Origin of the sequence: Sphingopyxis sp. J-6 (assembly GCF_046603995.1) — a bacterium.
In the GTDB taxonomy this organism is placed as follows: Bacteria; Pseudomonadota; Alphaproteobacteria; order Sphingomonadales; family Sphingomonadaceae; genus Sphingopyxis.
The window spans coordinates 4,294,144-4,516,269 of sequence record NZ_CP145810.1; the positions used below are offsets into that span (position 1 = coordinate 4,294,144).

Annotated in this window: 223 protein-coding genes and 3 tRNA genes (1 of these 226 only partly in view); 84 read left to right on the forward strand and 142 right to left on the reverse strand. The window is 65.9% G+C overall.

What is annotated here, in order from left to right:
* The first annotated feature begins 121 nt into the window (after positions 1–121).
* From rpoN to V6U71_RS20440, 4 genes are all read left to right on the forward strand, one after another.
* The gene (rpoN, locus tag V6U71_RS20425) at positions 122–1,588 is read left to right on the forward strand and encodes an RNA polymerase factor sigma-54 (RefSeq protein WP_411340123.1); all 1,467 of its coding nucleotides are present in this window, start codon (positions 122–124) and stop codon (positions 1,586–1,588) included.
* 196 nt (positions 1,589–1,784) lie between these two features.
* Positions 1,785–1,910 (forward strand): type B 50S ribosomal protein L36, encoded by a 126-nt coding sequence (gene ykgO, locus V6U71_RS20430; RefSeq protein WP_003046794.1) that lies wholly within the window; start codon positions 1,785–1,787, stop codon positions 1,908–1,910.
* Between the two features lie 97 nt (positions 1,911–2,007).
* Complete coding sequence (locus V6U71_RS20435) at positions 2,008–2,619, forward strand: HAD family hydrolase (protein WP_411340124.1); 612 nt, start codon at positions 2,008–2,010, stop codon at positions 2,617–2,619.
* Complete coding sequence (locus V6U71_RS20440; protein WP_411340125.1) at positions 2,616–2,975, forward strand: hypothetical protein; 360 nt, start codon at positions 2,616–2,618, stop codon at positions 2,973–2,975. The genes V6U71_RS20435 and V6U71_RS20440 overlap by 4 nt, the downstream gene beginning before the upstream one ends.
* 5 nt (positions 2,976–2,980) lie before the next feature.
* Here the strand turns inward: V6U71_RS20440 and V6U71_RS20445 are convergent, their stop codons facing one another.
* On the reverse strand, positions 2,981–5,131 hold the full coding sequence (locus V6U71_RS20445; RefSeq protein ID WP_411342382.1) for a S9 family peptidase: 2,151 nt from the start codon (positions 5,129–5,131) through the stop codon (positions 2,981–2,983).
* An 81-nt stretch (positions 5,132–5,212) separates the two neighbouring features.
* On the opposite strand from V6U71_RS20445, the gene V6U71_RS20450 reads away from it, so the two are divergent.
* From V6U71_RS20450 to V6U71_RS20475, 6 genes are all read left to right on the forward strand, one after another.
* The gene (locus V6U71_RS20450; RefSeq protein WP_411340126.1) at positions 5,213–7,051 is read left to right on the forward strand and encodes an aminopeptidase P family protein; all 1,839 of its coding nucleotides are present in this window, start codon (positions 5,213–5,215) and stop codon (positions 7,049–7,051) included.
* Positions 7,052–7,059: 8 nt separating this feature from the next.
* Complete coding sequence (locus V6U71_RS20455; RefSeq protein WP_411340127.1) at positions 7,060–7,521, forward strand: acyl-CoA thioesterase; 462 nt, start codon at positions 7,060–7,062, stop codon at positions 7,519–7,521.
* Positions 7,522–7,772: 251 nt separating this feature from the next.
* Entirely contained in the window at positions 7,773–8,252 is a 480-nt protein-coding gene (locus V6U71_RS20460) for a hypothetical protein (RefSeq protein WP_411340128.1), read from the forward strand.
* A gap of 29 nt (positions 8,253–8,281) precedes the next feature.
* Positions 8,282–9,226, forward strand: a complete 945-nt coding sequence (gene ribD, locus V6U71_RS20465; protein ID WP_411342383.1) for a bifunctional diaminohydroxyphosphoribosylaminopyrimidine deaminase/5-amino-6-(5-phosphoribosylamino)uracil reductase RibD — start codon at positions 8,282–8,284, stop codon at positions 9,224–9,226.
* Between the two features lie 7 nt (positions 9,227–9,233).
* Complete coding sequence (locus tag V6U71_RS20470; protein ID WP_411340129.1) at positions 9,234–9,860, forward strand: riboflavin synthase; 627 nt, start codon at positions 9,234–9,236, stop codon at positions 9,858–9,860.
* The gene (locus V6U71_RS20475) at positions 9,857–10,213 is read left to right on the forward strand and encodes a hypothetical protein (RefSeq protein ID WP_411340130.1); all 357 of its coding nucleotides are present in this window, start codon (positions 9,857–9,859) and stop codon (positions 10,211–10,213) included. The genes V6U71_RS20470 and V6U71_RS20475 overlap by 4 nt, the downstream gene beginning before the upstream one ends.
* A gap of 6 nt (positions 10,214–10,219) precedes the next feature.
* Here the strand turns inward: V6U71_RS20475 and V6U71_RS20480 are convergent, their stop codons facing one another.
* Genes V6U71_RS20480 through V6U71_RS20505 form a run of 6 tightly spaced genes read right to left on the reverse strand, consistent with a single transcriptional unit; the run spans position 10,220 to position 15,071 of the window.
* Entirely contained in the window at positions 10,220–10,690 is a 471-nt protein-coding gene (locus V6U71_RS20480) for an MmcB family DNA repair protein (protein ID WP_411340131.1), read from the reverse strand.
* A gap of 13 nt (positions 10,691–10,703) precedes the next feature.
* Complete coding sequence (gene ssb, locus V6U71_RS20485; RefSeq protein ID WP_411340132.1) at positions 10,704–11,261, reverse strand: single-stranded DNA-binding protein; 558 nt, start codon at positions 11,259–11,261, stop codon at positions 10,704–10,706.
* Positions 11,262–11,293: 32 nt separating this feature from the next.
* Positions 11,294–13,159 (reverse strand): ferrous iron transporter B, encoded by a 1,866-nt coding sequence (gene feoB / locus V6U71_RS20490; RefSeq protein WP_411340133.1) that lies wholly within the window; start codon positions 13,157–13,159, stop codon positions 11,294–11,296.
* The gene (locus V6U71_RS20495; RefSeq protein ID WP_082396114.1) at positions 13,156–13,437 is read right to left on the reverse strand and encodes a FeoA family protein; all 282 of its coding nucleotides are present in this window, start codon (positions 13,435–13,437) and stop codon (positions 13,156–13,158) included. Before V6U71_RS20495 ends, feoB begins: the two co-directional genes overlap by 4 nt.
* A gap of 54 nt (positions 13,438–13,491) precedes the next feature.
* The gene (locus tag V6U71_RS20500; protein ID WP_411340134.1) at positions 13,492–14,157 is read right to left on the reverse strand and encodes a COQ9 family protein; all 666 of its coding nucleotides are present in this window, start codon (positions 14,155–14,157) and stop codon (positions 13,492–13,494) included.
* A gap of 5 nt (positions 14,158–14,162) precedes the next feature.
* On the reverse strand, positions 14,163–15,071 hold the full coding sequence (locus V6U71_RS20505) for a DMT family transporter (protein ID WP_411340135.1): 909 nt from the start codon (positions 15,069–15,071) through the stop codon (positions 14,163–14,165).
* Between the two features lie 381 nt (positions 15,072–15,452).
* Here V6U71_RS20505 and V6U71_RS20510 point away from each other — a divergent pair, with 381 nt between their 5' ends.
* Positions 15,453–16,538, forward strand: a complete 1,086-nt coding sequence (locus tag V6U71_RS20510) for an alkene reductase (protein WP_411340136.1) — start codon at positions 15,453–15,455, stop codon at positions 16,536–16,538.
* Between the two features lie 45 nt (positions 16,539–16,583).
* Here V6U71_RS20510 and V6U71_RS20515 read toward each other — a convergent pair whose 3' ends face one another.
* From V6U71_RS20515 to V6U71_RS20530, 4 genes are read right to left on the reverse strand one after another with little or no spacing between them, the layout of a single operon-like run.
* Positions 16,584–17,246 carry a hypothetical protein gene (locus tag V6U71_RS20515; RefSeq protein WP_411340137.1) on the reverse strand — a complete coding sequence of 221 codons (663 nt, stop codon included), beginning with the start codon at positions 17,244–17,246 and terminating at the stop codon, positions 16,584–16,586.
* Positions 17,239–17,664, reverse strand: coding sequence for a 6,7-dimethyl-8-ribityllumazine synthase (ribH, locus tag V6U71_RS20520; RefSeq protein ID WP_411340138.1), 426 nt, complete (start codon positions 17,662–17,664; stop codon positions 17,239–17,241). The genes V6U71_RS20515 and ribH overlap by 8 nt, the downstream gene beginning before the upstream one ends.
* Positions 17,664–18,941: a 3,4-dihydroxy-2-butanone-4-phosphate synthase gene (ribB, locus tag V6U71_RS20525; protein WP_411340139.1), complete on the reverse strand. Its 1,278-nt coding sequence runs from the start codon at positions 18,939–18,941 to the stop codon at positions 17,664–17,666. The genes ribH and ribB overlap by 1 nt, the downstream gene beginning before the upstream one ends.
* A gap of 57 nt (positions 18,942–18,998) precedes the next feature.
* Positions 18,999–19,622, reverse strand: a complete 624-nt coding sequence (locus V6U71_RS20530; RefSeq protein ID WP_411340140.1) for an ankyrin repeat domain-containing protein — start codon at positions 19,620–19,622, stop codon at positions 18,999–19,001.
* 81 nt (positions 19,623–19,703) lie between these two features.
* On the opposite strand from V6U71_RS20530, the gene V6U71_RS20535 reads away from it, so the two are divergent.
* Genes V6U71_RS20535 through V6U71_RS20545 form a run of 3 tightly spaced genes read left to right on the forward strand, consistent with a single transcriptional unit; the run spans position 19,704 to position 21,512 of the window.
* Complete coding sequence (locus V6U71_RS20535) at positions 19,704–20,351, forward strand: SCO family protein (RefSeq protein ID WP_054589746.1); 648 nt, start codon at positions 19,704–19,706, stop codon at positions 20,349–20,351.
* A gap of 2 nt (positions 20,352–20,353) precedes the next feature.
* Positions 20,354–20,800 carry a YcgN family cysteine cluster protein gene (locus V6U71_RS20540; protein ID WP_411340141.1) on the forward strand — a complete coding sequence of 149 codons (447 nt, stop codon included), beginning with the start codon at positions 20,354–20,356 and terminating at the stop codon, positions 20,798–20,800.
* Positions 20,781–21,512, forward strand: coding sequence for a M48 family metallopeptidase (locus tag V6U71_RS20545; protein WP_411340142.1), 732 nt, complete (start codon positions 20,781–20,783; stop codon positions 21,510–21,512). Before V6U71_RS20540 ends, V6U71_RS20545 begins: the two co-directional genes overlap by 20 nt.
* On the opposite strand, the gene V6U71_RS20550 is transcribed toward V6U71_RS20545, so the two are convergent.
* The 5 genes from V6U71_RS20550 to V6U71_RS20570 all read right to left on the reverse strand — a co-directional run bounded on the left by V6U71_RS20550 (position 21,509) and on the right by V6U71_RS20570 (position 27,252).
* Positions 21,509–23,716, reverse strand: coding sequence for a transglycosylase domain-containing protein (locus V6U71_RS20550; protein ID WP_411340143.1), 2,208 nt, complete (start codon positions 23,714–23,716; stop codon positions 21,509–21,511). The two genes, V6U71_RS20545 and V6U71_RS20550, sit on opposite strands and share 4 nt — an antisense overlap.
* A gap of 69 nt (positions 23,717–23,785) precedes the next feature.
* A complete protein-coding gene (msrB, locus tag V6U71_RS20555; RefSeq protein ID WP_054732219.1) occupies positions 23,786–24,193 on the reverse strand; it encodes a peptide-methionine (R)-S-oxide reductase MsrB in 408 nt (135 codons plus the stop codon).
* Between the two features lie 94 nt (positions 24,194–24,287).
* The gene (locus V6U71_RS20560; RefSeq protein WP_411340144.1) at positions 24,288–25,385 is read right to left on the reverse strand and encodes an NAD(P)/FAD-dependent oxidoreductase; all 1,098 of its coding nucleotides are present in this window, start codon (positions 25,383–25,385) and stop codon (positions 24,288–24,290) included.
* The gene (locus V6U71_RS20565) at positions 25,382–26,095 is read right to left on the reverse strand and encodes a methyltransferase domain-containing protein (protein ID WP_411340145.1); all 714 of its coding nucleotides are present in this window, start codon (positions 26,093–26,095) and stop codon (positions 25,382–25,384) included. Before V6U71_RS20565 ends, V6U71_RS20560 begins: the two co-directional genes overlap by 4 nt.
* Positions 26,092–27,252 (reverse strand): type III polyketide synthase, encoded by a 1,161-nt coding sequence (locus tag V6U71_RS20570; RefSeq protein WP_411340146.1) that lies wholly within the window; start codon positions 27,250–27,252, stop codon positions 26,092–26,094. The genes V6U71_RS20565 and V6U71_RS20570 overlap by 4 nt, the downstream gene beginning before the upstream one ends.
* A gap of 101 nt (positions 27,253–27,353) precedes the next feature.
* Here V6U71_RS20570 and V6U71_RS20575 point away from each other — a divergent pair, with 101 nt between their 5' ends.
* Both V6U71_RS20575 and chrA read left to right on the forward strand, forming a co-directional pair.
* Positions 27,354–27,860 carry a DUF4402 domain-containing protein gene (locus V6U71_RS20575; protein ID WP_411342384.1) on the forward strand — a complete coding sequence of 169 codons (507 nt, stop codon included), beginning with the start codon at positions 27,354–27,356 and terminating at the stop codon, positions 27,858–27,860.
* Positions 27,861–27,993: 133 nt separating this feature from the next.
* Positions 27,994–29,187, forward strand: a complete 1,194-nt coding sequence (chrA, locus tag V6U71_RS20580) for a chromate efflux transporter (protein ID WP_411340147.1) — start codon at positions 27,994–27,996, stop codon at positions 29,185–29,187.
* A 9-nt stretch (positions 29,188–29,196) separates the two neighbouring features.
* Here the strand turns inward: chrA and V6U71_RS20585 are convergent, their stop codons facing one another.
* Positions 29,197–29,859, reverse strand: coding sequence for a YggS family pyridoxal phosphate-dependent enzyme (locus tag V6U71_RS20585; RefSeq protein ID WP_411340148.1), 663 nt, complete (start codon positions 29,857–29,859; stop codon positions 29,197–29,199).
* Between the two features lie 59 nt (positions 29,860–29,918).
* Between V6U71_RS20585 and V6U71_RS20590 the strand changes: the two genes are divergently transcribed.
* The gene (locus tag V6U71_RS20590) at positions 29,919–30,503 is read left to right on the forward strand and encodes a thiamine phosphate synthase (protein WP_411340149.1); all 585 of its coding nucleotides are present in this window, start codon (positions 29,919–29,921) and stop codon (positions 30,501–30,503) included.
* On the opposite strand, the gene V6U71_RS20595 is transcribed toward V6U71_RS20590, so the two are convergent.
* Positions 30,500–31,126, reverse strand: coding sequence for a hypothetical protein (locus V6U71_RS20595; protein WP_411340150.1), 627 nt, complete (start codon positions 31,124–31,126; stop codon positions 30,500–30,502). The two genes, V6U71_RS20590 and V6U71_RS20595, sit on opposite strands and share 4 nt — an antisense overlap.
* A gap of 364 nt (positions 31,127–31,490) precedes the next feature.
* Between V6U71_RS20595 and V6U71_RS20600 the strand changes: the two genes are divergently transcribed.
* The 4 genes from V6U71_RS20600 to holA are packed head-to-tail and all read left to right on the forward strand — an operon-like array spanning position 31,491 to position 36,140.
* The gene (locus tag V6U71_RS20600; protein ID WP_054590468.1) at positions 31,491–31,955 is read left to right on the forward strand and encodes a DUF3576 domain-containing protein; all 465 of its coding nucleotides are present in this window, start codon (positions 31,491–31,493) and stop codon (positions 31,953–31,955) included.
* Positions 31,956–32,004: 49 nt separating this feature from the next.
* On the forward strand, positions 32,005–34,554 hold the full coding sequence (gene leuS / locus V6U71_RS20605) for a leucine--tRNA ligase (RefSeq protein WP_411340151.1): 2,550 nt from the start codon (positions 32,005–32,007) through the stop codon (positions 34,552–34,554).
* Positions 34,554–35,102 carry an LPS assembly lipoprotein LptE gene (gene lptE / locus V6U71_RS20610; RefSeq protein WP_411340152.1) on the forward strand — a complete coding sequence of 183 codons (549 nt, stop codon included), beginning with the start codon at positions 34,554–34,556 and terminating at the stop codon, positions 35,100–35,102. Before leuS ends, lptE begins: the two co-directional genes overlap by 1 nt.
* 6 nt (positions 35,103–35,108) lie before the next feature.
* Positions 35,109–36,140 carry a DNA polymerase III subunit delta gene (gene holA, locus V6U71_RS20615; RefSeq protein WP_411340153.1) on the forward strand — a complete coding sequence of 344 codons (1,032 nt, stop codon included), beginning with the start codon at positions 35,109–35,111 and terminating at the stop codon, positions 36,138–36,140.
* Here the strand turns inward: holA and V6U71_RS20620 are convergent.
* Positions 36,137–37,960 (reverse strand): cation:proton antiporter, encoded by a 1,824-nt coding sequence (locus V6U71_RS20620; protein WP_411340154.1) that lies wholly within the window; start codon positions 37,958–37,960, stop codon positions 36,137–36,139. The two genes, holA and V6U71_RS20620, sit on opposite strands and share 4 nt — an antisense overlap.
* Before the next feature lie 324 nt (positions 37,961–38,284).
* Here V6U71_RS20620 and V6U71_RS20625 point away from each other — a divergent pair, with 324 nt between their 5' ends.
* The 13 genes from V6U71_RS20625 (at position 38,285) to V6U71_RS20685 (ending at position 51,441) form a co-directional block, all read left to right on the forward strand.
* Entirely contained in the window at positions 38,285–39,343 is a 1,059-nt protein-coding gene (locus V6U71_RS20625; RefSeq protein ID WP_411340155.1) for a retroviral-like aspartic protease family protein, read from the forward strand.
* An 18-nt stretch (positions 39,344–39,361) separates the two neighbouring features.
* Entirely contained in the window at positions 39,362–40,078 is a 717-nt protein-coding gene (gene pdeM / locus V6U71_RS20630) for a ligase-associated DNA damage response endonuclease PdeM (RefSeq protein ID WP_411340156.1), read from the forward strand.
* A gap of 160 nt (positions 40,079–40,238) precedes the next feature.
* On the forward strand, positions 40,239–43,055 hold the full coding sequence (locus tag V6U71_RS20635; RefSeq protein ID WP_411340157.1) for a TonB-dependent receptor: 2,817 nt from the start codon (positions 40,239–40,241) through the stop codon (positions 43,053–43,055).
* 327 nt (positions 43,056–43,382) lie between these two features.
* The gene (tldD, locus tag V6U71_RS20640; protein WP_411340158.1) at positions 43,383–44,825 is read left to right on the forward strand and encodes a metalloprotease TldD; all 1,443 of its coding nucleotides are present in this window, start codon (positions 43,383–43,385) and stop codon (positions 44,823–44,825) included.
* A gap of 1 nt (position 44,826) precedes the next feature.
* Positions 44,827–45,198 (forward strand): hypothetical protein, encoded by a 372-nt coding sequence (locus V6U71_RS20645; RefSeq protein WP_411340159.1) that lies wholly within the window; start codon positions 44,827–44,829, stop codon positions 45,196–45,198.
* Between the two features lie 71 nt (positions 45,199–45,269).
* Complete coding sequence (locus V6U71_RS20650; RefSeq protein WP_411340160.1) at positions 45,270–46,484, forward strand: hypothetical protein; 1,215 nt, start codon at positions 45,270–45,272, stop codon at positions 46,482–46,484.
* A gap of 256 nt (positions 46,485–46,740) precedes the next feature.
* Positions 46,741–47,145 carry a hypothetical protein gene (locus V6U71_RS20655; RefSeq protein ID WP_411340161.1) on the forward strand — a complete coding sequence of 135 codons (405 nt, stop codon included), beginning with the start codon at positions 46,741–46,743 and terminating at the stop codon, positions 47,143–47,145.
* Positions 47,146–47,242: 97 nt separating this feature from the next.
* Entirely contained in the window at positions 47,243–47,806 is a 564-nt protein-coding gene (locus tag V6U71_RS20660; RefSeq protein WP_411340162.1) for a DUF924 family protein, read from the forward strand.
* 34 nt (positions 47,807–47,840) lie between these two features.
* Positions 47,841–48,404, forward strand: coding sequence for a pyridoxamine 5'-phosphate oxidase family protein (locus V6U71_RS20665; protein ID WP_411340163.1), 564 nt, complete (start codon positions 47,841–47,843; stop codon positions 48,402–48,404).
* Complete coding sequence (locus V6U71_RS20670; RefSeq protein WP_054589778.1) at positions 48,404–48,616, forward strand: DUF2007 domain-containing protein; 213 nt, start codon at positions 48,404–48,406, stop codon at positions 48,614–48,616. Before V6U71_RS20665 ends, V6U71_RS20670 begins: the two co-directional genes overlap by 1 nt.
* 69 nt (positions 48,617–48,685) lie before the next feature.
* Positions 48,686–49,387 carry an endonuclease/exonuclease/phosphatase family protein gene (locus V6U71_RS20675; protein ID WP_411340164.1) on the forward strand — a complete coding sequence of 234 codons (702 nt, stop codon included), beginning with the start codon at positions 48,686–48,688 and terminating at the stop codon, positions 49,385–49,387.
* Positions 49,388–49,723: 336 nt separating this feature from the next.
* Positions 49,724–50,062 (forward strand): P-II family nitrogen regulator, encoded by a 339-nt coding sequence (locus V6U71_RS20680; RefSeq protein ID WP_054590471.1) that lies wholly within the window; start codon positions 49,724–49,726, stop codon positions 50,060–50,062.
* 17 nt (positions 50,063–50,079) lie between these two features.
* Positions 50,080–51,441 carry an ammonium transporter gene (locus tag V6U71_RS20685; RefSeq protein ID WP_411340165.1) on the forward strand — a complete coding sequence of 454 codons (1,362 nt, stop codon included), beginning with the start codon at positions 50,080–50,082 and terminating at the stop codon, positions 51,439–51,441.
* A 354-nt stretch (positions 51,442–51,795) separates the two neighbouring features.
* On the opposite strand, the gene V6U71_RS20690 is transcribed toward V6U71_RS20685, so the two are convergent.
* Together V6U71_RS20690 and V6U71_RS20695 are read right to left on the reverse strand one after the other, a co-directional pair.
* Positions 51,796–52,272, reverse strand: a complete 477-nt coding sequence (locus V6U71_RS20690; RefSeq protein ID WP_411340166.1) for a hypothetical protein — start codon at positions 52,270–52,272, stop codon at positions 51,796–51,798.
* On the reverse strand, positions 52,269–52,643 hold the full coding sequence (locus V6U71_RS20695; RefSeq protein ID WP_054589775.1) for a VOC family protein: 375 nt from the start codon (positions 52,641–52,643) through the stop codon (positions 52,269–52,271). Before V6U71_RS20695 ends, V6U71_RS20690 begins: the two co-directional genes overlap by 4 nt.
* Before the next feature lie 97 nt (positions 52,644–52,740).
* Between V6U71_RS20695 and V6U71_RS20700 the strand changes: the two genes are divergently transcribed.
* Positions 52,741–53,280, forward strand: coding sequence for a winged helix-turn-helix transcriptional regulator (locus V6U71_RS20700; protein ID WP_411340167.1), 540 nt, complete (start codon positions 52,741–52,743; stop codon positions 53,278–53,280).
* Positions 53,281–53,355: 75 nt separating this feature from the next.
* Here the strand turns inward: V6U71_RS20700 and V6U71_RS20705 are convergent, their stop codons facing one another.
* The 10 genes from V6U71_RS20705 to V6U71_RS20750 all read right to left on the reverse strand — a co-directional run bounded on the left by V6U71_RS20705 (position 53,356) and on the right by V6U71_RS20750 (position 64,560).
* The gene (locus V6U71_RS20705) at positions 53,356–54,942 is read right to left on the reverse strand and encodes a GMC family oxidoreductase (RefSeq protein WP_411340168.1); all 1,587 of its coding nucleotides are present in this window, start codon (positions 54,940–54,942) and stop codon (positions 53,356–53,358) included.
* Between the two features lie 179 nt (positions 54,943–55,121).
* Positions 55,122–56,036 (reverse strand): sterol desaturase family protein, encoded by a 915-nt coding sequence (locus tag V6U71_RS20710; RefSeq protein ID WP_411340169.1) that lies wholly within the window; start codon positions 56,034–56,036, stop codon positions 55,122–55,124.
* Positions 56,029–56,436, reverse strand: a complete 408-nt coding sequence (locus tag V6U71_RS20715; RefSeq protein WP_411340170.1) for a hypothetical protein — start codon at positions 56,434–56,436, stop codon at positions 56,029–56,031. Before V6U71_RS20715 ends, V6U71_RS20710 begins: the two co-directional genes overlap by 8 nt.
* On the reverse strand, positions 56,433–56,867 hold the full coding sequence (locus V6U71_RS20720; RefSeq protein WP_411340171.1) for a TIGR01244 family sulfur transferase: 435 nt from the start codon (positions 56,865–56,867) through the stop codon (positions 56,433–56,435). The genes V6U71_RS20715 and V6U71_RS20720 overlap by 4 nt, the downstream gene beginning before the upstream one ends.
* Before the next feature lie 68 nt (positions 56,868–56,935).
* Positions 56,936–58,711, reverse strand: a complete 1,776-nt coding sequence (recQ, locus tag V6U71_RS20725; RefSeq protein ID WP_411340172.1) for a DNA helicase RecQ — start codon at positions 58,709–58,711, stop codon at positions 56,936–56,938.
* Positions 58,712–58,859: 148 nt separating this feature from the next.
* Complete coding sequence (gene ybaL / locus V6U71_RS20730; protein WP_411340173.1) at positions 58,860–60,500, reverse strand: YbaL family putative K(+) efflux transporter; 1,641 nt, start codon at positions 60,498–60,500, stop codon at positions 58,860–58,862.
* A gap of 101 nt (positions 60,501–60,601) precedes the next feature.
* The gene (locus V6U71_RS20735; protein WP_411340174.1) at positions 60,602–62,416 is read right to left on the reverse strand and encodes an ABCB family ABC transporter ATP-binding protein/permease; all 1,815 of its coding nucleotides are present in this window, start codon (positions 62,414–62,416) and stop codon (positions 60,602–60,604) included.
* A gap of 300 nt (positions 62,417–62,716) precedes the next feature.
* Positions 62,717–63,292 carry an LptA/OstA family protein gene (locus tag V6U71_RS20740; protein WP_411340175.1) on the reverse strand — a complete coding sequence of 192 codons (576 nt, stop codon included), beginning with the start codon at positions 63,290–63,292 and terminating at the stop codon, positions 62,717–62,719.
* On the reverse strand, positions 63,289–63,927 hold the full coding sequence (lptC, locus tag V6U71_RS20745; RefSeq protein WP_054732186.1) for an LPS export ABC transporter periplasmic protein LptC: 639 nt from the start codon (positions 63,925–63,927) through the stop codon (positions 63,289–63,291). Before lptC ends, V6U71_RS20740 begins: the two co-directional genes overlap by 4 nt.
* A 15-nt stretch (positions 63,928–63,942) precedes the next feature.
* The gene (locus tag V6U71_RS20750; RefSeq protein WP_411340176.1) at positions 63,943–64,560 is read right to left on the reverse strand and encodes a ribonuclease D; all 618 of its coding nucleotides are present in this window, start codon (positions 64,558–64,560) and stop codon (positions 63,943–63,945) included.
* 261 nt (positions 64,561–64,821) lie between these two features.
* Between V6U71_RS20750 and V6U71_RS20755 the strand changes: the two genes are divergently transcribed.
* Positions 64,822–65,613, forward strand: a complete 792-nt coding sequence (locus tag V6U71_RS20755) for a cold-shock protein (RefSeq protein WP_411340177.1) — start codon at positions 64,822–64,824, stop codon at positions 65,611–65,613.
* Between the two features lie 593 nt (positions 65,614–66,206).
* Here V6U71_RS20755 and ligD read toward each other — a convergent pair.
* Positions 66,207–68,723, reverse strand: coding sequence for a DNA ligase D (ligD, locus tag V6U71_RS20760; protein WP_411340178.1), 2,517 nt, complete (start codon positions 68,721–68,723; stop codon positions 66,207–66,209).
* A gap of 1 nt (position 68,724) precedes the next feature.
* On the reverse strand, positions 68,725–69,615 hold the full coding sequence (locus V6U71_RS20765; protein ID WP_411340179.1) for a Ku protein: 891 nt from the start codon (positions 69,613–69,615) through the stop codon (positions 68,725–68,727).
* A 133-nt stretch (positions 69,616–69,748) separates the two neighbouring features.
* On the opposite strand from V6U71_RS20765, the gene V6U71_RS20770 reads away from it, so the two are divergent.
* The 3 genes from V6U71_RS20770 to V6U71_RS20780 all read left to right on the forward strand — a co-directional run bounded on the left by V6U71_RS20770 (position 69,749) and on the right by V6U71_RS20780 (position 71,289).
* The gene (locus tag V6U71_RS20770; RefSeq protein ID WP_054589786.1) at positions 69,749–69,952 is read left to right on the forward strand and encodes a zinc-finger domain-containing protein; all 204 of its coding nucleotides are present in this window, start codon (positions 69,749–69,751) and stop codon (positions 69,950–69,952) included.
* Between the two features lie 190 nt (positions 69,953–70,142).
* Positions 70,143–70,652 carry a hypothetical protein gene (locus V6U71_RS20775; RefSeq protein ID WP_411340180.1) on the forward strand — a complete coding sequence of 170 codons (510 nt, stop codon included), beginning with the start codon at positions 70,143–70,145 and terminating at the stop codon, positions 70,650–70,652.
* Between the two features lie 82 nt (positions 70,653–70,734).
* Complete coding sequence (locus tag V6U71_RS20780) at positions 70,735–71,289, forward strand: DUF4402 domain-containing protein (protein ID WP_411340181.1); 555 nt, start codon at positions 70,735–70,737, stop codon at positions 71,287–71,289.
* 64 nt (positions 71,290–71,353) lie between these two features.
* Here the strand turns inward: V6U71_RS20780 and V6U71_RS20785 are convergent, their stop codons facing one another.
* From V6U71_RS20785 to V6U71_RS20800, 4 genes are all read right to left on the reverse strand, one after another.
* On the reverse strand, positions 71,354–71,716 hold the full coding sequence (locus V6U71_RS20785; RefSeq protein ID WP_411340182.1) for a DUF779 domain-containing protein: 363 nt from the start codon (positions 71,714–71,716) through the stop codon (positions 71,354–71,356).
* Positions 71,717–71,769: 53 nt separating this feature from the next.
* On the reverse strand, positions 71,770–73,293 hold the full coding sequence (adh, locus tag V6U71_RS20790; protein ID WP_411340183.1) for an aldehyde dehydrogenase: 1,524 nt from the start codon (positions 73,291–73,293) through the stop codon (positions 71,770–71,772).
* 142 nt (positions 73,294–73,435) lie between these two features.
* Positions 73,436–74,389 (reverse strand): GAF domain-containing protein, encoded by a 954-nt coding sequence (locus tag V6U71_RS20795; protein WP_054590473.1) that lies wholly within the window; start codon positions 74,387–74,389, stop codon positions 73,436–73,438.
* A gap of 189 nt (positions 74,390–74,578) precedes the next feature.
* Complete coding sequence (locus V6U71_RS20800; protein ID WP_411340184.1) at positions 74,579–75,070, reverse strand: helix-turn-helix transcriptional regulator; 492 nt, start codon at positions 75,068–75,070, stop codon at positions 74,579–74,581.
* A 156-nt stretch (positions 75,071–75,226) separates the two neighbouring features.
* Between V6U71_RS20800 and V6U71_RS20805 the strand changes: the two genes are divergently transcribed.
* Complete coding sequence (locus V6U71_RS20805; protein WP_411340185.1) at positions 75,227–75,970, forward strand: hypothetical protein; 744 nt, start codon at positions 75,227–75,229, stop codon at positions 75,968–75,970.
* The gene (locus tag V6U71_RS20810; RefSeq protein ID WP_411340186.1) at positions 75,960–76,715 is read left to right on the forward strand and encodes a hypothetical protein; all 756 of its coding nucleotides are present in this window, start codon (positions 75,960–75,962) and stop codon (positions 76,713–76,715) included. Before V6U71_RS20805 ends, V6U71_RS20810 begins: the two co-directional genes overlap by 11 nt.
* A gap of 10 nt (positions 76,716–76,725) precedes the next feature.
* Here V6U71_RS20810 and V6U71_RS20815 read toward each other — a convergent pair whose 3' ends face one another.
* From V6U71_RS20815 to typA, 3 genes are all read right to left on the reverse strand, one after another.
* Entirely contained in the window at positions 76,726–77,280 is a 555-nt protein-coding gene (locus V6U71_RS20815; RefSeq protein WP_411340187.1) for an rRNA large subunit pseudouridine synthase E, read from the reverse strand.
* Positions 77,277–78,890, reverse strand: coding sequence for an NAD(P)/FAD-dependent oxidoreductase (locus V6U71_RS20820; protein ID WP_411340188.1), 1,614 nt, complete (start codon positions 78,888–78,890; stop codon positions 77,277–77,279). The genes V6U71_RS20815 and V6U71_RS20820 overlap by 4 nt, the downstream gene beginning before the upstream one ends.
* A 98-nt stretch (positions 78,891–78,988) precedes the next feature.
* Complete coding sequence (gene typA, locus V6U71_RS20825; protein ID WP_411340189.1) at positions 78,989–80,821, reverse strand: translational GTPase TypA; 1,833 nt, start codon at positions 80,819–80,821, stop codon at positions 78,989–78,991.
* Positions 80,822–81,006: 185 nt separating this feature from the next.
* Between typA and V6U71_RS20830 the strand changes: the two genes are divergently transcribed.
* From V6U71_RS20830 to V6U71_RS20840, 3 genes are read left to right on the forward strand one after another with little or no spacing between them, the layout of a single operon-like run.
* A complete protein-coding gene (locus tag V6U71_RS20830) occupies positions 81,007–81,630 on the forward strand; it encodes a GbsR/MarR family transcriptional regulator (protein WP_411340190.1) in 624 nt (207 codons plus the stop codon).
* A complete protein-coding gene (locus V6U71_RS20835; RefSeq protein WP_411340191.1) occupies positions 81,617–83,002 on the forward strand; it encodes a cytochrome ubiquinol oxidase subunit I in 1,386 nt (461 codons plus the stop codon). Before V6U71_RS20830 ends, V6U71_RS20835 begins: the two co-directional genes overlap by 14 nt.
* The gene (locus tag V6U71_RS20840; RefSeq protein ID WP_411340192.1) at positions 82,999–84,006 is read left to right on the forward strand and encodes a cytochrome d ubiquinol oxidase subunit II; all 1,008 of its coding nucleotides are present in this window, start codon (positions 82,999–83,001) and stop codon (positions 84,004–84,006) included. Before V6U71_RS20835 ends, V6U71_RS20840 begins: the two co-directional genes overlap by 4 nt.
* Here the strand turns inward: V6U71_RS20840 and V6U71_RS20845 are convergent.
* Positions 83,993–84,634: a D-Ala-D-Ala carboxypeptidase family metallohydrolase gene (locus V6U71_RS20845; RefSeq protein WP_411340193.1), complete on the reverse strand. Its 642-nt coding sequence runs from the start codon at positions 84,632–84,634 to the stop codon at positions 83,993–83,995. The two genes, V6U71_RS20840 and V6U71_RS20845, sit on opposite strands and share 14 nt — an antisense overlap.
* Positions 84,631–85,281: a purine phosphorylase gene (locus V6U71_RS20850; RefSeq protein ID WP_411340194.1), complete on the reverse strand. Its 651-nt coding sequence runs from the start codon at positions 85,279–85,281 to the stop codon at positions 84,631–84,633. The genes V6U71_RS20845 and V6U71_RS20850 overlap by 4 nt, the downstream gene beginning before the upstream one ends.
* Between V6U71_RS20850 and V6U71_RS20855 the strand changes: the two genes are divergently transcribed.
* The 3 genes from V6U71_RS20855 (at position 85,271) to V6U71_RS20865 (ending at position 88,338) form a co-directional block, all read left to right on the forward strand.
* Positions 85,271–86,305, forward strand: a complete 1,035-nt coding sequence (locus V6U71_RS20855; RefSeq protein WP_411340195.1) for a bile acid:sodium symporter family protein — start codon at positions 85,271–85,273, stop codon at positions 86,303–86,305. The genes V6U71_RS20850 and V6U71_RS20855 overlap by 11 nt on opposite strands.
* A gap of 77 nt (positions 86,306–86,382) precedes the next feature.
* Complete coding sequence (locus tag V6U71_RS20860; RefSeq protein ID WP_411340196.1) at positions 86,383–87,594, forward strand: toxic anion resistance protein; 1,212 nt, start codon at positions 86,383–86,385, stop codon at positions 87,592–87,594.
* A 6-nt stretch (positions 87,595–87,600) separates the two neighbouring features.
* Positions 87,601–88,338 (forward strand): hypothetical protein, encoded by a 738-nt coding sequence (locus V6U71_RS20865; RefSeq protein ID WP_411340197.1) that lies wholly within the window; start codon positions 87,601–87,603, stop codon positions 88,336–88,338.
* Here the strand turns inward: V6U71_RS20865 and V6U71_RS20870 are convergent.
* Both V6U71_RS20870 and V6U71_RS20875 read right to left on the reverse strand, forming a co-directional pair.
* Positions 88,335–89,738, reverse strand: coding sequence for an FAD/NAD(P)-binding protein (locus tag V6U71_RS20870; protein ID WP_411340198.1), 1,404 nt, complete (start codon positions 89,736–89,738; stop codon positions 88,335–88,337). The genes V6U71_RS20865 and V6U71_RS20870 overlap by 4 nt on opposite strands.
* Positions 89,735–90,628 (reverse strand): TauD/TfdA dioxygenase family protein, encoded by an 894-nt coding sequence (locus V6U71_RS20875; RefSeq protein ID WP_411340199.1) that lies wholly within the window; start codon positions 90,626–90,628, stop codon positions 89,735–89,737. Before V6U71_RS20875 ends, V6U71_RS20870 begins: the two co-directional genes overlap by 4 nt.
* Positions 90,629–90,996: 368 nt before the next feature.
* Here V6U71_RS20875 and V6U71_RS20880 point away from each other — a divergent pair, with 368 nt between their 5' ends.
* Positions 90,997–92,103 (forward strand): DNA alkylation repair protein, encoded by a 1,107-nt coding sequence (locus V6U71_RS20880; protein WP_411340200.1) that lies wholly within the window; start codon positions 90,997–90,999, stop codon positions 92,101–92,103.
* 24 nt (positions 92,104–92,127) lie between these two features.
* Here the strand turns inward: V6U71_RS20880 and V6U71_RS20885 are convergent, their stop codons facing one another.
* The 6 genes from V6U71_RS20885 to V6U71_RS20910 form a co-directional block, all read right to left on the reverse strand.
* A complete protein-coding gene (locus V6U71_RS20885; RefSeq protein ID WP_411340201.1) occupies positions 92,128–92,412 on the reverse strand; it encodes a DUF3325 domain-containing protein in 285 nt (94 codons plus the stop codon).
* A complete protein-coding gene (locus V6U71_RS20890) occupies positions 92,409–93,932 on the reverse strand; it encodes a PepSY-associated TM helix domain-containing protein (protein WP_411340202.1) in 1,524 nt (507 codons plus the stop codon). Before V6U71_RS20890 ends, V6U71_RS20885 begins: the two co-directional genes overlap by 4 nt.
* A 20-nt stretch (positions 93,933–93,952) precedes the next feature.
* Entirely contained in the window at positions 93,953–94,261 is a 309-nt protein-coding gene (locus V6U71_RS20895; RefSeq protein ID WP_411340204.1) for a hypothetical protein, read from the reverse strand.
* 45 nt (positions 94,262–94,306) lie between these two features.
* Complete coding sequence (locus V6U71_RS20900) at positions 94,307–95,449, reverse strand: mandelate racemase/muconate lactonizing enzyme family protein (RefSeq protein ID WP_411340205.1); 1,143 nt, start codon at positions 95,447–95,449, stop codon at positions 94,307–94,309.
* Complete coding sequence (locus V6U71_RS20905; protein WP_411340206.1) at positions 95,446–97,713, reverse strand: S9 family peptidase; 2,268 nt, start codon at positions 97,711–97,713, stop codon at positions 95,446–95,448. The genes V6U71_RS20900 and V6U71_RS20905 overlap by 4 nt, the downstream gene beginning before the upstream one ends.
* Positions 97,714–97,939: 226 nt before the next feature.
* Positions 97,940–98,013: transfer RNA gene (locus tag V6U71_RS20910), tRNA-Gln, on the reverse strand.
* Positions 98,014–98,182: 169 nt separating this feature from the next.
* On the opposite strand from V6U71_RS20910, the gene V6U71_RS20915 reads away from it, so the two are divergent.
* Both V6U71_RS20915 and V6U71_RS20920 read left to right on the forward strand, forming a co-directional pair.
* Positions 98,183–99,475 carry an FAD-dependent oxidoreductase gene (locus V6U71_RS20915; RefSeq protein WP_054589807.1) on the forward strand — a complete coding sequence of 431 codons (1,293 nt, stop codon included), beginning with the start codon at positions 98,183–98,185 and terminating at the stop codon, positions 99,473–99,475.
* Entirely contained in the window at positions 99,472–99,894 is a 423-nt protein-coding gene (locus V6U71_RS20920) for a DoxX family protein (RefSeq protein ID WP_411340207.1), read from the forward strand. Before V6U71_RS20915 ends, V6U71_RS20920 begins: the two co-directional genes overlap by 4 nt.
* A 3-nt stretch (positions 99,895–99,897) precedes the next feature.
* On the opposite strand, the gene V6U71_RS20925 is transcribed toward V6U71_RS20920, so the two are convergent.
* Positions 99,898–101,169 (reverse strand): dipeptidase, encoded by a 1,272-nt coding sequence (locus V6U71_RS20925; RefSeq protein WP_411340208.1) that lies wholly within the window; start codon positions 101,167–101,169, stop codon positions 99,898–99,900.
* A 116-nt stretch (positions 101,170–101,285) separates the two neighbouring features.
* Here V6U71_RS20925 and V6U71_RS20930 point away from each other — a divergent pair, with 116 nt between their 5' ends.
* The 5 genes from V6U71_RS20930 (at position 101,286) to V6U71_RS20950 (ending at position 104,916) form a co-directional block, all read left to right on the forward strand.
* Positions 101,286–102,461: an acyl-CoA dehydrogenase family protein gene (locus tag V6U71_RS20930; protein ID WP_411340209.1), complete on the forward strand. Its 1,176-nt coding sequence runs from the start codon at positions 101,286–101,288 to the stop codon at positions 102,459–102,461.
* A complete protein-coding gene (locus tag V6U71_RS20935; RefSeq protein WP_411340210.1) occupies positions 102,458–103,657 on the forward strand; it encodes a M20 metallopeptidase family protein in 1,200 nt (399 codons plus the stop codon). The genes V6U71_RS20930 and V6U71_RS20935 overlap by 4 nt, the downstream gene beginning before the upstream one ends.
* A 39-nt stretch (positions 103,658–103,696) precedes the next feature.
* Complete coding sequence (locus V6U71_RS20940; protein ID WP_411340211.1) at positions 103,697–104,089, forward strand: GxxExxY protein; 393 nt, start codon at positions 103,697–103,699, stop codon at positions 104,087–104,089.
* A 68-nt stretch (positions 104,090–104,157) separates the two neighbouring features.
* Positions 104,158–104,403 (forward strand): GlsB/YeaQ/YmgE family stress response membrane protein, encoded by a 246-nt coding sequence (locus V6U71_RS20945; RefSeq protein WP_411340212.1) that lies wholly within the window; start codon positions 104,158–104,160, stop codon positions 104,401–104,403.
* 78 nt (positions 104,404–104,481) lie between these two features.
* A complete protein-coding gene (locus V6U71_RS20950; RefSeq protein WP_411340213.1) occupies positions 104,482–104,916 on the forward strand; it encodes a hypothetical protein in 435 nt (144 codons plus the stop codon).
* Here V6U71_RS20950 and V6U71_RS20955 read toward each other — a convergent pair.
* Genes V6U71_RS20955 through V6U71_RS20965 form a run of 3 tightly spaced genes read right to left on the reverse strand, consistent with a single transcriptional unit; the run spans position 104,913 to position 108,104 of the window.
* On the reverse strand, positions 104,913–105,605 hold the full coding sequence (locus V6U71_RS20955; RefSeq protein ID WP_411340214.1) for a Crp/Fnr family transcriptional regulator: 693 nt from the start codon (positions 105,603–105,605) through the stop codon (positions 104,913–104,915). The genes V6U71_RS20950 and V6U71_RS20955 overlap by 4 nt on opposite strands.
* On the reverse strand, positions 105,602–107,188 hold the full coding sequence (nadB, locus tag V6U71_RS20960) for an L-aspartate oxidase (protein ID WP_411340215.1): 1,587 nt from the start codon (positions 107,186–107,188) through the stop codon (positions 105,602–105,604). The genes V6U71_RS20955 and nadB overlap by 4 nt, the downstream gene beginning before the upstream one ends.
* Positions 107,181–108,104 (reverse strand): ABC transporter ATP-binding protein, encoded by a 924-nt coding sequence (locus V6U71_RS20965; protein WP_411340216.1) that lies wholly within the window; start codon positions 108,102–108,104, stop codon positions 107,181–107,183. Before V6U71_RS20965 ends, nadB begins: the two co-directional genes overlap by 8 nt.
* A 111-nt stretch (positions 108,105–108,215) precedes the next feature.
* Between V6U71_RS20965 and V6U71_RS20970 the strand changes: the two genes are divergently transcribed.
* Both V6U71_RS20970 and V6U71_RS20975 read left to right on the forward strand, forming a co-directional pair.
* Positions 108,216–108,773: a DUF4402 domain-containing protein gene (locus V6U71_RS20970; protein WP_054732420.1), complete on the forward strand. Its 558-nt coding sequence runs from the start codon at positions 108,216–108,218 to the stop codon at positions 108,771–108,773.
* Positions 108,774–108,951: 178 nt separating this feature from the next.
* The gene (locus tag V6U71_RS20975) at positions 108,952–109,452 is read left to right on the forward strand and encodes a hemerythrin domain-containing protein (protein ID WP_411340217.1); all 501 of its coding nucleotides are present in this window, start codon (positions 108,952–108,954) and stop codon (positions 109,450–109,452) included.
* Here V6U71_RS20975 and V6U71_RS20980 read toward each other — a convergent pair.
* From V6U71_RS20980 to V6U71_RS20990, 3 genes are read right to left on the reverse strand one after another with little or no spacing between them, the layout of a single operon-like run.
* The gene (locus V6U71_RS20980; protein WP_411340218.1) at positions 109,404–109,706 is read right to left on the reverse strand and encodes a hypothetical protein; all 303 of its coding nucleotides are present in this window, start codon (positions 109,704–109,706) and stop codon (positions 109,404–109,406) included. The two genes, V6U71_RS20975 and V6U71_RS20980, sit on opposite strands and share 49 nt — an antisense overlap.
* Positions 109,703–111,037 carry a ShlB/FhaC/HecB family hemolysin secretion/activation protein gene (locus tag V6U71_RS20985; protein ID WP_411340219.1) on the reverse strand — a complete coding sequence of 445 codons (1,335 nt, stop codon included), beginning with the start codon at positions 111,035–111,037 and terminating at the stop codon, positions 109,703–109,705. The genes V6U71_RS20980 and V6U71_RS20985 overlap by 4 nt, the downstream gene beginning before the upstream one ends.
* 8 nt (positions 111,038–111,045) lie before the next feature.
* Positions 111,046–111,396 (reverse strand): hypothetical protein, encoded by a 351-nt coding sequence (locus V6U71_RS20990; protein WP_411340220.1) that lies wholly within the window; start codon positions 111,394–111,396, stop codon positions 111,046–111,048.
* Between the two features lie 339 nt (positions 111,397–111,735).
* Here V6U71_RS20990 and V6U71_RS20995 point away from each other — a divergent pair, with 339 nt between their 5' ends.
* Positions 111,736–112,005 carry a DUF3297 family protein gene (locus V6U71_RS20995; protein ID WP_054590480.1) on the forward strand — a complete coding sequence of 90 codons (270 nt, stop codon included), beginning with the start codon at positions 111,736–111,738 and terminating at the stop codon, positions 112,003–112,005.
* 25 nt (positions 112,006–112,030) lie between these two features.
* Here the strand turns inward: V6U71_RS20995 and V6U71_RS21000 are convergent, their stop codons facing one another.
* On the reverse strand, positions 112,031–112,960 hold the full coding sequence (locus V6U71_RS21000) for a glutaminase (protein WP_411340221.1): 930 nt from the start codon (positions 112,958–112,960) through the stop codon (positions 112,031–112,033).
* A 100-nt stretch (positions 112,961–113,060) separates the two neighbouring features.
* On the opposite strand from V6U71_RS21000, the gene V6U71_RS21005 reads away from it, so the two are divergent.
* The 3 genes from V6U71_RS21005 to V6U71_RS21015 are packed head-to-tail and all read left to right on the forward strand — an operon-like array spanning position 113,061 to position 114,321.
* A complete protein-coding gene (locus V6U71_RS21005; protein ID WP_411340222.1) occupies positions 113,061–113,531 on the forward strand; it encodes a VOC family protein in 471 nt (156 codons plus the stop codon).
* Positions 113,528–113,854, forward strand: a complete 327-nt coding sequence (locus V6U71_RS21010; RefSeq protein WP_054732434.1) for an ArsR/SmtB family transcription factor — start codon at positions 113,528–113,530, stop codon at positions 113,852–113,854. The genes V6U71_RS21005 and V6U71_RS21010 overlap by 4 nt, the downstream gene beginning before the upstream one ends.
* A complete protein-coding gene (locus tag V6U71_RS21015) occupies positions 113,851–114,321 on the forward strand; it encodes an SRPBCC domain-containing protein (RefSeq protein ID WP_411340223.1) in 471 nt (156 codons plus the stop codon). The genes V6U71_RS21010 and V6U71_RS21015 overlap by 4 nt, the downstream gene beginning before the upstream one ends.
* 38 nt (positions 114,322–114,359) lie before the next feature.
* Here V6U71_RS21015 and V6U71_RS21020 read toward each other — a convergent pair whose 3' ends face one another.
* Positions 114,360–114,710 carry a hypothetical protein gene (locus V6U71_RS21020; RefSeq protein WP_411340224.1) on the reverse strand — a complete coding sequence of 117 codons (351 nt, stop codon included), beginning with the start codon at positions 114,708–114,710 and terminating at the stop codon, positions 114,360–114,362.
* Positions 114,711–114,810: 100 nt separating this feature from the next.
* Between V6U71_RS21020 and V6U71_RS21025 the strand changes: the two genes are divergently transcribed.
* The gene (locus V6U71_RS21025; RefSeq protein ID WP_411340225.1) at positions 114,811–117,219 is read left to right on the forward strand and encodes a ligase-associated DNA damage response DEXH box helicase; all 2,409 of its coding nucleotides are present in this window, start codon (positions 114,811–114,813) and stop codon (positions 117,217–117,219) included.
* Between the two features lie 23 nt (positions 117,220–117,242).
* On the opposite strand, the gene V6U71_RS21030 is transcribed toward V6U71_RS21025, so the two are convergent.
* The 8 genes from V6U71_RS21030 to V6U71_RS21065 form a co-directional block, all read right to left on the reverse strand.
* Positions 117,243–117,752 (reverse strand): hypothetical protein, encoded by a 510-nt coding sequence (locus V6U71_RS21030; protein ID WP_411340226.1) that lies wholly within the window; start codon positions 117,750–117,752, stop codon positions 117,243–117,245.
* The gene (locus V6U71_RS21035) at positions 117,749–118,465 is read right to left on the reverse strand and encodes a nitroreductase (protein WP_411340227.1); all 717 of its coding nucleotides are present in this window, start codon (positions 118,463–118,465) and stop codon (positions 117,749–117,751) included. Before V6U71_RS21035 ends, V6U71_RS21030 begins: the two co-directional genes overlap by 4 nt.
* Positions 118,452–119,321, reverse strand: coding sequence for an RDD family protein (locus V6U71_RS21040; RefSeq protein ID WP_411340228.1), 870 nt, complete (start codon positions 119,319–119,321; stop codon positions 118,452–118,454). Before V6U71_RS21040 ends, V6U71_RS21035 begins: the two co-directional genes overlap by 14 nt.
* Positions 119,318–120,349: a stage II sporulation protein M gene (locus V6U71_RS21045; protein WP_411340229.1), complete on the reverse strand. Its 1,032-nt coding sequence runs from the start codon at positions 120,347–120,349 to the stop codon at positions 119,318–119,320. The genes V6U71_RS21040 and V6U71_RS21045 overlap by 4 nt, the downstream gene beginning before the upstream one ends.
* Positions 120,346–121,674 (reverse strand): DUF58 domain-containing protein, encoded by a 1,329-nt coding sequence (locus tag V6U71_RS21050; protein ID WP_411340230.1) that lies wholly within the window; start codon positions 121,672–121,674, stop codon positions 120,346–120,348. Before V6U71_RS21050 ends, V6U71_RS21045 begins: the two co-directional genes overlap by 4 nt.
* Positions 121,671–122,540 carry an AAA family ATPase gene (locus V6U71_RS21055; protein ID WP_411342385.1) on the reverse strand — a complete coding sequence of 290 codons (870 nt, stop codon included), beginning with the start codon at positions 122,538–122,540 and terminating at the stop codon, positions 121,671–121,673. The genes V6U71_RS21050 and V6U71_RS21055 overlap by 4 nt, the downstream gene beginning before the upstream one ends.
* A 94-nt stretch (positions 122,541–122,634) precedes the next feature.
* Positions 122,635–123,873, reverse strand: coding sequence for a DUF4350 domain-containing protein (locus V6U71_RS21060; RefSeq protein WP_411340231.1), 1,239 nt, complete (start codon positions 123,871–123,873; stop codon positions 122,635–122,637).
* Entirely contained in the window at positions 123,870–124,574 is a 705-nt protein-coding gene (locus V6U71_RS21065) for a DUF4129 domain-containing protein (RefSeq protein WP_411340232.1), read from the reverse strand. The genes V6U71_RS21060 and V6U71_RS21065 overlap by 4 nt, the downstream gene beginning before the upstream one ends.
* Positions 124,575–124,769: 195 nt before the next feature.
* Here V6U71_RS21065 and V6U71_RS21070 point away from each other — a divergent pair, with 195 nt between their 5' ends.
* A complete protein-coding gene (locus V6U71_RS21070; RefSeq protein ID WP_411340233.1) occupies positions 124,770–126,938 on the forward strand; it encodes a dehydrogenase E1 component subunit alpha/beta in 2,169 nt (722 codons plus the stop codon).
* A complete protein-coding gene (locus V6U71_RS21075; RefSeq protein WP_411340234.1) occupies positions 126,935–127,978 on the forward strand; it encodes an ACP S-malonyltransferase in 1,044 nt (347 codons plus the stop codon). Before V6U71_RS21070 ends, V6U71_RS21075 begins: the two co-directional genes overlap by 4 nt.
* Before the next feature lie 181 nt (positions 127,979–128,159).
* Here V6U71_RS21075 and V6U71_RS21080 read toward each other — a convergent pair whose 3' ends face one another.
* The 3 genes from V6U71_RS21080 to V6U71_RS21090 all read right to left on the reverse strand — a co-directional run bounded on the left by V6U71_RS21080 (position 128,160) and on the right by V6U71_RS21090 (position 130,477).
* Positions 128,160–128,810 carry a response regulator transcription factor gene (locus V6U71_RS21080; RefSeq protein ID WP_411340235.1) on the reverse strand — a complete coding sequence of 217 codons (651 nt, stop codon included), beginning with the start codon at positions 128,808–128,810 and terminating at the stop codon, positions 128,160–128,162.
* Positions 128,811–128,919: 109 nt separating this feature from the next.
* Positions 128,920–128,994: transfer RNA gene (locus V6U71_RS21085), tRNA-Glu, on the reverse strand.
* A gap of 58 nt (positions 128,995–129,052) precedes the next feature.
* On the reverse strand, positions 129,053–130,477 hold the full coding sequence (locus V6U71_RS21090) for an amino acid permease (RefSeq protein WP_411340236.1): 1,425 nt from the start codon (positions 130,475–130,477) through the stop codon (positions 129,053–129,055).
* A 144-nt stretch (positions 130,478–130,621) separates the two neighbouring features.
* On the opposite strand from V6U71_RS21090, the gene V6U71_RS21095 reads away from it, so the two are divergent.
* Positions 130,622–131,647 (forward strand): Ldh family oxidoreductase, encoded by a 1,026-nt coding sequence (locus V6U71_RS21095; RefSeq protein WP_411340237.1) that lies wholly within the window; start codon positions 130,622–130,624, stop codon positions 131,645–131,647.
* Positions 131,648–131,692: 45 nt separating this feature from the next.
* Here V6U71_RS21095 and V6U71_RS21100 read toward each other — a convergent pair whose 3' ends face one another.
* The 4 genes from V6U71_RS21100 to V6U71_RS21115 all read right to left on the reverse strand — a co-directional run bounded on the left by V6U71_RS21100 (position 131,693) and on the right by V6U71_RS21115 (position 135,596).
* A complete protein-coding gene (locus V6U71_RS21100) occupies positions 131,693–132,352 on the reverse strand; it encodes a GntR family transcriptional regulator (protein ID WP_411340238.1) in 660 nt (219 codons plus the stop codon).
* Between the two features lie 70 nt (positions 132,353–132,422).
* Complete coding sequence (locus V6U71_RS21105; protein ID WP_411340239.1) at positions 132,423–133,670, reverse strand: NAD(P)/FAD-dependent oxidoreductase; 1,248 nt, start codon at positions 133,668–133,670, stop codon at positions 132,423–132,425.
* Positions 133,667–134,662, reverse strand: coding sequence for a 4-hydroxyproline epimerase (locus tag V6U71_RS21110; RefSeq protein WP_411340240.1), 996 nt, complete (start codon positions 134,660–134,662; stop codon positions 133,667–133,669). Before V6U71_RS21110 ends, V6U71_RS21105 begins: the two co-directional genes overlap by 4 nt.
* Positions 134,663–134,672: 10 nt before the next feature.
* Positions 134,673–135,596 (reverse strand): dihydrodipicolinate synthase family protein, encoded by a 924-nt coding sequence (locus V6U71_RS21115; protein ID WP_234716028.1) that lies wholly within the window; start codon positions 135,594–135,596, stop codon positions 134,673–134,675.
* A 107-nt stretch (positions 135,597–135,703) separates the two neighbouring features.
* Here V6U71_RS21115 and V6U71_RS21120 point away from each other — a divergent pair, with 107 nt between their 5' ends.
* Positions 135,704–137,134: an aldehyde dehydrogenase family protein gene (locus tag V6U71_RS21120; RefSeq protein WP_411340241.1), complete on the forward strand. Its 1,431-nt coding sequence runs from the start codon at positions 135,704–135,706 to the stop codon at positions 137,132–137,134.
* 255 nt (positions 137,135–137,389) lie between these two features.
* Entirely contained in the window at positions 137,390–138,832 is a 1,443-nt protein-coding gene (locus V6U71_RS21125) for an amidohydrolase family protein (protein ID WP_411340242.1), read from the forward strand.
* Between the two features lie 37 nt (positions 138,833–138,869).
* Here V6U71_RS21125 and V6U71_RS21130 read toward each other — a convergent pair whose 3' ends face one another.
* On the reverse strand, positions 138,870–139,460 hold the full coding sequence (locus V6U71_RS21130; protein ID WP_411340243.1) for a TetR/AcrR family transcriptional regulator: 591 nt from the start codon (positions 139,458–139,460) through the stop codon (positions 138,870–138,872).
* Between the two features lie 187 nt (positions 139,461–139,647).
* Between V6U71_RS21130 and V6U71_RS21135 the strand changes: the two genes are divergently transcribed.
* Genes V6U71_RS21135 through V6U71_RS21150 form a run of 4 tightly spaced genes read left to right on the forward strand, consistent with a single transcriptional unit; the run spans position 139,648 to position 147,055 of the window.
* Positions 139,648–140,541: an ABC transporter ATP-binding protein gene (locus V6U71_RS21135; RefSeq protein ID WP_411340244.1), complete on the forward strand. Its 894-nt coding sequence runs from the start codon at positions 139,648–139,650 to the stop codon at positions 140,539–140,541.
* A 12-nt stretch (positions 140,542–140,553) separates the two neighbouring features.
* Entirely contained in the window at positions 140,554–144,165 is a 3,612-nt protein-coding gene (locus tag V6U71_RS21140) for an ABC transporter permease/M1 family aminopeptidase (RefSeq protein ID WP_411340245.1), read from the forward strand.
* Between the two features lies 1 nt (position 144,166).
* Positions 144,167–145,255: an alpha/beta hydrolase gene (locus tag V6U71_RS21145; RefSeq protein WP_411340246.1), complete on the forward strand. Its 1,089-nt coding sequence runs from the start codon at positions 144,167–144,169 to the stop codon at positions 145,253–145,255.
* A gap of 21 nt (positions 145,256–145,276) precedes the next feature.
* Positions 145,277–147,055, forward strand: coding sequence for a CocE/NonD family hydrolase (locus V6U71_RS21150; protein WP_411340247.1), 1,779 nt, complete (start codon positions 145,277–145,279; stop codon positions 147,053–147,055).
* A gap of 112 nt (positions 147,056–147,167) precedes the next feature.
* Here V6U71_RS21150 and V6U71_RS21155 read toward each other — a convergent pair.
* From V6U71_RS21155 to V6U71_RS21175, 5 genes are all read right to left on the reverse strand, one after another.
* Positions 147,168–147,243: transfer RNA gene (locus V6U71_RS21155), tRNA-Glu, on the reverse strand.
* An 88-nt stretch (positions 147,244–147,331) separates the two neighbouring features.
* Entirely contained in the window at positions 147,332–149,101 is a 1,770-nt protein-coding gene (gene recJ / locus V6U71_RS21160) for a single-stranded-DNA-specific exonuclease RecJ (RefSeq protein ID WP_411340248.1), read from the reverse strand.
* The gene (locus V6U71_RS21165) at positions 149,098–150,633 is read right to left on the reverse strand and encodes a PH domain-containing protein (RefSeq protein WP_411340249.1); all 1,536 of its coding nucleotides are present in this window, start codon (positions 150,631–150,633) and stop codon (positions 149,098–149,100) included. The genes recJ and V6U71_RS21165 overlap by 4 nt, the downstream gene beginning before the upstream one ends.
* Positions 150,630–151,157: a PH domain-containing protein gene (locus V6U71_RS21170; RefSeq protein ID WP_411340250.1), complete on the reverse strand. Its 528-nt coding sequence runs from the start codon at positions 151,155–151,157 to the stop codon at positions 150,630–150,632. The genes V6U71_RS21165 and V6U71_RS21170 overlap by 4 nt, the downstream gene beginning before the upstream one ends.
* Before the next feature lie 25 nt (positions 151,158–151,182).
* Positions 151,183–153,144, reverse strand: a complete 1,962-nt coding sequence (locus tag V6U71_RS21175; protein WP_411340251.1) for an alkyl/aryl-sulfatase — start codon at positions 153,142–153,144, stop codon at positions 151,183–151,185.
* Between the two features lie 66 nt (positions 153,145–153,210).
* Here V6U71_RS21175 and V6U71_RS21180 point away from each other — a divergent pair, with 66 nt between their 5' ends.
* A complete protein-coding gene (locus V6U71_RS21180) occupies positions 153,211–153,696 on the forward strand; it encodes a flavodoxin family protein (protein ID WP_411340252.1) in 486 nt (161 codons plus the stop codon).
* Positions 153,697–153,888: 192 nt separating this feature from the next.
* On the opposite strand, the gene V6U71_RS21185 is transcribed toward V6U71_RS21180, so the two are convergent.
* Entirely contained in the window at positions 153,889–154,524 is a 636-nt protein-coding gene (locus V6U71_RS21185) for a glutathione S-transferase family protein (RefSeq protein WP_411340253.1), read from the reverse strand.
* Between the two features lie 102 nt (positions 154,525–154,626).
* Between V6U71_RS21185 and V6U71_RS21190 the strand changes: the two genes are divergently transcribed.
* On the forward strand, positions 154,627–155,388 hold the full coding sequence (locus V6U71_RS21190) for a competence/damage-inducible protein A (protein ID WP_411340254.1): 762 nt from the start codon (positions 154,627–154,629) through the stop codon (positions 155,386–155,388).
* Here V6U71_RS21190 and V6U71_RS21195 read toward each other — a convergent pair.
* Positions 155,361–156,596, reverse strand: a complete 1,236-nt coding sequence (locus tag V6U71_RS21195) for an MFS transporter (protein ID WP_411340255.1) — start codon at positions 156,594–156,596, stop codon at positions 155,361–155,363. The two genes, V6U71_RS21190 and V6U71_RS21195, sit on opposite strands and share 28 nt — an antisense overlap.
* 97 nt (positions 156,597–156,693) lie before the next feature.
* On the opposite strand from V6U71_RS21195, the gene V6U71_RS21200 reads away from it, so the two are divergent.
* Positions 156,694–157,470, forward strand: coding sequence for a transglutaminase-like domain-containing protein (locus tag V6U71_RS21200; protein ID WP_411340256.1), 777 nt, complete (start codon positions 156,694–156,696; stop codon positions 157,468–157,470).
* 23 nt (positions 157,471–157,493) lie between these two features.
* On the opposite strand, the gene V6U71_RS21205 is transcribed toward V6U71_RS21200, so the two are convergent.
* Entirely contained in the window at positions 157,494–157,868 is a 375-nt protein-coding gene (locus V6U71_RS21205) for a glycine zipper 2TM domain-containing protein (protein WP_411340257.1), read from the reverse strand.
* Between the two features lie 110 nt (positions 157,869–157,978).
* Positions 157,979–158,740 carry a helix-turn-helix domain-containing protein gene (locus V6U71_RS21210; protein WP_411340258.1) on the reverse strand — a complete coding sequence of 254 codons (762 nt, stop codon included), beginning with the start codon at positions 158,738–158,740 and terminating at the stop codon, positions 157,979–157,981.
* A 208-nt stretch (positions 158,741–158,948) separates the two neighbouring features.
* Between V6U71_RS21210 and V6U71_RS21215 the strand changes: the two genes are divergently transcribed.
* Positions 158,949–159,374 (forward strand): hypothetical protein, encoded by a 426-nt coding sequence (locus tag V6U71_RS21215; protein WP_411340259.1) that lies wholly within the window; start codon positions 158,949–158,951, stop codon positions 159,372–159,374.
* On the opposite strand, the gene V6U71_RS21220 is transcribed toward V6U71_RS21215, so the two are convergent.
* The 10 genes from V6U71_RS21220 to V6U71_RS21265 form a co-directional block, all read right to left on the reverse strand.
* Entirely contained in the window at positions 159,369–160,433 is a 1,065-nt protein-coding gene (locus V6U71_RS21220) for a hypothetical protein (protein ID WP_411340260.1), read from the reverse strand. The two genes, V6U71_RS21215 and V6U71_RS21220, sit on opposite strands and share 6 nt — an antisense overlap.
* Positions 160,434–160,435: 2 nt before the next feature.
* Positions 160,436–162,943, reverse strand: coding sequence for a fimbrial biogenesis outer membrane usher protein (locus V6U71_RS21225; protein WP_411340261.1), 2,508 nt, complete (start codon positions 162,941–162,943; stop codon positions 160,436–160,438).
* Between the two features lie 4 nt (positions 162,944–162,947).
* Positions 162,948–163,697, reverse strand: coding sequence for a fimbria/pilus periplasmic chaperone (locus V6U71_RS21230; protein ID WP_054732544.1), 750 nt, complete (start codon positions 163,695–163,697; stop codon positions 162,948–162,950).
* 28 nt (positions 163,698–163,725) lie between these two features.
* Positions 163,726–164,310 (reverse strand): hypothetical protein, encoded by a 585-nt coding sequence (locus V6U71_RS21235; protein ID WP_411340262.1) that lies wholly within the window; start codon positions 164,308–164,310, stop codon positions 163,726–163,728.
* On the reverse strand, positions 164,310–164,912 hold the full coding sequence (locus V6U71_RS21240) for a hypothetical protein (RefSeq protein ID WP_054732548.1): 603 nt from the start codon (positions 164,910–164,912) through the stop codon (positions 164,310–164,312). Before V6U71_RS21240 ends, V6U71_RS21235 begins: the two co-directional genes overlap by 1 nt.
* A gap of 4 nt (positions 164,913–164,916) precedes the next feature.
* On the reverse strand, positions 164,917–165,471 hold the full coding sequence (locus V6U71_RS21245) for a hypothetical protein (RefSeq protein ID WP_411340263.1): 555 nt from the start codon (positions 165,469–165,471) through the stop codon (positions 164,917–164,919).
* Entirely contained in the window at positions 165,468–166,049 is a 582-nt protein-coding gene (locus tag V6U71_RS21250) for a hypothetical protein (protein ID WP_145923594.1), read from the reverse strand. The genes V6U71_RS21245 and V6U71_RS21250 overlap by 4 nt, the downstream gene beginning before the upstream one ends.
* Positions 166,050–166,082: 33 nt before the next feature.
* Entirely contained in the window at positions 166,083–166,649 is a 567-nt protein-coding gene (locus tag V6U71_RS21255; RefSeq protein ID WP_411340264.1) for a hypothetical protein, read from the reverse strand.
* A 24-nt stretch (positions 166,650–166,673) separates the two neighbouring features.
* Positions 166,674–167,267, reverse strand: coding sequence for a hypothetical protein (locus V6U71_RS21260; protein ID WP_411340265.1), 594 nt, complete (start codon positions 167,265–167,267; stop codon positions 166,674–166,676).
* A 131-nt stretch (positions 167,268–167,398) separates the two neighbouring features.
* The gene (locus V6U71_RS21265; RefSeq protein WP_411340266.1) at positions 167,399–167,968 is read right to left on the reverse strand and encodes a hypothetical protein; all 570 of its coding nucleotides are present in this window, start codon (positions 167,966–167,968) and stop codon (positions 167,399–167,401) included.
* Between the two features lie 562 nt (positions 167,969–168,530).
* On the opposite strand from V6U71_RS21265, the gene V6U71_RS21270 reads away from it, so the two are divergent.
* Positions 168,531–169,427, forward strand: coding sequence for a hypothetical protein (locus V6U71_RS21270; RefSeq protein ID WP_411340267.1), 897 nt, complete (start codon positions 168,531–168,533; stop codon positions 169,425–169,427).
* 328 nt (positions 169,428–169,755) lie between these two features.
* Here V6U71_RS21270 and istB read toward each other — a convergent pair whose 3' ends face one another.
* The 9 genes from istB to V6U71_RS21315 all read right to left on the reverse strand — a co-directional run bounded on the left by istB (position 169,756) and on the right by V6U71_RS21315 (position 179,421).
* Complete coding sequence (gene istB / locus V6U71_RS21275; RefSeq protein WP_031304487.1) at positions 169,756–170,484, reverse strand: IS21-like element helper ATPase IstB; 729 nt, start codon at positions 170,482–170,484, stop codon at positions 169,756–169,758.
* Positions 170,471–171,985 carry an IS21 family transposase gene (istA, locus tag V6U71_RS21280; protein ID WP_068878314.1) on the reverse strand — a complete coding sequence of 505 codons (1,515 nt, stop codon included), beginning with the start codon at positions 171,983–171,985 and terminating at the stop codon, positions 170,471–170,473. The genes istB and istA overlap by 14 nt, the downstream gene beginning before the upstream one ends.
* Positions 171,986–172,283: 298 nt before the next feature.
* A complete protein-coding gene (locus tag V6U71_RS21285; protein ID WP_411340268.1) occupies positions 172,284–173,468 on the reverse strand; it encodes a hypothetical protein in 1,185 nt (394 codons plus the stop codon).
* On the reverse strand, positions 173,461–174,465 hold the full coding sequence (locus tag V6U71_RS21290; RefSeq protein WP_411340269.1) for a nucleoid-associated protein: 1,005 nt from the start codon (positions 174,463–174,465) through the stop codon (positions 173,461–173,463). Before V6U71_RS21290 ends, V6U71_RS21285 begins: the two co-directional genes overlap by 8 nt.
* A 108-nt stretch (positions 174,466–174,573) precedes the next feature.
* Complete coding sequence (locus tag V6U71_RS21295; protein ID WP_411340270.1) at positions 174,574–175,035, reverse strand: MucR family transcriptional regulator; 462 nt, start codon at positions 175,033–175,035, stop codon at positions 174,574–174,576.
* A gap of 161 nt (positions 175,036–175,196) precedes the next feature.
* Positions 175,197–176,924 (reverse strand): ParB/RepB/Spo0J family partition protein, encoded by a 1,728-nt coding sequence (locus tag V6U71_RS21300; RefSeq protein ID WP_411340271.1) that lies wholly within the window; start codon positions 176,922–176,924, stop codon positions 175,197–175,199.
* 99 nt (positions 176,925–177,023) lie between these two features.
* Entirely contained in the window at positions 177,024–177,467 is a 444-nt protein-coding gene (locus tag V6U71_RS21305; RefSeq protein WP_411340272.1) for a DUF2958 domain-containing protein, read from the reverse strand.
* A 583-nt stretch (positions 177,468–178,050) separates the two neighbouring features.
* Positions 178,051–178,347: a DUF4258 domain-containing protein gene (locus tag V6U71_RS21310; RefSeq protein WP_411340273.1), complete on the reverse strand. Its 297-nt coding sequence runs from the start codon at positions 178,345–178,347 to the stop codon at positions 178,051–178,053.
* A gap of 69 nt (positions 178,348–178,416) precedes the next feature.
* Positions 178,417–179,421 carry a helix-turn-helix transcriptional regulator gene (locus V6U71_RS21315; protein ID WP_411340274.1) on the reverse strand — a complete coding sequence of 335 codons (1,005 nt, stop codon included), beginning with the start codon at positions 179,419–179,421 and terminating at the stop codon, positions 178,417–178,419.
* Positions 179,422–179,477: 56 nt separating this feature from the next.
* Between V6U71_RS21315 and V6U71_RS21320 the strand changes: the two genes are divergently transcribed.
* The 3 genes from V6U71_RS21320 to V6U71_RS21330 are packed head-to-tail and all read left to right on the forward strand — an operon-like array spanning position 179,478 to position 183,426.
* Positions 179,478–182,807 carry a TM0106 family RecB-like putative nuclease gene (locus V6U71_RS21320; protein ID WP_411340275.1) on the forward strand — a complete coding sequence of 1,110 codons (3,330 nt, stop codon included), beginning with the start codon at positions 179,478–179,480 and terminating at the stop codon, positions 182,805–182,807.
* Between the two features lie 48 nt (positions 182,808–182,855).
* Complete coding sequence (locus V6U71_RS21325) at positions 182,856–183,116, forward strand: hypothetical protein (protein WP_411340276.1); 261 nt, start codon at positions 182,856–182,858, stop codon at positions 183,114–183,116.
* A gap of 40 nt (positions 183,117–183,156) precedes the next feature.
* Positions 183,157–183,426 (forward strand): DUF3892 domain-containing protein, encoded by a 270-nt coding sequence (locus V6U71_RS21330; RefSeq protein WP_411340277.1) that lies wholly within the window; start codon positions 183,157–183,159, stop codon positions 183,424–183,426.
* Positions 183,427–183,618: 192 nt separating this feature from the next.
* On the opposite strand, the gene V6U71_RS21335 is transcribed toward V6U71_RS21330, so the two are convergent.
* The 8 genes from V6U71_RS21335 to V6U71_RS21370 all read right to left on the reverse strand — a co-directional run bounded on the left by V6U71_RS21335 (position 183,619) and on the right by V6U71_RS21370 (position 192,142).
* Complete coding sequence (locus V6U71_RS21335) at positions 183,619–184,884, reverse strand: hypothetical protein (protein WP_411340278.1); 1,266 nt, start codon at positions 184,882–184,884, stop codon at positions 183,619–183,621.
* On the reverse strand, positions 184,871–186,013 hold the full coding sequence (locus V6U71_RS21340; protein ID WP_411340279.1) for an AAA family ATPase: 1,143 nt from the start codon (positions 186,011–186,013) through the stop codon (positions 184,871–184,873). The genes V6U71_RS21335 and V6U71_RS21340 overlap by 14 nt, the downstream gene beginning before the upstream one ends.
* A complete protein-coding gene (locus V6U71_RS21345) occupies positions 186,006–187,055 on the reverse strand; it encodes a hypothetical protein (RefSeq protein ID WP_411340280.1) in 1,050 nt (349 codons plus the stop codon). Before V6U71_RS21345 ends, V6U71_RS21340 begins: the two co-directional genes overlap by 8 nt.
* Before the next feature lie 90 nt (positions 187,056–187,145).
* Positions 187,146–188,471, reverse strand: coding sequence for a DNA methyltransferase (locus tag V6U71_RS21350; RefSeq protein ID WP_411340281.1), 1,326 nt, complete (start codon positions 188,469–188,471; stop codon positions 187,146–187,148).
* 2 nt (positions 188,472–188,473) lie between these two features.
* Entirely contained in the window at positions 188,474–189,841 is a 1,368-nt protein-coding gene (locus V6U71_RS21355) for a hypothetical protein (RefSeq protein ID WP_411340282.1), read from the reverse strand.
* Between the two features lie 154 nt (positions 189,842–189,995).
* On the reverse strand, positions 189,996–190,514 hold the full coding sequence (locus tag V6U71_RS21360) for an RNA polymerase sigma factor (protein ID WP_411340283.1): 519 nt from the start codon (positions 190,512–190,514) through the stop codon (positions 189,996–189,998).
* Positions 190,511–191,002 (reverse strand): hypothetical protein, encoded by a 492-nt coding sequence (locus V6U71_RS21365; RefSeq protein WP_411340284.1) that lies wholly within the window; start codon positions 191,000–191,002, stop codon positions 190,511–190,513. The genes V6U71_RS21360 and V6U71_RS21365 overlap by 4 nt, the downstream gene beginning before the upstream one ends.
* A gap of 219 nt (positions 191,003–191,221) precedes the next feature.
* Complete coding sequence (locus V6U71_RS21370; RefSeq protein WP_411340285.1) at positions 191,222–192,142, reverse strand: nucleotidyltransferase and HEPN domain-containing protein; 921 nt, start codon at positions 192,140–192,142, stop codon at positions 191,222–191,224.
* 160 nt (positions 192,143–192,302) lie between these two features.
* On the opposite strand from V6U71_RS21370, the gene V6U71_RS21375 reads away from it, so the two are divergent.
* Together V6U71_RS21375 and V6U71_RS21380 are read left to right on the forward strand one after the other, a co-directional pair.
* Positions 192,303–192,530 (forward strand): hypothetical protein, encoded by a 228-nt coding sequence (locus V6U71_RS21375; RefSeq protein ID WP_411340286.1) that lies wholly within the window; start codon positions 192,303–192,305, stop codon positions 192,528–192,530.
* A 31-nt stretch (positions 192,531–192,561) separates the two neighbouring features.
* The gene (locus V6U71_RS21380) at positions 192,562–193,062 is read left to right on the forward strand and encodes a hypothetical protein (protein ID WP_411340287.1); all 501 of its coding nucleotides are present in this window, start codon (positions 192,562–192,564) and stop codon (positions 193,060–193,062) included.
* A 52-nt stretch (positions 193,063–193,114) separates the two neighbouring features.
* On the opposite strand, the gene mobF is transcribed toward V6U71_RS21380, so the two are convergent.
* The 7 genes from mobF to V6U71_RS21415 all read right to left on the reverse strand — a co-directional run bounded on the left by mobF (position 193,115) and on the right by V6U71_RS21415 (position 201,368).
* On the reverse strand, positions 193,115–195,886 hold the full coding sequence (mobF, locus tag V6U71_RS21385; RefSeq protein WP_411340288.1) for a MobF family relaxase: 2,772 nt from the start codon (positions 195,884–195,886) through the stop codon (positions 193,115–193,117).
* A complete protein-coding gene (locus V6U71_RS21390; RefSeq protein ID WP_411340289.1) occupies positions 195,886–197,784 on the reverse strand; it encodes a type IV secretion system DNA-binding domain-containing protein in 1,899 nt (632 codons plus the stop codon). Before V6U71_RS21390 ends, mobF begins: the two co-directional genes overlap by 1 nt.
* Positions 197,781–198,149: a hypothetical protein gene (locus tag V6U71_RS21395; protein ID WP_411340290.1), complete on the reverse strand. Its 369-nt coding sequence runs from the start codon at positions 198,147–198,149 to the stop codon at positions 197,781–197,783. The genes V6U71_RS21390 and V6U71_RS21395 overlap by 4 nt, the downstream gene beginning before the upstream one ends.
* 207 nt (positions 198,150–198,356) lie before the next feature.
* A complete protein-coding gene (locus V6U71_RS21400; protein ID WP_411340291.1) occupies positions 198,357–198,884 on the reverse strand; it encodes a hypothetical protein in 528 nt (175 codons plus the stop codon).
* 62 nt (positions 198,885–198,946) lie between these two features.
* Positions 198,947–199,120 (reverse strand): helix-turn-helix domain-containing protein, encoded by a 174-nt coding sequence (locus V6U71_RS21405; protein ID WP_184101351.1) that lies wholly within the window; start codon positions 199,118–199,120, stop codon positions 198,947–198,949.
* Positions 199,121–199,292: 172 nt separating this feature from the next.
* Complete coding sequence (locus V6U71_RS21410) at positions 199,293–200,150, reverse strand: hypothetical protein (protein ID WP_411340292.1); 858 nt, start codon at positions 200,148–200,150, stop codon at positions 199,293–199,295.
* Positions 200,151–200,159: 9 nt separating this feature from the next.
* Entirely contained in the window at positions 200,160–201,368 is a 1,209-nt protein-coding gene (locus V6U71_RS21415; RefSeq protein ID WP_411340294.1) for a tyrosine-type recombinase/integrase, read from the reverse strand.
* Positions 201,369–201,673: 305 nt separating this feature from the next.
* On the opposite strand from V6U71_RS21415, the gene V6U71_RS21420 reads away from it, so the two are divergent.
* Positions 201,674–202,042 (forward strand): hypothetical protein, encoded by a 369-nt coding sequence (locus V6U71_RS21420; protein WP_411340295.1) that lies wholly within the window; start codon positions 201,674–201,676, stop codon positions 202,040–202,042.
* Between the two features lie 138 nt (positions 202,043–202,180).
* Here the strand turns inward: V6U71_RS21420 and lysC are convergent, their stop codons facing one another.
* The 11 genes from lysC to V6U71_RS21475 form a co-directional block, all read right to left on the reverse strand.
* Positions 202,181–202,381 carry a hypothetical protein gene (lysC, locus tag V6U71_RS21425; RefSeq protein WP_411340296.1) on the reverse strand — a complete coding sequence of 67 codons (201 nt, stop codon included), beginning with the start codon at positions 202,379–202,381 and terminating at the stop codon, positions 202,181–202,183.
* Positions 202,382–202,385: 4 nt separating this feature from the next.
* Positions 202,386–202,778 (reverse strand): hypothetical protein, encoded by a 393-nt coding sequence (locus V6U71_RS21430; RefSeq protein ID WP_411340297.1) that lies wholly within the window; start codon positions 202,776–202,778, stop codon positions 202,386–202,388.
* Entirely contained in the window at positions 202,775–203,155 is a 381-nt protein-coding gene (locus tag V6U71_RS21435) for a phage holin family protein (RefSeq protein ID WP_411340298.1), read from the reverse strand. The genes V6U71_RS21430 and V6U71_RS21435 overlap by 4 nt, the downstream gene beginning before the upstream one ends.
* A 34-nt stretch (positions 203,156–203,189) precedes the next feature.
* Positions 203,190–203,732 carry a glycoside hydrolase family 108 protein gene (locus V6U71_RS21440; RefSeq protein ID WP_411340299.1) on the reverse strand — a complete coding sequence of 181 codons (543 nt, stop codon included), beginning with the start codon at positions 203,730–203,732 and terminating at the stop codon, positions 203,190–203,192.
* Positions 203,733–203,766: 34 nt separating this feature from the next.
* Entirely contained in the window at positions 203,767–206,217 is a 2,451-nt protein-coding gene (locus V6U71_RS21445; RefSeq protein WP_411340300.1) for a hypothetical protein, read from the reverse strand.
* Positions 206,214–206,606 (reverse strand): hypothetical protein, encoded by a 393-nt coding sequence (locus V6U71_RS21450; protein ID WP_411340301.1) that lies wholly within the window; start codon positions 206,604–206,606, stop codon positions 206,214–206,216. Before V6U71_RS21450 ends, V6U71_RS21445 begins: the two co-directional genes overlap by 4 nt.
* Positions 206,607–206,623: 17 nt before the next feature.
* Positions 206,624–208,408 carry a hypothetical protein gene (locus V6U71_RS21455; protein ID WP_411340302.1) on the reverse strand — a complete coding sequence of 595 codons (1,785 nt, stop codon included), beginning with the start codon at positions 208,406–208,408 and terminating at the stop codon, positions 206,624–206,626.
* 110 nt (positions 208,409–208,518) lie between these two features.
* Positions 208,519–208,983: a DUF6950 family protein gene (locus tag V6U71_RS21460; RefSeq protein WP_411340303.1), complete on the reverse strand. Its 465-nt coding sequence runs from the start codon at positions 208,981–208,983 to the stop codon at positions 208,519–208,521.
* Positions 208,980–209,588: a hypothetical protein gene (locus tag V6U71_RS21465; RefSeq protein WP_411340304.1), complete on the reverse strand. Its 609-nt coding sequence runs from the start codon at positions 209,586–209,588 to the stop codon at positions 208,980–208,982. The genes V6U71_RS21460 and V6U71_RS21465 overlap by 4 nt, the downstream gene beginning before the upstream one ends.
* Positions 209,588–210,175 (reverse strand): hypothetical protein, encoded by a 588-nt coding sequence (locus V6U71_RS21470; protein WP_411340305.1) that lies wholly within the window; start codon positions 210,173–210,175, stop codon positions 209,588–209,590. The genes V6U71_RS21465 and V6U71_RS21470 overlap by 1 nt, the downstream gene beginning before the upstream one ends.
* Positions 210,176–210,185: 10 nt before the next feature.
* Complete coding sequence (locus V6U71_RS21475; RefSeq protein WP_411340306.1) at positions 210,186–212,243, reverse strand: phage tail tape measure protein; 2,058 nt, start codon at positions 212,241–212,243, stop codon at positions 210,186–210,188.
* A gap of 123 nt (positions 212,244–212,366) precedes the next feature.
* Here V6U71_RS21475 and V6U71_RS21480 point away from each other — a divergent pair, with 123 nt between their 5' ends.
* Positions 212,367–212,852: an SH3 domain-containing protein gene (locus V6U71_RS21480; protein ID WP_411340307.1), complete on the forward strand. Its 486-nt coding sequence runs from the start codon at positions 212,367–212,369 to the stop codon at positions 212,850–212,852.
* A gap of 122 nt (positions 212,853–212,974) precedes the next feature.
* Entirely contained in the window at positions 212,975–213,331 is a 357-nt protein-coding gene (locus V6U71_RS21485; protein ID WP_411340308.1) for a hypothetical protein, read from the forward strand.
* A 7-nt stretch (positions 213,332–213,338) separates the two neighbouring features.
* Here V6U71_RS21485 and V6U71_RS21490 read toward each other — a convergent pair whose 3' ends face one another.
* The 13 genes from V6U71_RS21490 to V6U71_RS21550 all read right to left on the reverse strand — a co-directional run.
* Complete coding sequence (locus V6U71_RS21490) at positions 213,339–213,524, reverse strand: hypothetical protein (protein ID WP_411340309.1); 186 nt, start codon at positions 213,522–213,524, stop codon at positions 213,339–213,341.
* An 11-nt stretch (positions 213,525–213,535) separates the two neighbouring features.
* Complete coding sequence (locus V6U71_RS21495) at positions 213,536–214,015, reverse strand: hypothetical protein (protein ID WP_411340310.1); 480 nt, start codon at positions 214,013–214,015, stop codon at positions 213,536–213,538.
* A complete protein-coding gene (locus V6U71_RS21500; protein ID WP_411340311.1) occupies positions 214,015–214,452 on the reverse strand; it encodes a phage tail tube protein in 438 nt (145 codons plus the stop codon). Before V6U71_RS21500 ends, V6U71_RS21495 begins: the two co-directional genes overlap by 1 nt.
* A 15-nt stretch (positions 214,453–214,467) precedes the next feature.
* Positions 214,468–214,866, reverse strand: coding sequence for a hypothetical protein (locus V6U71_RS21505; RefSeq protein ID WP_411340312.1), 399 nt, complete (start codon positions 214,864–214,866; stop codon positions 214,468–214,470).
* 1 nt (position 214,867) lies between these two features.
* Positions 214,868–215,347, reverse strand: coding sequence for an HK97 gp10 family phage protein (locus tag V6U71_RS21510; RefSeq protein WP_411340313.1), 480 nt, complete (start codon positions 215,345–215,347; stop codon positions 214,868–214,870).
* A 37-nt stretch (positions 215,348–215,384) separates the two neighbouring features.
* Complete coding sequence (locus tag V6U71_RS21515; RefSeq protein WP_411340314.1) at positions 215,385–215,741, reverse strand: head-tail adaptor protein; 357 nt, start codon at positions 215,739–215,741, stop codon at positions 215,385–215,387.
* Entirely contained in the window at positions 215,741–216,322 is a 582-nt protein-coding gene (locus V6U71_RS21520) for a head-tail connector protein (RefSeq protein WP_411340315.1), read from the reverse strand. Before V6U71_RS21520 ends, V6U71_RS21515 begins: the two co-directional genes overlap by 1 nt.
* Positions 216,323–216,398: 76 nt before the next feature.
* A complete protein-coding gene (locus tag V6U71_RS21525; RefSeq protein ID WP_411340316.1) occupies positions 216,399–216,839 on the reverse strand; it encodes a hypothetical protein in 441 nt (146 codons plus the stop codon).
* Positions 216,840–216,901: 62 nt separating this feature from the next.
* Positions 216,902–218,179, reverse strand: a complete 1,278-nt coding sequence (locus tag V6U71_RS21530) for a phage major capsid protein (RefSeq protein WP_411340317.1) — start codon at positions 218,177–218,179, stop codon at positions 216,902–216,904.
* A gap of 22 nt (positions 218,180–218,201) precedes the next feature.
* Positions 218,202–219,053, reverse strand: coding sequence for a head maturation protease, ClpP-related (locus V6U71_RS21535; RefSeq protein ID WP_411340318.1), 852 nt, complete (start codon positions 219,051–219,053; stop codon positions 218,202–218,204).
* On the reverse strand, positions 219,040–220,275 hold the full coding sequence (locus tag V6U71_RS21540) for a phage portal protein (RefSeq protein WP_411340319.1): 1,236 nt from the start codon (positions 220,273–220,275) through the stop codon (positions 219,040–219,042). The genes V6U71_RS21535 and V6U71_RS21540 overlap by 14 nt, the downstream gene beginning before the upstream one ends.
* Positions 220,276–220,318: 43 nt before the next feature.
* Positions 220,319–222,058: a terminase large subunit gene (locus tag V6U71_RS21545; RefSeq protein ID WP_411340320.1), complete on the reverse strand. Its 1,740-nt coding sequence runs from the start codon at positions 222,056–222,058 to the stop codon at positions 220,319–220,321.
* A 6-nt stretch (positions 222,059–222,064) separates the two neighbouring features.
* Positions 222,065–222,126, reverse strand: the 3' portion of a protein-coding gene (locus V6U71_RS21550) for a hypothetical protein (protein ID WP_411340321.1). 415 nt of this gene lie beyond the right edge of the window; 62 of the gene's 477 nt are visible here — the last part of the coding sequence; the start codon falls outside the window, past its right edge; it ends in the stop codon at positions 222,065–222,067.

The window sequence follows — 222,126 nt, forward strand, 5'->3', positions numbered from 1 at the left end:
TAAGCTCGTTTCCCTTTCCGCTCGCATCGAGCGAAGTCGAGATGCCCCTCGGCATTGCGCTATCCTGATGGGTGTCTCGACTTCGCTCGACACGAACGGAAACGAGGGGCGCTAATTCCGGATGGCGTTGGGTCCGCGCCTCGATCTCCGCCAGTCGCAGTCGCTGGTGATGACGCCGCAGCTCCAGCAAGCGATCAAGCTGCTGGCGCTGTCGAACCTCGAACTCGAAGCCTATCTGGCCGAGGCGCTCGAAGGCAATCCGCTGCTCGACACGGCATCGGCCGATAGCGACGGGAGCGCGGGCGACCCGGATACCGGCCCCGGCGAGGATGCGCCTGCAACCGAAGCTGCGGCGCTCGACGCCGATCAGGCGCTCGCGTCGGACAGCGGCACGAGCGACGACCTCGACGTCGATTTCGCCGAGGAACGCTTTCACCACGACAGCGCGAGCGACAGCGTCGGCCTGTCGGGGTCGGGTGAGGATATCGATTTCGACAGCTTCGCTGGCGAGGACGCGACGCTGCACGGCCACCTGCTCGCGCAGGTCGGCGAACGCTTCGGCGGGATCGAGGCGATGATCGCCGAACAGATCGTCGCGCTGATCGACGAAGCGGGATATCTGCGCGCCGACCTTGGCGAGCTTGCCCAGCGGCTCGGCGTGCCGCTCGCGCTCGTCGAGGCGGTGCTGGCGGGCGTACAGGGCTTCGACCCGTCGGGGGTCGGCGGGCGCGACCCCGCCGAATGCATCGCGATCCAGGCGCGCGAGGCCGACCGTTACGACCCCGCGATGGCGACGATGATCGCGCATCTCGACCTCGTCGCCAAGGGCGCCTTTCCCCAGTTAAAACGCATTTGCGGCGTCGATGACGAGGATCTCGCCGACATGATCCGCGAACTGCGAAGCTATGACCCGAAGCCCGGGCTGCGCTTTGGCGGCGACGCTGCGACTGCGGTGGTGCCCGACCTCTATATCCGCCAGACGGCGAAGGGCTGGGCGGTCGAGGTCAACAGCGGCACCTTGCCGCGCCTGCTCGTCAACCGCCGCTATTACAGCGAATTGGCCGAGGGTGCGGCGGCGAAGAGCAAGGCGTGGCTGTCCGAACAGCTTGCCGGCGCCAACTGGCTGGTGCGCGCGCTCGACCAGCGCCAGCGGACGATCGTCAAGGTCGCGAGCGAGATCGTCAAGCAGCAGGAGGGCTTTTTCCTCCACGGCGTCGCGCATATGCGGCCGCTGACGCTACGCCAGGTGGCCGAGGAAATCGGCATGCACGAATCGACCGTCAGCCGCGTCACGAGCAACAAATATCTGTCGTGCGCGCGCGGGCTGTTCGAGCTCAAATATTTCTTCTCGTCGGGGATTTCGGCGACCGAGGGCGACGGCGCGGTGTCTGCCGAGGCGGTGAAGAGCCGGATCAAGGCGATGATCGAGGCCGAGGATGCACGCGCGATCCTCTCCGACGAGACGATCGCGCAGAAGCTGTCGGCCGAAGGCCACGACATTGCGCGGCGCACCGTGGTCAAATATCGCGAAGCGATGGGCTATGGCTCGTCGGTGCAACGGCGGCGGCAAAAGGCGCTGGCGGGGTAGTTCATCCCCCCAATCCCGCTCGTGTCGAGCGAAGTCGAGACACCCATCGGGATGGCGCCATACTGAGGGGCATCTCGACTTCGCTCGATGCGAACGGAAAGTGAGGAATTTGGCGCGGTAGCCGGTTGACTTTTTCCGCCCTTCCCCATAGTTGCGCCGCTTCGCGTCAACACGCCAAGATTTACGGACAGAGATCATGAAGATTCGCAACAGCCTGAAGTCGCTGAAGGACCGCCACCGGGATAACCGCGTTATCCGCCGCCGTGGCCGCACCTATGTGATCAACAAGACCAACCGCCGCTTCAAGGCGCGCCAGGGCTGATGGCCCTGCCGGGGCGTTTCCCGCCCCGCGCGCATCTGCGAGCCAGCGTGACGCCGTCGGATGCTTCCGGCGGCGCTTTCGCGTGTCCGGAGCAGCCATGATTCGCCGATCTGTGATCTTCGACGTCGGCCGCGTCCTCTTCGACTGGGACCTGCGCCATCTGTTCGCGAAGCTGATCGCCGACCAGGGCGAGCTCGAATGGTTCGTGACGCATGTCGTGACGCCCGAATGGCATTTCCAGCACGACGCGGGGCGGCCGCTCGCCGAGATGCTGCCCGAACTCAAGGCCAAATTTCCGGGGCATGCGGCGCTGATCGACGCCTATGCGACGCGCTTCAACGAGACGATTCCCGGGCCGGTGCCCGGCAGCCTCGAATTGGTCGAGCGATTGGACGATGCGGGCGTGCCGCTGTTCGCGATCACCAATTTCGGGCATGAATTCTGGGAAGCCTTCCGCCCGACCCAGCCCATCTTCGACCGCTTCCGCGATATCATCGTGTCGGGCACCGAAAAGCTGCTGAAGCCCGACCCCGCGATCTACCGCCTCGCGATCGAGCGATTCGGCATCGATCCGGCGGGCGCGATATTCATCGACGATGTTGCGCATAATATCGTGGGCGCCGAATCGGTCGGGATTGCCGGGCATCGGTTCATCGATGCGGCGAGACTGGAGGACCAGTTGATCGCGCTTGGATATTTGACCCGATGAGCAAGGCGGATCGTCTGTCGCGCCTCGACGCCCGTCGCATCGAACTGGAAGCCGAATATGAAGACGCGCTCGTCGATGCCTTGCGCAAGGTTGCGGCCGGGTCCTGGGGACTGTTCGGCCATAATCGGGATCGCGCGGCGCGCGCCAAATGGGAGCCTGCCGTAACCGACTTGTGCGACAGGGGCGAAGAAATAGACCGGATGCGCGATCAACTCGGGCTGCAACGCTTCGCCTTGCACGACGAGTTCGAGGCATCTCGCGGATCGGTTCCCTCAAACGCGCCCGGAGAGCCCAAGCAGGCGAGGGCGTGGCTCGATCGACTGGGGAAGGATATTGACCGGCCCGCCCGGAACTGAGCCCGCTACTTCTCCACCCCCAACTGCGTCAGCACGAAGGCGAATTCCTCGGCATCCTCGCGCAGGGCGCCCCAGCGGCCCGATTTGCCGCCGTGGCCCGCGCCCATGTTGGTGCGCAGCAGCAAGGTCGCGTCGTTGGTGCGCGTCGCGCGCAGCTTGGCGACCCATTTGGCGGGCTCCCAATAGGTCACACGCGGGTCGTTTAGCCCCGCCGACACCAGCATCGGCGGATAGGCCTTCGCGGTCACATTGTCGTAGGGGCTGTAGCTCAGCATATAGTCGAACGCCGCCTTGTCGGTGATCGGATTGCCCCATTCGGGCCATTCGCCGGGGGTCAGCGGCAGCGTTTCGTCGACCATGGTATTGATAACATCGACAAAGGGCACGCCCGCCAGCACCGCGCCCCACAGCTCGGGAGCGTCATTATAGATGACGCCCATCACCTGCCCGCCCGCCGAGCGGCCCTCGACCGAAATCTTGCCGGCGCTCGTATATCTTTTTGCGATCAGCCCTTGGGCGACGTCGATGAAATCGTTGAAGCTATTCTTGCGTTCGGTCGTCTTGCCCGCGAGGTACCAGGCGCGGCCGAGGTCGTCGCCGCCGCGGACATGCGCGATGGCATAGATCATCCCGCGATCGACGAGGCTGAGCCGCGTCGTCGAGAAGCCCGGCGGGACGCGGTAGCCGTACGAACCATAGGCATACAAGTGCATCGGCGCGCTGCCGTCGAGCTTCGTCCCCTTCTTGTAGACGAGCGAGGCGGGGATCATCGTCTTGCCGTCGCGGCTCGGCAGGTTAACCCGTTCGGTTACATATTGCGTCGCATCGTAACCGGAAGGGATTTCCTGTACCTTCAGCGTCTCGAGCTTGCCGCTCGCGATGTCATAATCATAGACGGTGTCGGGGGTGACCATCGATTCATAGTCGAGCCGAAGCTTGTCCTGATGATATTCGGGATTGTCGCCGAGCCCCGCCACATAAGTCGCCTCGGGGAATTGGATCCGTCCCGGGGTCAGCGGCGCATCATATTTGCGGACATCGACCTGATCGAGCCCGTCCTCGCGCGATTCGAGAACGAAATAGTCGCGGAACACCGACACGCCGGTGATGTAGCTGTGGTCCGATCCGGCGATCAGCGTTGTCCACTTGCCCGGGTCCTTGACGCTTGCGGTCGCGACGCGGAAATTCGGATGCTCGTCGTTGGTGTAGACATAGAGCGTGCCGTCGCGCTCGTCGACGCTGTACTCGCGGCCCTTCTGGCGCGCCGAGACGAGCTGCATCTTCGCCTCGGGATTGTCTGCGGGGAGGAGGTAGACCTCGCTCGTTTCGTTATCCCCCGTCGCGATGACGATATAATTGTCGGCGGCGGTCTTGCCGATTCCGACGCCGAAGCCGATGTCATCCTCCTTGTAGAGCAATTTGTCGTCGGCGACCGGCGTGCCGAGCCTGTGCAGCCGGACATTGTCGGTGCGCCAGTTCTCGTTCGCGAGGCCATAGAGCAGCGCGTCGCCCTTTGCGGTCCAGACGAGCGACGACAGGGTGCCGGGGATGACGTCGGGCAGATCCTCCCACGTCATCAGATTCTTGAAGCGCACCTCGAACCGCTCGGAACCATTGTCGTCGAAGGCATAGGCCATCAGCTTGCCGTCGGGGCTGATCGACACGTCGGCGAGGCGGAAATATTCCTTGCCGTCGGCCATCGCGACCTCGTCGAGGATCAGCACCGGTTCGCCGCCCGCGACGGGTTTGCGATACCATTTCTTGTACTCGGCACCTTCCTCATATTCGACCCAATACACCCAGTCGCCGTCCTTCTGCGGCACCGAGGAATCGGCCTCCTTGATCCGGCCCTTCATTTCCTGGAACAGCGTTTCGACGAGCGCGGCATGCGGCTTCATCGCGGCGTCGAAATAGGCATTTTCGGCCTTCACATAGTCGAGGACATCCTTGTCATCGACGGTCGGATAGCTTTCGTCGCGCAGCCAGTGGTACGGATCGGACAGGGTCTTGCCGTGCAACGTCATCTCGTGCGGACGCTTTTCCGCGACCGGCGCGGCGGGCAGGGCAGGGGTGGTGCTGGTCAATGCAGTCTCTTTCTCTTCGGCGAAAGCGCCCGGGGCCGCGACAAGCGGGGTGGCAATTGCCGCCATAAACATCCAAATAGCGCGCATCACAAAACTCCCGCGGTGTCGCCCCGATGGGCGGGATTGCCGCGATGTAGGAACAAGGAACAGCTCATGTCCAGCCCTGTCCCCGGCACGATCCACGCCGAGCGCCTCGCCCGCCTGCGCGCCGAACTGGCAGCGCGCGGCCTCGACGGTTTCGTCGTGCCGATCAGCGACGAGCATATGAGCGAATATGTCGGCGAATATGCGCAGCGCATGGCTTGGCTGACCGGCTTCGGCGGCTCGGCGGGGACCGCGGCGGTGCTGCCCGAAAAGGCGGCAGTGTTCGTCGACGGGCGCTACACCGTGCAGGTGCGCGATCAGGTCGACGGGGCGTTGTTCGACTATGTCGGGGTGCCGCAGTCGAGCGTCGCCGCATGGCTCGGCGCCAATGTCAGCGCGGGGCAGAAGGTCGGTTACGACCCATGGCTCCACAGCATCGACTGGGCGCGCGGGCTGGAAAAGGCGCTGGCGGCGAAGGGCGCGACCCTCGTCGCGGTCGACGCGAATCCGCTCGACGCGGCGTGGGACGACCAGCCGGCGCCGAGCGATGCGGTGGTGACGGTTTACGAAACCGCGCTGGCCGGGCAGGCGGCCGCCGACAAGCGCGCCATCATTGCCGACTGGCTGAAGGCGAAGGGGCTCGACACGACGGTGATGACCGCGCTCGATTCGGTCGCCTGGACCTTCAACATCCGCGGGACCGACGTCAGCCACACCCCGGTCGGGCTCGCCTTTGCGCTGCTCCATGCCGATGCGACCGCCGACCTGTTCGTCGCCCCCGAAAAGGTCACCGACGCGGTACGCGCGCACCTCGGCAACAGCGTGCGCGTCCACGATCGCGATACGTTCGAGGCGGCGCTTGCCGATCTCGCCGGCAAGAATGTCGCCGTCGATCCCGACCGCGCCGTCGCGGCGATCTTCACCGCGCTCGAAGCCGCAGGCGCGACGATCGAACGCCATCGCGACCCCGCGGTGCTGCCGAAGGCGATCAAGAACGATGTCGAGCTCGACGGCACCCGCGCAGCGCATGTGCGCGACGGCGTCGCGGTGTCGCGTTTCCTGAAATGGATGGCCGAGGTCGCACCGCAGGGCGGGCTCGACGAGCTCGGCGCCGCGGCGAAGCTGCGCGAATTTCGCGACGCCAGCGGCGCGCTCCGCGACCTGTCGTTCGACACCATCTCGGCGGCGGGCCCCAACGGCGCCCTGCCGCATTACAAGGTCGACGAAACGACGAACCGCGCGGTCGAAACCGGCACGCTCTACCTCGTCGATTCGGGCGGGCAATATGACGACGGCACCACCGACATCACGCGCACCATCGCGATCGGCACGCCGACCGCCGAAATGCGCCGCCGCTTCACGCAGGTGCTGAAGGGCCATATCGCGCTGGCGACGGCGCGTTTCCCCAAGGGGACGCGCGGCAGCCAGCTCGATATCCTCGCGCGGCAATATCTGTGGGCCGACGGGGTCGATTATGCGCATGGCACCGGGCACGGCGTCGGCACCTATCTGGCGGTGCACGAAGGGCCGCAGCGGATCGCCAAGCCCGCCGGCGGGCAGGCGGGCACCGAGGAGGCGCTCCACGCGGGCATGATCCTTTCGAACGAGCCCGGCTATTACAAGGCAGGCAGCTTCGGCATCCGTATCGAAAATCTCGTCATCGTGGTCCCGGCCCGCATCGACGGGGCCGAGGAGGAAATGCTGGCGTTCGAGACGATCACCTTCGCGCCGATCGCGCGCGATCTCGTCGATGGCGCGCTGCTGTCGCCGGCCGAGGCCGACTGGCTCGATGCCTATCACGCCGACGTGCTCGACAAGCTGGGCGCCGGGATGACCGGCGCCGACCACGAATGGCTCGCCGCCGCGTGCGCGCCGATCGATCGCGCCCCGACCGCGCTTGCGGCTTGAGGCGCGGCATGACCGGCCTTCGCAGCGATATACCGCTTGCCGACTTCCGCGTGCAGGAGCGCGTGCGGGTGCGGTTCAACGAGATCGACGGGCAGAGCATCGTCTTCAACGCCAATTATCTCGTCTACGCCGATATCGGCGTGACCGAATATTTCCGCGCGCTCGGCGAAGGGCAGCCCGGGCCATATTTTCACCAATATGGTACAGATATCCGCGAGACGCATTGCGAGATCGACTATCACGCGCCGGCGCGGCTCGACGAACTGATCACCATCGCGGCGCGGGTCAGCCGTTTCGGCCGGACGAGTTTCACCCTGCATTGCGGGATTTTCCGCGGCAACGAACGGCTGACCGATATCGAGATCAGCTATGCGCATCTCGATAACGACAGCGGTCAGCCGACCCCGCTGCCCGGAAGCTTCATTGCGGAAGTCAGGCGATTCGAAACGCGGACCCCGTCGCAAGATTGATTCGGACGAGCCGGATCGACCCTCTCAACCAAAAAGGTCGAAAAAAAAGGGCCACCCGTGGGTGGCCCGTGAAAGTTTTGGGAGAGGATGCCTAAAAGGCAAGTGTGATATTGCAGTGCACAATGAATTTCGCAACTGCGAAAAGAACATCCGCAGTTGCATTTTTTGCAATCGTAACGGCGCGCGGTTGTCATTTCACGCAATTATCCCGCCCTCTCGCAAATCGGCGCGACATCGCCTAAATTGGCGTCATGGGAATGTTCAACAATATGGATGTCGGCGGCGGCGTCGCCGATTTCTGGAGCTATATCCGCGAGCCGCGCCCGCACCGCTGGGCGATATGGGGAGTCGCGGTGGCGTTGACGTGGGTCGTGTTCCACGGCGTGTCCGAATATCTGATCCCTTATGAAAAGCCCAAGCCGCAGATCATCTATTTCGAAAATTGGAAGGCGACGCGCGGGGAGGCCGAGATTCGCGCCGACTGGGTCGCGCGCGCCAAGGAAACGACGCGCCGCAACGCCGAAAAGCGCGCCGAATACCAGCGTTTCGCCGACAGCATGGGGATCGAATATGATTCGAGCGAGGCGGACAAGGTGACGCGCGAAACGCTCGGCGCGGAAGAAGCGGCGGCGGCGAAGAAAAAGCCCGCGCCGTCGCAGGCGCGCTCGACGCTGGCCGAACGCGCCGCGCGCGGGGCGCCGCCCGCTCCCGCGGATCAACCCCGGCCCTGATGCAGCGTCCGCCCGCCGACGCCGACTGGATGGCGGCCGCCATCGCGTTGTCGTTGCGCGGCCGGCCGGAGTCGGCGCCCAACCCCAATGTCGGATGCGTGCTGGTGCAGGCGGGGCGGGTCGTCGGCCGCGGCTGGACGGCGCTCGGCGGGCGCCCGCACGCCGAAGCGGTGGCGCTCGCGGCGGCGGGCGAAGCCGCGCGCGGCGCGACCGCCTATGTCAGCCTCGAACCTTGCGCCCATGCCGGCGGCCGTGGTCCGGCGTGCAGCGACCTGCTGATCGCCGCGGGCGTTGCGCGCGTGGTGATCGCGGCGCAGGACCCCGATCCGCGCACCGACGGTGCCGGAATCGCGCGGTTGCAGGACGCGGGGATCGACGTCCTGTTCAATGTCCTGCCGGCCGAGGCGCGGCGCGCGATGGCGCCATGGTGGACGCGGCGGGCCGAAGGGCGGCCGTTCGTGACGCTCAAGCTCGCGACCTCGCTCGACGGCTGTATCGCGCTTGCCGACGGGACGAGCCGCTGGATCACCGGCGACCGCGCCCGGGCACACGGCCACCTCGAACGCGCCCAGCATCAGGCGATCCTTGTCGGCCGCGGTACGTTCGAGGCCGACGCGCCGAAACTCGATGTGCGGCTGCCGGGGATCGAGCACCGTAGCCCGCAAAAATTGCTGCTGACGTCGGGAAGCGCGCCCGCAGGGTGGACCGCCGTCGCATCGCCCGAATCGGTCGAGGGCGTCGATTCACTGCTCGTCGAGGGCGGCGCAGGGGCGGCATCGGCCTTTCTCGCCGCCGACCGCGTCGACCGGCTGCTGCTTTATCGGGCGCCGGTGCTGATCGGCGGCGGCCGGCCGGCGCTCGGCGACATCGGGCTGACCGACCTTGCCGATGCCCACGGCCGTTGGCGGCTTGCCGACAGCCGCCTGCTTGGCAGCGACCGGCTCGACGTCTACGAGCGCATCAGGACAATTTGAGGACCCTATGTTCACCGGAATCATCACCGACATCGGCACCATCCGCAGCCGCGAGGATCGCGGCGACACCCGGCTCGTCATCGAAACCGCCTATGATGTGGACAGCATCGACCTTGGCGCGTCGATCGCCTGTTCGGGCGCCTGCCTGACCGTCGTCGAAAAGGGCGTCGATCAGGGCAGCAACGGACCGGCGGGCTGGTTCGCGATCGACGCGAGCGCCGAGACGCTCGCGTGCACCGCACCGGGCATGTGGGATCAGGGGCGCCGGCTCAACCTCGAGCGGGCGCTGAAGATCGGCGACGAACTCGGCGGGCATATCGTCACCGGCCATGTCGACGATATCGGCCGCATCGTGTCGGTCGAACCGATCGGCGACAGCGTCACGGTCACCGTCGCTGCCCCCGCCGCGCTGGCACCGCATATTGCCCCCAAGGGCTCGATCACCGTCGACGGCGTGTCGCTGACGGTCAACGAAGTGACCGACCAGCCGAACGGCGAGGCCCATTTCACGCTCAACATCATCCCGCACACGCAGGCGATGACGACGCTCGACGAGGCGGCGGCGGGGCGGCCGGTCAATCTGGAGATCGATATCCTCGCCCGTTATCTGGCGCGGATGCAGGCGCGGGGATGAAGGCGGGCTCGCCCGCGCCGCGCTTCATGCGTTGGCGGAATACGGTGTGGCTGGCCGCCGCCGTGCTTTTCCTGCTGAATTTCCTGCGCCATGGGATCGATCTTTTCGGCATCGCGCTTACCGCGATCATTGTTGCTCTCGGCTTTGCCGTCGAACATGTCGAAATGCAGACGCGGCGTCCGCTCAAAAACTATCTGCGTGTCGCCCTGGGATCATTCGCGCTCGCGCTCGTCCTGATCGCCATGCCGCTGCTGATGGGCGGCGGGATATGGGTCGGGCTGATCCTGTGGACCGGATTGTCGGGCGCTGCGCTGGCATGGTGCGTCCATTACGAGCGTACCGAGCCGCGCTGAGCCGACTCAGCCTTCCATCCACCCCCCCGCCAGTTCGGGATCGGCCGCGAGCATCGATCGCCGCATCGCCAGCCTTCCGATGCGGAGCAGTTCGGCCTTGCGCCGCGCCGGGGCGAGATTGCAGCTCGCGGCTTCGCGGACCACCGCGGCGCCATAGCGGTCGGCGACGATCAGCCCCGAGCTTTCGGGCCGGTAGCCCTCGGTTTCGAGGATCGCGGGGTCGAGCCCCGGCGCGAGCGCCCAGTAGAAACGGTCGCACCAGTCGCAATAGTCGGGCCATTTGCCGTCGCCGTGCAGGTCGGCGCGGCTGACCTTGATCTCGACGATCGTGATATTGCCCCTGACGTCGATCGCGGTGAGGTCGGTGCGCCGCCCGTTGGGCAGCGGCACCTCGGGGATCGCGACCAGCCCCTGCTGCGCGAACAGCCGGCATACGCCGCGCGCGACGTCCGCGGCGGTCAGCAGGTCACTCGCCATCGCTCAGAAATCCTCAGAAGGGGACGTCGTCGTCCAGATCGTCGTCGAACGGCGGACGCCCGCCGCCCGAGCCGCCACCGCCGCCCTGGTTCCAGCCGCCGCCCGAACCGCCGCCGCCGCCCGAGCTTCCGCCCGAACCGCCGCCCTGATCCCAGCCGCCCGACGAACCGCCGCCCTGCGCCCAGCTGTCGCCGCCGCGCGAACCGCCGCCACCGCCGGGCGCGCCGTCGAGCATGGTCAGCGTGCCGCCCATGCCCGCGATCACGATCTCGGTCGTATATTTGTCGTTGCCGTCGCGGTCCTGCCACTTGCGGGTGCGCAGGGAGCCTTCGATGTAAACCTTCGAACCCTTTTTCAGGTAGCGCTCGACGACGCCGACCAGCCCGTCGCCGTTGATGACGACATTATGCCATTCGGTGCGCTCTTTGCGCTCGCCGGTCATGCGATCCTTCCACTGTTCGGAGGTCGCGATGCGGATGTTGGCGATCTTGCCACCGTTCTGGAATGACTTGATTTCGGGATCGGCGCCGAGATTGCCGATCAAAATTACCTTGTTGACGCTGCCAGCCATCGCCGCTCCGCTCCGCTCAAAAGTTGGGAGGATCAGCCTAGGCCAAAGGCGACGGCTGTCCAGTAAGTGATTCCAGCAGCGGCATAGGCGAGCAGGAACAAATAGCCAACCATGAAGAGAGGCCAGCGCCACCCATTTGTCTCGCGGCGGGTGATCGCGATCGTCGAAATGCACTGCGGCGCGAAGACGAACCAGGCAAGAAACGCGAGCGCGGTGGCGAGGCTCCATTTGCCCTGCAGCCGTTCGCCGAGCGATTCGGCCATCGCCTCCTCGTCGCCGTCGGCGTCGATCGCGTTGGCGGTCGCCATCGCCGACACCGCGACCTCGCGCGCCGCCATCGCGGGGATCAGCGCGAGGGCGATGTCGTGGTTGAAGCCGATCGGCGCGACCGCGACCTCCAGCCCGCTCGCGATGCGGCCGGCGACGCTGTATTCGACCTGGCTTTCGCCTGCGGGCGCCTTGGGGAAGCTCAGGAGCAGCCACAGGATGACGGTGGTCATCGCGATGATCGTCCCGGCGCGGCGGAGGAAGATCCAGGCGCGCTGCCACAGCCCGATCGCGATGTCGCGCCACTGCGGCATCTGGTAGCGCGGCATTTCCATCATGAAGCCCGCCGCATCGCCCTTTGCCACCGTACGGCGCAGCGCAAAGGCGACGGCGAGCGCGCCGACGATGCCGGCAAGATAGAGACCGAACAGCACCAGCCCCTGCAACCCGATGCTGGTGCCGCCGACGCCGCGGTCGGGGATGAAGGCGGCGATGATCAGCGCATAGACGGGCAATCGCGCCGAGCAGGTCATCAGCGGCGCGATCAGGATCGTCGTCAGCCGGTCCTTCGCATCGGGGATCGCACGCGTCGCCATGATGCCGGGGACGGCGCAGGCAAAGCTGGAGAGCAGCGGGATGAAACCGCGTCCCGACAATCCGACCTTGGCCATCAAGCCGTCCATCAGGAAAGCGGCGCGCGTCATATAGCCCGACGCTTCGAGGAGCAGGATGAAGAGGAAGAGGATCAGGATCTGCGGCAGGAAGACGACGACCGCGCCGACGCCCGCGAGCAGCCCCTCGACGACGAGGTCGCGAAGGAAGTTTTCGGGGAGGTTGGCGACGACCCATTGCTGGAGCACGCCGACCCCGGCCTCAAGTGCGTCGGCGGGCGGGCCGGCCCAGGCATAGACCGCCTGGAACATCACGAACATCAGCGCGAGCAGGATCGCGAAGCCCGCGACCGGATGCAGCACCACCGCGTCGACGCGCTGCGTCCAGCGGTGGACCGGGGTTTCGGCAAGCGTTGCGGCGCGCGAAATGGCGCGGGCGCGCTGGTGCAGCGACTTGTCGGCGGCCGGCGCCGCGGCGGCGGCGTCGGTGCGGGGCACCTGCGTCCGCATCGCCTCGTCGAGCGCGGCGAGGAGCTCGGTCAGGCCGCGCCGCCGCACCGCGACGGTCGGGATCACAGGAACGCCGAGTTCGGCCGAGAGCCGTGCCGGGTCGAGTGTCAGCCCGTCGCGCTCGGCAAGGTCGAGCATGTTGAGCGCAACGACGTTCGGCAGGCCAAGCGCGATCAGTTCGAGCGCGAAACAGAGATGGTTGTCGAGGTTCGCGGCGTCGAGCACGACGACCAGCGCGTCGGGGCGCTGCTCGCCATGCTGGCGGCCCATGATGACGTCGCGCGTCACCGCTTCGTCGGGGCTCGCCGGGGTCAGGCTGTAGCTGCCGGGCAGGTCGATGAGCGAGATCGGGCGGCCGTCGGCGAAGCTGGCATGGCCCGCCTTTCGTTCGACCGTGACACCCGGGTAATTGGCGATTTTTTGCCGCGCGCCGGTCAGCGCGTTGAACAGGCTCGATTTGCCGGCATTGGGGTTGCCGACCAGCGCGATCGACGGGATGGCGCCGGTCATGCGCTTCGCCTTTCGTCCCCGGCGGCCGCTTCGACGGTGATCATCGCCGCCTGCCGGGCGCGAATGATGACGCGCATCCGCCCGACCGCGAGCGCGAGCGGGTCGCGCGAAAAGATGCTGCCGCGGTGCAGCGGGGTGATTTCCACACCCTCCATCAGGCCGAATTCGCGCAGGCGGCGTCCCTCGTCGGCGGACATGGCATTCCAGTCGATACGCGCGATCCGCACCGCAACGCCCAGCGGCGCCCGGTCGAGCAGATGTTCAAGTGCAGCAGTCATTGCGAGCGATTATCAATAACAATCGCTTGACGCCAGTTCTTTATCGTCGGCCGATCAGCGTCCCGGGTAGCGGAGACGGCCGACGAAGCGGGCGAGGCTGGGTCGGGCGATGCGGTTCGCGGCGCGGCGGTATTTCCAGCCCTCGAAGCGCATCACCGCGTCGATCCGCCGCGCGAGGAAGGCGCGGGTGTCGGCGAAACCGTCGCTGTCGTCGTTCAGGAACACCGCCATCGTCGAGGCGTAGACGGCGCCGAGGATCGCGCGTTTGCTGTAGTGATTATAGTCGGTCGCGGTATCGCCGGCGAGGCGCCACATCAGGTCGGCGGCGCGCCAGCCGAGCTTTGCGGCGTGCGGCGCATTGCCCGGCAGCGCGAGGAGCGCCAGCGCGCGGCGCAGCGATTCGCGATCGGGCCCCAACAGGTCGATGCGCGTTTCCACCAATGTCGTGATGCGTTCGCGAATCTTCAGCGTCGCAAGCTTTTCCGCCGGCCATTTCGCCGCCATGCGCGCGTCGATGTCGGCGAACCATGCGTCGACCATATCGCGGCCGCCGCCGGGAAAGGCGAGCCGTGCGACGTCGGCATCGACGCCGGCCCGCGCGGCAGCTCCGATGAGCGCGGTGTCGCCGAACCCGTCGAACGCGGCGTTCCCGGCGATCAGCGGCGCGAGCGCGGCGCGAATCTCGTCGAGGGTGGGATCGGCGGGCAGGATGGAAGCCATAGCCATCAGATAGGCTGCGCGGTGCGGCTCGGCAACCGGATCAATACCAGCGCGGCGCCGACCATCATCCCGCCGAACAGGTCGATCGGGCCGAGGGTTTCGCCGAAGGCCCACCAGCCCGCGAAAGCCGCGAATGCCGGCTGGACGAGCAGCGTCAGCCCGAGGACGAGCGGCGAGAAGCGCGGCAGCGACCAGATGATCAGTCCCTGCCCGATGACCTGGCTGGTCAGCGCGAGCAGGATCAGCGGCGTCCAGTTGTGCGGCACGACCGATTCGCCGAGGGCAAGCGCGACGCCGAGCAGGATCGGAGCGCTGAAGAACGAGGAGATGCCGAGGGCGGTCCACGGCGCGAGCGTGCCGCGCACGCGCTGCATCAGGATGACATAGACGGTATAGAGCACCCCGGCGAGCAGGCTGAGCAGGTCACCGACCAAATAGTCGGGCGATAGCTCGTAACTTTGCCCCATCAGCAGCGCCGAGCCCGCAAAGGCGAGCAGGATGGCGAGCGCTTGCCAGCCGCGCGGCAGGGTGCGGGTCAGGAAGATGCTCCAGAGGACGAGCAGCAGGCTCGCGCAATTGCCGAACAGCGTCGCGTTGGCGACCTTGGTCTGCAGGATGCCGAGGTGCCATGCGGCGAGATCGAGCGCGAAGAAGATGCCCGCGGCCGCCGTGACGATCACCGCACGGCGCGGCGGCAATCGGCCCTCGCTTTCGCGCCAGGCGAATAATGCCAGCAGCGGCAGGGCGAGCGACAGGCGCCAGAAGGCCGAGGCGACGGGGCCGGTGTCGGCAAGTCGCACGAGCATGGCGCCGAGCGACAGCGCGATATTGCCGAAAAGCAGCGCGGCAAAGGCCCAGCGGCTCCGCGGCGCGGCGCCCTCCGCCGTGTCGATGCCTTCGATCTTCGCTGTCATAGCGTGTCTGTCCTAATAAGATTGAGGCGTCGTGACGGAGCCGATTTTGGCCCAGGGCAAGGAGCGAGGAGGGAGCCATGCCAAAGCATAGTGACCAACGAGCAACGCAGCCCTGGGCCAAAATCGGCCCGCCGCGGAGCGGTTGCCCTGGGAAGCCCGCCGGACTTCGTCGCGTCGCTGGCAGGGGCCACCAGCCCTTGCGGCGCGTCGCTCCTTGCCGGCAAACTTCCCAGGGCAATCACGATGCCTCAATCTTATTAGGACAGACACTAGATTTTCTTTTGCTACCCACCATTGCCTTGGCGCCCGAGCGTCCATAGCTTCGGGCGCATAGCGGCAGCCCGGCGGGCCGTCGCGGGGAAAGTGACAGATGGAGGAAATATGACCGCATCGCTGTTCGATCCGATTTCGCTGGGTGCCATCGCGGCGCCGAACCGCATCATCATGGCGCCGCTGACGCGCGGGCGGGCCGGGCCGGGTTTCGTCCCCAACGAACTGGCGCGCGATTATTACCGGCAGCGCGCTTCGGCGGGGCTGATCATTTCGGAAGCGACGGGCATTTCGCAGGAAGGCCTCGGCTGGCCGAGCGCGCCCGGCCTCTGGACCGACGCGCAGGTCGAAGGCTGGAAGCCGGTGACCGAAGCGGTGCATGCTGCGGGCGGGCGCATCGTCGCGCAGCTCTGGCACATGGGGCGGCTCGTCCATTCGGTGTTCAACGACGGCAAACAGCCGGTCTCGGCCTCGGCGACGACGGGTACCGGCCGCGCGCACACGCCGGTCGGACGCCGCGACCTCGAGGAAGCGCGCCCGCTGCGCCTCGACGAGATTCCGCGGCTGATCGGCGATTATGTAAAGGCGGCCGAAAATGCGAAGCGCGCCGGTTTCGACGGGGTGCAGCTCCACGGCGCCAACGGCTATCTGATCGACCAGTTCCTGCGCGACGGGTCAAACCTGCGCGACGACGATTACGGCGGTCCGGTCGAGAATCGCATCCGCTTGCTCCGCGAAGTGACCGAGGCACTGATCGGCGTCTGGGGCAAGGGCCGCGTCGCGGTCCGCCTGTCGCCCAATGGCGAAACGCAGGGCGTCGACGACAGCGCGCCCGAAACGCTGTTCCCTGCGGCCGCCGCGGCGCTCGATGCGCTCGGCATCGCCTTCCTCGAACTGCGTGAACCCGGCCCCGATGGGACCTTCGGGCGCACCGACGTGCCGAAGCAGTCGCCGGCGATCCGGCAGGCGTTCAAGGGGCCGCTGATCCTCAACAGCGATTATGACGTGGCGCTCGCCGAGCAGGCACTGGCGAACGGCGCCGCGGATGCCATCGCCTTTGGCCGGCCGTTCATCAGCAATCCCGACCTGGTCGAGCGCATCCGCGCCGGGGCCGAATGGTCCGCCGACAATCCGCAGACCTGGTATTCGCCGGGGGCAGAAGGCTACACCGACTATCCCGCGCTGGTCGCGGCGTAAGCTGCCGGTCCTTCCCGCTGCAAACGGCGGGGAGGATTTTTCCTGCTAGTTCCTTTCGGCGATCGCCTTGTCGACAATCCCCGCGCCGATCGGGCCGAGGACGTTGCTGCCGAAGCGGAACAGCAGGAAGGCGCCGACGAAGAAGATGACCGGGGCGATAAACAACGCCACGATCGAGGCGAACAAGGCGACAAAAAACACGGTCACGAAGCCGCCGCTCAGCACCTGCTGGCCCTTGGGACCGAGTTCGATCGTGCGCGGTCCCTTCGCATCCCACCATTTGCCGGTGACGATCGTCTTGCGGCCGCCGCCTGCCGCCTGCGCCGGGCGGCTGGCCGCAGGCGCGCTCGTCGATTTCAGCGCGGGGCGGTCGTTCGGCGTGGGGTTCCACGGCCGCTTGTTGCGTTCGGCGATCGCCGCGGCCATCCGTCCCTGGCTGCTCTCGGCTGCGGCGGGGGCAGACGCCGCCGCTTTTTGCACAGGCGCCGGACGCGCGCTCAGCCCCGATTCGGCACGCGCCGCCGCGGACATGTCGGGGGTGGCGCTGGTCCGCGCGGGGCGGATCGGTTCGACCCCGAGGTTGCGGTCGTATATATCCATGCGCTCGGCGGCGCTGAGCGGGGTCTGTCCCGTCTCCCGGTCGATGACCACCAGCCGGCCGCCGCGTTCGACGACGGAGAAGCGGCTGGGAGGCGGTCTGTCAACCAATGCCGAAATGCTCCTTCAGGGCCAGCATCGCGAGCGCGGCCTTTGCCGCTTCGCCGCCCTTATCCTTGCGCGTCTTGTCGGCGCGCGCAAGCGCCTGTTCTTCATTTTCGACCGTGAGGATGCCGTTGCCGATCGCGAGGCCGTCGAGGGTCAGCGCCATGATGCCGCGCGCGCTTTCGTTCGAGACCACCTCGAAATGATAGGTTTCGCCGCGAATCACGACACCTAGGGCGACATAGGCGTCGTAGCGGCCGCTGTCGGCGGCGAGCGAGATCGCGGCCGGCACTTCCAGCGCGCCGGGGACGGTCACCGTCTCGTGGCTATGCCCTTCGGCCTCGAGCGCGCTCTTGACGCCGTCGATCAGCATGTCGTTGAGGTGGCTGTAAAAGCGGGCTTCGACGATCAATACATGCGCCATTATGCGGCCTCCCCGGGGATCGAGCGTTCGCCGACGACCGACAGGCCATAGCCTTCGAGACCGACGAGATTGTTGTGCGAGGGGGTGAGCAGCTCCATCGCATGGACGCCAAGGTCGGCGAGGATCTGGGCACCGATGCCGTAAGTGCGAAGGTCCATGCCGCCGCTTGGCGGCGGTGTCGCTTCGGCCTCGGCCGACCCGGGCAGCGGGCGCATCAGCAGGACGATGACCCCCGATCCCGCTTCGCCGATCGCGTCCATCGAGCGTTGCAGGCGGCGCTTGCGAGCGCCGGGACGGCCCATCAGGTCGTCGAGCAGCGACACCGGGTGCATGCGCACCAGCGTTGTGCCCTCGGGATCGACGGCGCCCTTCTGCAGCACCATGTTGATGCTGCCGTCGACCTTGTTGCGATAGGATTTGAGCCGCCAGTCGCCGCCATAATCCGATTCGAAGGGTTCGTCGGACACGCATTCGACCAGCCGGTCGTTGCGATGGCGATACGCGATCAGGTCGGCGATCGTGCCGATCTTGAGGCCGTGGCGCCGCGCAAAGGGGATGAGGTCGTCGAGGCGCGCCATCGACCCGTCGTCGTTCATGATCTCGCAGATCACGCCCGACGGGTTGAGCCCGGCGAGGCGCGCAATGTCGACCGACGCCTCGGTATGACCGGCGCGGACGAGCACGCCGCCGTCGCGGGCAATGAGCGGAAAGACATGACCGGGGGTGACGATATCGTCGCGCCCCTTGGCGCCGTCGATCGCCACCGACACGGTGCGGGCGCGGTCGGCGGCCGAAATGCCCGTGGTGACCCCCTCGCGCGCCTCGATCGAGGTGGTGAACGCCGTTTCGTGGCGCGTGCCGTTGGCGCGGCTCATCAGTTCGAGCCCGAGCAGGTCAACGCGCGCCCTGGTCAGCGTCAGGCAGATCAGCCCGCGGCCGTGCGTCGCCATGAAATTGACCGCATCGGGGGTCGCCATCTGCGCCGGAATGACCAGATCACCCTCATTCTCGCGATCCTCGTCGTCGACGAGGATGAACATGCGGCCGTTGCGCGCCTCGGCAATGATTTCCTCGGGGCTGGCCATCGGCGACAGGTCGCTGCCGTTCGCAAGCCAGTTTTCGAGCTTGCGCAGCGTCTCGGCGGTCGGGTTCCAGCCGGGCGAATCGAGGTCGCGCAGGCTGTTGGCGTGCAGGCCGGCGGCGCGTGCGAGACCCGAACGGGACATAGTCCCGTCGTCGACGATGCCGCGAATGCGGTCGATGAGCTGTGTAGACATGTCGGGGGTGTCTCACACTGAAATGTGATTGTCAATCAGACAATCACATTGTTCCTGTTATTTCGGCCCGAACACCGCACTATTATCACGGGGCACGCCATCGGGCTTGGCGTCGATCAGGGCGAGAAGCTGGCCAGTCCGGTCGTCGCGCTTGGCATAGTCGCGCGCCGACATGCCGGCGATATGGTCGGCCTTGTCGGCGTTGGCACCGTTTTTGACGAGCAGGCGGACCATCGCCGCATTTTTTGCCTGCACCGCCAGGATCAGCGCGGTTTCGCCGCGGCGGTTGACCTGGTCGACCGGCGCCTTGTCATCGAGCAATTCCTGCGCGCCATCGACATAGTTGAGCAGCGCCGCGTGCATCAGCGGTGTCACCCCCTGCCGGTCGGCGATCGAGGGATCGGCGCCCTTGCTGATCAGGAAACGCAGCCAGCTCGTGTCGCGGCGTTTGGTGACGATCGCCAATGCGGTCTCGCCGCGGTCGGGGTGGCGGGTGTTGACGAGCGTTGCGTCGTCCTTCAGCGCGTCGGTCGCCTTGGTGCCATCGCGGTTCTCGACCGCCTGCAGGAACGCAAAGCCGCCACGGAACTGCGCGAGCGCCGGCGACGCGGCAAACGCCCCGGCACCGATGGCCACGGCGAGCAAGGGTGCGATGAAACGGAATTTCACGCGTCGGAACATATGCGGGCGACCCCTGGCGGTGTGCGCCGCGATGCGACGCAAAGGTTGATTTTCGGCGGCTAGCCGACCAAGGCTGGCCGCATGATGAATATCGCAATTATGGGACAAAAGCTTGTCCGTTCAAGCCTGCTGCTGTTCTTTACCGCGGCGCTTGCCGGATGCGGCGGTCCCGCCGCGTCGCCGCCCGCCGCAAAGCCGCCGCTCGAAGGGGCGCGGATCGGCGGCCCGTTCACGCTGACCGACCAGAATGGCAAGACGGTCAAGGACAGCGATTTCGCCGGAAAATACCGTCTCGTCTATTTCGGCTACAGCTTTTGCCCCGACATTTGCCCGGTCGACCTGCAAAAGCTGATGCGCGGCCTGTCGCAATTCGAAAAGGCCGATGCGGCGCGCGGCGCCAAGGTCGCGCCGCTCTTCATCACCGTCGATCCGGCCCGCGATACGCCCGAAGCGCTGAAGCCCTTCGTGGCGCGCTATCACCCGCGCCTGCTCGGACTGACCGGCACGCCCGAGCAGATCGCCGCGGTCGCAAAGGCCTATGTCGTCACCTATCACAAGGTCGAGGGCTCGGCGCCCGACCGTTATCTGATGGCGCACAGCCAGCTTGCCTTTCTGATGGACCCCGACGGCAAGCCGCTGGCGCTCGTGCCGCTCGACGACCCGTCGACCGATCCCGACGAGGGCGCGCCCGACAAGGTCGCCGCCGAATTGGCGAAGTGGGTCAAGTGACCATGGCGGGGGCGACATCGCAGCGCCCCTTCTGGGAAGCGCCGCTCGCCAGCCTCGACGCCGGGCAGTGGGAGGCGCTGTGCGACGGTTGCGGCAAATGCTGCCTGCACAAGCTGGAGGATGAGGATAGCGGCCGCATCTATCCGACCAATGTCGCGTGCCGGCTGCTCGATCTCAAAACCGCGCGCTGCGGCGATTACAAGCATCGCCGCCGCCACGTCCCCGATTGCCTGACGCTGACCAAGGCCAAGGTCGACGGCATCGAATGGTTGCCGCAAACCTGCGCCTATCGCCTGCGCGCCGAAGGCGAGCCCTTGCCCGATTGGCATTATCTGGTTTGCGGCGACCGCGATGCTGTCCACCGCGCCGGCGAATCGATCGTCGGCTGGACGGTTAGCGAGGATATGGCCGGGCCGCTCGAGAATCACCTTGTCGAACGCATCGTCTGATTTCCGGGCAGAGGGCCCGCATATCCTGGTCGGCGACGAAGCCTGGCCGGTGCGGCTTGTCCATCACGCGCAGTCGCGCCGCTACCGGCTGGTGTTCGACGCGCCGCGCGGCGAGCTGCGCCTGACCCTGCCGCGCCGCGCCAACGCCGCGCGCGCGCTCAAATGGGCGAGCGAACAACAGGACTGGCTCGCCGAACAGGTCGGTAAGGCGGCGCTGCCGGTGCTTGTCGGGCCCGGTGCGGCGGTCCCCGTTTTCGGTGCCCTCCGCCGCATCGACTGGTCGGCAGCGGCGCCGCGCGCGGTGCGGCTGGACGATGAGGCGCTCACCCTCGGCGGGCCGCGCGAAACCGTCGGGCGGCGCGTCGAGCGCTGGCTGAGGGCCGAGGCGCTGGCGCTGATGGAGCGCGAAAGCCGCGCGATCGCGGCGCGCGCCGGGCTGGTGGTCGGCCGTGTCGGCGTCGGCGATCCGCGCAGCCGCTGGGGCAGTTGCACCGCGACCGGCGACCTTCGCTATAGCTGGCGGCTGGTGATGGCGCCCGCGCACGTCCGCCGCGCCACCGTCGCGCACGAAGTCGCGCATCTGCGGCACATGGACCATGGGTCCGATTTCCACGCGCTGGTCGACGAACTGCACGACGGCGATGTCGCCGCGGCGCGGGGCTGGCTGCGCCGCGAAGGGCGCGGGCTGCACCGCTACCGGTTTACGGCCTAGTTGCCGTCGGTCCGCGCCGGTTCGCGCGGGGGTGCTTTCACCACCGGGGGGACCACGACCTTTGGCTGTGCGGGCGCTTTCGTCTGCGGTGGCGCCTTGGGCGCGGCGCCGTTTTCGGGCGGCGGTCGCCGGCCCGTCTGCTCCTCGATCCACTGCTGGTTGAGCACCGGCCCGTCGTCCTGCGACGGCGCCGCCGGCGGGGCATCGCCCTGCGGCGGGCGGCTGTCATAGGGCAGTTCGATCGGCATGCCATTCTCGTCGGTCAGTCCGCCGCCGCCTTCTTCGGGGGCACCGAAATAGGCGTCATCCTCTTCCTCGAGCTGCCATTCGGGCAGCTTGACCTCGGTATCGAAGGCCTCGACGGGACGCCGCGCGACCGCGACGCGCATGAAATCGGCAAAGGCTTTGGCCGGCGCGCGGCCGCCTTGCAGCCCGCCGACGGGTTTCGCATCGTCGCGGCCCATCCAGACGCCGGTGGTGATGCCGCTCGAAAAGCCGAGGAACCAGCCGTCCTTGTTGCTCGACGTCGTGCCGGTCTTGCCCGCGACGGGGCGGCCGATCTGCGCCGCCTTGCCGGTGCCGGTCGCGACCGCGGTCTGCAGGAGGTCGGTGATGCCCGCGGCGACCCAGTTGTCGACCAGCACCTGCCCGCGCTCCGCTGGACGCTGGTAGAGCAGACGGCCGTCGGCAGTGGTGACCTTGGTGATGCCATAGGGTTGCACCGATACACCCTTGCGCGCCACCGCGGCGAAGGCGGCGGTCATGTCGATCGCGCGCACCTCGGCGCTGCCGAGCACCATCGACGGGTGGGTGTTGACCGGCGTCGTGATCCCGAAGCGGCGCGCCATATTGGCGACCGCCGAAAAGCCGACCTCGTCGCCCAGTTTGGCGGCGACGGTGTTGACCGAATAGGCGAAGGCGGTGCGCAGCGTCATCGCACCCGAAAAGCGCCCCGACGAGTTGCGCGGCGACCAGCCGTTGATCGTCACCGGTTCGTCGACCACTTCGTCGTCGACCTTATAGCCCGATTCGAGCGCCGCCATATAGACGAACAATTTCCACGCCGACCCCGGCTGGCGCAGCGCCTGCGTCGCGCGGTTGTAGTTCGAGGTGACATAGTCGGTGCCGCCGATCATCGCGCGCACCGCACCGTCGCGGTCGAGCGCGACAAGAGCGCCCTGCACGCCCTTCGGCACATTGGCCTGGATCGATGCGGTCGCCGCGCGCTGCATGCCGAGGTCGATCGTCGTATAGACGTCCAAAGCCTCGCTGCCCTCGTCGATCAGCATGTCGAGCTGCGGCAGCGCCCAGTCGGTGAAATAGCGCGCGCTGTTCTGCCCCGTTTCCGCTGCCAGCTGGACGTTGGCGGGCTCGGCGCCATCCGCCTGTGCCTGCGTGATCACCCCCGCGTCGACCATGACGTCCAGCACGACCCCCGCGCGGCCCAGCGCCGCCTGCGCGTCGGCGGTCGGCGAATAGCGCGACGGCGCCTTGACCAGCCCCGCGACCACCGCCGCCTCCGAGAGCGACATTTCGGTCGCGCTATGCCCGAAGAAGCGCCGCGAGGCGGCGTCGATGCCATAGCTGCCGCCGCCGAAATAGACCTTGTTGAGATAGAGTTCGAGCAGCTCGTCTTTCGAGAATTTCCATTCGAGCGCCAGTGCGAGGACCATTTCGCGCATCTTGCGCGTCCAGGTGTAGCTGTTCGACAGGAAGATGTTGCGTGCGAGCTGCTGGGTGATCGTCGAGGCGCCCTGCAGGCGGCGGCCGCTGCCGCGATTCTTCACCGCGACCGCCGCAGCGCGCGCCATGCCGACGGGATCGACCCCGGGATGATAGCGGAAGCGCCGGTCCTCGACCGCGACCATCGCGTCCTGCATCACCTGCGGCGTTTCGCGCAGGGTCAGCCAGCGCCCGTAATTGGGCCCGAGCGACAGAAAGACGGTGCCGTCGGCGGCATGGATGCGGATCGTCTGACCGGCGGGCGATTTCTTGAGCTCCTCGAAGCTCGGGATACGCTGCACAGCGATGCCGACGGCGACCGCCACCGCGACCGCGCCGACGAGCGCGAGCCCGAGTCCCCAGCGGAACAGGCGGCGCAACCAGACACGCCAGCGCGGCGGCTCGCCCTTCGGGGACGCGCCGCTGCCTTTGCCCGCAGATGATGATTTACCCGACGATGCCTGCTGTCGTTCGCGGCGCAAAGCGTTGTTTTCCTTCCCTCGCCGCGCCCTGTCTGCGGCCCTTGATCGTCAGCCCCCCGGCGAAGGGGTTCAGTCCTTGCCGGTGCTTGCGTCATCCTGCCCGCGGTCGGCGAAGTCAAGCGCCGCGCTGTTGATGCAATAGCGCAGCCCGGTCGGCCCGGGGCCGTCGGGGAAGACGTGGCCGAGATGGCCTTCGCACGTCGCGCAGCGCACTTCGGTGCGGACCATGCCGTGGCTGGTGTCGCTGAGTTCCCTGACCGCGGCGCCTTCGGCCGGCGCGGTATAGCTCGGCCAGCCCGAACCGCTGTCATATTTGGTGCGGCTGTCGAACAACGGCGCGCCGCAGCCGGCGCAGCGGTACATGCCGTCGCCCTTGTGGTCGGTATATTTGCCGGTGAAGGCGCGTTCGGTGCCGCCCTCGCGCAGCACATGATGCGCCATCGGGTCGAGGGTCTTTTCGGTGTTCGGGTCGGTCATGCGGAAAAGCTCCTTTTCAGGCGTCCCGATCCCGGGACCGCCATCGTTGCCGATAATATCGGACCGAAAGCGCCCGGCGGCAAGGGCAAGCCGCTCAAGCGCCCCGGATGCGCGTTGCGTGCGATACCCATTGCACGAGCCGCGGCAGCGAGGCTGCGAGCGAGATCACACCGCCGGCGAGATACGGATTTTCACTCGCGCGCCAGACGATATTCGCGAGCGCGAAGGGCCGCGCCATGCGGCTTGCCAGCCGCTGCTGGAAAGCGGGCGCGGCACCGGGACCACCGCGGCGCCATGCCGCCACCGCCGCAGCGGCGCTGGCAAAGGCAAGGCCCATGCCTTCGCCCGCAAGGCTGGGGATGACCCCCGCCTGATCGCCGAGGCGGAACAGGCCGGCTTCGCTGCTCTGCGCGCGCCAGCCATAGGGGACATGGCCGATCGCATCGACATTGTGCGTCCAGTCGGCGTGCGCCAGCCGCTCGCCGAGCGCCGGATGCGCGTCGCCGAGCGCGCGGAGCAACGCGGCGGGATCGCCTCCCGCCGCGTCGAGCCGCGATTTATGCGCGGCGAGGCAGAGATTGCCGCTGCCGTCCTCCTGCCGCACCAGCCCGGCATAGCCGCGATCGAACAGGTGAAGCTCGACCGCGTCGCCGACCAGCCGGTCGAGCGCGGGGTGCGCGGGGAGCCGCAGGCGCAGGCCGATCACCGGGTCGCGGCGTTGCCATGCGGCGGGATCGCGGGGGAATCCCCGAAAGCCATGCTTGCCCGCGGCGAGGAACAGCGACGGCGCCGCGAGGCTGGCGCCGTCGCGCGTCTGTACGGCGCCGTCACCGATCGCGGTGGCATGGATGCCGCGTTCGAGTCCGGCGCCCGCGCGCTCGGCCGCCGCCTGCAACGCGGTGTCGAGGCGGCGGCGCGAAACCCCGAGGGCGGGCGCGGGCAGCATCGTTTCGCTCCGGCGCGTGCCCGCGAACAGGCGCACCCGTGCGACCGGCTGGCCCCCGAGCGAAGCAGCGTCGATGCCGAGCCCCTCCAGCCGCGCGAGCGACTGCCAGCTCAGGAAGCCGCCGCACAGCGCATCGCCGGTCTCGCGCGATCGTTCGAGCAGCAGCGGCTTCGCGCCCGCGCGCGCCAATCCGATCGCCGCCGCCGACCCCGCGGGCCCGGCGCCGATCACGATCGCCTCGTTCACCGGATACGCTCGACGCAGAGCCGGTAGGGAAAGCTGCGGAAGATCCGGCACGCGCCGGCGCTTTCGGGCAGCGCCGCCGCGAGCATCGCCTGCCATTCGGCGCGGCGGAAGCTGCGCCCGACCGACAATTGCCCGTCACGCCGCACGATCGGGTCGGCGAGCGCCAGCACTGCGAGCAGCGGAAAGCCCATGAAGGGCAGGCGCTGGCGGTGGAGGTCGTTGACCAGCCAGCCGCGCGCGCTTTCGGCCTCCATGAACCGCAAGAACCCGGTGCGCTGGCCGGAGGTCATGTGATGGGTGACGAGGCTCGAGAGGATGATATCCCACCCCTGCCCCGCCAGATCGCGATAATCGCCGGTGATCAGCCGCGCGCGCCCGCCGAGCCGCGCCTCGGCGACGGGGGCGCTTTTCGGATTGAGGTCGACCCCGGCAAGCTCGAGCGCGACGCCGCGCCTGTCGCCCCAGCGCGCGATGCGGGCGAGCATGTCGCCGGCACCGAAGCCGACGTCGAGGATGCGCCATGGCCGGGCGCCGGTCCCGCGCGTCCGGACCCGCTCCAGAAAGCCCAGCGTCGGGCGCGGCGCCATGGTCAGCGCGTTGACGCGCGACAGGTCGGCAAGAACCCTGGCGTAGCGTTCGGGCGGCAGTTCGACCGCATCCATTTCCTCCTCGCGCTCGATCGGCGCGCCAAGGCTGGCGAACGGGTTCATTCGGCGTCCGTGTTCCCCGGCGAAAGCCGGGGTCCATCGTCGGTTGCTGCTGGGCCCCGGCTTTCGCCGGGGAACATATCGGGTCCCATGCTCTCGAAGCGGATCGCTTCGGCGGCGAGGCCGGGGCCGAAGGCGATCGCAATCCCCTGCCCCGTCGCGCCGCGCGCCATCATGTCGGCAAGGACGAAGAGGATCGTCGCCGACGACATATTGCCGAAGCGCGACAGCACCGAGCGGCTGTCGGTGAGTGCTTCGGGACGAACCGCCAGCGCATGTTCGACCGCGTCGAGCACCGAACGGCCGCCGGCATGCACCGCGAGCAGCGGCGGCGGACCAGCGTCGCCGAACAGCAGTTGCTGCGCGCCGGGGGCGGCGAGCGCTTCGCGCAGCCGTCCGGGTACCTCGCCCGACAGCACCATCTCGAAGCCCTTGTCGCCGATGTCCCAGCGGATGAGCTCCTCGCTGTCGGTCAGCGCAAGGCTGGCCCCCTCGCCGAGGGCAATCCCGCCCGGCGCGGCCGATACGATCCCCGCCGCGGCGCCGTCGCTGAATTGCAGCATCGCGAGCAGGGGTTCGGGCTGGTCGGCGAGGCTGAGGTGGAGCGTCGACAGTTCGACGCTGACGACGAGCACGACCGCCTGTGGATCGGATCGCACGATATGGCGCGCGGTGCGCAGCGCGGTGATCCCGGCGTAACAGCCCATGAAGCCGATCAGCACGCGCTCGACGGTGGCGGACAGGCCAAGCCGCCGCGCGAGGATCTGGTCGATCCCCGGCGCGACGAAGCCGGTACAGCTCGCGGTGACGAGATGGGTGATGCGCCCCGGATCGAAGGCGTCGCCCAGCGCGCCGACCGCCTGCATCGCAAGGTCGGGCGCGTGCTGCGCATAGGCCGCCATGCGCGCCGAGGTCGGCGGCAGGCCTGGCACGTCGTAAAAGCCGCCGGGCGCGACCGGCGAGCCGCCGGCCGGGGTCGGCGGCAGCACCGACCAGCGATGCTCGATCCCCGACCGCGCCGCCATGCGCGCGAAGAGGGCGCGCAGGCGCGTATCGGCGAGGCGCGGCGTCGCCCAGTCGATGAACGGCCGGTGGATGTCGTGATCCGGGACAGCGGTGGCGAGGGCGTTCAGCCGGACGGGCGGCGGGGAGCTGTTCATCGCGCGGGTGTGACCCAAAAGCAGGGGGCTGGCCAGCGAATTGGCGCCGCGCCGGCTTTACGCAGGCTTAACCATGAAATGATAGGCGCAGTTCTGTGAAAATGCGCCTTTTCCTTTGCCTGGCCCTGTTCGCCCTGCCGTCCGCAGCGACGGCGCAGTGCCTGCTCTGCGCCCCGGACGGGGCGAAGGGCGCGGCATCGACTCGCCAGGCCGAAACGCCGCTGCGCATCGATGTCGAAACCCAGCTCGACATGGGCCGCGTCGCGGTCGGGGCGACGGGAGGCACGGTCGAGGTCGATCCGGTGTCTGGCGCGCGCCGCCTCAGCGGCGATGTCGTCGACCTTGGCGGTTTTGCGCTGACCGGCACCGTCACGGTGCGCGGCGCGCCGGGGGCAGAAGTGCGCGTCATCCTGCCCGCGACGATCGAGCTCGAAGGGGGCAATGGCCGCCGCGCGCGCGTCACCGGCCTTGCCACCGACCTTGCGGCGGCGCCGCGGCTCGGTCCCGACGGGCGCCTGCAATTCCGTTTCGGCGGCCGGCTGCAGATCGCCGCGCTCGACGACGGCGATTATCGCGGGCGGATTCCGGTAACGGTCGAATATCAATAGCGCGCCAGCGGGGCGTTGACTCGGCGCCATGCTTTCGCCGATATGGCCGCAACGGGCCGACGCGGACGCCCGTTCAGACGGTGCCCGTCCAAGTCCGCTCCATCCCGCCGCATCTGCGGCGCACGGAGCGTTTATGGCCACCGATCAGTTTCCCGAATCTCGTCCATCGCAGCTTGGCCTCGCGGCGCTGTTCCTGAAATTCCTCCGCTTCGGCGCTCTCGCTTTCGGCGGGCCGGTCGCGCAGATCGCGATGATCCGGCAGGCGCTGGTCGAGGAGGAGCGCTGGATCGCTCCGGCGCGCTTCAACCGCCTGCTCGCAGTGCTGCAAGTTCTGCCCGGACCCGAAGCGCATGAACTGTGCGTGCATCTGGGCATGGTGGCGCGGGGCCGGATCGGCGGTTTGTTAGCGGGACTGGGCTTCATGCTGCCCGGCCTCGTGCTGATGCTGCTGGCGGGGTGGCTCTATACGACATGGGTCGCGGGCCACGCGGGGCTATCGGGCGTGCTGCTGGGGGTGCAGATCGCCGTGCTGGCGATCATTCTGCGCGCCGTTGTGCGGATCGGTCAGCATATTGTCGAGGACTGGCTGCTCGCAGCGATCGCAGCCGCCTGCCTGCTCGCGACGCTGGCGGGCGTACCGTTCTGGATCCCGCTCGTCGCCGGCGGGCTGGTCTATGCCGGCTCGCATCGGCCGATGCTGGCGGCGATAACCCTGGCTGCGGCGGTCGCGGTCGCCTTTGCCGCGCGCCTGCTCGCGATGCCCGGGGCGGACGCCGCGATCGCAACGGGAGCGCCGGTGACGCTCGCGGCGCTGTTCGTCGCGGGTCTGAAGGGCGGGCTGCTGACCTTCGGCGGCGCCTATACGGCGATTCCCTATGTTCGCGCCGACACGGTGGGGCGCGGCTGGATTGGCGATGCGACCTTTCTCGACGGGATCGCGCTGGCCGGCGTGCTGCCGGCGCCGCTCGTCATCTTCGCCACCTTCGTCGGTTATGTCGCCGGCGGGGTCGGCGGCGCGCTCGCGATCACCGCGGGGATGTTCCTGCCCGCCTTCGCCTTTTCGCTGATCCTGTTCGAGCGGCTGGAGGCGGTGGTCGAAAATCCGGCGCTCCACCGGATATTGGCGGGCGTCGCGGCGGCGGTCGTCGGGATCATCGCCGCGACCTTCTTCCAGCTCGGCGCGGCGACCGGCGCACGCGTCCCCGACACGCTCCTTGCCGTGGTGCTCTTCGCTCTGGCGCTGGCCGTCGTCTGGCAGTTGAAGGGGGCGTGGGTCACCCCGGTGGTCGTCGCGGGCGGGGCCGTTGCCGGCTGGCTGCTCCTGTAACGGCGGGACTTATTCCCGCGATCCGAACAGCGCCGTCCCGACGCGGACGTGCGTCGCGCCCAGCATGACCGCTGTTTCGTAATCGCCGCTCATCCCCATCGAACGCAGCGGCAGGCCGTGGCGCTCGGCGAGTTCGTCGAGCAGCGCGAAATAAGGCGCGGGTTCGAGTTCGGCGGGCGGGATCGCCATCAGCCCTTCGATTTTCAGCCCGGCTTCTGTTGCTTCCGCCAGCAACCCCGGAAGATCGGCGACCGCGCAGCCGCCCTTCTGGTCCTCGTCGCCGATATTGACCTGGACGAACAGTAGCGGCTGCCGGCCGGCCTTGGCGCAGGCCTTGCCGAGCGCCTGCATGAGCGACGAGCGGTCGACCGAATGGATCGCGTCGAACAGCGCCACCGCTTCCTCGGCCTTGTTCGACTGGAGCTGACCGATCAGGTGGAGCGCGATGCCGGGCGTTTCGCGCTGCAGCCCGGGCCATTTCGCCGCGGCTTCCTGCACCCGGTTCTCGCCGAAATGGCGCTGGCCCGCTGCGATCAGCGGACGGATCGCGTCCGCGTCGTGGGTCTTGGACACGGCGATCAAGGTGACGTCGTCCGCGCGCCGCTGCGCGCGGCTTGCCGCGCCCGCGATGGCCGCCTCGACACCGGCCAGCCTGTCTGCCGCTTCGCTCATAAATCATCCTGTCTCGGCGGCGCGTTGCGTGCGCCCGCGACGCGCCTATAGAAAGCGCGATGACCGGGCGCCACCCCCTGCCGAGCCAATGGCTGTTCAGCGACGAACGGATCGCGGAGGATATGGCGGCGCTGGCGGCGCGATTGCCGCCCGGCAGCGGTATCGTGCTGCGCCACGACGGCCTCGCGAAGGGTCGGCGCTGGCGCCTCGCGCGGCAGCTGATGCGGATCGCGCGGGCGCGGCGGCTGGCGCTGCTGCTCGCCGGATCGCCGGCCGAAGCGCGGCGCTGGGGCATGGACGGCGTCCACCTGCGCCAGCACTTGGCCCGCGACGCAGCGCGCGCGCGCCGACTCGGCCTGATCCTGACCATGCCGGTTCACGACGCGCGCGAGGCGCGCCGCGCCCGCCGCGCCGGCGCAGATGCGGTCTTCATCTCGCCGCTCTACCCGACACGCTCGCATCCGGGTGCCCCCGCGCTTGGCGTGGCGGCGTGGCTGCGGCTGGCGCGGACGGCGGGCACCCGGCCGGTTGCGTTGGGCGGCATGACCCCGGCACGCGCGCGCAAGCTCAAACGCGCGGGCGGGATGCCGGGCTGGGCCGCGATCGATGCATGGGTGGAAAAGTCGGCGAAGCGCCGGGTTTAGAAGCGGAACGCGGTCCCGACGTAGACCGCCTGGCTGTCGCGCCGCGAATCGGTCAGCGGCTCGACGCGGTCGTCGCTGCGATAGCGAACGCCGGCGGTGACATCGATATTCTTGGTCAGGCGATAGCTGCTGACGACATCGACCGTCTGGTCGTTGCCGGGCGCTGTGAGGCGGTCGGTCGCGCCGGCGGGATCGCTCGGCCGCGTCAGCATCTTCGTCGCGAAGCGCGACTTCTTCTCGGCCTGTTCGGGCGCGCGTGCGACCGGCAGGTTCCTGAGGTCGGTGCCGCGCGGGAGCTGCGGGGTGACGAATTTCTCGAACCCGACCGAAGCGCCGAGGTTATAGGCGACCGGGGCGATCGCGACCGGGGTGGTGCGGCCGCTGGCGATGGCAGCAGTGCGCGCTGCGCTCGAGCTGTCGTCGCGCGAGCGAATCACGACGGTGATCGCGCGATTCTTGCGGCTGTCGTCGGTGATCGCGGGGGTGAAGATGAAGCTGCGGCGCGCTTCCGCCGACATTTTGGAATAACGCGCGATCAGGCGCGGGTCGCCCGAAGCGGGCGTGAACTGGCCGAGCAATGTTTCGGAAAGGGCGGTGTCACGGATGCGGTCGGCACGCGTCATCGCCGCCAGTGCCGGTGGCAACGCAAGCGAAATCGCCGCCGCAGCGACGAGACCGGCTTTCCAAAAATGTCGCGGTTTCCGCGCCATTGCTCTGCGACTCCATCCCCAATCGAGTCGGAGATAGGACGAGTCCGGCGATATTGCCAGTGATTCCACACCGATTAATCGCACAAGGCCAGCTTTTCACCGAGTTGTTGCGCGATGATCACAGTTTCGCGCCCGCATGAGCGATGCATGAATGGCCGCGAGCGCAAAATTGCCGCGCTTGCCGGACGGCGGCAAGGGCGATAGAGACGCTGGAAATTCCCGTATGCGCGGCCGGATTTTCTTCTGCCCGGCGGCGCCCAAGATAAGGTATTTCGGCATGTTCAAGCTTTCGGTTCTTGCCACGTCCGGTCGCGGTCCGGCCACGCTCGCGCTGCTCGGCGTCGCGGCGCTCGGCCTTGCGGGCTGCGGCGGCGGCAAGGAACGGCCGCGTGCCGATCTGGCCGCGAGCCAGGTGACGACGATCGGCGTCAACGCCTATCTGTGGCGCGCCTCGCTCGATGCCCTGTCGTTCATGCCCCTGCTTTCGTCCGATTCGTCGGGCGGCGTCATCATCACCGACTGGTACGCCAATCCCCAGAATCCGGGCGAGCGGCTAAAGGTGACGGTGTCGATCCTCGACCGCGACCTGCGCGCCGACGCACTGCGCGTCGCCGCGTCGCGCCAGGTGTCGCAGGGCGGCGTATGGGTCGACGCGCCGGTGCAGGCGGCAACGGTGCAGAAGCTCGAGGAAATCATCCTCACCCGCGCCCGCGACCTGCGCCGCGGCGCCATCGAAGGCTGATCCAGAGGCGCGGATCGCGCCAGACTAGACAAAACGGGGTAGCAGAAAAATGACCCGCGAAACGCGCTTTGGCGCTTTGGCTGCCGATGCCCGCTGGCAGGCGGCATGGGACGCCGCAAACAGCTTTGCGACCAATGAATCGGGCGACAAGCCGAAGGCCTATATCCTCGAGATGTTCCCCTATCCGTCGGGGCGCATCCATATGGGTCATGTCCGCAACTATGCGATGGGCGATGTGCTTGCGCGCTTCAAGCGCATGACCGGGCACGACGTCCTGCACCCGATGGGCTGGGACGCGTTCGGCATGCCCGCCGAAAATGCCGCGATGGAAAAGGGCGTCCATCCCGGCGGCTGGACGCGCGACAATATCGCCGCGATGCGCGGCCAGTTGAAGCGCCTCGGCCTCGCGATCGACTGGAGCCGCGAGCTCGCGACGTGCGAACCCGATTATTACGGGCAGGAACAGGCGCTGTTCCTCGACCTGTTCGCGGCGGGGCTGGTCACGCGCAAGGAAAGCTACGTCAACTGGGATCCGGTCGACATGACCGTGCTCGCCAACGAGCAGGTGATCGACGGCCGCGGCTGGCGCTCGGGCGCGCTGGTCGAGAAGAAGAAATTGTCGCAGTGGTTTTTGAAGATCACCGATTTTGCCGACGAACTGCTCGAAGGGCTGGGCGGCCTCGATAGCTGGCCCGACAAGGTCCGCCTGATGCAGGAAAACTGGATCGGCAAGTCGCAGGGGCTGGAGTTCAGCTTCAAGCTCGCCGGCGGCGCGGTCGGCTTCGACGTGTTCACGACGCGCCCCGACACGCTCTATGGCGCGAGCTTCGCGGCGATCTCGCCCGACCATCCGCTCGCCGAGAAACTCGCGAAGGATTCGCCCGAGCTGACGGCGTTCATCGAGGAATGCCGGCGTCAGGGCACCGCCGCCGAACAGATCGACACCGCCGAAAAGCTGGGTTTCGACACCGGCATTTCGGTCGAGCATCCGCTCGATCCCAACTGGCACCTGCCCGTCTGGGTCGTCAATTATGTGCTGATGGATTATGGCACCGGCGCGATCTTCGGTTGCCCGGCGCACGACCAGCGCGACCTCGATTTCTCGCGAAAATACGGCCTGCCCGTCCACCGCGTGATCGCCGACGGCGACGAGACGGGGCAGGTTTTCCATGGCGACGAGGCCTATGTCGGCCCCGGCAAGCTGGTGAACAGCCATTTCCTCGACGGGATGACGATCGACGCGGCGAAGGCTGCCGTCATCGCGCGCGCCGAGCATGAGGGCTGGGGCAAGGGCACGACGGTGTGGCGCCTGCGCGACTGGGGCGTCTCGCGCCAGCGCTATTGGGGCACGCCGATCCCCTTCATCCATTGCGACGCGTGCGGCCTGCTGCCGGTTCCGAAGGACCAGCTCCCCGTCGTGCTGCCCGAGGACGCCGATTTCTCGGTCCCCGGCAACCCGCTCGACCGCCATCCGACCTGGAAGCATGCCCGATGCCCGTCGTGCGGCGGCGAGGCGGTGCGCGAGACCGACACGCTCGACACTTTCGTCGATTCGAGCTGGTATTTCCTGCGCTTCGCGTCGGCGCCGGCGGACAAGCCGTTCGATCCCGAGGTGATCCGCCGCTGGCTGCCGGTCGACCAGTATATCGGCGGCATCGAACATGCGATCCTCCATCTGCTCTATGCGCGCTTCTGGACGCGCGCGCTCAACAAGCTGGGGATGATCGACATCAAGGAGCCGTTCGCCAGCCTGTTCACGCAGGGCATGGTGACGCACGAAACCTATAGCCGCGCGCAGGGCGAAGGCCTGCCGCCGCTGTTCTTCACCCCCGACGAGATCGCCCGCACCGCCGATGGCGCGACGCTCGAAGCCGATGGCGCGCCGGTCGATGTCGGGCGGGTGATAAAAATGTCGAAGTCGAAGAAGAATGTCGTCGACCCCGACGCCATCCTCGACCAATATGGCGCCGACGCGGTGCGCTGGTTCATGCTCTCCGACAGCCCGCCCGAGCGCGACCTGCCGTGGAGCGAGGCGGGCATCGAGGGTGCGTGGCGCTTCGTCCAGCGGCTGTGGCGGCTGTTTGGCGACACCGAAAATAGCGGCGACGGCGGCGAGGATATGAGCCTCGCGCGCAAGCTGCACCAGACGATCGCCGGCGTCGCGACCGATGTCGAGGCGCTGGGCTTCAACAAGGCGGTCGCCAAAATCCATGCGCTCGCGAACGAGATCGAAAAGGCGAAGCCCTCGGCAACCCGCGCCGAGGCGTGCCGGACGCTCGTCCTGCTCGTCGCGCCGATGATGCCGCACCTTGCCGAAGAGGCATGGGCGGCGCTGCCCGCCGGTCAGCGTCCGACCGCGATGATCGCCGACGCGGCGTGGCCCGCCGCCGATCCGGCACTGCTCGTCGATGACGAGGTGACAATCGCCATCCAGATGGCGGGTAAGCTGCGCGATACGATGACGCTCGCCAAAGGCCTCGACAAGGATGCGGTGGAAGCCGCGGCGCTCGCGCGCCCGCGCATCGTCGAGCTGCTCGCGGGCGCGACGCCGAAGAAGGTGATTGTGGTCCCCGACCGTTTGGTCAATATCGTACCCTGATGCGCACCCTCCTCGTCTCCGCTCTCGTCGCCGCCTCGCTGACCATCGGCGGTTGCGGCCTGCGTCCGCTCTACGCGAACGGCAGCAAGGGGGCGGTGGCGACGGTGCTTGCCGATATCGACGTCGCGCCGATCGAGGGGCATTCGGGCTGGCTCGTCCGCAACGCGCTGCGCGACCGGTTCGTCGCGACCGAGGGCGGGCGCGGGCAGGGCAAAAGGCTGCGGCTCGACGTCCGGCTCGAAGATTCGATCACCGGCTTCGGCGTCCGCGCCGACGATGCGGTGACGCGCGAACGCCGCACCCTGCGCGCGCGCTATCAGCTCGTCGATGCCGCGAGCGGCGAAGTACTGCTCGATGCGACCGCCGCCGCCGATGCGGGGATCGACGTCGTCGGCAGCGAATATGCGACGATCGCGGCCGAAAGCTCGGCGCTCGAACGGCTCGCCTCGGGGGTTGCCGACCAGATCGTCGCGCGGCTCGCTGTGTTTGCCGACCGCGGCGGCGCGGCCCCGGCTGCGGCGCCTGCAACGACGCCGCCATCGCCCTAGCTGGCGATGAAAACCGTCAAACCCGCCGAACTCGAACGCCTTTCGCGCCTCGATCCCGCGGTGCGCTTCACGCTGCTGACCGGTCCCGACGAGGCGACGATGGCGGCGGTCGCGGGCCATCTGATCGGTCTCGCGGGCAAGGATGCCGAACGGCTCGACCTCAGCGGCACCCAGCTTTCGCAGGACCCGTCGCTGCTCGCCGCCGAGGCCGCGTCGATGTCTTTGTTTTCGCCCGCACGGGTGATCCGGCTCGAAATCGCGGGCAGCGGCGACGACAGCGTCGCGGCGGTCGAGGCTTTGCTCGCCGCCGACAATGCGATCAATCCGGTGGTCGCGACCGGCGCGTCGGTCACCGCCAAGTCGAAACTGGTCAAGCTGGTCGAGGCGTCGGACAGCGCCGTCGCCGCCATCTGTTACCAGCCCGACCGGCGCGCGCTGGTCGGCATCGCGATGGGCGCGGCCGAGGAACAGGGGCTGCGCATCGCCAATTCGGAAGCGCAATTGCTCGTCGACCTCGTGTCGGGCGATCAGGCGCTGATGCGGCGCGAGATCGAGAAGATCGCGCTCTATCTCGACGCGGGGCGCGACCGGCAGCGGCAGGTGACCGCCGCCGACATCGCCGCGCTGGGTGCCGCGACGCACGAAGAGGATGTCAGCGAGTGCATCAATGTCGCGCTCGGCGGCAAGGTGCGCGAACTGCCCGTCATGCTGGCGACCGCCGCGGCGGTCGGCGTCGCCGAAATCCGCATCATCCGCGCGCTGGCGATCCGCGCGATGCAGCTTGCCCGGCTGAGGGCAGAGGTCGACGCCGGGGCGCATCCCGCGACCGTCGTGGCCGCGAAGAGCAGCGGCGTCTTCTGGAAGGAACGCGACGCGGTGACGGCGCAGCTCCATATCTGGGACTCGGTGCGCGTCGCGCGACTGATGAGCCGGCTGCTCGATTGCGAACGCTCTCTCAAGGCTTCGGGGACCGCGGGCGCGGTGCTGTTCCGCAAGCTGATGACCGACATCGCGCATCAGGCGGCGCGCGCTCGCTAGCCCGCTGCGGCGGCTTCGGTTGTTGCCTTGCGCGGTTTCGGCGCGTCGGGCGGGACGAAGGTCCAGAGCGTATCGCCCGCCTCGACGCCGGGTCGGTGCCCGGCCGAGAAGATCAGCAAGTCGCCCGACGGCTTGACGACCGCGAGGCTGTCGCCGCCCGATGCCTTCATCCGCTGCGCATAATCGGCATAGGTGAACACCTCGGTGATCCGGGTGCGGCTGAACGTCCAGCCGGCCTGCAGCCGGTCGAGCTGTTCCTCGATCGGCGTTCCCGCCAGCGTGAAGACGCGCCCGCGCCGGACATGGCCGGCGCGCACGGCGCCGACGGTCCGGCTGACCCGGTCGTGGCCGATTTCCGCCGCCAGCTCGCTGCAGATCAGCGCGTTATAGGCGTCGTTGTCGGTCGCCGCGATCAGTTGCTGATATTCGCCGAGGTCGAGATGATCCTCGCGCACCTCGTCCAATATGTCGCCATGATAGACGGGCAGGTCGGCGCGCCGGGCGCGGCGGAGCGCGAGCTGGCTGGGGTCGGCGACGAGGACCTTGCGATCCTGCCCCTTGATGAATTCGGCGAAGGCGATCGTCCAGCTGTTGGCGCCGACGAGCAGCACGCCGTCGCCCTTGCCGCGGTCGAGGCCCAGCCAGCGCGCGAAGGGTGCGGCGGTGAAACCGTGCGCGAAGATCGTCGCGATGACGACCGCAAAGGACAAGGGCACCAGCGCCTCGGCCCCGGGCACGCCATAGTCGGAGAGGCGCAGCGCGAAGAGCCCGGTGACCGCCGCGGCGACGATGCCGCGCGGCGCGATCCACGCGACAAACAGCCGCTCTTTGAACGGGATGCGCGTGAACAGGAGCGCGGTCATGATCGTCAGCGGCCGGACGACGAACAGCAGCAGGACGAGGAACAGCAGGAAGCGGAACTGGAAATTCTGCACCACGCTCCAGTCGAGCGTCGCCGACAGGATGATGAAGACGCCCGAGACGAGGAGGACGGTCAAATCCTCCTTGAAGCGCATCAGCATATGGCTCGAATAGGTTTCGCGGTTCGCCATCACGACGCCCATCACGGTCACGGTGATCAGGCCGGTTTCGTGCATGATGAGGTCGGACAGCACGAAAACCGCGATCACCGTCGTCAGCAGCACCGGGGCCTTCAGATATTCGGGCACCCAGCCGCGCGGGAAGGCAAAGGTCAGCGCGAAGCCCGCGGCGCTGCCGATGATTACCGCAAGCAGGCTCGCCGCGACGACGTCGGTGGCAATACCGATGGTGTTCGCCTCTGCCCCGCCATGGGTGATATAGGCGAAGATGCCGACCGCGAGCAGCGCGCCGATCGGGTCGTTCACGATCGCTTCCCATTTCAGCATATGCTTGACGCGCGGCGTGATGTTGAGCGAGCGGAGCATCGGGATGATCACCGTTGGCCCCGTCACCACCATGATGCCGCCGAACAACGCCGCGAGCTCGAACGGCAGCCCCGCGCCATAATAAGCGGCGGCGGTCCCGAGCGCCCAGCCGACGGGCACGCCGACGACAACGAGCATGAAGACCGCGATTCCGGCGTGGCGCAGCTCGCGGAACTTGAGGCTCAATCCGCCCTCGAACAGGATCACCGCGACCGCGAGCTTGATGATCGGTTCGCGCAAGGCGCCGAAGTCGTGCTCGGGATCGATCAGGCCGAGCACCGGCCCGGCGAGGATGCCGGCGACGAGCATCAGCGCGATCGCGGGTTTGCCGGTGCGCCAGGCGGCCCATTGGGCGCCGATGCCGATGACGCCGATCAGGGCGATTTTGACGAGCAGGGAGTCGATCGCGAACATGCGATCAGCCTATGCCATGCTGCGGAAAAAGTTCCAAAAAAGAAGGCGCATATGTCGATTGCGACCGGAAGTGAGAATGTCGGCATTGGGGTGGGGAGCGGGCGTTGCTCCACCCACTCTCGTCATCCCGGACTTGATCCGGGATCCCGCTTTTTGAGGGCACCGGCAGTCATTGAGGTCAAGCGGGACCCCGGATCAAGTCCGGGGTGACGATGAAAGAGAAGGCAGCTTCCGTCCGAAACCGGCCCCTCGCACCCTCTGCGCAATCGCTTGCCGCAAACCCCGGGGAGGCGTAGATTGGCGCAAAATACAGAGGATGCCGCCATGACCCGTGTTGCCGTGCGTTCGCCGCTTTGGGCCCTGCTGCTCGCCACGCCGCTGCTGCTGGGTTCGACCCAGCCCGCCGCTGCCCCGCCGGCGTCTGCGTCGGCGCCGGTGCCGCACCCTGCCGACATGGTTGCGAACCCCGCCACGACCGGCGAGGTCGTGCCGTTCATCCAGCCTTTCGATCTCGACGCGACGCGGCGGATGGCGGTGCCGGTGATGGTCGGCGGACAGGGGCCCTTTTCCTTCCTCGTCGATACCGGCGCCGAACGGACGGTGATCGCCCGCGAACTCGCCGACCGCCTCGGCCTCGCCGAGGGCGCAAAGCTGCGCCTCGCGACGATCGGCAGCTCGGCGATCGTGCAAAGCTATCGCGTCGCGGCGCTGCAGATGACCGACCTCAGCCTGTCGCCGTTCGAGGCGCCGGCCTTCTCCGGGCGGCATATCGGGGCTGCGGGGCTGATCGGGGTCGACATGCTCGAGAAACGCCGCGTGCTGATCGACTTTCGTGCCGAGACGATGGAGATTCTCGATTCGCGGCCGCGCGCGAAGCCGATCATCCACGACGACGACGCGATCGTCGTCACCGCGCGCAACATGGCGGGGCGGCTGATCCTGTCGGATGCGCGGATCGACGGCAAGCGCGTCGACGTGATCGTCGACACGGGGGCGCAGACCAGCGTCGGCAATCTTGCGCTCCAGCGGCTGGTCGCCGCGCGGCGCCAGAACCGCGTGCCCTTTTTCCCGACCGTGCTCAATGCGGTATCGGGCGAGGCGGTTCCGGCGATGCGGACGGCGATCAAGCGGATCACGATCAACGGCGCCGAGGTGAGCGACCTGCCGGTCAGTTTCGCCGATTCGCAGGCGTTTCGCGCGCTGAACATCGAAAACCGGCCGGCGCTCCTGCTCGGCATGGACAGCCTGGCCTTGTTCGACCGGGTCGAGATCGATTTCCCGAACAAGCGCGTCGTCTTCGACCTGCCGAGCCGGGCCGACCGCGAAACGCGGCAGCGCTTTGCCGCGGCCACCCCGACGAGGACGCTTGTGGCGAGCCGGTGAGCTTGCCATAGCGGCGCCATGCCGCCGCCGCCCGTCCTCGATTTTGCCGGCCACCAGTTCGTCGCTTTCGCCGATCGCGCGCTGTTCTGGCCGCGCCACGGCGCGCTGATCGTCGCCGACCTGCATCTCGAAAAGGCGAGCTGGTACGCGGCGCACGGCCAGCCGCTGCCGCCCTATGACAGCCACGACACGCTCGACCGTCTGGCGCGGCTCGCGGCCGAGACCAGCGCGCGCGCAATCTGGTGCCTCGGCGACAGCTTTCACGACCGCGACGCGGCAAGCCGGATCGTGCCGGCGGTCGCCGGGCGGCTGCACGGCCAGGCGGCGGCGACGCAGCTCCTATGGATCGCCGGCAATCACGACGGGCTTTCGGGCGGCGCGTGGGGCGGCGAGGTCGCCGACGAGCTGGCGATCGACGGCATCGTCCTGCGCCACCAGTGCGATCCCGCCGAAACGCGGCCCGAACTCAGCGGCCATTTCCACCCCAAGGTGCGGCTGACGATTCGCGGGCGCAACGTCGCGCGGGCCTGCTTCGCCGGCGATGCGCAGCGGCTGATCCTGCCCGCCTTCGGCAGCCTGACCGGCGGGCTCGATGTCGAAGACCCCGCCATCGCCGGAAATTTTTCCGGCGGGTACCGCGCGATGCTCGTCGCGCAGGGCCGGCTGCTCGCCTTTCCCTGCCGCGGCCGGCCGGGCGATGACGCTACGGCAAGCCGTATCGCGGTCGGCGCCTGAGCCGCAAAACCCGCACGCCGGCGCTGCTGCCGCCTGTGGCCAAAAAGCATCACCGGTCAAAAAATGACGCAAAAGCGTGGGGTTGCGCTGGATCGGCATCGGTGTTCGGTTAAGATCGCCCTCCAACAAAAATAATTAGATGTTGAGAGGAGTGCCCACCATGAAATCATCTTCCCTTCTTGCTGCCCGATTGCTGCGTAGCAGCGCGCTCGGGCTTTCGATTGCCATTGCCGCGACCGCCGTCCCCGCCTTCGCGCAGGATGCCGCACCGCAGGACGAAGCCACCGACGACAGCGGCGACGCGCCGATCGTCGTCACCGCGCAGGGCCGTTCGCAGCTCCTGTCCGACGTGCCCGTCGCGATTTCGGCGGTCAGCGCCGAAACGCTGCAGAACAGCGGCGCCAACGACATCCGCCAATTGAACCAGGTCGCGCCGTCGCTGCTCGTCTCCTCGACCGGCAGCGAAGCCAATGGCTCGGCGCGTATCCGCGGCATCGGCACCGTCGGCGACAACCCCGGCCTCGAAAGCTCGGTCCCCGTCTTCATCGACGGCGTCTATCGCTCGCGTTCGGGCATCGGGCTCAACGAACTCGGCGAGATCGACCGCGTCGAGGTCCAGCGCGGCCCGCAGGGTACCCTCGGCGGCCGCAACTCGTCGGCCGGCCTGATCAGCATCTATTCGAAAAAGCCGAGCTTCGAATTCGGCGCCACGGGCGAAGTGACCTATGGCAATTACGACTATTGGCGCCTCGGCGGCAGCGTGACCGGCCCGATCACCGACACGATCGCCGCGCGCCTCGACGGCGTGTGGGTGAAGCGCGACGGCTTCTACAAGGACACGACGAACAACACCGACGTCAACGACCGCGATCGTTATTTCCTGCGCGGCCAGTTGCTGTTCGAACCGACCGACGCGCTGTCGATCCGGCTGATCGCCGACTATACCTATCGCAACGAGAAATGCTGCGCCGCGACCTATATCGACAACAGCGTCAATCCCTATATCGGCAACCTCAACAACCCGGGCGTTCCGGCCGATGACATGACGAACAATATCACCCAGGTGCTGATCGACCTCGGCCAGCCGGCCGGCGCGTTCAACCAGGGTTACAGCCGCAACATCTCGGTCAGCCCCGGCCGCAGCTTCGCCGGCAAGACCAAGGATTACGGCTTTTCGGGCCAGATCGATTGGGATCTCGGCGGCGCGACGCTGACCTCGATCACCGGATACCGCGAATATCGCTCGGGGCAGGCCGGCGACCTCGACTATGGCGCGGTCGACATCCTGTATCGCGCACCGAGCGACGACGCCTATCGCCAGTTCCACACCTTCACGCAGGAACTGCGCCTGCAGGGCGAAGCGTTCGACGGCAAGCTCGACTGGCTGGTCGGCGGTTTCTACGCCAACGAAAAGCTGACGGTGCGCGACAATCTCCGCTTCGGCAGCGAATATGGCAAGTTCGCGGCGTGCCGCCTTGTCACCGGTTCGACGCTGGTGCCGCTCTATGACCCGACCTCGGCCAACTGCATCAGCCCGGCGGGCCAGTTCGCGCTGACCAACAACCTGCTGCCGCTTCCCCCGGGGGTCGGTGGGCTCATCCTTGCCGGCGTCAACAATCTGGCGTCGATTTCGGACAAGGGCAGCATCGACGACGTCTATCGCCAGAACGACCGCAACTGGGCGCTGTTCACCCACAATATCTTCCACATCACCGACAAGCTCGATTTCACGTTCGGCGTCCGCTACACGAACGACCGCAAGAAATTCAACGCGAGCTTCACCAACGACAACACCGCCTGCGTCGCGAACCAGGCGCTGTTCGAACCGCTGCTCGGCACGCCGCTGGCCGCTACCGCCGCGGGCATTTTGGGCCTGAGCTGTCAGGGCAACTCGACCTCCGAACTCGATGGCGTGTCGATCAACGACAAGCGCAGCGAGGATGAATGGACCGGGACCGCGATCCTGTCGTACAAGCCGGTCGACGACCTGATGCTCTACGCCAGCTTCTCGCGCGGCTACAAGGCGGGTGGTTTCAACCTTGATCGCTCGGCGCTGAAAAACCCGGTGATCCTCGGCGCCAACCCGAGCTCCAGCTTCGCCGCAGTCGGTGGCGCACAGGCGCTGGTCGGCAATCTCCAGTTCGATCCCGAACTGGTGAACAGCTATGAAGTCGGTGCGAAATATTCGACGGGTCCGTTCGGCGTCGGGCTGACGCTCTTCCGCTCGGACTTCAAGAATTTCCAGCTCAACACGTTCAACGGCAGCGTCTTCATCGTCCAGACGGTCAACGGCTGCTCCGCCGACCTGAACGGCGGCGACCGCGACCAGAGCAAGTTCCCCGGCGCGCCGAACTACAACCCCGGCGCGGCGGCGAGCGGCGCCTGCAACCCCGACGACGTGAGCTGGGGCGTGCGCACCGAAGGTTTCGAACTCGAAGCCTCGCTGGTCCCCGCGCGCAGCTTCCGCATGACCGCGGGCCTCACCTATGCGAACACCAAATATCGCAGCAATCTGGTGGGCAACAAGTCGGGCGCCCCGCTCGATCAGGCGCTGCGCCTGCTGCCGGGCAACAATCTGTCGAACGCGCCCGAACTGGTCGCTACCGGCAGCATCACCTGGACCCCCGAACTGGGCGGCAGCGGGCTGACCGGGCTCGTCTATATCGATGGCCGCATGACCAGCGATTACAACACCGGTTCCGACCTGTTCCCGCAGAAGGCGCAGGATGGCTATGCGATCTTCAACGCCCGCGTCGGGCTTCGCGGTCCCGACGAGAAATGGGGCGTCGAACTCTGGGCGCAGAATATGTTCAACAAGAAATATGCCCAGGTCGCCTTCAACTCGCCGTTCCAGGAAGGCGCGACGTCGACCACCGCTGCTTTCGCCGACCCCCAATATCCGGGCGGCCGCCAGATCTTCTCGCAGTTCCTCGCCGAACCGCGGACCTATGGCGTGACGCTGCGCGGCAAGTTCTGATCGCGTAGGACGAAACAGGAGCCGCCCGCTCACTCCGGTGAGCGGGCGGTTTCTTTTTGGGCGGTGCCCTTTGTTCGCTCCCATCGGAATGGCCGGTTTCGGCCGGAAGCTGCCGTTTGGTCCAACCTTACCCGTTCGCATCGAGCGAAGTCGAGATGCCCCTCAGGCTGGGCGCAAGGCCGACGGGTGTCTCGACTTCGCTCGACACGAACAGAAATAGAGGGCGGTCAGGAATCCACCCCAAAACCGACACCCCAGCCCGCGCGTGCCATCGCCTCGCTGCGAACGGGCCTTTGCGTCGATGGCTCGCGCGCCTATATCGGCGTGATGACAAGCCCGACCGACCCCCGCCGCTTTCTCTACCGCGCCGACGCGCTCGACCCCGATCTGGCGCAGAAGCTGGCGCGCGAGGCGCTCGCCAAGGCCGACGACGGCGAGCTTTACCTGCAATATCGCGCCACCGAGAGCTTCGGTTTCGACGACGGGCGGCTGAAGACCGCCGATTATTCGACCGACGCCGGTTTTGGCCTGCGCGCCGTGTCGGGCGAGATGACGGGCTTTGCGCATGCGAGCGACGTCAGCGCGGGGGCGATCCGCCGCGCCGCCGAGACGCTGGCCTTGCTCGACCCGGCGACGCAAGCCCCCGCCGGGCCGCCGCCGCGCACCAACCGCCATCTTTATGACGAGGCGAACCCGCTCGACCTCATCCCCTTCGCGAAGAAGGTCGCGCTGTGCCAGCAGGTCGATGCCGCCGCGCGGGCGCGCGATCCGCGCGTCGTGCAGGTCTCGGTCGCGCTCGCGGGGAGCTGGTCGGTGGTCGAGATCGTCCGCGCCGACGGTTTCCTCGCCACCGACATCCGCCCGCTCGTCCGCCTCAACGTCTCGATCGTGGTCGAGGAGAATGGGCGTCGCGAGAGCGGCTATTTCGGCCTCGGCGGCCGGTACATGTACGATCACCTGTTCGAGGAAGCACAGTGGAACCGCGCGATCGACGAGGCGCTGAGCCAGGCGCTCGTCAACTTGCGCGCCGTCGACGCGCCCGCGGGCGAGTTCACCGTCCTGCTCGGCCCCGGCTGGCCGGGCGTGCTGCTCCACGAAGCCGTCGGCCACGGGCTCGAAGGCGATTTCAACCGCAAGGGCACCAGCGCCTTTTCGGGCCGCATCGGCGAGCGCGTCGCGGCGCCCGGCGTGACGGTCGTCGACGACGGCGCGATGGAAAGCCCGGTCGGCGGCGGCCGCCGCGGCTCGCTCAGCATCGACGACGAAGGCACGCCGACCGGCGAGACGGTGCTGATCGAGGATGGCATCCTCAAGGGCTATATGCAGGACCGCCTCAACGCGCGGCTGATGGGCGTCGAACCGACCGGCAACGGGCGGCGCGAAAGCTTCGCCCACGCCCCGATGCCGCGGATGACCAACACCTTCATGCGCGGCGGCAACGACGATCCCGCCGAGCTGCTGAGCCGGGTGAAGAACGGCATCTTCGCCAAGAGCTTCGGCGGCGGACAGGTCGATATCGTGTCGGGCAAGTTCGTCTTTTCCTGCACCGAGGCGTACAAGATCGAGAACGGCAAGCTGGGCGACTCGATCAAGGGCGCGACCCTGATCGGCGACGGGCCGAGCGTGCTGACCAAGGTCACCGGCATCGGGGGCGACATGGCGATCGACGAGGGCATCGGCATCTGCGGCAAGGGCGGCCAGAGCGTCCCCGCTGGGGTCGGGCAGCCGACGCTGCTGGTCAGCGGGCTGACGGTGGGCGGGACGGCCTGACGTGAGCGAGTGGCCCGCTGCTGCCGATTTCTATAATCGCCAGCGTGCCGCCGACCCGGCGTTCGATGTCATCGAGGACATGTACCGAAGCCGCAGGCCATGGAACGACCTGTCGGATCGGCCTGCCAATTGGTTCGAACTGGTCAAGATCGTCCGGTCGGTCTTCGGCGTTTCAATCGATGAGGCGCATCGCCTTATCCTCTCGCACGCCGGTTTCCGTCGGCTGACCCAGGCCGCAATCGACACCGATCCGGGCTGTGCCCGCTATGTCCGCAGGGGCATCGTCCGCGGACGGATGGCAGAGATCGCCGAACTACAGGGCGAGCGGCCTGTGATCCGCCTCACTTGGCCTTCGCCCGCGCCGCGTCTATAGCTCGTTCAAACATACCGAAGAATCGGGTCGCATCATCCGCGGGGCCATGCCCCTGCAAGAGGGGGATTATCATGCGTTCGAGTCTGCGTTTCGTTTCCGTCGCCGCGATTGCCGCGATGCTCGCCGCCGTTCCGGGGTCGGCGCAAAAATCGACCGGACCCAAGGAACGTTACGAGATGGACGTCGCTACGATGTCGGGGTTCGCCGCGATGGGCGGCGGCAAGGGCGGCATCGGCGGTGCGATGGGGATGATGTTCGGCGGCGATCCGGCGAGCAAGGTCGCCTATACGCTCGACCTGCGCCTCGGTTCGAACGACGCGCCGACCGCGCCGCCGCCGAAGGGCGACCATTTCTTCCAGCCGCAGGCCAAGGTCGGCAAGTCGTTGCCGCTGATCGCGCCCGAGCGCGGGACGCCCGACCTGCCCGGCGATTTCGAACGGCCGAAGGGCCGCCTGCTCCTCTATTGGGGCTGCGGCGCCAAGGCGGGCCCGGGGCAGCCGGTGATCATCGACTTCGCCAAGGTCGCCGCGGGACAGATGCCGCCGGGGCTGATGTCGACCGCGGTGCCGATCATCCGCGAAGTGTCGGCGGCGAACAGCCGCTCCTATACCCACTGGCCGAACGGCAAGGGCAAGCAGCCCTCGTCGGGATCGTCGCTGCTCGGGGCGCACCGCATCGCGAGCAATTATGGCTCCGACATCAATTTCACCCTCGCGCAGGATTATATGCCCGGCCTGCAGGCGTCGACCGCGATCCAGCCCGACGGGTCGGTGATGATCCGCTGGGGCGCGCTCCAGCCCGCCACGGGTTACGCGGCCTGGGCGTTTGGCGGCATGGACCGCGCCGGCAGCGGCGGCGACGTCGTGTGGTGGACGAGCAGCGCGACGAAGGAATTCGGCGGCGGGCTGTGGGACTGGTTGCCGCCGGCGACCGTCGCCAACCTGATCACCAAGAAGATCGTGATGCCGCCGAGCCAGACAAGCTGCCAGATCCCGGCCGAGGTCAAGAAGGCGTCGGGTGACATGCTGGTCGGCAATCTCAACGCCTTCGGGCCCGAAGCCAATTTCTCCTATCCGCCGAAGCCCGCGGGCAATGCAGTGTGGAACATCGACTGGACCGCGAAGGTGCGCTTCCGTTCGCACACGATGCTGCTGATCGGCGCCGATTTCGGCGGCATGGGCGGCGCGGCGAGCGGCGGCAGCGACGACAGCGCGCCCGCCGAAAAGCCCAAGAAGAAGAAATGCAAGGGCCCGCTCGGCATCCCGCTTCCCGACGGTGCTTGCTGAGCTCCGCAGAGGGAATGGCGGGTTTCGGCCGAAACGCGACATCCAATCCTTCGTCACCCCGGACTTGATCCGGGGTCCATGACTTCAGCGCTGCAGTGGATTCCGGATCAAGTCCGGGATGACGAAGGTGAGTGAAGCGGGCGTCCGCTCACCACCCCAAGGCCAACCGACCCAGATTTGTCGGTCAGGCGCCGTTCACACGATGAGGCGTAAGAAAATCGCGGGGAGCTGAGTTACGAAGTACAGGAGTCGTATCATGCGTCCGCTGATTTCCACCATCCTTGCCGCGGCTGCCGTCGCCGCCGTGCCCGGCGTCGCCGCCGCGAAAGACAAGCTCGCCCCCGAAGCGAAGCTCGAGAAATTGCTCGACGGCCGCATCGCGGGCGCGCCGCAGGATTGCATCCCGCTTTCCTCGGTGAGCAGCAGCCAGATCATCGACAAGACCGCGATCGTCTATCGCGTCGGTAGCACCCTGTGGGTCAACCGCCCGAAGGGCGGTGCCCAGACGCTGAACGACGACGATATATTGGTGACCAAGCTGACCGGCAGCCAGCTGTGCAGCATCGACACAGTCGAACTGCGCGACCGGACGAGCCATATGTACAGTGGGTTCGTGTCGCTCGGCGAGTTCGTGCCCTATCGCCGCGCCAAGGCGGAATAACCCGTCGTCATTGCGAGGGCCGAAGGCCCGCGGCAATCCAGAGCGGTGTAAGCCGCACTGGATTGCTTCGCTACGCTCGCAATGACAAGATAAGGTGATGATGGATATCACCTCTCCCCCCGCCGACTGGGCGCGGCAGTTGCTTGCCTTCTGGTTCGACGCGCACGGCATGGACGACTGGTTCGGCGGCGGCCCCGGTTTCGATGCCGAACTGGACGCGCTGGTACAGGACTGGCGCGACGCGCTGCGGTCGCTGCCCGCCGCGAATTTCCTCACCGACCCAGAGACCGCGCTCGCGGCGATCCTGCTGTTCGATCAGGTGCCGCGCAACCTGCATCGCGGCGATGCCGAAGCCTTTGCCACCGACAGCCTCGCCGTCGCGATCGCGCGCGGCGTCGTCGAGCGCGGCTGGGACCGCGACTGGCCCGACGAGCGCCGCGTCTTCGCCTATCTGCCCTTCGAGCATAGCGAGGATATCGCCGACCAGCGCGAATCGCTGCGCCTCATGGCGCAGCTCGCCGATCCCTCGTTCCTCGAATATGCGCAGCAGCATTTCGATATCATCGACCGCTTCGGCCGCTTTCCGCACCGCAACGCCGCGCTCGGCCGCGCGTCGCGCCCCGGCGAGGAAGCTGCGATAGAAGAGGGCAAGAATTGGTGATAGAGCCGGTGCGAACCCTTGCGGAGCCCCGACGATGGCCGAATTCACCGAGACGCTGACCGACAAGCATATCGCCTTCATCGCGAAGCAGCCGGTCTTCTTCACCGCGACCGCGGCGGCCGGCGGGCGGATCAACCTGTCGCCCAAGGGCTATGCCGACACCTTTCGCACCCTGTCCGAAACGCAGGTCGCCTATCTCGACTTCGGCGGATCGGGCAACGAAACGCACGCGCATCTCGCCGCGGACGGGCGGATCACCATCATGTTCTGCGCCTTCGATCGCAGTGCGCTGATCCTGCGCATCTATGGCCGCGGGCGCGCGGTGTTGCCGCAGGATGCCGATTGGGGCGCGGTCGCGGCACATTTCACCCTGCTCCCCGGCACCCGCCAGATCTTCGTCATCGATGTGACAAGCGTCCAGACGAGCTGCGGCTGGGGCGTGCCGATGATGGAACTCAGCCACGAACGCGATACGCTGCAGAAATATCACCGGCAGGCCGACCCGGTGTTGTGGGTCGAGAAGTTCAAGGAACGCGACCGCAGCATCGACGGGTTGCCGACGCGGCCCACCGATCGCTTCATCACCGGCGACGCCTGATGCCGCTGGTCGAGCTGGTCCGCCTGCCGAACGGTGCCGAAGCCGAATTGCTGCGCGGCCGCCTCGAAAGCGCCGGGGTGCATGCGGTGTGCTTCGACGCGGGGATGAACATCGCCGAAAGCGTCGGGCTGCTCATCCCGGTGCGACTGATGGTGCTGGACGAGGATCTGGACGAGGCGAAGGCGTTGCTCGCCGCGTTCGACGCGCGATGAACGCAACCGAATCGGCGGCCCGTTCGTCCTGATCGCAAGACAAGCCAAGGAAAGCAGCCCCTCTCCCCCATGATCAAGGTCGCCAGTTACAATATGCGCAAGGGCATCGGGCTCGACCGCCGCCGCGATCCGGGGCGCGTGCTGTCGGTGCTCGGCGAACTCGACGCCGACATCGTCGCGCTGCAGGAAGCCGACCGGCGTTTCGGCACGCGTGCGAGCGCGATCCCGCCGCACATGTTCGCCGAACATAGCGATTATGTCCCGGTCGACCTGCTCGACGGCCGCCCCTATGCCATCGGCTGGCACGGCAATGCGCTGCTCGTCCGCAAGGGCGCCGAGGTCGAGGAAAGCCATGCACTCCACCTGCCGACGCTCGAACCGCGCGGCGCCGTCGCCGCGACGATCCGCCTCGGCGATACCAGATTGCGGGTGGTCGGCATGCACCTCGACATTTCGGGGCTGCGCCGCCGCCAGCAGGCGCGCGCGATCCTGAACCATGTCGCCGAAGGCGAGGAATTGCCGACGATCCTGATGGGCGACTGCAACGAATGGCGCGCGTCGGGCGGCTGCCTGACCGATTTCGGTGCCCGGCACCGGCTGGTCGATACCGGGCACAGCTTTCACAGCCGCCGTCCGGTGGCGAAACTCGACCGCATCTTCGCCTCGCCCGATCTCGAAGCCATCGAGGCCGGCGTCCACCGCAGCCCGCTCGCGGCGCGGGCGTCGGACCATCTGCCGATCTGGGCGCGCTTCGCGAAGGCCGGCGGATAGCCGCAAGCGGCACTACCCGAATGCCATGACCGCCATGGGGTGGGGAGCGGACGTTGCCCCATCCACTCTCGTCATCCCGGGCTTGATCCGGGATCCACGGCGGCGCCGAAGTCATGGACCCCGGATCAAGTCCGGGGTGACGATGAACGAAATGTCCGCCTCCGCCGGCTCCAGCTGCACAAAAAATAGGCATAGCGTTGCTCAGCCTGCCCATTTGACGACCGTTTCCATCGCAGCGGCGCCGCAAATCTTCACAAAATGTCAATTCTTCCCGCCCCCGCGCAATTTGGCACGGCTGTTGCACCGCAACATTGGCAGCAAGCAGAAGGGGGCATCATGAAGCTGATCCTGGCTATCATCAAACCGTTCAAGCTCGACGAGGTGCGCGAAGCGCTCACCGGGCTGGGTATCGCCGGCATGACCGTGACCGAGGTCAAGGGGTTCGGCCGGCAAAAGGGGCAGACCGAAATTTACCGCGGCGCCGAATATGCGACCAACATGGTCCCGAAGGTGAAGATCGAACTCGTTTGCGACGACGCGCTCGCATCGCGGGTGGTCGAAACGCTTCAGCAAAGCGCCGGCACCGGCTCGATCGGCGACGGCAAGATCTTCGTCCTCGACGTCGGTCAGGCGGTGCGCATCCGCACCGGCGAGACCGGCGAGGCGGCTCTCTAATGACGAAGGGGGAAAATATGACGTTCGCAAAGAAGATTGCGGCCGGCGCTGGGGCCACGGGCCTCGCGCTGTTCGCCGCGCTGCCCGCCTGGGCGCAGGAAGCCGCCGCCGCGGCGCCCGAACCCGTCGTCGACAAGGGCGACACCGCGTGGATGATGATGTCCACCGTGCTCGTGCTGGCAATGATCCTGCCCGGCCTCGCGCTGTTTTACGGCGGCCTGACGCGCACCAAGAACATGCTCTCGACGATGACGCAGATCGGCGCGCTCGCCTGTCTCGCGATGATCGTCTGGGTTTGCTACGGCTACGGCCTCGCTTTCGGGCCCGAAGGCAATGCCTTCATCGCCTGGGGCAAGTTCTTCCTTGCCGGCGTGACGCCCGACAGCCTTGCCGACACGTTCAGCGACGGCTTCAAGCTGCCCGAATATGTGTTCATTAGCTTCCAGATGACCTTTGCCGCGATCACCCTCGCGCTCGTCATCGGGGCGACGGTCGAACGCATGAAATTCTCGGCGGCGCTCGTCTTCGGCCTGATCTGGCTGACGATCGTCTATTTCCCGATCGCGCACATGGTGTGGGCGGCCGGCGGCTTCCTCTTCGAAGGCGGAATGTTCGGCACTGAATTGCCGGCAGCGCTCGACTTCGCGGGCGGCACCGTGGTGCACATCAACGCCGGCGTCTCGGCGCTCGTCGCCTCGCTGATCCTCGGCAAGCGCATCGGCTACCAGAAGGAAATCATGGCACCGCACTCGCTGACGCTGACGATGGTCGGCACCGGCCTGCTGTGGGTGGGCTGGTTCGGCTTCAACGCCGGTTCGGCGCTCGAGGCCAACGGCTCGGCGGCACTCGCGATGATCAACACCTTCGTCGCCACCGCATCGGCCGGCCTGTTCTGGATGATCGCGGAGAAGGTCGCCGGTCACAAACCTTCGGCGCTCGGCTTCTGCTCGGGCATCATTGCGGGCCTCGTCGCGGTGACGCCGGCCGCGGGCAATTCGGGGCCGTTCGGCGCCATCGTCCTTGGCGCCGTCGCTTCGCTGATCTGCTTCTATGCGGTGACCGTCCTCAAGCCGAAGCTCGGCTATGACGACGCGCTCGACGCCTTCGGCATCCACGGCATCGGCGGCATCGTCGGCGCGATCGGCACCGGCATCGTCTATGCGCCGAGCCTCGGCGGCCCCGGCGGCGACGATTTCGCCATGGGTCCGCAGATCGCAACCCAGATCATTGCGGTTATCGTCGCCATCGTCTGGGCCGTCATCGGCACGACGATCGCGGTCTACATCGCCAAGGCGCTCACCGGCCTCCGGGTTTCGGAAGAGGTCGAACGCGAAGGGCTCGACCTCGGCGAACATGGCGAGCGGGCCTATAATATCTGACGAGACAGGATACCCGCCGCCGCGCGCTCTCCTCTTTCAAAAGGGCGGCGGGATCCTACCGGGGTTCCTCCTGCGAACCACTGGCCGGGGCTTGTCCCCGGCCTCTTTTTTATCGTTGGTGGCCGGAACGGCCACGAGCCCGGGGCTTGTCCCATGCCTCTTTTTTGTGCGGCATTTTTGTGCACGCAACGGGCGTTCGGCAAAGCGAAATTACCCCTTTCCAACATGACATTAATGTGGCATTCATTGCGTCAACAGTTTCAGGAGGGGAGAGCCTGAAAGGCTGGGCCGGGACGCAAGTCCCGGCCCTCTTTTTTTGTGCGCAGCACGTCTGTCACAAAGAAACCGCGGTTTTCAGCCCTTGTTGCGGCGATAGCGCAGCACGGCAAAGACGCGCCAACTGCCGTCGGCCTGCAGGACCGAATCGCTGACAGCCAGGGTTCCGCCCTCTTCGAGCGTGTAGGTCGAGCGGCCGATCTCGACGTCGGCGCTGCCCCAATGCGTCCACCACACCGGCCCTTCGATGCCCCCCGAAACGGGGCGCGTACGGCCATAGCTGTCGGTCCATTTTCCGCCGACCCGGCCCCTCGCATCGAGACTATATCCCGCGTCCGCCGAATAGCGCACCGGCGGCGTTCCATCGATGCTCAGGCGATAGGTAAGCGACGTCGTGCCGCTTTCGCCGGGCACAATCTCCAGCGTCGCGGTCGCAGGCTTGCCGAACGCTTCGCCCGCCCCGCTCCAGCTGCCGTGCCAGGCGGCGAGCGATAGCGATTCGGCAGGGGCCGCCGGCGCGACCAGCGCCGCCACCGCCCACCAGAGCGGCGTCATGCCGCCATCTCGGACTGCGAGAACATGAAGGCGTTGCCGTCGGGATCGTAGAAGGTGATCAGCTTAACCAGTCCCGGAATATGCTGGATGTCGCCATCCTGCCGCACGCCTTCGGCATCGAGATGCGCCTTCGCTGCGTCGATGTCGGCGACCTCGAACACATTGGTCGCGCCGCCGCCCTGCGTCACGCTTTCGACCTCGCTGAGCCCGATGTTGACCCCCGCCATCGGCGTCGCCAGCTCGCACCAGCCGATTTCGTCGGCACGGTAGAGCAGCTTGCACAGCATCACCCGCTCGTACCAGGCGATCGATGCGGTCATGTCGCGGACCCCCATCGAACAGGTGAGTTCGGATCCGATCTGAAGCGCCATGTCTGTCCTCCCGTTATCGTACGGCAATCGACCATGGCGGGAATCATCCGGCCCAAGTCGCTTGCCCATATGGTCTGATTTGTATAGTTAGTTGCAAATGCGGTCAACCACAGCCGATCCTTTGCTCGTCCAGCTTGGCAGCCATCGCTGGCTGGTGCCGCTGCTCGCCGATCTCGCGGCCTACGGCGGCGCGCGCTTCATCGAGCTGGTTCACCGGCTGGGCCTGCCGCGGGACAGCCTGACACGCACCCTCGACGCCGCCGCGGCGATCGGCTGGGTGCAGCGCAACCCCGGCGACGGCCACCCGCTGCGCCCCGAATATATATTGACCGGAACGGGCAGGACTGCAGCCGCGCGCGCCGCGACGATCGCCGCGGCGCAGCGCGCGATCGGCCTGCCCCCCGGTGCCGCGACGCGCTGGGGCCTGCCGCTCGTCGCCGGGATTGGCGCCGGGCACGACCGCTTCAACGCGCTGTCGCGCCTGCTCGCCCCCGCGACGCCGCGCGCGCTGTCGCAGGGCCTGACCGCACTCGGCAACCATGGGCTGGTGACGCGCGAGATACTCGACCTGCGCCCGCCGGCGAGCTGCTATGAATTGACAGAGAATGGGCGGCGGCTGGCTGCGGCTTGCACTTAATGTACCCCGGCGAAAGCCGGGGCCCAGAGGCTTGGCGTGAACTGTCTTGGGCCCCGGCTTTCGCCGGAGTACAGTTTAATTCAGCGCCGCCTTCACGAAGTCGGCTGCGCGTTCGCCGATCATGATGCTCGGCGCGTTGGTGTTGCCGCTGACCAGCCGCGGCATGATGCTCGCGTCGGCGACCCACAGCCCGTCGACGCCGTTGAGCTTCAGCGCCGGATCGACCACCGCATCGGCGTCGCTGCCCATCCGGCACGTGCCGACGGGGTGATAGACGGTGTCGGCGCGGCTGCGGATCAGCGCGTCGAGCGCGGCATCGTCGTCCAGATCGACCGGATGGCGGTCGACCCCGGCATAGTCCGACAGCGGCGGCGCCGCCGCGATGCGATGCATCATCCGCACCCCCGCGCGCAAGGTCGCCATGTCGCGCTCGTCGGTCAGGAAACCCGGGTCGATCAGCGGCGCCGCGGCGGCATCGGGCGACGCCAGCGTGACCGACCCGCGGCTTTCGGGACGCAGGACGCAGGCGTGGCAGGAAAAACCATGTCCCTTCACCTTCGTCCGCCCATGGTCCTCGAGCATCGCGGGAACGAAATGATACTGGATGTCGGGCGCGGGCAGGTCGGGGCGCGATTTCCAGAAGCCGCCCGCCTCGGCGAAGCAGGTCGTCATGATCCCGGTCCGTTTCGTGCGATGCTCGAAGATCGCCTTGACCATCCGCCAGGTGCCGCCGGCGCTGTCGCCGAACGGGTCGGTCGAGCGCGTCTCCCAGCTCGACACATAGTCGATATGGTCCTGCAGGTTCGCGCCGACGCCGGCCCGGTCGAGCGCGACGTCGATGCCCTTGTCTTTCAGGTGCGCGCCCGGCCCGATCCCCGACAGCATCAGGATTTGCGGGCTGTTGAAGGCGCCCGCCGACAGGATCACGCCGCCGCGCGCGCGCAGCGTCTCGCGCTTCGATCCGCGGCGGATGACGACGCCGGTCGCGCGGCCGTTCTCGACGACGATCTTTTCGACCAGCGCGCCGGTGCGGACCGCGAAATTGCCGTGCGCGCGCAGCGGCTCGACATAGGCGCGCGCCGCCGACCAGCGCTCGCCCGCCTTCTGCGTCACCTGATAGAGGCCGAAGCCTTCCTGATGGGCGCCGTTGAAATCGGCGGTGCGCGGCAGTTGCAGCGCCGCGGCGCTTTCGACGAACCGCCGGCTGGTCACATTGGTCCAGCGCTGGTCCATGACATGGAGCGGGCCGTCGGCGCCGTGCCATTCGTCGGCGCCGCGCTCATTGCCCTCGCTGCGCCTGAAGAAGGGCAGCACGTCGGCGTAGCTCCACCCCGTCGCGCCGAGTGACGCCCACTGATCGTAATCGAAGGCGTGACCACGGATATAGACCATCGCGTTGATCGCGCTCGACCCGCCGAGCCCGCGGCCGCGTGGCTGGTAGCCGATCCGGCCGTTCAGCCCGCGCTGCGGCACCGTCCCGTAGCGATAGTTGGACGCATCGGGGATGAAGGGCATGAAGCCCGGCGTCTTGACCCGGATCGTGTCGTTCCGCCCGCCCGCCTCGATCAGGCAGACCGTCCGCCTGCCGTCCTCGGCGAGCCGCCCCGCCGCCGCGCTCCCCGCGCTGCCGCCGCCGATGACGATGATGTCGAACTGATCCATGCTGCGATGCTCCCTAGCGCCGCCTGTGGCGGTCTCCCGGATGCTTACATGAATGTCATTAGAGGGAGTGGCAAGAAGCTTCGTCATTGCGAGGAGCGTCAGCGACGAAGCAATCTCCAGCCATCGGTCGAGCATCATCGTTAGCTGGAGATTGCTTCGCTCCGCTCGCAATGACGATATTACTCCGCCGGTTCCTCCACCGGCCGTCCTGCCGCCCAGCGTTCCTTGATCATCGCGCTCGTCGCGCGGCTGCCGTCGTGGCTCCAGCCGGGCTCGCGCCACATATAGCTGAGCTTGTGCCGCCACGGCGCGTGCCAGACGTCCTTCGCGATGCCGACCCATTCATGGACCGCAGCCCACAGGATGTTGAAGCTGCCGAGCTGCTTGACGATGCCATAGCGCACCGGCTCGTCGTCGCGTTCGGCAACGAAGCTGCCGAACATCTTGTCCCAGATGATGAAAACGCCGGCATAGTTGGCGTCGAGGTAGCGCGGATTGACGCCGTGATGGACGCGGTGATGCGACGGGGTGTTCATCACCGCCTCGAACCACTTGGGCAGCCGCTTGATCGCCTCGGTATGGATCCAGAACTGGTAGATGAGGTTGAGCCCGGCGCAGAAAAAGACCATCGCGGGCGGAAAGCCGATCAGGAACAGCGGCAGGCGGAAGAGGAAGGTCAGGCTGAAAAAGCCGGTCCACGTCTGCCGCAGCGCGGTCGAGAGATTATAATGCTGGCTGCTGTGGTGGATGACATGGCTCGCCCAGAACCAGCGGACGCGGTGTGCGCTCCTGTGGAAGGCATAATAGGCCAGATCGTCGAGGAAGAAGCAGAGGATCCACGCCCACCACCATGTCTGGAACGCGATCCCGATGTCGAACAGCCGGAACTGATAGACCCAGACCGACATGCCGATCACCGCCGCGCCGACGAGCGCGCCCGCGACCTGACTCACCGTTCCGAGCATCAGCGACGTCAGCGTATCGCGCGCCTCGTAGCGGCTCCTGTCGCGCCGCAGCGAGAGGATCATCTCGGCGATCAGCAGCAGGATGAAAGCGGGGACCGCATAGACGACGGGATCGGGAAGCTCAGGCACGCACGATCTCCCGCATCCGTGATGCCCACATCCCCGCCTCCTTCCCCAGTTGCAGCGTCACCGCGCCGAAGGTCTTCTCCGGCATCGTCAGCGTCAGGAAATCCTTGTCGAGCCGCCCCACGACGCTGGCGTCGACCGGCCGCGCCGCAAAGAAATTACCGTGCGCGCGGACCAGCATCATCCGCCCCTCGGCATTGCGGACGATCGCCGCGAAACCGGCGCGGTCGCGCGCGACCTCGACGCCATGAAACCCGGCCTCGGCCTCTTCGGCAAGGCGGATCGCATGATCGGCATCGGCGATACGCGGGTCGGCGCCGAGGCCCATCCGCTTGACCAGCCAGGCGACGAAGATCACCGCGACGAGCGATGCGCCGAGCTGGATCAAAGCGGCCTGATTCATTTTTCCCCCGCGAGCGCGTCCAGCATCGGCCGCAGCCCCGTCAGGTCGTAACCCGCCTTCGCCGCCGCATCGACGATGCCGCCGACATCGTCGCCGGCGCGGGCGCGGGTCAGCGCCCAGAGGTGTGTCGAGCGCGTCCCCGAACGGCAGTAAGCGAGGATCGGTCCCGTCGCGTGCGACAATATCTTGTCGAGCGCGTCGATCTGCGCATGGCTGAACCCCGCATGGCCGACCGGGATCGCGGCATAGGCGAGCCCCTCCGCCGCGGCGGCGTGGGCGATATCGTCGCCCTGCGGCGCCGACGGCTCCTCGCCGTCGGGACGGTTGTTGAGCACCATCGCAAAACCTTGCGCCTTGGTCTCGGCGACATCTTCGATGCCGATCTGCGGCGCGACGCTGAACTGGGCGGACAGGGGACGAAAATCGCTCATGACCGCGATCTACTCCCACCGCCCGCGTGCTGACAAGCTTGAAGGTGCAACAGCGCTTGGCGGATGCATCAGAACTGGCGGATCACGTTCAGAAACGCATCGCCCCACGCCTCGAGCTTCTTGCCGCCGACGCCGGGAATATCCGCCAGCGCGCTGCGCGTCGCGGGACGTTCGCTCGCCATCGCGCGCAGCACCGCGTCGTGGAAGATGACATAGGGCGGCACCCCCGCCTCCGTCGCCAGTTCGCGCCGCATCGCCCGCAATGCATCGAACAGCGGATCGCCGACGGGGTTCGCCGCGGCGCGATCGGCCCGCCCCGCGCGCTGCAACCGCTTCGCGGGCGGTTCGGCGATCAGCACCGGCAGTTCGCCCTTCATCGCCGCGCGGCCGGCAGGGCCGAACATCAGCCCGCCATGCTCGGTGGTCGCGAGGACCTCGCGCGCGACGAGCGTCCGGACGAGCGGCTTGATCAGCCGCGCCTCCTCGCCCGCGACGATGCCGAACACCGACAGCTTGTCGTGCCCGCGCCCCACGATGCGTTCGTCGCTCTTTCCGGTCAGCACCGCTTCGACATGCCCGGCGCCGAAGCTCTGCCCGGTGCGATAGACCGCACTAAGCAATTTCTGCGCCAGCACCGTCGCATCGACCTGGCGCGGCGGATCGAGGCAATTGTCGCAATTGCCGCAGCGTTCGGGCGGGATTTCGCCGAAATGGCGGAGCAGCAGCGCGCGGCGGCATTCGACCGTCTCGACGAGCGCGCCGAGCGCGTTGAGCCGCGCCCGCTCGCCCGCGATACGCACCTCGGGCAGCTCGCCGAGCCGCATCCGCGCGCGCGCGAAATCCTCGGCGCCCCACAGCATCAGCGCCTCGGCAGGGTCGCCGTCGCGGCCGGCACGGCCGGTCTCCTGATAATAGCTTTCGATCGACTTCGGCAGGCCCGCGTGCGCGACGAAGCGCACGTCGGGCTTGTCGATCCCCATGCCGAAGGCGACCGTCGCGGTGACGATGCCGTCCTCCGACGCGACGAAATCATGCTGGACCTGCGCGCGCCGCTCGGGGTCGAGCCCGGCGTGATAGGCGGCGACGCTGCGTCCCGTCGCCGCGGCGAGCTTTGCCGCCATCCGTTCGGTCCCGTCGCGCGTCGGGCAATAGACGATGCCCGGACCCGGATTGGCGGCGATGAAGTCGGTGAGCTGCTTTGCCGGGCTGACCCGCGGGGTGACCCGATAGCGGATATTCGGCCGGTCGAACCCTGCGAGCACCAGCCCCTCGGCCGGGATGCCGAGCTGGATCAGGATATCCTCGCGCGTGTGCCGGTCCGCCGTTGCGGTCAGCGCGAGCCGCGGCACGTCGGGAAAGGCGTCGAGCAGCGGGCGAAGCAGGCGGTAATCCGGACGGAAATCATGCCCCCATTCCGACACGCAATGCGCCTCGTCGATCGCGAACAACGCCGGGCGCCGCGCATCCATCAGCGACCGGAACCCCTCGCCCGTCGCACGTTCGGGCGCGATATAAAGGAGGTCGAGCTGGCCGTCGCGATACGCCTGCCGCGTGTCGGCGAAATCGGCATCGACGCTGGTCAGCGAGGCGGCGCGAATCCCCGCCGCGCGCGCGCCGCGGAGCTGGTCGTGCATCAGCGCGATCAGCGGCGACACCACGACGACGCAGCCGTCGAACGCGACGGCGGGAAGCTGGTAGGTCAGCGACTTGCCCGCCCCCGTCGGCATCACCGCAAGCGTCCGTTCGCCGGCCATCACCCGCCCGACGACTTCCGCCTGCTTGCCGCGGAAGGCATCGAAACCGAAGGTCGATTTAAGGAGCGGGAGGAGCGCGTCGACGGGCATCGGACGGGGCGATAGGGCGGAAGCGCCAAGGGGGGAAGCCCCCAAGCGCGTCATTGCGAGCAAAGCGAAGCAATCTCCAGCCCTCGAACCCGCGCAAGTCCCGGGGCTGGAGATTGCTTCGTCGCTTTGCTCCTCGCAATGACGAAGGTCATCCCCGCGCCAGCAGTGCCCGTTCGGCCATCCGCGCCGCGGTTTCGCGTTCGGCCATCACGACATGGTCGGCGCCGCGGCGGACAAGGTCGTTCACCTCCTCGTCCGAATGGGCGCGCGCGACGATGACCAGCTTGGGATTGATCGCGCGGGCGCGGCGGACGATCGCGCCGGCCTCGACCCCTTCGGGAATCGCGATCAGCAAGGTCGAGGCGGTGTCGAGTCCGGCCTGACGCAGCACGCTCTCGCTCGCGGCGTTGCCGACGATCACCGCGGCGCCCGCTGCCCCGGCGGCGGCGGCCATGTCCTTCTGGTCCTCGATCACCGTCAGCGTCTCGCCGCGTCCGCACAGCAGTTCGCCGATATGGCTGCCGACGCGGCCAAAGCCGATCAGCACGGTGCGCGCGGGCTCGGCCGCCACCGTCTCGACATCGGCGTCGCCGTCGGCCTCGGGCGCCTCCTCCGACCGGATGCGCCGCACCGCGAGAGTGAAGAAGAGCGGGTTGAACAGGATCGACAGGATCGATCCTGCGAGGATCAGGTCGCGCGCCTCGGCCGGCATCACCTTCAGCGCGACACCGAGCCCGGCAAGGATGAAGGAAAATTCGCCGATCTGGGCGAGGCTGACCGACACCGTCAGCGCGGTCTGGTTGGGATGGCCGAAGGCGCGGACGATCGCCCATGCCGCGAGCGACTTGCCCAGCACGATGATCGCGACCGTCGCGATCACCGGCCCCGGCTGCTCGACGAGCACCTTGGGGTCGAAGAGCATGCCGACCGAGACGAAGAACAGTACCGCAAAGGCGTCGCGCAGCGGCAGCGTCTCCTCGGCGGCGCGGCGGCTGAGTTGCGTCTCGCCGAGGATCATCCCCGCGAAGAAGGCACCGAGCGCAAAGCTGACGTCGAACACCACCGCCGCGCCGAACGCGACCCCGAGCGCGATCGCGAGCACGGCGAGGCGGAACAGCTCGCGCGAACCGGTGTGCGCCACCCAGTGCAGCACCCATGGCAGGATGCGCCGTGCGACGACCAGCATGAAGGCGACGAACCCCACGACCTTGAGCGCGACGATCCCCGCCGACTGGAGCAGGCCCGCCGAGCCGCCCTCATCGCCGCGGCCGCCGAACAGCGCGGGGAGGAGGACAAGCGCCAGCACCATCGCCAGATCCTCGACGATCAGCCAGCCGACCGCGATGCGGCCCTTTTCGGTTTCGACCATGTCGCGCGCCTGCAGCGCGCGCAGCAGCACGACGGTGCTCGCGACCGACAGCGCCAGCCCGAACACGGCGCTGCCCGCGAGCGACCAGCCGAGCCACAGCCCGAGCCCGATGCCAAGCCCTGTCGCGACCGCCATCTGGACGATCGCCCCCGGCACCGCGATCTTGCGCACCGACAGCAGATCCTTCAGCGAGAAGTGCAGCCCGACGCCGAACATCAGCAGGATGACGCCGATCTCGGCCAGCTGCATCGCCAGCCCGGTGTCGGCAACGAAACCGGGCGTGAACGGCCCGACCATCACCCCCGCAAGCAGATAGCCCGCGATCGGCGAAATCTTCAGCCGGTGCGCGAGCGCGCCCATCAGAAAGGCGACGCCGAGGCCCGCGACCACGGTGCCGATCAGGGTTGTGTCATGCGGCATGTTCCCCCTGCGTAAGGGGGTGAGGTGCAGGGGGTCAACCCAACCCGACCAATTTAGTTGCGATTGATGGGGTGCGGCCGCGGAACGGTGCGCGACGGCGACTAAACCGTCCCCTCTTCCTTCTCCGCCTGCTGGCGTGCCCACATGTCGGCATAGAGCCCGCGCATGGCGAGGAGCTGGTCGTGCGTGCCGGTTTCGGCGACGCGGCCCTTTTCCAGCACGATGATCCGGTCGGCGCCCGTTACCGTCGACAGGCGGTGCGCGATCACCAGCGTCGTGCGGCGCTCGGCGATGCGGTCGAGCGTGTCCTGGATCGCCGCCTCGGTGCGGCTGTCGAGCGCGCTCGTCGCTTCGTCGAGGATCAGCAGCGGCGGATTCTTGAGCAGCGTGCGCGCGATCGCGACGCGCTGTTTCTCGCCGCCCGACAGCTTGAGCCCGCGCTCGCCGACCTCGGTGTCATAGCCCTGTGGCAACAGCGCGATGAAGCCGTCGATCGCGGCGCCCCTGGCGGCCGCCGCGATGTCGGCGGCGCTCGCGTCCTCGCGGCCATAGGCGATATTGTAGCCGATCGTGTCGTTGAACAGCACCGTGTCCTGCGGGACGATGCCGATTTCGGCGCGCAGGCTTTGCTGCGTCACCTGCGCAATATCCTGGTCGTCGATCGTGATCCGCCCGCCCTGCGGGTCGTAGAAGCGGAAAAGCAGCCGCGCGATCGTCGACTTGCCCGCCCCCGACGGCCCGACGATCGCCAGCGTCTCGCCCGCCCCCACCGCAAAGCTGACCCCGTTCAGGATCGTCCGGTCGGGTTCGTAACCGAAGACGACATTCTCGAACGCCACCGCGCCGCCGTTCACGACAAGCGGCCACGCCCCGTCGACGTCGCGGATTTCGGGCGGCGTGTCGATCAGGCGGAACATCGCCTCCATATCGATGAGGCCCTGCCGGATGACGCGATAAACCATGCCGAGCATGTCGAGCGGACGGAAGAGTTGCGCGAGCAAGGTGTTCACCAGCACGACGTCGCCGACCTTATACTCGCCGGTCGACCAGCCCCAGACGGTATAGGCCATCGCGCCCGCCATCGCGGCGTTGGTGATGAAGCTCTGCCCGACGTTGAGCCAGGCGAGGCTGTTCTCGCTCTTCACCGCGGCGCGTGCATATTGGTCGGCGACGTCGCGGTACCGCGCCGCCTCGCGCTCTTCGGCGCCGAAATATTTGACCGTTTCGTAATTGAGCAGGCTGTCGACGCTGCGCCCGACGGTCAGCGTGTCGAGGTCGTTCATGCGGACGCGCAGCGCATTGCGCCAGTCGGTGACCTTGCGCGTGAAGATGATGTAGAGAATGACCATCAGCGCGGTCGCGCTGGCAAGGCCGAAGCTGAACTTGCTCCAGAAGATGACGAGCACCGCGACGAGTTCGATCACCGTCGGCGCGATGTTGAACAGCAGGAAATAGAGCATCGTGTCGATGCTCTTCGTCCCGCGCTCGATCACCTTGGTCACTTCGCCGGTGCGGCGCGCGAGATGGAAGCGGAGGCTCAGTGCATGGAGGTGGGTGAAGGTCGCGATCGCGAGTTCGCGCGTCGCATCCTGCCCGACGCGTTCGAACACGACGTTGCGGAGATTGTCAAAGAGCACGCCGGCAAAGCGCGCACCGGCATAGGCGAGGACAAGGCCGATCGCGAGCGCGACGCCTTCCTCCATCCCCGGCGCCATGCGATCGATCGCGGCGCCGTAAAGAAAGCCCATCGACAGCTGCACGCCCTTCGACGCGAGCACGATCAGCGCCGCAGCGATAATGCGAACCTTGTGTTCGGTGTGCCCCGCCGGCCACAGATAAGGCAGGAAACGCTTCAGCGTCGCCAGAACGGGCGGTTCGCGGCTGGCGTCGGCGCTGGTGGAGGTATCGGGCGGCATGCGCGCCCCATGTAGGGACGCGCAGAGCTTACGCCAAGCGCCGAACCGTCAGCGCGAATCGCGATAGCCGGCGCGGCGCATCAGGCGATCGATCAGCCGGCGTTCGCCGGGTGTAGGGCCGGGAATGACCGGAGCTTGCGGGTTGTCGCGGTGGCCGGACATGAGCCGGCGCGGCGGGGCGATGGGCGGAATGCGCATGGCTGTACCTTTTGCGCGGCATCGCCCCCTTGGCACCGCGGGTGGTTGGTCCCCGCCACCACCCTGTCCCCGTCATGCTTTCGGCAAAACGAAGAGGGGTGGTTACTGCTTTCTTTCCGGTACCGTGAAGGTGCCGGTCACGCGTCCGCCGGTGCCGCCCTGTACCGGATTGCCGTCGGGGCCGCGCGCCGCGCCGCGTCCGTCAACCGTCGCCCGCCCCGAATTGAGGTCGATCACCAGCCGCCCGCCGTTCAGGCGATTGCCGCGCTGGGTCAACTGGACATTGCCGACCATCGTGATCAGCCGCCGGTCGAGGTCGTAGATCGCGACATTGCCCGAGGCGCGCTCGTCGCCCTTGACCACGGTCACCCCGCCGGTCGCGTCGAGCCGGTTGACGTCGGTGCCGCCCGAGCGCGTGTAGGCGACGGTCATCCGCGGCGCGGTGACCGTCAGCCCGGCCTGCGTCACGCGGACATCGCCGGCGAGCACAACGCGGTCGGCGCGGTCCTGCACCTCGATGCTGCCCGCCGCGAAATCGACCGGAGCGCTGCTGTTATGATTGGCGAGCGCCTGCGCCTGCGCGGCATCGCCGGCGCCGGTGGAAACGAGCGCGAGACCGGTGAGCGCAAAGGAGGCGCCCGCGATCGCCATGCTCTTCATGGTCCAGAGGCGGTTCATTTGAGCACTCCCTGATTGATCCTGAGCCGCGCGTTGCCCGACAGGCGGACGATCCGCTGGTCGAGGTCGGCCGACAGCTGATTGGCCGAAAACGGCCCGATATTCAACGCGCCATTGACCCCGCCGCGCCCGACGAGGCTGCGGCTCTTGAGGTCGATCGCGACATTGCTGGCATCGATGCGATACCCGCCGGCGCTGCGCACCTTCACCGTTCCCGGCACGTCGACCTTTTCGGTGTCCATATTATAGGCGCCGTTCGCCGCGGCGATCGTCGCGGGACCGTCGGCGAGTTTGATCGCGCCCGACAGTTCGTTCATTTTCACGATCGGCTCGGCGCTCGACTGCTGAACCGCGCTGCCGGCGAGCAGGGCGAAGGGCTGTCCCTTGGCATCCTGGCCGCGATATTCGGCGCGCGTCACCTTCATCCGCTCCTTCGCCACCTCGACCTTGTCCTTGGCGAGCAGGAAGCTGATCTCGGTGCGCTGGGTAAAGGGCGAGAAGATCAGGATCGCGGCGACGACGCCGATGACCAGCGGCAGGCCATAGCGCAGGATGCGCACGACCTTGTCGTGGCTCGACCCGCTGGCCGCCCACATCCGGCGCATCGTGCGATCAAGATCGGCGCGTTCGGACATCCGCGAATCGCTTCCTTAGGTGTGCGCGAAGATGTCGACCTCGGGCCAGCCGGCCAGGTCGAGCGCGGCGCGCGTCGGCAGGAAATCGAAACAGGCCTGCGCGAGGCCGGTGCGCCCTTCGCGCGCCAGCCGGGCGTCGAGTATGTCCTTCATCGCATGCAGGAAGCGCACGTCGCTCGCCGCATAGTCGCGCTGCGCGTCGCTGAGTTCGGCGGCGCCCCAGTCGCTCGACTGCTGCTGTTTCGACACATCCTGCCCGAGCAATTCGCGCACCAGTTCCTTGAGCCCGTGGCGGTCGGTATAGGTGCGCACCAGCTTCGAGGCGATCTTGGTGCAATAGACGGGCGCGGTCACGACGCCGAGCGCGTGCTGCAGCGCCGCGATGTCGAACCGGGCAAAATGGAACAGTTTCAACCGGTTGGGATCGGTCAAGATCGCCTTGAGCACCGGCGCGTCATAGGCGCTGCCGGGTCCGAAGCGGACAAGATGCTCGTCGCCCGACCCGTCGCTTATCTGGACGAGGCACAGCCGGTCGCGCAGCGGGTTGAGCCCCATGGTCTCGGTATCGACGGCGACGGCCCCGGGGCCCAGCACCCCTTCGGGCAGATCTTCTTCGTGGAAATAGACGCTCATCCGCCCGCCTTAGGCCAAGCGGCCGCGCCGCTCAATGACTGGTTTGCACGCGCCTGCGCGACCCGCCCGAAGCCCACGGCAAAGCGTGGTAATCGCGCAACAGCGGCTTGAATTTTCTGTTCGCAGGAGCCTCGCAAATAGGTTATATATTGCGTTCTTGGCGGCACGGGGCGAGTCTGTGCCCGTGGTGAACTGCGTCCCCGTCCGGCGCAAAGAGCCGGCTGAATGGGTGATGGACGAACCGAAAGCGACTATTAGACTATGAGTTTCAACAAGGATCGCCGCGGCCAGCGGGGGCGCGGCAAGCGCGATGATTTCGGCAATTTCGACAGCTTCGAACCTGCACCCTATGGCGGCGATAGCTATGGCGGTGGGCGCGGCGGCTTCGGCGACCGCGATCGCGGTGGTTTCGGCGGCGGCGACCGTGGCGGCGGCTTCGGTGGTGGCGATCGCGGCGGCGGCTTTGGCGGCGGCGGTGGTGGCGGCTTCGGCGGCGGACGCGGCGGCGGCATGCCGGCGCAGGTTGTCGGCGAAGGCCAGGGCACGGTGAAATTCTTCAACCCGTCGAAGGGCTTCGGCTTCGTCGCCCGCGACGACGGCGGCGAGGACGTGTTCGTCCACATCAGCGCGGTCGAGCAGGCGGGCCTGCAGGGTCTCGCCTCGGGCCAGCCGCTCGGCTTCACGCTTGTCGAACGCAACGGCAAGGTGTCGGCGATCGATCTCAAGATCGAAGGCGAACCGATGCCGGTCGAGGAATTCGCTCCGCGTCGCGACGATCGCGGCGGCCCCGGCGGCGACCGTCCGGGCGGCGCCCGCGGCCGGCGCCAGCTCACCGGCGAACGCACCTCGGGCACGGTGAAGTTCTTCAACACCACCAAGGGCTTCGGCTTCATCGCGCGCGATGACGGACAGGCCGATGCCTTCGTCCACATCAGCGCCGTCCAGCGCGCCGGCATGGCGGGCCTCGAAGAGGGCGACCGCGTCGCCTTCGACATCGAGGTCGACGATCGCGGCAAGTTCGCCGCGGTGAACCTGCAGCCGCATCAGGACTGACGGCGGCACAAGCAAAACGGAAAGGGCGGCCTCGGGCCGCCCTTTTTGTTTCGGCTCCGCGTGACCGGCCCCGGAATGTCCGAATGACGGCTTCGGGGTGGGGAAGCAGTTATACGTTGCTATAAGAACAGAGTATGTCGTTCCTAAGGACCAAATTTTTCGATGTGTCTCGCGCGACGCTTCTGAAGCGGCTTGCTAGAGGTGTCACTCAGCTCACGATCAGAAATCGAGCCTATTACGACGCACCTGATTGCGCGGAATGCCTGAAACAAGGCAACGAGGCCATCCACAGGCTGAACGGACATCTACGCGACCTTTTGGACGCCGAGGAAGTGTTAACTGAAAGTCGCAAGGACGGGATCATAGAGGCGCTAAGTCTTCTTTCGCCCCCAGCATTGGATCGGATCATTCACCCTCTCCAGTAGTGTCCGCAATCGGCCGGGAGCAGACATGTCCTTCTTCGTCACCCCGGACTTGATCCGGGGTCCATGACTTCAGCGCCGCAGTGGATCCCGGATCAAGTCCGGGATGACGAAAATGGGTGGAGCTATGTCAGCTCCCCACCCCAATGCCGTCCTTCCTCGCCCAGCCTGCTACAGCGCCGGCAGCGACTGGCTCGCAAATCCCCAGCCCTTGAGTTCGGCGCTGCCCGCGCGTTCGAGCAGTTCGGCGGCATCCCCGATTGTCCACGTCCCGGCGCTTTCGATATCGGCGAGCGCATCCCAGCCGACCGGCACCGCGACCGGCGCGCCTTCGCGGGCGCGGGCCGAGTATGGCATGATCGCGGTGCTGCCGCGCTGGTTACGGAGGTAATCGATGAAGATCTTGCCCTTGCGTTTTGCCTTGCTCATCGTCGCGACATAGCGGTCGGGTTCGGCGAGGCTGAGCGCCTCGGCAAAGCGTTTCGAGAAGTCCTTGTGCGCGTCCCAGTCATGCCCCGGATCGAGCGGCACGACGACATGCACCCCCTTGCCGCCCGACAGCATCGCGAAGCTGACGAGGCCGATGTCGGCGAGCTGGCGGCGGATGTCGGCGGCCGCCTTTTTCACATCGGCGAACGCGAGCCCTTCGTCGGGATCGAGATCGAAAACCATACGGTCGGGCTTTTCGAGCGCGTCGACATGGCTGCCCCAGCCGTGGAACTCGATCGTCCCCATCTGGACGCAGGCAAGGATGCCGTCGGCGTCATCGATATAAAGATAATCCTCGTGCCCGCCGTCCTTCTCGCGGATCGGGATGTGGTGGACATGGTCGCCGAACGAACCGCTGTCGTGTTTCTGAAAGAAGCATTTTTTCGCGCGCCCCTGCGGGCAGCGGACGAGGCTGATCGGGCGGCGCGCCATGTGCGGCAGCATCACCGGTGCGACCGCGGCGTAATAATCGGCGAGATCGCCCTTCGTCGCCTTGGCCTCGGGAAAGATGACGCGGTCGCGGCTGCTGATCGTCACGTCGCTCGCCGGTTCGGGCGCCGGCTGCTGCTTTTCGGGGGTCACCTCTTTCGCCTCCTTGTCGCGGCGCAGGCCGAGAAAACTGGCATGGCGCACCGAGCCGCCGGCGGTAAATTCGGCAAAGGCGATTTCGGCGACCAGATCGGGCTTCAGCCAATGGACCTTGCGCGCGACGGTCGCATCGACGTCGACCGGCGCCGTCTTGCGTTCGCGTGCCGCAAATTTCTTCGCAAGGTCGGCCATCGTCGCGGCGTCGAAACCGGTGCCGACATTGCCCTTGTAGACGAGCTTGCCTTTCTCGCGCTGGGCGAGGAGGAGCGAGGCAAAGGCGCGGCCCTTCGCCGATGACGGGTTCCAGCCGACGAGGATGAACTCCTGGCGGCGGGTGCATTTGACCTTCACCCAGTTTTTCGAGCGGCGGCCCGAATAAGCGGCGTCGGCGCGCTTCGAGATGATGCCCTCCTGCCCGGCGCCGCACATCGCGGCATAGAGCGTCTCGCCGGCGCCGATGACATGATCGGCGACCGCGACCGGGGGCCGGGCGCCCCGGAGCACCCCTTCGAGCCGCTCCTTGCGTTCGAGATTGCCGAGTTTGGCGAGCGATTTGCCGCATTCTTCGAGCAGGTCGAAGGCAAAAAAACTGAGGTCATTATCCTCACCCTGTTCGCCGTGACCGCGTTTCAGCACCGCCTGCAGCGCCGAAAAATCGGGATTGCCGTCCTTGCCATAGGCGACGATTTCGCCGTCGATCAGGCAGGGCGGCAGATCGAGTGCCGCGATATGGCGGACGAGCGGGGCGAACTTGTCGGTCCAGTCGAGACCGCCCCGAGTAAAGACGCGGACGTCACCGCCCGATGCGGCAATTTCGGCGCGATAGCCGTCATATTTGATTTCGTGGAACCAGCCGTTCCCGGTCGGCACCGCATCGACGAGCGTCGCGAGCTGGAGCGGGCGGAATTTCGGCGGCTTGCCGCGCGCCTTCGGCCTGGCGACGGGTTTGGCGACCTGTTTGTTATGCGCCGCGGCGGCGGCCATCTTCTTCGCGAAAGCCGCACCCTTCGCACCCTTCAGCGACTGCTCGCCGCCCTTGTCGGCGGCGATGTCGGCCATCGTCCGGTCGGTGAGCACGCTGGTAAGCTGACGCCCCACCAGGTCGTCGGCACCCCCGGCAAAAGCATCGTCGACCTTGCGCAGCAGCCAGTTCTCGCGCTTCTCCCCGGGGCGCGGCTTCATGCGGACGAGCAGCCATTCGCCCTTCATCCGGGTCCCGTCGAGCGTGAAATGGAGATGGCCCTTTTCGATATCCTTCGCACTCTTGCCCGCTATGGGCGCCCAGGTACCGCGATCCCACAGCATCACCGTGCCGCCGCCATATTCGCCCTTGGGGATCACGCCCTCGAAATCGGCGTAGCTCATCGGATGGTCTTCGGTGCGCACCGCGAGGCGCTTGTCGGCCGGATCGGCGCTCGGGCCTTTGGTGACCGCCCAGCTTTTGAGCACGCCGTCGACTTCAAGGCGGAAGTCGTAATGGAGCCGCGTCGCGTCATGCTTCTGGACGATGAAGCGGTTGCCGGCTCCCTTGAGGACCTTGCCCGCCGGTTCGGGGGTCAGCTTGAAGTCACGCTTGGCATTATATCGGGAAAGGGGATCGGCGCGGGCCATGTCACGCGCGCTTGCGTTCCGGCGCCTTTCGCGCGGGCGCCTTCTTCGCCGCGGCTTTCTTCGCCGGCGCCTTTTTTTCGGCGGCGGCGGGCGGCTTTTTCTTGCCGTCGACCGACGCCTTCAGCGCCGCCATCAGGTCGATGACGTTCGAACCGCGATCGATTGCGGCCGGCTCCTCGACATCCTCGAGGATCTTCCTGCCCTTGGCCTTCGCCTTCTTCGCGATCACGCGCTTCAGCGCGTCGACATAGTGATTGTGATAGTCGGACGCGTCGAACTTGCCGCTTTTCTTGCCGATCAGCGTTTCGGCGAGATCGAGCAGGTCGGCGTCGGGCTTGCCGGTGCCGACGTCGCGGAAATAATTCGCCGCCTTGTTCACCTCGTCGGCATAGCGCAGCACTTCGAGCACCAGCCCGCGCCCGCACGGGCGGAGCGCGACGAGCTGTTCCTGCCCGCGCAGCGACAACTGGCCGAGCCCGACCTTCTTCGTGCGTTTGAGCGCTTCGCGCAGCACGATATAGGCCTCTTCGGCGAGCTCGTCGGCGGGGACGACATAATAGGGCTTGGTATAATAGAGGACGTCGATCTCGTCGGTGCCGACGAACTGGACGAGTTCGAGCGTGCGCTTGCTTTCGAGCTTCACCGCCTCGATCTCGTCCTCTTCGAGCAGGACATATTGGCCCTTCGACATCTCATAGCCCTTGACGATATCATCGGTGTCGATCGGGCCGATGCCGGGGACGATCTTTTCATATTTGACCGGCTTGCCGCTCGGTTCGTGGATCTGGCGAAAGCTGATCGCCGCGCCCGATTTGGTCGCCGGATAGATTTCGACCGGAATCGACACCAGCGCGAGCCGGATCTGTCCCTTCCAATAAGCGCGTGCGGCCATGATTCACCTCTGCTTCGGGCCGGTGCTCCCCACGCGAGTCCCAATGCATGGCGGCGCGGCGCGTTCCCTTCGCGAACGGAATCGGTTTACAGCCGATTGCGGCGGCCTTCGCCGCTTGCTATGGGCGCGCTCGATGAGCAACGCAGCCCCCGCCCCCGAAACGATCCGCACGCCCAAGACCCGTATCGCCTGCGACGGAACCGGCGACGGGCTGGCCGACGCCGCGCTGGGCCACCCGCGCGTGTGGCTTGAGATCGATACCGACGAAGGCTTTGCCGACTGCGGTTATTGCGACCGCCGCTTCATCCTCATCGGCGGGATCGCCGACAAAGGCTAGGTGCCGGCGGTGAGCCCAGCCCGGCCGCCCCAATTCTCCGCACGCCCGAGATTCTCGCACATCCGCTCGGGGCAATGCCGCCGCCGCGACGAAACGCGTCAAACGCAGCCCGCATTTTTTGATGGGGGTGTCTCCATGTGCCGGTGTCTTACCGCCGGAAGGAGAAATGCTTTCTCCTGAACCGATCAGAATGGAGAAAAACGTGGCATTCCTCAGTCGTCGTCTGGCTTTGTCCGCCGGAGCCCTGGCCTATGTCGTGGCGTTGGTGCCGGTGAGTGCGCCGGCAGCCGCCCAGAGCTGGGAGAGCGTCCGCACCTGCCGCGGTCTCGACGGCAGAAGCCGGGTGAATTGCGAGCGCGAGCAGGAACGTGATCGCGAGCGCGAACGTGAACGTGAACGCGAGCGCGCGCGTTGGGACAAGGACCGCTACGACCGCAAGGACCGCCACGCCCGTGATCGCGATCGCGATCGCCGCGAATGGGAGCGCAAGAAGCGCAAGGATGCCAAGAAGGACGGTGTCGTGGCCGGCGCGGTCGGGGCGGTTGTGGTCGGCGGCCTTGTCGCGGCGATCGCCAGCAGCGAAAACAAGAAGAAGAAAGAACGCCAGCGCCGCGAATATTGCGAGGACCGCTATGGCACCTATGATGCGAAGAGCGACAGCTATCGGGCATCCGATGGCCGTTGGTATCCGTGCGAGTAGGGGTAAACACGCTTTTTACCACGCCCGTGCATTCTCGATGAAGGTCCCGCTGGCATAGCCTGTACCAGACAGGAGCAGAATCGTGGGGATTCGAGGGACCAGAAACTGTCGGGGCGCCGCGCGCGCCCTGACCATCGGCATGGCGGCGGCGGGTGCGGCGCTGTGCGTGCCGGCCAGCGCGGCCGATACCAATGTCACCGCCAATGCGGCGATCGTCCGCCCGAACACGCTCATCAAGACCGATGATCTCGATTTCGGGACGCTGGTCAGCGGATCGACGGGCGGCACGGTCACCGTCAATGCCCTGACCGGCGCGCGCACGACGAGCGGCGGCGTGTCGCCGGTCGGCAACGACGCGCAGCGCGCGATCTTTCAGGGCACCGGCGGCATCCTGCTGATCACCGTTTCGGGCAGCACGTCGGTGACACTGGCGCGCGCCGGCGGCGGCGCGCCGACGATGACCGCCAGCCTCGTCCGCGCCGCGAGCACCAGCGGCGGCGGCATCGCGCTGCTCGGCGCGACGCTGCTGCCGAGCGGGGTGCAGACCTATTATATCGGCGGCACGCTGACCGTTCCGGCCAACCAGCCCGACGGCGATTACAGCGGGACGTTCACGCTGACCGTAAACTATCTCTAGATTAGTGTCCGCTGACGGCCGCAACCGGCCGCTGGCCGAAGCGCAGGCGCTGTAAAGCCGCGGCTTACGATTCCAGCCCCAACGCCCGCCGCTCGGCCTCGTCGAACACCCGCCCGCGGGTCAGGAACCTTTGCTCGCGGCCGTTGTCGAGGCTGAACATTCCGCCGCGGCCGGGCACGACGTCGAGGATGAGCTGGGTATGCGCCCAGGCATCGCCCTGCGCGCGGCCGATATAGACGGGCGCGCCGCCGACATCGCCAAGGTGGATATCGCCCGCCCCGAGGCGGAAATCGCCCGCCGGATAGCACATCGGCGACGACCCGTCGCAGCAGCCGCCCGACTGGTGAAACAATATGTCGCCATATTCGGCCTGAAGCTCGGCGATCAGGGCAAGGGCCGGATCGGTGGCGACAACGCGGGCGGTCATGCGGCGCCTTTCGACAGGATGGCCCGCGCGCCGCTGCGCGCGGGCCGGGGAGGTCAGAAAAAGCCGAGCTTTTTCGGGCTGTAGCTCACCAGCAAATTCTTCGTCTGCTGATAATGGTCGAGCATCATCTTGTGATTCTCGCGCCCGATGCCCGACTGCTTATAGCCGCCGAACGCCGCGTGCGCGGGATAGGCGTGATAGCAGTTGGTCCACACGCGCCCGGCCTTGATCGCGCGGCCGAAGCGGTAGCAGGTGTTGGCATCGCGGCTCCACACCCCGGCGCCGAGGCCGTAGAGCGTGTCGTTGGCGATTTCGAGCGCTTCGGCATCGTCCCTGAAGGTCGTCACCGAAACGACGGGCCCGAAAATCTCCTCCTGGAAGATCCGCATCTTGTTGTGGCCCTTGAGCACGGTCGGCTTGATATAATAGCCGTCGGCAAATTCGCCGCCGAGCTCGGCCGCCGCGCCGCCGATCAGCACTTCGGCGCCTTCCTGCCGGCCGATGTCGAAATAGGAGAGGATCTTCTCGCGCTGTTCGGACGAGGCCTGTGCGCCGATCATCGTCGCGGGGTCGAGCGGGTTGCCCTGCACGATCGCCTCGACGCGCTTCAGCGCGCGCTCCATGAAGCGGTCATAGATTTTCTCGTGGATCAGCGCGCGGCTCGGGCAGGTGCAGACCTCGCCCTGATTGAGCGCGAACATCACGAAACCCTCGATCGCCTTGTCGAAATAATCATCGTCCTCGCGCAGCACGTCCTCGAAGAAGATGTTCGGCGACTTGCCGCCGAGTTCGAGCGTCACCGGAATCAGATTCTCGCTGGCATATTGCATGATCAGCCGGCCGGTGGTGGTCTCGCCGGTGAAGGCGATCTTGGCGATGCGGTTCGACGAGGCGAGCGGCTTGCCCGCCTCCAGCCCGAAGCCGTTGACGATGTTGAGCACGCCGGGCGGCAGCAGGTCGGCGACCAGTTCGATCCACACCATGATCGACGCCGGGGTCTGCTCGGCGGGCTTCAGCACCACGCAATTGCCCGCGGCGAGCGCCGGCGCGAGTTTCCAGCATGCCATCAGCAGCGGGAAGTTCCACGGGATGATCTGGCCGACGACGCCCAGCGGCTCGTGGAAATGATAGGCGACGGTGTCGTCGTCGATCTCGCCCAGCGAGCCTTCCTGCGCGCGGATAGCACCGGCGAAATAGCGGAAATGGTCGATCGCCAGCGGCAGGTCGGCGGCCATCGTTTCGCGGATCGGCTTGCCATTGTCCCACGTCTCGGCGGTCGCGAGCTTCTCCAGATTCTCTTCCATCCGGTCGGCGATGCGATTGAGAATCAGCGCGCGTTCGCCGACCGAGGTGCGGCCCCACGCGTCCTTCGCGGCATGCGCGGCATCAAGCGCCGCCTCGATATCGGCGGCGTCCGAGCGCGCGATCTGGCCGACCGCCTTGCCGGTGACCGGCGAGATATTGTCGAAATAGCGGCCCGAACGGGGGGCGACGAACTTGCCGCCGATGAAATTGTCGTAACGATCCGCAAACGGTGCCCGCAGCGTCGCGGCGCGGTCCTGAACCAAGGCGTCCATATCTCTGTCCTCTTCCCAAATGCAGCGCCGAATCGGGACCGGCGTTGTCGGGGGCGAGCATTTCACCCGCGCCGCGCAAACGAAAGCCGCCGGGATCGCGGGGCAAGCCAACCTGTCTCGCTGCCGAGACAGGTCGCGCCGGTCAGCCGCGCAGCCCCGCGCGCGCCATGCGGCGATAGAGCGTCGCGCGCCCGATGCCGAGCAGCCGCGCCGCCTCGCTGGCATTGCCGCCCGCCTGCGCCAGCGCCTGGCGCAGGATCGTCCGGTCGGCCTGTTCGAACGACGGCGCGGCATCGCCGCCCATCAGTTGTGCGACCGGGCGCGGGCGTTCGAGCATCGCGTCGGTGACGCCCAGCCGCTGCCGCGCCGCGCGGCTGGCGCCGATCACCAGGTCGTCGCGGTCGGCCGCCAGCAATTCCCAGCCGGCGGGTGCATCGCCGAGGAAGATGATCCGCGCCCCCTCGAAATGGCGGCAGAAATAGTCGCGCTCGATCCGCCGCGCCGCGTCGCGGACCAGCGCGCCGACCGCCTCGGCCATCGCCGGGCCATGGTCGTCGCGGCAGCTCGACACGTCGAGCGCCGCGATCAGCCGCCCGTGCGGGTCGTGCACCGGCGCATCCATGCAACTGATGTCGATGTTGCGGCTCGCGAAATGCTGGTCGCGGTGAATGATCACCGGCTTGTCTTCGAACAGACAGGTGCCGATGCCGTTGGTGCCTTCCTCGGCCTCGCCCCAGCGGCCGCCGGTGACCAGCCCCGCCTCGGCAAAGCCGCCCTCGTCGCCGTCGCCGATGCGGTGGTCGAGGATCGCGCCGCTCGCGTCGCTCAGAAAGACGCCGCAGCCCGACCGCCCGACCGCGCGGAACATCTGGTCGAGCACCGGGATCGCCACCGCCAGCAACGGTTCGTGCGCCTCGCGCCGTTCGGCGATCGCGCGCGCATCGAGCAGCTCGCGCTTGCCTTCGGACGCGGGGTCGAGCCGGTGGTGCAGCGCCGATCGGCACCACGACGCCGCGACCGGCGACACCGCCGCGCGGCGCGGCGAGCGCACCGTGTCGAACACCTGTTCGGCGTGCTGATGGGATGCCTCGGTCATCGATCCTCTCGCCGCCATCATGCGCTTTACCGCCGCCAGCGTCAAATCGGGTCGCGATCCGCCGCCTTCTCGCCTTGCGCGGCTGCCCTCCCGTCTGCCAGACCGGACAGGATATGACATGGTGGAGGACGGAGAAACGTAGGAAAGAAGTTTGTTTCTGTTTCAATCTCTTGGAGCGAGGTCCATGCTTTAGTCGACGAGAAGCAAATCCTCGATGAACAGCGACATCAGCATCGCTTGGCTGCTTACGCCTGCCTTGGCGTAGATCTGGCTGAGCTGCGACCGCACCGTCCCGGGCGCGGCGCCGCGCAGCCGAGCGATCTCGGCAACGTCACATCCTTTCAGCGCAAATAGAGCAACCTCCCCCCCGCCAGGCGTCAGGTCCCATTCGTCGAAGCGCATGGCGATATGCTCGGCAAGCGCGCCGCGCGCATTGGCAAGTGCCGTCTCCTTGCGGTCCAACTCGGCGGTCAGGCGCCGGATGTAGCGCGAGCCCATGACGACGCCCCCGAGCAGCGCCATCGCGACGATGCTTTCCATCGCTATCCCGATGCTGAGTCCGTCGCGCGCCTGCACGATCATATCGTCGATGCCGTCGACGAGGAAATAGACCGCGGCTACCGCCTGCAACGCCACGATCAGGATCGGCGTGAAAAGGCTTTGATCCGATGTCAGGCGCAAGCCTCTATTGTTCGCTGGCGGCATAGGACTTTCGCTTACCTCACTGGATTTAAGCGCCTGCTTATAGGCGGGAAGGCGTCGGCGGCCTAGCTGTCGAGCGATCCCCGAAACCCTGGCAAGGAGTATTCGCAAGTGTCGGATTCGTTCAAATCCACGATGACCAAGGTCCCGGCAGTGACATTGGGCTTTTGGGTCATCAAGATATTGGCAACGACGTTCGGCGAAACCGCCGGCGACACCGTCAGCATGTCGATGAACCTTGGCTACCTCGTCGGCACGGCGATCTTCGCGACGCTGTTGCTGATCCTCGTTTGGGCTCAGATCAAGGCGCGGCAGTTTCACCCGTTCCTCTATTGGGCAACGATCATCGCTTCGACCACTGCGGGTACGACGATGGCGGACTTTGCGACCCGATCTCTCGGCATCGGCTACCCCGGCGGATCGTTGTTGCTGCTGGGAACGGTCCTCGCCTCGCTGGCGATATGGCATCGGGCACTCGGTACGATTTCGGTAAGCTCTGTGTATGAGCCGAAAGCGGAAATCTATTATTGGTTGACGATCACCATGTCGCAGACGCTGGGGACGGCGCTCGGCGACTGGGTCGCCGACGGATCGCTCGGCTATTTGGGCTCTGCCGTCGTGTTCGGCTCGTTGCTCGTTGGTCTCGCACTTGCTTACCGCTTCACCGCGTTGAGCCGGGTCGGCTTGTTCTGGGCGGCGTTCATTCTCACCCGGCCGCTCGGTGCCGTCGTGGGCGATTTTCTCGACAAGCCCATCGACCACGGCGGTCTCGCCCTCAGCAGGGCAGGAGCGTCGCTCGTGCTCGGCCTTGCCATTGCGGTCCTGATCCTGGCCTTTCCCCAGCGCGCCGCGAGCCGCGAGCGCCCCCATGCGGCCTGACAAGATGCGCCGCGGCAGCTGGGCGATGCCGACGATGCGATTGCTCGCCGCAACGGCACTGGCGATACCCAGCATCGCATTCGCCGGCCCTCCGTTCATGACCGATGACCCCGAGCCCACCGAAACCGGGCATTGGGAAATCTACGGTCCCTTGGTCGAGGTCGAAGGGCGCGGTGACGCATTCGGCGGCTCGACGGGCGTCGAGATCAACTATGGAGCGGCCCCCGATCTTCAGCTGACCGCCGGGCTCCCGATCGGTTTTGAGCACGACAGAGCGGGCTGGCGCTGGGGCGCGGGCGATTTGGAGCTCTCGGCCAAATATCGCTTCTATCACGACGAAGGCACGGGCCTGTCCATCGCCGCCTTTCCGGGACTGACCCTGCCGACCGCCGGCAACGGCAAGGTCACTGCACTGCTTCCGGTCTGGCTTCAGAAGGATAGAGGCGACTGGTCCCTGTTCGGCGGCGGGGGCTATGCAATCAACCCGGGTGGCGGAAACCGCAACTACTGGACTGGCGGGATCGCCGTGACCCGGCAGATCGACGATCGGCTGTTGCTTGGCATCGAGGCCGATCGCCAAAGTGCCGACACGATCGGCGGGCGAGCGACGACGAGCCTCGGTGTCGGTGGGATCTACCAGCTAAAAGCGCCTTTCCGCATTCTCGCGTCCGGCGGACCGACGTTCGTCGATGGCGGCGGCGCGGCCGGTTTTCATACCTTCGTTGCTCTCGGCCTCGACTTCTGAATGGCGCGCATCACGGGGCCTCGCGCCACTCCCCCAGCCCTAAGTCACCAATCTCCCACCCCCCGATCCGCCACCGCACCAGCCGCAACGTCGGATAGCCGACCGCGGCGGTCATGCGGCGGACCTGGCGATTGCGGCCTTCGGTGATCGTCAGTTCGATCCAGCTATCGGGGACGCTCTTGCGGTAGCGCACCGGCGGGTCGCGGTCCCAGAGCATCGGCGGGTCGATCAGGCACACGGTCGCGGGGCGCGTCGGGCCGTCGTTCAGCGTGACGCCGCGGCGCAGCGCCTCCAGCGCGGCGTCGTCGGGCTCGCCCTCGACCTGCGCCAGATAGGTTTTGGGGGTCTTGTGCTTCGGCGACGAAATCCGCGCCTGCAGCGCGCCGTTGTCGGTCAGGATCAACAGGCCCTCGCTATCGCGATCGAGCCGCCCCGCCGGATAGACGCCGGGCACGTCGATATAGTCGGACAGCGTCGCGCGCGGGCCATCCGCGCTCGCGGTCATGCTCTTGTCGGTGAATTGCGACAGCACGCCCCACGGCTTGTTGAACAGGATCGTTGTCATGGCATCAAACTCCGCGCGACCGCTTCGGCGACCTTGATACCGTCGACCGCCGCCGACAATATGCCCCCGGCATAGCCCGCGCCCTCGCCCGCCGGGAACAGCCCCGCGGTGTTCAGGCTCTGAAAATCTTCGCCGCGGGTGAAGCGCACGGGCGACGAGGTGCGCGTCTCGACCCCCGTCATCACCACGTCGGGATGGTCGTATCCCGCGATCTGGCGCCCGAACACCGGGATCGCCTCACGCATCGCCTCGACCGCGAAGGCGGGCAGGCACCCGGCGAGGTCGGTCGGGGTGACGCCGGGGCGATAGGAGGGGACGACGCTGCCGAGCGCGGTCGATGGGCGCCCCTTCAGGAAGTCGCCGACGCGCTGCGCGGGTGCGCGATAGTTCGATCCGCCCGCGACGAAGGCGAGCGATTCCCAGTGCCGCTGGAGCGCGATGCCCGCAAGCGGGTCGCCGGGATAGTCGCGCGCGGGGTCGATCGCGACGACGAAGCCCGAATTGGCGTTGCGTTCGTTGCGCGAATATTGGCTCATGCCGTTGGTCGCGACGCGCCCTTCCTCGGACGTCGCGGCGACGACGGTGCCGCCGGGGCACATGCAGAAGCTGTAGACGGTGCGCCCGTTCCGGCAGTGGTGCGAGATATGATATTCGGCGGCGCCGAGGATCGGGTTGCCCGCATCGGCGCCAAAGCGCGAGGCGTCGATCCACGATTGTGGATGCTCGATGCGCACGCCGATCGAAAAGGGCTTCGCCTCGACATGCACCCCCGCCGCCTGCAGCATCGCGAAGGTGTCGCGCGCGCTGTGGCCGATTGCCATGACGACGCGGTCGGCCTCGATATACTCACCATTGGCAAGGTGCACGCCCTGCACGCGGCGTTCGCCCGCGCCGTCGGTCACGATATCGAGCCCGTCGACCTTATGCTGCCAGTGATATTCGCCGCCCAGCCCCTCGATCGTCTCGCGCAGGCTTTCGACCATCGTCACCAGCCGGAAGGTGCCGATATGCGGGTGCGCTTCGGTCAATATTTCGGGCGGCGCGCCCGCCTTGACGAACTCGGTCAGCACCTTGCGGTCGAGGTGCCGCGGGTCCTTGATCCGGCTATAGAGCTTGCCGTCGGAGAAAGTGCCGGCGCCGCCCTCGCCGAACTGGACGTTCGATTCGGGGTGGAGCACGCCGCGCCGCCACAGATCCCATGTGTCCTTGGTGCGCTCGCGCACGACCTTGCCGCGGTCGAGGATGATCGGGCAGAACCCCATTTGCGCGAGGATCAGCCCGACGAACAGCCCGCACGGCCCCGCGCCGACGACGACCGGCCGCTTGATCCCCTTCGGCGCCTGCGTGATGAATTTATAGGCGGTGTTCGGGGTCTGCTGGACATTGCGGTCCTTGCGGAAGCGCGCGAGTAGCGCGCCCTCGTCCTTCACATTGACGTCGACCGAATAGATCAGCTTGATGTTCGTCTTGTCGCGCGCATCATGCGCGCGGCGCGCGACGACATGGCGCACCAGTTCGCGCGGGCCGATGCGCAGCCGCTTGCAGATCGCGGCGGGCAAATCCTCCGGCGCATGGTGCAACGGCAAGGTCAGTTCGGTCAGGCGAAGCATCGCCCGCCTGTAATGGGCATCCCGTCACGAGGGAACGCCAATCGAAACGCCGTTCGAAAGAAAAAGGGGGCGGCCATCGCTGGCCGCCCCCTAGATCTTTAGGCCGCTTCCTTCTTGCGCGACGCTTTCTTGCGCTCGTGCGGGTCGAGCAGCGCCTTGCGGATGCGAATGTTCTTCGGGGTCACTTCGACCATCTCGTCGTCGTCGATGTAAGCGATCGCCTGTTCGAGCGTCATGCGGCGCGGCGGGGTCAGCCGGATCGCGTCGTCCTTGCCCGTCGAACGGAAGTTCGTGAGCTGCTTCGACTTCATCGGGTTGACCTCGAGATCGTCGGGCTTCGCATTTTCGCCGATGATCATGCCCTCATAGAGCGCCTCGCCGGGCGAGACGAACAGGATGCCGCGCTCTTCGAGCGGGCCGAGCGCGTAAGCAACCGCTTCGCCATTGCCGTTCGAGATGAGGACGCCATTCTTGCGGCCTTCGATCGTGCCCTTGTAGGGGCCATATTTCTCGAACAGGCGGTTCATGATGCCGGTGCCGCGCGTGTCCGACAGGAATTCGCCGTGATAGCCGATCAGGCCGCGCGACGGGCCCGAGAAGGTGATGCGCGTCTTGCCGCCGCCCGAGGGACGCATGTCGGTCAGGTCGGCCTTGCGGATCTGCATCTTCTCGACGACCGTGCCCGAATGTTCGTCGTCGACGTCGATGACGACGGTTTCATAGGGTTCGGTGCGCTTGCCGGCCTCGTCTTCGCCATAAAGGACCTTCGGACGGCTGATGCCGAGTTCGAAACCTTCGCGGCGCATCGTTTCGATGAGCACGCCGAGCTGGAGCTCGCCGCGGCCCGCGACGTCGAAGCTGTCCTTGTCGGCGCTTTCGGTGATGCGGATCGCGACATTGGTTTCGGCTTCGCGGAGCAGGCGGTCGCGGATCATGCGGCTCGTGACCTTGCTGCCCTCGCGGCCCGCCATCGGGCTGTCGTTCACGGCGAAGCGCATCGACAGCGTCGGAGGATCGATCGGCTGCGCGGCGATCGGTTCGCTGACGCTGGTGTCGGCGATGGTGTTCGCGACGGTCGCGTTGGTCAGGCCCGCGATCGCGACGATGTCGCCCGCTTTCGCTTCCTCGACGGGGACGCGCTCGAGCCCGCGGAACGCGAGCAGCTTCGACGCGCGGCCGGTTTCGATCACCTTGCCGTCCATGTCGAGCGCGTGGATCGGCTGATTGACCTTGACCGTGCCCGACTGGACGCGGCCGGTCAGGATGCGGCCGATAAAATTGTCGCGGTCGAGCAGCGTCGCGAGGAAGGTGAAGGGCGCGTCTTCGTCGAGGCCCGGGGTCGGGACATGGCTGACGATCGTCTTGAACAGCGGCTCGAGCGTGCCTTCGCGCGCGTCGGGGCTTTCGGAGGCATAGCCGCCGCGGCCCGAGGCGTAGAGGATCGGGAAGTCGAGCTGTTCGTCATTGGCTTCGAGCGCGAGGAAAAGTTCAAACACCTCGTCGAGCACTTCGGCGGCGCGCGCGTCGCTGCGGTCGATCTTGTTGACGACGACGATCGGCTTGAGGCCGAGCGCGAGCGCCTTGCCGGTCACGAACTTGGTCTGCGGCATCGGGCCTTCGGCCGCGTCGACGAGCAGGATGACGCCGTCGACCATCGAGAGGATGCGTTCGACCTCACCGCCGAAGTCGGCGTGGCCCGGGGTGTCGACGATGTTGATGCGCGTCTGGTCGGCGCCTTCGCCCCACTCGACCGAGGTACACTTGGCGAGGATGGTGATCCCGCGTTCCTTTTCGAGGTCGTTCGAGTCCATCGCGCGCTCTTCGACGCGCTGGTTGTCGCGGAAGGTGCCCGACTGGCGGAACAACTGGTCCACGAGGGTGGTCTTGCCATGATCGACGTGCGCGATGATGGCGATATTGCGCAAAGACATGCGAAAGAAGCCTTGATGGAAGGGGGCAGCGCCCGGAGCGCCGCGAAACGCCGCGCCCCTAACAGAAGCGATGCTGCGGCGCAACGAAATTGCCGAAGATGGCGAAGGTGCCGCACAGCGTGATGCGGCGACGCGAAGTTTCAATAATTATTGAAACTTCAGAAATGATCCTGTATTTGAGTCGCGTGGAACCGTCCTCCGCCCCCGACTCCCTGTCTCCGCCGTGCCGGCTCTCCCCGCTAGCGCAGGCGTTCGTCCTGCATTTCGGCGAGATGGGGAGTCGCTGGGGGATCAACCGCACGGTCGGGCAGATCTATGCGATGCTCTTCCTCGCCGAGGTGCCGCGCCATGCTGAGGAGATCAGCGAGGCGCTGAGCCTGTCGCGCGGCAGCGTGTCGATGGGGCTCAAGGAACTGGCGAGCTGGAAGCTCGTCCAGCTCCGCCACCTGCCCGGCGACCGGCGCGACTATTATGAAACGCCGCGCGACGTCTGGGCGATCTTCCGCACCCTCGTCGAGGAGCGCAAGAAGCGCGAGATCGACCCGACGCTGACGACGCTGCGCGGGCTGATGCTGGAGCCCGCGACCGACCCTGCCGACCGCTTTGCGCAGGAACGGATGGCGGCGATGCACGAACAGATCGAGCTGCTCACCGACTGGTATGCCGAAATGCAGCGGCTCGACAACGAGCGGCTGCTGCAGCTTTTGCGGCTGGGGTCGCGTGTGGTAAAGGCGCTGGAGTTCAAGGACCGGATGCTCGGCCGCGGGAAAGGCCAGGGTTTGAAGGAGATCGACGATGGACGCGATTGACCCGCTGATCCTCGCCCGCATCCAGTTTGCCGCGAACATCAGTTTCCACATCCTCTTCCCGACGATCACCATCGCGCTCGGCTGGGCGCTGCTCGGCTTCAAGCTCGCCTATAATCGCACGAGGGATGGCGCGTGGATGGACGCCTATCGCCTGTGGGTGAAGGTCTTTGCGCTGAGCTTCGCGATGGGCGTCGTCTCGGGCATCACGATGAGCTTCCAGTTCGGCACCAACTGGCCGGGCTATATGGAAAAGGTCGGCAATGTCGCGGGGCCGCTGCTCGCCTATGAGGTGCTCACCGCCTTCTTCCTCGAGGCGGTGTTCCTCGGCATCATGCTGTTCGGTTTCAGCCGCGTCCCCAATTGGGTGCACACGATGGCGACGCTGCTGGTCGCGGGCGGCACGACGCTGTCGGCCTTCTGGATCATCGTGCTCAATAGCTGGATGCAGACGCCGGTGGGGTACGAGATCCGCGACGGCGTCGTCCATGCGACCGACTGGTGGGCGATCGTCTTCAATCCGTCGATGCCCTATCGCCTCACGCACATGCTGCTTGCCTCGGCGCTCACCGTATCCTTCCTGATCGCGGGGATGAGCGCCTGGCGCTGGTTGAAGGACGGCGGCGGCGAAGGCGTGCGGCGGACATTGAAAGCCGCCATCTATGCCGCGGCGCTGTTGATCCCGGTGCAGATTTTCATCGGCGACCAGCACGGACTCAACACGCTGGAACATCAGCCGCAGAAGGTGGCGGCGATGGAGGCCAATTGGGAAACGCGCAGCCATGTTCCGCTCGTCCTCTTTGCCATCCCCGACAGCGAGGCGCGCACCAATCATATGGAAATCGCGATTCCGTCGGGCGCTAGCCTGATCCTCAAGCATAGCCGCAGCGGCGTGGTTCCGGGGCTCGACGATTACCGCGGCAATCACCCGCCGGTGGCGCCGCTGTTCTGGGGCTTTCGCATCATGGTCGGTATCGGCGTGCTGATGCTCGCCGTCTCGTGGCTGGCGGCGCTCCGCATCGCCCGCCGCGGCGTCGACGGCTTGCCGCGCTGGCTGGCATGGGTGCTCGTGGCGATGACCTTCGCCGGGTGGGGCGCGACGCTCGCGGGCTGGTATGTGACCGAGATCGGGCGCCAGCCATGGCTGGTCTCGGGCGTGCTGAAGACCGCCGACGCGGTCGGGCCGGTCGGATCGACGATGGTCGCGAGCTCGCTGACGCTCTATCTCGCGGTCTATGCGGTGCTGCTCACCGCCTATATCCTCGTGCTCTATCGTCTTGCCCGGATGGGCAATGCAGCCCCCGACGCCAAGCCGATGTTCCCGATGCCGGGCGGCGGCGAAGGCGCCGCGAAAGCGCTGGAGATGAAGCCATGACGCCCTTTCTCGGAGCCCCCTATCTGGCGATCATCTTTGCCGGGCTGATGGGCCTTTCGATCCTGCTCTATGTCATCCTCGACGGTTACGACCTCGGCGTCGGCATGCTGACGCCGCTCGAAAAGGACAAGGAACGCGATCTGATGGTCGCGTCGATCGGTCCCTTCTGGGATGCCAACGAGACCTGGCTGGTGCTCGGCATCGGGTTGCTGCTCGTCGCCTTTCCGGTCGCGCACGGGCTGATCCTGACCCAGCTTTACCTGCCGGTCGTCCTGATGCTCGTCGGGCTGATCCTGCGCGGGGTCGCCTTCGAATTCCGCGCCAAGGTGCCAGCCTATCACAAGCATTGGTGGGACAAGGCGTTTTTCGGCGGCTCGCTGCTCACTGCGCTCTGCCAGGGCTATATGCTCGGCGCCTATGTGCTGGGTTTCGACCAGAGCGTGGCTGCGGTTGCTTTCTGCCTGCTCGCCGCGCTCGGTCTCGTCGCCGGCTATCTGTTCATCGGCGCCTGCTGGCTGATCTACAAGGTCGAGGGCGATCTGCAACAGCGCGCGGTGCGCTGGGCGCAGGTCACGCTGTGGCTGACCGCGCTTGCGATGGCGGTGATTTCGGTCGCGACCCCGCTGATGTCGGAACGGATTTTCGAGCGGTGGTTCCGCCTGCCCGAGATCATCGCGCTGCTGCCGATCCCGATTGCCGCCGCGACGCTGTTTATTGGCCTTGCGATCTTCCTTCGCCGTCCGCTGCGTGCCAACGACGAACTGTCATGGGTGCCGCTCGCGGCGGCAGGCCTGTTGTTCGCGCTCGGGTTCGTCGGCATCGCCTACAGCTTCTACCCCTATCTGATCGCCGACCGGCTCGACATCTGGCAAGCGGCGGCGAGTCCCGAATCGCTCAGCATCATCCTGATCGGCGCGCTGTTCGTGCTGCCGGTGATCCTCGGCTATTCGATCCTCGCGCACTGGATTTTCCGGGGCAAGGCGACGCATCTCAGCTACGAATGAGGCAGGGTGAGGTCGCGCCGCTATAATCGGCGCCCCAGCGGCGATAGCCCGCCGTGTCGATATGAAAGCGCGTGATCGTGTAGATGCCCAGCCCGACGTTGTCGCGCGCGCCGGTGCGGGCATGGAGCGGGCAGAGCCTGGCGATCAGGTCGGCGCGCGAAAGCGCGCGCACCGGCACCAGGTCGAGCGCGGCGAAGCGGAGGTGGCGACTCGCCCTGGCGCCCCTGAAACAGCTGTTGGCGACGGGGTCGCGGTAGCCCGATACGACACGGAGCGGGCCGGTGACGGGGACCATCTCGTCGCGGATGTAACGCAAGGTCGGCACGATCGCAGGCCAAAGCCGGCGCGGCGGGACAGCGAAAGGCTGGGCCGCCTTGCACGTCCGCCAGCGCGCATCGCTGCGCAGGATATCGGCGAGCGGGAGGATATCGGCGACGCCTTCGCGTTGCAGATAGGCCTCGATGGCGACCACCTCGTCCTTCGCCGCGCCGAGGCGCCAGACGGCGAACAGGTCGGCATCCGGCTGCGGCAGCGTTCGGGCGATGGGGGCGCCCGAGCGGGTCAGCAGCAGCCAGATCGCGGCGGCCGCGACGATCAGTAACAGCGCGGCGGTTATCGCCCGCTTCACAGCATCGTGACCAGCCGCTCGATCTCGGTCGCCGCCAGTCGCGCCGCGCGGATCAGGTTCGCCTGAAAATCGCCGCCGCTGTCGCCGTTCGCCTCGTCGGTGACCGCCTTGATCGCGGCCCAGGGCTTGCCCAGCCGCGCGGCGGCCTGCGCGACCGCGCCGACCTCCATGTCGACGAGCGTCGCGCCGAGCGACCTGAGGTCGGCGGCGGCGTCGGGGCAGGCGACGAAGCTGTCGCCGCTGGCGATGCGGGCGTGCGGCAGGCCGAGGCCGGGATCGGGCATCGCCGAAATATGCGCCTCTGCGGGCTCGCCCATCGGCCATTCGCCGGCGCGGTAGCGGCGAAACAGGCCGGGATGCGCCGCGCCATAATCATGCTGGAGCGCTTCGGCGAGCCAGTAGGCGCCGGGTGCCGCGCCGAGCGCGCCGCAGGTGCCGCTCATCATCAGCAGATCGGCCTCGGCGCCGAGCAGCCCCGCGGCCAGCGCGGCGTTGACCTTGCCGAGCCCGCAGGTGGCGATGGAAAGATCGTGGCCGTGCGCGACGAGGTGGCGGAGCGCAAACGGCCCCGCCTCGTGCCGTCCGCTTGCGGGAAACAGGGCGTCGGCCTCTTCGGGCAACGCGGCGAGAATCAGGATGCGAGCCATCGTGCCGGTCTATCGCGCCGTGCAGCCTTGCCAAGCGCGCATCGCGCCGCCATCGCTCGTGCCGATGATTTCGCGTATCTTCCCCGACCGTTTCGTCCCCGTGCTGTTCGCGACGGTCCTGCTCGCCAGCCTGCTGCCGGTGCGCGGCGCGGCGGTGCCCGTCGCGCAAGGGGTCTCCACCGCCGCGATCGTCTTCCTGTTTTTCCTGAACGGCGTTCGCCTGCCGCGCGAGGAGGTGCTGCACGGCATCCGCAACTGGAAATTACAGGGCGGAGCGCTCGCCTATTGTTTCGGGGTCATGGCGCTGTTCGGGCTGGCGGCGCAGGCGGCGACCGCGCCGCTGCTGCCCGCGACGCTCGCGCTCGGCTTCCTGTTCCTCGGCATCCTGCCCTCGACCGTCCAGTCGGCGACCGCCGCGAGCAGCCTTGCCGGAGGCAATGTCGCGGCGAGCGTCGTCGCGGCGGCGCTGCTCAATCTCTCCGGCGTCGCGCTATCCCCCTTGCTCTTCGCGGCGCTCGCCGGCAGCGCGGGCGAGATTCATGGCGAGGCGGTGCTGCGCATCGTGTCGATCCTGCTCGTCCCCTTCATCGCCGGGCAGCTCGTGCAGCGCTGGCTGCGGCCGTGGGTGCTCGCGCATCGCGGTCTGGCGACCTTCATGGACCGCAGCGCGATCGCGATCGCGGTCTATGTCGCCTTTTCGGCGGCGGTCGTCGCGGGCATCTGGCAATTGCTCGACGGACGCGAGGTCGCGATCGTCGGTGCCACGGTCGCCCTGTTGCTCGCGCTGGCCTTCGGCGGCGCCTGGCTGTTCGGCGGGCTGCTGAAGCTTGCGCGGCCCGACCGCATCACCCTGCTCTTTTCGGGTGCCCAGAAAAGCATTGCCGTCGGCGCGCCGCTTGCCGCGACACTCTTCCCGCCCGCCGTCGCCGGCATGGTGCTGGTCCCGATCCTCGTTTATCATATGGCGCAGCTGATCCTGTCGGCATGGATCGCGCCGGTGCTGAATCGATCCGCACCGGTGTAGTGCTTGAATAACACAGGTCCGCGTGCCATATAGGGATGCGGCGCCTTGGCAGACTTGGGTGCTTGGAAGGAAGACGAATGAGCGAAGCGACCGCAACGGCAACCGCGACCGACGAACTGAAGCTGACCCCGCCCGATCCCGTGCCCGTGGTCGCGCCCGAAAAGGCCGCCGGTCTTGTCCCGCTGTCGACCGAGCAGAAATCGAAGCTCGAGGAACGCGTCGACGGCTTCATCGACGACCTTGTCGCGCAGGACGTCAATTCGCCCGCCTTCGGGCAAAAGGTCGACCAGATCACCAACATGGGCCGCAAGGAGATGCTGGAGGCGGCGAACCAGTCGAACCGCTTCCTCGATCGCCCGATCAAGGCGATGGACCGCGATACCGACATCGGCCAGAATCTGATCGAACTGCGCAACACCGTCGAGCGGCTCGACCCGTCGGCGAACGGCAAGTTCCTGACCAAGCGCGGCTTTTTCGACAAGCTCTTCGGCGGCAAGGTCGGCAATTATTTCGCGCAATATCGCAGCGCGCAGACGCATATCGGCGGCATCCTGACCGCGCTGGCCAACGGCAAGGACGAGCTGTTGATGGACAATGCCGCCATCGACGTCGAACGCCGCAAGCTGTGGGAAGCGATGGGCAAGCTCGAGCAGATGGTCCACATCGCCCAGACGCTCGACGAGAAACTGGAAGCGAAAGCGAACGAACTCGACGGCGTCGACCCCGCCAAGGCCAAGGTGATCCGCGAGAATGCGCTTTTCTATGCCCGCCAGCGGACGCAGGACCTGCTGACGCAGATGGCGGTGACGGTGCAGGGCTATCTCGCGCTCGACCTCGTCAAGAAGAACAATGTCGAGCTCGTAAAGGGCGTCGACCGCGCCTCGACCACCACCGTCGGCGCGCTCAAGACCGCGATCACTGTCGCGCAGGCGATGACGAACCAGAAGCTGGTGCTCGAACAGATCACCGCGCTGAACACCACGACCGCGAACATCATCGACGGCACGTCGAAGATGCTGAAGGACAATACGGCGCGCATCCACGAACAGGCGGCGTCGAGCACGATCCCGATGGAAACGCTGCAGCGCGCCTTCCAGAATATCTATGACACGATGGATGCGATCGACACCTTCAAGCTGAAGGCGCTCGACAGCATGAAGACGACGGTGACGACGCTGGAGGGCGAGGTCGCGAAGTCGAAGGGCTATATCGCGCGCGCCGAGGGCGCGAGTCAGGCACAGGCGAGCGTCGGCGGCGCCGACAGTCCGCTCGCCGCACTCGAAGGCTAAGGCCATATGACGATGAGCGAAGTCGACAAGGTCCGGCTTTCGGCGGCATCGGCGATCGAACGGTCGCGCGAGCGGCGGCGCCCGATCGGCACCAAGAGCGTCGCGCTGCGCCGCCAGCATTTGTACAAGAAGCTCGGCCGGGTGCTCGTCGCGGGCGGTATCGTGCTGATCGGCGCGGCGCTGTTCGGGGCGCTGATCCAGCCGCTCGGCTTTGTCGGCCTGCTCGCGCTGTTCGTGCTGCTGGTCGGGGTCGCGGTGCTGTTCGGCAAATGGCCGCCCTTTCCCGAGCCGCGCCAGGCCGATTTGCCCAAGGCCGATCTGAAACAGCTCGCGGGCCGCACCGAAATCTGGCTCGAGGCACAGCGCCCCGCGCTCCCGGCGCCGGCGCGCCAGCTCGTCGACGGCATCGGCGTGCAGCTCGACCTGCTCGCGCCGCAGCTCCAGACGCTCGACGCGGCGAGCCCGGCGGCGGCGAATATTCGCAAGCTGGTCGGCGAGGATTTGCCCGAACTCGTCGCGGGCTATCAGCGCATCCCGGCGGGGCTGCGCGGCGAGGCGCATGCGGGGCGGACGCCCGACGAAACGCTGGTCGGCGGGCTGAAAACGCTCGAAAGCGAGATCGGCCATGCGGCGCGGAGCCTTGCGGCGGGCGAGCTCGACAAGCTCGCGACGCGCGAACGCTATCTCCAGCTCAAATATCAGGGGCTGGAAGGCGAGGATACGCCGGGTGGCGGCGCCGTTTAGAGCCCTTCGCCAGCGACCCAGTGCGCGTTGACCAGCCGGCGCGCGAGCGCGCCGACCTGGATGCGGATATCGGGGACGGCGACCACCTCCCACAGATCGCCGCGCGTCATCGGCCCGATCGCAAGGATATGTTCGGAGGCGCGGCCCTTCGCGTCGACGACATGCCCGTCGCGGTCGATGTCGAGCCCGAGGCGCAGCGCATCGGGACGGATGCGCCCGGCGGCGAGCATGCGGCGGACGAGCGGATCGGACGAGCGCAGGAGGTCGCCCTGCGGCCCGGTGCAATTGATCATTCGCGCGGCGTAAAGGGTTTCGATTGCATCGGACCCGCGCGGCCGCCAGTCGACGGCCAGCGCGTCGGGGTCGGCGCGTACGGCGGCGATCTTGCCGGCGCGGAAGACGAGCTGCCCCGACTGGACGAGCGCGTCGATGCGGTCGGCAACCGCGGGCGCGAGGCGGTGGCGGTGGACGTCCCAGAAGGGGCGGAGATGGCGGAGGAACCGCGCGCGCTTTTCGGCATCGGCGGAGGCCCACATCATCTGGGTGATCGGCCGGATCGAATCGACGGCGAGCCGCCAGTCGTGCCGGCGCGCTTCATCGCGCGCCCAGTGCACCAGTTCGGACAGTTCGGGCGCGGGCTTTGCCAGCACCGGCCGCGGACGCGGCAGCCCGTCGAGGTGGCGATGAGGGCGAAGCCCGCGCCGCGACAGCGCGACGATCGGGCCGGAAAAGCCCTGCGCGGTCAGGCGGAGGATGACGTCGACCGCGGTCAGCCCGGTGCCGATGACCAGCACCGGATCGTCGTTTGCCAGCCCCTCGGTGAAATCGCCCGCCCAGGGATCGCCGATATAGCGGTGCGCGGGCAGTCCGGCGCCGGCGAGTCCGGGCGGGTCGTGCGGCGGCAGATTGCCGATCGCGAGCACGGCGCGGTCGGCTTCGATCAGCCCGCCGTTGACCAGCCCCAGCGTGACCTGTCCGCCGCGCTCCTCGATATCGAGCACCTCGTCGTCGACGAGCTTCAGCCGCCGGCCATAGCGCTCCATCGCCATGGCCAGCGCCTCGCGCAAATAGCGGCCATAGGTTGCGCGGGTGACGAAGGCGGTATCGCAGCCCAGCCCGCGCGCGGCCAGCCAGTCGCAGAAATGATCGGGCCGGTCGGCAAAGGCGCTCATATTGCCGGCGCGGACGTTGAGAAGGTGGGCACTCTCGCTGCTGCTATAGGCGACCCCGGCGCCCATCCGGTGCCGGTCGCGTTCGATCAGCAGCACCTCGACATCGGCCTGTTCGAGCAGGTTCAGCGCGAGCATCGTCCCCGAAAAACCGGCGCCGACGATCGCGACGCGCGTCGCGGTGCGGAAACGCGGGCGCGGCGCGTGAAGTTCGGTGGTGATCAGATTCACCGGGTGACCACGTCGCCGGAAACGGTCACGCGCTCGAGCACGCGATGTTCGGGCCAATAGTCGCCGACCGCGTAATGCTGGGTCGACCGGTTGTCCCAGATGCCGATCGCGTTCGGCGTCCAGCGAAAGCGGACCTGATATTCGGGCACCTTGATCCGGTCGAACAGCAGGCGGAGCAGGCTGTCGCTTTCTTCTTCGGCCAAGCCGACAATGCGGCTGGTGAAGGTGTAATTGTCGTAGAGAATCTTTTCGCCGGTTTCGGGATGCGTCCGCACCACCGGATGCCGCACCGGCGGAAAGTCGCGGGCAAGCTGTTCGCGTTTTTCCTCCGACACCCGGCCGCCGAAGCTGCGGACGATGTCATGTTCGGCCTCCAGCCCCTCGATCCGGTCCTTCACCGGTTGCGGCAGTCCGGCGTATGCGGCCACCGTGTCCGCCCACATCGTGTCGCCGCCCAGCGGCGGCAGGGTGCGGGCACACAGGATCGACGCGATCGACGGCCGCTCGCGAAAGGTCACGTCGGTGTGCCATTTGTTGTAGGCCTGAAAGGGCGCCAGCGTCGCGGCGGTGAGCTGGACGCCTTCGACACCCTCGATGCGCAGGATTTCGGGATAGCCCGCGACCGACGGGATTACCGGGTGCCCCTCCAGTTCGCCGAACAGCCGGCCGAGTCGGACATGGCTTTCATGGCTGATGTCCTGATCGCGGAAAAAGACGACCTTGAACCGCAGCCAGGCGGCGCGCAGCAGGTCGGCCTCTTCGGACGACAGCGGCCGGTCGAGGTCGAGGCCGCCGATTTCGGCGCCGATCGTCGGGGTTGCGGGCAGGATGGCGATGCCAAGCGAGCGGGCGGCCTCGAACAGGTCGGGGGTGTCAAGCTGGGTGGCCATGGGGCTCCTTTCGGTCGATAACGGGCGCGCTCGGTCGACTCGGATCACGTCCCGATCGGACCGGAACATAATTCAACTGATTTAATTGACAAGTCCATCGCGATAAGATGCGCCGGATGTGCGGCTGGCTGCGTTCCGCAGGCAAGGCGGCTTTGGGGTGGAGAGCCGTCGCTTGTTGAGTCGTCATCCCGGGCTTGACCCGGGACCCGCCTTTCTTCTTCCAACGCCGGATCAAAAAAAAAAAGGTAGGCCCCGGGTCAAGCCCGGGGTGACGGATATGATTTACGCCGGCGTCGCCTTCCGACCGAAACCCGCCATCGACGCCATCGATGGCTGGCGCCATACCCATATCTCGGCCATGCAGGCTTATGCCCGACGATACCCCCGCCCCGCTGCTGAAGGACATCCTCGGCCCGCAGGCTTTGACGATCATCGCCGATGCGGGGGCGGACGTTTCGCCGCTTTTCGATCGCGCGGCCTTCCTTGCGGCCGCGTCGGACGGGCTGGGCGAGCTGTCGATCATGGAGCGGGTGCGGCATATCGCCGATGCGCTTCATGTCGCGCTTCCCGGCGACTATGATGCGGCGCTGGATGTGCTGCGCGCGATGGCGCCGCGGCTGACGCACGGCTTTCAGGCCGTGGCGCTGACCGAATATATTGCGCGATACGGTCTCGATCATTTCGCCGCGTCGATGGATGCGCTCGCCGACCTGACGCGTTTCGGCACCGCCGAGTTTGCGATCCGGCCCTTCCTTGCGCAAGACGCCGGCCGGACGCTCGCCGTCATGGCCGGCTGGGCGGCGAGCGACGACGAGCATGTCCGCCGCCTTGCCAGCGAAGGTTGCCGGCCGCGGCTGCCGTGGGCGACACGCGTCCCGGCGCTCAAGGCCGATCCGACGCTGGCGGCGCCGATCCTCGAGATGCTGAAGGCCGACCCCAGCCTTTATGTCCGCAAGTCGGTCGCGAACCATCTCAACGATATTGCGAAGGACCGGCCCGACTGGCTGCTGGGCCGCCTCGCAGGCTGGCCCATCGACAATAGGCATACGGTCTGGATCGTCCGCCACGCGCTGCGCACGCTGATCAAGCAGGGCGATCCGCGGGCGCTGGCCTTGATCGGGGTCCGGCATGGCGCTGCCGTCGCGGTGCGCCGCTTTGCGGTCGAACCGCAGGCGGTGCGGCTTGGCGATACGCTGTCGATCGGCGCCGAACTGCGCTCGACTGCGGGCGAGGCGCAGCGGCTGGTCGTCGATTACCGCATCCATTACGCCCGCGCCGGCGGGAAGGTCGGCGCAAAGGTCTTCAAGCTCAGGACATTCGACCTTGCCGCCGGTGCCGACGCGGCGCTGGCGATCCGGCAGGTCATTCGCGATTTCAGCACCCGCCGCCACTATCCGGGCCGGCACGACGTCGAACTGATCGTCAACGGCGAGACGATGGCCCGCGCGGCTTTCGATATCCTGCCGCCGGACTGAGCCCGCCGGTTCGGCCGGGGCGGGTCAGCGCCGTCCGCGCTGCCGGTTGGCGCGCGCGAGCAGCGCCATCGCGGCGAAGCCGCCGAGGCTGGCGAAGCCGAGTGCCTCGACGAGCCCGTAGCCCGAGCCGAGGACGGTGCAGGCGAGGGCGGCCGCGATCGCCAGCATCGCCCATCCGGCCCGTTTGAGCAGCCGGCTTTGTCCCGCCGGCAACGCGCGCCCGAACAGCGCCGATTGATGCCGCGCGATGCCGGCGCACAGGCAGGCGAGGCTGGCCGCGGTCAGCATGAGGAGTGCGAGGTGGATCATGCGGGGGCAGCGTCCCTGCGGCGGCGGCGCGGGGTTTGGTCCGCGGCGCGCCGGACGATCCGGCGATGCGCGGTCCAGAAGCCCGCGGCGAGGACGAGCATCGCGAGGTCGAAGCCGGCGAATATCCATTCGCCCGCCGCGACGCTGGCGAACAGGCCGCGGTCGGTGGTGAGCGCGTTGACGACGGGTACGGCGGCGAACAGCGCTGCGGTTGCCGCCGTCGTCTCGGCCCAGGCGCGCTGCGGCGGACGCACCGCGGCCCAGATGAAGACGGCGAGCCAGGCGAGGAAAAGGCTGTCGATCTCGTGGTCGGCGCGGCCGGCAAGCGCGACGGGAAGCAGGCGGTTGGCGAGGAAATAGACGGCGATGCCGAGCGGTAGTCCGACGATCGCGCCGATGTTGAGTTTCTCGACCAGCCGGAACCCGAAATGCGGCTTGTCGGGATCGGCCAGCCGGGCGCGCCGTTTGACCGTCCACAATATCAGCCCCGACGCGACCATCACGCAGCCGGCGAGACCCGACAGCAGGTAAAGCCAGCGCAGCACCGGCTGTGCATAGCGGCCGGCATGCAGGCCGATCATCACCCCTTCGGTGGTCGTCGCGGCGCCCGACGGGTCGTGCCGGCCGACCACCCGCCCGGTGACGCCGTCGAAGGTCAGCGAACGCGGCCGCGCCGACAGGCTGTTGTCGACGCCGCTCGATACGATCACCTGCGCGCTGCGGTCGCCGGGGTTGAGGATGCGCACGCCGCCCGCCGCGGTGCCCCACTGGTGTTCGGCCGCCGCGACCATCGGTCCGATTGGCGCGAGGGGGGCGGGGCCGCTCTTTTCGGCCGGATCGGGATAGGGAAAGGCGGCGGCGTAGAATTTGTCGGTGTCGGCATAATTGGCCGCGATCCCCCACGGCATATAGTGCGTCGCCAGCGACACGAGGCCGGTATAGGTGATCATCAGGATGAAGGGCAGGAACAGCACGCTCGACGCATTATGGACGTCGAGCCAGCTCCGCTGCCCCTTGCCCAGCCGCAGCATGAAATAGTCGGCGATGATCTTCTTGTGCGTGACGATGCCCGACAGGATCGCCACCAGCATCGCCATCGCGGCGATCCCGACCAGCCACCGCGCCCAAAACCAGTTGATGTAATGCAGGTCGTAATGGAACCGGTACAGGAAATAGCCGCCGCGCGTATCGCGCGCCGTCACTTCGCGGCCCTGCCGGTCGAGCCGCGCCTCGGTCGGCGCGTCGGCGGGGGCGTCGGGGCCGTTCGCCCAATAGAGTTGCAGGCCCGGCGCGCGCTGGCCGGCACGATAGATCGACCATTCGGTCGCGCCCGGCGCCTTGCGCGCGAGCCAGTCCGCCGCCGCGGCATAGCTTTTGTCGCTGTCGACCGCGATGCTGCCGATCTCGGGCGTCATCCACTGGGTGGTCTCTTCCTGGAAATAGGCCGAGGTGCCGGTGACGAAAATGGCATAGAGCAGCCAGCCGAGGACCAGCCCCGTCCAGGTGTGGAGCCACGCCATCGATTGCCGCAACCCGCCCTTCACAGCCGCCCGCCCCACAGGATGAGCAGCCAGTCGGCGAGTGCGAGTGCGGCGCCCGCACCGACCATGACCAGCCACAGTTTCGCGGTCGAGCGCACCGCAAAGCACAGCATCGCGATCAGCGCGAAGATCGCGAAGGACATCAGGGTCGCGCCGACCGACGCCTGCGCCGGGCCGCCGGGAAGGATCCGTGCGAGCCAAACCGTGAGCAGTGCGGTCAGCGCATAGTTCAGCGGCACCGCGGCCAATATCCGCAGCGTCACGTCGCGCCGATTCGCCCCTCGCAATTTTTCCGCCGCCTTCGCCATCGCGGCCCCTGTCGCAATCTTGCGACTAATTAGCAATAGCGTAAATCAGGGCGATGGGGTGAAGGCCTGAATCTCGCCGTCTTTCAGGAAAGCGTCGTGGCATCGCCCGATCGCCTCCCAGTCGGGCTCGACGCCCAGCCCGGGCGTTTCGGGGGGCACGACGCCGCCGCGGCGGACGAGCCAGGGGTCGCCGAGGATCAGGTCGTCGGCGATCGCATCGATCAGCGCCTGTCCCGGCCGGTCGAGCCCTGGCAGGCTGATCCCGAGATGGACCATCGCCGCCCAGCCGATGCCCGATTCGGCGTGCGAGCGCAGCCACAGGCGGCGGCCGAGGGCGCTGCACACCTCGGCGAGCCGCCGCACCGCCGAAATCCCGCCGCAGGCGTCGAGCGTCGGCACGATCCCGCGGATGTCGGGATAGGCGCGTATGAGGTCGATATCGGCGGCGTGCGTCGACACGTTGAGGCGATATTCGCGGCCGATCCGTTCCATGTCGGCGAGCGAAGCGACGGGTTCCTCCAGATTTTCGAGAAAAGAGGCTGTCGCAGCGGCGAATTTGCGGGCGTCATCAAGGCTGAGGCCCATATTGGCGTCAACCGCGATCCGCGCGCGTCCCGCAAGCGCGTCGTGGAGCGCGCGGACCATCTCGATTTCGAGGTCGATCGGATGGACGCCGATCTTGACCTCGAAAATCGGCGCGCCGCTTTCGTCGATGGCGCGGCGCGCGCGGTCGATCATCGCGGTGACCGCCCTGACAGGATCGGGCTCGGCATAGGAATATGCAACGAAAGGCGCCCGCGGCCGGCATGCGCCGCCGAGCAGGCGATAGAGCGGCAGGCCGCTGTGCTTGCCGAGCAGGTCCCATAGCGCGATCTCGAGCCCGCCCCAGACCGCGAGCCGCATCTTGAGCGAGGGCGTGCCGAGGTCGAGGTGGCGCGGCAGGCAGTGGCGGCGCAGCAGCGCGTGATCGAGCGCGTCGAGACCGATCAGCGCCGACGCGAACTCGCGGGCGATGATGTCGGCGGGGAAGGCATAGCTCGCCTCGCCATATCCGGTTTCGCCCGTCGTCGTTTCGACGATGATGATCGTCCGCGTCGACGCGGCGATCGCGCCGCAGGTCATCACCGGGGCCGAGCGATAGGGGATGTTGACCGGGATCGCCCGTATATCCCTGATCCGGCAGTTCATCCTTGATTTTTCAGATAGCGGTCGAAATGGCGGACGAGCTTGTCGATGAAATAGCTCTCCTGCTTCGCGCCATAGCCGTGGATTTCGTCGGGCAGGAGGACGAATTCATGGTCGATGCGGGCGCGAATCAGCGCATCGGTCATCTTGTTGGCATTCTGCCACGGACACATGTCGCTCGACCCCGTGGCGATCATCAGATCGCCCCGCAGTCCGGGTGCGTCGGCGAACAGCGAGGCATCCTCATAAGCGGCGGCGTTGTCGGGACCGGGAGGCCCGCCGAAATAGGGTTCGTAGATGAAATAGTCATAGGGTTCGAACCCCGGCGCCGAGGCGACGCCGGCGCGATAGACGTCGGGATGGTCGAGCATGCAGGCGACGGTGTGATAGCCGCCCCATGAATGGCCCCAGATGCCGACGCGGCCGATGTCCATCCACGGACGCTCGGCGGCCAAGGCTTTCAGCGCCGCGGCATGATCGTTGCCAACGTGCCGCCGCCATTCGCGGTAGGAGGTTTGCTGGAACGCCTTCGACCGTTCGGGGGTGCCGCGCGCATCGAGCACGACGACGACATAGCCGAGCTGGGTCAGCGCCGGGTTGACCGCATAGATCGGCGAGCCGGCGGGGGCGTAGAAATAATGCGGCGTGTTGACGATCTGCGGCCCGCCGTAGATCCATTCGATCACCGGATAGCGGACGTCCGGATCGAAGTTCGCAGGCTTGAAGACGACGCCCCAGATATCGGTCTCGCCATCGGCGGCCTTGACCGAAAATTGCTCGGGCGGCGTCCAGCCGAGCTTTTCGAGACCCGAAATGTCGGCGGGGTCGAAGCGGTGGAGCAGCGTGCCATCGCTGCGGCGGACCTCGCTCTGCGGCGCCATGTCGGGCAGCGAACGCGTCGCGACGAAGCTGCCGAAGTCGGGGGCAAGCTGGATTTCGTGCACACCGGCCTCGGGCGTCAGCCGTTCGACGGCACCGCCGTCCAGCGGCACGCGGCAGAAATGCACGTCATAAGGCCGTGCGGGATCGTGATGCGCGGTGAAATAGACGTGCCCGCCCTGCGCATCGACGCCGAGGACGTCGAGCACCGGCCAGTCGCCGTCGGTCAGCCGCCGCTGCAAGCCGCCGTCCATGTCGTAATAATAGAGGTGGTTCCAGCCGTCGGCCTCCGATTCCCAGAGGAAGCCGCCGCGATCGGGGAGCAGGGTGCAACCCGGGCGTCCCCAGACGATCTGGTGCTGGATACGGATATAGCTGTCGCCGCGCTCGTGGTGGATCAGCCGTGCCGCGCCGGTGACGCCGTCGGCTTCATAGAGCGCGGCTTCGTGCGCATCGCGCGAGAAGAGCATGAAATAGAGGCGGCGCGCATCGGGCGTCCAGCCGAGGAACAGCAGCATCCGGTCCTCGGTCGGCACGTCGATGCGGATCGCCTTGCGCTGGAGGACATCGACCAGATAGGGTTCGACGACCGGAATCGGATCGCCCGTCCGCGCGACCCGCACCTCCTCGACCTCGTCATAGCGTTTCAAGAGATGGGTGCGCGTCTGCACCGGAACCTGGCGCTGGTCGAATTTGGTGGCGAAAAGCCGCAGGCTGTCGGGCGACCAGGGATTGACGGTACGGTGGACCAGCGAGCCGCCCGCGGCATGGCCGATGCGCAGCGACTCGACGTCCCAGCCACAATATCGCTCGCCGTCGTCGGTCAGCATCTCGGTGCGGCCGTCGCCGCTATAGTGCAGCGCCAGATTATGATCCTTGAGGCCGATCAGCATCTTGCCGTCGGGCGAGGGCATTTCGGGAACCGCCAGCACTTCGGCATGATAGGAGGGGCGGAAGAATTGGCGCGGGCCGGCGAACTGCTGCGGCGTGCGGCCGAACAATTGCTCCATCAAATTCGGTGCCGGCTCGGCCGCGATCGCATGATCTTCGCGGTTCAACCGGTATGTCGTCCCCTCGAACTGGAAAAGGATCGCGTCGCCAGCGTCGGTGAAGCTCGCAAAGGGGAGGCCGGCATAAGGGAGCGGGCGGCCGAGCAGCGCCGACAGCGCGTCGCGGACGCGCGCGACGTCGAACATATCGTCGACCTTGCCCGACCGGGGATCGAACCGCTTGATCGACACATTGTGCGGCGCATCCACCACATACCAGAAGCGCCCGTCGGGCAGCCAGTTCACCGCGACGCGGCCGCCCTTGACGAGCGAACCCATGTCGAGAAACGCCTCGAACCGCTTCCTCTGTTCCGCGTCGTTCCGCGATATATCCGGCATCTTGCTTCCTCGTTTGCCCGGCATTGCGCCTGCTGCTCCCGCGCCGAAGATTGCCGTCCGGCGCGTCTTCGACATCGAGAACCATACATTACTGTATTGACCTGTCAACGGACCCGCGACGCCGGGCCGCAAGGCCGGGAATAGCGGACAGCCAAATCGGGTCGCCGCTCCGACGCAAGGCAAGCGTTCGGCCGCATCGAAAAGACTGGCTGGCGGGAAGGGAAGATGGATGCCCCGTGAGGATTCGAACCTCAATAGACGGAATCAGAATCCGTAGTCTTACCATTAGACGACGGGGCAATGAGGCGGGCGCAATATGATTGCGTGGGCCGCCTGTCAAGGCCGCTGCGCCGGGGCGTGGCCTGTCGGCAAACAGTGCGCTTGCCCTGCCGTATTTCGCCGCTAGCATCGCCCTCGATAACAAGAGACGGGGCCGCGCCCGCGCGGACACCCTCGAAGGAGTGGGCTGATGCGTCATGTCGCGATCGTCGGGTCGGGTCCCGCGGGCTATTACACCGCCGAAACCTTGCAAAAGGCCGACGATATCGCGGTCGACGTCATCGACCGGCTGCCCGTCCCCTATGGCCTGATCCGCACCGGCGTCGCGCCCGATCACCAGTCGATCAAGGCGGTCTCGCGGCGTTACGAAGGCGTCGCTTTGACCGACAATGTCCGTTTCGTCGGTCATGTCGCGGTCGGCAGCGACGTGACGATCGACGAGCTGGTCGGCCTGTACGACGCCGTCGTGCTGGCGACCGGCGCGCCGAACGACCGCCCGCTCGACATCCCCGGCGCCGACCTGCCCGGGGTGATCGGCAGTGCGGCGTTTGTCGGCTGGTACAACGGCCATCCCGACTTCGCCGGCCTGAATCCGCCGCTCGGCGCCGCCGGGGTCGCGGTGATCGGCAACGGCAATGTCGCGCTCGACGTCGCGCGCATCCTCGCAAAGGCGCCGGCCGAATTCGCCGGCAGCGATATCGTCGCGCACGCGCGCGCAGCGCTGTCGGAAAGCGCGGTGCGCCATATCCATATCCTCGGCCGTCGCGGTCCGCACCAGATCGCGATGACGCCGAAGGAGCTGGGCGAGCTGGGCCACCTCGACCGCGCGAGCCCGCGCGTTGACCCCGCCGACCTGCCGCCCGAGGGCGACGACGCGCTGCTCGAGCCCGGGATGCGCAAGTCGGTCACCCACCTTCGCAGTTTCGCCGCCAATCCCGTCGCGAAGCCGGTGACGATCGATTTCGATTTCTTCGCCATGCCCGTCGCGATCGAGGGAGACGGCAAGGTGCAGCGCGTCATCGTCGAGCGCACGACGCTCGATGGCGAGCTGCGCAGCCACGGGACGGGCGAGACCTATGCGATCGACGCCGGGTTGGTGATCAGTTGTATCGGTTACCAGACGCCGCCGATCCCCGGCGTGCCCTATGAGCATGGCCGCGGCCGCTTCGCCAACGACGACGGGCGCATCCTGCCCGGCCTTTATTGCGTCGGCTGGGCACGGCGCGGCCCGTCGGGGACGATCGGCACGAACAAGCCCGACGGGGCGCGGATCGGCGAAATGGTACTGGGTGATATCGGGCGCGGCGCGGGCAAGGCGGGGCGCCCGGGGCTCGACGCGCTGCTCGCCAGCCGCGGCGTGACGCCGGTGACCTTCCGCGACTGGCGGCGGATCGAGGAAGCCGAGATCAAGGCGGCGCTCGACGGCAATCCGCGCGAGAAATTCGTCACCATCGAAGCGATGCTCGAAGCCATCGGGCGGTGACGCCCGGCGAAGGGCGCGCGTTGAAGGGCTGGATCCGTACCGCGCTTCGCGGGCTGCTTGCGCTGGCATATGGCGCGGCGGGCTATCTCCATCTCGCCCGACCGGCGCCCTTCCTCGCGATCACGCCGCCGTGGGTGCCCGAGCCGGGGTTCGTCGTCGCGGCGACCGGCGTGGCCGAAATCGCCGGTGCCATCGGGTTGATGATCCCGCGGGTGCGCAAGGCCGCCGGGTGGGGCCTTGCGCTCTATGCGCTGTGCGTGTGGCCGGCGAACTTCCACCATGCCTTTGCGCAGGTCGCGATCGGCGGCGAAACGCTCGGCTGGTGGTATCATGGCCCGCGGCTGGCCGCGCAGCCGCTGATCATCTGGTGGGCGCTGTGGGCCAGCGGCGCGGTGGACTGGCCGTTCCGCCGCCGCTGATCCTTATTTCGCGACCGGCGTTTCGACCGGCGGCTGGCCCTTCTGGCTCGCCGCATAGGCTTCGACCGCCTTCAGCACGCGCAACATGTTGCCGCTTGCGATCTTTTCGAGATCGGCCTGGCTGTAGCCGCGCCGCGCGAGTTCGGTGAGCAGCGCGGGGTAGCCCGTCACATCCTCCATGCCCGTCGGCGTGATCTCGATCCCGTCATAGTCGCTGCCGAGCCCGATATGGTCGACCCCGATCGTCTTGCGGATATGGTCGATATGGTCGGCCGCTTTCGCGATCGGCGTCGGCGGCACCGGATTGGCGTCGTCCCACGCCTTCAGCGCCGCTTCGGCGCCCGCGGGATTGCCGAGATATTGCGCGTCGATGCGCGCCTTTTCGGCGGTGCGGGCAAGATCGCGGGCGCGCACGGCCGGATCGAGGAAAAGCGGATAAAAGACGACCATGATCACGCCGCCGTTCGCCTTGACCGCGGGCAGCACGCTGTCGGGCACGTTGCGCGGATGGTCGTTGACCGCGCGCACGCCCGAATGGCTGAACATCACCGGGGCCTTCGCGGTTTCGAGCGCGTCCTTCATCGTCGCTTCGCTGACGTGACTGAGGTCGACGATCATCCCGATGCGGTTCATCTCGCGCACCACCTGCCGCCCGAAATCGGTGAGCCCGTCATGCTTCGGCGCGTCGGTCGCGCTGTCGCCCCATGGCGTCGTCTTGCCATGGGTCAGCGTCATGTAACGCGCGCCGAGGTCGTACATTTGGCGCAGCACGCCAAGCGACGAGCCGATCGACTGGCCGCCCTCCATCCCCAGCATGCCGCCGATCTTGCCGGCCTTCATCGCCTTTTCGAGCCCCGCCGCATCGGGCACGAGCACAAGGTCGTTCGGATAGCGCGCGACCAGCCGTTTCATCACGTCGATCTGTTCGAGCGTCTGCTGCACCGCTTCGGCTTCGTCGTCGTTCGACGGGACATAGACCGACCAGAATTGCGCGCCGACGCGGCCCTTGCGCAGCCGCGCCAGGTCGGTGTGCATCGCGAGTTCGGGCGGCGTCGCATCGGGGCGTGCGGTGTCGGTCGTGTCCTGGAAATCGAAGTCGTTGATCACATTGCCGACGCGCAGGCGCAGCGCCCACGGCACGTCGTTGTGGCCGTCGAATACCGGCGCGCGCTTGAGCGCCGCCTCGGCGACCGCCTCGGGCGATTGTTGCGCGTTGGCGGGGGAAGACAGGAGGGCGAGAGCGGCGAGGCCGGCGAGCAGGGTGCGCTTGTTCATGGCGCGCAACCTTAGGGGCTCGCGCATGAAAATCGAGCCCGAGATTTGCTCGCGGCGAGCGATAGATGGACGGCGCCCCCTTGACCCCGCGCCGCTCTCCGCTCAGCCTGTGCGCCATGACGGCCTTCGACGACTGGCGCGCGCGCTCGCCCTATTATGACGAAACCCATGAGGCGCTGGCGCAGAGCGTCCGCCGCTTTGTCGCGCGCGAGATCGCGCCGCATATCGACCGCTGGGAAGCCGAGGGCGAACTGCCGCGCGACCTGCACCGCAAAGCCGCCGACGCGGGCATTCTCGGGCTGCGTTATCCCGAGCAATATGGCGGGCACAGCGAAGGCTTCGACAATTTCCATAGCCTTGTGGTTACCGAGGAACTCGCGGCGGTCGGCGCGGGCGGGCTCGGCGCGTCGCTGATGACGCACGGTATCGGGCTGCCGCCGATCCTCGCGCTGGGATCCGAAGAGCTGAAACAGCGTGTCGCGCCGCCGGTGCTGGCGGGCGAAAAGATCATCGCGCTCGGTATCACCGAAGCGGGCGGGGGCAGCGACGTTGCGAATCTGAAGACGAGCGCGATCCGGGATGGCGGCGATTTTGTCGTCAACGGCGGCAAGATGTTCATCACCAGCGGCATGCGCGCCGACTGGCTGACCTGCGCGGTGCGCACCGGCGGGCCGGGCGCGGCGGGTATCTCGCTGCTGCTGATCGACATGGCGAGCCCGGGGATCGAGCGGACGCGGCTCGACAAGATGGGGTGGCGTTGCAGCGACACCGCCGCGATCCACTTCGACGGCGTCCGCGTCCCCGCGGCCAATTTGATCGGGCCGGAAAATGGCGGCTTCATCGGCATCATGCGCAACTTCAATTCGGAGCGGCTCGGCATGGCGATGGGCTGCTGCGCCTATGCCCGCGTCGCGCTGGCCGAGGCGGCGGCGTGGGCCGGTCAGCGCGAGACGTTCGGCAAGCCACTCGTCGGCCACCAGTCGATCCGCATCAAGCTCGCCGACATGGAACGCCAGATCGAGGCGACGCAGGCGTGGGTCGACCTTTGCGCCTGGCAGGTGAAGGAGGGCAGGGATCGCCCCGCGGACTTCGCGATGCTGAAGGTGCAGGCGACACGCATGCTCGAAAGCGTGGCGCGCGAGGCCGCACAGGTGCTGGGCGGCGCAAGCTATATCACCGGCAGCAAGGTCGAACGCATCTACCGCGAGGTCCGCGTCAACGCGATCGGCGGCGGCAGCGAAGAAATCATGCTCGATCTTGCCGGGCGGCAGTTGTTTGGAGGAAAGAGATGAACGAGCTTGTCCGAAGCTGGCCCGCCGAGGCCGAAACCCTCTTGGGCGACCTCGTTGACCTTCGCCGTGCGATTCATCGTGAGCCCGAACTGGGTTTGCAGAATCCGAAGACGCTGGCGAAGATCAAGGCGGCGCTCGCCGGCCTGCCGCTCGAATTTCGGGAGGGGCCGTCGACGACCGGGCTCGTCGCGATCCTGCGCGGTCCCGCGAACGGCCGTACCGTGCTGCTGCGCGGTGACATGGATGCGTTGCCGCTGATCGAGGACACGGGGCTCGACTTTTCCTCGGAGATCAGCGGCGCGATGCATGCGTGCGGGCACGACACGCATGTCGCGATGCTCGTCGGCGCGGCGAAGCTGCTGTGCGCGGCACGCGACCGGCTGCCCGGGACGGTGATGTTCATGTTCCAGCCGGGCGAGGAAGGCCATCATGGCGCGCGCTTCATGCTGGAGGACGGGATCATCGATCCGTTGCCCGACGCGGCCTTTGCGCTCCACATCATGCCCAACGCGCCGCACGGCATTTTCGCCGGGCGTGCCGGGCCGCTGCTTGCGTCGTCCGATGTCCTGGCGATCACCGTCAAGGGTGCGGGCGGCCATGCCTCGATGCCGCACGATGCGGTCGACCCGATCCCGGTCGCTTGTTCCATTGTCACCGCGATCCAGACGATGGTGACGCGCCGCATCTCGGTCTTCGACCCGGCGGTGATCACCGTCGCGAAGATCGCGGCAGGGACGACGAACAATATCATCCCCGAAAGTGCCGAGATGCTCGGCACGATCCGCACCCTGTCGCCCGAACGCCGGGCGATGGTCGCGCGCGAACTGAAGCGTCTCGCCCCGGCGATCGCCGAAGCGCATGGCTGCACCGCCGAGGTACGGATCGACGAAGGCTTCCCCGTCACCGTCTGCGACGCCCGCGCGGTCGCGTTCGGCCAGTCGGTGGTCGAGCAGACCTTCGGCGAGGAAGCGTGGCTCACCATGGACAATCCGGTGATGGGCGCCGAGGATTTCTCTTACGTGCTCGAAAAGGTGCCCGGCGCGATGTTCTGGCTCGGGGCGAGCGAGGCGGGCAGCGACTGGCGGCAATGCTGCGGGCTGCACAGCAACCATATGGTGCTCGACGAAAGCGTGATGGCGCGCGGCGCGGCGCTGCACGCGGCGCTGGCCGAACGGTTTCTGAACGACGGTTTCTGAACGCGATAATCTCACACAAAGACACAAAGAGGGCAGTGGATGCCGCCTGACCTGGAAGGACTCGCCAGCATCGTGATCGATTGCGGTTATCGACTGCATCGCGAGTTGGGCCCGGGCCTGCTGGAATCGGCCTATGAGGCGATCATGGCCGACCAGTTGATCCGACGGGGGCTTCGTATCGAACGACAGAAGCCAATTCCCATACGGTACGATGGCCTCGAACTGGCTGAGGGGTTTCGAGCCGATTTATTGATCGAGCGACGCCTCCTCATTGAGCTCAAGTCGGTCGAGCGGCTCGCGCCGCTCCACAGCAAACAAGTTCTGACCTATCTGCGGTTGCTCGATCTGCCTTTGGGCCTCCTCATCAATTTCGGCGGCGGCACCTTCAAGGAAGGTGTGAGGCGAATCGCTAACGGCGACCTCAAGCGCTGACATCTTCGTGTCTTTGTGTGAGACTTTAGGAGGCTTCGGCCATCTACAATGCCGAGAAAGGAAACAACATGATCAATATCATCGGCGCGATTGTCTCGGGCCTGATCATCGGCGCGCTGGCGCGCTTTTTCTATCCCGGTGCGGTCGAGATGGGGTGGGTTGCGACGATCCTGCTCGGGGTCGGCGGCTCGTTGCTCGCCGGGCTTGCCACCTCGCGCGGCCGCGGCGACTTTCACCGCGCCGGCTGCCTTGCGTCGGTGATCGGCGCGATCGTGCTGATCTTCGTCGGGCGGCTGCTCGGTATCGGGGGATGATCCGCCGCGTTTGACCATCGTCAAAGCGCGCCGGCGCAACTCGGCGCATAGCGTGGCTCATCACCAAGGAGCCCCGTCATGAGCAAGCATATCCCCGCTTCCGCCTTTCGCATCGTCGATGCGCCCGCACCGCTCGCTGCCATCGCCGTCGACCGCAGCGTTGCGGTCGTCCGCAGCTTCGACCTGCCGACCGGGCTGTTCGCGGCGACCGTCGCGCTCTATTTCGCCTTCCTCGGCGTGATGGCCGCGACCTTCGCCGACAAGGGCCTTGCGATCCCGATGGCGATTTTTTCGATCTACATCGTCATGGCGTTCGGCACGCCGGCGATGTGGGTGCGGATGAAGCCCGATCACGCCGCGCAGCCGCTGAGCTGGAACCGGTTCATGCGCGAGGGGGTCGAGACGCTGACCGGCCGTCTCGACGGCACGGGCGCCGCGGCGCAAGTGCTCATGCTGCCCGTGCTGATTTTGGGGTGGGGCCTCATTGTCGCGACGATCGTCGCGACACTCTAATCGGCCAATAGCGCATGCAAGGCCGGCGCGTCGCGGATTTCCAGTCCGCGCGCGCCGTGCCGCCGTATCAGGCCGGCGTCTTCGAGGCCGCCCAATTGACGGCTGACCGTTTCGATACTGATCCCGAGCAGGGCCGCCATTTCGCCGCGCGTCAGCGGCAGGTCGAAAGTTGCGGCGGGCGAGCAGGGTGCCGGTCCCGCGGCATCGGCGAGCGCGAGGATCAGCCCCGCGACCTTCGCATCGGCCTTTCGCCGCCCGACCAGATCGAGCAGTGCGCGCGTTTCCGATGCCGCCTTCATCGCGCGGCGCGCCACCCCCGCCGCCAGCCGCGGGTTTTCGGCGACCATATGCGCATAATCGGCGCGCGGGAAAATGCACACGCGCGCCGTGCTGGCCGCGGTCACTTCGCAATCGTCGGGCGCCGCAAAAATCTCGCCGGTAAAGCCCGCCGGGTGCACGAGCGCGACAATCCGCTCGACCCCGTCGGCATCGGTGCGGACCACCTTCAACACGCCGGAGAGCAGGGTTGCGCACGCGCTGTCGTCGCCGGGCGCGAACAGCATTTCGCCCCGCACGAGGTCGCGGTGCCGGCCCATCCGGGCGAGGCCGGCGCGTTCGTCGTCGGCGAGCGCCGCGCAGGCCGCCCGATCGCGCACGGGACAGCCGGCGCAATCGAGCGCGTCGCTCACGGCACCAGCACCGTGTCGACCGCTTGCGGTAGCAGGTCGGGATAGTCGAGCGTGTAATGCAGCCCGCGGCTTTCCTTGCGGTGGAGCGCGCTGCGCACGATCAGCTCGGCACACTGGAGGAGGTTGCGCAGCTCGATGAGGTCGGTGGTGACGCGGAAATGGCCGTAATAGTCGCCGACCTCGTCGGTCAGCATCTTGATCCGGTGCTGCGCGCGTTCGAGCCGCTTGGTGGTGCGGACGATGCCGACATAGTTCCACATGAAGCGGCGGATCTCGGTCCAGTTCTGCTTGATCACCACTTCCTCGTCGGAATCGGTGACGCGGCTTTCGTCCCACGGGCGGATCGCGGGCGGCGCATCGAGTTCGGCCCAGCGCGCGACAATGTCCTTCGCCGCCGCTTCGCCGAAGACGAAGCATTCGAGCAGGCTGTTCGACGCGAGGCGGTTCGCACCGTGGAGCCCGCTTTCGGTGCATTCGCCCGCGGCATAGAGCCCCGGCAGGTCGGTGCGTCCGTCGAGGTCGATCAGTATCCCGCCGCAGGTATAATGCTGCGCCGGAACCACCGGGATCGGCTGCTTCGTCATATCGATGCCGAGCGTCAGCAGTTTCTCGTAGATGTTCGGAAAATGCCCCGCGACGAAGTCGGGATCCTTGTCGCTGATGTCGAGATGGACATAGTCGAGCCCGAAGCGCTTGATCTGGTCGTCGTTGGCGCGCGCGACGACGTCGCGTGGCGCCAATTCGGCACGCGCGTCATAGTCGGGCATATAGCGGTGCCCGGTCACCGGGTGCTTCAAGATGCCGCCCTCGCCGCGCACCGCCTCGGTGATCAGGAAATTCTTGACGTCGAGATTATAGAGGCAGGTCGGGTGAAATTGCATCATCTCCATGTTCGAGACGCGCGCGCCGGCGCGCCACGCCATCGCGATGCCGTCACCCGTCGCGCCGCGCGGCGCGGTCGAGAACTGGTACACGCGCCCCGCCCCGCCGCTCGCGAGGATCGTCGCGCGGCCGACGTGCGCGCGAACCTTGCCGCTCTTCTCGTCGAGCGCATAGACGCCCCAGACGCGGCCAGAGCCCGAATAGCGTTCCTCGTGGCGGCCGGTGATCAGGTCGATGCACGCCTGACCGGGCAGCAGCGTGATGTTCGGATGCGCCTCGGCGGTCTTCAGCAGCGCCGCCTGCACCGCCCAGCCGGTCGCGTCGTCGACATGGACGATGCGGCGGTGCGAATGGCCGCCCTCGCGCGTCAGATGCAGCGCTTCGGCTTCCTTGTTGAAGGGGACGCCCATCTCGATCAGCCGCTCGATCGCGTGCGGGGCGTTCTCGACGACGAACTCGACCGTCTGCCGCCGGTTCAATCCGGCGCCCGCGACCATCGTATCCTCGATATGATTTTCGAACGTGTCGCCCGCATCGAGCACCGCGGCGATCCCGCCCTGCGCCCAGGCGGTCGACCCGCCGGTGAGTTCGCCCTTGGCGAGCACGAGGACGCGGCAATGATCGGCGAGCGCAATCGCGGCGGTGAGACCCGCGGCGCCCGAGCCGACGATGATGACGTCGTGGGTGAGCGCTTCAGCCATTGGCGGCTCGCGTCAGGTTGAGGAACACATCTTCGAGGTCGGCTTCGCGCGTCGAGACGTCGACGATGCCGTGCCCCATCGCGTTGACCGCGGCGAGCACTTCGCCGGCATTGGCGCGGTCCTTGTTGTAGCTGATCGCGAGCCCCCGCTCGCCCTCGCGTTCGACCTTGTCGAAGGCGGGGTGGCTCGGCAGGTCGGTGACGTCGGCATCGAGCGTCACGACGACGATCTTCTCGCGCGCCATGTCGACCAGTTCGCGCGTCGGCTTGTTGGCGATCAGCCGGCCATGGTTGATGATCGCGATGCGGTCGCAGAGCTCTTCGGCTTCTTCGAGATAGTGCGTCGTCAGCACGACGGTGACGCCGCGGTCGTTGAGCGACTGGACATAGGACCAGAGCTGCTGGCGCAGTTCGATATCGACCCCCGCGGTCGGTTCGTCGAGCACGATGATCGGCGGCGAATGCACCATCGCCTTGGCGACGAGCAGGCGGCGCTTCATGCCGCCCGACAGCGTGCGCGCATAGGCATCGCGCTTGTCCGACAGGTGCACCGCGGCGAGCAGTTCGTCCGAAATACGCTTGTCGCGAGGCACGCCGTACAGCCCGGCCTGGTTCTCGAGCGTCTCGAATGGCGTGAAGAAGGGATCGAAGACGATCTCCTGCGGAACGATACCGATCGAATATTTGGCGTTGCGCGGGTCGGCGTCGATGTCGAAGCCCCAGATGCTTGCGCTCCCGCTCGTCTTGTTGACCAGCCCCGCGAGGATATTGATCAGCGTCGACTTGCCCGCGCCGTTCGGGCCCAAGAGCCCGAAGATCTGCCCGCGCGGGACGTCGAAGCTGATGTTGTCGAGCGCCCGCTTGCCGCCGGCATAGGTTTTGGAGACGGCGTCGATGCGGATCGCGGCTTCACTCATGCGCGTTTCCATAGCTGCGCTCTCGCGGCGGGGAAAGGCTTCATCGCGCCGCTATTTCTGGTCAGCGCCGCGTTAACGCTAAATTGGCAGGTCGCTGTTAGGACGCGGGATGTGAGGACCAGACACACCATCCGCCCGCTGCCTGCGCAGCGCGGCCTAGCCGCCTTTGCGCTTTTGCTCGCGCCCGCCGCTTCGCCGGCGCTGGCGCAGAACAATGCGCAGACCGAGGCCGAAGCCATCGTGCTGCGGCCGCTTTCCTTCTTCAAGGTCAACGACCTCGATTTCGGCGATATCATCGCATCGGGGAGCGCCGGAACGGTGCGCCTCTATCCCGACGGATCGCGGACGAAGACCGGCGGTGTGACGCTGGCGGGCAATGGCGGCGAACCCGCGCGCTTCGCCGGGCTCGGCACCCCGCAGCGGCAGGTCAATATTTCGCTGGGGTCGAACACGATCTGGATCACCGGCCCGGGCACGCGGATGCGGGTGCGCGATTTCGAGATCGGCAGCACGCCGACCGCGATCCTGTCGACCTCGCCGACGCGCTTCCGCATCGACAGCGTGCTCGGCAATTACAACTTTCCGGTCGGCGCCACGCTGGAGGTCGGCGCCAATCAGGCGCCCGGCGACTATAGCGGCAGTTTCACGATCACCCTGAATTATCTTTGACGTTCAACGTCTGCTTGTGGGGAGGACGGCACCGGGGGCCACTTGCGCCTGAAAGGGCGCTCGCCGGTGCCGTCATTTGCGGCGGCGGAACAGGAAGCGGGCCGGGCCTTTACCTTCTTTTCACGGCGGGCCATTATCGCGGGGCTTGAGGGACCACTCGCATCGCTGGAACCTCTATATGCCCCTCGCCCGTGAAATGCAGCGACTGCGCGACGAGCATGCGGCGCTGGTCACGCTGGCGCGCATCCTGACCGGCCTGATCCGTGCGCCGCAGCCGCCGCGGATGACCGAACTGGCGGCGGCGCGCGGCCTGCTCCGCGACACGCTGCTCCGCCATCTCAAATGCGAGGACTGGATCCTCTACCCGCGACTCAAGGCCAGCGGCGATCCCGAACTGATCCGGATCACGCGCGAGTTCGAACTCGAAATGGGCGATCTTGCCGACGATTTCGCCGCCTATGATGCCGAATGGACCGAAGCGAAGGTCGCGGCGGCATGGCCGGACTTCTGCCGCGCAACGGCGATCATGCTCGATATGCTGGCGGTCCGGATCGAGCGCGAGGAAGCCGACCTCTATCCGCTCGCCGAAAATCTCCGCCCGGCCCGCGGCGCCATCGCGGCGGTCGCGGTTCAGGGCCGGATCGACAATTTCCAGCTGAATGCGACGCGCCAACCCTGATCGAAGCCAGGAACCGGCTGTTTCCAGGCGTCGGCGACTTCCACCCCGACGGTGGCATATTCGGCATAGGAAAGGCGAATGCCGCCGCCCCAACTGCCAAGCCGGAAATCCGTGTCGGGGTTTGTCGGCCGCGCGAGCAACGTGACATCGGCATAATCGATAAAGCCGTAGATCTCGCTCTTCGAGAATTTGCCGGTGGCCAGCGGGCGCAGCGCGAGTTCGCCGAAGGTCGCGATACCGCGGTCGCCGTTCACAAGACCGTCGTCGGGGCACGGCCGAATGTGGCGCCGCCGACGCTGAACCTTTGTGCAGCGGGCAGGCGGTCGCGCGTCCAGCGGCCGGTCGCTGCGACCCGCGCGACGGCGATCTTGCCGATCGCCTGATTCGCCTCGATCCCCGCGTCGGCATAGAGGAAACCCGCCTCGCCGGTGCCGGGATCGACCCGGGCCCCGGCGATATCGAGGCCCTTCGCGGCGCCGATCCGGGCGCCGACCACGGTGCGGTCCTCGCTGAGCCGAAAGGCGAGGCTGGTGCTGGCCGTCCAGGTCGTTTCGGCGGCGATCGTCGATCCGAACAGCGCATTTTCGGAATCGAGATAATCGATCCGCGCCGCTAGCGTCAGGTTGCGCCGCGTCGCCCGGATGAGCGGGTGCGAAACGCCGAGCCCCGCGCTCCACGCGTCGCCGTCGATGGCGAGGTTTCGCGGCCGGGTGCGGAGCGCCGCGAGCGACAGCTCGGCGCGCGTACCGTCGGCACCGATCGGCGTCGCATGGCTCGCTGCGACATAGAGGAGCGATTTGAAGTTGAGCGCCGCGGCGCCGGTCAGCCGGGTTTCGTCGCCGCTTCGCAGCAGGCTGCTGCCGCGGGCGTTCGCTTCGACGATGCCGTCCTCGACGAACTGGCTGGTCCGGGTCGTGAAACCGAGGCCGACGGTCGGCTTCTTGGCGTCGAGTGCAAGGTCGAGCGCAACCGCGCCGGGCTCGCTGCCGAGCGCCAGCGCTGGGGTGACGGTGACCCCCGGCACATCGCCGATATTGCCGAGCACGCGCTCGAAACGCGCGCGGGACGACGAGCGCTCGCCGGGGAGGCGGGCCGCCATCCGGGCGATCAGCGGCGCCGGGCCGCCGTCGCTTTCACCGCTCAGCGTCACGGTCGAAACATGACCTTCGGCGGATGCGACATCGATCACGCCGTCGGACAAATCCTGTTCGGGGATGACGAGGGTGAAGAGGGCGACGCTCGACCGGTTATAGGCGCGCGTCATGGCGGCGGCGAGCCTGGTCAGATTGTCCGCCGACGCGGGCTTGCCGACGAAGCGTTGCGCCGCGCGCGCGACATTGCGCGGAACTCCGGCGCCGATGAAGCGGATTTCGCGGATGGTGACGTCGGGCCGCGCGCCGAGCTCGACCTTGCCGAGCGCAATTTTGGACGTTTCGGGGTCGGGGAGCGGATTGTCGCGGCCCTGCGTCGGGGCGAGCGGCGGCCGGCCGTCGATCGGCGTGGCAGCCGGCTGCGCTGCCGAGGCCGCAGCGGGCAGGAGCAAGGCCCCTGCCGCCGCGACCCCGAAGCTGCGCAGACTGCGCAACGGCGGTATCAGTTGCCGCCCTTCGGCTTCGGCCCGCCGAGGAGCGTGCTGACCGTTCCGGTGACCCCCGAGACGAGCCCGCCGGCCGGCGTCGCAGTGCCGGGGCCGACAAGGCCGCCAACCGCGAGGGCGCCTGCGTTACCGAGCCCGACACCGTTTCCGGCGGGGCCTGCGGGACCGGCCGGGCCGGCAGGCCCTTCGGGACCAGCCGGGCCGCGCGCACCGGCGGCGCCGGCCGGACCCGCCGGGCCGACGCTGCCGACGCGGTAATGACCCGAGGATTCACACGCGGCGAGCGCGAGGCATGCCGGGATCAGAACAAGATGGGACGGGTGGATAGCAAGTCGGGAAAAAGGCATAACTTCCTCCTTGGCACGGTCTGCCCCCGACGAAAAAGCGTCGTGCCGGAATATTTAGTTCCGAATTTTCATATGGTTAAATATCGTTCATCGTGATTGGTAGCCATCGCGCGGCAGCGATCCCGCCACAGGACGACCGTCCGGCGGTTCGCCGCGCTTAACCCTCTTTTTAGCGCCGGAGCGCTTGGCCTATGCGGCGGGCGGGGCGGCGTGTCCTGTAATGGCACAGGATTATTGCGGCGGATCGATGCGCTGACGGGAGGTGTTGCTGCGGTGTCGGTGCTTGATTTGCGGGGCCGCCTCGCCTAGCCGCCCGGGCAAGCATTGGAGATTTTCAAGATGACCGACACCCCGCCCGATCGCCTGTCGACCAACCCGCGCTCGCCCCATTTCGACATGGAGGTGCTGCAGCGCGGTATCGGCATCCGCTTCAAGGGCAAGGAACGCACCGACGTCGAGGAATATTCGATTTCCGAAGGCTGGATCCGCGTCGCGGCGGGCAAGTCGAAGGACCGCTTCGGCCAGGCGATGACGATCAAATTGTCGGGCGAGGTCGAGGCGTGGTTCGAGGATACGGCGGCCGAAGACGGCGAAGCCGCGGCCGACTGAGCCGCTCGGCCGTCGGTACGCGGCCTCAGTCGAACACCGACCAGCCCGCCGCATAGGCGAAATGTTCGAGGGCGAGCGCGCCGACGAGCGACGTTCCCGCCTCGTTGAGCCCCGGCGACCAGACCGCGATCGATCCCTGTCCCGGCGCGATGCACAGGATGCCGCCGCCGACGCCGCTCTTGCCCGGCAGGCCGACGCGAAAGGCGAATTCGCCGCTGTTGTCGTAATGGCCGCACAGCATCATGATCGCGTTGATGCGGCGCGCGCGGTGCGGGTCGATCAGTTGCTCGCCGGTCAGCGGATCGCGTCCTTCCATCGCGAGGAACAGTCCGGCCTTGGCGAGCTGGCGGCAACTCATCGCGATCGCGCACTGGCGGAAATAGACCCCTGTCACCGCCTCGACCGGATGACGCAGATTGTCGAACGCCTGCATGAAATAGCCGAGGCTGCGGTTGCGGGCGCCGGTTTCGGATTCGGAAGCGGCGACGTCGCGGTCGATATCGACGCCGTCGTCGCCGGCGCGGGCCCGGATGAAATCGAGTATCTCGTCGACCACCGCGTCGCCGCCCCGGCCGTCGATCAGCCGGTCGGTCGTCGCGATCGCGCCGGCGTTGATCAGCGGGTTGCGCGGAATGCCCTGTTCGCTTTCGAGCTGGACGATCGAGTTGAACGCCGACCCCGACGGCTCGCGGCCGACGCTGTCCCATAGCGAACTGCCGACGCGGCGGAGCGCGAGCGCCAGCGTAAAGACCTTCGACACCGACTGGATCGAAAAGGCGATGTCGGCGTCGCCGGCCGCATGCACCGTGCCGTCGGGAAGCGCGAGCGCGAAGCCGAAGTGGTTCGGGTCGACCTTTGCCAGCGCCGGGATATAGTCGGCGACCCTACCCTGACCGCGATGCGGCAGGGCGACCTGATAGGCTTCGGCGACGCAGCGGGCGAGATCGGGAGTCATGCGCTTTTCCTAGCAACTTCACACGCGATTGCATGTATTTTCAATTTCGTAAAAATATTGTATATAAGGGAAATCAAATCACTGATTCGGGAGATGAAGCATGGCCGAACATCGCGCAAAGGGGCTGTCGAGCGCCATCTGTTATCGCGACAGCAAGGCGGCGTTCCGCTGGCTCGAGGCGGCCTTCGGCTTCGAACCTTTGTTCGTGCTGCTCGATGCCGACGGCAATCTTGCGCACAGCGAGATGGAATATGGCAATTCGACGATCATGATCGGCAACGAATGGTCCGACGATCACCGCAGCCCCGCGAACCTCGGCGGCAAGAATACGCAGACGGTGCATGTCCAGCTTGCCCGCGGCGAGGATATCGACGCGCATTGCGAAGCGGCGCGCGCGGCGGGCGCCGACATCATCGCCGAACCCGAAACGCAATTCTATGGCGACCGCAGCTATCGGGCAAAGGACCCCGAGGGGCATATCTGGACCTTCGGCGTCACGGTCGAGGACAAGAGCGCCGACGAGTGGGACGCCGAGGGCGGCTTCACGACGAAGACGCGGCTCGACGATTGAGCGCGGCGGTCGACCGCACGCTGGCCGCGCTTGCCGACCCCGTGCGGCGCCGCGCGGTCGAACTGCTCGGCCAGCGGCCGCGCAGCGCGGGCGAGCTGGCGAGCGACTTGGGGCTCGCGCCGCCCGCGATGAGCCGGCATTTGCGCGCGCTGAAGCAGGGCGGGCTGGTCGAGGACGGGCATCCCCATTTCGACGCGCGCGTGCGCATCTACAGCCTCAAGCACGGCGCGACCGACGGGCTCAAACAATGGCTCGCCGAGACCGAAGCGCTGTGGACGCACCAGCTCGCGGCGTTCAAGGCCCATGTCGAGGGCGGCGAATGAACGGCGCGGCGGTGATCGTCGCGCTGCGCGTCGCGGTGACCCCGCAGGCCGCTTTCACCGCCTTCACGCGCGACATCGGGACTTGGTGGAAAAGCCATCCGTTGTTCCAGCTTTCGCGCAAGGGCGACGGCGCGCTGCGCTTCGATCCCGCCGGGCCGGGCGGCCGCCTCGTCACGCGCTTCGCCGATGGCGAGGAGTGGGAGATCGGACCGGTGCGCCACTGGCTGCCGGGCGAAAGGCTCGCTTTCGGCTGGCGCCTGCCGAGCTTCGCCGCCGGTCAAGGAACCGAGGTCGATGTCCGCTTCGAGGCGGTCGGCGCGGAGACGCGCGTGACCGTCGAGCATCGCGGCTGGGACGCGATCCCGCAGCAGCATGTCGCGCGCCACGGCTTCGAACTGATGCTGTTCCAGCGGCGGCTGGGCGAGCATTGGCGAGCGTTGCTGAAGGCGATGGCGGAACGAGCGTAGCCGATGGCGGCATTGGGGTGGAAAGCGGACTGGGAAATTCAACCCGGCGGAAGACCGCTGGTGTATGTCAGGTCGCCGAACTTTCGAAGGTGGATATCCGTGAAGCCTGCCTTGATCATCAGTTGGCGGGCGCGACCTACGCACTTTTCCGTTTCGCTATCGAGCACGAGATCAATTTGGCGCGATTTCTCTGGCAAGCCTTTCATCCAATTGAACAAGCTGTTCCCGTCCATCGAAATCATGTCTTGGACGCCATACCTACATTTTCCGCCTTCGCTGCCGACGAAGACCGGGTAGCCAGCGTACTGCTCGGCCGAAGAAAATTCGAGAGGCGCCATCCCCGCGCAACCAGCTAGTAATCCTGCGAGGCCGACTACCAAGTATTTCATATAGTGTGGCTATCACATTTCAGACCGTCTGCAATCGGCCGAAACCGGACATCGCGGCGAAGGGCTTGCCCCCCGCTCGCCGCAACGCCACATCAACTCCATGCTCCTCCCCGCCCCCTTCACCGACTGGTTCGCAGCGCGCGGGTGGCGGCTGCGGCGGCATCAGGCCGACATGCTTGCGGCGGCGGGGCGCGGCGAGCATGCGCTGCTTGTCGCGGCGACCGGTGCGGGCAAGACGCTGTCGGGCTTCCTGCCGACGCTCGTCGATCTGGTGGAAAATCCCTCCGACCGCCTGCACACGCTTTATGTGTCGCCGCTGAAAGCGCTGGCGGCCGACGTCGAGCGCAACCTCACCGCCCCGATCGCCGAAATGGGGCTCGATATCAGCGTCGAGAGCCGCAGCGGCGATACCTCGTCCGACAAGAAGGCGCGGCAGCGGAGCCGGCCGCCGAACATCCTGCTGACCACCCCCGAATCGCTGTCGCTGCTGCTGTCCTATCCCGACAGTTTCGCGATGTTCGCCGAACTCAAGACGGTGGTAATCGACGAAATCCACGCCTTCGCCCCCGGCAAGCGCGGCGACCTGCTCAGCCTGTCGCTCGCCCGGTTGCAGCAGATCGCGCCCGCGCTGCGCCGCGTCGGCCTGTCGGCGACGATCGCCGACCCGCCGCAATATGCCGCTTGGCTCGCGCCCGACAGCCGCGGCGAGGCGGTGACGATCGTCGAAGGCGAGCCGGGCGCCGAGCCCGATATTGCGATATTGCTCCCCGAAGGGGCGGTGCCCTGGGCGGGGCATTCGGGGCGTTATGCCGTCCATCAGGTGATGGAAGTGATCGCGGCGAACCGCACGACGATCATCTTCTGCAACACCCGCGGGCTCGCCGAACTGATCTTTCAGGAGCTGTGGAAGGTCAACGACCTCGGCCTGCCGATCGCGATCCACCACGGCAGCCTCGACCGCGAGGCGCGCCAGCGCGCCGAAACCGCGATGGCCGAAGGCCGGCTGCGCGCGCTCGTCGCGACCGCCAGCCTCGACCTCGGGCTCGATTGGGGCGACGTCGACTGTGTGATCCAGATGGGGGCACCGAAAGGCTCGTCGCGGCTGTTGCAGCGCATCGGCCGCGCCAACCACCGGCTCGACGAGCCGAGCCGCGCGCTGATCGTCCCGGGCAACCGCTTCGAATATCTGGAGGCGCGGGCGGCACTGGATGCGGTGGAAGCGGGCGAGCGCGATGCCGACCGCTTCCGCCCCGGCGCGCTCGACGTGCTCGCGCAGCATGTGATGGCGCTCGCCTGTGCGGCACCGTTCCGCGAGGACGAACTGCTCGCCGAGGTGCGGAGCGCGGCGCCGTACCGCTGGCTCGATGCCGAGCTGTTCGCGCGCCTGCTCGGCTTCGTGCGCGACGGCGGCTATGCGCTCAAAAGCTACGATCGCTTCCGCCGCCTCGCGCCCGACGGACAGGGTGGTTGGCGCATCGCGCACCCGCGGCTGGCGGCGCAGCACCGGCTTAACGCCGGGATCATCGTCGAGGCGCCGATGGCCGAGGTGCGCTTCAAGAACGGCCGGCGGCTCGGCAAGGTCGAGGAATATTTCGCCAGCACGCTGTCGCCCGGCGATACCTTCGCCTTTGCGGGGCTCAGCCTCGAGGTCGAATCGATCCGCGACACCGACCTGATCGTCCGCGCGACGACGCGGCCGGCGCGTATCCCGAGCTATATGGGTGCGCGCATGGCGATTTCGACGCGGCTTGCCGACCGGGTGCGCGGCTTCCTTGCCGATCCGGCGAGCTGGCAGCGCTTTCCCGAGGATGTGCGCTTCTGGCTGGAGATGCAGGCGCTGCGCTCGGTCCTGCCGCGTCCCGGCGAACTGCTTGTCGAGACCTTCCCGCACGAGGGTGCCCATTATATGGTCGCCTATCCGTTCGAGGGGTGGAACGCGCACCAGTCGCTCGGCATGCTGATCACCAAACGGATGGAGCGTGCGGGGTTGCAGCCGCTGGGCTTCGTCGCCTCCGACTATGCGCTTGCCATCTGGTCGCTGCGGCCGGTGGCCGACCCCGCGACGCTGTTCGACGCGGCGATCCTCGAAGGCGAGTTCGTCGAATGGGTCGAGCGGTCGCACCTGCTGAAGCGGGCGTTTCGCGAGGTCGCGGTGATCGGCGGGCTGATCGAGCGCCAGCATCCGGGCAAACGCAAGACCGGCAAGCAGGTGACCTTTTCGACCGACCTGATTTTCGATGTGCTGCGCAAATACGAACCCGACCACCTGCTGCTCGAGGCCGCCTGGGCCGATGCGCGGGAGCGGCTGACCGACGTAGCGCGGCTTGGCGACCTGCTCGACCGCGCGGCGGGGACGATGGTGCATCGGACGCTCGAACGGATCAGCCCGCTCGCCATTCCCGTATTGGTGCTGATCGGGCGCGAGAATGTCGCCGCCGCCGATATCGACGACGCGCTACTCGGCGAGCTCGCCGATGCGCTGGCGGATGAAGCGATGCGGCCCGATTAGGCTGGTATGGGGCGGAATCCCGGCTAGCGGCAGTCCTCGATCACGCGGCCGATTTCGGACTGGACGGGCAGGGTCAGCCCGCTGCCGCCGGGGGTTTCCAGCGCAAAGCGTCCGCGGCTGAAGGCGATGCGGTCGAGGCGGATGTCGCGGTTCGGGACCGTCGCATTGCCGTCCTCGAAACGGAGCTGGTCGGTGCCGGCGCTGGTGCGCAGGCTGACGTCGCCGGCAAGGCCCGAGGTCAGGCGAATCGCGCTGCCGGTGCACGCCATGGTCAGCAGCGGGGCGGCGCCGCCGGTCGGCACGAAAGCGGCGGTGCGGCTGCCCGCGTCATAGCGCCACGCGCCATTGTTGACCGCGCGGCTTTCCCACGACCCGCTCGTCGGCGGCGCGGGCGCCGGCGCGGGGGCCGGGGTCGGCAGCGGCGCGGGGGCGGGCGGCGGGGCTTCGGGGGTCGGGATGGCGGTACAGCTCGCGACGGCGAGCATCAGCGGCACGGCGGTGCCGTATCGAAACCAGGCGCGCTGCCAGCTCATTCGCCGAATCCTTGCCAATCGATCACTTCTTCCAGCTCTACGCGCGGCACCGGCCACTGGTTCACCGCCGCGCCTTCATCGGCATAGCCGATCGCGAGCCCCGAAAACAGGATCTGGTCGTCGCCGAGCCCCAGCGTGCGGCGGACGGTGGCGCCATACATCGCCCAGCATTCCTGCGGGCAGCTCGCGAGGCCATGTTCGACGAGCAGCAGCATCACCGATTGCAGCCACATCCCCATGTCGGACCATTGCGGCGGGCCCATGATCCGCGAGCAATGGAGGAACAGCATCACCGGCGCGCCGAAGCCGCGGTAATTGTGGCGGAACTGGTCGAGCCGCGCCGGCTTGTCCTCGCGCGGGATGCCGAGTGATGCATAGAGCGCCTCGCCGACGCCGTAACGGCGGCTTTCCCACGGATCGGTCAACCCCTTGGGATAGATGTCATATTCGGGCTCATAACCCTCGCGCCCCATCGCGATCCGCGCCGCGACCGCATCCTGCACCGCCTGCCACGGCGCGCCGGTCAGTATCGTCACCTGCCACGGCTGGAGGTTGCCGCCCGATGGCGCGCGCTGCGCGGCGGCGAAGATGTCGCGGAGCAGTGCGGGCTCGACCGGCCGGTCGGTAAAGGCGCGCACCGAGCGGCGGCGATGCAGCGCATCGGTTACCGAGGCGGTGGCGGCGGGCGGGGAAAGCGTATCAGTCACTGGCATATTTATCCTCGCGGCGCTTGCCGAACAGCAGCTTGCGTTCGAGCCGGGCCTTCAACTGGCGATAGTAGTTCAGCAGGAAGACGTCATCCTCTTCGGCGACGGGACGCCCGATTTTAGCGCGGATCGTGTCGGCGACCTCGCGCATCGCGCGCGCGTCGCGGGCGCGCAGCACGCGTTCGAGCTCCTGCAGCTCGAAAATTCCGTAGACCGACAGTTCGGCTTCGGTGAAGGCGATGGCGCCCGTCTGGTCGCCGGCGACCCCGATATCGGCATCGAGCTTGACGCGCTGCGCCATCACCACCCACGTCCCCGCGATCAGGTCGCCCATCCGCATCCGGTCGCGATTGAACAGCAGGAACAGGCTGAGCGTCAGCGACCAGAGCACGCCCGCGAGCACGGTCCAGCCCGATATGGCATCCTCCGAAATGCCGTTGCCGAGCATCATCAGCGGCAGGAAGAGTTCGAGTTCGCGGATCAGGTTGCGCGCGACCACCGCGTCGGCCGTCAGTCGCCCGCCGTCGCGCGCGACGACGCGAATCCCCATCAGCCGTTTGCCCGGCGTCGCGGCGCGTTGCCCGAGTTCGAAGCCGATGAACCAGAAGGTCCTGAGCGCGAAGAAGCCGAGCATCCAGACGATATAGGCGATGTCGGACTTCGACCCGACGCCGACCCACGCGATCAGAAAGGAAAAGACGAGCAGGGCGACGACGATCAGCGTCAGGTCGACGACCAGCGCGCCGAGGCGCAGCCCCGCACTCGCGATCTTCAGTTCGAGGTCGACGCCCTCGGGCGTGATGAACTGGCGGATTTTCTTCGCGCGCGCCTCGCGCAGCTTGAGGTTGCTCGCGGCGGTCATGTGACATCCTCGCGCCGCGGGACATAATAATAGGCGAGCCAGAACAGCAGCATCAGCGTGCCGATGCCATAGCGTAGCAGCGTGTCGGTGATGAGCTGGCGGCCGAAGCCTTCGAGCAGCCCGGCAACGAGCAGCATCAATATCACCCCGACCATCACCTTGCCCGCGGTGCGCCCGGCAGCGGACGCCGCCTCCAGCCGTCCGCGCGCGCCGGGGAAGACGACCGCGGTGCCGATCCGGAGCCCGGCGGCGCCCGACAGCGCCGCGGCGAACAGCTCGGTCGTGCCGTGGATGAACAGCCAGCCGCCGAAATCGAAACCGAGGCCCTTGTTCGCGAAGACTGCGAGCATCGCGCCGAGCCCGATGCCCTGATAATATTCGAGCATCATCGTCGGCACGCCGAAGGCGAAACCGAGCGCGAAGGAGAGGATCGACACCTGGCTGTTGTGGGTGAACAAAAAGGTCGCGAAGACGTGGAGCCCGCTTTCCTGTTCAACTGCCGCCTTGCCATGTCCGAGCGTCGACTGGAGATATTCGGCCGTCGCGCGCGGATCGCGGCCGCCCGACATGCTTTCGTCGACGAAGTTGAAATACCATTCGGGCTGGTGCGCGACGAGCGAGTAGCTGGTCAGCGCGCCGAGGACGATGATCAGCGCGATGACGATCGTTTCCTTCCACACCGACCGCACCGCGGCGGGCCAGTCGTAGAGGAAGAAGCGCCGGAGCCGGCTGAGCCGCGTCTCGCGCACGCCATAGACGAGGAAATAGCCGCGGATCGACAGCGCCTCGAGATGGTCGAGCAGCGCCTTGTCGAGGCTGGTCGCGCGCGCGATCGACAGCGACGACAAGGTGGCGCGATAGAGCAAAGGCAGTTGCAGCAGCTCGTCGCTGGTCAGCGCCTTGGCGCCCTTCTTTTCCAGCTTGGTGAGCAGCAGGTCGAAGGCGATCCAGTCGGCCTCGCGTTCGGCGCGAAAGCGGCCGGTCGAAAAGGCCGGCGCGGTGACGGCGGGGGCGGCGGGCGCGGTCACAGGCTGCCGGCCCGTTTGATGCCGAGATAGGCGTCGACCGCGCTTGCGCCCATCGCGTCGGCCGGAACCTCGATCACGTCGGCGCCGAGCCGCTGCAGCCGCGCGATCACGAGTTGCCGGTCGCGCAGCATCGCCGCCGCGACGTTCGATCGCGTGACGTCGGCGCCGCTTTCGGGACGCCGCCTTTCCTCGCCCTCGACCTCTTCGTCCTTGATGACGACGAACAGCAGGCGGTGCTTCTGCACCAGCCGGCCGGCGGCGCGGATCATCAGGTCGGCGCTCGTCGCATCGGTGAATTCGGTGAACAATATGATCAGCGACCGCCGGTTGAGCTGGGCGCTCAGCGTGGTGAGCGCGAGGGTGAAATTGCTTTCGACATGCGCATAGTCGATCAGGCTCGCGGCGCGTTGCAGCGCGGGGAAATCCTGTGTGTGCATATAGGCGGGGGTCAGCGTGTGCGGCTTTGCCGCGAATGAAAAGAGGCTGATCCGGTCGTTGAGCTTCAGCCCGACATAGGCGAGGAGCAGCGCCGCCGACACCGCGCGGTCGACGCGCGGCATGCCGCCGACCGGTTCGGCCATCGTCCGTCCGCCGTCGATGGCGAGGACGACGCGATTGTCGCGCTCGACGCGATATTCCTTGGCGAGCAGTTTGACGTGGCGCGCCGTGGCGTTCCAGTCGATCGCGCGACGATCCATCCCCGGCTGATATTCGGCGAGCGCTTCGAACTCGGTGCCTTCGCCGCGAAAGCGCTGCTGGCGGAGGCCGAACCAGCTGTTGCGCTGGAACAGCCGGCTGCCTTCCTCGGTCACCGCGCGCAGGCTGGGGACGATGCTGATCGGGCGGTCGATCGCGAAGCGGCGCTGTTTCCAGACGAGTCCGAGGGGGCCCGCCCAGCGGATCCACAGCGCCTCGACCAGCGCCTGTCCGCGCCGAGTCGCGGCGAGCGACAGCGTCTGGGCGAGCGTTTGCGGTCTGCCGTCGCCGGTGTCGACCGCGCGCAGCGTGCCGGCGAGGCGCCCGCCGGCGGCGAGCCGGTCGTCGAGCGCGAGCGCGAGTTCGGCGCGCCGCGGTACCGCGACCCCGCTGGCGGTGACCGACAGGTCGAACGGGTCGCCGACGCCGACCTGATGCGGAAAGCGGGTGTCGAGCGCAAGGCGGCGCGGGCTGGCGCCGGCAATCGTGTCGAGAAGCAGGCAGGCGAGAATCACCGCGATCCACCCGGGCGCGACCAGCCACAGTTCGGGCCGGACCAGCCCGAGCGCCAGCGCCAGCGGGGCACCGAGCAGCAGCAAATAGATGGCGCGTCGGGTGGGGTAGATCACCGGGGCACTTCCTCGCGTTCGAGCAGCGCCGCGACGACCTGTTCGACATTGCGGCCCTCGATCTCGGCGGCGGCCGACAGGATGACGCGGTGGCGCAGGACGCCGGCGGCGAGGCGCTGGATATCGTCGGGGATCACATAGTCGCGGCCGTCGAGCGCCGCCGCGGCGCAGGCGGCGCGCGCCAGCAGGGTCGCGGCGCGCGGGCTGGCGCCGCACTCCAGGTCGGCGCTCTCGCGCGTCGCGCGGACGAGGCGGACGATATAATCGACGATCTCGTCGGCGAGGCGGACGGTCGCGATCGTGTCGATCGCGGCGCCGATCGCCTTGGCACCGGCGACCTTGGTCACACCGAAATCACTGACCGCGGGGCTTTTGAAGCGTCCGCCATGGTCGGCGACGATGCGGCGTTCCTCCGCGGCGTCGGGATAATCGACGACGAGCTTGAACAGGAAGCGGTCGAGCTGCGCTTCGGGCAACGGATAGACGCCCTGCTGTTCGATCGGGTTCTGCGTCGCCAGCACGGTGAAGCGCGGGCTCATCATATGGGGTTCGCCGTTGATCGTGACGCGGCGTTCCTGCATCGCTTCGAGCAGCGCGGCCTGCGTCTTCGGCGGGGTGCGGTTGATTTCGTCGGCGAGCAGCAGTTCGGTGAAGATCGGCCCCTTGGTGAGGGTGAAGCTCGACGTCTGGAAGTTGAACAGGTTCGACCCCAATATGTCGCCCGGCATCAGGTCGGGGGTGAACTGGATGCGCCCGAAATCGAGACCCGTGGCACGCGCGAAGGCTTGCGCCAGCAGCGTCTTTGCAGTTCCCGGCGGGCCTTCGAGCAGGACATGGCCGCCCGCGAGCAGTGCGATCGTCACCATGCGGGTCAGCGGCCCCTGCCCGAACACGACCTTGGCGACCTCGCCCTCGATCGCGGCGCCGAGCGCCTGCACGCCCGCGATCCCTTCGGCGATATTATTGGCTGTCACGGAGTAAATCCTTCCTGATGTCGTGCAGCGCCTGCGCGTCTGCCAGAAATTCGTGGGTGTTGCGCGCCAACGGCAGCCGCCGGGCGAGCGCGGAGAAGAGGTCGCTGCCGGCCGGCAGATGCTTGTCGATCCACGCGTCGGTCGCGTCGTCGTCGAGCCCCGACGGCGCGTGGAGCCGCCGCGCGATGGCGCCGCGCTGGCTTTTCACAAAAGCGTCGGCGCCGTCGAGTTCGCGCCGCGCCTGCTTGATCAGGTCGGCACTGTTGGCGATCAGCGCCGCTTTCGAGACGGGAATTGCGCGGGCGGGCTTCAGCGCCGGGCCGAAGCGCGCCCATGCCTGCCACAGCGCGAGCAGCCCCGCCGCGATCAGGCACAGGGTGATGCCGATAAACGGCGGGACAAAGGCGAAACGGAGCAGCGAGCGCCCGCCGCCGAGGCCGTTCAGCGTGACGTCGAAGGCGAGCGCGTTCGCATCGGCATCCTCGCCGATCGCGTCGATCAGCATCGCCGCGCCGCGCGCCTTGTCGCGCGAAGCAAAGGCGAGATTGTTGATCAGGTCGGGGTCGGCGAGGATATAGCGGTCGTGCTCGCGCGACCGTGCCAGCACCGCGCCGCCATCGGGCCCCGCGATCAGCACGTCGAGCTGCTCGCCCTTCACCGTCTGCACATTGGCGGGCAGCGTCACCGAAAATGCGCGGTTCGCGAGGTCGGCCGGCACCACCGCGGCCTTGCCCGGCGTTGCGGCGACCGTCACCTTGCCGAACAGCGCTTCGGGGAGCAGCCGCGCGGACGGGGTCACGGGGATGCCCGCGCCGACCCAGCCGGGTTTGGCCGCCTGCCCGGGGACGGTCATCACCTCCCATTTCGGCAGTATGATCAGGACTTTGCCGCCGCTTTGCGCGTCGATCAGCTCGCTAATCTCTTCGGGCCGGCTGCGATGCGTCGGCGTCAGGATGAGCAGCGGGTGATATTCTTCATAGCTTTGGCTTTCGACCGTGCGACGCAGTTCGACCTCGGCACCGGCGCGTTCGAGAAGGTCGACGATCCCCGCATAGCCCGGCGCGCCCTTCGCCAGCGCATGGCCGCCGCCGTTGTTGCCGCTCGACAATTGCGGGCCGAGCGCGATCAGCGCCCAGAGCGCGATGAAGGCGATGACGCCGATCGCGACGACCCCCGCGATCAGGCGCGGGTTGAACCCATGGTCGCTGGCGGCGGCGCCGCTCATGTCCGCGCCCAGTTACGCGGTACCGTCAGTTCGGCGTAGGCGCTGCGGCACTGGTCCCACGCCCCCGCATCGATCGATCGCCCGCCGAACAGGCTGATCTCGACCGCGCGCGCGATGCGGCTGAACGCGTCGCGGGCGACGCCGGGCAGGTCGTGCGCTTCGGCGAGTTCGCGCGAGGTCATCGCCGGGCGGACAAGCCCCGGGCGCCGCCCTTCGATATCCTCGACGCTGCGATAGAGCAGCAGATGGATCGCTTCGGCGAAGCGGCCCTCGGCGGCGAGCGCGTCGGCTTCGGCGAGCAGCGCGCGCGCGGCGCCGGCTTCGGCCTGTCCGACCTGATCCTCCTCGGCCGCGGCGCGCCGCCGCCCGAAACGCAGCCGGTCGACCCATTCGGCGAAGGCCGGAACGAAATGATAGAGGATGAACAGCAGAAGCAGCGCGGCGCCGACCCACAATATGGGCTTTACCGCCGGCGCACTCCACTGGAAGAAGTCGCCGATCGCATTGAACAGCGATTTCAGCCATTCGGGTGTTTCGGGCTGCGGTGGCGGGGGCGGAAAGCCCGTCTGGATTTCGCCGCCCGCGACGGTCTGGCCATAGCCGGGGTCGACGAGTTCGGTATCGATCAGCCATCCCTGACCATCTACAGGGCCGGCGGACTCGGCGGCGGCCGAAGCCTGGGCGATCCACAAGGATATCATGTTGAAAAGATGGCCCCGCCCCGGTCGTTCATCGGACGAGTGGTAGCGCGATGCGGCGCGGGAAGGCAAGAGAGGCTTGCGCGGCGAACGGCCCCGTTCTAGCGCGCGAAGATCGACGGGTGGTTGCCGGCGCAACCATGTTGACGCGGTGGGAGACGGGCATTGGACGCGGCGCAGGCAGTGCATGAGAAATTTTTGGCCGCGCTGGCAGGAAGAAATCTCCCGGGACGCCCCGATGCGCCCGATCCCGCCGCCATCGGCCTGTCGCGCAGCGACGCCACCGACATCTTCCTGTCACAACTCACCAGCCGCCAGATGGACCGGCTGTCGCGCCATCTGCAGGCGCGCGGCGAGGGTTTCTATACGATCGGATCGTCGGGGCACGAGGGCAATGCCGCAGTCGCCGGTGCGCTGCGCGTCACCGATATGGCATTCCTCCACTATCGTTCGAACGCCTTCCAGCTCCACCGCGCGCGCCAGCTTCCCGGCGGCACGCCGACGTGGGACATGCTGCTGAGCTTCGCGGCGTCGAGCGAAGATCCGATCTCGGGCGGGCGGCACAAGGTGATCGGGTCGAAACCGCTCGCGATCCCGCCGCAGACCTCGACGATCGCTTCGCACCTGCCGAAGGCGGTCGGCGCCGCCTTTTCGATCGGTATCGCGCGGCGGCTCGGCATGAAGGAGTTGCCGCTTCCCGACGACGCGGTGGTGCTGACCAGCTTTGGCGATGCCTCGGCCAACCATTCGACCGCGCAAGGCGCGTTCAACACCGCGGGCTGGACGGCGTTCCAGGGCTCGCCGATGCCGCTCATCTTCCTGTGCGAGGATAATGGTATCGGGATTTCGACGCGGACGCCGACGGGATGGATCGAGGCGCAGTTCCGCCATCGCGCCGGGCTCCACTATATCCAGTGCGACGGCACCGACCTTGCCTCGGCCTATGCGGGTGCGAAGGAAGCCGCCGACCATGCGCGGCGGACCCGCAAGCCGGTGTTCCTTCACATGGCGACGGTGCGCCTCTATGGCCACGCCGGTTCGGACGTGCAGGGCGCCTATCTGCCCAAGGCGCTGATCGAGTCCGACGAGGCGCGCGATCCGCTGCTCAAGGGCGCGGCGCTGATGGCGGAGCAGGGCTGGATGTCGCCCGCCGAGGTCGCCGACGCCTATGAGGAGATCGGCGCGACATTGGCGCGGCAGGCCGAAGCGGCGATCCTGCGGCCCAAGATCACCACCCCTGCGCATGTGATGGCCAGCCTCGTGCCGCCGAAGCGCGAGGTTGTTCGCGCCAACAGCCCTGCGGCCGAGGACCGCAAGGCGATGTTCGGCAGCGATGCCGGGCAGATGGACAAGCCGATGCATATGGCGCGGCTCTTGAGCTGGGCGCTCGCCGACCTGATGCTGGCGCACAAGGAAATCGCGGTGATGGGCGAGGACGTCGGGCCGAAGGGCGGCGTCTATAACGTTACCGCGAAGCTCCACCAGCGTTTCGGTTCGGCGCGCGTCATCAACACTCTGCTCGACGAACAGGCGATTCTCGGGCTGGCGATCGGCATGGCGCACAACGGGTTCGTCCCGATGCCCGAGATCCAGTTCCTCGCCTATGTCCACAATGCCGAGGACCAGATCCGCGGCGAGGCGGCGACATTGAGCTTCTTCTCGGACGGCCAATATACCAATCCGATGGTCATCCGCATCGCGGGGCTCGGCTATCAGAAGGGCTTCGGCGGCCATTTCCACAACGACAACAGCCTTGCGGTGTTTCGCGACATCCCCGGGGTCATCCTCGCGGTGCCGTCGAACGGCCGCGATGCGGTGCAGATGCTGCGCGAATGCGTAAGGCTGGCGCGCGAGGAACAGCGCGTCGTCGTCTTCGTCGAACCGATCGCGCTCTATATGACGCGTGACCTCCACGAGGAAGGCGACGGCCTGTGGACCAGCGTCTATGAAGCCCCGGGCGAAGGCGCCCCGATCCGCCTTGGCGATGTCGGGGTGTACGGGCAGGGCACCGACCTTGCGATCGTTACCTATGGCAACGGCACTTATTTGTCGCGGCAGGCCGAGAAATTGCTCGCCGCCGACGGCGTCAAGGCGCGCGTCATCGACCTGCGCTGGCTCGGGCCGGTAGACGAGGAGAAGCTGATCGCCGCGGTCGGCGATGCCAAGCGCGTTCTGATCGTCGACGAATGCCGGATCACCGGATCGCAGAGCGAGGCGCTGATGGCGAGTTTCGTCGAGCGCACGCCGGATAAGAAGCTCGCGCGGATTGCCGCCGACGACAGCTTCATTCCGCTGGGGCGCGCGGCAACGCTGACGCTGCCGAGCCGTGACAGCATCTACGCTGCCGCGAAGGAGTTGCTGGCATGAGCGCGCGCAGGAGTGCGCTCGTCGTCGCCCCCGGCCGCGGCACCTATGGCAAGGGCGAACTCGGCAGCATCGCGCGGCTGCACGGTGCGCGTTTCGCCGAACTGCTCGCGAATTTCGACGCCCAGCGCGCCGACCGCGGCCAGCCGACGGTCACCGAACTTGACGGTGCCGAGCGGTTCAGCGTCGCGACGCATATGCGCGGCGATGTCGCCGCGCCGCTGATCTATACTGCGACCGCGCTCGACTGGCTCAGCATCGATCGCGACAAATATGATGTCGTCGCGGTCGCGGGCAATTCGATGGGCTGGTACAGCGCGCTAGCGCTCGGCGGCGCGGTATCGGTCGAAGACGGTTTTCGGATTTCGAATGCGATGGGCCTCAACAGCCAGAGGCACGGCCCTGGCGGGCAGATTTTGCTGCAGGTCGTCGACGAGGATTGGCGCCCGGTCGCCGGGCTGCGCGAAAGGCTTTTCGATCTTGTCGCCGACATCGGCTCGCGCCGCGGCTGCGCGCTCGCGCTGTCGATCGATCTGGCCGGCATGCTGGTCTTCGCGGGCAATGAGGACGGTCTCGCCGCGCTACTCGCCGAAGCACCCCCGACCCCGGGCCGCGATCCCCTACGCCTCGCGGGCCATGGCCCCTTCCACACCCCGTTGATGTTCGGCAGCTCGGACAAGGCGAAGGCCGAATTGCCCGCCTCGCTGTTCGGCGCCCCCACGATCCCGATGATCGATGGCCGCGGTCATATCTGGCGCCGCTTCGCGAGCGATCCGACCGCAGTTTGGGATTACACCTTCGGCCACCAGATCCTCGCGCCCTATGATTTCGCGCTGTCGGTGCAGGTTGCGGTCAAGGAATATGCCCCCGATGTCATCATCCTGCCCGGCCCGGGCGACACGCTCGGCGGCGCGATCGCGCAGTCGCTGATCGGCATCGAATGGCAGGGCATCCGCGGCAAGGCCGACTTCATGGCGCGGCAGGCGGCCGATCCGATCCTGATGTCGATGGGCCGCGCCGAACAGCGCGGTCTGGTTACGTAAAAGCTGAAGGCAGGGCCGGCGCCGGTGGGAAGCCGCCGCCAGCCCTGCTCGATTGCGCGTGCCAGGTGGGGTTGGCATGCGCGGGCGAACGGCTGCGCCAATGGGGACCAACTCAAGGGCGGTACGCCGTTCAATCTCCTTATAGGGGCGCCGCGACCGATCCGGTTGCCTGCCCCTGATCTTATGCGCCGAAACGGATAGGGTTCGGCGGTTCGCCGGCCGATTCGGCGATGAATTGCAATCGCAGCAGTTCGGCGACGCTGCCGACCTGCGCGCGCCGCATGATGTTGGCGCGGTGGACCTCGACGGTGCGCGGGCTGAGGTCGAGGCGGCGGGCGATCGCCTTGTTGCCGAGCCCCGCCGCGATCGCGCCGACGATATCGCGTTCGCGCGGCGTCAGCGCGGCGAGCCGCATTTCGGCGTCGCGATGCCGGGTCAGCGCATCCTGCCGGAGGTGCCAGTCGCCGAGCGAACGGTCGACGGCGCGGCGGACAAGCCGCGGGTCGAGCGGGGCGGGGAGCAGATCCTGCGCGCCGCCGCGTAAAATCGCGCGCGATTCGGCGATGCTCAGCCGGTCGGCAGCAACGAAAATCGTCGTGTTGACGCGCCCCGCGATCCGGTCGAGCAGCGCTGCGCCGCTCGTCGGGCCCGGTTGACGCCAGTGGAACAGCAACAGGCCGCCTTCATGCTCGGCCCCGGCCTCGAGCCAGGCGTCGGCGTTCGCAAAGCTGCGTACGACCCGGCTGCTGCCCGCCGCGAGCGCGCGAAAACAGGCCGCGCGCTCGGTCGGGTCCGGCAGGACGAGATGGATATGGCCCCCATGATCGCTCACCCCGCCCTGCTGCCGCGCCGGGCGCGGCAAGCCCAGTGCGATTCAGTCGGCTTCGGCGCCAGTTCGGAGCAAGGAGCGGGCGGCAAGTCGTCGCCGCGGCGCAAATATCTGGTGACCCCTACGGGAATCGAACCCGTGTTTCAGCCGTGAGAGGGCCGCGTCCTGACCGCTAGACGAAGGGGCCATGGCGTGGCCGGAGAGCGCCTTTATCCCGCTTGCGCCCGGCAAGCAAGGGCGAGGCGTTACCCGGCCGCCGCCGCGTTCCGCGCCGCGACGCTTCGGGCGCGGCCGTAGGCGAGGTAGAAGACCACGCCGATGACGTTCCACATCGCAAAGCGGGTCAGCGTGTGGGTGGGCAGGCTGGCCAGCAGATAGAGGCAGCCCAGCACCGCGAGCGTGCCGACGAGATAGGGCTTCGGACAGCGGAACACGCGCGGCAGGTCGGGATCGCGGCGGCGCAGCACCATCATGCACACCGCGACCGCGATGAAGGCGACGAGCGTCCCTGCATTGGCTAGTTCGGCGATCTCGTCGAGGCGGAAAAAGCCCGCGACGAGCGCCACGAACACGCCGGTGACGAGGGTGATCGTCGTCGGCGCGCCGCTGCGCGGCGAAATCTTGCTGAGGAAGCGCGGCAGCAGGCCGTCGCGCGCCATGACGAAGAAGATGCGGCTTTGCCCGTACATCATCACGAGGATCACCGACGGCAGCGCGATCAGCGCCGCGAGCCCGATGGCCCAGGCCGCACCTGGATGTCCGAGCGTGCGGAGGACGAACGCGAGCGGCTCGCTCGACTTGCCGAGATCGATGTACGACACCGAACCGATCGCGCTGATCGCGACGAGCATATAGATGAGCGTGCAGATCGCCATCGACCCGAGGATGCCGATGGTGAGGTCGCGCCCGGGGTTCTTGGCCTCTTCGGCCGAGGTCGCCACGGCATCGAAGCCGTAGAAGGCGAAGAAGACGATGGCCGCCGCCGCCATCACCCCGCGCGTCGTGCCCCCTTCGACATGGCTGCCGAACCCGTAGGGCATGAACGGCGTCATCTTGTCCGCGTCGAAGAATGGCAGCGCCAGCACGACGAAAGCGGTCAGCGCGGTAAGCTTGATCGCGACGAGGATGATGTTGAAGGTCGCGCTTTCGCGCGTTCCGGCGATCAGCATGCCGGCGATCGCCAGTGCGACGAGCACCGCGGGCAGGTTGATGATGCCGCCGGCATGCGGTCCCGCCAGCAATTGCGCCGGCAGGTCGACCCCGAGCGACTGGATCCAGCCGACGAGATAGGCCGACCAGCCGACCGCCACCGTCGAGCAGGCAAGCGAATATTCGAGGATCAGGCTCCACCCCACGATCCACGCCAGCGTCTCACCCAGCACCGAATAGGTATAGGCATAGGCGCCGCCTGCGGTCGGGATCAGCGTGGCCATTTCGGCATAGGCCAGCGCGGCAAAGGCGCATACCGCGCCGGCGATCGCGAAAGCGACGATCACCGCCGGGCCGGCGCGGTCGGCGCCGACGCCGGTCAGCGTATAAATGCCGGTGCCGACGATCGCCCCGACCCCGAGCGCGACCAGATGCGGCCAGCTCAGCGTCTTGCGCAACCCATGGGCCGCATCGTGCGCACCGCCGATCGGCTTGCGCGGCCCCAGCCATCCCCCTGCCATATTCATCTTCTCCTGCGGTTTCCGGCTGACCTCGCACCCGGACGGTGCAAGGGTTGCGATCGGAAACTGGCGCAAAACTTAGCTTCCTCCAAACTTGTAAACAGTATACGAAATGGCGCAAGTTCAAAAATGAGGACCGCAAGGATGGAAAACGGCACGGTGACGATGACGTTGGGCGAGGTCGACAGGCTGGCCCGGCGGGTGCTGACGCAGCACGGATTGCGCGGCGACCATGTCGATGCGGTGGCGCGGACGATCGTTGCAGGCGAACGCGATGGCTCTGCCAGTCACGGTGTGTACCGGCTGCTTGTCGCGGTGAACACGCTACGGACGGGCAAGGTCGATCCGGCGATCGAGCCCGTCATAACCCGCCCGGCGCCCGCCCTCGTGAAAGCCGACGCCGGCGGCGCCTTCGCGCAGCTTGCGATCGAGCGTGCCCTGCCGGTGCTGGTCGACAGTGCGCGGACGAACGGTATTGCCGCGCTTGCGGTCAATCGCTGCATCCATTTCGCGGCGCTGTGGCCCGAGGTGGAGATGGTGGTTGCCGAGGGGCTGGTCGCGCTGGCGACGACCCCGAGCCACGCCTGGGTCGCCCCCGCCGGAGGTCATCGTCCGCTGCTGGGGACCAATCCGATCGCCTTTGGCTGGCCGCGTCCCGGTGGCACGCCCTTCGTCTTCGACTTTGCGACCAGCGCGGCGGCGCGCGGCGAGATCGAACTGCATCGCCGCGCAGGCAAGCCGATCCCCGCCGGCTGGGGACTCGATATCGACGGACAGCCGACCACCGACGCGCAGGCGGCGCTCGACGGCGCGATGCTGACATGGGGCGGGCACAAGGGGTCGGCGCTGTCGATCATGGTCGAACTGATTGCCGGGCCACTGATCGGCGACCTGACGAGCGCCGAGTCGATGGCGTGGGATGCCGGCGCCGGCGCGTCGCCCTATGGCGGCGAGTTGATCGTGGCGATCGATCCGGCTGGCTTTCTGGGTCCGGGGGCGGCGGAGCATCTGGCCCGCGCCGAAACATTGTTCGGGGCAATGGCTGCGCAGGGGGCGAGGTTGCCGGGTGCGCGCCGCCACGCCAACCGGGCGGTCAGCATGGAGGAGGGGGTGCGCATCCCGTCAGCGCTGCACCGCGACATCCTGGCGCTGCTCGACACCGGGGGCTGACCGGCCGGCGCTGCGTGGTCAGTCGATCCGGTCGGCGCTGCGTGGTCAGTCGATCCGGTCGGTGGAAAACTGCCGCCGCAGATCGTCGATCGTCGTCTGGATATGCGCGGCTGTCGCCCTGGCCACGGCATCGCCGTCGCGGTCCAGCCAGTGCCCAAGGATCGCCTGATGTTCCTCATTGGCCCGCTGGTCGCGGCCGAGCGGTTCGAGATGCTTGCGGACATAACGCTCGCCGAGCACGTGCAGCCGTTCGAGCATGTGGGTGGTGATCGGCTGGTTCGCCGGCTGGATCAATGCGAGGTGGAAGGCGCGGTTGAACCGGCCGACGCCGTCGCCATGCGCATCGGTGACCTTGTCGAGTTCGTCGTGGACCGCGATGGCATGCTGCCGTTCGGCATCGCTGGCGCGCGCCGCGGCCAGCGCGACCAGCTCGGGCTCGAGCTTGAGGCGCAGCGCATAGACCTCCTCGGCTTCGGTCGCGCTGAGCGCGCGGACGAAATAGCCGCGGTTGGCCTGGCTGCGCACCAGCCCTTCCTGTTCGAGCCGGGTCAGCGCCTCGCGCAGCGGAATCTTGCTGATCCCCAGTTCGGCGGCGAGCGTGTCCTGCCGGATCGCCTGATCGGCCGGAATTGTGCCGTTGAGAATCCGGTCGCGAACGAGGTCGACGAGCTGGTCGGCGAGGTTGCGGACGATAAGATTGGTCATCGATTTAGTTTCACTTGCCCGCAGCATGAGACGGCCTCAGTCTCTGCCTCACAGCGGGCGCGAGCGCAACTCATGTGAAGCGTCCGAGGTCGAAGGGCGCGAGATCGATGGGGGCAGGCTCGCCATCGACGAGCGCGGCAACCGCTTCGCCGGTCACCGCCGCGAGCGTCAGCCCCAGATGCTGATGGCCGAAGGCATAAGCGACGGCAGGCTGTTCGGGGAGGCGGCCGATCGCCGGAAGATAATCGGGCAGCGTCGGGCGCGCGCCGATCCATTCGCTTGCCGGTTCGCCGAAATCGAGGCCGAGCGCTGCGACATGCGCGCGCAGCCGGGCCCATTTGCGCGGGTCGGGCGGATCGCCCTCGCGCGCGAATTCGACGAAGCTCGCGGCACGGAGGCCGTGCGCAAAGCGGGTGACGATCATCGAGCGGTCCTCGAACACTACCGGCGGCATGTCGACCGGCCAGCCGGTCGCGACGCTTTCGATATGATAGCCGCGCTCGGCGATCAGCGGCACCTTATACCCGAGCGGCTTGAGCAGCGGTGCGGACGCGGCGCCGGCGGCGACGAGCGCGAGGCTGGCGGTCAGCGTCGTGCCGTCGTCGAGCGTCACCTTGGCGCCCGCCGGGCCGGCGACGCCGACCGCGCGGGCACGGCGTTCGCGTCCGCCGAGCGCGCGAAAGCGGGCATGGAGCGTCTCGCCGAGCGCCGCCGGATCGGCGATCTGTCCGCTGCCCGCGAACCGGATCGCGCCGGCGAGCGGGGCACGCGTCAGCCGTTGCAGTTCGGCCAGCTCGTGCGGCGGGACGCTATCGAACCGCGCGGTTCCGGTATCGGCCGCCTGCCAGTGGGCGAGCCCGGCGATGGCAGTCGCGGGGCTTTCCCACACCACGATGTGCCCGTCTTCGCGCAGCAGGGCGGGCGCTCCAGCATCGGCGAGCAAGCGCCGCCACGCCGGCAAGGCGTCGGCGAGGATGGCGGAAAGCGCCGCCTTGCCATGGGCAAAGCGGGCCGGGGTGCTCGCGCGGGCGAGCCGGAGCGCGAACGGCAGCCATGTTGCCATCGCGCGCGGCGGCAGGCCGACCGGACCGCCGCCCAGAAAAAGCCGGCGCGGAAAGCTGCGCAATGTGGCGGGCGAGGCGAGCGGTTCGACCTGCTCGACCGCGATATGGCCGGCGTTGCCCCACGAAGCGCCGCGCCACGGGCCGCCGGGCGCGACGAGCGTCGTCGCGACGCCGCGCCGCTGCAGCGCGATCGCGCTGGCGAGCCCGATGACGCCGTTGCCGATAACGATGGCGGTGGCAGGTCGCTGTGTCACACGACGGTGAAGCCGGCCCAGAACGGATCTTCGCGGTCGATCCAGATCGTGTTGAGGCCGGTGGCGATCGCCGATCCCTCGATCGAGGGGATGATGCCGTCCAGATCGCCGATCTTCGCCGCCGCCTCGACGCGGCCGATGAAGCGGCTGCCGATATAGCTTTCGTGGACGAAGCGGTGGCCGACGTTCAGCCGTCCGGTCGCGACGAGATGCGCGAGCCGTGCCGAAGTGCCGGTGCCGCACGGGCTGCGGTCGATCGCGCGCTCGCCATAGAAGACCGCGTTGCGCCCGTCGGCGCCTTCGCCCTTGGGCCGGTCGGCCCACAGCAGATGGGTGACGCCGCGGATGCTCGGTTCGAGCGGATGGACGGGTTCGTAGATGTCGCGGATCATCGCGCGGATCGTGCGGCTGAGTTCGACGATGCGCGCGGCGCCGAGGTCGTCGAGGCCGGTGTAGGCACCCTGCGGTTCGACGATCGCATAATAGTTGCCGCCATAGGCGACATCGATGGTCAGCGGTCCGAAATCGGGGACGTCGACCTCGATGCCGCGCGCCGCGACATAGGCGGGGACGTTGCGGATGCGGACCGAGCGGACGCGATCGCCCTCGGCTTCATAAGTGATGTCGATCGTCCCAGCGGGGACCTCGACCACCAGCCGCCCCGGTTCGCGCGGGGTGATCAGTCCATGCTCGAGCCCGAAGGTGATCATGCCGATGGTGCCGTGCCCGCACATCGGCAGGCAGCCGCTCGTCTCGATGAACAGAATTGCGGCGTCGGCGTCGCCGCACGGCGGGTAAAGAAAGCCGCCCGACATCATGTCGTGTCCGCGCGGCTCGAAACACAGCCCGGTCCGGATCCAGTCGAACCGGGCGAGGAAATCGAGCCGGCGTTCCGCCATCGACGCGCCGCGGAGCAGCGGCGCGCCGCCCGCGACCAGCCGGACCGGGTTGCCGGCGGTATGCCCGTCGATACAGAAGAAGCTGTGCCGCATCGGCGTCAGCTTAGGCCGCGACGGACGACTTGGCGACAGGACGCGTGCGGGCCGCTTCCTCGACCATCGCGATCACGTCGGCGCGGCGTTGGCCGGCCAGCGGCAGGCGCGGCAGGCGCACGCGTTCGGAACCGCGCCCCATGATCTCTTCGGCGAGCTTGATCGACTGGACGAGGTCATGATCGGCGTCGAGGTGGAGCAGCGGCATGAACCAGCGGTAGATGCGGCGTGCTTCCTCCCAGTCGCCGCGGTCGACGGCGGCGATCAGCGCGACCGATTCCTGCGGGAAGGCACTGGTCAGCCCCGACACCCAGCCCGAAGCGCCGAGCATCAGCCCTTCGAGTGCGATATCGTCGAGGCCGGCCATCACCGTGTAGCGGTCGCCATAGCGATTGATCACGTCGGTGAAGCGGCGCGGATCGGGTGCGCTTTCCTTGATCGCGACGATCGTTTCGACGTCGCGAAGACCGTCGAGCGTCGCGAAATCGACGCTGACCCGGTACGCGGGCGGGTTGTTGTAGAGCATGATCGGCAGCCCGGTCGCCCCGGCCACGGTGCGGAAATGGGTCGCGAGTTCCTCGCTCGTCGGGACATAGACCATCGCGGGAAGCAGCATCAGCGCGTCGAGGCCGATCTTCTCGGCCTCTTTCGCATAGAGGGCCGCGCGATGCGTCGTGAATTCCGAAACGCCGGTGATCAGTGGGACGCGCCCGCCGACCGCCTCGACGCCGGCGCGCAGCACCGCGAGCTTTTCGTCGGGGTCGAGCGAATTATTCTCGCCGCACGTGCCGAGCAGGATGAGGCCATTCACGCCGTCGTCGACCAGCGCGGTCAGCACGCGCTGCGTCGCGTCGATATCGATCGAACCGTCGGCGGAAAATTGCGTCGTCGCGGCCGGGTAAACGCCGCGCCACAAATTGTCTTGATTTGTCACTGGACCTCCTGTCATATGAGGATCGTATACGATATAATCTACACCTTGCCAATCCGGTTTCTGCGGCTCGGCGAACGAAATTTTTCCATCGGGAAAGGGCAGACTTCATGAAGCTATCGCATCTGATCGACGGAGAATGGGTGGCCGGCGATGCGTCGGCGGCCAGCATCAACCCGTCGAATACCGAAGAGGTCGTGGCGCATTATCCGCTGGGCGGCGCCGCCGAGGTCGATGCCGCGGTCGCGGCGGCGCGGCGCGCCTTTGGCGGCTGGGCGGCTGCGTCCCCCGAAGTGCGCTCCGACCTGCTCGACCGGGTCGGGTCGACGGTGATGGCACGCGCCGCCGAGCTTGGCGAACTGCTCGCGCGCGAGGAAGGCAAGACGCGCGCCGAAGCGACCGGCGAAGTGATGCGCGCCGCGCGCATCTTCAAATATTTCGCAGGCGAGGCGCTGCGCTGCCACGGGCGCACGCTCGAATCGACGCGGCCGGGGCTCGACGTCGAAGTGTGGCGCGAGGCGGTCGGCGTCGTCGGGCTGATCACGCCGTGGAATTTCCCGATCGCGATTCCGGCGTGGAAGGCGGCGCCGGCGCTCGCCTTCGGCAACACGGTGGTGCTGAAACCGGCGCAGCACACGCCGGCGGTCGCGCATGCGCTCGCTTCGATCATCGCCGAGTGCGGCGCCCCGGCGGGGGTTTTCAACCTCGTTCTCGGCCAGGGCCAGGTCGGCGCGGCGATCGCGGCGCACCCGGATATCGACGCGATATCCTTCACCGGGTCGCAGGCGGTCGGCGGCAAGGTCGCGCAGGCCGCAGTCGCGCGCGGCGCGCGCGTTCAGCTCGAAATGGGCGGCAAGAACCCGTTGGTCGTGCTTGCCGACGCCAATCTCGACCGCGCCGTCGCCATCGCGCTCGATGGCGGCTTTTTCCAGACCGGTCAGCGCTGCACCGCGTCGAGCCGGGTGATCGTCGAGGATGCGATCCATGACCGCTTCGTCGCGGCGCTGGCCGAGCGTGCGGGGGCGCTCCGCGTTGGTGCCGCGCTCGATCCGGCGACCGAGGTTGGGCCGGCATCGAACGAGAGCCAGCATGAACAGAATCTGCGCTATGTCGGGATTGCCACCGCCGACGGCGGCCAGCTGGTAACCGGCGGCGACGCGCTGCGCCTCGATACGCCGGGCTATTACATGCAACCGACGCTGATCGCCGACACCGCGCCCGAGATGCGGATCAACCGCGAGGAGGTGTTCGGGCCGGTCGTCTCGACGATCCGGGTCAAGGATTATGACGAGGCCCTCGCGGTCGCCAACCAGGGCGATTTCGGGCTGTCGGCGGGCATCGTTACCGCCAGCCTGGCGCGGGTGCGGCATTTCCGCCGCAACGTCCGCGCGGGCATGGTGATGGTCAACCTGCCGACCGCCGGGGTCGATTATCATGTGCCGTTCGGCGGCACGCGGGGGTCGAGTTACGGCCCGCGCGAACAAGGCTTTGCCGCGGTCGACTTCTATACGCAGATGAAGACCGTCTATGTCGGCGATTGATCGGGCAGGCCGCAAAATCTCGCGGATATCCGAGAATTGCAGCGATTCCCGGCATTCTCTGCGACGCCTCCTCAAGGACGTTGCGCTTAGTTTTCCTCGCCCTCTGGACCAGCATTATTGCGTTGCTTGGGGCTTCATCGGTCACTCATTTTAGAAAGGCGGACATCCATGCAGAGCCGGGATGACAAATTGAAATCGACGCAAAGCGCCAGCCGGCGTTGCGAGGTGTCACGCGAACGAAAAGAGGGGGCCAGGATGAAGATCGCTGCATTGCTTTCGGGGTTGCTGCTGGGTGCGGCCATGATCGCGCCGTCCGCAATCGCGCAGGACAATGGTCCGGAAGCGCGGCCGATCTATAACCGCGACCAGTGGTTGCCGAAATCCGTGCCGACCTCGGACGATGTGCTGCGCATTCCCGTGCCCGCCGACTATAACGCGCCCAAGGGCTCGTTCGTGCTCGTCGGCGGCCGGCTGTTCGACGGCACCGGCAAGGCCGCGCGCCCGGCAACGATCGTCGTGCAAGGCAAGTCAATCACCGCGGTGCTTGGGCCCGACGACAAAAACTGGCCCGCCGATGCCGTCGTTTACGACGTCACCGGCAAGACGGTGATGCCGGGCCTTATCGACCTGCACAGTCATTTGACCTTCATGGAAGGCGCCGACGCCGCGAGCGTCTATTCGTCGGCGAACATGAGCGGCGCCGAATCGGTGATGCGCGGCGTCAAGCGCATGGGCGTCTATCTGCAGGCGGGTGTGACGAGCGTCCGCGACGTCGCCTCGCACGGCGACGCGCCCTTCGTGCTCAAGCGGCTGCAGGCGGAAGGCCAGCTTCCCGGCCCGCGCATCATGGCGGCGGGGCAGCTGATCACCCAGACCGGCGGGCATGGCGCGCTGCACACATTCCAGCCGGGCTATCCCGAAATCCACGACCAGAATCCCAATTCGATGGTCCGCGTCGCGTCGGGTCCCGACCAGTGGCGCGAAGCGGTGCGGATCCAGTTCGCCAAGGGCGCCGATCTGATCAAGCTGGCGAGCGAATATTCGCAGGCGGAAATCACCGCCGCGGTCGACGAGGCGCACTCGCTCGGTCTGCCGGTGACGGTCGACAGCGAAACGCAATATATCGACATGGCGATCAAGGCCGGCGTCGACTCGATCGAACATCCGCTGCCGCGCAGCGACGCCGCGGTCGCGCTGATGGCAAAGCGCGGCATCGCTTCGGTGCCGACGCTGGTCGCCTATCGCGTCATCATGCGCGGCAGCGGCGGCTATTTCGGTTCGACCTCGCGCCGCTTCGAGCTCAACGAGCAGGTCAACGAGAATATGGTCGCCAAGATGCGCCGCGCCGGCGTCAAGATGGGGATCGGGCTCGATGTCGTGGCGCTGGCCGGGACGGACTTCCTGCCCGGCTCCTACATCGACGAGCTCGAAAGCTTCACCCGCATCGGCTTCACCAAGAGCGAAGCGCTGGTCGCGGCGACCAAGACGGGCGCCGAGATCATGAAGATGGGCGACCGGCTGGGGACGATCGAGGCCGGCAAGCTCGCCGACATCATCGTCGTCGACGGCAATCCCGACGAGGATTTCGCGGCGCTGCGCAAGGTCAAGACCGCCTTCGTCAACGGCCGCCTGATGCTGCAGGACGGCCGCATCTACAAGCCCGCGCACGAAGAAGTGCCGATGCCGGAGCGGAAATGAAATGACTGCGCGGCGCGCAGATCCGGCCGGACCGCGATCAGGGCGCGGCGTCGTGGCTGCCGTGGCCCAGCGCGGCCATGGCGGCGGCGATGATCGGCGCGCGCCATTCGCGTTGCAGCCCCATCGTCACCGCAAGCCGCGCCGAGAAATTGGCACCTGCCAGGGCGGTGAAGGCCCGCGCCAGCCGGTCGAGATCGGGATCGGCCAGATCGACGCCCAGCGATGCCACGACTTCGAGACCCAGTTCGGTAAAGCGGGGATCGCGCTCCCCCCCTTCGCTTTCCAGCAGCTCGCCTTCGCGCGCCAGTTGCTGGGCAAAGGTCGACATGCCGGGAAATTCGAAGGTGCTGTCGACGACATTCTCGACGAGGGCGCGGTCGCGGTCGATGCCGGGCGCGAAATCGCCGAGTTTGGCGATCCGCTCGCGCGTCAGCGTTTCGTAACGGTCGACGACCGCATCGAACAGCGCCTTTTTGCTGGGGTAATGGTGGAGCAGCCCGGCTTTGGAATATTTCAGCGCGTCGGCGATCTGCTGGATCGACGCGCGCGCGAAACCGTGGCGGCCGAACACCCCGGCGGCACAATCCAGAATTTCGGCGTCGATTTCGGCGCGGGTCGGTCTTCGCATGGTTGCTTCCTAGCATGGCCGCGTTCGCGCCGGTCAATCTTCGATCGCCGTCCGACCCGGTCCCGTTTCACAAAAAACTTGTAACAGTCCAATTTGGTTGGTAACCGACCATATTGGTCGGAGAATTGATAGGCCCGGCGCCACAGCGGCGTCAACCCGTCTTCGAACGTATTTCAGGAGAGAGACCTTGCTGAATCTACAGGGTGTTGAGCATGTATATCCGAACGGCACGCGCGCCCTCGACGGCGTGACGATTTCGATCGGCAAGGGGATGTTCGGGCTGTTGGGGCCGAACGGCGCCGGCAAATCGTCGCTGATGCGGACGATTGCGACCCTGCAGACCCCGACCGCCGGGGCGATCCGCTTTGGCGACATCGACGTGCTCGCCGAGCCGAGCCGGCTGCGCGCGACGCTCGGCTATCTGCCGCAGGATTTCGGCGTCTATCCGCGCGTCTCGGCCTATGACCTGCTCGATCATATGGCGTCGCTGAAGGGTGTCGTGAACGCCGCCGACCGCAAGGCGACGGTCGAAACGCTACTCAACCAGACCAATTTGTGGAATGTCCGGACCAAGGCGGTCGCGGGCTTTTCGGGCGGCATGCGCCAGCGCTTCGGCATCGCGCAGGCGCTGATCGGCAATCCCGAACTGATCATCGTCGACGAACCGACCGCGGGCCTCGATCCCGAGGAGCGCAACCGCTTCTATAACCTGCTTGTTGAGATCGGCGAGAATGTCGTCGTCATCCTGTCGACGCATATCGTCGAGGACGTCGCCGACCTGTGCCCGCGCATGGCGGTGCTCGCGGGCGGCCGCATCCAGGTCGAGGGTGCGCCGCTCGACCTGATCGAACGCAGTCGCGGCACGATCTGGGCGAAGACGATCGAACGCGACCGGTTGGCCGAGGTGCAGGCGGCGTATGAGGTGATCTCGACCCGCCTGCTCTCGGGCAGCACCATCGTCCATGTCCTGTCGGACAAGGATCCGGGCAACGGCTTCGTGCCGGTCGAGGGCGCCCTCGAGGATGTCTATCTCTCGACGCTCAACCGCTCGCGCCGCGCCGCCGCCGCCAAAGCCGCTTAAGGGGCCACTCCGATGTTTGCCACGATCGCGCGCTTCGAACTGCGCTACCAGTTTCGCAACCCGGTCTTCTGGGTCGCGACCATCATGTTCTTCCTGCTGACGCTCGGTTGGACCTCGGTCGAGTCGATTCGCCCCGTCGGCGGCAACATCCATACCAATGCGCCGACCGGCATCGCGCAGGTCCTCTTGACCATGTCGATGTTCTTCATGTTCGTCACGACCGCGTTCGTCGGCAATGTGGTGGTGCGCGACGACGAGACCGGTTTCGGCAGCATCATCCGGTCGACCAAGGTCGGCAAGCTGCCCTATCTGTTCGGGCGCTTCACCGGCGCCTTCCTCGGCGCCGCGGTCGCATTTCTCGCGGTGCCGCTGGCGCTGTGGCTCGGCACATATATGCCGTGGGTCAATCCCGACCTGATCGGGCCGAACCGCCTTCAGGATTATGCGTTCGCCTATTTCGTCATCGCGCTGCCCAACGTCCTCATCACCTCGGCGATCTTCTTCGCGGTCGCGAGCTGGACGCGGTCGGTCACCTACAGTTACCTCGCGGTCATCGTTTCGATGTTCGCCTATTTTGCGCTCACCGCGATGATGCGCAAAATGCCCGACGTGTCGCTCGCCGCCTATTTCGAGCCGTTCGGTTCGGTCGCCTATGGTCTCGGCGTGCGGTATCTGACGCCGATCCAGCAGAATACGCAGGCGCTGGAGCTGACCGGCATGCTGGCGAGCCATCGCCTGCTGTGGATCGCGATCTCGGTCGCGATCGTCGGCTTTGTCGTCTGGCGCTTCAGCTTCGCCGCGCGCGGGGCGTCGAAGGCTAGCGCGAAGCGCGACGCGGCGCATCAGCAGAAGCTCGCCGCGATCAAGCCGATGCTGGTCGATCGCCTGCCCGAGAACACGCCCGAACGCGGCGCCTGGCATCAGCTTGCCACCCGCACGCGCCTCGAAATGAAGCTGGTGTTCAAGAGCCCCGCCTTCTGGGTGCTCGCGCTGATCGGGTCGATCAACCTGATGCTGACGCTGATCCTCGCCGGCCGCATGTATGACGTGCCGATCTGGCCGCGGACCTATGCCATCATCGACACGGTGCGCGGCGGCTCGACGCTGATCACGCTCCTCATGGCGATCTATTTCTCGGGCGAAGTGGTGTGGCGCGAACGCGAACGCCGGATCAGCGAGATCGTCGATGCGACGCCGCTGCCCAACTGGGTCTTCCTGGTTTCCAAGCTTGCCGGTGTGGTCGGCGTGCTGTTCGCGCTCAGCGTGCTGGCGGTGCTGCTGCAGGCGGTCGCATATCAGTTCGTCCGCGGGGTGACCGATGTCGAACTCGGCCAGTGGCTGATGTGGTTCGTCATTCCGAGCGCGCTCTATGTCATCCACCTGTCGGTGCTGGCGATCGTCGCGCAGGCGGTCAGCCCGAACAAGTTCGTCGGCTGGGGCATCATGCTCCTCTACCTCATCTCGACGATCGTCTTCGCCGGGCTCGGTTTCGATCATCCGCTGATCAACTATGGCGATGCGCCGATGCCGTTGTCGGAAATGAACGGCAACGACTATATGGGCGCCACCGCCTGGTGGCTGAGCGCTTACTGGACGGCGTTCGCTGCGGTCCTTGTCGTGATCGGCCACCTGATGTGGCGCCGCGGCACGGCGGTCACACTCGGCGGTCAGTGGCGCACGCTGCCGCTGCGGCTGCGCGGCGCCCCGCTCGCCTATCTGTCGGTGGCGCTTGCCGTTACCGTCGGCATCGGCGCGCTGCTCTTCTACAACATGAACATCGTCAACACGCGTTTCGACGAGGACGAGATGGAAGCGCATACGGCGCAGTATGAGAAGGATTACGCCAAATATCTCGACCAGCCCGAGCCGGTGCTGAAGGACGTCAAGCTCAACGTCGACCTGCGGCCGACGAAGCGCTGGGTGCAGTTCGACGGCGAGTATCGCTTTGCCAACGAAACCGACAAGCCGATCGAATTGCTTCATGTCCGCATGGGCGTGCCGGATTCGATGGCGCACGTCGAGGCGATGAACGTCCCCGGTGCGAAGCTGATCAAGGAAGATGTGAACAATCTCCACAAGATCTACCGTTTCGACCGGCCGTTGCAGCCGGGCGCGAGCGGCACGCTGACCTTCCGTACGGTCATGGCGCAGCGCGGGCTCAAGTCGCTGCCGACCAACAAGCAATATTGGGAAATCGACGTCCAGCCGGCGAAGAACGGCGCCTATCTCACCAACCTCGGCTTCGCGCCGGCGCTGGGGATGAGCCGCGGCAATTTCCTGCAGGGCAGCAACCTGCGCAAGAAATACGGACTGCCGCCCGAAACGCCGACTCCGTCGCTCGACGACAAGCGGGCCGTCATGCGCAGCTATGCCGGGGTCGACCGGATCAATACCGACGTTACGGTCGCGACCGATGCCGACCAGACGCTGATCGTGACGGGTGAGGAAGTGTCGAACAAGGTCGTGGGGAACCGCCGCATCGCGCGCTTCGTCTCGCCGATCCCGACGCTCAACTTCATCACGATCCAGTCGGGCCGCTATGCGGTCAAGTCGATCGACGTCGATGGGGTGAAGCTCAGCGTTTATTATCATCCGAAGCATCCGATGAACGTCGATCGCATGCTCGGCGTGGTGAAGGATGCGCTGCAATATTATCAGAAGAACTGGGGCCCCTATCAGTATAAATATTTCCGGGTCATCGAACGTCCGGATTACCAGGGTACCGCCAACTCGGCACCGGGGACGGTCGGCTATTCGGAGCGCTTCGGCTTCACCGGCGACTTCCGCAATCCGAAGGACGTCGATTATCTCGCCTTCGTCACTGCGCACGAATTCGGCCATCAATACTGGTTCCACCAGGTGATGCCGGGCGACGTCGAGGGCGCTGAAATCCTCACCGAGACGCCGTCGCAATTCGGCGGGATCATGGTGATGAAGCATCGCTATGGTCACGACGGGATGCGCCGCTTCCTGCAGTTCGAGCAGAACGACTATCTCGCCGGCCGCCGCGCGGAGAAGACCGAGGAGCGCCCGCTCGCGCTGGTCAAGAAGCAGGGATATATCCACTATTACAAGGGTTCGGTGGTGATGTACCTGCTGCAGGACCGGTTCGGCGAGGAGCGCGTGAATGCGGCGCTGAAGTCGGTGATCGATCGCTATCGCTTCAAGCCCGCGCCCTTTGCCCGGTCGGTCGACTATGTGAATGCGATGATGGGAATGGCGCGCACTCCGGCGGAGCGCGAGCTGATCAACGACCTCTTCTATCGCATCACGCTCTACGACCTCAGGGCCAAGAGCGCGACGGTTCGCAAACTGCCGAACGGCCAGTATGAAACGACGATCACCGTCTATGGCGGCAAGGTCTATGCCGACGGCAAGGGTAACGAGAAGGCGGCGCCGTTCGCCGAACCGCTCGATATCGGGGTGTTCAGCGCGAACCCGGCCGACCTTGCCTTCGGAAGCGAGAATGTGCTGTCGATGAAGCGCGTGCCGATCCGTTCGGGCGAGCAGAAGGTCCGGTTCGTCACCAAGCAGAAGCCAGCTTTTGCCGGGGTCGATTCCTACCTGACCTATATCGATCGCAACGTGAACGACAATGTCGTCGCGGTGGCGACCGGTAGCTGAGATGATGCCGACCACCCGTCCGTCCGGCTTGCGGCGGACGGGTTGGGGCGCCGGGCGGCCGTTGCTTTGGGCGGCCGCCCCGCTCGCCCTCCTGCTCGCTGCATTCCCGGCAAGCGCAGCCGGGGCGCAGGATCGGCCGGGCGATGCCGATCGGCCTCCGGCAGAGGTGTCGGTTCCCAACAGCCGTCAGATCGAGCTCAAATCGAAGATCAACGGCGGGCGCTATACGATCGACATCGCGCTGCCTTTCGCGGACCGGCCCGCGAAGGGCTATGCGGTGGTCTATGCCTTCGACGGCTATATCTCCTTCGCGAGCGTCGCCGAGGCGGTGCGTGCGGCCTCCGAGGCGACGCCGGTCGTCGTCGTCAGCATCGGCTATCCGCAGGACGAGAGCTGGACCGACAGCGTCCTCAAGACCAAGCGCCCGCTGCCGTCGACCTATGACGGCGTCCCCGACTGGCGCGTCGCCCCGAGTTACCGGCGCCTTTACGACCTGTCGCTGCCGGTCACGGCCGGGCCCGATCTCGATGCGCTGAATGCGATGGGGCTGCCGGCGCTGGGCGATGGCGACACCGGCGGGCTCGACGACCTGCTGCAGATCATCGAACGGGAAGTGAAGCCGCTCGTGCGCGATATCGTGCCGGTCGATACGGACAAGGAAGTGCTGTTCGGGCATTCGCTCGGTGGGATGGCGGTGGTTCATGCCGCCTTCGTCGAACCCGATGCGTTCGACGTGTTTATTGCTTCGAGCCCGTCGATCTGGTGGAACAACCGGCAGGTGCTGCAAGACGAGGCGGCCTTCGCCGCCGCGGTGCGCGCGGGAAAGACGGCGCCGCGCATCCTGATCACCGTCGCCAGCAAGGAGGCCGGACCCGACCCGTCTTCGCCGGCATGGTCGGTCGAGGCGCAGGCGGCGTGGGACAGCGTCGGCATGGTCCGCAACGCGCATGAACTCGCCGAGCGGCTGCGCGCACTGCCCGGGCGGCCGGGATATGAGGTCGAATATGCGCGCTTCGACAAGGTCGGGCACCGGCTGGCGATCTGGGCCGCGCTGGCGCGCGGGATCGATTTCGCATTCGGGCTCGAATGAGGATATTGGGGGGAAGTAAGCGTGAACCGGCGTGAATATCTTCTGTCCGCGGCATCGGTGCTCGTGCTGGCAGCGGCCTCCGGCGCGCGTGCTGCGACCGGCGAGGCGAAGGCCGTCTACAGCCCGCAGATCAACTATCGCATTCGCATCCCGATGCGCGACGGGGTGCATCTGGGCGCGACGCTCTATTTGCCGCGCGGGCTGGGCAAGCCGCGCCCGACGATCTTTTCGCACACGCCCTATACCGCCGACCTCTACCACCCCGAAGGCGCCTATTTCTCGACCCGGGGCTATCCCTATCTTGCGGTCGACATGCGCGGCCGCGGCGATTCGGAGGGCGAGTTCGCGCCGTTCGGCAGCGAGGTGAACGACGGGCACGATATCGTCGACTGGATCGCCAGGCAGCCCTTCTGCAACGGCAAGGTCGCCGGCAACGGGCATAGCTGGGTCGGCTATACGCAATGGGCGGCGGTGCATGGCGGCGCAAAGCTCGCCACCATCGTGCCGCTGTCGTCGCCATGGGTCGGGCTCGATTTCCCGATCAACAACAATATCTTCTATGCCTTTGCCGTGCCCTGGCTGACCCATGTCGACGGGCATACCCAGCGCAACACGATGATGAAGGACGGCGCCTTTCAGGTCACCGAGCAGCTCCGTTTCATCGAATCGGGCCTGCCGTTCCGGAAGATGGACGAGTTTTACGGCATCGAATCGCGTCCGTTCCGCGAATGGGTGAGCCATCCGCAGCAGGACGAATATTGGGACCGCCGCAATCCGACCGACGAACAGCTCGCCGGCCTGACGATGCCGGTGCTGACGATGTGCGGCTATTTCGACGGCGATCAGCCTGGCGCGCTCGAATTCTATCGGCGGCACCAGCGGTTCTCCGGGGGCAAGGCCGACCATTATCTCGTGATCGGCCCGTGGGGGCACGATCAGGTGCGCAAGCCCGAGGCCGAGTTCTTCGGCATTAAGGTCGGCGCGAGCAGCGTCATCGACGCGCTCGGGCTGCATACCGACTGGTTCGCCTTCACGATGGAGGACGGCCCGCGGCCCGCATTCCTGCAGAAGAAGGTCGCCTATTATGTCATGGGCGCCGACAAGTGGCGCTATGCCGATACGCTGGGCGCCGTCACGGCGCGCCACGATGTGTTGTATCTCGGCTCCGGCGAAAATCCGGTGAGCGCCTATCGCGCCGGAACACTCGGGCCGAAGCCTGCGGGCAAGGACGAACCCGATCATTATATCTATGATCCGCGCGATCTGGGTGCGCTGATGCTCGAGCTGTCGCAGACCCAGTCGCACCTCGTCGACCAGACCGCGCTGCTCACCGACACGGCGGACAAGCTGGTGTACCAGAGCGCGCCGTTCGAAAAGGACACCGAGGTCAGCGGCGTGTTCAAATTCGCGGCGTGGATCGCGATCGACCAGCCCGATACCGACTTTCTCGTGTCGATCCACGACATCGCGCCCGACGGCACCAGCATGTTCCTGACCGATACAAGGATGCGCGCGCGCTATCGCGAAGGGCTGCGGACCGAGAAGTTGATCGATACCAAGGCGCCGCTGCGCTATGATTTCGACCGTTTCACCTTCGTCTCGCGTCTGATCAAGGCGGGCAACCGGCTGCGGCTGGTCATCCGGGCGAACCAGAGCGTCGCCTGGCAAAGAAATTACAACAGCGGCAAGCCGGTGGCCGACGAGACGATGGCCGACGCGCGGACGGTGACGGTGCGGCTGTTCCACGATTCGGCGCGCCCCAGCGCGCTCAGCATCCCGGTGGGCCAGCCCGACAGCTGACCCGCGCGCCGGGCATGTGGGGGCGACGCGACGCCCCACCGGCATCATTTGCTGCTATGATGGAAAACCCGTTTTTCGGCGTGGCGGCGCGCCGAATCGCGCCGGTTTGCCGTGGTGACCCCTACGGGACTCGAACCCGTGTTTTCGCCGTGAAAGGGCGACGTCCTAGACCGCTAGACGAAGGGGCCGTCAACCGGTGAAGCGGCGCATTAGACGGGCATTCCGGCGCGGTCAAGCGCGCTGGTGCCGTTCTTGGCATGAAATATTCTGACGCTGTCATCCGTCGGCCCAGGCCGCGTCCTCCAGATGCAGTTCGGCGGCGGGGCGGCTGCCCCAATCGTCGCGCTTCGCGCGCCCCGCGAGCCACAATTTGCGCCCGCGTGCATGGAGCAGCGCCTGGCCGAGTTCGGTTTCGGCGCTGCGAAAGGCGATCGCCTTGAACCGCGCGCCATCCTCGCCCGCCACGATCAGGCGGACATGGTCGGTCCCGACGATTCCCGCCTCGACGATGCGGACCGGCCCGGTCGCGACGCGCGGTGCGGGCCAGCCGGCGCCATAGGGACCCGCGCTTTCGATCGCGTCGCACCAGAGCGGCGAGATACCGCGCGGGGCGAGCACGGCGTCGATCAGCAACGCCTTGTCGCCGCTCGCGCGTTCAACATCGGCGGCAAGCCGGTCGTTGAGGAAGGCGCCGAGCGCATCGACCCGGTCGGCGGCGACGGTCAGTCCCGCCGCCATCGCATGGCCGCCACCCGCGACGAGCAGGCCCGTCTCCTTCGCGGCCAATATGGCGGCGCCAAGGTCGACGCCCGAAATCGAACGTCCCGACCCCTTGCCGACACCATCCTCGTCGATCGCGATGACGATCGCCGGGCGGTGCAATTTCTCCTTGAGCCGTCCGGCGACGATACCGATCACCCCGGGGTGCCAGCCCTGCCCGGCGACGATCGCCACCGGGGCGTTGCCGCACTGGACGCTCGCGGCGACCGCTTCGTCGAGCACCGCGGCTTCGATCGCGCGGCGCTCTTCGTTCAGCCGATTGAGCTCCTGTGCGATATCGGCCGCTTCCTGCGGATCCGATGTCGTGAGCAGGCGGACGCCGAGGTCGGACTTGCCGACGCGGCCGCCGGCGTTGATGCGCGGGCCGAGCGCGAAACCCATGTCGCTGGCGGTCGGCGGCTTGGTAAGCCGCGCCGCGTCCATCAGCGCCGCCATGCCGATATTGCCGCGCCGCGCCATCACCTTCAGCCCCTGCGTCACCAGCGCGCGGTTGAAGCCGGTGAGGCGCGCGACGTCGGCGACGGTGCCGAGCGCGACGAGGTCGAGCAGGTCGATCAGCGCCGGTTCGTCGCGGCCGGTGAAATAGCCGCGCGCGCGGAGCGTCCGGAGCAGCGCCGCGCCGAGCAGGAAGGCGACCCCGACCGCGGCGAGATTGCCGTGGATCGCGGCGTCGGGTTCCTCGTCGAGCCGGTTCGGGTTGACCAGCGCCAGCGCCTCGGGAAGCGTCGTCGCACACTGGTGGTGGTCGACGACGATCACCTCGACCCCCGCCGTCTTGGCTTCCGAAATCGCGTCGAACGCCTGCGCGCCGCAATCGACGGTAACGACGAGCTTCGACCCCGCCTCGCCGATCCTGACCAGCGCGGCGCCCGACGGGCCATAGCCCTCCATCAGCCGGTCGGGGATATAGGCGCCGACGGGCAGGCCGAGGCCGCGGAGCAAGCGGACGAGCAGCGCCGCCGAGGTCGCGCCGTCGACGTCATAGTCGCCGAAGATCGTCACCGCCTCGCCCGCCTCGACCGCATCGGCGAGCCGCGCCGCGGCGGCGTCCATGTCGCGGAACAGCGACGGGTCGGGCATGAAACCGCGGAGCGTCGGGCTGCGTTGCCGGTCGAGGTCGTCGCGCGGCACGCCGCGGGCGAGGAGGAGCTGGGTGACGAGGTCATCGGGGGCCAGATTTTCCGACGCCATGTCGGCGCTCGCCCGGCGCCAGTGCCAGGGTTGCCCCGCGATCGATCGCGTGATGCCGAGCGCGGCGTCGCTCATCGCGGGCTCTCCTGCCGGGCGCGCGCCGCGAGGATGCGCAGGCGGAGGTCCTTTGCGGTGTCGAGCGGGATCGCCGGAATTTCGTGGCTCGCGAGCGCGCTGCCGCCGGGGACGCCGAACACGAGGGTCGCGAGGCCGAGCGGGCGCAGGATGAAATCACTCTTGAGGTCGACACTCTGCACCGATGCATGCGGCAACAGGGTCATCCGGGGTTTCCACCAGCCACGGCGGATCGCGACCATGTCGCCAAGGTCGGTCCAGCGGTGGAAGCGCGTCCCGAACAGCGCGCCTGCGGCGATGAGCAGCCCCGCCACCGGCCCGAGCCAACCCGCGGGCTGGCCGAGCGACAGCGCGACGACGCCGCCCGTCGCGGCAAAGACGGCGCCGACAAGGCCGCCGAGCGCGATGACGCGGTGGCTGTGCTGCCAGGGCTGGTCCTCGCCGGGGCGTGCCATCGCGACTTCGTCGAGGACGGGGTCGATGTCGTCCCACCGTCCGAAGGGGACGACTTGATGGTCCCTTTCGGTCGCGCCGTCGCTGGCAAGGCTTTGCAGGCGCAGTTCGCGCCAGCCGAAGCGCCGCCGCAGCCAGCCGGTGATGATGATCGCCGCCTGCACCCGGCGCACCGGCACCGCGACGTCGGTGCGCGTCGTCAGGCCGCGCGTGCGGCGGAGCGCACGCGGCTCGCGCGTCAGGCGGAAATCCCAGTTGGCGAAAAACATCGTCCCGATCCCGCTGACGAAGCCGATGAACAGCAGCGACAGCAGCGCGCCGATCCCGGCGATCCAGCGATGCGCGATGACCCACTGGTCGAGCCCGTAATCCTCGGCGACGTCGATCCAGTCGCGCGGGTCGAAAAAGTTGAAGTCGAAGGGCAGCAGATTGTCGAAGAGCTGCATGCCGGCACCGACGACAGCAAGCGCGGCGAGCGAGAAGTTGAACGTTCCGGCAACCAGCAGCCGGCGCGGGCCCATCGCGAAGAGCAGCCGGTCCTCGGCCGCGACGGGCGGCACGGCGGCGGAGGTGCCCGCTGCGGCGGGAGCGGTGGCAGCGGTGTCGCTGCGGTGGGCGCGGATCGTCGTGCGCAGCGCCTGCGCGGCGTCGATGGCGATGGCGTCGAGATCGGCGTCATTCTCCTTGCCGCCGGCGCCGGTCTCGAACCCCACCTTGGCGATACCCAGCGCGCGCGCGGCGAGGCCCTGTTCGATGCTGACGTCCTGAATGCGGTCGAAGGGGATGGTGCGGTGCTGGCGCGACAGGACGCCGCTTTCGATCACCACCTCGTCGGTGCCGACGGCGAAACGGAAGCGCAGCCAGTGGAGCCAGGCGGCGACGAGCGACAGCAGGATGAAGGCGAGGATGGCGGGGACGATATACACCCAGTTGCCGGTGAACCCCAGCGCGGCGACCGCGGGCAGGAAATTGAGGCTGCGCGGGCCGAGGCGGACGATCGCCAGCGCGAGCGTCGCCGGGTGCAGCCGCTGCCAGTGTGGCTCGGCCGTCGTTGCGGGCAAGGCGGCGGCTTCGCTCATGCGAAATCGGTCTGGATATGGCGGCGGATCGTCTCGCGCATCGCGGCGGCAAGGTCGGCGTGGAGTCCGGGCAGCGTCACCGTGCTGTTGTGCGTGCCCGACGTATGGACGACAAGGTGCGACAGGCCGAACCAGCGCTCGATCGGCCCCTGCCCGACGTCGATATGCTGGACGCGGACGAAGGGGACGATCGTGTCGGTGCGGAACAGCCAGCCGCGCGCGACGCGCAATTGCCCCTCGCCGATCTTGAAGCCCCAGCGGGCAACCCGCCGCGCGGGAAAGGTCGCGACCGCAAGAACCGCCAGCACCCAGGCGAGCGCGGTGACGAGGCCATAGGGGCCGCCGATCGCGGGCATGACGAAATAGTCGAGCACGCTCGCGCCGATCGCCAGCGGCATCATGTTGAGCGCGGTCGCGATGCGCAGGACATGGCCATAGGCGGGGTCGACCGGGTCGAGGCCTTCGGCGGCGTTGAGCGCGTCGGGGGCGAAGGGGTCGGTCGGCGGCGCGGGGTGGTCGGTCATGGTCCTCCGTTATCCGGTTAAGCCGCTATGGCACAACCACATTGAAGCGCGGGTCGGCGGGCGGGTGGAGCGCGAACCACGACAGGAACGCCATGCGGTCGCCGTCGATGCGGATCGCCCCCGACTGCAGCAGCGCCGGAAATTGCGCTTGCCCGAGCATCACATCGTCGAGCGTCTTGCGGTCGATGGTGATCGTCGCGGTCGGCGCCGCGTCGGTCACGCCGTAGCGCGGGAATTCGACCCCGCCGCCGACGACCACCGAAACCGCTTCCTTGCTGTCGGGCAGGACGAACTGGAACGTTCCCTTAAGCGCCGCGCCCTTCGCCGCGTCGAAGCGCGTCGCGAGCGCATCGAAAAAGACCGCGGTCGGAATCGCGCTGACGAAGCTGCGGCTCTGTCCGTTGCCCGACAGATTGTCGAGCGCGGTGCCGCGCAGGCTGGCGGCGGCGGCGAGATAATAATTGCGCCAGGCGCCTGATTCGGCCTGATAGCCGAGCTGGTCATAGGCCGAGGAGAGCGCGCCGCGCGCCGCCTTGTTGTCCGGTTCGGCAAAGACGAGTTTGTTCAGCAGCTCGGCCGCCCAGCGATATTCGCCCGCCGCGATCGCCGCCTTGCCCGCCGCGAGCAATTTGTCCGCCCCGCCGGCGAGCGCGACATATTTGGCCGCGCTTTGTTCGGGGGGCAGCGGATTGAAGTTCGCGGGGTTGCCGTCCCACCAGCCGAAATAGCGCTGGTAGGTCGCCTTCATGTCGTGGTTGAGCGTGCCATAATAGCCGCGCGTCGAAAAATCGCCCGCCTGCACCGGTGCCTCGGGCGTCTGGTCGGCGAGCTCGTGCAGGGTGGCGCCGCGGTTGGCGAGGAAGAGCGTGCGGTCGTGGACATAGCGATAGGCGTCGCGCTGGTTCGTCAGCAGCGCGCCGACCTCGCCCGTGCCCCACGTCGGCCAGTGATGCGACGCCATCGCGACCTCGGCCTTGCCGCCCCATTTCAGCAGCATCGCGTCGATCACCTTCGACCAGTGCAGCGCGTCGCGCACCTGCGCGCCGCGCAGGGTCAGGATATTGTGGAGATTGTGGGTGACGACCTCGGTCGTATGCAGCGCCTTGTAGGCCGGGATGTAGAAGACGAACTCCGACGGTGCTTCGGTGCCGCCGGCGTCGAGAAATTCGAAGGCGAGCCCGTCGATGGTCAGCGTGCCGCCGGTCGCGGCGACGGTCTCGGTCGGCTCCATATAGCCGATCGTGCCCGACGACAGTTTCGGCCCCAGTCCGGTGTCGACCTGACCCGCCGGGCCGGGCGGCAGGATCGACCCGAACATATAGAGCGCGCGCCGCCCCATCGCGCCGCCGGCGAGGACGTTTTCGGAGGTCGCTTCCTCCGAAAAGCCGTGCGGCGCGATGATGCGGATATTGTCCTTCTTCACCTGTTCGGGGGTGACGATGCCGCCGACGCCGCCGAAATGGTCGCTGTGGCTGTGGCTGAAGATGACCGCCTTGACCGGCAGCGTGCCCGATTTTGTCTCGACGGTGTCGGCGAACAATTTCCAGCCGGCAGCGGCCGCCTCTTCGGAGAGCAGCGGGTCGACGACGATCCATCCCGTTTTGCCGCGAATGATCGTCATCACCGAAATATCGTAGCCGCGCAGCTGCCAGATCTTGCCGGGGACGACCTCGAACAACCCGTGCACGGCGTTGAGCCGCGCCTGCCGCCACAGCGACGGATTCACCGTGTCGGGCGCCTTCTTATCGCCCAGAAACGTATAGGGCCGCCGGTCCCACACCGGCTTGCCGTCCTTGCCGATGATTACGCCGTCGGCGATTTCGGCGAGCTTGCCGCGCGTCGCATTGGCCTCGTCACGCGGGTCGTCGAGAGGCAGGCGTTTGGCGATTTCGGCCTGCGCAGTGCGCGTCGCCTCGCTCGCGGCGTCCTGTGCGGTGGCGGTGAAAGGCAGGCTGCCGGCAAGCAGCAGAGCGGTCAGTCGGCGCATGGCATGTCTCCCCCATATGTGGCGGGCAGCTTGCGCCGCGCCTCGCGGCTTGGCAAGCATCGCCGCATGGCCGACGCCCCGCAACTGCTCATCATCTGGCACAGCCGCACCGGCGGCAGCGAAGCGCTCGCCCGCGCCGCCGCCGAAGGGGCGGAGACGGCCGAGCGCATCGCGGCCGGGGACGTCACGCCCGAGCATCTGCTGGCGGCCGCCGGCTATCTCTTCGTCGGTCCCGAAAATCTCGCGGCGCTGTCGGGCGCGATGAAGGAGATGTTCGACCGCTGCTATTACCCATGCCTCGGCCGGATCGAGGGGCGCCCCTATGCGACGATCATCTGCGCGGGCTCGGACGGCGAAAACGCCCAGCGCCAGCTCGACCGGATCGCCACCGGCTGGCGGCTGAGGCGCGTCGCCGATCCGGTGATCGTCCATACCGATGCGCAGACGCCCGAGGCGATTCTGGCGCCGAAGGTGATTCCCGCGGCGCGCCTCGCCGAGGCGCGGGATCTCGGCGCGGCGCTGGCGGAAGGGCTGGCGGCGGGGATTTTCTGACGGACGCAGGTGATGTGTCGGCTTTGGGGTGGGGAGCGGACGTTGCTTCCCACACTTTCGTCATCCCGGACTTGATCCGGGATCCCGCTTTTTGAAGGCATCGGCAGTCATTGAGGTCAAGTGGGACCCCGGATCAAGTCCGGGGTGACGATGAAAGAGACGGCAGAAATCGGCCGAAACCCGCTCTATTCCTCAGGCGGGACCTGCCGCCTGCATCTCGGCAATCAAACCGTTGTCGATTTCCTTGGCGCGCTTGTACGCCGCGCGTTCGCGCAGCGGCGCGACATAGGCTTCGAACGCCGGGCGCGACGGGATGGTGCCGAATTGCAGACCCCAGTCGATCTGGCTGCCGACATAGACGTCGGCGGCGGTGAAGCGGTCGCCCGCGACGAACGCCTTGCCCGTGACCGCAGCTTCGAGCGTGTCGAGCGCCGCGGCGAGCGAGCCGAAGCCCGCCATCCGCTGTTGGTCGACATCGGGCTCGATCCCGAAATGCTTGGCGGTGATCGCCTGTTCGACGGGGCCGGCGGTGAAGAACAGCCAGCGATAATAATCGGCGCGGTCGGAAGGGGCCGGCGCGAGCCCCGCGGCGGGGAAGGCGTCGGCAAGATAGGCGCAGATCGCAGCGCATTCGGTGACCGCCTTGCCGTTGTGGACGATCGCCGGCACCTTGCCCATCGGGTTGACCGCGAGATAGGCGGCGTCCTTCATCGTCGTGCCATAATCGAGAATGCGCGGCTCATAGGGTGCGCCGACCTCTTCGAGCATCCAGCGCACGATCTGGCCGCGCGACATCGGGTTGGTATAGAAAATCAGGTCTTCGGCCATCGCGCTTCTCCCATCCGCTTCGAGTCGGGTGCGAACATATCAGGAACATCATCCGGCTGCCAGCGGGGTTGTTTTGTCACCATTCCGGGCTAAGGCAAAGCGATGAGCGATGAACGCATATGGACCGCCGCCGTATTGGTGATCGGTGACGAAATTCTCTCCGGCCGCACGCAGGACAAGAATGTCGCTCAGATCGCGACCTGGCTCGACGTGCAGGGCATCCGCCTTCGCGAGGTGCGCATCGTTCCCGATGTCGAGGACGAGATCGTCGATGCCTTGAATGCGATCCGCGCGCGCTACGACTATGTGTTCACGACCGGCGGCATCGGCCCGACCCACGACGACATCACCGTCGATGCGGTCGCTAAGGCGCTCGGCGTCGGCGTGATCGTCCATCCCGATGCCCGCGCGATCCTCGAACGCTATTATAGCGCGCGCGGCGGCGAACTGACCGAGGCGCGGCTGCGCATGGCGCGCACGCCCGACGGCGCCGAGCTGATACCGAACCGCATGTCAGGCGCGCCGGGCATCCGGATCGGCAATCTGTTCGTGATGGCAGGGGTGCCGCACATCACCGCCGGGATGCTCGACGCGCTGACCGGCGAGCTCGAAGGCGGCGCGCCGCTGGTCGCGGAGACGATCGGCGGCTGGGCGCCCGAGAGCGAGGTCGCCGACCTGCTGCGCCAAGGCGAAAAGGATCACCCCGGCGTCGCGATCGGCAGCTATCCCTTTTTCCGCGAAGGCAAGGTTGGCGCCAATTTCGTCATTCGCTCGACCGACGGCGCTGCGGTCGCCGCCTGTGTGGCGATGCTGACCGCCGGGCTGGAGGCGCTCGGCTATCCGGTGACCGCCGACGGCATCTGATCGGCGGCCTGCGCCCGCGGCAGGCGGCGCAGCATCAGGATCGCCAGCCAGCCGAAGAGCGCGGCGACGATAAAGGCCGCGCCCGGAAAATGTACCGGCGCCTTATCGGCGGTGAAATACGCCATCGTCCCGGTGAGCAGCAACGGCGCGACGAGCTGTCCGAGCCCCATCGCCATCGCCGAAATCCCCTGCACTTCGCCCTGCGTTTCGGCGGTTGCGCGGCGCGACATCATCGCCATCAGCGCCGGCTGGACCGGCGCCTGCAGCGCAACGGGGATCAGCAGCAGGAAGGCGCCGACGGTCGAGGTGGTGAAGGCATAGCCGATATAGACGAGCGTCGCGACGAGGATGCCGAGCGTCGCCGCGTCGCGCTCGCCGAAGCGTGCGACCGCGGGACCGACGACGAAGACCTGCCCGAGCGCGATCATCACGCCGACCGCGGCGAGGCTGGCGCCGATCATCCCCGGCGTCCAGCCGAGCTGGGCGATGCAATAAAAGCTCCACGTCATCGGGTAGACGAGGCTGGCGATCTGCCACAGCACCAGCACCGCCGCGACGCCGTTCATCCCCGGCAGCGTGCGCATCGTCCGGAAGGCGCCGAGCGGGTTGGCGCGCCGCCAGTCGAAGGGGCGGCGGCGCTCGGGCGGCAGCGTTTCGGGAAAAATGAAGAGGCCATAGAGCATGTTGGCGGCGGCGAGGACCGCGGCGGCGACGAACGGCGCGCGCGGGCCGATCTCGCCAAGGAAACCGCCGAGCGCGGGCCCGGCGACGAAGCCGATGCCGAAGGCGGCGCCGACGAAACCGAAATTGCGCGCGCGCTGCTCGGGGACGGTAATGTCGGCGATCGCCGCCTGCGCCGCGGCATAGCTGCCGCCGAAGATGCCCGACAGCGCGCGCGCGATGAACAGCCAGGGCAGCGTCTCGACCACCGTCAGCAGCGCATAGTCGACCGCGAGCCCGCCGAGCGCGAGCAGCAGCACGCGCCGCCGCCCGAAGCGGTCCGACAGATTGCCGAGCACCGGCGAGGCGACAAAGGTCGCGACCGCCATGACAAGGCCGATCCACGCCCCGACCTCGATCGCGTGCGGCAGGTCGATCCGCCCGACCTCCATCACGAGCTGCGGCAGCACCGGCATGATGATGCCGAAACCGACCGCATCCATGAAGATCGTCGCGACGATGAAGGGAATGGTACGCGCAGGGGTCATGGGAATCTTTTCATTCTGGCCGGGGCGGATGCGGCCACCTCGGGGTCTCTCGCGTTCCTCTAGCGACATCGGATCGTTTGTGGAGCATTGTTGCGCGATGAAACTCGAAATATCGGCCTCGCTCGCCTATCGCCTCCGCGAACCCGTCGACCTGATGCTGCAGATCGAGGCGGCGGCGCTGCCGAGCCAGCGGATAAACGGGGCGGCGCTCGACGTGGGCGCCTGCACCAATTTCGCGCGCATCGCGGCGCAGGACGGGATCGGCGAACGCATCTGGCTGAGCTGTGCAGATCGGCTCGATGCCCGATATTCGGCGACGGTCGAGATCGTGCGCGCGGCGAACGACTGGCGCGGCCTGCCGCAGGTGCCGATGCACCGGCTGCCTGCCGAGACCGTCCAATATCTCAACGAATCGCGCTATTGCCCGTCGAACAAGTTCCTGAGCTTTGTCACCGACGAGTTCGGCGGCGTCGAGGGCGGCGCGAAGATCGGGGCGATGCGCGACTGGATCGAGACGCATTTCACCTACGCCGCGGGATCGAGCGATGCCGACACGGGCGCGCTCGACAGCTTCGTCGAACGGCGCGGCGTCTGCCGCGACTATGCGCATGTGATGGTAACGCTGGCGCGCGCCGCCGCGATCCCCGCGCGGGTCGCGAGCGGCTATGCGCCTGACGTTGCCCCGCAGGACTTCCACGCGGTCGCCGAGGTCTATCTGGGCGGCGGCTGGCACCTCGTCGATGCGACCGGGATGGCCGACGCCGGCGATATAGCGGTGATCGGCGTCGGCCGCGACGCCGCCGACATCAGTTTCCTCACGGCTTATGGCGAGATCGAGCTGATCGAGCAGCAGGTGACGGTGCGGGCGGTGTAGCGACCGCCCGCACCGTCGTCAGGTCAACGGCATTTGAGCTCGCCGCGATCGATTGCCCGGCCGAGCAGGCCGCCGCCGGCGGCGCCGATAATCGTCCCGACCGTCCGGTCGCGCCCGCCGTCGAGTTCGCGGCCGACCAGCGCGCCGACCGCGGCGCCGATGATCAGCCCGGTCGTGCCATTGTCGCGGCGGCAGTGATATTGTCCATCGCGGCTGCGCCAGATGCGGTCGCCGTGCGACAGGCGCCGCGGCTCATAATAGCGGCCGTAACTGTCATAGAGGCCGCGATCCTTCGCGCGCTTGCCATGGGCCGGGGCCCAAGGCGGCGGATCGGCCAGCGCGGGCGCGGCAGGCAGGGCGACGGCGGCGAGAACCGCCGCGCAAAGAAGCTTTTTCATCACTCATCCTCCTGATCATGTCCGCAACCGGTTTAGGATCGTTGATCCGAACCTGCGCTGAACCACATTGCCATGCGGGGTTTATCTTTCCGAGCCGCGGATTTGGCCGATTAGAACTCGATCGCGATCCGGATCCGGTCGGGTGCGATGTCCATTGCGGTCGCGATCCATGCGCGCGCCTGCTCGACGATGTCCGCCATGTTCGCTCCCGGCTCGTTGGTCAGCAGTTCGACCTTCGACACCCCGAGAATATCAGCGAGGATTTCGGTACGATAGGGGCGGGGCCGCGCCTTGCCCTTTTCCCAGTTGCAGACTGCCGCTTCGCTCACGCCTGCGCGTTCGGCGAGTTGCGACTGGGTGAGGCCCTTCAGACTGCGCAGCCGCTGGATGCGCGCGCCCAGCATTTCGTCGCCAATGGTTTGGGCTTGGCGGGGCCGCTCGACCGGGTGCTCGACCGCGCTGCGCAGCGCCGCGGCGCTCAGCGTTGCGCGGCTGACCGGCGCGTCGAACCGGCACCCGAACAGGCGGCCGCTCGCCCAGACGATTTTGGCGAGGCAGCGGCCGGCGTGCGGCAGCTCGACATCGATGCTTTCATCGGGGGCAAGCGGCAGGTCGCATTCGATCAGCAAGCCCTCGGCCGAGATGTCGTGGATGAGGATGGGGCAGGCATCGCCGCTCCCCGAGAGCCCCGACGCCGTAAGCCGCAGCGCTCGCCGCGTGCTTCTGCGCCGTCCTGCGCCGGTCGATGAATTCTCCAAGAATGCGGAAACCGCCATGCCTGCCTTTTCCAAAAGGCGCTTGTCCGGCATCGCGGTTAAAACATCGCTAGCGTCGAGGCGGTCGCGGTCGGCTGGCGTCGTGCGACGCGTCATCGAAAAAAGCAGGGACGCTGAAATAATCTGATCTCGCTCGACGGCGCGTTCCGGCTGCCGTTCGGGGCAATCGCTTGTCACTTCAACAATTTGGCCAAAAGCGGCGGCTTTGCTGGGCCGATTTTCTAAACGCGGCGTTTACCCTGACGCTGCACCATATCTTGAAAAGGCCCTGCCATTAGGAGCGCTTCCCAATGGAGTAGGGTAAATGATCAAGAAAGTGTTTTTCGGGGTAATCGCGATGACGGCGCTTTCGGCGCCCGCCATGGGATCCATGCCCCACGTCGGTGTCGATTCGGGCCAGTTCACGATCGGCATCAGCGGCTATGTTCCGGTGATCTGCCGCGCGTCGGTCGAACAGACGATGGTGTCGCCGCACGAGGGTGAGGTCAGCCTCGGCGCGCTGCGCGAGTTCTGCAACAGCCCGAACGGCTATGCGATCCACGCCGACTATTCGCCGTCGCTGGCGCATGCCAAGATCCTCGTCGATGGACGCCCGGTGCCGCTCGGCAAGTCGGGGACGGCGGAGATCACCAAGTCGAACCGTGCGGGCATCGCGACGCGCGCGCTCGAACTCGACCTGCCGAAAGGCGTTCAGGGCGGTTCGGTCTCGTTCCGGATCGTCCCGCTATAAGGCGGGACAATTCTGCTGTGACGGCGCGCCCGACAAGAGCGGCGTGACCGTCACGGTCAGCACGTCCTGATAGGTCGGCGAAACCAGCTTGCCTTGGCCGCCCTCTTTCAGGGTGGCGACGACCGGCAGCATGTCGGCTTCGGAAGCCGGTACGCCGGCACGTTGGCAGGTGATGGTCGCGAAGGCCGTATTGGCAGCGTTGCGCGTCCGGCCGAGGAACTTCAGGTCGTAATTGAGCACATGCGTCGGGGTGGCGAGATTGCCTCCCGGGAACGTCATCTTATACCCGTTCTGCGACGTCAGATCGACCGTATAGGGGCCTGAACTGCGAACCCTGACGTGGTTCGTGGCGGGGGTCGTATAGGCCCCCGGCGCCGCTAGGACGTCGACCGTCGTCTTGTCGCCGACTTCGCCGAAATCGAGCGCGGACCCGGCATAGCTCGCCTGCAGCGCGCTCAATACGGTGATAGGGAAGACGACGGCGTTGTTGAAACTGCCCTGCTGTTGCAGACCATTGTCCTTGCCGCCCTGAATATTGCAGCCGAAATAGGCGTCGAACGCCAGGTTCGATGTCGCATTGATGTCAAGATTACTCGGCAGCGTCACCTGAAATGTAACCTGGGCTGTGTCCGAACCGGCGTTATTGCCCGTGAAATTGATCTTCAGGAAGCGTTGCGTAGCGGTCGGCAGCAGAGTCGACGGCGACACGACCGGTGGTGTCGCGTTAAAATTGTAGAAGATGTTCTGGTTCAGTCCGGCGGATTGAACGCTTCCGGCGACGGCGATCGGAACAATGGTGGTCCCGTCGGCCCCGGCATTGTTGCTCTTCAGATAGAAGTTGACGATGCGCGTGTCGCCACCGCCCGATGTGTTGACGCGGGTCAAGTTCAATACGACCGTCGTCGTCGGTAATCCCGTGGGATTGAATGGGTCGTAGAGCGCTGGTGCCGCCGATGCGCTGCCCGAAATTCCGCAGGTTTGTGCCTGTGCGACAGTGGCGAGCCCGAGCGACAAGATGAGTGCCGCGATGGTTCGCAAGACGAGAGAGACTTTACCCATATTCAGTTCCTCACCGGCGTCAGTTCGCCAAGCCGGACGATGTTCTCGCCATTGTCCGGGATATCGATTTCAAAGACGGATTTCTTGGTGTCGAGCATCTCGATGCGCCATTTGCCGGGCGCGAGGCCGGTCGCGCCGAAGCGGCCCTGCCGGTTGGTGAACACCGTCACCGGCGGTCGCTCGGGGTGGGCGAGTTCAAACGCGTTGCCGGTCACCAGCGCGACGGTTTCGCCATCGATGTCGGTCATTGTGCCGAGCGCGGTCACGCCATATTCCGACCCGACCGTCAGATGATAACCGCTGCGGTACGACGGGAAGAGCTTGAACGATCCCTGGCCGAGGTCGGTTCCGGCCGCGGCGTTGGGCGCATCGACGGTGATCGTCCGGTCTGCGTAGGAGCTGAGGCTCGGATGCGTCGCGGCGCCGAGCATGCCGCTGTTCGCGGTAAAGCCGAACGGCGTCGGATCGAGCGTGATGTTCGCGCCCTTCAGCGTCTTGTGCGGGGTGACGATCGCGAAGCTGTCGTAGATCGGCCGGCCGACCGAGAAGGCGCCGTCGGCGAAGGACAGCGAAGTGCCGAGGCGGAAGCTTGTCCGCTGGCCGGTGCGCTGGCCGAAATCGTCGGTGAAGGAGCCGAAATGGGTCAGCCCGAGCTCGGCGCGGTTGGCGATATAATTGCCGTTGAAGTTGAAACCCGACGCGACGTCGGAGCGGTCGATGTCGGCGGTGATGTTGTACGAGCCGACCCCCTGGCCCTTCAGCGTCTGGAACGACAGGCGGGTGCGGTTGTCGCGCGTTTCATAGTCGGCGCGTGCCGTCGTGTAGCGGCCGAAGCGGATCGTCAGCGACAGGAAGGCGCCGACGCGGTCGCCGCGGCTGTCCTTTTCGTAGCGGACGTCGCCGGTCAGGCTGGCGGTCGGCGAGATGCGGAAGCCCGCGTTGAGGCGATAGCTGTGCAGGTCGGGCTGATTGCCGCGGCCGTGCGAATAGCGCGCATCGACCCCGGCATAGACCTGGTTGGTGAAGGCGTGCGAATAACCGCCGCCCAGTTCGAAATCATAGGGGTTGTCGATGAAGAAGCTGGCGACCGGCCCGAACTTCTTGCTGCGCGTCTCGACGAACAGGTTGAGTGTATCGGCCTGGCCGTCGCTCCGCTGGATGAGCCGCTGGAAGGTCAGCGTGCCGCCGAAGCCGGTGCCCAGCCCGTCGATGTCCGACACGGCAAGATTGGTTGCAAAGGTTCCGACCGCGGTCGCCACCACCGCTTCGGTGCCGAGCAGCCGCGAATCCTTGTCGAACTGGGCATTGACGCCGAGCGTCAGATAGTCGCTCAAGCCGCGGCGATAATAGCCCGAGACGATATAATCGTCGCTGTAGCGCGGGCCGCGCAGCCCGAGCGGTGCCTTGACGCCGGCATAGAGGCCGAATTCGCTGAGCCCCTTGGCGAGCTGGGTCTGGTCGAGGAAGAGGTTGAAATTCAACACTTCCGACCGGCCGCTGTCGTCGAGGACAGACAGGCGGATATTGTTCGCGCCTTGCGTGAAGGGGAAGTCGCGCAGGTCGTAAACGCCGGGGTTCAATTGCAGGCGGCGGACCACCTGCCCGTTGATTTCCACCTCGACCGACGACGGCCGGTCGAGCCGGAAGCTGCGATCGCCGCGCGGGCGGATGATCTGCTGCGGCTGGAGCACGCTGTACGAGCGGAAGATCGAGATGCCGGCGATGTCGGGCGCGTTCTGGAAGCCGCGGGCAATCGTCTGGAGGTCACCCGCCGTCCAGCGGATCAGATTTTCCTGATCGTCATAGACGAGGCGCGAACCGAGACGCTGGAAATCGACGCCGTCGACCCCCGGCTGCCAGATCGCTTCGGATTCGGCGACCACGCCGCCGATGCGCGTCGCACCGTCGAGCAGGAAGAGGGGCGCGGCGAAGCCCTCGTTGCCCCCGGCATGGACATAGTCGAAGGTCCCGCGGATGTTCAGATAGCCGCTGACATCGGCCGCCCGCACCACTTCGCCGAGCCGTTCGCGATCGAGCGGGCTGACGATCACCGAGCGGGCCAGCCGCCGCTCGGCCGGGATCATGAAATTCAGCTCGAGCGTTTGCGGATCATAGCTCAGCGTGATGCCCGACGGCAGCAGATCGGCCGGCGTGATCGTCGCGCGGGTGCCGAGGCTGTCCTCCAGCGTCGAAAAGAAATTGGGATCGAGGACGAGGCCGAGCAGTTGCAGCGTCCGGCGCGTCGGCAGTTCGAGCGTGTCGTCGGCCTGGATGGTCAGCGGGACATCGCCGAGATAGTTGGCGCCGTCCTTTGCCGGGACGGTCAGCGTGATCGCGCGGCCGGTGCTGTTGTAGCGCACTCCCGGCCGCGCCGGGGCCGCATAGGGCTGGACGACGGTCGTCGCATCCTGTCCGGTCGCCGCGGTATCCGCCGCAAACGCTCCCCCTGGCAGGCCAACCGATCCGGCCGCCCCCAGCATCAATATCGTGCGGATCCCCCCCCGAGACATGGTTTTAGCTTTCTGCCGCGTAGGACGCCTCGACGGTCCCGCCGTCGAGCGGCAATATGATGGGAACCGTGATACGCCGCGTCTGATTGGCGCCGACGAGCCCGAAGCCGATGGTCTGTTGCACTTCGGGTCCCGACAGCGATTGGCGAAACACTTCCTTGCCGGACGCGTCCTTCTGGACGATGCGCAGGCGTCCGTTCGACAGATAGCCGTGCGCCGCCGAGCTGTTGTTCAGCATCAGCACGGGCACCGGCTTGCCCTCGGCATTATGGCCGACCTCGGCGGACTGGACCGACAGGTCGGGCTTCACGCCGGTCGGCGCGACGCTGACCAGCACCTGGAAATTGTAGAGGATCTGGATCGCCGACTGCCCCTCGGGCAATTTCACCGGCAGTTGCGCGACGGTGATGTAATAATGCTTGCTCGCGGCCAGCGCCGGATCGCCGACATATTGCACGCGGAACGACTGCGTCTGGCCGGGCTCGATCAGCGCCTGCGGCGGAAAGACCAGCAGGTCGCCCGGATCGACGCCGGTCAGTTCGACGCCGTCCTGCGTCACCTTGAGTTCCTGGATGCGCAGTTCGACCGGCAGCGTCGTCGCGAAGGTGTTCTCGACCGTGATCACCTGCGTCATGCCGCGGCCGCTGGTGTTGAGGTTGATCACCACCGGCTGCACCGTCATCGCGAGCGCGGGCGCCGGATTCATGGTTAACGCCAGCAGGGCGAGGAACAGAAACTTGATCGACTTGAACATGGACAACCTCACAAGATCCCGCTGACCGTCAATTGGCCACCAGGAATTCGACAATGATCGCGTCCGAATAGCGGCCCGCGACGAGCGGGCCGCCACCCCCCGGCAGCGAGACGTTCAGCACCGCATCGCCCGCCGCGCCGCGGAAGGCGTCGATGCTCAGGTTGCGCGCTTCCTCGCTGGTCACGTCGCGTTGCTGCCCCGCCCAGGCCAGCCCGACGCGATAGGTCACGAATTCGCCGAAGCCGCTGCCGCTCTGCCGGTTGCGGGCGTTGCCCTGATCGCGGAGCAGGCCGCCGTTCTGCGAGCGCAGCTCGATGCGGTGTGAGGCGTTGCAGACCACCGGCAGCGCCAGCGTGATCGATGTCGGCAGCGGTTCGGCGGTGGTCGGATTGACCATCTGGATGATGCGCAGTTCGCCGCTCGTCGGTCCCGTCGGGTCGAAGCTGGCGTTGACGCCGGCGGTCGCGGACGGCGCCCGCAGCACGCAGGCCGCGGGCGCCTCCCCCACCATCTCGAGTTCCTGGTCGGACTCGGAGAAATTCTGTGCCTGGGCGATCGTGCTCGCGCTGGCGAGCGCGGCGGCGAATGCGGCGGTCCGGATCATGGCCTTCATCAGCGTGGCTCCAGGAAGATCCGCAGTGTGTCGCGGTAAAAGCCCGCAAGCACCGGGGCATTGCTGCGCGTGTTCGATGCGCCGGCCTCGATCAGGATGCGCAGCTCGACTTCGCCCGCGGTTGCCTGATCGACATTGAACCGGCGTTCGGCGATGCGCCGGACATTGGCATTGGCATCGAGCGCGCCATTGACCTCGCCCCACGTCAGTTCGGCGCGATAGGGCAGCGCATAGGCGAAGCCGTCGGCCGGCTGGTTCATGCTGCCGTCGGTCTGCCACAGCCCGTTGTTCTGCGATTCGAGGCGGATGCGATGCGGAAAGTTGCAGACCGCGGCGAACTCGACCGAAGCCGACGCCGCGTTGGTCGCCAGTGTCGCGGGGTCGACCAGCGTGTCGATCTGCAGCAGATTGCCGGTCAGCGCGCGGAAGTTCACCTGACTGCCTTGCGCCAGCCTGGCGTTCTGCAGCGCGCAGACCTGCGGCGTATTGCCCGTCACCGGCATCGCGCGGCTGACAACGGTCGTCTGCGCGAAGGCGGGCACCGCCGACGCGCTCGCCGCCGTCATCGCCGCCGCGGTTGCAAGAAGGACGAGGCGCCGCACGATCCTACTCCGCCGCTGCCAGCGTGACGGTCACGGTGCCGAGATAATTGGGGTCGGCGACAAGCCGGAGCGCATTGCCGCCCGCGGTCGAGAAATTGTCGAGCGCGACCGTGATGTCGCCGGTAAAGGCGGTGTCGCGGCTTTGCGTTGCGTCGCTGTTGACCGCCTGCGCGGTGTCGAAGCTGGCGGGCGTTTCGGTCCAGCCCGACGCCGTCGCGACATAATTGACGGTGCGCGAGAAACCCGTCGGCGGTGTCGCGGTGAAGGTCTGCGCGGTCATCGCGTCGGCATCGACGTTGATCGTGCTGCGTGCGCTGCAGAAAGAGCCGGTGATGACCTTGCTCGGCGCCGACAGGTCGGTGCGCAAGAGGCCGGTCGAGGTGTCGACGAGCACGCCGAGGTCGAAGGTCGCGTTCGCTCCCGAAATCGTCCCGCCCGAACAGAGCGCGGGGACGCTGCCGATCACCGCGAATTCGCTGGTGTCGGTGGTCGATTGCGCCATGACGGGGGTCGCGGCGAGCGCGGCGGCGCTGGCGAGCAGATAGGCGTGCTTGATCATTCCTCAATTCCTCCCGTGGCGGCCGGGCCGAGCGTCACGACGACGGCGCCCTGATAATTGCCTGCGACCAGCAGCAGGTCCGAAGGTACGGTGAAGCTCGACAGCGTCACCGACAGGTCGGCGATCTTCGGCAGCGGCTGGGTCGCCCCGGTGCTGCTTTCGGTCGGATTGCTGCCGTCGGTCGTCGCGGCGCTCGTCGCGCTCGCCGCCGTGGCGGCCCAATTGTCGACGCTGGCGGTATAGTTCACCGCCCGCGCAAAACCCGGTTGCAGCGTCGAACTGTCATTGGCGACCAGTGCGGTCACCGCGACGTCGATCGCCGACCCGGCGAAATTGCAGAAGGAACCCGGGAGACTGACCGTCTGGTTGGACAGCGGCGCGATCCGGCCGATCCGGCTGCCCGACGTCGCGACCATCTGACCAAGGTCGACGGTCGCCGGCGACGGCGGGCCGAGGATGCACAGCGGCGCGACATTGCCGTTCACCGCGACATTCGCCGTGTCGGTGTCGTCCTGCGCCCGGGCGGGCGCTGCGCCGAGTGCGGCTGCGGCCGCGAGTACCAAACCCAATTGACGCATGGTCAATCTCCCAAAGTTCTTCGTTGCCGCGCCTTACGGCAGCGGCTGTTCCGAGCCGCCGCCGAAGCTGATGTTCGGCGTCAGCGTCACGACCACCTGGCCGACATAGCCGCCCGCGACGAGCAGCCCGCTCGTCGGGGTCGACGAAGCCGACAGGGTGACGTCGATATTGCCCGTGAACAGTCCGACCCCGGCCGCCGCACCCTTGCCCGCGTCGAGCGAGGTGTCGGTGGCAGTGGCTTCATTGGCATCGGCGGTCGCGGTAAAGTCGATCCGCGTGTCGAACCCCGTCGGCGCACTGCCGGTGAAATCGGTGTTCTCGAGCGCGAAGGCCTCGACCTCCATCGTCGCCGCGGTGCCGTTGCACCAGCCGATCAGCGTCCGCGTCTGGCCGTCGAGCTTGCTCGTGTCGAGCTTGCCCGCGGTCGAACCCGCCCCGGCGAGCGCGAGCTCGCCGACCGAGATCACGGCGTTATCGGTGGTGAACAGGCAGCGGTCGGCAACCGAGCCGTCGATGTCGACCGTGCCGGTGACCTGCGCCATGGCGGGCGTCGCCATGGCGAGGGTCGCGAGCGCGGTCAGCGTCATCAGATTACGCATGTGCGTTGTCTCCGTTCTTCAGGCTCAGGCGCCTGGCGCGATCACGACCTGAATCTGGCCGGAATAGCCGCCGGCAAACAGAAGATCGGTCGGCGAGGTCGTGGCGAAATTGGTCGCCGTGATGTTGATGTTGTCGCTGCCATTGTTGGCTAGGCGACCGCCGATCGCCGTCGGGCCCGACCCGCCGCCGCCGCTTGCGTCGGTGAATTCGACGTCGTTCGTCGAGACGGTATCGACGAACGCGTGAGCGATATAGTTCACCGTGCCGGTATAGCCCGCCGCGGGGGCAGGTGCCGACGTGATCGTAATCGGCGTCGCGGTCACGGTGATCGTGGGCGCGGCCGAGGTGCAGACCACGCGGGCGCTAAGGGCGCCAGCGGTAGGAGACAAAAAGCGGGTTTCGAGGGTCGCGCTGCTTTCAAGCGTGCCGTCGGCCTTTGCCAGTTCGCCCAGGTCGACAGTGGCGCCAAAGCTGTTGCTGTTCGCCGGAACGACCAAACATTTGGCGGTGACCGTGCCGGTGATGTTCACCGTCCCCGTGACATCCTGCGCCGCGGCGGGCGAGGCCAGCGCGATGGCCGAAGCCGCCGCGACTGAAAGATAAGCCAGTTTTTTCATCGTCTTCGTCCTTCGTTTTTGCCAGTTGGCTGGCGATCATTTCCACATCGGCGAAACAACCGCCGTCCCCCCGGCAATGGATTGGCTCCAGTCTGCCCCGAGGGTGCGGCAGGCCGGATCTGCCCTGCGCGTCAGGGCGAAGTGCTCACCGTCACGGTCAGGATGTCGGCGTAATTGCCCGCCACCAGCTGCGATGCGCCGGCGTAGGGCGGGGCCGAAACCCTCAGATACGTCCCGTTCTGGTCGATGGAATTGGCATTGAGCCGCAGGCCTTGCGTCGTCGACGCCGGCCCGAGGAAGGTGCAGGTGGATCCCGCGACGAGCGTTGCGACCTGGCAGGTCTGGTTCGCGGTCGCGCTCGATCCGACGAGGTTGAGCGTCACGTCATAGGGCGCGAGCGTCGCATAGCCGGCCGGCACGGCGCCGGCGGTCTTGAGCCCGCCGTTGGTCGATACCACCGCGACCCGCGAGGGCCCGGTGCATTCGAGTTCGAAGGTGAAATCATGGTTGAGACCGAGCACGTCAAAGTTGGGCTGGTCATAAGTGCCCGAAGGCGCGCTGCCTGCCGCGAAACCGCAGCGTCCGCCGACCGAGGCAGTGACGGGGATCGACAAGGCGATCTGGTTCGGGCTGCCCTGACCGACGGCATAGGCGGTCGTCTGCGCAAAGGCCGGGATCGCCGGCGTGCAGGCTAGTGCCAAGGCAGCACAGATTATCTTGGGAAGCACTTGCATCCCAACCCCCTCCCACGATTCTGGTCGAAGACCAGTCGATGTCTCCGGCGGTAACGGCTGCAGCACGGAGACCGTGCGCGGCCGGCTTTCGCCAACTGCAAACCTTGCGACCCGGTTTTTCAGTATGTTCGCAAAGCGAGTTGTTCCCCCCACGGGAACTATCGACTTTGGTCCAGCCAGCCCTCCAACCGACTGAAACAAGTTTCCGACTTTTCCTAACTTGAATCAACTTATTTTAATTTTTGTCCTGAAATGGCAACGTTGGCCCAAATCTCGGGAACGGTCACTTTCGGTAAAAAATGATATTATTTCGGGACTTCGGTTCACCGCTAGAAAGAGTCGTCCTGCCGCAGAGGCCTTAAGCGAAATAGTTAATTTTCGAGCCAGAGAATGCAGTCGTTCCAGAATCATAGGGGCGACTCGGCCGCGACTCGGCGTGTCTCCGGCGGCGAGTCGAAACGCGCCGTTCCGATGCCCCGGAACGGCCGGACATGGCGTCGGCACGGCGGCTGCGCTAACCAACGCTCCGATGCACAGCGCGGACGCTTTCGAATATGACCTTGCGATCATCGGCGGCGGGCTGGTGGGCAGTCTGCTGACGCTGGCGCTGCGCCAATATCGGCCCGACATCGTCTTTGCCGTCGTGGAAAGCGGTCCCCACTTCGGCGGCGAGTTCCTCGAAGCCGGCGTCGCGGCCGAACTCCCGCCTGCCCTCCGCGAACTGATCGATCCGCTGGTCGTCAAGGCATGGCCGGGCTGTTTCGTCAACTATCCGGGCCGGTCGCAGCATTTCGCCGACGAGATCCTGCTCCTCGATCCGCGCCAGATCCATCTCGAAATCGTCGATCATCCCGGGGCACCGCATTGCCACGCCGGCAGCCGCGTGCAGGCCGTCGCCGGCAAGCGCATCGTCCATGCCCGCGGCGAGCTTGCTGCCCGGCTGATCGTCGACGCGAACGATACGCGCATCCAGTCCGATCTCGAGATCGAACGCGTCACGCGTTATCGCGATTTCAGGCTTCACCACGACCTTGACCTGCCCGTCTTGGCCGACATGAGCGAAACGGCGGGCGACTGGGCCTTTCTTCAGCTCTTTCCGGTCGATGCCGAGCGCATCGTCGTCGAGCATTTCCGGCATCGCGCCGCATCCAACGTTCGGCCCGAAACGCTTGCAACTCGCGTCGTGATTGCGCCCGACGCGGCGGCGAGCGCCGCGAACGGGGAGGCACCGGATCTCGCCGCCGCGCATTTCCTCTCGCTGCTCCAGGTCGCCGCCGAACTGGCGGCGGGCTTCGTCGAGCTGGAATTGCGCGACGAGGCCGAATTGCGCGCCTTTTTCGCCAGGCAAATGCGCGAGGGGCGCGATCGCGCGCGGCGCATGTTCGAATTTGCGCGCCATTGCCGCACGGCCGAAAACGGAAGGTGACGGTGTATGGAGGGATGGGCCGTCGTGGCAAAGCCACGCCGTCGATCCTTGCTGCGCAAGGTCGGCCGGGCTTTCGCTGGTCGCTATTTAACGCAGTTAAATCGCTGCGAAAGCCATGGAGCGGGTGAAGGGAATCGAATAATCGAGAAATGTCAAACGGCGTTCAAAAGGGACCCCCGATCGGCGTCGAAGAGGGACCCCCTTTTCGGATAATATGATGCTGGTTTGTTGAAGATGGCCTTGCGCTGCGTGCGGCGGAGGGCGGGCGTAGCCCGACCGGAGGCGCGCGCAGCGCAAGATAGATTTTTGAAGGCGCCGAAGGTGGCTGTCAGCTGCGGTTTTTGAAGCGCCAGCTGTCGTTGCCCGTCTCGACGATATCGCAGTGGTGGGTGACGCGGTCGAGCAGCGCCGTGGTCATCTTGGGATCGCCGAACACGGTCGGCCATTCGCCGAAGGCGAGGTTCGTGGTGATGATGACGCTGGTCCGCTCATAAAGCTTGCTGATGAGGTGGAACAGCAACTGCCCTCCCGAGCGGGCGAACGGCAGATAACCGAGCTCGTCGAGCACGATCAGGTCGAGCCGCGACAGCTGCGCCGCCAGGGTCCCGCCTTTGCCGATCCGGGTCTCCTCTTCGAGGCGTGTCACCAGATCGACGGTGTTGAAGTAGCGGGCGCGAGCGCCCCTTCGCACGACATTGGCGGTGATCGCGATGGCGAGGTGGGTCTTGCCTGTCCCCGTGCCGCCGACCAGCACGATATTGCGGCGAGGCGGGAGGAAGGAGCCATCGTGAAGGGAGCGGATCATCTCCTCATTGATCGGTGTGCCCTCGAAGCTGAACCGCTCCAGGTCCTTCACCACGGGCAGCCTCGCAGCCGTCATCCGATAGCGGATGGAGGCTGCATCCCGGTGGGTCGCCTCAGCACGGAGCAGGTCGGTCAGTATCTCCATGGTGGTGCGCTTGCGCTGGAGGCCGGTGGTGACCGCCTCGTCGAACGCCGCCGCCATGCCCTTGAGTCCGAGGCCGCGCATCGTGTCGATCATATCATGCCGCTGCATCATAGCCTCGCAGCAGATCATAGCGGGCACAGTCGGCGAGCGGAGGATGCTGCAGCATCCGGTCTTCCGAAGTGACGATGCTGTGGGGTGTCGCCGGCTCGCGGCGCCGGGAGAGGATGTTGAGGATCAGCTCGTCGCTGGCCGTTCCGTTCGCCAACGCTTCGCGCACGGCAGCCTCTACCGGCTCCAGGCCATCGGTGAGCACCGCCGAGAGGACCCGCACGAACCTGCGATCCGCCTCGTCCCCGGTGCCGAGCCTTCGCCGTAATCGATGCAACGCGGGCGGCAGATCCCAGTCCTGGAACGGCGCCCCGTTACGGAGCGCGCCGGGCTTGTGCGCGAGGACCGGCAGATAATGCCAAGGATCGTAGATGGTGCGGTTCCGACCGAAGTGGCGCTCATGCTCCCCGACGATCTCTTCGCCGCAACGGATGACGATACGATCGGCATAGGCACGCACCTGCACGGTCCGGCGCGCGGCCGTCGACATGACCGAGTAGCGGTTCCGATCGAAGCTGATGAGGCAGGTGCCGGTGACGGCATGCTCGCTCTCATGGAAGCCGTCGAACGGTGCCAGGATCGGCTGCAGGGCCGGTCGTTCCATCTCCAGCGCCTCGGCGACGGTGATGTCGCTGCGCTCGGGGTGGGCGTGATGCTCGGCCCAGCGTCGGCACTCCGCCTCCAGCCACCCGTTGAGCTCGGCCAGGCTGGCGAACCGAAGCCGCGGCTGGAAGAAGCGGCCCCGGATCGTCTGGACTTGCTGCTCAACCTGGCCCTTCTCCCATCCCGCTGCTGGTGAGCAGGCCGTCGGCTCGACCATGTAATGATCGGTCATGATCAGGAAGCGGCGGTTGAACACGCGCTCCTTGCCGGTGAACACGCTCGTCACCGCCGTCTTCATATTATCGTAGATACCGCGCCGGGGCACGCCGCCGAAGAAAGCGAACGCCCGAGCATGGGCATCGAACAGCATCTCCTGGCTCTCACGCGGATAGGCCCGGACATAAGGCGTGCGCGATGCGCAGAGACGAGCGTGCGCAACCTTTATCCGCATCGGCTTGCCGGCGATCTCCACATCCTCATGGCTCCAGTCGAACTGGTAGGCCTCGCCGGGCTGGAAGGTCATCGGGATGAACGCCGGTGCACCTTCGCCGGCATCCTTCCGACGCGCAGCACGCCAGCGCGCCGCATAGCGGCGCACCGCGTCATAGGAACCTTCGAACCCTTCACGCGCAAGCAGATCATGGATACGCGTCATCCGCAGCCGGTCGCGGCGACCTCGCGCCTCGTTCTCCTCGAGAAGCACATCGAGCCGTTCCTGATAGGGGCCAATCCGCGGTAAAGGCTGGACTTTGCGCTGATAGTTGAACGCCGCCTCCGGCGACCGGATCGCTTTGCGGACGACCTTCCGCGACAAACGAAGGTCACGAGCGATCGCCTTGATCGCCTTACCCGCTGCATGCTCACGCCGAATCCGAACCACTGTCTCCACGATCAACATCCCGTTCTCGCCAACTGATCAAAACCAGTCGGCCGACTAAATCCCCGGGATGAAGGGGTCCTTTTTGCACGCCGATCACCCCACGAAGGGGGTGCCTATTGCACGCTGATCCTCAATCGAGAAAATTAAAGAGAAACGGAGCAATATTGTCCGATGCCAACACGAAGGCCCCCTGGAAGGCCCCCGTCAGTTCCTGACTTAAAAGTTCGCGGGTTCGATTCCGAACGCGGCGCTTGCTAGACATTCGTAGCTATAACGACAGCCCCAGCTTTTGGGAGTGAGGGCCTCACCGGTCCTCTCATAATCCCAGAATGCACGCTGCCGACCCGCGCGGCGTAAGCATCAAATAGGCTAGCGTTGAAAGCGCCGCACCTACAAGTGCCGCGCCGCTCACGACCTTAAGAGCAGTCCGGTGCCATCTGACCCTCTTATCAAGATCGTCATACATTCCGACAAACTCATCTCGCAACGCGGCCTCTTCGCGGTTCAAGCGTGTGCGCTGCGCCTCCATCTCCAATCCGATGGTGTCAAGGGTGTGAAGCTGGTTGCGAACCGCGACCCAAAGCAGTCCGATGAAAATCCACGCCCCAAGAAGGACCGCCGTATTCGTCCAGAATGCTACATCGCACGCATCAGGCTTCTTAAGCTGCGTCGCGACCACGATCGTTGCCACGGGAATGCCGAGGAGCTGACCTTGCACATCAACGATCGTCTTATGAATTTTCCCGACGTAATCTAACCGCGCGGTCTCAATCTCCTTTTTAATCTTCGAATACGAGAAGCTCGACACGAATAGGCGATAGCCTTTTTCCACTTTCTCACAGAGAAGTCCGAGGTTCGCGATGAGGTAGACAAACCGTTCCGATTGTCGCTGAGCTCGCACGACTTCGGTAACCGCATCCGCTAGCAAGCGGGTTTTCTCATCTCGATGCGTCGCCCCCTCAAAAATGGCGTTCAGGCGTGAAGCCTGGCCTTCGAGAGACGCTGGGAGATCCGAGGCAACGAACGTAATCGGCACCACGACCTGTTCCTCACCGAGGAAAACCAGTTCTCGCTGAAGCTCGCTAACGTAGCTTGCGGCCTCGCGGAGAAGTGAAACGACAACCAGCATCGCCCGGTAGCGAGCTAACGGCGCCGGAACGGGATCATCACCACGAGCATACCCGGGATCGATCACATAGTATGCCGAAGGTTCTTCAAAAGATGCGTGGGGAGCGGCGAAAAGGGCATCGAAGTTTCGCGCAAGAAGCCCCAACCTGTAGCTGGGCGCTCGGACGTTGATAGATACATCATCTCCGACATTAAGCGGGTGAGCATCGACCAGGCTAATCTGAGTTAGGTCATACAACCGTTCATCGGCATCAATGGCCCGAAGAATGCCTGCTATATTATCGTTCGCCACACGGAGCACGCCGCCGCCATCACCATTGAACGTGATATGGCGATACAACTCAATAAGGTCGGCAAAGCCGACGTCAGCCATGGCCGAGCCCTTCTGATTGTAGCTGGGCAACAAGTTCATCGGGCAGGCCGGTTAAGGTGAGTGTGTTGGCTTTCGGATCGTAAATCACCGCGCGGTTGCTGACCGCGTCACGGTCAAACTCGACCTTCCACTGTTTCGTGCCGCCCTTGAAGCGAACTAGCGACGCCAATGCGCGACGATCCGGCACGAACCGGTCACTCAGCGCACGATCGGTATTCCCGAGATGGTCGGTCAGTTGTTTCGGATTTTTCGGCATGAGTTCATTCGCTAGAGTCTCGAACTCGATCTCTTCGCGGTTGCTTGACGCCCTTTCGCAGATGGCCTTTGCTCGCGCGAGAAATTCGTTGCCGTCCTTCTCCGGCATTTTCATCTCGGTCACAAATTCCTTTAGCGCTGCAACGAGATTGGAGGTGTCGACTCGCGCCTCCACTACGGAATCGCAACCCAAAAAAAGTCGAAAATATTCCGAAACGTCACCTTTCCCCTTAAGGAAACTGATGTAACGATCGGCACCCTCTGCCCAAGCTGTCAAATTTATCCGCCCGGCGAAGCGAAAACCCTCAAGATCAAGATGGTTCACGTCCTTGATATCTTCTTGCCCTGAGAGGGCCGCGCTGATTTTGTCGGAAACAATCGAAACCAGCAGAAAATCCCCCCCCTCGCGACGAAAATGGGCAAAGAAGACATGGCCGCCGGTCGACGCCGTCCGTGCTTGCGCTTGGACGCGAAGCGTGTCCATCATCCGGATCGTCAGGCGCAGAAAGTCCTTCTCCGGCTCATCCACATAATCGCGAATTTGACCTTGGGTCGGATATCCCTCGCTGGTCGTGAACTTGCCGTAACTCTTCGAGGCGCGACGATTATAAAGGTCATACAGCTCATCGATGACACGCTGCGTCGTCTTCGTGACGGGCAAGGTTTTTGTGGGCGCTTTGACAACGTACGCCCCATCTTGCCGTTCAAGATCGTGAACGGCCAAAGCAACGATTTGGTTCAAAGCGGCATCCCCTCTTTACGGCGCTATTAGGCTCGCCGCATCCTCCGACGGAGAACACAGTAGCAACCTCTCAGTCTAGAGTGCAACTGACGAAGGCAGGTGCAGACTTCAGTTCCGCCCTCGCTTCATTGCAGCGGCCGCCGCCTTGGCCGCAGGCTTGCGGACGCCGCCGCGCCCTTTGGTACCTAGCCCGATCTCCTTGGCGAGTGCTCGGCGCGTCTCGGCGTAGTTCGGGGCGACCATCGGATAGTCCTTCGGGAGATTCCATTTCGCGCGATAGTCGTCGGGGGTCATGCCGTAGGCCGTCATCAGATGACGGCGCATCATCTTAAGCTTCTTTCCGTCCTCGAGACAGACGATGTAGTCGGGCTTTACCGAAGAGCGGACTGATACCGCCGGTTTCTGCTCTTCGACCGGCTCGACAATCGGCGAACCCAGCCCCGCGAGCGCGCCATAAACGCGCCTGATTAGATCGGGAAGATCGGCGGGTCCGACAGCGTTATTCGATACATGCGCCGCGACAATATCGGCGGTGAGCGTGAGCAGCATATCTTGGATTTCTTCGGCCATCGGTCATCTCCTATTCGACCGATGCCCTATCGACTGCCTTGCCGGCCTGCCACGACTATTTGACCAATAGGGAATCGCGCCGTGCGCCCTCAGGGCGCGCGGCGCGCGATTTTTCGACTATAACCAGTTGGGGCGGCGGTGTGTCGCCGCCGCCCTTATCATCACGCGGCTGCGCGCTGTGCCTCGGCCTCCAGCAGTTCCGCTTTGATTTGCACAGCCACGGTGCCGACCCCACCGCGCTCGGTGTAGGCGGCGGGTGGGAAGGCCATCCACTTCGGCACCCACCCTTCGATCTTGGCGCGGCCATTGCTGCCGTCCAGATGATCACGAACGATCGCCTTCAAGGTCGCACCCTTCTCTTTGGCATTGGCGGCGGCAACCGCGTCCCCACCGACCTCGGCAACCAGCGCGGTCAGCACTTCCTTGTCGCGAAGTCCGGCGAAGAAAGCATCATCGGCGTTCCACCATGCGGCCATGTCGATGCCGATATGGAGACCCACCGCCTCGACCGCCGCGCTCCCGGCGAACAGCGTCTCGCCAATGACAATGGCGATCACGTCCATCACCGCACGGTCGGGTAGGTCGAGCAGCCGCTGGAACAGTTCGGCGAGCGGCATCGGATTGCCGCCGGTCACGGTCGGCTCCTCGGGGTCGAAACCGAGCAGCGCCAGCACCGCGCGCCGCTTCTCGTCGAACACCACCTCGGCCCGGCTGACCTCGACGCTCTCGCGCACATCGTCGTCCTTCGCCGATTGCGGCTCGACCCGCACATTCCAGAGCGGCGACCCGGCGATGGCGTGGGCAACCATCAACCGCAACGCGACCGCCGGATGACCAGATAGTTCGGCGCGCACGGCGGCATGGCGATGAAGGTCGATGTAGGTCTGCATCCGCGAAGTCAGTTCCGGACGCGACGCCTTGGGTTCGACTTCGATCTTCTCGCCCTTTTCGAGCCGCGCGGCTTCCTTGGCCGTGACATAGCCCTCGTGGATATCGACCTCGCCGCTATCGCGCACCTCGATATAGACACGCCCGCCCTTGCGCTTCGCCGCATGACGATGTTCCCATTCGCGAAAATAATCGCCCTTGGGCAGGACAATGACCTCGTTCCAGCCCGCGTCCAGAAAGCGCGCCCGCCGCTCCTCGACGGCGGCAAGCTGCGCCGTCCAGAAGGCATCGCTGTCCGCGAAATAGCGCTCGTCCCCGAACAGGTCGGCGATAATCGCGAGGCCGCTCGCCTCGACATCGAACAGTGCATGTGCCGCGCTAATCGCGCCGCCACCGAACAGCCAGTTCTTGAGCTGCTGGCCCTGCGGGCAATAGGCATCCGCGTCGTCGAACAGCGCCAGCCATGCGCGCTGCTGCGACTTGGATGCCATGGTCAGGTGCCGCACCGTGCCCGCGCTGATCTTCTCCTTTGCGTAGAGCGAACGGATGCGCGGCAGCAGGTTGCCGAGCGCGAGGATGCGCTTCACCATTGCCTCGGGCATTCCGAACGTGTCGGAAATATCGGCAACGCTCCGGCCCTCGCGAACCAGCCGCGTATAGGTGACCCATTGCGTCACCTCGTCGGCATCGCGCCGCGCGACATTCTCGATCAACGAGGCTTCCAGCGCGGCGGCATCGTCGCCTTCTTCGAGGATCGCGCAGGGCAGCGGCTCGGCTTCGCCTTTCTCGCCCGCAACGATGTTCGCCGCCGTGAAGCGCCGTGCACCCGCCACGATCTCGAACGCACCCTCGGTGCAGTTCGGCCGGACTATCAGGGGAACGAGAACCCCGCGCGCACGGACGGTAGGCAGAATATCCGCCACGTCGGGCGCCTTCTTGGCGTAGCGCATGTTCGTCTTGCTGATAGACAGCTTGCCAAGGTCGATAAAGTCGAGTTTCATTGTCTTCACCTTTCTTTGTGGAAGGTGCCGGTCCGTCGAGTTTCGCGATTGGGCGGACCGGCTTAGGTTTGGCGGCGAGACGCGCCGCCCGCGTCTGCCTCAGCCCTTGGGCTTCGGAAGTTCGTCGCCGCGCGCGGCACGGCGGAAATTCTGTTCGGCGGTGATGATCGATCCCGCACGGCGAGCAGCGGCGGTCCAGCCCGACAGCGGAACCTCGGACGCAAAGCCAAGATCGCGCTCGATGCCGAGACCGAAAGGCAGTCGCACCGACGCCAGTTCGGACAGGCTGAACGAACCGAGTTCGGGGCAGCCGAAACCAAGATCGGCAAGCCCGAACAGCGTATCGCCATCCTCGCCCAATTCGGTGGCGAGCCATGTCGCCGCGCCGACCGGTGAGAAGAATTTGGCAACCGGCACAAAGTCCGGCTCCACCGCACCCGCTTTCACGGCAGCGCGCCGCGCCTCGTCATTCGCGCGCAAGGCGGCATGCAATTCAGTTGACAGGAGCTTGCCCCCACCACGGCGTTCGTTGGTCTTTCCCATGCTATCCTCCATTCCCGCCCCCTAACCATCAGGCCCCCGGCGGAGCGGGGGTGGGCGGCGAGAACGACCTGCCGGGCGCGGCCAGGAAGGCGGGCCGCACCCGAAGGGCTGGAACGAAGAGGAAGAGCCGCGCAGCGGCTTGCGGGACGCCGGGAGGCGCCCAGAGGGGAGAGCCGGCCAACCCAGCGACAGACGGGAGGCCGATCGACAACGCCGCCGCGTTCAACGCGGCGCCGACATGATCGTCAGCGACGAGGACTTATTCGCCGTTCCGGCGGATTTAGAGAAGGAACGCGCTCTCGATCGGGCCGCAGGCGGTGAGGCGTGCGTGCGCAGATGTGCTTAGCCGCCGCACCGCCAAGATAGCCGGACCGAGTGCGCAGCGCGGTCAGGACATACGTGCGATCCCTGTCGGCGCCTGCCGCCGGCAGCGAGCGCCCATTTTCAACCGCACACATTTTCCAGGGCGTCGCGGGGGCGGCCAGCCCCTGCGGAAGGGGTGCGGACGGACATAAGACCGGCTGCCAGGGGAAGGCCTTCCCCACCTACTCTTCTAACTGACGCCGCGATTTTCTTGGCAATCTCAGAACTTCAAGCGGTTCAAGCGATGCGCCGCCGTCAAGATCGCCCCGTCGTCGCTAACAACGACATAGCTGTCGAGCGCGCGCTCTAACTTCGAGTAGCGCTCGCGCCCGAATGCGCCAGCCAGCCGCCGCCGCGATTTCTTGTCGAGATAATAAATGTCCGCGCCGCGGTGCCGGCGGCGCATGCCATAAGCGAGGATCGCATCCACCGCTTCAGTGGAAATTCCACGCTGCTGGATGCGCTGCCTGGCATGTTTTGTCAGTCCCATGTCGTCCTCCCAATGGTTGCCGATCATCCAAAATAGGAGATCAGGACGACAAAAACTGTCACCCTCTGAGACTTAGGTCAAATTAGCCCTGGCCCCTTACGGCAGGGCTTCAAACTCGCGCTGGTGTCCATGTACCATCTCGCGAAGCCGAGCGGGCTGCAGCACCTCGACCGACTTCCCCCATGAATAGAGGTGCCAGCACATTTCGAGGTGTCCCGACGCTTTGAAGCGCACGAGCAAGGAGCCGTCGGGCTCTTCCTCGACACTCTGCGTGGGGTGGAACACGAACCGCCGGGCATGGGGCGCCGCGTCGGGCGAGAAGCGCCAAATGACGTCGCCATGTTCGGCAGCATTCTCGAACGAGCCAAAACCCTTTTCGGAATGTTCGCGGATATTGAAGCCGGGATCGATCTCGAAGCTCGTGTCGAGTACCTCGGCCGAGTAGATTTCCTCGACCCGGTAATGGCGCAGCGGTGCCGTTGCCGGCTTTGCCGTGTCGCGCGCGACTAGATAGCGGCGCACACCCAATAGGAGGCCGTGCGGTGCCACCACACGCTCGGTCGGCTTGTCCTGCGTCCGGCGCCGATACGAAATGCGGAGCAGAAAAGGCCCCTTCAGGCTCTCCGATATCGCGCTGTCGACTTCGCTTGTTCCGGCCGGTCGCGGCCCCGGACGCGCGGCATGCCCCAGTGCTTCGAGCAGGGCTTCCTCATCGACGGCCAAACGCGTGCCAGCATGGGCGGGAATGAGCGCCCTCACCTTCCGCTCCATCTGGCGGACCGTTGCAGCCTCGGCGGCCATGCCGGCCGCGTCAAGCTGGCGAATTGCCGTCGTCATTGCGGCAAGCTCCTCGGCCGACGGCAACAACAAGGGCGCAATCGCGCGCGCGGGTATGCGCCATCGCCGCTTGCGATCGTCACCGTCTTCGGGCTCGGTCTGAGGAAAAGCTGCTTCAAGCGCGACCGTCATGCGCTGCGCCGATCGGTGCACACAGCCGAATTCCTCCACAATCTCTTCGAGCGACACCCCACTGCGGCGCGTCGCCATCATCGCCAGCTTGAGAAGGTCCTGGGCCTTTGCAAACGACATCCGATTCTCCATGACAGCTTTTGTCGTCCCGACCTGCCATAGCGGAATAAAGGGGATTGTGTATGCGGATGATCGACGACGCCCTCAGGCTTTCCGCCTCGGACCTGATGCGGTTCAAGGGGTGCAGGCACGCGACGACGCTCGATTTGCGGCTGATCGAGGCCGGCGACATCGCGCCGTGCGAGGATGGCGAAGAAGCCGAACTTCTTCAAAAGCAGGGCGACGCCCACGAATTTGCCTTCCTCGACGCGCTCAAAGCGCAAGGCAAAAATATCGTCGAAATTCCCAAGGACGGGATCACGCTGGAAGAGTCGGTTCGGCTCACCCGCGAAGCGATGGCGGCCGGCCCGGACATCATCTTTCAGGGCGCGCTGCTCGGCGGCGCATGGGGCGGCTATTCCGACTTTCTCGAACGGGTGGAACGCCCCTCCGATCTCGGAAGCTGTTCCTATGAGGTTGTCGATACCAAGCTGAAACGGAAACCCGACCCCAAACATATTCTCCAGCTCTCGCTCTATTCCGATCTGATCGCCGACCTTCAGGGCGTCCGGCCCGAATCCGCGCATCTCCAACTCGGCGACGGCTCGCGTTTCACGGTGCGGCTCGCGGACGTGGCATCCTACGCACGCCACGCACGGGCGGTGTTCGAAACCTTCCTGGCCGACCGGCCGGAAACGCGGGCCGAGCCTGTTTCAAGCTGCGGCCTCTGTCGTTGGAAGGAACATTGCCGCGACGAATGGGACAAGGCCGACAGCCTTGCGCTGGTCGCCGGTATGACAAGATCGCAGCGTGGGAAGGTCGAGGCCGCAGGCATCGAAACGCTCGGCGGCCTCGCAGTCCATGACCAGCGCATTCCCAAGCTTGCTCCCGAGACGCAGCAGCGGCTCCAGACGCAGGCGCGGCTCCAGGCCGCGCGCCGCGCCGGCGGCCCGCCGGGATTTGCGCTTCGCGACTATGAGCCCGGTAAGGGTTTCGGACTGCTGCCCGAAGCCGACGACGGCGACCTCTTCTACGATATCGAGGGCGATCCCTATTATGAGGGCGGCCTCGAATATCTCCACGGCATCTGGTTTCGTGATGCGGGCGAATGGAGCTTCCGCGCTTTCTGGGCGCATGACCGTGCCGCCGAGGGCAAGGCGGTGGCGGAGCTACTTCAATTCTTCACGGCGCATCTCCAGCGCCACCCGAAGGCGCACATCTATCATTATGCAAATTACGAGATTGCGGCGCTTCGCCGCCTGACCGCGGAACATCGCGTCGGCGAGGCCGCCATGGATCAACTCCAGCGTGAACGGCGGTTTGTCGACCTGTTTCGCGTCGTATCGGGATCGCTGATCGCTTCCGAGAAAGGCTATTCGATCAAGGATCTCGAAGCCTTTTATATGGAGAAGCGCGAGGCGGATGTCGCAACCGCGGGCGCGAGCGTCGTCTTCTACGAGCGCTGGCGGGAATCGCAGGACGCCAAGCTGCTCGACAAGATCTACGACTATAACCGCACCGACTGCATCTCGACGCAGCTGCTGCGCGACTGGTTGATCCGCGACGTTCGCCCTGAAGGCCTGCCTTGGCCGAAGCTCGGCGAGGTGCCCGACGCGGGTCCGCTCGCGAATGTCGAGGCCGAGGATGAAGAGATGGCCGCGCTGCGCGAGCGGCTCCTTCCGGTTCGCGAGCGGCTCGGCGAAGACATCGCCGATCTGCTGCTCGACCTCAACTTCTTCCACAAGCGCGAAGACAAGCCTGCGTGGTGGGCGATCTTCGATCGGCTCGCGCAGGAGAGCGAAGAACTCGTCGACGATCTTGAATGCATCCAAGGCCTTGAGGCCATCGGCGATCCCGTCAAGGTGACCGCGAAGTCATTCGAACGAACCTATCGCTTCCCGCCACAGGAGACCAAATTGAGGGCGGGCCGCAAGCCTTGCGTCAAACCCGCCGCGATGCCCGAGGACGTCGATCTGCGCGAGATCGACTACGAGAAAAATCTGCTCGTGCTGCGCCGCTCGACGACCAAAGGCGAGCTGCCCGATCGGCTCGATCTCATTCCGGCAAAGCCGATTGGCAACGCGGCACTTCGCGCCGCAGTTGCAGCCGTGACCGGTGCAATCATCGACCATCCCGGCTCGGCCAAAGCGATAGAGCAATTGCTCATGCGCGCGGCGCCGACGTTTCGCGACGGAGCGCGGCCGGAGGGCGTTATTGACGCCGAAAGCGATCTGCCGGCGCAGACCAGCGCCGCAATTGCCGCCATGGATCAAACGACCCTGGCGATCCAGGGACCGCCCGGCACCGGCAAGACCTATGTCAGCGCGCTATCGATCATCGACCTCGTCCGTGCGGGCAAGCGCGTTGCGGTTTCGTCGAACAGCCACAAGGCGATCACCAATCTCCTTGAAGCGGTCGCGGACCGGAGCGCGACCGATGGGGTCCGATGCAGCGTGGTTCAGAAGGCGGCCGACGATGACGATGAGAATGCCCATCCCGGCATCGTCCTTGTAAGCGAGAATGACGCGCCTGAAATCGGGACCGCAGATGTCGTCGGCGCTACGGCGTGGCATTTCGCCCGATATGACACGCCGACCTATGACTATCTCTTCGTTGACGAAGCGGGGCAGGTCTCGCTTGCCAACATCATCGCGATGTCGCGCGCGGCCCGCAATCTCGTCCTCGTCGGCGATCCGATGCAGCTGCCGCAGCCGCTTCAAGGTACGCACCCCGGACGGAGCGGCGATTCCTGTCTCGAATATCTGATCGACGGACACCGGGTCGTCCCCGCCGATCGCGGTATCTTCATGCCGGTAAGCCGCCGAATGCATCCCGCAGTTTGCGACTATATCTCGGTCGCCGTCTACGAGGGCAAGCTGCACTCGGACGATGCCGCCGGCAGCCAGTCTCTGCTTGCTCACGACGGGCGATCGCTCGTCGGCGCGGGCGTCCGCGCGATCGAGCATTTCGGTCGCTCGCAGGTCAGCCCCGAAGAGATCGATGCCATAAACGCGCAGATCGAGGCTGTGACCGGCGCAACCTATCGCGCGCGCGATGGCAGCGAGCGCGTCATCGGTCACACCGATATTCTGGTCGTCGCGCCCTATAATGCTCAGGTCAACGCGCTGCGCGCCGCGCTACCTGCGGCTGTCCGTGTCGGCACGGTCGACCGCTTCCAAGGACAGGAAGCGCCCGTGTGCCTCGTCTCCATGACGACATCGAGCGGCGAAGAGCTGCCTCGCGATATCGACTTCCTCTTCTCGCTGAACAGGATCAATGTCGCCGTCTCGCGCGCGCAAACGTCCGCGGTCGTCTTCGCAAGTCTCCTCCTCCTCGAAACGCCCTGTCGAACCGTCGAGGAAATGATGCTCGTAAATGCACTTTGTTTGCTTCGCGAGCATGGGGGTGACAGCTTCTGACATGCTGAGGTGCGAATTTGCTTTCATCGAACGAAAGGAGATTCGCTCATGGCCTACTGGGATATCGGACTTCGCCACATCGTCGACGTTGACGGGCAGTTGCTGGCAATCGACGCTGAGGTGATCGACACGGCTTCGCTCCTCGCGAAGGCCAATCTTCCGACCGACCGCCAGCTCTGGCTGATCCGTGCCGGCGAATATTTCGCGCTGGGCGCGAAGCAGCTCCTTCGCCTCTCGCAGGATGAAGTGCTGTTCTTCGAGACGGCCGAGCGCGTGCAGGCGCCGATATTTCACAAGCGGGCGGCCTGAGGCCGAGTGCCCCCTAAGCATATTTGGAAAGGAAAAGCTCATGGCAGACGTGCGAGTGACGTGCATCAACAAGCAGCCGCGCAACGATCCCTATGAGGGGATCACCCACCTCGGTGGAGCGACCTGGCACTGGACGCGCCAGCAGGTCATCGATTCGATCGAGGCGAAGACCAACACCTTCTACACCCTCGTCGGAAACAACCGCGGCGACATCGGCGTCGTGAATGGGGCGAACGGCAAATATCTGCGCACCTACGCCGATGGAAAGTGGAACGACAATCTCCTCGCGCTGCCGGAATGCGGGCGATAGGCGACCCCGGCAAGTTCCAGGGACAGGGTCAGAATGAAGGCTTTCGTCATAGTAGTTCACCCTTGCCCTGCCGCGAAGATGTGCTGTGCCGAGCGTTCTCACCATCAGTCAGCTAAGGACGGTGATTTCAAACGGTCGGAAAGAACCAATTGCTGTTCCGTCCGTTCGAATGATCAGCTCCTGACATAGGGATTAGTCAACAGTGGCGCCCTCATCACGCCCAATGGAACTCGGAGAAAAAGTTTTCTCAAGCGATCGCAACGCAAATCGCCGCAGTTCCGCCCGCCCGGTCTCAAGCGGTAAGCGCATGATGAGGCTGGATCTTTCGCCGAAATGAACTCCATCGAGCGAACGTTTGGTACCAAATGTCGGTGCAATCGCTACAGCAAGGAACCGACGGGAGCCCAAGTTTTCTCTATATCCCAGCATTTTGTACGCAATTTCTGAATTGCTGCTCTCAGATCTATTTTTCGCATCCAAAATCACTACAGTGGTGTGGTCGCCTTCCTGCAGCTCAAGCGAAAAATCCGGAATTGCGCGCAGGTTTCGGCCAGATCTACGCCAAGAATAGCGTGCAGAGGCACTAAGGTATCCCGCTTGATAGTGTAGGCTGGCCTTCAAGCCGCCGCGGCTACCAATAAAAATTGGGCCTGAGCTACGTAAATTATGCGGGAAGATCCTTCCTGATGGGTCCCAACTTGACAGCGCTCCGAGCAGCCAGCCCAAACTCACAAGTTCGAACATCCTATCTTCAAAGCGACGATCTTGTGACACTAAGAATGCGATCAAGCCAGCCGCGTCGCTAACGGAATTTGCGCCATCCAATACTAACCTTGCCAAGCGATCCAATGGACCGCCAGGCGGATGCCAGCCCGCGACCGCGCGGCTACTAACAGCAGAAGCGAGTGAACGCAGCGCCGGACGAGATCTTGCTCGTAATGAAGACCAAGGTTGTCGGGCTTCAATGACGGCAAGCCGCCGGAGCATGCCATCGCTTAGGATTCCCTCTGCCCCGCCCCGATCTCGCCAAGTCGACGCTACTCTCACAGAAACCCGCAGGCTTTCACTAATCAAAAGCGCCTCGGGTGTTTCAGAAAATCGCGAAGCGCGAAGAACTGGAATGCGGGAGCGCCCTGCAGATCTTTCACGAATTAAGCGCGGTATCAGAAGGACGCCATCTATTTTATCGTCACAATACTTCACATCATGCCGGTACGTGTGCGGCAGATCATCTCCTATTTCATCAACTATTTCAATTACCGCAGCTGCTCGCGCTAAATCGATTCGTCGTTCAATTTCCGTCCTGAAGGCATCGCCGACATCATGTTTCGCTTCCAAGCCAACGCTTGAAAGTCCAAAGTTCTCAGGAGTGAGAAAAGCTGAGAGTGGACCAAGCGCGTCCTTTATTGCCGTGCGCCATAGCGCCCCTTCAGCGTCCAGTCGGCTAATCGAGGCCATTTAGAAAGGCTTCCATCCTTTCCCGAAACCGGGGGAGCGCGGGGAAAAGTTCCTGTAAACTTGCAATGTACCCTGAATGCAGTCGGCTACGCGTGCTGTCAGTCTCCAAGCCGGGCAGAAGGCGTGCTACCAACGCGCGATCAATTAAAGGCCAATGATCGGCCGTGTCCGGAGAACTGGCGAGGCTGGTCAATGTTAGAAAATATTCTGCGACGTCGATGATTTGCGCTGTGCCAACCGGCACCGCTCCGTCAGCCGCACTACGGACAAATCCGAATAATCTTCGAAAGTCGCCAGCCGCGTTGCTCAGGAGGGTCGTTGAAGCGAGTGCTGGCGCAGAACCCAAATTAAAGGTTGCCCGCTCTATTGCCGCCGACGATGCCACTTTCCATTCCTCGGCCGAGGATCGGCTGTCGGATTCATTCGGAGGCGGGAGAATCACCACCTTAGAAAATCGTCGCCTCAACGCACCTGACATCGCGTTCACAAAACGTGTGTCATATTCATTGACAGTGGCGATGATCCGAAATCGCGCAGGCAATGCGACATGCGGCCGCCCATCCATGTAGTCGAGAACCATGCCTGCCGTGTGTCCGCCCGCCAGTGCAGTAAAAAGGGGGCCAAAGGCTCGATCAATGTCAGCGCGATTCATTTCGTCGATGAGTAACCACTTAGCCTGTGGCCCCTCTCCGGTGTCGAAATTGTCCACCATCGTGCTGGCACATTGCAGCACGGCATTAGTCACCAGGCCATGACGCGGAGCAGCCCCGCCGCCAGCCTCGAGAGTTTGAGTTCCGATCGTATCGTAAACCGACCATTCCGGGTTGGCAGTTTCAGTCATGAGCTCGGCGTTAAATGCGGCTGCCAGTGCTTTTGCTAAGCTAGTTTTCCCCGTGCCAGGTGGGCCTGCAAGAATGAGGTGCCCCATGCATAAGGAAGTTATCGCCTCTTCCAATGCGTCTGCGGCAAAAAATCCCGTCGACTTCACGCTATCAAGCGCACTTGCCAACGATGATGGCAGATCGAGGGGGATGTGGGCGATTTCTGCTACGCGGCTAGGCACTTCCTGAAAGCTTTTCGGTGGCAATGCGCCTGCGGTAGCAAGCCCACTTAACGTACCGTCACCCATTTCCATTCTCCAGCGCAGCCTTCAGCACCGCCAAATTGACGATCGGTCGACCCAGTCCCATCTTTAACAAAATCGAGCTACCAACTTGTTGCTTCGCGTCGATCCTTAGCAAACGGTGGGGGGAAGCAGGATGAAAGCACGGCATCAGAATTTTTAAATGACAAAGTTCTGATCCACCCTTCAGTGTCAGGCCTTCAAGACTATAGCCGCTCAGATCGGCAAGCGTCTGACCTTCAAAGGTCGTGAGTGTCGGCGCACCACTTGCGAGGAAGGGAGGGCAGGCCGCGCCAGCGACGTTCATGAAGTAATCGTCAGCGTCAGTCCAAGGCGCTGCGCCGATCACAGCCTGGATATCAGCTGCGCAACCGGCTTGAAATCGCAGTGCCGCTTTGACGATGTCCCAGTTTTCCGGCACTATGGTCAACTTAGAACTCTTCTGGTCCCAACGCAAAACCTGCTCCGCAAGAGACAGGTGAGAGCGCCAATAGATGCGGTAATTCATTAAGGGGCGACCGCCCAAGTCATTTTCGGAAGCCAGTTGCTGGCCGGACGCGCGAGCCGCCAAAATTTGCTCGATTACGCTGGAGTATTGCTCATATTTTTGAAGGTATCGCAACGCCCCCATAAACTCATCTAAGCTTACCTCTTCGGAAAGGTCGGAAATCGCCTGCCACGCCGCAGCATAAGGCCGGACGTTACAAGCTTTCCATTCGGCGTCGGCCAGCTTGGGCACGCCCCGAGATTGCGGCCGGTTGATTTGGCTGCGGCACATCGCCCAGACAATCAACGCCGTCGCCTGCCGCGTAACGTCGCTTGAAAGGTTCGCAAGGTCGGCGCCTTCGAGCAGGCCGAAAAGCTGACTGCCCAAAGGAGTTAGGATTATCCTGTTCGACCGGTATGGCACATAAAGCAGTGCCAATTCCTCATAAAACGATTTCCTCGTTTCCGCTTGATTAGTGCTAACAGACAGGAGCGTCTTGGCATCCTTATAGCTCACTCCGGCTTCTGAGGCCTCGGCATACGTGAGAAAATCCTTCGTCATGCTGCGAGCTTTCATATCGCCCGCGGGATGCATCATTCCCATATGACTGGTCGGCCAAACAAACACGAGGCCGCGACCTAAAAATTTGAGCTAATGCGCGACTGCTGCCGGTGGCAGTTGCATGTCGACATGCGGCAACTGAGTAGGCACGCCATGAATTTTTTCCCCCTTACGTAGCGTGATGACCCAATCGGTGAGGATGATGCCCCCCCGCCCTTTCCTCGGGAACTTCATATAGTGCCGCCGAATTCGGTAGCCGAATGCATGCTCTATGTGGAGGCCGGCAGCTGACGCAAGGGCAATCAGCGCATCGTGAAGGCGCAACATTTCGTTCTGAGTTCGACTATTGCCAATAACTAGAACGTACCTTCCGCCCGGCTTCATTACACGATTGGCCTCGTGAAAGTGATTCGACATCTCGGCGAAATATGGCCCAAGTGCCTCTCGGCGGTATGCGGCAACGCCTTCGGGATTGAAGAGGTGTCGGATTTCGGCAGGAATTTCATGCACCTGCAGGGGGCTTTTTGCGCCAATTTGCTTGCGACGAAGCGCATTGAAGCTCTTTCGAGAATTAACACCTATTTCTGTTCCCAACCAGAAATATTCGAGCATCAAGTTGTACATATAGTCCACGGAATCGAGATAGGGTGGGCTTGTAACTACAAGATCCACCGACCCATCGTCGATCGGGAGATTTGTTGCCGAGGCATTATGGATGGTGCCATCGCAATCCGATCGGCGAACGTTTAGGGCCTCCATGCCCTTCATTGCCTTCATGAAGTGCTTTTCGAAGGTAGGCAAAACGGATGGTGGCTCTTTTCGGAGAGTGCCCGAAACGTAAGTCTTTTGGGATTGGTCGTCGGCATTGCTTACCGCTCGAATTATCGAGCTGAATATCACCAGCAGGAATCTGCGTTCGGCATGCGATGTCGCGATGGTGTCGATATTGCGCCGGAGAGTTTGGAGGTCGCGCCACGCATGTTCGGAAAACCAGTGACCGAAATTTTGAAGGTCGGGTAAAGGCACTGCCAACGGGGGACGGCCAACGGTAGCTAGTAGCTTTGGAAGATAGCCGATCAGCTTTGCAGGATCCAACGCGGCAGACTTCGCCTCTGCGATCAGACAGGCAAGTGGGTCCAAGTCGACCCCGATGCCCGTACGCCCTTCTGCAAGTGCTTCGACGATTGTCGTGCCCGAGCCCGAAAAGGGATCCAGCACGACATCTCCTTCTCGGCTGAACTGCCGGATAGCCCAGCGAGGGATCTGCGGAATATACTTTGCAGGATAACGATGAAGCCCATGAGTCAGATCGTTCGTTGACGCACTCAAACTTATAGCGAGCAATTCTCCGAAAGGGATGAACTCAACTGGGGGGAAATCTGCATAGGAGCGGGCGGGCTCAATCGGCTGGTGCATGTTTATGGTTTCAAAACGACGACGGACTCGCGCATATATCGCTCGTAACCAGATAGTCGAGAACGCTGTTGCGGCGAAACGGTCAGGTGTCGGGCCACCCAGATTTCGGCGCGATCAAATCCAGCCAACTTCCCGGCCATCGCGGTGAGGGTGTCAGAGGGAATGACAACCCCCCCAAATGCCGAGTTCCCGACGACAACGTAGCATGATCCGTTGCGCAGCCGCCCGCGACACTGTCTCAGCACTTCCACTATATCAGAGAAGTAGCCTCGCAAGAGTTCCGGAACCCCCATCCGCCAGCTACTGGAGTCCCGATCCATTTGAGATATCAGCATTTCGAGCGGCTCAAACACAGTTTTTGGGCGCGCCATATCTGCGGATAGATGCGAGCGAAGCGAAGCCTTCCGGAGGGAGCGGATGTCGGATACGCTCTCCACAAAACCGCCAAACCAGAGTTCCACTTTCATCGATTCGAAGTAATCGAAGCGATTGGCGTATGGCGGACTAAACACAATTGAATCGTATTCACCATTGGTAAGCGCAGCTAGGTCAAGGGCATTACCCTCGATTACTTCTGCCTCGCCCCACCCATTGTGCCATAGGGCGCAATCGGCGATCATCGTTCGCAGGTGCGAGCCGAAAGCCTTAAACACGAAAGCTTCTTGATCCTCGCCGAAGCGCTGACGCTGCCAGCTGCCTTCCGGTCGACGAACATACTTCCCCGGTCGGCGCTGTATATTCCTATACTTTATGCCGTTCCCTTCCTTGAAATAGCTGCCCACGGACTCTAGGATTGCAATCCAGCACAGCTTCAAAAAGTCAGCACTTGGTTGCTCCAGCTTGGAGTGCTCAATAGCGGACCGAATTCTAAGCAGCGTTCTCAAGATCGCTGGCTCGAAAACTTTATGGGCTATAGACAGCTCTGGAAACCATGGGCCCGGATCACTGGGGATGATGTGAGGCAGCGCCGCGCAAAAGCGTCGCACCTCTTCCAACTGGCTTTGCGTCAGCGGGCGAGTTTTCACTTTCGCCGTAAATGCAGCCAGTGGGTTGATATCGATTCCTGTGGCGGCATGGCCTCTCAAAGCTGAGCCGACGAGCATGGAACCGCAGCCGCAAAATGGGTCCAGAATCCGTTCGCCCAACTGCAGAGCTTCAATCAGATCGGCGGAGTATGCCTCGCGATAGCGTATCCAGCGATGGATGGGATCGTGACGAGTCGAGGACCAATTTACGAGTTGTGCGAGATGAGGCTTATCGATGAACCTCCAAGGTTCGTCGATATGCTCCAGCATTTTAGCAAGCTCTGGAAGCGGCGATCGCGGCGAAGGCTCCAGAGCCGGACTCATTGAAAATGCTGTCGATTGCATCGAAATCCTCAATCGCTCTAAAAACCGAAAAAAGGGGAGTGGCACCGACCCTAACAGATCGAGATTCGATCGTGAATCGACATTATGGCGCCCTCGCCAATTTGATGCCTTTTCCGGGCTTCCTGTCGACCAATGCGCGCGCTTCCGCGGCCATTCAGGTATACCCCGAATGTCGCGAGGCCGCATTCTGACAGCGCCGCAACGCCCGCATCATGTGATATTCGACGCCTTTATCGCTGATGAGAAGCTGCTCAGCGATTTCTCGATAAGTCATACCCTTCAGCCGGTGCATGAGGAATATGCGCCTGGTTCTCTTCGGCAAAGCGAGAAGTGCGCGTCGGTAGGCTGCTCGAAGGTCCCGGCCTTCGATTTTCCATTCCTGTTCGGGAGCGAGCGGTGCATCGCGAGCCTCGTCCAACTGATAAAGCATGCACCCCTTCCGGTGCCATGTCCGCGCCCGATTGATCACCAGATTGCGAGCCGTCCGCGTCAAATAGCCGTTGGGATTTTCGAGCCTGTCGAAAGCCCCGCTGCGCAGCACACAGGTAAATGCCTCCTGCACGAGGTCCGGAGCTTCATCACGCCCAACTTTCCTCCGAAAGAAATGGAACATCCGATTATGCTCCGCCCGGTAGAATGCTTCGAACGTGGGGTAGGGTCCTGCGGCGGTCATAGCCGGTCTCCCCGGCGCGCACCGACGGGCAGCGGCGCATCGCGCGACGCGCGATAGAGGGTGATCCCGCCCTCGATCCGATCGAGAATGAAGGTGTCGCGCTCGGCCTTCGCGGCGCGGATGTCGGACTTCGAGTAAATCCCGACATCGACCGCGCAGCGATTGCCCAGTTCGCGGTTGATCGTCGCCCGCGCGCGCTGCCAACAACGCTCATGAGTGAAGAGCGGATGATTGACGACGACCCAGAATTCATAATCGGAAAACTCGATCGTTCGGCGGTCTTCGTACCAGGATCGCCGTGCATAGGGACCGATCAGGATGATCCGCTTGATCAATCCCGGCTCGGGCGCCTGCACCTGCGAGGGGTCGAAGAGGCCACGCAGGATGCGGGTGATGCGGTCGATTTCACGCTGCTTGCGCCGGATGAGATGGCCGACGCGCGCCATCACGACCTCGCGCGCGTAAACGTCGGTTGTTGGGGGTGTCATTTGCAGCTCGCACCGCGGCGGTCCGCGCGATTGCGCGCGGATGGGCAAGCGGTGTTCGCTGTGGTGCCGCCTGAGCGGCGATCAGCAACCGTCCGACACGCGGCCGGACCTACATGATGCCTGGCAGGATAATCCCCGGAATGGCCGCCAGTCGTTCCAATCCGTGAGGCGGATTATGCCAGAATCCGCCAGTCCCGGCAAGCGGGCCGGGTCCAGCGCCTATGGGCTCGCCGCCGCCTCAAGCTCGGCGATCTTGTCCGAACAGACCTGATGGACCACGCGCCCTAGATCTTCGACGCGCTCGCCGAGCCAAGTCAGCTCTTCCTCGCTGATCTTGTAATGCTTGGAATAGCGAGCCTTAGTGTAGGCTTCTTTCAGTTTCTGGAACATTGATCGCTCGCGATGCGTGTCCTCCGGCCAAATGCCGAAGAGACGACGATCCAAGCCCTCAGCGAGAGACCGCAGGAACGCGATATTGTGATTGTATGGAGTGTAGAAGGTCAGGGTGAGTAGCAGTCCCTGATACAGCCGCTCGACCGCCTGATGTAAATCGAATGCTGCTTTCTTCCAGTCGCTGTGCCGTCGGGCATCCTCGAACCCGCGAAAGAAGCTTGCCGCTCCCGAGCAGTTTTCCTCAAAATATTCCCGTGCGGCATCCAGCGCCTGTTGAGGCGTCTTGGGTTTTGGCGCCGCAAGTTCACTATCATCCGCTTCGTAGAGTGCTATCCCGTCCTTCGCGACCTCCATGAAGAAAACGCGGCCATGCGAGAGCCCGTCATTCACCTCGTGCAAGCTGTGCACGATGAAATTGACCGGGGTGTGGAGCGTCTTCTCGATCGTATAGGCGCGGATCAGTCTTTCCTCAGCCTTCGCCCAATACGCCGCGCGGTCGGTCAGTTCTTTCTGGCTGACGATGATGAGGATGTCGTAATCAGATTTATACTGGTTCGCCGAAAGCGGCGCATCGACCCAATCGCCGCGGGCGTGACTGCCGAAAAGGATGACCTTGAGGATGCGCGCGCCCTTGCGCGGCCCGGTCGCATTTTCCGTGGCGCCTCGGAACTCGTCGAAGATAGTCTCGACGACGCGCTCGAGTTCGCGCTGCTTGGCGGCAGGAAGATGATCGACGTCTGTTCGCATGCTCATAGAATCTTCGAGAAACTGTAGTGGTTTGGCAAGGACAATCGGGTAGCCGGTAGACAGCTCTGCCGGAGACCGATTTTCGGAGAGGCAGTTAGCAAGACCCGGAAACCTGGGCAGGCTCAGAAACCTGACCTCTAAGCATGGGTGAGGAAAATACATGGGCAGACCGCCGAAACATGACCTCTCAACTTGGAATGTGGCCGACGATTGGCCCGATCCGGTTCCCGTCACAGAGGTGGAAATTGCCGTGTTCGAACGTTGGTTCGGCGACGTGTTCGACGAACTATTTGACCCGCCCGCTCCGCCTTCGATCGCGCCAGAAACGAGCGCGCATTTGGAAGGAATGGATGCTGAGCCCCTGTGGTCTTGGCCCGACCTGCAATGAATTCGCCAGTAAGGACGAAATTCCATTGGATGTGACATTCAACCAGATGAGCGGCGCGATAGGGTCGCTGCTGCTGATCTGGTCGGGGATCGAAAAAGCGGCCCGCGATGAGGTCATCCGCTTCTATGGATTTTTGCCGCCCAAGGCGCACGGCATCAAAGCCGTTTTGCGGACATGGGAAGGTACCGTCAACGAGGCACAACCGGCTAAAACGCTCTGCTCCTTGCTGGCGGCCACTCTCCGGTCCCGGCTGCAAGGGCCGCTCGATGTTCGCAACGGGATTTGCCACGGCCTGATAGGAATTTCAGCGGCGGTTGATGACGCGCCTGCCAAGTTGCGCTGGGAGATGAACGACCGGAAGCACTCGATCACTTGGGACGAACTGCAGACGTCGCTTCGGTGGCTTTCCAAAATTCGGTTTGCCTTCTCGATGATCTCGAATCCGGCGTTGGACCGCCTCGACTGCAGGGTGGTCGACACTATCGAGAACCGAGAATGGTGGCGGACAGAGTGGGGGCTGCTCCTGCCGTAACTGCGACCGCACTTGGAAATGCTCTCTGTCAGCGGGATCTCGGTCGCACAGGTCAAAGTCCGAATGCCGCAAGGTTTTTAGATAATGCCGACCCCGCTGCTTTGTGAACGTCGGCCGCCGGCATCGCAGCCTGTGCGATGGCCGTCTGCACGGCGCCAGCGCGTTCATTGATCGCCGAAACCAGCTTCGCGCGATTATCGGTGACGATCGTCGCCGACTCCTTCGCTCGCGAGATGCCGACGTAGAAGCTCTTCTGGTCGACCAGATTGGTCGCCTTGCTGTCGGCGTGGATGATGACATAGTCGGCGGTGCGTCCCTGCGCGGCGAAGGCGGTATCAACATAAGCGTGAGCAATATGCCGATCGCGCGCGGTATCGAGGTCGAGAGTTTGTGTTTGCCCCCGAGCGCCGAGCACCGTCGCCGTCCGTGCCTGCTCGTCGATGCCCGTGACTTCGCCGCGCGCGCCATTGATCCGCCCGGCCTCGCGATCGTTGCGGGTGAAGCGGATGCTGTCGCCGGTCTTCAGCTCCATATTCTGGGGCGCGAACACCTGCACCTTGCCGGCACCCCATTGGCGAAGCCGCCAGTCGACCTCGCGCCCATCCTCGGATTTGAGCGCAATGGCGGCCTTCGCCGGATCGACCGCCTCGATACGATAGGCCTCGCCCCGCGCGACGCCCTTGTCGGGATAGTCGCTGGTGAAACGAACGACATCGCCCCGGTCATAGCTCAGCGGATCGCGCGCCTCGGCGCGGGTGAGCCCCTTGTTGACGAGACTGTCCACGACGACGGCGGGACCGGAAAGCGCGCCCGACCTGGCTAGCGCCGCCCTGATGTCCGCCGTCAGCGCGTCCCGCCCTTCGCGTGAGGGTTCGATGACCAGCGTTCGCGCCCGCGTCGCCTTGTCGAACCCGGCATAGCGCTCGGCGATGGCGGCGAAGCGGCCGGCGCGATCAGCATGTTCGACGATCTGGCCGCCGCCACGATCGAGCGCGGCGAGCGCTTTCTTCGCATCGCCCTCGATCGAGGCGAGCACCGCCTCCTTGGTCGCCGCATTGCTCTGCCGGACGATCTCGCCGAGCTTGGCGGTCTCCATACCGGCACTCTGGAGCTGCGCGAAGGCCGCGCCCGCCTCGACCGATCCGAGTTGCTTCACATCGCCGACAAGAATGATCCGGGCATCCTGCTGCTCGGCAAGGTCGAACAGCCGGGCGGTATCGCGCGCCGACAAAAGCGATGCCTCGTCAACGATCCACGCGACAGGCGGGCCGGACGCCGTGCCTTCGGGCGCGAGCAGATGGCGGGCAACGGTATCACCGCGCGTGCCGAGCGCCTCGCCGAGCGTCATTGCCGCCGATGCGGTCGGCGCCAAGGCGACCACCGACACGCCGCGTGCCTCGGCCTCGCGCGCGAAGGTGGCGAGCACCGTCGTGGTCTTGGCAGTGCCAGCATAGCCCTGCACCGCGGTGACCCGATTGCGACTGGTAAGGAGCTGCTCGGTCGCGGCCTTCTGGTCAGCGTTCCAGCCAAAGCCGGACCGCTCCGCCTGCGCCGCCGCACCCGCGACAGCCTTGGCAGCGGCAAGCGGCGAGGCGATCGGAGCGAGCGCGCCGCGCCCGTGGGTCTCGGTCCGAAGCAGTGTCTTCTCGGCCGCTATATTCTGCCGCGTCGTGAATCCGGCGAACGCGGCACCACGCCGATCGACGAAAGTGCGGTCGACCAACTCTCCCTCTCTGGTGGCGCGTCCGATCGCTTCGCCGATCTCGGCATAGCCGGCCTTCCCAAGCCCAACCCGCCCCGCTTCCTCATGAAGCGCCGCGACCGAGAACACCGACTGACGCTCGCCAAGCTTGTCGGCAGCATGGGCGACGGCGCGATCGGCGATTGATAGATCGGGAAGGTGAATGCCGGTCGCCGCCCTGGCCTCGGCCTCGCGCACCAACGCCAGCCGGGCCTTGGCATCGAACCCCGCCCCGTCGGCGGTGGCGCGCCAGTCGGCGACCAGCGCGCCATGATCGGCCGCGACCTTCGCCTGCCGCGTATCGAGCGCGGCCATCTGCTTTTCGGCGGCGCTGGCCTCCTCGCGCGTCGTTCCGCGCTCGCCGAGCGCAGCCTCGATCTCGGCGCTGCGCGTGCTGAACGCCGCCATCACGTCCGCCGAGACGCCTTTGATCTCGAACATCGACTCCTTGCCCGGTGCAATCTCATAGCCGAGCTCGCGGACCTTCAAGGCCAGTTCCTGCCGGTAGATAGCGCCGATCTGCTTCTGGAGCTGATAGATGGCGCGCGGTTCGAGGCTGCGCCACGATCCATCTCCGCCCTGCGTCGCATTCATGATGACGTTGTGGGTATGGAGCTGCGGGTCCTGCGCCCGGCTCGTGCCATGCTGAAAGCTGGCGACGATTAGATTACCGGTCGCCTCGCGGGTCACGCTGCCGCCATGCCGAACGCGGGTCGCAGCCATATGCACCTCGACATGCGCGAGCGCGGTCTTCACCGCCTGCCCATGTGCCTCGATCAATCGCCGGTCGCCCGCAACCTCGGCCACAATCGACACCGACTTGGGCGCACTCAGCGTCACATCCCAGCCGGGGCGATGTTCGAGCTGACCGTCTCGGACCGTGCCGAGCTGTTGGTCCGCGACCTTGCCGTCGAGCAATTCCCGAAATTGGTTGCGATCGACATCGCCCGACAGTCCAAGCCCCTCGGCGCCCTTGCCGTGCCATTCGGACGGCGACAGCCCGCCCTCGGCATAATAATCGTCGGCCTCATAATAGCTGCTCGCCTGCGCCGAGCTGGTCAGCGCCGATACCGACGCGACCATCAGATCGGCCCACCATCATCTGCGGGCGGGGGTGTCGGCGGCTTCTTCCTTGCCTTCGGCTTTTCGACGACCGGCTCCTCGGCCGGTGTCGGCACTGCGCTGTCGGACTCTTCTTTGGGCGCCGCCTCCAACGGCCGGTGCCAGAGCGTCGTCTCCGGGTTCGCGGCGACGAAAGCGGGCTGACGCGGCTCGCCCCGCTTCTCGATATGATCGGCGGTGAGCGCTATGCGCGCAACCGGAAGCCCGTCCGGGAACAGCAAATAGCCCTCATAACGTGCGAGGCGGAGTTCGCTTTCGAACACGGCAGGACGGGTCTTGCGCTGGCGGCCGAGCGTCATCCGTGGCTTGTCGTCGCCATCGCTAAGCGCGCCGGTCATGGTCTGGATCTCGACCTCGCAGGTGCCGATCGTGTCGCTTGCCCAGCGTCGGGACTCTCCGTCGCCCATCTGGAGGAAGAGCTTGGTGTTGCAGCAGCCGAGCATGGATTCTGCAAGATCGTCACCGTAGCGATGCCGCATCTGGCCGACGCCCTGGAAGGTCAGCACGACCGCCGCTCCGAACTTGCGGCCCTCGGGAAGCAGGCGAGTCAGATTGTCGACGCGGGGCAGGTCGGCAAGCTCGTCGAGCAGGAACCAGACGCGCCGGTCCGATGATGGAGTAAGGCCCAGCATGGCGCTCGCGGCGCATTCGAGCCAACAGGCGAGCAAAGGCTTGATTGCCGCAAACTGCTCTTCCTTCCGCGGCACGAAGATCCAGGACTTGGCGCCCTTCGTCTCGTCAAGCCCGGCGATGAACTCCCGGAACGAAAATGCCTTCTCGCCCTCCTCTGGCATCCGCAGGAACTGAATCAGGTTCGCGGCCTTCGCGAGCATGAAGAGCACGCTGCCGGTTGCCCGGTCGGCGTCGTCGGAGAATGTCCGCGCCGACGACGTGTCCTTAAGCCAGGTCTTCAGCTTCTCCTTGTTCATCTTCTGCAGCGCTTCGAGCAGGTCGGGCAGCGTGCATTTCTTCTCCTTCCACAACTCCCGGATCATGTTGGCGACGAGGATTCGGCTCGTTTCCAGCCAGACATCCTTGTCCTTGTCACTGGTCTCGGTGACGAGTTGCTGCGCGATGCGATCGGCGTCAGCGGGGTGGGCGATCTCGGCGAAGGGCGACCAGTAGACGCAACGGGCATCGAACGGATTGAGGATGATGTCGCCGCACTCGGGGCGATAATAATGAGCGATGAACTCGCCGCTGGTGTCATAGACCAGCGCGGCTTCGCCGCGCGCGGCGATCCCATCGAGCATTTGGCGCAGCACCGTCGTCTTGCCGCTGCCCGTCGTGCCGACCATCGCCATGTGCCGGGTTTCGAGGCGGCGAGGAAAGGGGACGGGACCGATCGCCAGCGGATGCGAACCGGCTTCGGTTCGCGCCAGCTTCACAAGCTCCTTCTCGCTTGTCACCTTGGTGCCGTCGATCACGCGATCGCGAAGGGCGCGTTCGCGTCGGCGCGCCGCGACATCGCGGAGCAGGAACAGGCCCGACAGCCACGCGAGAAACCCCAGTATGGCGCCGCGCAGGACGAACGACTTGGCAATGCTCGCCCGGCGGACGAAATAGGGATCGGTCGCGACCGTGCGAGCGGGGTTCAAATAGTCTTTCCCCTCATAACGGATGACTATCCCGGGATCGCCGCCGTCGCCTGCAAACCATGAAAGCATCTTCGCGTGATAATGGGTGCCGGTGTCCCGAAGGATGCTCGGGTCGAGCATCAGATAGGGCGCGGCCAAACCGCCGAGCGCGATCGACGAGACCATGATCGCGAACTGTCGTTTGAACCGCCGCGTCTGGCTGTAGCGAAGATGACGCCGCAGCGTCTCGGCATGAAGCCGGAGATCGTGAGGCTCGCTCATGGCCGTTCCCCCGCCGCCGCCCGTTGTCGGTCATAAGCTCGCTGCGTCTCGGCGCTGATGACCTCGTCACTCTTGCCGCCTCCCATCGCGGCGCTGCGGGCATAGCAATAGGCAGCGCAGGCCGTGTGCAAGGTACGGTCGAGCAGGCGTTCGACATCGGTCAATCGCGTGCTGATCGACGCTACCTCCGCGACTAGTTCGCGATCGTCTGGGCTGCTGACAATGGGATTGGCCTGCCCGTCGATCCCCGTCTTCACGCAGCGGCGAAGCATCGCGTAAACCGTCTTGCCCTGCCGGTCGGCCAGCGCGCGAAGCGCCGTGTCGAGCGCCGCGGGCAGGCGGATGGAGTGTTGGACGGTGTTCATCGCGCCACCTCCCTGAGGGTGCGGGTCGCACCCTCGAATTTTGGCGGAAAAGCGTCACTTCGGCGAAGCAAAGGCAGAGCGTACTCTGATCGCACCCTCGAAAAGTGGCGGAAAAGCTGGATGCACCCGTGCGTGAGGTGTGTATCCAAATTACGGGTCCGATGCGTAGCATCGCGGCCCTGCGACCTTGCGTCAAAGGCGACTTGTTCAGACATGATCTGGGCCCTCCGCAGTATGGCGCATAGCTTCCTTGCGAGCGACCCAGTCGGCGATCATCGCCTTGGCTTCGCGGTCGGCTGTTTCGCGGTCGTAAGGAATATTCGCCGGTGGAGATGCGCGGCGACCATTGTCCGCAAGCCAGGCGAGGATAGCGCGCTCGATAGCTGCACGCATATGTTCACGAAGGCCGTTCGCTTCGAAGGGATCGAGGGTAATCGTGACGCCGCGACTGAAGATTTCTCCTCCCAAGGGAAGCGCAAAATCGCCCGCCATTTGAAGCGGACCATCGATGTGGCAGTGGCTCACGTCCCCATCGTAGACTGCCAGCGGTGGCCGCTCGGCGTAGCGCCAGAAATTGACTGTGGCGCGGTACGTGTCACCGTCCTCGCCGTGGGCGAGCAACTTTTCAATGATCGGCCACATGTAGACGGCGGTCTGAACATCTGCGTCGATGTGCATGTCGGGCTTGGGGTTCGAAGAAAAGAAGCGAGCAAGAGCGTTGCGAAGTACGGACATGTCGTGTCCTCCTGAATCGAGATGTGATCGGGATGCGCGGGCGGCAATTCGCCGCGTCGGTATCAAGTCTCAGGGCGAGCCTCGGTGAGCCGCGCGATGGATGCGGTCGTGATCAGCGTTCGCGTGCCGATCTTCAGCGCATCGACCTGGCCGGTCTTGATGAGCTTGTAGATTGTACTCCGGCCGACGCCGAGCGCCTTGGCCGTGCGGTTAATCGAGTATGCGAGTTCATCCATTGTCGCCTCCGTTGGAGTGCCGCGATGCGGCGGGCGACAGGATCATTTGCAGCTAAGCGCGGGCAGTTCGAACGGTGTGCGTTTTCGTCAGAAATCCGCCGTTCGTGGCCGTTCCCCGGTAATTGGCCCCGATTGGACACCGCGCAGTTGCGTGGTTTCTCGGTAATTCAGGCTAGGATTTGGACGAGCGATTTTTTTCGATCGTCTCCAGAATCTGCTTTGCATAGGAAGAAAGCTGCGTTCGGCTAGGGACTTCACGGCGACGACCGTCGTACCAATCTTCCAGCAGTTCGATAATTCGGGTCTGATTTCCGCGCTTCTTGGTGATGTCGATCGCCTGCACCTCGGGATGCTCGATCAATGAGATGACCGCGTCGGTATAATCATATTTCTTGGGCGCTCCGGCGCGATTTGGCTCGGCTTTGGCGTCAGCAATAAGCTTGTCGACATCCGCCTCGAGGAATAGCTCGCGGTCGAACCAGAGTCCGACTGGGCCGAAGAATGCGCTGCGGATCGTGTTGTCCTTGGCCACATGCGCGGCGCGAAGCTTTCCGAAGAAGTAGCGGTGGTCAACATATCGGCGCGCGCCATTGCGGGAGTAGTAAAAGGGGCGTGACGTCGATTCGAGCTGGAGAATGACGAACAGGCGTTCCAGATTGCGAACTGCCAAGTCAGACTGGTCCGCGTAAACCGGGCTCTGGGGCGATCTCGCTTTCATCCCGCCATACTGAAACACGCGCCACGATGCTCCAATCGCGATCATCAACGCGGCGCCGCCAAGTCCAATCAGCGTGGCCAAATCCGCGCCCGGCGCCTTGCCAACCGTAAGAGCGCCACCAATGAGAACAGCGCCGGCTGTAACTAATGCCGTCATCATAAACGACGACGTCCAGATCCAGTATCGTTTCTGGATCGCGCGTGAGGCATCCGCTGTGATGCGGTCAAGCTCGGCAAGTCCGATCTCTTCATCGGCGTTGATGAAGCGGGCCGCGACGACGCGGAGCGGCAATACTTCCTTCCGGTCGTCCACCATCTTCTCCTAGCGAGGGAAGTCTACATTGCCTCCATCACGGAGCTGACACAAATAATCACTCCACCACTGGGCCATCTCGACGCGTTCCGCCCAATAGGCCGACTGGTTATATATGCGCCTGATGCTCCCCGCGACCAAGTGAGCGAGCGCGCGTTCGATGGCATCGGGGTTCCACTTGCCCGACTCGTTGAGCAGCGACGAGGCGGAGGTTCGAAATCCGTGGGCCGTCATTTGCTCCTTGGAATAGCCCAGACGACGAAGCGCTGCATTGATCGTATTGTCACTGATAGGCCGCGCCCGTGTTCGTACCGAGGGGAACACATATTTGCCGTTACCAGAAAGCCCGCGCATACTATCCAAAATCGCGAGTGCCTGGCGTGACAGTGGCACCGCGTGCGGTTGGCGCATTTTCATCTTGGCAGCGGGCAACGTCCAAACCGCCTTCACGAAGTCGATTTCTGTCCATTCCATCTGGCGCAGTTCACCGGGCCTCTGAAATACATGTGGGGTCAGCTTGAGCGCATGCATCACTGCTGGATCACCCACATATCCCTCAATCGCGCGGACTAGGGCGCCAAACTCCAACGGGTCAGTGATCGCCGCGAAATGCTTTACGGTCGGTTGGATAAGCGCGCCGAGCAACATCTGTGCGGGATCGCGCTCGGCCCGTGCCGTAGCGGCGGCGTAGCGGAAAACGCGGCTCGCGAAACCCCGGGCCTGCTTGGCCGCCTCTAGCCGCCCGCGCCGTTCCTGCTTCTTCAACTCGTGGAGTAACTCCGCAGGCGTGATGTCGGCCACCGGCCGCCGCCCGAACTCTGCGCCCAGCAAACGCAAAAGCCAGCGATGCTTTTCGAGTGTCGCGGGTGCGACACCTTCCTTCTCTCGCTTCGCTATCAGCTCTTCGGCCACCGCCGCGAAGCTGTTGCCTGCGCTGATACTCGCAGCGATTCGTGCCTGCCGCTTGGCAGTGTTGGGATCGACGGCATGGGCGAGCTGCTTCTTCGCATCATCCCTTGCCGCTCGCGCTTCGGCGAGCGTGATTGCAGGATAAGCGCCGAGCGCCAGTTTACGCTCCACTCCATGAAGGCGATATTTAACGCGCCAAAGCTTGCTGCCGATCGGATTGACCAAGAGATAAAGGCCGCCCGAATCCGAGACCTTATAGGGCTTATCTTTTGGCTTCGCTTTGCGGATCGCGGTGTCGGTGAGCGCCATTTGGGGGCCTCGCAAATCAGGGACTTTGGAAAGGCCCCCGGATATGCCCCCGAATCGTTCAGCTACACGCGATCATGGGCAATCACCGGAAGCCAGTGAATGCTCAAAAACTAGCGGATTTTCAGGGTTTTTTCAACCATCAGCGGTTGCGCGTGGGCAGCAAGATGGAGCGGGTGAAGGGAATCGGTTCTCATCGTAAATTGGGAATCGCAAAGGTTTAGGCGGAAAGCCGTCACTCCGTGGCCAGCGGCCCAGCCAGCGCAGACCGGCTAGAACATTCGTAGAACAAATGGCATATCGGCCCGATGCGAATCGGGACCGACAAGCTGATCGTAAAGGCGCTGACTGCGCTCGAGGAAGTGGGGCACCTCGCGCAGCGCGGGCCGCTCGCACCCAGCCACGCGCTGCGCTTCGTGCTTGCCTATCTCTACGCCCATGGCGACGGACCCCGCGAGAGCTTCGATGAATTCTGGCGCGTCGTCACCGATACCGGCGACCTGCATCAGAAGAGCGAAGGGTCTACGAACATCGTTCGGTCGAACGGCGCCAGCCGCGAGCTATACGGGATCTACCGGTCGGTCGGTGTCTATCGGTCGACCGAAATGATTTTTTCATGGCTCCCCGATCGGCACCCGGGAAAGACGCACACGCCCGATGGAAAGAAGATTACTTGACCAGCCCGGGCGACTTGCGCGTCTGCTACCACGGCGCCGGGCCCGTGCGGGCGACCGCATGGTGGGTTTATCGCGACGGCTCGACCAGCGAGCACGTCCACGCGGTGCGCGCGACGAAGGCCGAAGCCATTGCGGCCGTCAGGATGGCGGCCTGCCCACCGACCGCGCCTCGGCATCATGCTTGCGGATCGCATCAACCTGCGCCGCGCATTTGTCGAACGCCTCGACATAGCGCTGGCGGCTGACCACGATATCGCCGGTCGTGTTCATCTGCACGTCGTGCACGACGCACGGCGCCAGCATCGCGGCGGGCAGGCCCATATAGACCGGCTCGCGCACCAGCTCACTTCTGTTCGAGCAGGCGGCGCAAATCAGCAGGGATAGGGCGAGACATATATTCCTTGACCTCGGCATTCGACGCCTCCAGCGCTTTCAATTGTTTCGACATTTCGGCCGATTGGCCTTCGATCATCGTCAGCTTTTCTTGCAGCAGCTGCGCATTCTTCTGTTCGAGCTCGCGCACGCGGAGCATCAGGTTGACCGACTTCGCCAGCCCGTCGATCTGATCGTCTTTCCGCGCGATCACCGCATCCTTGGTGCGAAGCTCCGCGCGCTGCTCGCGGATATAGAAACCGGCGATCGTGCTGACGACGATCCCGCACACCGCGACGACGCCGATCGCGCCCAGCAGGTGCGACCGGATGCCGGGCGTGATGAACTTGCTTAGCCAGGTCATGTCTGATCCCCTTCGGTTACAGCATCTCCCCCGTTCCGCGCCGCCTTCACCCGCTTGTCGGTGTTGGCGCGCAGCTTCAGCCCCAGTTTTTCATAGACGAGCCGCTCGAGCAGCCGGATCGAGGCGTTCGCCCCCAGCCAGCCGAAGATCCCGACGATGAAGCCTGACCACAAAGGGTCCAGCTCCATCGCGCGGCACAGCAGCATGACGAGGAAGCCGACGAGGCCCGACGAGAATGTCTCGGCCGCCGCGCGCCACCACGACAGCGGATTGCCCTTGTCATGCTCGCGCATCACATGGCCCAGCAGCCCGGCGACCGACGCCAGCAAAGTATAGCCCGCCGCCGTGATCCAGTCGGACAGGGAGAAATTTTCCATGGGCGCGCCCCTGATTATCGTTGGTTTTCGTCGATCACATCGCGACGCGCGTGCGCAGCCAGCCATAGGTGAAGGCTTCGTTCGCGGCCCGCATCCGCGACAATTCGATATAGCGCGCCGCCTGCAGGCCGTTCAGCGCGCGCAGCATCACCGCGCGCGCCTCGCTCCCCCGCGCGCGCAGATACGCCCTGAACGCCCCCAGCGTCGCCGGACCGATATCGCCGTCTTCCTTGATGTCGGGGTACAGCTTGCCGCCGTCGTTCAGCGCGTTCAGCGCCTGCTGGAACCACGTCGCCGGCACCGACGGCCCCATGTTGACGCCCGTGTCGAACAGCTCCTCGCCGACCGCCGCGTCGATTTCGGCGACCGCCGCAAAGCCCGGGCGGATCGCATAGACCTGGCGATAGATCGCGACCGCTGTCTCGCGCGGCAGCACGCGCATGTCGCCCTGATACCCGTTCGCCCGCGCCACCCGCTCGGTAATGCCCCAGCGCGTCGGGCCGCCCTTGTCGGCGGGATGATTGCTGTATCCGCCCTCCTTGCCGATGGTGGCATCGATCATCGCTTCGATCGTCATCGAAATTCCTTTCCTGAGGTGATGGGTGCGGCGGTCAGGCGCCGAGGACGTGCATCATCGAATAGAGGCAGTCGGCCATCTGCTGCTTGCCCGACAGGCTGGGGTGATACAGGTTGGTCCACCGCCGCACCGGCTCGGTCGAGCGGCTGTTCGCATTCTGGTCGGCCCACGGGTAACCATGCACCGGGTCGATCCAGATATTCGTCGGGGCGAGATAGATCCGCTCGGCCTCGCGGCCGCCGAAATGATCGATCATCGCCTTGGCCATGCGCAGCAGGTTGCGCTTGGCGCCCTTCATCGGGATCGTCGAGCCATAGTTGGCGCCCGCCGCACTCTGGAAAGCCGCGCCGCGCGTCGTCAGCGTCGGGAAGACCATCAGGTCCGGATCAACATCCAGCCACGCCTGCACGACCGTTTCGTAATAGCCCAGCTCGGCCGCGATTGCCGCGTCGACCGCCGCATCGTTCGGCTGGTTGTTGATGCCGTTGATGCCGAGGATCGGGATGACGAAATTCGGCGTCGCAAAGCTGTTCGCCGAGAGATAGCCGGGGATGTCGATCTGTGCGTTGACATTGTCCCACCAGGGATCGCCCGAAACCGGCGTCGTCGAGCTGAATGCGATCGTCGCGTCGCCCGGCCCGTCACCCGACTTGGTCAGCGTGCCCGAAGCGTCGGGCGCCGATCCACCGCTGTAGCTACAGATCATCGTACCGCTGCCGCCGGTCAGACTGACCGTCTGCGGCGTATAGGTGCGGCTGTTGTGGGTGTAGACCGTCGACGTGTTGACCAGCGGCTCCACGACGACGCCCGACACATTGAACAGCTGGTCGGTGCGCCCGGCGGTTGCGAAGTCCTGCGCCTTCATACCCCCGCGGCCTTCGTGGCGATTGGCGCCGCTGCCGCGCGTCCCGATCAGCGTCAGCGTCGTGTTCGAACCACCCGCGCCGGCGAGGTTGAGCAGCTCTTGCGTAATCTCCCCGGTCGACGGCAGGCTGTCGCCGAACACCAGCGCGGTGAACGCCTTCGGCGACGCCGGCGGATAGGTGACCGTTTTCAGCCGCGTCGTCGCCCGGTCCAGTTCCTTGTCGGAAATGGGGTCGATCAGCACGATGTCCATGTCTTCGTCGACCGCGGCGTTGATCGCCCAGTACCAGCGCTCATCCTGCTGCGAACCGCGCGTCGTGACCTGCACGTCCCACGCGAAATCCAGCCCGTTGCCGTAGATCAGATTGTCCCAATAGATATTCACCTGGCGCCCTTGAACGCCATAGATCACCGGCGGCAGCGTCAGGATCGTCGCGGCCTCCAACCCGGTCGCCTCGGCCTCGGTCATCAATTCGATGCCGAATTCCATTCGGTGCGCCGTCGTCGGCGATGTGGCGCCGGGATTATAGCCGGTCGTGACCAGCCCCAGCGGGTTCCAGTACGGCGTATCGTTGGCGGTATTCAGCGTCACCGCGATCCGGCCCTTCATCGGGCAGATGCCGAAGCGGTCGCCCGGGTCTATCGCGACCTTACCGAAGTCGCGCCAGGCGCGCTTGCGCTGCGCGCCCGTCGCCTTGTAATCGACGCGCACCATGCCCTTGAACGTCCAGTCCGCCTTCCAGATCGGCACATAGGCATAGCCGACCTCCTTGGCGTAGAACGGCAGCGCGCGCAGGAAGCCCTTCGCCGTCGCCTGACGATTCAGGATATAGGTGCGGCCGAGCGCGAGGAACGACCCGTCGACCGGCACAGCCGTCCCGATCATTTGCTTGGCGATGCCGCCGCTCGCTTCGATCAGCTCGACCATCGCGTCGATCTCGTCGCGCGTGTCGGCGATCGGCGCTTTCTCGCCGGCGATGCCGAAACAGATGCCCAGCCGGTTCGACGTGTTTGGCGTCCCCGGGGTGAAGCTCGTCACATGCGTCGCGATCGCATGATAGGGTGTCCCGCCCGACGACGTGACGAACGGAATGCGCGCCGATATCTGGAAAAATCCCGCGAAGTCGCCTTCCTCGAACTCCAGCCCGGGAAAATCCTCGAACATGTCGAACGTCTTCCGCGCCCCCGCCTCGGGCAAGGTGATCGTCGTCGCCGCCTGTTGTACCTTGTCGCCGCCGACGTACCGCCATTGGCTGACCTCGATATCGCCGGGGGTGTTGACGTCGATCGTCACATAGCGCGACGGCCCCTTGCGCGCGACCGGATCGTCGAAAACATAGGTCACATTCTGCGCCAGCGAGGATCCGGTTACGGTGCTCGTCAGACCGATCTGCTGGATGTCGATATAGTCGCGATCCGTCGGCACGAACCGGCGCCGCATTTCGTCGCGCACTTTGACGATCGCTGTCCCCGCCGCGCCGCCGGCCTCCGCGGCGGACGCCGCGGCGGCATCGGCCGCCGCTTCGGCGCGATCCGCTTGCCGCTTTGCCTCGGCCGTGTTTTCGGGCAGGCGCACCGGGACCAGGCTGCCGCCGATCCTGACCGTCACCATGTCCGTCATTTTGTGATGCTCCCCGCCCGATAGAATTCGCCCGCGAAAATCGTTTCCTCGACCCCGCCGTCGGGTTCGATCGTGATGTCGTAATAAAGCAGCGAGGCCGCCCCGGGCTCCGCCGCGGCGGGCAGGGCAACGATGTCCGCCTTGGCGATTGTCACTGTCAGCACCGTGTCGCTGCCCGACAATTCGGGCGTGCAGGTGAATTCGGCCAGCGGATCGCCGTCGGCGTCGGGCCGCGATCGCACCTGTCCACGAAAGGTCGCGCTCGAATAGTCGCCGCCCTCGAACGCGAACAGCGCCACATAATCGCGCTGGTTCAGCGCGGTCAGCGTGTAATAGGCCGCCCCTGCCGCGCGCACCCGCGCGGCATAATCATTCTGCGCCGTCGTCACGCATTCCTCCGATGTTTTTAGGGTTCGTAAGGGTTGTATGGACCGCCGCCGCCCGGCGGCAGGCCGCCCGATCCCGACGATCCGCCGCCGCCGATCGTGTCGGTCTTGATGTAAAAGCCGTAATGGCGGTCGGGATTTTCGGCGCTGTTCTGCGCCGCATAATAATCCTCGGTCACCTGCCAGACGACGGCGCCGCCGGCGCGATCGCCATCGTCATAATATCCGAAATAATCGGTTTCGGGGTCCAGCCCGGCGCTGATCGTCGTGCCCGTCACCGCCGTCAACGTCGTGCGGTCGGCATAGGACCGGCCATGGTCGCTGATCGTGATGCTGTCGTCGGTCGCCGACACCGACAGCCCGACGGCATAGCTGGTGCCGATCAGCGCCGAACCATAGCCATAGGGGTCCGCATTGCCGCCCAGCACGCCGTCCGCCGTCCCCGGCGCCGGCGGCGTCGGCGCATCGGGCACGCTGCCCGTCGCCCCCAGCACCGCCGCATGCTTCGCCGGCGTCTCACCGATCAGCTCGAGCGTCGAATAGCCCGTCGCCGGATCGATCGACCGGCTCTTGATCGTCCCAACGATCTCCGTCGGCCACAGCTCGCAATCCTCGGCGATCGTCAGGCTGTCGCCGACGCCATAGGCCTGCAGCCGCGGCCCGACCGTCACCGTGAACGGCCCCGCCTCGCGCCGCTCGTAAATCTCGTACAGCGTCAGCTCGGCCGCCTGATCGACGTCGGTGACCAGTTCCAGCACATTCTCTTCGCTCTTTTCCTCGCCGTCCGCGGTGACGAAGGCCGCGACCTTCACCGCGTCGGCGGGCGTGTCCGACCATTGATGCGCCGGGCTGCGGAACTTGGGCCGCATCGTGTTGATCCGGCTCGCCCACGCCTGCATCGCCGTCGTGCCCAGCGGCCCGGGCGCCAGATCGGCGGCGTGGATCGTGTCCAGCGCGATGCGCGGCGCCCGCCATGAAAATCCGATCACCGGCCCGGGGATCGGCTCGCCGCCCCCGGCCTGACAGATTTTCTTCAGATTGTTCCACCGGCTTTCGACCGGCTCGTAAATCGTCCCGTTGACCGTCCACCCGTTCGCGTCGCACAGGTTCGCCCACGCCGCGACCGCGCCGAAATCGACCGCCTCGCCCTGGTCGATCCCGAACACCAGCTTGCCGTTGACCCAGCGGCCATAGGCATAGGTGCCGGCGTGCAGCGCCGGGTTGCGCGAATAGGCCCACGTCGATTCGTCGGTGACCCGCTGCGGCCCCGATCCGCCGGGGAAGGTGCTGTCGAGGCGGGGGTCATAAACCCACACCCCGCGCCCGATGATCCCGAACGGCGGCTGCCCGCCCGCGAAAACCTTGCCCTTCTTGTCGAACTTCATCGACCAACCGGTCGCGAACATCGACGACAGCTTGTACGCGCTGCCCCAGTTCGGGCATCCGCCCCATTGCGGCGTCAGCACCCCCGGCTCGGGCCGCTGCCCCAGCTGGCTGTCGACGAACAGGAACCCGGCATAATATCCGCTCGCCGCGCCGCCGCTGATCGCGACGCTATTCCAGTCGACCAGATAGCTGTCGATCCCGTCGCACGGCCCGCAACAGCTATGGACGACGCCGGTGAAGCTGTATGGATTCTCGACCTTGTCGACCTTGCCGCCATAGCCTTCGTCGACCACCTGCACCCCGGCGGAAAAGGCGAGCCCCATCAGATAGGGCATCGGGTTGCTCGCTCCGATCATCCGGCTGTTGATCGCCCCCGTCGCGCGCGGCTTCTTGGCTGTGACCGCGCTTAGCGTTCCCATCAGCGCAGCATTGGCAGCGAGCGCCGCCGCAATGGGTTGCGCGCCAGGAACAAAAGCCAGCACGGACGAAACGATCCCGCTCACCGTCCCAATCGCCCGAAAAACCTTGCTCACAGCCGCCACCCCGCGACCGCCGCCGCTTGGGCCTGCTTGATCACGTCCAGCCTGCCCGTCCCCGCGTCGTGCCACGCCCAGATATTGCCCGACCCGTCGGCGATCCCGATCGCCCCCAGCACGTCGGCGCGCCCATCCTCGCCGGGCAACAGCAACAGGTCGCCGACCAGCGCGAACGCCGGCGCGGGCAGCCGCTCGAAATGCGCGTCCATCATCGCCGCGATCGACACATATCCCATCGCCTTCAGCGCCCGCACCGCCTCGGCCGCGCTCGCCACCTCGGGCACCACCGGCAACTTGCGATGGCCCATGTTGCGCGCATGCGCCCGCGCCATCTGGACGCAGCACCACTGGAACGGCCGTTCGCGCCACGCGCGCAGCGTCCGTTCGGTGCGCTCGACCCGCGCCGCCACCGACTTGACGAACCGGCCCGTCGTCCGGTCGCGATATCCGCCGCTCATCGCAGCCCCCGCATCAGGTCGGCCGCGTTGCGCGCCCCGCCGCTACCGCTGCCGGACGTCACGCCGCGCGGTGCCCCCGCCGTGCCCCACGCCTTCTGGAACTGCGCGTCGGTGCAACTGTCGAACCCTCGCTCGCCGGGGTACACCGACTTGTGAAAGGCGGCGCAGGCGTAATTGCCGCGGTTGATCACCGCCAGCCGCTCGGTCCGCCCCATCAGCGTCAGCGACAATTTGCGTGTCACAGGATCCCACATCGCCTGGTCGACCAGCGTGTCGCGCAGCAGCTCGCCTGTCGCGACGCCCGTCGCGACATCCTTCTCGCCGTGCCAGAACCGCACCCGGCTGAACTGCAATGCCGGGTCCAGCACCACCGACAACGCCGTGTCCTGCGGAATTGCCAGCACGATGCCGCCATCGGGCAGCGCGTCGCCCATCGCTTCCTCGATTGCATCGGCCTCGGCCAGCGCCCCGAACACGTCGTCCTTGGCGTGGAAATATTCGCCGCCCATCTGCGCGACCCCGCCGTCGGCCAGCCGCACCGTTCGCCCCGGAAAGTCGAACTGCGCCAGCCCGACCAGCGTCACCACCCTGTCGCCCAGCGCCATCAGCCCATTTCCTCGATCGTAAAGCTGACCTGGCCGCGCCGGTCCATGCCGATCCGCACGACCGCCGCCTCGGGCGGCACGATCCCCTCGATCCGCGGCGCCCAGTCGATCACGTCATTGTCGGCGGGCACGACGCGCAGCGCCTCGACCAGCGGCAGCGCCGCCGTCCCGTCGCCCGCAAAGGCCCCTGCGGCGGCGAGCTGGTGCAGGTAACGCTGCCCGCCGCTGATCAGGCTGAAAAACTGTCCCTGCGCCCACGGTGCGCCGGCGGTCCCGCCATCGACGTTCAGCGTCGTGCCGGTCTGCCCGGCACCCGCGACCAGAGTCGCCCCGAACGATGCCACCGGCAGGCCCAACTGCCGGACCTTCCACCGCGCGCCGTCGCGCGCCGCCGCCGCCAGCGCGCCCTGCCAGCGCCGCGTGTCGGCCAGCGACAGCGACGGCAGCGTGACGTCGACCGCCCAGCGGTTGCCGTCGCGATTGATCCGCTGCACCGGCCCACCCAGCGGCGGCACGCGCACGGCCCCGAAATCCAGCGGACGCCAAACGACATCCGCCGGACCCGGCGTATCGGGAAGGTCGATCATATGGGTGGGCTCAGCCGATCATCTTCTGTTGCAGGCGGCCGACCTTCGCGACCGCCGCCGACGCCGCGCCCTTGGCGATCGCCGGCGAACGCGCATCGACCACCTGCCCGGCAATTCCGGCGAAATACGCCGACATCGATCCGTCCTTTTCCAGCCGCACGACCAGCTCGCCGTTCAGCGCCCCGCCGCCCTGCCGATCGTTCGCCGGCGTGATCGTCATCGTCTCGCCGCGCGAGACGCGGGCAAGGGGGTGGCCGTTCAGCGACAACAGGTTTTTGTCGATCCCCGAAATCCCGCCCAGCGTCAGCGCGCCGCCATTGGCAAAGGCATAACGCGGCCTGTCGGCGCCGTTGCCGAAGGTGAACGGCCCGATGCTCGTTCCCTTGCCACCCGTCACGATCCCCGCAATCTTGTCGATTGCGTTCAGCAGACCGCCGATGATGTCCAGCCAGTTGCCCGATTTGATGCCGTTCACGAACCGGTCGATCTCGCGCAGCGACCCGTCGACCATCTGCGAAAAGCTGTCGACGATATCGTCGCGCGCATCTCGGGCGTCGGTCTTCATCTTCTTCAGCCCGGCGCGATATTTGTCCGTCGCCTGATAGATTTTGCCCTCGACCGCGAAGGGCTCGCCGTCCGGGGCATTGTCTTCCATGCGCTTCAGAGAGTCATCGACGATGGGCTCCCAATATGCCTTTTTCAGCCGCCTGATAGCTTCAGCGTATTGTGTCGCACTGACCTCGCCGCGCTTAAATGATTCCTCCCACGTCAGCAGTTCATCTTCGAAGTCTAGCTTTCGGCGAACTTCCGGGAACAGCTTGTCCATGCTTTCCGCGAGGCGTCGACGCAGGGCCTCGAACTTGTCGGCGACCGATTGGGTCGCCCGCGCCGCCGGGCCGACCATTTCCGCATCCAGCCGCCGCATATGCTGGCCGATTTCGTCGACCATATCGGGGACATAGCTATGTCCGACGACCCGGTCATACATGTCGTAAAACCAGTCGCCCGCCGCCAGCACCTTCTGGCGCAACCCGTCGAACACCGCGGTCAGGCGTCCGCCCAGCCACGCCCCGATTTCCCCGACCATCTTCTGCACCCACCCGATCGCCGTCGTCGCCATTCGCGCGAAACTTTCGCCCATCTGCCGCCCCCACCGATACCCGGCGGTCAACAGCGCCTGCATGTCGGTGGCAAATGCGCCGGCCATCGCATGCACCTGGTCGGCGGCCTTATACCCCGCCTCGTCGAATGCATCGCCAAACTCGGCCAGCCCGCCGACCGCGCCCATTAACTGGATTTTCAGCTGCGAAACGGCCCGCTCATACGACAGTATCCCGTCCTTGTTCGCGACGATAGCTTCGGCCTGTTCCTTCGAAATCTGGTCGTTGATGCGCTCCAGTTCCTTGCCCATCTCGCCCAGCGCGGTCAGCGTCTCGCCGCTGATGGCGATCCCCAGCCCCTCGAACTCGCGCGACAGATTGGCGATTCCCGCCGAACCCTGGGCCACCAGCCCCGCCATCTTTGGTCCGACATCCTCGCCGAATAACTGCGCCATCGCCGTCGCCCGCTTCGCTGGCTCCTCGATTGCCAGCATCGCATCGGCGACCAGCGGCAACGCGCTCGCGCTGTCGCGCAGCTTGCCGTTCGCGTCGTAAATGCCGATGCCCAGCCGCTCGAACAGGGCCGTCGCCGACTTCGACCCCTCGGCTGCCTCGCCCAGCTTCAAATTCAATTCGCGCAGCCCGTCTTCCATCACATCCTGCGCCACCCCGGCCTCTTGCGCGACGAAACGATACCGCTGCAACTCGTCGGTCGTGACCCCGATCCCCTTCGCCGCCGACGTCATGTCCTTCGCCAGCTTGATGCTGTCATCGGCCGCGCGCCGCACATCGTCCGCCAGCGCCGCAATCCCCATCGCCGCCAGCGCCCCGCCGATCAGCTTCGCGCCCTTGACGATATTGCCCTGCAATTTCGCCCATCCCGCCTCGGCCTCGTCGGCGCCGTCGACGAATTCGGCGCTGTCGATCCCCAACAGCACCTTCAAACGCGCGACCAGGCTGTCGGACATGACGCTTCCCCAATATCGAAAGGGCCGGGAAGCGCCGCTTCCCAGCCTGTTGTACTAAACTGTCGAATGCCCCAAAATGCCGCCCGGACGTGCCGGGGGAGGGGCGCAATGAAATCGATCTTTATGCCGTTGACGCTGCTAACCGCCGCGCTGTGCGCGCCGGTCGGCGTTCATGCCGAATATGTCGCCTCCGACGTCCTGAACTGTCGCGCCGAACCGAAGCCCGACTCTATCGTGATAACCAAACTGGCCGGCGGAACGCCGGTCACTGTCAAGCTTACCGAACAAGACTGGTCGCTGGTCGATGCCGGCGGCACCTTCTGTTGGGTCAACTTCCGCTTCCTATCCGCGACGCCGGTTCGTCCGGCGCCGCGCTCGACCAAGCCCGCCGCCAAACCTCGCGGCGGCGTAACCATCAGGCCGGTGATCACCGGCCCGATCACCAGACCAGCGCGACCCGACGCGGCTAAACCTCGCGCCCGGCCGAGTCGTCAGCCGCTCTTGCAAAATCGCGGCGCTTGCCCGTGCAGTGGGCCCAATGTCTGCATCGGTCCGCGCGGTGGACGCTATTGCATCACCAGCGGCGGCAATAAACGCTATGGCGTTTAATCTATCCGACCAGCTTGATACCGACCTCGACCGATGGATCGCGCAATAACCCGACGCCGAAAACCTCTCGCGCCCCGAAGCAATCCGCCGTATCCTCCGCGCCTCAATATAAGGAGGCGCACTTGTTCAAACTGGTTTTCCTGCTGCTCTTCGCGGTCGAACCGAATGCTTCGAAGCCTCCCTATGAACCACGTCCGATTTCTGCAGCGGACAAAGCCAAGATTGTTGCCGAGGCCGACAAGCTTCTGTTCGATGGCCCCGCCGCGCGGTGGCAATGGGGGCTCAGGAAAAGCGATTTCATCTACTGCGGTTTTGTAAACGGAAAGAACCGCATGGGCGCCTATGTGGGTTGGACGCCATTTTATTACACGGATCGGGGACTAAGAATCATCAGCCCTGGCGATAGTACGATCACTTACGAGGGCCTTTGCTCATCCGCTGGCTACATCGAAAAGCCCGAATGGCTGGAAGATAAGTGAGCTTAACCTAGCCCCTCGCACTCAGCGCGAACTTCCATAACCGAATGCTATGCCGCAAATCCACCGCCGTCTGCACCGGCGCCGCCGCCACCTCCTTCTTTCCCGTCAGCGCCGCGAAACTGCGCACATCGCCCAGCACGATCCGCCCGACCTGCCACGCCAGCGTGTCGCGTGCCTCGTCGGCCGCCGCCATCACCGCCGCCGTCAGGCGGGGTGTTGCCGTCCAGAACTCTTCGATCCTTTGCCCCGCCGCGCACCAGCGCCCGATGACCTTGACCCATCCCGTCGCCGCGGGTCGTGGACCGTCGTCCCCGCGGCCCGGCGCTCCCCCGACGCGTCACCCTCCGGCATCGCGGCGGTCAACGCCAGGCCGAACGCCGTCTGCACCGCCGGGTCGTTGAACATCATGAATGCCTCGCGCGCCGTCACCTCGGGATGATACCGGCCCAGCCCCGCGCGCATCAGCTCGCCGATCGCGCTGGTCCGCGGCTCGAACCGCCACGCCTCGGGGTGTCCGCCTTTCGCTGCGCGCACGAACCGGTCCAGTTCACGCACGATGACCGTGATCGATTCCCCCCGCATCGCCTGTTCATAGGCGTGGATGGCCGCCCAATCGAACACCGCGATATAATCGCGGCCCGCGAACCGGAACGGCGTTTCGCCCGTCGGATGGGCCTCACTCATCAGGCCGTCGCCGCCTGCGCGATCGCGCCGCTGACCTTCACGGTAAAGCTGGCCATCTGGACGCCCTCGACCGGCTGGTCGTCGGGGCCATATTCGGTGACGAAGCCCTCGAACTCCAGGTCTTCGGTGTCAGCCGCCGATTTCAGCACGACCTTGAAATCATGCTTCGCGCCGCCGGTCACCGCCGTCAGCATCGCATCGTCGCCCGCCGATCCCGCGATGTAATGGATCGATCCCGAAACCTCGCCCGTGTCGTACACGCCTTCGGTGATGAATTCGCGCGCGCCCGCCGGGCTGTCGTGCGTCGTCACATCGATCGTCCCGCGCGAATGCTTCGGCGGGGTCAGCGATTTGAGTTCGGCGACCTTGGCGAGCGAACCGCCCGACACCGCCATCCACAGCTCCGCGCCGAAGCTCGTCTTTGCCGCAACCGTCATTGCCTTTTCCTTTCGTCAGGCAGTTTCTACAGAAAATCGCACCAGCATCCGGCGGCGGAACACTCGCGCGCCGTCCGGCATATCCTCGGGCCCCAGCGTCCGACCGGCGCGGACAAAGCCCATGCCGAACCTTGTCGCGCCGACCGCCTGGCCCGGTGTCTCGAATATCGTCCGCACCGCCCCCGCCAGCGCCTCAACCGCCGATCCGCTCGCGCCGAACACGTCGACCATCACCTCCGGCTGGTCGAGCCCCGACGGGCCGTCATGCGTATAGTCGCGGCCTTCGTCCTCGAGGTTCAGCAGCACCGCCAGCTTGTCGCCCCATCCGCGCTGCCGTTCGTACCACGCGACGCGGTTGCCCGCCGTCGTCGCCGCGCTGCGCAGCCGCGTCGTCAGATCGTCGGGCCACGCCATCTCAGCGCCCCGCCAGCCGCCGCCGCACCAGCGACATCAACGACCATGAAAGGGATTCCCGGATCCGCGCCACCGCCCGCGCCCGCCCTTCGCTCGCCCATGCCTCGGCCATCCACGGATTGGCATCCATGTGCTTTGTCCCGAACTCCTGAAACGCGCCGTAAACGACGGGGATCGACCCCGTTTGATAATCACGCGCCTTCCCGCGCCCGCGACGCTTGCCTTTGCCTTCCACCGCGCCCTTCAATGGTCGATAATCGTTCGTATAGCGGACCCACACCGCCACCCCCGCATATGTCGGTACCCGGCGGGGCGACGGCATCAGAATTTCGATATCGATCGCGCTGAACAGGCGGCCTTCATCGAAAGGGGCATTCAACTTCGCGGCGTCCCGGATCGGCTCACCAGCCTCGAACAGGGCCGTCTGCTTGATCGTGTCCAGCTCGTCGGGACGCGCCAGCATCCGCAGGCCGCGCGACAATTCCTTGCCGCCCTTGAACCCGACCTTCAACTTCATCTCACGCCCCGACCCGCGTTGCGGTGAACTCAAGCTCGTCGGCGGGTCCGCCGATTTCGGCGATCGAGGCGATGCCCCACAGCGACCCGGCATAGGCGACCGCAAAGCCCTGCGTCACTTCGCGCAGCTTCGCCGTCGATCGTACCCGGAACGTCGCCGATTGCGACGGCACGACGCCGTCCGCCACCCGCGCCTCGGCGCTCGACCGCCGGTCGGCCGACGACCCGAAACGGACATTCGCCCACGCCGGGCAATGCACCGCTTCGGCAAAGCCGTTGCCGACCGTCCCCATGCCGTCCTCCGCGCCCTCGGGCGCATGGAACGACACCTTGCGGTCGTAATCGCCCGCGCCGAGCATCAGACGCGGAGCCGCCGATATGGCTGGCACAGCATCTTGAAGCCCGCCGTGATTTCGCCCGCCGCCCCGCGCAGCACAATCGTCTCGCGCTGCGCATACAGCGTCGCCAGGAACATCTTCACCGCCGTCACCAGCGCCGGCGGCACATCGTCCAGCCCGGCGGCAAAGGTCACCACGACACCCCCCGCGACCCCGGCGGGCCAGTTCGCCCCCGGCGCCGCCGCGATACTGCCCTGATCGACGATGCGCAGCGTCCCGACATCGACCGTCTGCTCGGCGCCGGCGAAATCCAGATAGGTTACCGACAGCACCTCGCGGACCGGGCGGCACCCCATCGACACCGGCCCGGCGCCGATCGGCAGGCCCTCGGCCCGCCACACCATCGCCGCCTCGCCCTCGCGCGGCTGCAACACCAGCCCGGTATAATTCTCGACCATCTGCACCGCCGCATCGCGCAGCGCCGCAATCAAATCGTCCTCGTCATCCTCCAGCACCCGCAAATGCGCCTTCGCCGCCTCGAGCGACACCACCGCGTCGCCATAGTCTTCCGGCATCGCGGAAAGGTCGAGCGTGAAGATCATCGCCGGGCCTCGCTTCGATCAGACAGGAAAACGGGCGCGCGGGGGCAAGGGTTGAAACCGCCGCGCGCCCGCCGCCTCAGGCCGCGTTCGCGACCGGGGCGAGTTGCGGATGGCCGAGCAGGGCGATCGCCGCGATCGGGGTGCCCGACCCGTGCGTTCCGCTGAAGTCCGCGAGCAACTTGAGATAAGCGCGGCCGCCGACATAGCCGAAACGATAGGTCGCCGGATCGGCGTGTGCGGCGATCAGGGCCTTGATGATTCCACCAGTCCCGACCGCATCGACGCCAAGCACATCGTCGATCGTCACGGCTTCATAGGTCGAATCGTCATCGCTGTGCGTCAGCTTGAACTCGATCTTGTTCGTGCCGCTGAAGGTGATCCCGCCCGTGCCGATGGCCAGGAGGATTTCAGCGGCGTTGAAACCCTGAAGATGGATCGCCGGCGGCGTGTTGTCGGCGGACAGGGCGGCGGCGCCGATCATCGTCAGCGCCGCCACATTGCTGTGAAGGTCTTTCATAATTCGATCCTTTCGAAAAACAGAAATGCAAAGGGCGGGACCGGCGGCCCCGCCCGGCCCGATCAGCTCGTGGCGATCTTGAGCGCCTTGACGGCCTCATAGTTCGACACGCCGCCGCCGACGCGCTTCGTCGTATAGAAATGGACGAAGGGTTTGTTGGTGAAGGGATCGCGCAGCACGCGCGTCCCGACGACGTCGGCGATGGTATAGCCGCGCGCGAAATCCCCGAACAGGATGGGGAATTTGCCGGCGGCAACCCCCGGCATATGGTCGTCGGTGACCACCGGCTTGCCCAGGATCGTCGCCGGCCCTTCGGCCGTCGGCGGCTGCCACAGCCAGGTGCCGTCGCCGTCCTTGAACTTGCGGATCGTGCCGACCGTCGCGTCGCCCATCAGGAACGACGCACCGTTCCGGTAGCCGGCCTTCAGCGCATAGAACAGATCGACCAGCGCATCGGCGGGGGATGCCGACGTCGTCGGAGCGAGGAAGCCGTCTGCCTTGCCCGACGCGATATAGCCGATCTTGCCCCAGGCGTAGCTCACGTTCGCGACCATATCATAGGAGAGCAGGCCGCGCGGCTTCTTGTTGCCGTCACCGTTGATATAGGCCGCACCCTCGGCCTCGGCGAACGCGATCGCGATCTCATCCGCCAGCCAGCTTTCGACATTGAACATCGCATCGTCCAACGTGCGCTGGCTCGCCGCCGGATTGGCGTAAAGCTCGCCGAACGCCAGATCGAGCTGCGCCATTCGCGGCGTGCCGGTTTCGGGGCGCGCGTCCTTTTCGGCGACCCAGCCCGCGTCTGCGCCGCCCTGGCCGACCAGCATCTTGAAGCTGTCGCTGCCGACCGAAACGACCCGCGCGACCGAACGCACGGCCGAATTGACGCCGAGCACGCGCGTCACGGTGCTGTCGACATTCTCGGGCACGAAATAGCCGCCGTCGGGATCGCTGTCGGTCGTCAACGCCGCCTTAACTGCCAGTTCGGGCAGCTCATCCTCGCGCTTGCCGCGGCGAGCATATGCGTCGAACGCCTTCGCATATTCGCGCGCCTCGGCCGTCGGCGCATCGCCCGCACCGCCGCCGATCTTCAGCGCGTCGACCGCCGCCTTGGCATCTTCGACCGCCGTCGTCAGGTCAGTGATCGACGTCTCGATGCGGCCGATCTTCTCGGCGCGCACGACATCCTCCTGACCCTTTTTCAGATCGGAGATCGCCGCCGTCTGTTCGGCCTTGAACGCTTCGAACGACGTGTTCACCTGCGCGATCAGCGCGGCGACGTCATCTTGTGCCCGCACGCGGACGATCCCGCGAGCGCGGGTGGGATTGAAATTCTTCATTGTCGCTACTCCGTTTGCGGGCTTACTTGCCCGACATCGTCGAAATCAGGCTTTTCAGCCCGTCGCTGACGCTTGCATCCCGCAGGGCGCCGGTTCGGAGACTTGCATCGCGCGGGGTCCCCAGCGCCTCGACCAGCTGGCGCCGGTCGCTGCGCGAAATTCCATTCTTTGCCAACGCCGCCTCGATCTGGCGGCGCGCGATCAGGGCGCTGTCGGGCTTTGCATCCGCCCGCGCCTGCGTCTTAGGTTCGTCGGCCATCGTTTCGTCCGCGAAGCCCGCCTCGATCGCCTTCGTTGGCGACAGGAATGTTTCGGCGTCCATCATCGCCGCGATCGCATCGATGCCGATTTTTGCGCGCGCCTCATAGATTTCGGCGAGCGCTCCGTCGAAGGTCGCGAACAGCTCGGCCGCGTCGCGCAGATCCTTTTGGTTGCCGATCACCAGTCCCCAGCAGTTATGAATCATCAGGAACGACCCCAGCGCCATCCGCACCGTATCGCCCGCCATCGCGATGATTGACGCCGCCGAAGCCGCGAGCGCCAGCACATTGACCGTTACCTCGCCCGAATATTGCGCGAGCTGGTTGTATATCGCGATCCCTTCGAACATATCGCCACCCGGCGAATTGATGTTGACCGTCACCGCGCGCCCGTTTGCACGCTTCAGCGCCGCCGCCATATCCTGCGCCGTGAAACCGCCGCCGGTCCACCAATCCTCGCCGATCAGGTCGAGGATGTTTATCACCGTGTCGTCGTCGCCCGCGACCGCGACGGCCCGCTCGGCCCACTTCGACAGCGCATCGCTCGGCGGGTCCCACTGGAAACCCTTGGGACGCGCGGGCGCCTTCGCCTGCGGCGGCTTACGCAGAGACATCTTTTTTCCCTTCGCTGTCCGCCGTCATGTTCGGTGGCGGATAATAGATATCGCCGTCGGGACGCGGGTTTTCGTCTTCCATTTCCAGCACCTTGTTCGGGCTGTAGACACCCCACTGCAGGCCCTTCTGATAGGCCTCCCATCGCTTGTTGATGTCGCTCCGCACGATGGCATTGCGATTGAACCGCACGTAAATGCCGACATCGTCGCGGCGGCGGTCGGGATCGAGGCAATCGCCGTTGACCCCTTCTTCCCACATCACCAGATGAGGCTCGAGCGTGAACGCCCGATAACCTTGCGTTTGCTCGACAATGCCTGTGCCCCAACTCGTCGACTTTTCGGTGTCACCGATCATGTGCGGCGGCATCCCGAAAAACATCGCGATGTCGCTGCGGCTGAACTTTCGGCCGTCGATCCACTGCGCATCCTCGGACGACAGGGCCATCTGCTTGAACTCAAGGCCATCCTCCAGAATGATGACCCGGCCCTCGCGTGCGCCGCCCTGACGGTATTCGTCCATGTTGGCGCGCAACCGTTCGACTTGCTCTTCGGTAAGCGACGAGCCTTTGGGCATCTGCAGTGCCCCCGAGACACTGGCCCCGTTTTTGAACATCGCGCGGCCGTGACCAGCCATGGCGCGCGCTTCTTCAATCGTCTCGCGCGCGTATGTGATCGGCGAGACGCCTTTGACGCCGTCGAGGGTAAGCCCGAACAGGTGCATGACCTCATTCTGCGCGAAGGTGACCTGCCCGCCATTCTTGCGGGTCCAGATATACTCGATCGTCAAATCTTCGCGTTGTTTGACCTGCATCCGGTCAGGGTGAAGCGGCGTCAGCGCGATGACCCGACCGCCGACGCCGCGCGTAATCGCCGCATAGGCATTGCCGCGGAGCAGGACATGCGCCTGCATCATGGATTTGAACTGCGCCGGCTTCTGCCACCGATTGGGGCGGCGGTTGATCACCGCGTTCAGTCCGTGGTCGCTCGCATCCGCGCGGGTCCTCTCGTCGACCCGTCGCTTGACCTGAAACGGCAAGGTGCTGACCGATCCGCAAATAATCCGGACGCACGCGAAAATCGCGGCGACCTTCATCGCATCGTTAACCGACCCGCCGCCATCCTGCGACCGCACCCATGCGTCCATCTCCGCAGCAGTCGAGATGATCACGCCACCGTCCGACGAAGCGCGCGGGCGCACCGGTAGCGGCGCATCGGAGGCCATCACCGCCGATACGAAATCCCGAAACCAGCCCACGTCGATCCCTTCAAACCACCAAAAGCCCGCGCTTTCGGTAAGGCGAAATATCCAACCCGCCCGCCACCGGGCCCGTTTCCATGACCTTCACCGCGTTCAGCACGGCAATCAGCGGGTCGATTTTGCCCGCCCCCGACAATTCCTTGCTGACGAACCGGTTCGATCCGCGCAGCTGGACCAGCGCATTGGACACGCACCAGTTCATCATTTCCGATCCGTCGTGTCGCAGCTGGTCGTTGTTCAACTTGAACTCGACCGTGTGGATCGCGCTGGAGAGCGCGACCCCCTGCTTGATCCCGAACATATGCCCGGCACGCTTCGCCGACTCGTCACCGGGATCGAACCCGGCCTCGACCAGCGCATCGACAATTGGTCCCATGCTCCACGGGTCGATCGCGATCCCGCCTTCCTTCGGCATCAGGCCAGTCGCCCGCACCTTGGCCGCGACCGTCGCCATCTGCTCGAGCAACACAATCCCGCTATCGCAGATCGTCAAATCCCCATCGGCCTCAAAGCCGTGCAGCATCGACACGATCGACTGGCGGCGGGTCAACGCGATGCGCTGAACCCATGCGTGCGCCCACGCCAGCCAAATCCCCGTTTCCCGCTCGCGACCGACAACTGCCAGGCCAAACAAGTCATCGCTGCCTCCGCCGTCGATACCGACGATCGCGACCTCGCACCGCGCCAACAGGGCGTCGAGATCAAGGTCGTCGTCTGCCGCATCTTCCCACACCGTAGCCGCAGACCAGCGGTCACGCCGTAGCCGCAGACCGATCTCGACATTCAGATGCTTGGCAAGAAAGACCTGTATCGTTTCGTCGCCATCACCCGCTTGCGCCTTCCCCAGCTCGCGCTTGAGGAATGCCATTGTGACCGACCGACCCAGACTGGGGTTCGTCACATAGAAGAAGTCCGGGTCCAAATAGGACTCGTCCTCCAGCATATCTTCCGGCCACTCGTACAAGATCGGCAGAAACGCCGGATCGTCGATCTTGCCGTCGCGAACGTCGCGGGCATAGGCCAGCTTTTCCTTGAAAACGCCCGCTGGCGGCTCGTCGCTGTGCGTCGTGATGAACACGACGAAACCTTCCGGCTTGGTTGCAAGACCACCTGTGGCCTCGGCCAGCATCGCCGCCGCCTTGCCGTTCTTGCCGAACAGCCATAATTCCTCGACCAGCACGAAACCGGCCTTCTTGCCGCCAACGACGCCGCTGTCTGCCGCCACGATCTTCAGTTCGGCGCCGGTGACGCGATGCTTGATCGTCCGTGTATTCTCGACGACGTGCATCAACGCGTCCAGCTCCGGATCCGCGCGGACCATTCCCGACGCCGGATTGAAGCTGTTCCCCGCGACCTCGATCGTCGGCGCGAGGATCAGCAGTTCGTTATGGTGGCGCCAGTTGATGATCAGCGCCGTGACCATGATGCCCGCCGCGATCAGCGACTTGCCGTTCTTCTTGCTGATCAGCAGCAAGACTTCCTTGATCAACCGCTCGCCGGTTTCGCCATCCTCGGCGCCGAACAGCGCCGCGACCAGGTCGAAAACGAACTCGTCGCAAATCTCACCCAGCGTCGGGTAAGTTCCGTCTCCTTTCTGCGGCAGATCGGTGACCTGCAAACTCTTGAACACGCCCAATGCGTGAGCCGCGACCTTGGGGAACAAGGCCCCGACCGGCACCAGCGAATCCCGTGCGACAATCCGGTCGGCCCAGTCCGGGCACGCCGTCGTCCACTGCGGCACCGCCATATGACATCAGTGCGCCAGTGAGGAGGGCGGCTTGCGGGGCTCGAACAGCCCCTTGACGCCTTGCGCGG

Bases quoted from the DNA above. Each gene is read 5' to 3' on its own strand.
- V6U71_RS20660 (WP_411340162.1), top strand. From the start codon at position 47,243: ATGATGGATATCACCTCTCCCCCCGCCGACTGGGCGCGGCAGTTGCTT.
- V6U71_RS21270 (WP_411340267.1), top strand. From the start codon at position 168,531: ATGCACAGCGCGGACGCTTTCGAATATGACCTTGCGATCATCGGCGGC.
- V6U71_RS21465 (WP_411340304.1), bottom strand. From the start codon at position 209,588: ATGGCGCTGGGCGACAGGGTGGTGACGCTGGTCGGGCTGGCGCAGTTC.
- V6U71_RS20990 (WP_411340220.1), bottom strand. From the start codon at position 111,396: ATGCCTTTTTCCCGACTTGCTATCCACCCGTCCCATCTTGTTCTGATC.
- V6U71_RS21035 (WP_411340227.1), bottom strand. From the start codon at position 118,465: ATGCCAGTGACTGATACGCTTTCCCCGCCCGCCGCCACCGCCTCGGTA.
- V6U71_RS20770 (WP_054589786.1), top strand. From the start codon at position 69,749: ATGAGCAACGCAGCCCCCGCCCCCGAAACGATCCGCACGCCCAAGACC.
- V6U71_RS21340 (WP_411340279.1), bottom strand. From the start codon at position 186,013: ATGGGTGACGGTACGTTAAGTGGGCTTGCTACCGCAGGCGCATTGCCA.
- V6U71_RS21235 (WP_411340262.1), bottom strand. From the start codon at position 164,310: ATGAAGGCCATGATCCGGACCGCCGCATTCGCCGCCGCGCTCGCCAGC.
- V6U71_RS21225 (WP_411340261.1), bottom strand. From the start codon at position 162,943: ATGTCTCGGGGGGGGATCCGCACGATATTGATGCTGGGGGCGGCCGGA.
- lptE (WP_411340152.1), top strand. From the start codon at position 34,554: ATGCGCACCCTCCTCGTCTCCGCTCTCGTCGCCGCCTCGCTGACCATC.
- ribD (WP_411342383.1), top strand. From the start codon at position 8,282: ATGGCGGCCGCCATCGCGTTGTCGTTGCGCGGCCGGCCGGAGTCGGCG.
- V6U71_RS21110 (WP_411340240.1), bottom strand. From the start codon at position 134,662: ATGCGGCACAGCTTCTTCTGTATCGACGGGCATACCGCCGGCAACCCG.
- V6U71_RS20940 (WP_411340211.1), top strand. From the start codon at position 103,697: ATGCCGCCTGACCTGGAAGGACTCGCCAGCATCGTGATCGATTGCGGT.
- V6U71_RS20995 (WP_054590480.1), top strand. From the start codon at position 111,736: ATGACCGACACCCCGCCCGATCGCCTGTCGACCAACCCGCGCTCGCCC.
- V6U71_RS21420 (WP_411340295.1), top strand. From the start codon at position 201,674: ATGCGAATCGGGACCGACAAGCTGATCGTAAAGGCGCTGACTGCGCTC.
- V6U71_RS20755 (WP_411340177.1), top strand. From the start codon at position 64,822: ATGAGTTTCAACAAGGATCGCCGCGGCCAGCGGGGGCGCGGCAAGCGC.
- ykgO (WP_003046794.1), top strand. From the start codon at position 1,785: ATGAAGATTCGCAACAGCCTGAAGTCGCTGAAGGACCGCCACCGGGAT.
- V6U71_RS21430 (WP_411340297.1), bottom strand. From the start codon at position 202,778: ATGACCTGGCTAAGCAAGTTCATCACGCCCGGCATCCGGTCGCACCTG.
- rpoN (WP_411340123.1), top strand. From the start codon at position 122: ATGGCGTTGGGTCCGCGCCTCGATCTCCGCCAGTCGCAGTCGCTGGTG.
- V6U71_RS21095 (WP_411340237.1), top strand. From the start codon at position 130,622: ATGGAAAACGGCACGGTGACGATGACGTTGGGCGAGGTCGACAGGCTG.
- V6U71_RS20460 (WP_411340128.1), top strand. From the start codon at position 7,773: ATGGGAATGTTCAACAATATGGATGTCGGCGGCGGCGTCGCCGATTTC.
- V6U71_RS20705 (WP_411340168.1), bottom strand. From the start codon at position 54,942: ATGGATCAGTTCGACATCATCGTCATCGGCGGCGGCAGCGCGGGGAGC.
- V6U71_RS21040 (WP_411340228.1), bottom strand. From the start codon at position 119,321: ATGACCGCCGCGAGCAACCTCAAGCTGCGCGAGGCGCGCGCGAAGAAA.
- V6U71_RS20625 (WP_411340155.1), top strand. From the start codon at position 38,285: ATGACCCGTGTTGCCGTGCGTTCGCCGCTTTGGGCCCTGCTGCTCGCC.
- V6U71_RS20540 (WP_411340141.1), top strand. From the start codon at position 20,354: ATGGCGGGGGCGACATCGCAGCGCCCCTTCTGGGAAGCGCCGCTCGCC.
- V6U71_RS20865 (WP_411340197.1), top strand. From the start codon at position 87,601: ATGACGATGAGCGAAGTCGACAAGGTCCGGCTTTCGGCGGCATCGGCG.
- ybaL (WP_411340173.1), bottom strand. From the start codon at position 60,500: ATGCCGCATGACACAACCCTGATCGGCACCGTGGTCGCGGGCCTCGGC.
- V6U71_RS20925 (WP_411340208.1), bottom strand. From the start codon at position 101,169: ATGAACAAGCGCACCCTGCTCGCCGGCCTCGCCGCTCTCGCCCTCCTG.
- V6U71_RS20440 (WP_411340125.1), top strand. From the start codon at position 2,616: ATGAGCAAGGCGGATCGTCTGTCGCGCCTCGACGCCCGTCGCATCGAA.
- V6U71_RS21540 (WP_411340319.1), bottom strand. From the start codon at position 220,275: ATGGCCTCCGATGCGCCGCTACCGGTGCGCCCGCGCGCTTCGTCGGAC.
- V6U71_RS20635 (WP_411340157.1), top strand. From the start codon at position 40,239: ATGAAATCATCTTCCCTTCTTGCTGCCCGATTGCTGCGTAGCAGCGCG.
- V6U71_RS20900 (WP_411340205.1), bottom strand. From the start codon at position 95,449: ATGAACTGCCGGATCAGGGATATACGGGCGATCCCGGTCAACATCCCC.
- msrB (WP_054732219.1), bottom strand. From the start codon at position 24,193: ATGACCGACCCGAACACCGAAAAGACCCTCGACCCGATGGCGCATCAT.
- V6U71_RS20965 (WP_411340216.1), bottom strand. From the start codon at position 108,104: ATGAGTGAAGCCGCGATCCGCATCGACGCCGTCTCCAAAACCTATGCC.
- V6U71_RS20890 (WP_411340202.1), bottom strand. From the start codon at position 93,932: ATGGCGTGGCTCCACACCTGGACGGGGCTGGTCCTCGGCTGGCTGCTC.
- V6U71_RS21305 (WP_411340272.1), bottom strand. From the start codon at position 177,467: ATGGGAAAGACCAACGAACGCCGTGGTGGGGGCAAGCTCCTGTCAACT.
- V6U71_RS20875 (WP_411340199.1), bottom strand. From the start codon at position 90,628: ATGGCCACCCAGCTTGACACCCCCGACCTGTTCGAGGCCGCCCGCTCG.
- V6U71_RS20650 (WP_411340160.1), top strand. From the start codon at position 45,270: ATGCGTTCGAGTCTGCGTTTCGTTTCCGTCGCCGCGATTGCCGCGATG.
- V6U71_RS21285 (WP_411340268.1), bottom strand. From the start codon at position 173,468: ATGGCTGACGTCGGCTTTGCCGACCTTATTGAGTTGTATCGCCATATC.
- V6U71_RS21295 (WP_411340270.1), bottom strand. From the start codon at position 175,035: ATGGCCGAAGAAATCCAAGATATGCTGCTCACGCTCACCGCCGATATT.
- V6U71_RS21065 (WP_411340232.1), bottom strand. From the start codon at position 124,574: ATGATATCCTTGTGGATCGCCCAGGCTTCGGCCGCCGCCGAGTCCGCC.
- V6U71_RS20715 (WP_411340170.1), bottom strand. From the start codon at position 56,436: ATGAATCAGGCCGCTTTGATCCAGCTCGGCGCATCGCTCGTCGCGGTG.
- V6U71_RS21315 (WP_411340274.1), bottom strand. From the start codon at position 179,421: ATGGAGAATCGGATGTCGTTTGCAAAGGCCCAGGACCTTCTCAAGCTG.
- V6U71_RS21195 (WP_411340255.1), bottom strand. From the start codon at position 156,596: ATGACCCCTGCGCGTACCATTCCCTTCATCGTCGCGACGATCTTCATG.
- V6U71_RS21165 (WP_411340249.1), bottom strand. From the start codon at position 150,633: ATGAGCGAAGCCGCCGCCTTGCCCGCAACGACGGCCGAGCCACACTGG.
- V6U71_RS21370 (WP_411340285.1), bottom strand. From the start codon at position 192,142: ATGCGAACAGACGTCGATCATCTTCCTGCCGCCAAGCAGCGCGAACTC.
- V6U71_RS21435 (WP_411340298.1), bottom strand. From the start codon at position 203,155: ATGGAAAATTTCTCCCTGTCCGACTGGATCACGGCGGCGGGCTATACT.
- V6U71_RS21415 (WP_411340294.1), bottom strand. From the start codon at position 201,368: ATGGCGCTCACCGACACCGCGATCCGCAAAGCGAAGCCAAAAGATAAG.
- V6U71_RS21140 (WP_411340245.1), top strand. From the start codon at position 140,554: ATGTTTGCCACGATCGCGCGCTTCGAACTGCGCTACCAGTTTCGCAAC.
- V6U71_RS20950 (WP_411340213.1), top strand. From the start codon at position 104,482: ATGAGCAAGCATATCCCCGCTTCCGCCTTTCGCATCGTCGATGCGCCC.
- V6U71_RS20860 (WP_411340196.1), top strand. From the start codon at position 86,383: ATGAGCGAAGCGACCGCAACGGCAACCGCGACCGACGAACTGAAGCTG.
- V6U71_RS20495 (WP_082396114.1), bottom strand. From the start codon at position 13,437: ATGACTGCTGCACTTGAACATCTGCTCGACCGGGCGCCGCTGGGCGTT.
- V6U71_RS21490 (WP_411340309.1), bottom strand. From the start codon at position 213,524: ATGGCGGCGGCCGACGAGGCACGCGACACGCTGGCGTGGCAGGTCGGG.
- V6U71_RS20475 (WP_411340130.1), top strand. From the start codon at position 9,857: ATGAAGGCGGGCTCGCCCGCGCCGCGCTTCATGCGTTGGCGGAATACG.
- nadB (WP_411340215.1), bottom strand. From the start codon at position 107,188: ATGGCTGAAGCGCTCACCCACGACGTCATCATCGTCGGCTCGGGCGCC.
- V6U71_RS20775 (WP_411340180.1), top strand. From the start codon at position 70,143: ATGGAGAAAAACGTGGCATTCCTCAGTCGTCGTCTGGCTTTGTCCGCC.
- V6U71_RS21125 (WP_411340242.1), top strand. From the start codon at position 137,390: ATGAAGATCGCTGCATTGCTTTCGGGGTTGCTGCTGGGTGCGGCCATG.
- lptC (WP_054732186.1), bottom strand. From the start codon at position 63,927: ATGTCCGAACGCGCCGATCTTGATCGCACGATGCGCCGGATGTGGGCG.
- V6U71_RS20565 (WP_411340145.1), bottom strand. From the start codon at position 26,095: ATGAACCCGTTCGCCAGCCTTGGCGCGCCGATCGAGCGCGAGGAGGAA.
- V6U71_RS20590 (WP_411340149.1), top strand. From the start codon at position 29,919: ATGACCGGGCGCCACCCCCTGCCGAGCCAATGGCTGTTCAGCGACGAA.
- V6U71_RS20750 (WP_411340176.1), bottom strand. From the start codon at position 64,560: ATGAGCGTCTATTTCCACGAAGAAGATCTGCCCGAAGGGGTGCTGGGC.
- V6U71_RS21025 (WP_411340225.1), top strand. From the start codon at position 114,811: ATGCTCCTCCCCGCCCCCTTCACCGACTGGTTCGCAGCGCGCGGGTGG.
- V6U71_RS20880 (WP_411340200.1), top strand. From the start codon at position 90,997: ATGCCCGACGATACCCCCGCCCCGCTGCTGAAGGACATCCTCGGCCCG.
- V6U71_RS21345 (WP_411340280.1), bottom strand. From the start codon at position 187,055: ATGACGAAGGATTTTCTCACGTATGCCGAGGCCTCAGAAGCCGGAGTG.
- V6U71_RS20850 (WP_411340194.1), bottom strand. From the start codon at position 85,281: ATGGCTCGCATCCTGATTCTCGCCGCGTTGCCCGAAGAGGCCGACGCC.
- V6U71_RS21390 (WP_411340289.1), bottom strand. From the start codon at position 197,784: ATGAGCGAGCCTCACGATCTCCGGCTTCATGCCGAGACGCTGCGGCGT.
- V6U71_RS21260 (WP_411340265.1), bottom strand. From the start codon at position 167,267: ATGAAAAAACTGGCTTATCTTTCAGTCGCGGCGGCTTCGGCCATCGCG.
- recQ (WP_411340172.1), bottom strand. From the start codon at position 58,711: ATGCCCGTCGACGCGCTCCTCCCGCTCCTTAAATCGACCTTCGGTTTC.
- V6U71_RS20735 (WP_411340174.1), bottom strand. From the start codon at position 62,416: ATGCCGCCCGATACCTCCACCAGCGCCGACGCCAGCCGCGAACCGCCC.
- V6U71_RS20655 (WP_411340161.1), top strand. From the start codon at position 46,741: ATGCGTCCGCTGATTTCCACCATCCTTGCCGCGGCTGCCGTCGCCGCC.
- V6U71_RS21330 (WP_411340277.1), top strand. From the start codon at position 183,157: ATGGCAGACGTGCGAGTGACGTGCATCAACAAGCAGCCGCGCAACGAT.
- V6U71_RS21365 (WP_411340284.1), bottom strand. From the start codon at position 191,002: ATGACACCCCCAACAACCGACGTTTACGCGCGCGAGGTCGTGATGGCG.
- V6U71_RS21440 (WP_411340299.1), bottom strand. From the start codon at position 203,732: ATGACGATCGAAGCGATGATCGATGCCACCATCGGCAAGGAGGGCGGA.
- ligD (WP_411340178.1), bottom strand. From the start codon at position 68,723: ATGGCCCGCGCCGATCCCCTTTCCCGATATAATGCCAAGCGTGACTTC.
- V6U71_RS21535 (WP_411340318.1), bottom strand. From the start codon at position 219,053: ATGTCTCTGCGTAAGCCGCCGCAGGCGAAGGCGCCCGCGCGTCCCAAG.
- V6U71_RS20575 (WP_411342384.1), top strand. From the start codon at position 27,354: ATGCGCCTTTTCCTTTGCCTGGCCCTGTTCGCCCTGCCGTCCGCAGCG.
- V6U71_RS20885 (WP_411340201.1), bottom strand. From the start codon at position 92,412: ATGATCCACCTCGCACTCCTCATGCTGACCGCGGCCAGCCTCGCCTGC.
- istA (WP_068878314.1), bottom strand. From the start codon at position 171,985: ATGTTGATCGTGGAGACAGTGGTTCGGATTCGGCGTGAGCATGCAGCG.
- ssb (WP_411340132.1), bottom strand. From the start codon at position 11,261: ATGGCTGGCAGCGTCAACAAGGTAATTTTGATCGGCAATCTCGGCGCC.
- feoB (WP_411340133.1), bottom strand. From the start codon at position 13,159: ATGACCGGCGCCATCCCGTCGATCGCGCTGGTCGGCAACCCCAATGCC.
- V6U71_RS20450 (WP_411340126.1), top strand. From the start codon at position 5,213: ATGTCCAGCCCTGTCCCCGGCACGATCCACGCCGAGCGCCTCGCCCGC.
- V6U71_RS20785 (WP_411340182.1), bottom strand. From the start codon at position 71,716: ATGACCGCCCGCGTTGTCGCCACCGATCCGGCCCTTGCCCTGATCGCC.
- V6U71_RS21005 (WP_411340222.1), top strand. From the start codon at position 113,061: ATGGCCGAACATCGCGCAAAGGGGCTGTCGAGCGCCATCTGTTATCGC.
- V6U71_RS20975 (WP_411340217.1), top strand. From the start codon at position 108,952: ATGCCCCTCGCCCGTGAAATGCAGCGACTGCGCGACGAGCATGCGGCG.
- V6U71_RS20680 (WP_054590471.1), top strand. From the start codon at position 49,724: ATGAAGCTGATCCTGGCTATCATCAAACCGTTCAAGCTCGACGAGGTG.
- V6U71_RS21335 (WP_411340278.1), bottom strand. From the start codon at position 184,884: ATGGCCTCGATTAGCCGACTGGACGCTGAAGGGGCGCTATGGCGCACG.
- V6U71_RS21245 (WP_411340263.1), bottom strand. From the start codon at position 165,471: ATGATCAAGCACGCCTATCTGCTCGCCAGCGCCGCCGCGCTCGCCGCG.
- V6U71_RS20945 (WP_411340212.1), top strand. From the start codon at position 104,158: ATGATCAATATCATCGGCGCGATTGTCTCGGGCCTGATCATCGGCGCG.
- V6U71_RS20600 (WP_054590468.1), top strand. From the start codon at position 31,491: ATGTTCAAGCTTTCGGTTCTTGCCACGTCCGGTCGCGGTCCGGCCACG.
- V6U71_RS21055 (WP_411342385.1), bottom strand. From the start codon at position 122,540: ATGGTGACGATCGCACTGCTCGCGGGCGGCCATGTCCTGCTCGAAGGC.
- ribH (WP_411340138.1), bottom strand. From the start codon at position 17,664: ATGGCGCATGTATTGATCGTCGAAGCCCGCTTTTACAGCCACCTCAAC.
- V6U71_RS20510 (WP_411340136.1), top strand. From the start codon at position 15,453: ATGACCGCATCGCTGTTCGATCCGATTTCGCTGGGTGCCATCGCGGCG.
- V6U71_RS21445 (WP_411340300.1), bottom strand. From the start codon at position 206,217: ATGACGGACATGGTGACGGTCAGGATCGGCGGCAGCCTGGTCCCGGTG.
- V6U71_RS20820 (WP_411340188.1), bottom strand. From the start codon at position 78,890: ATGCTTCGCCTGACCGAACTGACCTTGCCGTTGCACCATGCGCCGGAG.
- V6U71_RS21545 (WP_411340320.1), bottom strand. From the start codon at position 222,058: ATGGCGGTGCCGCAGTGGACGACGGCGTGCCCGGACTGGGCCGACCGG.
- recJ (WP_411340248.1), bottom strand. From the start codon at position 149,101: ATGAGCGACGCCGCGCTCGGCATCACGCGATCGATCGCGGGGCAACCC.
- adh (WP_411340183.1), bottom strand. From the start codon at position 73,293: ATGGACGCCTTGGTTCAGGACCGCGCCGCGACGCTGCGGGCACCGTTT.
- typA (WP_411340189.1), bottom strand. From the start codon at position 80,821: ATGTCTTTGCGCAATATCGCCATCATCGCGCACGTCGATCATGGCAAG.
- V6U71_RS21180 (WP_411340252.1), top strand. From the start codon at position 153,211: ATGGCCGACGCCCCGCAACTGCTCATCATCTGGCACAGCCGCACCGGC.
- V6U71_RS21455 (WP_411340302.1), bottom strand. From the start codon at position 208,408: ATGGGAACGCTAAGCGCGGTCACAGCCAAGAAGCCGCGCGCGACGGGG.
- V6U71_RS21030 (WP_411340226.1), bottom strand. From the start codon at position 117,752: ATGAGCTGGCAGCGCGCCTGGTTTCGATACGGCACCGCCGTGCCGCTG.
- V6U71_RS21395 (WP_411340290.1), bottom strand. From the start codon at position 198,149: ATGAACACCGTCCAACACTCCATCCGCCTGCCCGCGGCGCTCGACACG.
- V6U71_RS21175 (WP_411340251.1), bottom strand. From the start codon at position 153,144: ATGCGCCGACTGACCGCTCTGCTGCTTGCCGGCAGCCTGCCTTTCACC.
- V6U71_RS20930 (WP_411340209.1), top strand. From the start codon at position 101,286: ATGACGGCCTTCGACGACTGGCGCGCGCGCTCGCCCTATTATGACGAA.
- V6U71_RS20740 (WP_411340175.1), bottom strand. From the start codon at position 63,292: ATGAACCGCCTCTGGACCATGAAGAGCATGGCGATCGCGGGCGCCTCC.
- V6U71_RS21100 (WP_411340238.1), bottom strand. From the start codon at position 132,352: ATGACCAATCTTATCGTCCGCAACCTCGCCGACCAGCTCGTCGACCTC.
- V6U71_RS20535 (WP_054589746.1), top strand. From the start codon at position 19,704: ATGATGAATATCGCAATTATGGGACAAAAGCTTGTCCGTTCAAGCCTG.
- V6U71_RS20905 (WP_411340206.1), bottom strand. From the start codon at position 97,713: ATGCCGGATATATCGCGGAACGACGCGGAACAGAGGAAGCGGTTCGAG.
- holA (WP_411340153.1), top strand. From the start codon at position 35,109: ATGAAAACCGTCAAACCCGCCGAACTCGAACGCCTTTCGCGCCTCGAT.
- V6U71_RS20815 (WP_411340187.1), bottom strand. From the start codon at position 77,280: ATGACAACGATCCTGTTCAACAAGCCGTGGGGCGTGCTGTCGCAATTC.
- V6U71_RS21355 (WP_411340282.1), bottom strand. From the start codon at position 189,841: ATGCAATCGACAGCATTTTCAATGAGTCCGGCTCTGGAGCCTTCGCCG.
- V6U71_RS20810 (WP_411340186.1), top strand. From the start codon at position 75,960: ATGCGGCCTGACAAGATGCGCCGCGGCAGCTGGGCGATGCCGACGATG.
- istB (WP_031304487.1), bottom strand. From the start codon at position 170,484: ATGCAGCGGCATGATATGATCGACACGATGCGCGGCCTCGGACTCAAG.
- V6U71_RS21215 (WP_411340259.1), top strand. From the start codon at position 158,949: ATGATCAAGAAAGTGTTTTTCGGGGTAATCGCGATGACGGCGCTTTCG.
- V6U71_RS20855 (WP_411340195.1), top strand. From the start codon at position 85,271: ATGCGAGCCATCGTGCCGGTCTATCGCGCCGTGCAGCCTTGCCAAGCG.
- V6U71_RS21505 (WP_411340312.1), bottom strand. From the start codon at position 214,866: ATGGCGTGGCCCGACGATCTGACGACGCGGCTGCGCAGCGCGGCGACG.
- V6U71_RS21230 (WP_054732544.1), bottom strand. From the start codon at position 163,697: ATGTTCAAGTCGATCAAGTTTCTGTTCCTCGCCCTGCTGGCGTTAACC.
- V6U71_RS21145 (WP_411340246.1), top strand. From the start codon at position 144,167: ATGATGCCGACCACCCGTCCGTCCGGCTTGCGGCGGACGGGTTGGGGC.
- pdeM (WP_411340156.1), top strand. From the start codon at position 39,362: ATGCCGCCGCCGCCCGTCCTCGATTTTGCCGGCCACCAGTTCGTCGCT.
- V6U71_RS21190 (WP_411340254.1), top strand. From the start codon at position 154,627: ATGAGCGATGAACGCATATGGACCGCCGCCGTATTGGTGATCGGTGAC.
- V6U71_RS21500 (WP_411340311.1), bottom strand. From the start codon at position 214,452: ATGACGGTTGCGGCAAAGACGAGCTTCGGCGCGGAGCTGTGGATGGCG.
- V6U71_RS20835 (WP_411340191.1), top strand. From the start codon at position 81,617: ATGGACGCGATTGACCCGCTGATCCTCGCCCGCATCCAGTTTGCCGCG.
- V6U71_RS20935 (WP_411340210.1), top strand. From the start codon at position 102,458: ATGAACGAGCTTGTCCGAAGCTGGCCCGCCGAGGCCGAAACCCTCTTG.
- V6U71_RS21480 (WP_411340307.1), top strand. From the start codon at position 212,367: ATGCCGTTGACGCTGCTAACCGCCGCGCTGTGCGCGCCGGTCGGCGTT.
- V6U71_RS20690 (WP_411340166.1), bottom strand. From the start codon at position 52,272: ATGACGCCGCTCTGGTGGGCGGTGGCGGCGCTGGTCGCGCCGGCGGCC.
- V6U71_RS20720 (WP_411340171.1), bottom strand. From the start codon at position 56,867: ATGAGCGATTTTCGTCCCCTGTCCGCCCAGTTCAGCGTCGCGCCGCAG.
- V6U71_RS20470 (WP_411340129.1), top strand. From the start codon at position 9,234: ATGTTCACCGGAATCATCACCGACATCGGCACCATCCGCAGCCGCGAG.
- V6U71_RS21210 (WP_411340258.1), bottom strand. From the start codon at position 158,740: ATGACGCGTCGCACGACGCCAGCCGACCGCGACCGCCTCGACGCTAGC.
- V6U71_RS21205 (WP_411340257.1), bottom strand. From the start codon at position 157,868: ATGAAAAAGCTTCTTTGCGCGGCGGTTCTCGCCGCCGTCGCCCTGCCT.
- V6U71_RS21020 (WP_411340224.1), bottom strand. From the start codon at position 114,710: ATGAAATACTTGGTAGTCGGCCTCGCAGGATTACTAGCTGGTTGCGCG.
- V6U71_RS21185 (WP_411340253.1), bottom strand. From the start codon at position 154,524: ATGGCCGAAGACCTGATTTTCTATACCAACCCGATGTCGCGCGGCCAG.
- V6U71_RS21475 (WP_411340306.1), bottom strand. From the start codon at position 212,243: ATGTCCGACAGCCTGGTCGCGCGTTTGAAGGTGCTGTTGGGGATCGAC.
- V6U71_RS21200 (WP_411340256.1), top strand. From the start codon at position 156,694: ATGAAACTCGAAATATCGGCCTCGCTCGCCTATCGCCTCCGCGAACCC.
- V6U71_RS21130 (WP_411340243.1), bottom strand. From the start codon at position 139,460: ATGCGAAGACCGACCCGCGCCGAAATCGACGCCGAAATTCTGGATTGT.
- V6U71_RS20805 (WP_411340185.1), top strand. From the start codon at position 75,227: ATGACCAAGGTCCCGGCAGTGACATTGGGCTTTTGGGTCATCAAGATA.
- tldD (WP_411340158.1), top strand. From the start codon at position 43,383: ATGACAAGCCCGACCGACCCCCGCCGCTTTCTCTACCGCGCCGACGCG.
- V6U71_RS21325 (WP_411340276.1), top strand. From the start codon at position 182,856: ATGGCCTACTGGGATATCGGACTTCGCCACATCGTCGACGTTGACGGG.
- V6U71_RS21015 (WP_411340223.1), top strand. From the start codon at position 113,851: ATGAACGGCGCGGCGGTGATCGTCGCGCTGCGCGTCGCGGTGACCCCG.
- V6U71_RS21310 (WP_411340273.1), bottom strand. From the start codon at position 178,347: ATGATCGGCAACCATTGGGAGGACGACATGGGACTGACAAAACATGCC.
- V6U71_RS21515 (WP_411340314.1), bottom strand. From the start codon at position 215,741: ATGCTCGGCGCGGGCGATTACGACCGCAAGGTGTCGTTCCATGCGCCC.
- V6U71_RS21320 (WP_411340275.1), top strand. From the start codon at position 179,478: ATGATCGACGACGCCCTCAGGCTTTCCGCCTCGGACCTGATGCGGTTC.
- V6U71_RS21495 (WP_411340310.1), bottom strand. From the start codon at position 214,015: ATGAGTGAGGCCCATCCGACGGGCGAAACGCCGTTCCGGTTCGCGGGC.
- V6U71_RS20585 (WP_411340148.1), bottom strand. From the start codon at position 29,859: ATGAGCGAAGCGGCAGACAGGCTGGCCGGTGTCGAGGCGGCCATCGCG.
- V6U71_RS20700 (WP_411340167.1), top strand. From the start codon at position 52,741: ATGCGGTCAACCACAGCCGATCCTTTGCTCGTCCAGCTTGGCAGCCAT.
- V6U71_RS20895 (WP_411340204.1), bottom strand. From the start codon at position 94,261: ATGGCGAAGGCGGCGGAAAAATTGCGAGGGGCGAATCGGCGCGACGTG.
- V6U71_RS21255 (WP_411340264.1), bottom strand. From the start codon at position 166,649: ATGCGTAATCTGATGACGCTGACCGCGCTCGCGACCCTCGCCATGGCG.
- V6U71_RS20455 (WP_411340127.1), top strand. From the start codon at position 7,060: ATGACCGGCCTTCGCAGCGATATACCGCTTGCCGACTTCCGCGTGCAG.
- V6U71_RS20670 (WP_054589778.1), top strand. From the start codon at position 48,404: ATGCCGCTGGTCGAGCTGGTCCGCCTGCCGAACGGTGCCGAAGCCGAA.
- V6U71_RS20675 (WP_411340164.1), top strand. From the start codon at position 48,686: ATGATCAAGGTCGCCAGTTACAATATGCGCAAGGGCATCGGGCTCGAC.
- V6U71_RS21520 (WP_411340315.1), bottom strand. From the start codon at position 216,322: ATGATCTTCACGCTCGACCTTTCCGCGATGCCGGAAGACTATGGCGAC.
- V6U71_RS21525 (WP_411340316.1), bottom strand. From the start codon at position 216,839: ATGAAAGACCTTCACAGCAATGTGGCGGCGCTGACGATGATCGGCGCC.
- V6U71_RS20500 (WP_411340134.1), bottom strand. From the start codon at position 14,157: ATGGCTTCCATCCTGCCCGCCGATCCCACCCTCGACGAGATTCGCGCC.
- V6U71_RS20435 (WP_411340124.1), top strand. From the start codon at position 2,008: ATGATTCGCCGATCTGTGATCTTCGACGTCGGCCGCGTCCTCTTCGAC.
- V6U71_RS21470 (WP_411340305.1), bottom strand. From the start codon at position 210,175: ATGATCGACCTTCCCGATACGCCGGGTCCGGCGGATGTCGTTTGGCGT.
- V6U71_RS21250 (WP_145923594.1), bottom strand. From the start codon at position 166,049: ATGCGTCAATTGGGTTTGGTACTCGCGGCCGCAGCCGCACTCGGCGCA.
- mobF (WP_411340288.1), bottom strand. From the start codon at position 195,886: ATGGTCGCGTCGGTATCGGCGCTGACCAGCTCGGCGCAGGCGAGCAGC.
- V6U71_RS21530 (WP_411340317.1), bottom strand. From the start codon at position 218,179: ATGAAGAATTTCAATCCCACCCGCGCTCGCGGGATCGTCCGCGTGCGG.
- V6U71_RS21060 (WP_411340231.1), bottom strand. From the start codon at position 123,873: ATGAGCGGCGCCGCCGCCAGCGACCATGGGTTCAACCCGCGCCTGATC.
- V6U71_RS20685 (WP_411340165.1), top strand. From the start codon at position 50,080: ATGACGTTCGCAAAGAAGATTGCGGCCGGCGCTGGGGCCACGGGCCTC.
- V6U71_RS20595 (WP_411340150.1), bottom strand. From the start codon at position 31,126: ATGACGCGTGCCGACCGCATCCGTGACACCGCCCTTTCCGAAACATTG.
- V6U71_RS20480 (WP_411340131.1), bottom strand. From the start codon at position 10,690: ATGGCGAGTGACCTGCTGACCGCCGCGGACGTCGCGCGCGGCGTATGC.
- V6U71_RS21400 (WP_411340291.1), bottom strand. From the start codon at position 198,884: ATGTCCGTACTTCGCAACGCTCTTGCTCGCTTCTTTTCTTCGAACCCC.
- leuS (WP_411340151.1), top strand. From the start codon at position 32,005: ATGACCCGCGAAACGCGCTTTGGCGCTTTGGCTGCCGATGCCCGCTGG.
- V6U71_RS20445 (WP_411342382.1), bottom strand. From the start codon at position 5,131: ATGTTTATGGCGGCAATTGCCACCCCGCTTGTCGCGGCCCCGGGCGCT.
- V6U71_RS21090 (WP_411340236.1), bottom strand. From the start codon at position 130,477: ATGGCAGGGGGATGGCTGGGGCCGCGCAAGCCGATCGGCGGTGCGCAC.
- V6U71_RS21375 (WP_411340286.1), top strand. From the start codon at position 192,303: ATGGGCAGACCGCCGAAACATGACCTCTCAACTTGGAATGTGGCCGAC.
- V6U71_RS21120 (WP_411340241.1), top strand. From the start codon at position 135,704: ATGAAGCTATCGCATCTGATCGACGGAGAATGGGTGGCCGGCGATGCG.
- V6U71_RS21000 (WP_411340221.1), bottom strand. From the start codon at position 112,960: ATGACTCCCGATCTCGCCCGCTGCGTCGCCGAAGCCTATCAGGTCGCC.
- V6U71_RS20840 (WP_411340192.1), top strand. From the start codon at position 82,999: ATGACGCCCTTTCTCGGAGCCCCCTATCTGGCGATCATCTTTGCCGGG.
- V6U71_RS20505 (WP_411340135.1), bottom strand. From the start codon at position 15,071: ATGACAGCGAAGATCGAAGGCATCGACACGGCGGAGGGCGCCGCGCCG.
- V6U71_RS21075 (WP_411340234.1), top strand. From the start codon at position 126,935: ATGAGCGCGCGCAGGAGTGCGCTCGTCGTCGCCCCCGGCCGCGGCACC.
- V6U71_RS20695 (WP_054589775.1), bottom strand. From the start codon at position 52,643: ATGGCGCTTCAGATCGGATCCGAACTCACCTGTTCGATGGGGGTCCGC.
- V6U71_RS21220 (WP_411340260.1), bottom strand. From the start codon at position 160,433: ATGGGTAAAGTCTCTCTCGTCTTGCGAACCATCGCGGCACTCATCTTG.
- V6U71_RS20530 (WP_411340140.1), bottom strand. From the start codon at position 19,622: ATGTTCCGACGCGTGAAATTCCGTTTCATCGCACCCTTGCTCGCCGTG.
- V6U71_RS21360 (WP_411340283.1), bottom strand. From the start codon at position 190,514: ATGACCGCCGCAGGACCCTACCCCACGTTCGAAGCATTCTACCGGGCG.
- V6U71_RS21460 (WP_411340303.1), bottom strand. From the start codon at position 208,983: ATGAGCGGCGGATATCGCGACCGGACGACGGGCCGGTTCGTCAAGTCG.
- V6U71_RS20665 (WP_411340163.1), top strand. From the start codon at position 47,841: ATGGCCGAATTCACCGAGACGCTGACCGACAAGCATATCGCCTTCATC.
- chrA (WP_411340147.1), top strand. From the start codon at position 27,994: ATGGCCACCGATCAGTTTCCCGAATCTCGTCCATCGCAGCTTGGCCTC.
- ribB (WP_411340139.1), bottom strand. From the start codon at position 18,941: ATGTCTACACAGCTCATCGACCGCATTCGCGGCATCGTCGACGACGGG.
- V6U71_RS20915 (WP_054589807.1), top strand. From the start codon at position 98,183: ATGCGTCATGTCGCGATCGTCGGGTCGGGTCCCGCGGGCTATTACACC.
- V6U71_RS20570 (WP_411340146.1), bottom strand. From the start codon at position 27,252: ATGAACAGCTCCCCGCCGCCCGTCCGGCTGAACGCCCTCGCCACCGCT.
- V6U71_RS21405 (WP_184101351.1), bottom strand. From the start codon at position 199,120: ATGGATGAACTCGCATACTCGATTAACCGCACGGCCAAGGCGCTCGGC.
- V6U71_RS21170 (WP_411340250.1), bottom strand. From the start codon at position 151,157: ATGACCGACCACCCCGCGCCGCCGACCGACCCCTTCGCCCCCGACGCG.
- V6U71_RS20765 (WP_411340179.1), bottom strand. From the start codon at position 69,615: ATGGCCGCACGCGCTTATTGGAAGGGACAGATCCGGCTCGCGCTGGTG.
- V6U71_RS20795 (WP_054590473.1), bottom strand. From the start codon at position 74,389: ATGACCGAGGCATCCCATCAGCACGCCGAACAGGTGTTCGACACGGTG.
- V6U71_RS21300 (WP_411340271.1), bottom strand. From the start codon at position 176,924: ATGAAACTCGACTTTATCGACCTTGGCAAGCTGTCTATCAGCAAGACG.
- V6U71_RS20620 (WP_411340154.1), bottom strand. From the start codon at position 37,960: ATGTTCGCGATCGACTCCCTGCTCGTCAAAATCGCCCTGATCGGCGTC.
- V6U71_RS21350 (WP_411340281.1), bottom strand. From the start codon at position 188,471: ATGCACCAGCCGATTGAGCCCGCCCGCTCCTATGCAGATTTCCCCCCA.